The following is a 230,686-nucleotide window of genomic DNA, read 5'->3' on the forward strand; positions in this document are numbered from 1 at the left end:
ATTGATCTTTTTCCCAGATAATAGCGATCTTCTGAGCTGTATGAGTAGCCCAAAAGGAAGTCGGAAAAAAAGAACAATCAGCGACCATTGATAATTTATATAAAAAGTGATTGGATACGTTCAATTAAGTGGCTTGGCACTTTCATGGACTCCATAACCGCTTTAAGAATTAGGCCCTTACGTGCAGTATTATTATTGGTGATGACCCAAAAAGGGGAATCTGGGATCTGTTTTGCTTTTACGCTGCTGCCGGTAGATAAAATCTCTTCTTCACTTTGTGAGAAATAAATTCGCTCGTTACCACGCACATTTTCAGTTGCTTTGGCGAAAGTTTCCGGATTTGAGCGATATAATGCAGCTAATAGCATAATAAAGCGCACAACATTTTTATTTTCATTGATAAAATGCTCAGATTCTAGGATATGTTCTAGTTTAGAAACGGTTTTCTCAATATTAGATTCATCTTTTTTTGTGGCACGAGAGGGGCTTTTTACCAGCTCTTTAAGCTCGTTAATCATATGTTCTTGTACTAAAACAAACGGTTGAGGTGATTCTGGCAAGCGTAGTAAACGACGTAAGATATCTGACGCAGTTTCACCAATAGATTGTGTACGACTTGCAATATACTGATATAATTCATCATCAATTTCGATTCTTTTCATCGGGATCCTCATTCATCTGATCATAAAAACAGGTAATTATATGTCCTATTATACGCATTATCGCTGTGATTTTATAGAGGATCTTTGCTGAAAATTTTTATTTTAAAAAGCAAAAATTTATATGACAAAACACCCTCTTTTACACTTTAGTTATCAGCCTGTAGAAAACAATCCGAATGCGCAGACCATGGTGTTTTTACACGGTTTGTTTGGAGATTTGAATAATCTTGGGATTATCGCAAAAGCCTTTGCTGAAGAGTACGCTGTTTTACGTGTGGATCTGCGAAACCATGGGCGATCTTTTCACGCAGACGAAATGGATTACCACATAATTGCCGAAGATCTAAAATGCTTATTCAATCAATTAAAGATTCAAAATACGGTAATTGTAGGCCATTCAATGGGCGGCAAAAGTGCAATGGCATTAGCTGATATAGCCCCTGAATTAGTGGATAAATTGGTGATTATTGATATTGCACCGGTAACTTATACGCAAAATCGTCATCAACAAATTATTGCAGGCTTAACAGCAGTGCGAAATGCCAAGCCGGAAACTCGACAGCAAGCCAAAGCGATTATGGTAGAATATATTCCTGACGAGGGGATCCAACAATTTATGCTTAAATCTTTTGATAATGCAAGCGAGGAGTCATTCCGTTTTAATTTAACAGCACTTAGCCAAAATTATCAGCACTTAATGGATTGGCATGAGGTAAGAGTAGATAAACCAACCCTTTTTATTAAAGGAGCATTATCAGATTATATTCAGCAAGAATATACGAATACTATTTTAAGCCAATTCCCGCAAGCAAAATCTTTTATTGTTGCGAATGCAGATCACTGGGTTCATGCAGAGAAACCAGATGCCGTAGTTCGTGCTATCACCAAATTTTTAGAAAAATCGAGAGAATAAAATGCAAAAAGATACGTTATTTTCAGCACCTATTGAAAAATTAGGGGATTTTACCTTTGATGAGTCGGTTGCTGAAGTTTTCCCCGATATGATTCAACGCTCTGTACCGGGGTATTCGAATATCATCACCGCAATCGGAATGTTGGCCGAGCGTTTTGTAACTGATTCCTCAAATGTCTATGATTTAGGTTGTTCTAGAGGTGCTGGAATTTTATCTATTCGGCGTAATCTAAAAGCGAAAGATGTCCAAATTATCGGTGTGGATAATTCACAACCAATGGTTGAGCGTTGTAAAGCTCATTTAAATGCCTATCACTCAGATATCCCTGTTGAGATTTTATTGGATGATATTCGCGAAATTGAGATCAAAAATGCTTCTATGGTTGTGCTGAATTTCACCTTACAATTTCTGCCACGAGTAGATAGGCTTAAATTATTGAAAAAAATTTATCATGGGCTGAACTCAAATGGTGTGTTGGTATTATCTGAAAAGTTTACCTTTGACAGTGAGATCATGAATGAATTATTAATTGATTTACACCATACCTTTAAAAGGGCAAATGGGTATAGTGAATTAGAAGTCAGTCAAAAACGTAATGCGTTAGAAAACGTAATGTTAACAGATAGTATTGAAACTCATAAAGCTCGTTTGAAAGAAGCTGGATTTGAGCAAGTGGAGTTATGGTTTCAATGTTTTAACTTCGGCTCAATGATTGCAATCAAAGCTTAACAAGCGGTTATATTTCATAACATTTTTGCAAAAAATTTGGTGTAAATAACCGCTTTTAGTTAATGGTTTTTTGCTTTGGCAGAAAACTAAGATAGAATCGGTTATAATCCGAAGAATTTATTTTCAAGGAAACAGTTATGGCAACGATAAAAGATGTTGCGAAACAGGCAGGCGTATCAACTACTACCGTTTCACATGTTATTAATAAAACCCGCTTTGTAGCAGAAGAGACAACTAAAGCGGTATGGAATGCAATTAAAGAACTTAATTATTCCCCAAGTGCAGTAGCGCGCAGTTTAAAAATTAATACCACCAAGTCGATTGGTATGATCATTACAACCAGCGAATCGCCTTTTTTTGCTGAGATTGTTCTAGCAGTAGAGGAGTATTGCTACCGAAAAGGTTACTCCCTATTTTTATGTAATACTCAAAATGATCCTGAGAAAATCCAAAATCATTTGGATATGCTTATTAAAAAACGGGTAGATGGTATCTTGGTTATGTGTTCTGAATACACCAATAATTCGTTCGACATTTTCGAAAATACCAATATTCCGATGGTTATTATGGATTGGGGAATGAGTGATGAGCGTAGTGATTTAATTTTAGATCACGGCTTTGATGGCGGCTATTTAGCAACACAACATTTGATTGAAAATGGGCATAAAGAGATTGCGGTAATTACCGGAAATTTAAATAAAGAAATTGCTCGAACTCGTTTTGACGGATTTAAAAAAGCGCTATCGGATGCCGGGTTAGCTCTTCGTGATGAATGGGTTTTAGAAGGCGATTTTGAACCGGAAGGCGGTTATGAGTGCATGAATAATTTGCTGAAAAGTGGTCAAACCTTACCAACGGCAGTATTCTGTTTTAATGATGTGATGGCATTAGGGGCAATTTCTGCAATTACCGAAAGCGGATTAAGTGTACCACAGGATATTTCTGTGATCGGATATGATAATATCCATAGTTCACGCTTTTACGCACCACCACTAACCACGGTACATCAATCAAAATCCCGCTTGGGATCAGCTGCTTTGGAATTACTCTTGGCAAGAATAGAAGATAATGAGAAAGCCAAAGAACCAAAAGTCTTAGAGTTCTTTCCGGAATTAGTAAAACGCAGCTCAGTTAGAGATTTAACAATAATTAAGGAGTAATATGGAAACGTTAATTGAATTTTTTAGTAGTTACGGCTATTGGGCTGTATTTCTTGTTCTACTTGCCTGTGGATTTGGGCTTCCCATTCCTGAAGATATTACGTTAGTGTCCGGCGGCGTTATTTCGGGACTAGGTTATACCAATGTACATTGGATGCTTGTAGTGAGTATGCTTGGTGTATTGATAGGTGATAGTACAATGTACTGGTTGGGTAGAATTTATGGTGAAAAAATTCTTAAGTTTCCATTAATTAGACGGGTCGCAACGCCTGAGCGTTTTGCAACGGTACAAGAACGTTTCGAAAAACAAGGCTGGAAATTACTTTTCATGGCGCGTTTCCTACCGGGATTGCGTGCGGTAGTCTATCTGGTTTCTGGCATTACCAGAAAGGTGAGTTTTGCTAAATTTTTATTCGTTGATTTTATTGCTGCGATTATTTCTGTGCCCATTTGGGTTTATTTAGGTGATTATGGTGCCTCTAATATTGATTGGCTGAAAGAACAAGTTACAAACGGTCAACACATTATTTTTGCGATTTTAGGTATTGTTATCTTATTCCTAGGTTGGAAATGGTATAAAAGCAAGAAAGTGAAGTCAGCATAACTAGAATGACAAAAGGCTATCAAAATTTGATAGCCTTTTATTTTTCAGAAAAATGGTGCGACTAGCTGGACTCGAACCAGTGACCCCCACCATGTCAAGGTGGTGCTCTAACCAACTGAGCTATAGTCGCGATATGGGAGGAATTCTAATAGAAAAAATCCTTGTATGCAAGGTGATGTGGAAGCTATTTGGTTATTTTAAACGCGGTTGAGTGAATAATTGTTTATCTTCCCAGCAGATCATTGTTAAATAGCTGCCCCAAGCACAGCCGGTATCTAAGGCGTAGATATTTGAACGACTTGATTTTCCCATCAAACTAGCCCAATGCCCAAATAAAATTTCGGTTTTTTCAAATAGCGGATTAGCTAATTCAAACCAAGGTAGTAACTCTTTTGGAGCTTCTTCAATTGGTAATTTACAAGAAAAATCTAACCGCTTGTCAGCGTAACAAAAACGCATACGGGTGAAAACGTTGATGATATAACGCCAGCGTGCAACTCCTTCTAAATCCTCACACCAAGCTTCCGGCTGATTATCATACATTTGGAAAATATAATCTGCATAGTTGGGGTTTTTCAAGACTTCCTCAGCTTCTTTAGCACAGGCTAAAGTGGTTGTTAAATCCCATTCTGGGCTTATGCCTGCGTGAGTGAGTAAAAATTGATGAGTTGGGTGCTGGATGACAAGCGGTTGATTTCTCAGCCAATTTTGCAAATCAGCACGATCTTCCGCTTGAAAAATACTATCGACTTTATCATTCGGTTTGACTTTTTTAAACCCAAGTAAAGTAGAAAGTAAATGTAAGTCGTGGTTACCAAGCACAGTCTTGGCGTTATTTTTCGGTTCTTTGACAAAACGCAAGCAGGAAAGAGAATCTTCTCCACGAGCGACTAAGTCGCCAGTTAAATAGAGTTCATCTTGTTTTGGATTGTAATTTACTTTTTCCAATAAAAGCTGAAATTCTTTAAAGCAACCGTGTAAGTCGCCAACGATATATGTTGCCATCTGTTGTCCCATTTCCCTAGGGGCGAAAAATTTTTCGTCCTTTCAAAAGATTTCCTAAATTATGATGGGGCGAATGATGATTCGCCCCTATAATTTATACGATATTTCCCACGATAGAACGTGTTTCTAAGCGTACTTCAGTCAGTTTCACCTTAACTTCTTGCCCAATTTGATAAGCTTTTTCGCCTTTAATGTAAAGGGCAAGTTCTTCTTGGCGATACTCTATTTCTTCTTTATTATCATGTAAGCTCGAGAACGGTACAAATATTTGTGCCCCGTTTTTGATGACTTTTGCACGTAATCCACCACGTGAAACATCTGCAATTTCGCATTCAAATTCGACCGCTTGTTCAACCATCGGGAACAGGTAACGGGCATAGAGCCAATCGGCAATGTCACGTTCAACCAGACGATTTTGGCGGCGGGCCTCTTGCAGGCGAGTTAAAACAGATGCTTCAACTGTCTTGATTTGTTTGCCTAATAAAACCTGCTTGATTAAGCGGTGATTAACCATATCGCCATATTTACGGATTGGTGAGGTCCAAGTCGCATAATGGCTGATACCTAACCCGAAGTGTGGCGCCACTTCAGATTTGAACTCCGCAAAGGTTAAGTAACGGCGCAGACGTAATTCCAAGAATTTTTCGGGGAAATCTTGAGTGTCACGTTTCATTTCACAATAGCCTTCCAGAGTCGATAATCGTTCGGCTGAGTAACGCTCAGCAAGCACTTCGCAGTTTTCGTCGGTTGCCAAAGTGTTTAGTAAGAAGGTTTTCACTAATTCAAGATTTTTTGCATCAAAACCTGTGTGGGTATTGAATACACCTGTTTGGGCATGTTGGCTTAAGAATTTCGCACAACAGATATTCGCCAGTATCATTTATTCTTCAATCATTTGATTTGCAATTCTGCGATGTTCCACATGGATATCTTTTACTGAACCGTCTTCATTTAATTCAAAAGAGTAATCGCTTTGTTCTTTAAATTGCAAAGCATTTTTAGCTCGCCATTGAATACGGGTTTGAGTAAATTGATGCAACCAATCAATTTGCTGTTTGGTTTCAGCTGAAGTAGGCTGCCATGCATTTTCTATACCTTCAAGATAGTCAGATACATTATCGTATGCCAGCCGATCTTTAGATTCCACCCAAGCGGAAGTAAAGGTTGTTTCGGTTGTTAAGTTACCTTCTAAATCAGTTTCGATAAAAGCTACTAATGCAGGACGTTTTTGATTTGGTACAAGAGAACAGAGATCATCTGATAATTCTCGTGGCAACATCGGAATGTTAAAGCCCGGTAAATAGTTGGTAAAGCAACGTTCTCGAGCCGCTTTTTCGATATTGGAATTTTCCGGAATATAGGCGGTTGGATCGGCAATAGCCACCACTAAACGCCAGCCGGTTTGGATGTTGTTATCTAAGATAGGCTCAATATATAAGGCATCGTCCATATCTTGTGTGCTTGGGCTGTCAATGGTTGTGAAATAAAGATGAGATAAATCTTCACGTATTAATTCATCTTGTAGTACGTAGCTTTTTTCATTTGCTACAGGTTCACGAGGTTGTTCGTGGCGGGCAAGCGTTACCCACCAAGGTGCAAAATTATCCTCAGCTTTGCAGATAAATTGAGTGACTTGAGCGAAGAAGAAGCGCTCATCTCGCAACGGATGGCTTTTAAGCTGTGCAACTACCCAGTCTCCGTTTTCTAATTTTTCAGTGATTTTTTTGTGAGTATTTGCAGGAATAGCTTGTTTAATGCTTGGATGATCAACATTTAATTGTAATTTACCTTCTTTATTTAAACGTACTTGGGCGATGAAACGTTCGAGCATTGGTTCAATTAAAGAATCTAGCTCAACTTGTTCTTTATCACCATCACGTTTAACGACAGCTTTAACAGTGTCTCCATGCATGACTTTCTTCATTTCTGACGGGGGGATGAAATAGCTTTTTTTCTCACATTCTAAAAAGCCAAAAGCCTTATCTGAGCTTTTAACTGAGCCTTCTACATATTCTTTACTGGCTTCAATTTGTTGTTTTAATTGAGCTAAAAGGGGGTTATCTTGGAACATAATTCTAATCTGATAAAAATAAATAAACCCTCTTTCAAGAATATTCCAGAAAGAGGGACAAGCGGTTACATTTTTTTAATTTTTTGCAAATTATTCTTCGTCGCCTAATTCGCCCATTGCCATTACGCTAAAACCGGCATCAACGTGTAATACTTCACCCGTTACACCTGAGGCTAAGTCAGAGCATAAGAATGCTGCTGAGTTACCAACATCATCAATAGTCACTGTGCGGCGTAATGCAGCGGTTTTTTCAAATGCAGAAAGCATTTTTTTGAAGTTTTTAATACCTGAAGCGGCTAAGGTACGGATTGGACCGGCAGAAATTGCATTGACACGAATGCCTTCTTTACCTAAGTCTGCTGCCATTACGCGTGTTGCAGCTTCTAATGATGCTTTGGCTAAACACATAACGTTATAGTTAGGGATTGCACGCTCTGCACCTAAGTAACTTAATGTTAATAATGAAGCATTTTCATTTAAGAAAGGACGAGCAGCTTGAGCCATTGCCACGAAGCTATATGCACTAATATCGTGTGCAATACGATAACCTTCACGGGTTGCTGCATTTACATAATCGCCATCTAATTGGTCGCCGGGAGCGAAGGCAATAGCATGAACAAAACCGTCAAATTTTTCCCAATGTTTGCTTAATTCAGTAAAGCATTCTGTAATGCTTTCATCGGTTGCAACATCTAATGGAAGCACGATATCTGAACCAAATTCTTTAGCAAATTCTTCTACACGTGGTTTTAATTTATCATTTAAGTAAGTGAAAGCTAATTCTGCACCTTGTTGTTTCATTGCATTTGCAATACCGTATGCGATTGAACGGTTGCTTGCTAAGCCTGTCACTAAAATACGTTTACCAGTTAAGATACCCATAAAAATTCCTCTATATTATATTCATTGGGGCAAAAATTATTTCGATTATAGCGGATATAGTGGGAAGGGGCAAATGATGTTAAGAGCTGATCGGATGAGAAACCCTCTTAATTTGTTCATTAAGAGGGTTTGTATATTAAGCTAAGCTGTTGTTTGTGCAATAACAGGTTGTTGTGGTTTAATTGCACCTGCCATTTCAGCCAGTTCTTCCATACGGTTGATAATAATATATTTGCCTTGTACCGTAATCATACCGCTTTTTTGGAATCTGCCTAATAAGCGGCTGATAGTTTCAATAGTTAAACCAAGATAGTTACCAATATCGCCTCTTGTCATAGTTAAGCGGAACTCCTTTGCAGAAAAGCCTCGAGCAGAATAGCGTTGAGAAAGGTTATATAAAAATGCGGCCAGTTTTTCTTCGGCATTCATTTTTGAAAGGAGTAAAATCATCTCTTGATCGCTTTTGATTTCATTGCTCATTAAACGCATAATTTGATGGCGAATTTTAGGCATTTTGCCGGCAAGGTCATCTAAAATATCAAAGGGAATTTCACAGATCATTGAGGTTTCTAATGCTTGAGCATAACCTTCATGCTGCATATTAGTGATAGCATCAAAGCCGATTAAATCACCCGGTAAATGGAAACCTGTAATTTGTTCCTCACCGCTTTCGCTTAAAGTATAAGCCTTTAAGGTACCGGAACGAATAGCGTAAAGCGATTTTAGTTCATCCCCTGACTTAAAAATCACTTGGGATTTTTGAACCGGTTTTTTACGCTCAATAATATTATCTAATTGAGTTAACTCAGTTTCATTAAGCGTAAATGGCAAACATAGTTGGCTGATACTGCAGTTTTGGCAATGAATTGTGCAAGATGTGCGTCCATTGGGTTTTAATTCAGATACAATTTTCATCCATTTAACCTTGATTTTGGCAATTTTTGATTTAGAACAAAGTTTACCATTAAAGTGAAATTAAGCAAAGTGGGGTAGAAAAATTAAAAGCGAGCTAAGACATCATAAAATTTTTACAAATTTTCGATTTTGCGATCTACTTCAAGTTTTTATTAAACGGACTGTGCTAGTATGTCTATATAAACCCAGAAACTCTAAAAACAAGGAGCTTATTATGTATAAACATATTTTAGTCGCAGTCGATCTTTCGGAAGAGAGTCTTGTTTTAGCACGTAAAGGGGCAAGCTTAGCAGCTAAATGTGGTGCAAAATTGTCGCTTATTCATGTTGATGTAAATTTCTCTGATTTATATACAGGATTAATTGATATTAATATGTCTTCAGTGCAAGACGGTGTTGTTGAAGAAACTAATACAGCATTAGCTGAGTTGGCGGCTAAAGTGGATTATCCGGTGTCTGATTGCTTAAACGGCACGGGAGATTTTAGCCAAGTATTGCAAGAGGCAGTTGAAAAACACGATGTAGATCTATTAGTTACCGGACATCATCAAGATTTCTGGAGTAAATTCATGTCATCAACCCGCCAAGTAATGAACAATATCAGTGTAGATATGCTTGTTGTCCCATTAGCTGATGAATAATACGTAAATCTTTAAGTAAAATTGACCGCTTGAAGCAGAGTTTTCTTATTCAAGCGGTTCTTTTTTCAAGAAAATTTGCAATTATAGAAGAGAAATTATTGAAATAAGCTAAACATAACTAACAAAATTCAGCAAAAACTGTGTAAAATAGCAAGATAACTTAACTATTTAATTTCCATTTTTTAAAGAGTATTTTACATGAAGACAACCTCAGATATCAGACAATCTTTTCTTAAGTTCTTCGAAACCAAAGGGCATACCATTGTACCAAGCAGCTCGTTAGTTCCGGAAAATGATCCGACATTACTATTTACTAATGCAGGTATGAACCAATTTAAAGACGTGTTTTTAGGCTTAGAAAAACGTCCTTATACCCGAGCTACCACAGCACAACGTTGTGTGCGTGCAGGGGGAAAACATAACGATTTAGAAAATGTAGGTTATACTGCTCGCCACCATACTTTTTTTGAAATGATGGGAAATTTCAGTTTCGGTGATTATTTCAAACAAGATGCGATTAAATTTGGCTGGGAATATTTAACTTCTCCACAATGGTTAGGCTTACCAAAAGAAAAGCTATACGTTACTGTATATGAAACCGATGATGAAGCCTATGAAATTTGGAATAAAGAAGTAGGTGTGCCGGCAGAGCATATTATTCGTATTGGTGATAACAAAGGTGCGCCTTATGCTTCGGATAACTTCTGGGCAATGGGGGATACTGGTCCTTGTGGTCCTTGTACTGAGATCTTCTACGATCATGGTCCTGAGCATTGGGGTGGTTTACCGGGTACACCAGAAGAAGATGGTGACCGCTATATTGAAGTATGGAACATTGTATTTATGCAATTTAATCGTTTAGCAGACGGTACAATGGAACAATTGCCAAAACCTTCTGTCGATACTGGTATGGGATTAGAGCGTATGACTGCAGTGATGCAACATGTTAACTCTAATTACGAGATTGATATTTTCCAAACTTTAATTAAAGAAGTCGCATCTCTTCTTAATGTAACAGATTTAGACAACAAATCCTTACGAGTTGTAGCAGACCACATCCGTGCATGTTCTTATTTAGTTGCAGATGGTGTTATGCCGTCAAATGAAGGTCGTGGCTATGTATTACGCCGTATTATTCGTCGTGCAGTTCGTCACGGAAATATCTTAGGTGCAAAAGAAGCCTTCTTCTACAAACTTGTTCCAACCCTAGCAAAAGTTATGGGACAAGCAGGAGAAGTGTTAACTGAAAAACAGGCTCAGATTCAAAAAACCTTAAAAGCAGAAGAAGAACAATTTGCTCGCACGCTTGAGCGTGGTTTAGCGTTGTTAGAAGATGCTTTAACGAAAGTGGAAAATAAAACACTTTCAGGTAGTGTAGCATTCAAACTATATGACACTTACGGCTTCCCACTTGATTTAACTGCAGATGTTTGCCGTGAACGTGAAATTACTATTGATGAAGCTGGTTTCGAAGCAGAAATGACGGCACAGCGTGAACGCGCGAAGGCAAGCAGTAACTTTGGTGTGGATTACAACAATGTTATTAAAGTAGAAGGTCAAACTAAATTTTTAGGTTATGAACAAACTGCATATAATGCAAAAGTGCTCGGTTTATTCTGTAATGGTGTTGCTGTTGAAAAAATTGAATCGGGTGATAATGCCGTTGTGATTTTAGACCAAACACCATTTTATGCAGAATCTGGCGGTCAGATAGGTGATGCAGGTGAGATTAGCTCACCACTGGGTTTATTCCAAGTGAATGATACACAGAAATATGGTCAAGTTTGGGGGCATATCGGACAACTTAACGGTGGTGTTTTAGCTGTTGGTGATGTTGTTTCTGCCCTAGTGAATGTTGAACGTCGTAATGCTATTACTTTAAACCATAGTGCAACTCACTTATTGCATGCGGCACTACGTCAAGTATTAGGTGATCATGTCGCACAAAAAGGCTCTTTAGTGTCAGAGCAGATTTTACGTTTTGATATTTCACAGCCTGAGGCCATTACAAAAGCACAATTAGAAGAAGTTGAGCGTATTGTGAATGCCAAAGTGCGTGAAAATATTCAAGTGGTTATCGAAGAAATGGATATTGAATCGGCTAAAGCAAAAGGTGCTATGGCCTTATTCGGTGAAAAATATGGCGATGTTGTTCGCGTTGTTGATATTCCTGAATTCTCCATTGAGCTTTGTGGCGGTACGCATATTGGACAAACCGGTGATATCGGCTTATTTAAAATTACCTCAGAAGGTGCCGTAGCAGCAGGCATTCGCCGTATTGAAGCTGTAACAGGCGAAAATGCGATTGTCTGGTTACATAACCTTCAACAGGCTGTGCAACAAAGCGCAGAATTGCTCAAAGCAGATAGTAATTCATTAGCTGAAAAAATTATTCAGTTACAAGAAAAAGCGAAACGCACAGAAAAAGAACTTCAACAATTACAAAGCAAATTTGCTGCTCAAGCAGGGGCAGATTTGGCTAAGCAAGCTACCCAAGTCAATGGTGTGAATGTGGTTATCCAACAATTAGAAAATGTGGAGCCAAAAGCATTACGCACCATGGTAGATGACCTTAAAAATCAATTAGGTACAGCTGTGATTGTCTTTGGATCAAATGTAGAAGACAAAGTAAACTTAATTGTTGGTGTGACAAAAGACTTAACCCATAAAGTGAATGCAGGTGAACTTGTAGGAGCAATGGCACAAAAAGTAGGTGGAAAAGGAGGCGGTCGTCCGGATATGGCGATGGCCGGTGGTTCGCAACCACAAAATCTTCCATCTGCATTAGCCCTTGCTACAGAGTGGATCAGCACAAAACTTTAAAATAATAATAGGCGAGGATGAACTCGTCTTAAAAACTTTGCTCTATAATTATCATAGAGTTTTAAACCCATTAGGAGACAATTATGCTTATTCTAACTCGTAAGATTGGGGAGGTTTTACTCGTAGGAGACGATGTTGAGATTACGGTGCTTAACATTCGAGGAAACCAAGTAAAATTAGGTGTGAATGCACCCAAAGAAATCTCGGTACACCGACAAGAGATTTATGACAGAATCAAAGCCTTGGAAGAGGAAAAATAGATGCACTCATTACCTTAAGGGAAAACATGATAGAAAGACTAATGTGCTTCAGAGTTTTGATATTCTTTGTCAATGAGGTATAGAGTTAAGTTTTTACTTATTAGGTAATGAGTAATGCTGATATTTACACAAGACACAAGCGTTTTGTAAAATTTTCATGAAATATGACCGCTTATATTTATACAAGCGGTTTATTTCGGAGAATTTTTAGCAAACTCAAATATGATTAAGGATTTCAAATGAAAGTTATTATCCCTGTTGCCGGCCTTGGTACTCGTATGCTACCTGCAACTAAAGCGATTCCAAAAGAAATGCTCACACTTGCAGATAAGCCGCTAATTCAATATATTGTAAATGAATGTGTTGCCGCAGGCTTTAAAGAAATTGTGTTAGTCACACACTCTTCCAAAAATGCCATCGAAAACCATTTTGATACTTCTTTTGAGCTTGAAACAATGCTTGAAAAACGAGTTAAACGTCAACTTTTAGATGATGTACGCTCAATTGTACCAAAAGATGTTACTTTAATTCATGTTCGTCAAGGACAAGCAAAAGGTTTAGGCCATGCAGTATTATGTGGACGTGCAGTTGTTGGGAATGAACCTTTTGCGGTGGTACTACCGGATGTACTACTGGGTGATTTCACCGCAAATCCTAAAACGGAAAACCTTGCTGCAATGGTAAAACGTTTCAAGGAAACCGGAAACAGCCAAATTATGGTTGCACCGGTACCGATAGAAAATGTTAGCAGCTATGGTGTTGCAGATTGTGATGGTGTTGATATTCCGTTAGGTGGCTCAGCTAAAATCTGTCGAATGGTTGAAAAGCCAAGTGTAGAAGAGGCACCGTCTAACTTAGCGGTAGTCGGCCGTTATGTATTCTCTGCAAATATTTGGGAGCTACTAGAAAGAACGCCGGTTGGTGTAGGTGATGAAATTCAATTAACTGATGCAATTGATATGTTGATTCACCAAGAAACAGTTGAAGCCTTTAATATGACAGGTCGTTCATTTGACTGTGGTGATAAAGTTGGCTATATGAAAGCTTTCGTAGAGTACAGCCTAAATCACGATAAATGTGGCAAAGAATTTAAGGTTTTCATTAAAGAACTAGCGAAATCGTTATAATTCTCTTAAACATTAACACCATACATTGTATGGTGTTAACTTCATCTAAACTGTAATTCTTGTTCCAAATCCTCAATAGCTTTTAAACACTTCATTTTACGGTACTCCGTCTCGGTTATTTGATTTTTTAACGCTTGGCTTAACACTTCATCTTCTTCATTATAATTCTGCTCCATTAACCAGCTGATTTTCTCATTTAAAGCTCGTAGTGCCTTACGATATTCTTGCAAACGCTTATTGGGCGATAAACGATGAATATTCGCAGGGAATTGAAATGAAGAATGAAATTGAAGCCTTTTTTTCTCTTTTTGAATATTTTCAACTGCTTTATTTAGGGCATCAAATTGTTTTATTAACTTATCGGAATAATATTCAACATATAAGGCATCATGTTGAGAGAGCAGAATTTCAGCTGTTTTTTCTATTTCTGTAGTAAAAAAATTGACCGGTCCGGATTTTTGGGAAAAATAGGTCGAGTTAAGAACAATTGTCTGTTCTAAAAACGGCGAAAATACAGCTAAATTTTGTTGGATTTGAGTAATAAAATGATGTTTTTGCATAAGCTGGTTTCTATATTGCTATCGGATTTTATTGGCTCTACATTTTATACAAGTCTTTTTGAAATGTGAAATGTATTGCTACAAGCGGTTGTTTTTTACTAATTTTTTGCAAATAAAACGCCTAAAAATGCAGGCATAACGAACAAAATTCTAAAAATGTGAACTATGTCACAAAATAAATGAACTTTTTCGGAAAGTTGTAATAGATCAAAATGCGTTTATAAATTCATTATATTTCAATGAGTTATGAAATGAAGTTAAACTTTAAAAATTGTGCAAAAATCCTCCAAATGAACAAATATTTCCATAACATATTGATTTTAAATAGGTTTTTTATGGTTTTTGCTTGTGGTTGGAAGTATTGACATTAAGTTTTCTTTTTGCAATTATGCTTGCGAACACAGTGTGAAGCATTTGCGGATACATTGTAGCTTGGAGAGTTACTCTTACACCTTAACGAGAGTAATTACTTATTATACAACATATAAAAAATCTAAGGTGAAAATTATGAAAAAAACATTAGTTGCATTAGCAGTAACAGCATTCGCAGCGTCAGCAACTGCAAAAATCGATCTTTACAGTCAAGACGGTACAACAGTTTCTACTGATGGTCGTGTAAAAGTAGTTGCTCATAAAGAAACAACAAAAGTAAACCGTGACAAAACTAACTATGGTCACTCAGCATTATCAAATGATGGTACTCGTTTAGGTTTAACAGTAAATCATAACATCACAGAAGATTTCTATGCATTAGGTCGTTTAGAGATCCGCTTCGATGGTGGTGATAAAAAAGGCAGCGATAACTGGGGTAATGCCTATGCTAAACGTGCATTTGTGGGTTTAGGTCACAAACAATATGGTCAAGTAACCTTCGGTAAGCAATTATTAGTAGGCGATGATGTTGGGCGTATCGGTTTAGATAACTACTACAATGTAGGTTCATCATATGCTCCTGTAGGCGGTTGGGCAATTTTAAATGAATCTTCTGATTCAGCAGTGCGTTATGACTACAAAGGTGTTCAAGGCTTAACATTAAGTGCTGACTATAGCTTTGCTAACAAACATGACACAGTAGGTTCAGATAAAGCAGGTTATGGTGCTGGTGCAATCTATGAATTTGCAGCAGGTGAAGGTACAGCAAGTGTGTCTTTAGGTTATGCTCATAAAGATATTGAATCTGGCAGCAAAGTTAAGAAAGACCAAGATGGCGTATTTGGTGGCTTTAACTATGTAGTCAATGGCGTTAAATTAGGTGTTGATGGTGGTTATAGTGTACGTAAATCAGGTGATGCTAAAGACAAATTAAATTATGTACGTACCGGTTTACGTTATGATATCCCAGATACTAAAACAGGTGTTTACGGTAACTACTCTTACCTAGTAGTTAAGAGCGGTCAAGAAAAAAATAAAGCACATCAATTCTTATTAGGTGCTGACTACAGCTTCCACAAACATGCTAAAGTGTTCGTAGAAGGTAAATTAGCGAAAGCGCGTTTTGATGATAAATCTAAACAAACTGATAAAGGTATCGCAGCAGGTTTAATCGTATTCTGGTAATCCTTGATTGCTAAATTATAAATTAACCCCTAACAATGAAAATTGTTAGGGGTTTTTATCGTTCATAGTAACAGACCTATGTGTTAGCTTGTAAAAAATACCCTTGACAAATCTATGCAGAATAGGGAATATAGTTCTGGAGAATTAATGCTCCATTTTGAGCAAATAATTCTTTATGATTTATTTTTGATATAAAGGAAAACCAAATGAAAAAAACACTTTTAGCTTTAACAGTTGCAGCATTTGCAACTTCAGCATCAGCAGAAACTATTTTCGATAAAGAAGGTACAAAAATTGATTTTTCAGGTTCTGTTCGTGTAATTTTGGATAATCAAACTAAAAAAGAAAATGGTAATACTGTGAGAGATGGTGACAATGGACATTCTCACTTACGTAATAATGGTACTCGTTTTGGCTTAAAAGCAACTCATGCTTTAAATGACAATGGTTATTATGCGGTAGGTGCATTACAGGCACGCTTTAAGAATGATTCAGCCGGTGGTTTTGGTACCTTATATGCTCATCAAGCCTTTGTTGGTTTAGGTAAAACTGGTTATGGACAAATGACATTTGGTAAACAAGCTGTGATCGCTGATGATGTGGGTCTTGCAAATGACTATGAATATGGCTTGTTAGCAGATTATGTTCCAACTTCAAGTGTGAATGCTATCCGTTATGATTATACAGCGATTGAAGGTTTAACTTTAAGTGCAAACTATAATTTTGGTCAAAGCACCAAGAATGATGGCAAATTATTAGATAAAGAAATCAAAAATGGCTTTGCTTTTGGTGGTGTTTATGAAGCAAACAACTGGATTTTCCAAGGGGTTTATGGTCGCACAAACTACAAAGCAAAAACCTCAGATAAACACCGTGCAGATGCTTTTGATGCTGCAATTGGCTATAACGTAACTGAAGCATTGCTTGTTGGTGTTGATGGCGGTTACCAAGTTGAGAAAACCGGTTCAAACAAAGATAAATCATTCTATGTTGGTCCAATGGCGAAATTCCGAGTAACGGATAAATCTTCAATCTATGGTAACTATCTATATGGTCAAACCAAAAATGAAGACGGTAGCAAAGATAAAACTCACGGTTTCTTAGCCGGTGCTGACTACCAATTCCACAAACATGTTGTTGCTTATGTTGAAGGTAAATACGTGAAAGGAAAAGAATTCAACGCAAACGGTATTCGTGGTGATAAAACAACAGAAAAAGCAATCGGTGTTGGTATGCGCGTAAATTGGTAATTTGCCAATAGAATGTGATTAAACCCCTCATAATTTACTTTGTGAGGGGTTTATTTTTCATAAAAAGGATTAATTATAATTAGATTAAATGTTTTAAGGGTTATAAGAAAGTTTATTGGCAAGGTAATAAAATAACTATAGATCTCAAACTTTTTCTATAATTTAATGAATGCTTAGAATTAATGGAGGCGTGTCCCGGAGTCGAACCGAGCTACATGGATTTGCAATCCAGTGCATAACCGCTTTGCTAACACGCCATATGAATTGAAAATTTGGAGCGGGAAACGAGGCTCGAACTCGCGACCCCGACCTTGGCAAGGTCGTGCTCTACCAACTGAGCTATTCCCGCATTTGAATATTCCATAACATTGCGTCTTGGAATGAGATGGCATTTTACGGATTTATCGCTTTATGTCAATGCTAAAGTGAGAACTTGTTTTCTAAGTGTTGAAAAAAAACTCACTGTTCTGAGTTTTAGGTTTAAAAACAAGCAATAGACTGATTTTTTAACTGTTAGCTGTGTCTTTTTTGTTAGAAAAGTAAAAAATCACGCCTTGTTTTCAGTGATTTTTGTGTTCTTTATTGTTAAGCTAAGTGATACACTTCAGCATAGTTTTAGTTATTAGAGAAAATATAATGAGCAGTACTGAATTATTGGTGAATGTAACACCAAGTGAAACGCGAGTGGCGTTACTTGAAAACGGTTTATTAAAAGAGTTGCATATTGAAAGGGAAGCCAAACGTGGGATTGTCGGTAATATTTATAAAGGACGAGTGACCCGTGTATTGCCGGGAATGCAGTCTGCTTTTGTGGATATCGGTTTGGAAAAAGCGGCGTTTTTGCACGCATCGGATATTGTTTCTCACACCGAATGTGTGGATGAAAATGAAAAGAAGCAGTTTGTGGTGAAAGATATTTCCGAGCTGGTACGTGAAGGACAGGATATTGTAGTTCAAGTGGTAAAAGACCCTATTGGGACTAAAGGAGCACGTTTGACTACAGATATTACCTTACCTTCCCGCTATTTAGTCTTTATGCCTGAGAATAGCCATGTGGGAGTCTCTCAGCGTATAGAAAGTGAAGCGGAGAGAGAGCGTTTAAAAGCCCTTGTTGAGCCTTATTGTGATGAGCTGGGTGGATTTATTGTTCGTACCGCTGCGGAAGAGGCAACAGAAGATAGCCTAAAACAAGATGTCGAATTTTTAAAGCGTTTATGGCGGAAGGTATTAGAAAGAAAAACGAAATATTCTGCTAAATCGATGCTGTATGGCGAACTTGCATTAGCTCAACGTGTGTTGAGAGATTTTATCGGTACACATATTAATGCGGTTTGGGTAGATTCGAAAACAACTTGCGAGCAAGTTAAAGAATTTCTGACTGAGTTTATGCCTGAGTTGACAAACTCGGTGAGCTTGTACACCGGAGCTAAAACATTATTTGATGCTTATGGGGTGGAAGAGTCTATCCAAAAAGCATTAGATAAAAGAGTGAATTTAAAATCGGGTGGTTATCTGATTATTGAGCAAACTGAAGCAATGACAACTATTGATATTAATACAGGCGCTTTTGTTGGACATCGTAATTTAGCTCATACGATTTTTAATACCAATATTGAGGCAACACAAGCTATTGCGCATCAACTTCAATTGCGAAATTTAGGTGGCATTATCATTATTGATTTTATTGATATGCAGGAAGAGGAACACCGTGAGCGAGTATTGCAATCCTTGCAAGAAGCCTTAAAAGGTGATCGAGTGAAAACCAATGTAAATGGTTTTACCCAACTAGGTTTGGTTGAAATGACCCGTAAACGGACTCGGGAAAGTTTAGAGCGTATTCTTTGCTGTGATTGCCCTGCTTGTCAAGGTCGTGGTACGGTGAAAAGCGTTGAGACGGTTTGCTATGAAATTATGCGTGAAATTGTGCGTGTCCATCATCTATTTAAAACTGAGAACATTCACGTTTATGCGTCAAAAGAGGTGGCTGAATATTTAATTAATGAAGAAAGCCATGCATTATTGGCAGAGGTTCAAGCATTTATCGGTAAGAAAATTGAGATTAAATTAGAACCTTATTATCACCAAGATCAGTTTGATGTAGTGGTGATGTAATCATTGAAATAGAATTTGAGGCTAATTTCGATTAGCCTCAATTTTTTATCCTCATTTGCAAAATTTTTAGAAAATCTTACCGCTTGTTTCCTATCCAAATTCCTTAAAATCACGTATAATCGTCCAGTTTTATTTATTCAAATTTAAAAATTCAAAGGTAATTCAATGTCTGAAGTAGAAAATCAAGAATTAGATCTCAATGGCGAAATGTTAGCTCGCCGTGAAAAATTAAATAAAATTCGTGAGCAGGGTAACGCTTTCCCTAATACTTTCCGTCGTGATGCGTTAGCAAAAGATCTTCATACTCAATACGATTCTGTTGAGGGTGAAACATTAAAAGAACAAAATATCCAAGTTAAAGTTGCCGGACGTATTATGCTAAAACGAGTAATGGGTAAGGCTTCTTTCTTTACTATTCAAGATGTAAGCGGCGCTATTCAACTTTATGTTGCTCGTGATAATTTGGCTGAAAGTGTGTATGAAGAAAAAGTCAGTCTTTGGGATTTAGGCGATATTATCGGCGTTGAAGGTACTTTATTTAAAACCAAAACAGGTGAGTTAACCATTCGTTGTTCTGAAGTCCAGTTATTAACCAAAGCGTTACGTCCATTACCAGATAAACACCACGGCTTAACTGACTTAGAAACCCGTTATCGTCAACGTTATTTAGATTTGATTTCTAATGAAGAATCTCGCCGTACATTTATGATCCGCTCAAAAGTAGTTTCCGGTATTCGTCAATTCTTCTTGGAAAAAGACTTTATCGAGGTTGAAACTCCGATGTTGCAAGTGATTCCGGGGGGGGCGGCAGCAAAACCATTTATTACGCACCACAATGCGTTAGACGTGGATATGTACCTGCGTATTGCACCTGAGCTTTATCTCAAACGCTTGGTGGTGGGCGGTTTTGAGCGAGTGTTTGAGTTGAACCGTAACTTCCGTAACGAAGGCGTTTCCGTACGCCATAATCCGGAATTCACGATGATCGAGTACTATCAAGCCTACGCGGATTACCACGATTTAATGGACAACACCGAAGAGTTGTTGCGTAAATTAGCGTTAGATATTCTTGGTACAACTGATGTGCCTTACGGCGAATATGTGTTTGATTTCGGCAAGCCGTTTGAGCGTATCACTATGCACGATGCGATTGTAAAATACGGCAATGGCATCAAACGCGAAGATTTAGATAATTTTGAGAAAGCCGTTGGAATTGCCAAAGGTTTAGGCATTGAAATTCAAAAATCATGGGGTTTAGGTTCGGTCATCAACGCTATTTTTGAAGAGGTGGCTGAACATCAACTTATTCAGCCGACTTTCTTAATGGCGCACCCGGCAGAAATTTCACCGCTTGCACGCCGTAATGATGAAAATCCAGAGGTTACCGATCGTTTTGAATTATTTATTGGCGGACGTGAAATCGGTAATGGTTTCTCTGAGTTAAATGATGCAGAAGATCAGGCTGAACGTTTTGATGCTCAAGTGGCAGCGAAAGATGCAGGCGATGATGAAGCGATGTTTAAAGACGAAGACTTTGTGGTTGCCCTTGAACACGGTTTACCACCGACAGCCGGTGAAGGTTTAGGGATTGACCGTTTGGCGATGATTTTTGCTAATGCACCGTCAATTCGTGATGTGATCTTATTCCCGGCAATGCGTCAGAAATAATGATTTGAAATAATAGAAAAAGCACACTTCGGTGTGCTTTTTTGTTACCCGATTTTAATGGAGGTCATGCTAAGAGAGCCTCCTACGATTTCATCATTGAAGAAAGTAATTGCTTCATCATTATCCCGTTGTGCCACAATATAAAGTAGTGGTAAATAGTGTTCCGGTGTGGGTACCGATAAATCTGCTGCATTGCCAAATTTTTCACTCTCAATAATAGCTTGATAATTGCCGTCTGCAATCGCTTTGTTGATATATTCGTGGAATGCGAATGCCCAATCATATCCCGCACCAGGTTGTTCCATATGTTGCCAGCTAATTGCTCTTAAATTATGCACAATATTCCCACTGCCGATAATAAGTACGCCTTGCTTTCTTAGTGGTTTGAGTTTTTGTGCTAATTCAAAATGCCACTGCGCCGGTTGATGGCGGTGAATGCTCAACTGCACTACTGGGATATCTGCGTTTGGGTAAAGGTATTTTAGTACAGACCACATACCATGGTCGAAGCCGCGATTTGGGTTGAGTTCGGCTTGCTCCGGTAAAAGTAGTTGTTTGATTTGCTCAGCCAATTCAGGGGAACCGGGGGCAGGATAGGAGACTTGGCTTAGCTCTTCGGGGAATCCATGGAAATCGTAAATTAATTCCGGATTTTGACCGCTTGTAATTTGCAGTTTTGAGCTATACCAGTGTGCTGAGATCATTAAAATGGCCTTTGGTTTCTCAAATGTTTGCGTAATTTGTTTAAAACCTAAGTTAAAGGTATTTTGAGCATCTAACACATTCATTGGGTTACCATGGCCAACGAAAAGAGCAGGTAATTTATTCATTTTATTTTCTCCGTCTTGTTTTTTAGATAGTATAAATAGGAGAATTAGCGATAAAAAGATCAATAAAATAAAAAAATTATTTCTTAAAAAGAAAGAATAGTAAACAAGCGGTCAAATTTCACAAAAATTTTGCAAATTTACTTTGCTAATCCTTGTTTGATCATTGGCTCGAAGAAATCGTAATCGACCAAAAAGGAGTCATGTCCAAAATCGGAATTGAATTCGTGGAATGCTAATTTCACGCCTGCCTGTTCTAATTTTTGTTTGCTTTTATACACATCAACTTGCTTGAATAGCTGGTCGCTGGTTACGGTAACAAAGGTGTAGTTGGCTTTAATACGTTTTAAGGCGATTTCTTCGCTTTCATAGCCGAGAGCAGGGGTGTAGAGATCTAATGCTCTTAATAATCGGAGATAGGTATTTGCATCAAATCGACTTAAGAATTTTGTTCCTTGATAGCTTAGATAAGATTCCACTTGGAAATAATCCCCCCAAATAGCCCCGGCTTGTTTGGTTTCACGCCCAAAGGCTTTTGCTAATTGAATGTCAGTACGGTAGGTTAGCATACCGAGCATACGGGCTATTTTTAGCCCATTTTCAGGGGCAATACTGTCATAATAATCGCCACCATTGAAGTGGGGATCGTTAATAATCGCTTGTCGCATAACATGATTGAAGCCAATCGCTTCTGCACTTAATGTAAGAGAAGAGCAGAGGTTGATTATATTATGTACATGTTCCGGGTAACTAATTCCCCATTGTGTTGCTTGCATACCGCCAAAAGATCCACCTACTACTGCATGGAGTTGGGGAATTTCAAGATAATCAAGTAAGGCTTTTTGTACATTAACAATATCTTGCACAGTAATAGTAGGGAACTGGCTACCATAGGCTTTGCCTGTTTTAGGGTTAATGGAAGAAGGACCTGTTGTGCCTTTGCATCCGCCAAGAACATTACTACAAATAAAGAAGTATTTTTCAGTGTCAAATGCTAAGCCTTTGCCGATAAAGTCTTGCCACCAACCTTTTTCGGTGGATGAGTCGTAATAAGGCTCTGCATCGCCTGTTAGTGCATGGCAAATTAGCACAGCATTGTTTTTTTCGATATTGAGTGTGCCATAGGTTTGGTAAGCAATAGTAATAGGGGAAAGCTCGCCGCCTAGTACAAGTTGTAGTGGTTTTTCCTCAAAAAGCGTAATATGCTGAGCCATAGAATCCTTATGTGAATAGTCTTTTTATTGTGATCCCTTTGGGATATTTTTGCGTTGCAAAAAAACAGTGTTTTTTGACTGCTTGTTATTATGATGTTGTTGAAGCATAAATTAGCGGTGTTCATTTCAATTGTCAAGAAATTTTAGACGTCTAAACGTCTAGATTTTTGAACGGCTAAAAAAATGACGTTTAGAGGAATAAATCATGCCTTACTCTTAACAAATGAAGTGAAATAGAATAAATTTATTGAACAATTGACGTGTTTAGCTTGTCTTTAAACGGGTAAGTAGAAATAGATTAGGTAATTCCATTTGAACCAAGAAAAAAACAGTATGGTTATTTTGTCGTTATGGCAGCGAATTAAACAACAGGCGATTAAACTATTTAAAATCATTGTCGGATTGAATTTGTTTGCAATTCTTGCTTTATTAGTGATTGATGCCCTAACTAGCTATATAGTAAGAGATAAAGTTTATACAAACATTGAACTGCTCCCTCATAGGGAATATGCAGTGGTGCTGGGGACGGCTAAGTTTTATACCAAAGATGTTATTAATAAATACTATAAATATCGTTTAGATACTGCAGCAGAATTAATTAAAGATGAAAAAGTGGATAAATTGTTGCTAAGTGGTGATAACAAAACACCTTATTATAACGAGCCTAAAACGATGACTGTTGATCTGTTAAAAATGGGAATTGCAACACAAAAAATTAAACAAGATTATGCAGGTTATCGAACCTTTGATTCAATCATTCGAGCTAAAGAGGTATATAAATTGCCACCATTTACGATAGTGTCGCAAAAATTTCATTGCGAAAGGGCATTGTTAATTGCAAAATTTAGAGATATTGATGCTATTTGTTATGCAGCAAAATATCCGGAGGGCGCATATCAAGTAAGGGTTAGAGAAATATTAGCTAGAGCAGCGATGATTTTTAGCTTACTTACAGGAATGGCCCCGGAAACACTAGAAGATATACCATCTAAATAATCAAGCAAAACAGCCGGCTATAATCAACCGGCTGTTTGCATATGGTTTAGAGAATAATGGTTTTATTTTTATAGACAAATACTTTGTCTGAAAGGACCAATTCCAATGCTTGGCTTAGAACGGTTTTTTCCACATCTCTCCCTGCACGCATCATAGCTTCTGCGGTATAGGTATGATCCACATTAATCACATTTTGCATAATGATTGGACCTTCATCTAATTCATCATTTACAAAATGGGCAGTTGCGCCAATAATTTTTACTCCACGTTCATAAGCTCTTTGGTAAGGTTTTGCCCCAATAAATGCAGGTAGGAAAGAGTGGTGGATATTCACAACCCGATTTGGGTAACGCGCAACAAATTCAGGGTTGAGTACACGCATATATTTAGCGAGGACGATATAATCTGGTGTATATTCATCAATTTTTTCTGCTAATAGCTTATCGTGTTCAACCCGAGTTAAATTTTCATGGCTTACTAAGTGGAATGGTACGTCAAAACGCTCAACTAATCCTCTTAATGTATCATGGTTACCGATAACGGCTGCAATTTCTACATCTAAACCACCGTAATAGTTTTTCATTAATAAATCACCTAAGCAGTGGGCTTCTTTAGTGACTAAAATAACAATTCTTTTTCTCTGTTTCGGTAATAATTTATAGATAGAACCTTCAGGCAGTGTAAAGGCTAGATCGGCTAATAAAGTTTTATCATTAAAAATCCCTTCCAATTCAGTACGCATAAAAAAACGTTTGGTTTCGTTGTCGACAAATTCAGAGTTTTTAATAATGTTTAATTGGTGTTTGTAACAAATATTAGTAATTTTTGCGACCAGTCCTGTATCATCAGGGCATTCAGTTAATAAGATTTTGTGTTCGATCATTTATCATTCCTATTATAAAATAGGAGAACTCTGTTCGAGTTCTCCTTTATTAAAATAAAGCCGGAATTAAGCAATTAAATTGCAAAATCCTCTAATTTTTTACCTTTATCTAAAGCTTGTTGAAGAGCTTTTGGTGTTCTACCTTGACCTGTCCATGTTTTTTCATTGCCATTTTCATCAGTGAATTTATATTTTGCAGGACGAGGCGTAACTGCTTTGCGAACTTTACGGTTTTTAATTACTTTATCAGCTAATAATGCAGCCAATTCATCAATAGAAAGCCCATCTTGTTTCAACATTTCTTTGTATTTATTTAAACTTTCTAGTTGTTTGGCTTTTTCTAATTCTTCAAGTTTAATTTCTTCTTCTTTTTCTGTAATAATAACGTTAAGTTTTTCTGAAATAGATTTTAATTGCTCAAGATCTAACTCTTTCGCTAATGTACGTAAGCTGCGAATATTTAAAAGGTTTTTTAACGCTGACATTTTTATTCTCCTAAATTAATTCAATAATGTCCTAACAATGATTTGATCATCTTGTTGGGTTATTTATCATATCTTAAAAGATATTTTAGGTAAATAAATATAAATAAAAATAGATACTTTATATCTGAGGCTATTCATGCTATCTTTAGCCGTCCTACAAATTGTAGAGGTGCAAATTTAATAAGTATTTTTTCTGAGTGGAAAACGATGAAGAGAAAGGAAAGGTGAATTTGCCGAAATCAGTTAAGCGTCATCTTATCTGGTTGGGGTCGTTGTCGAAAGAAACGACACTGTCGTAGTAAATGCTACGGAGTGCTACTGTTAGGGTGGGTTTCAATTTTATATATTTACCTTCCTTCATATATTTATTTGTAATAAATATTCCCAGTAGATCTCTTGTTTGGCTATTATTCTTATTTTATACAAGTCATTTTAGAGGTTTTATGAATCTAGTTGATTACTCCACATCACTTTGGTCTGTGTTACCGGCGTTGATTGCATTGATTTTGGCAATTGTTACCCGCAAAGTGATTATTTCTTTAAGTATCGGGATTATTTTTGGTGCCTTTATGCTCACTAACAGTAGTTTTCTTGATGCTTTAACTTATATTAAAAACAGCGTGGTATCTTTGGTTTATAAAGGTCCGGAAGAGGGTTTAAATTCAAATAACGTAAATATCATTTTATTTTTAGTATTATTAGGTATTTTAACCTCGTTATTAAGCATTTCAGGTAGTAACCAAGCATTCGCAAATTGGGCTCAGAAAAGAATTAAAAGTAAACGTGGCGCTAAATTAGTTGCAGCAGGTTTAGTCTTTTTTACCTTTATTGATGATTATTTCCACAGTCTTGCAGTGGGCGCGATTGCTCGTCCTGTAACAGATAAATTCCGTGTTTCACGTGCAAAATTGGCTTATATTCTGGACTCAACTGCTGCACCAATGTGTGTGTTGATGCCGATTTCAAGCTGGGGAGCTTACATTATTACCTTAGTTGCCGGTTTATTGGCAACACATTCAATTACAGGCTACTCGCCATTGGGAGCCTTTATGACAATGAGTGCAATGAATTTCTATGCAATTTTTGCAATGATTATGGTCTTTATTGTCGCTTACTTCTCATTTGATATTGGCTCTATGGCACGTTTCGAACGTCAAGCGGAAAAATTAGCCGAAGTTGAGGAAGAGCATATTGAAGTTAAAGGTCGTATGCGTAATTTAGTATTTCCAATTTTAGCTTTAATTTTAGTAACGGTTGCAATGATGATTAAAACCGGTGCTGATGCATTAGCTGAAGCGGATACGCCATTCTCGATTTTAGGTGCTTTTGAAAATACTACCGTGGGGATTTCTTTGGTCGCAGGTGGTCTAGCTGGCTTAATTGTGGCGACTATTTGTATCATTGCAAGCGGTAATATTTCGTTTAAAAATTACATCCGATCTTATGGTTTAGGGGTGAAAATGATGTCCGGTGCAATTACTATTTTATTCTTTGCATGGACAATCAATGGTGTGGTGAGTGATATGCAAACCGGTAAATATTTATCAGGTTTAGTAGGAGAGCATATTGCAGCAGGTTTTTTACCAGCAATTTTATTCGCATTAGCAGCGGGAATGGCATTTTCAACGGGAACAAGTTGGGGAACCTTCGGGATTATGTTACCCATTGGTGCCGCTATGGCAGTACACTCTGACCCTGCACTAATCATTCCATGCTTATCTGCAGTAATGGCAGGAGCAGTATGCGGTGACCATTGCTCGCCTATTTCAGACACTACGATTTTATCGTCTACAGGCGCACAATGTAATCACATGGACCACGTAGTTTCTCAATTACCTTATGCACTTTTAGTTGCAGCAGCATCTATTGTGGGCTATTTAGTTGTGGGCTTTACTCACTCTGCATTATTAGGTTTTCTAGCAACTGCTGTGGTAATGGCACTACTTATTTGGGTGTTTAGAGCAAAAAATGCAGAAAATAAGTAGTTAATTTTTAAAAATGTGAAGAGTATCACAGTATTAAATAAATTTATTAGTTAGAATATAACACAAGATATGGATATCTGATGTTGTGTTATATAATCTTAAAATAAGATCCTCCTATGTATTAGCGTACCTTTTGGTACGCTTTTTTCTTTTTACGCTAATAGTCATATTTTTTTCTTGCATAAACTGAACTTTTGTACTACTTTAATAGTACATTTATATTTTGAGGGTAAAAAAATGAAAGTAGCGTTAGTGACAGGAGCAACAGCCGGTTTTGGTTTGGCTATTTGTAAATTACTGATTGAATCCGGTTATAAAGTAATTGGTACGGGCAGACGTAAAGCTCGATTAGAGGAATTGCATTTGCAATTTGGTGATAATTTTTTACCGCTTGCATTTGATATTCAAAATCCTGATGAAGCAGAGCAAGCTTTGAATAGTCGCCCTCAAGATTGGCAACAGATTGACTTATTAGTAAATAATGCAGGTCTGGCTTTAGGTTTAGAACCAGCTCATAAAGTGAATTTAGAAGATTGGTATCAAATGATTGATACTAATATCAAAGGTGTGGTGACAATGACTCGTCTTATTTTACCTGAAATGGTAGAACGCAATAATGGACATATTATTAATATTGGTTCGATTGCCGGGACTTATCCTTACCCAGGAGGAAATGTGTATGGTGGAACTAAAGCGTTTGTAAAACAATTTAGTTTAAATTTACGTGCTGATTTAGCCGGTACAAAAATTCGTGTGTCGAATGTTGAACCGGGCTTGTGCGGTGGAACCGAGTTTTCAAATGTTCGCTTTAAAGGTGATGCTGAAAAAGCAGCGAAATTGTATGAAAATGTAGAGTTTGTTCGCCCTGAAGATGTGGCGAATATTGTACTGTGGCTTAACCAACAACCTGAACACGTAAATATTAACCGCATTGAAGTGATGCCGGTTGCGCAATCTTCCGCAGCATTAAATGTCGTAAGAAATCTCTAACAAGAAGATGATAAAAGGAAAAATTATGTCAAACACACTTCTTAATCCTTATTTTGGTGAATTTGGTGGTATGTATGTGCCGGAAATTCTAGTACCGGTTTTAAAACAGCTTGAACAAGCTTTTGTAGAAGCTCAGCAATCTGCTGAATTTCAAGCTGAATTTGCTGATTTACTGAAAAATTATGCAGGGCGACCAACGGCATTAACGCTTTGCCGCAATTTAACTAAAGGGACCAAAACGAAACTTTACCTTAAACGTGAAGATTTGCTGCATGGTGGGGCTCATAAAACTAACCAAGTGCTAGGACAAATTTTGCTGGCTAAACGAATGGGCAAAACCCGTATTATTGCTGAAACCGGTGCGGGACAACACGGCGTGGCAACCGCATTAGCTTGTGCTATGTTAGGCATGCCTTGTGTAGTTTATATGGGGGCAAAAGATGTGGAACGTCAATCACCTAATGTATTTCGTATGCGTTTGATGGGGGCTGAAGTCATTCCGGTAGAAAGAGGCTCTTGCTCTCTTAAAGATGCTTGTTGTGAAGCAATGCGAGATTGGGCGGCAAATTATGAAACTACCCATTATTTGATTGGTACGGCTGCCGGTCCACACCCATTCCCAACCATGGTGAGAGAATTTCAAAAAATGATTGGTGAGGAAACCAAACGCCAAATTTTAGAAAAAGAAGACCGCTTACCGGATGCTGTAATTGCAGCAGTGGGGGGAGGCTCAAATGCAATTGGGATGTTTGCTGATTTTATTGAGGAAAGCTCGGTTAAATTGATTGGCGTAGAGCCGGCAGGCAAAGGCATTGAAACCGGAGAGCATGGCGCGCCGTTAAAGCATGGCACAGCGGGTATCTATTTCGGAATGAAATCACCGATTATGCAAGATAAAGATGGTCAAATTGAAGAGTCCTACTCTATTTCTGCCGGATTAGATTTCCCATCAGTTGGCCCACAACATGCTTATTTAAATGCAATTGGGCGAGCGGAGTATGTTTCTATTACTGACCAAGAAGCCTTAGATGCGTTCCAAGCGTTAGCGAAAAATGAAGGCATAATTCCTGCTCTTGAATCATCCCACGCGTTGGCTTATGCCTTGAAATTGATTCAGCAAAACCCGGAAAAAGAACAATTATTGGTGGTAAATTTATCGGGGCGTGGGGATAAAGATATTTTCACGGTGGATAAAATTTTAAATGGAGATCACTAAAATGAGTCGTTTTGATACTTTATTTTCAACTTTGAATGAGAAAAACGAAGGTGCTTTTGTGCCATTTGTGACCCTATGTGATCCAGATTTTGACCGCAGCTTTGAAATCATTGAAACAATGATTGCAAATGGTGCAGATGCACTGGAGTTAGGCTTTCCGTTTTCCGATCCGCTTTTAGACGGACCTGTTATTCAAGCTGCCAATAAACGTGCTTTAGATGGCGGTTACAGCACAGATGCTTGCTTTGAAATGATTGCGAAAATTCGAGCAAAATATCCTGAAATTCCAATCGGTTTATTACTATGTGCTAACTTAATTTTTGTGCCGACCGCAGAGCAATTTTTCCAACGCTGTCAGCAAACAGGAGTAGATGCGGTATTAATTGCGGATCTTCCTATTTTGGCTGCGGATGAGTTTGTACCAACAGCTAAGAAATATGGTATTCAGCCTGTGTTTATTTGCCCACCAAATGCGGATAACCCTACTATTGAACGTATTGCACAGCTAACTGAAGGCTATACTTATTTAGTTTCTCGGGCAGGTGTAACCAGTGCGGAAAACCAAGCTCACGCCGGCAATTTGGATAATTTGATCGAAAGTTTAAAAAGCGCAAAAGTCGCCCCGATTTTACAAGGCTTCGGTATTGCTAAACCCGAACAAGTTAGAGAGGCTCTTGCTCTTGGGGCTGATGGTGCGATCTCAGGTTCGGCAATTGTGAAAATTATTGAAAGCAATTTGAGCGACCAACAGAAATTAGTCAGCGAATTAGCCGAGTTTGTGAAAGCAATGAAAAAGGCAACTAAAGGCTAGGTTTACAAGCGGTTTTTTTTCGCCAAAAATTTGCAAACGCTTTTAACGGAAGAGGTTAAAAGCGTTTTGTTTTTCTGTTCAAATTTAAAACATTAAGATAGAATAATCGCCTTATTTTTCACTATTCAACTCTATGAAATCTATTATTACTTTTTGTTTATTAAGCCTGTTTTTGCCTTACAGTCTAGCTAAATCTCTCGCCGGTGCAGTGAATGGCAAGAGTGATCAAGAACTCGAAATCGCTAATAATATTATTGTTGAGTATGAAACGCCGCTCTTTAGTGCGAATAAGTCAGCTAAAAATTATCGAATTCCGTCGCTCTTAACTACGAAAGATGGTGTTGTGATTGCAGCTATTGATAAACACGAGTTTGATAACAAAGATTGGGGGAATATCGATTTGGTTATCCGCCGAAGTTTTGATGATGGCAAGACATGGCAAAATGATCAAGTGGTAATTGATTTAGTGGAACAGCCCTACAACGCTCCTTATTTTGAAAATACTCAATCGGCCTTTGTGATAGATCCTCTTATGGTGCAAGACAAAGAGTCGGAACGTATATTTTTGATGATTGATATGTACCCTGAATCCAGTGGCATTCACAGTCATATCAGCTACCAAGGTAAAAGAGAGCCGGCCTCACCGGCCAATGTGTTAGGCAGTGGCTATGCTCATATTGATGAGCAACCTTATTTACGTTTGAAAGCCAAAGATCAAACCTATACTGTGCGTGATCCACAAGGGAATTTTAGTACGATTTACGATAGCGAGAATAAGCCTACCAATTACAAAGTGATAACAAAAGGCAATCCGAACAAAGCCTACCGAGATTTAGGCGATCTTTATTTGGGTGAAATTAATGAGGCAAATTATCAAGGTAATATTTTTCTATCATCACAGAAAGAGTTTAATCGCTCTGCCCCTTTTAGTGTAGAAAAAACAAGTTATTTATGGCTGATTTATAGTGATGATAACGGCAAAACTTGGTCGAATCCTGTCGATCTTAACCCACAGTTAAAACAGGATTGGATGAAGTTTTTAGGTACCGGCCCAGGCACCGGCGTGCAACTTGAAAACGGCACTTTGCTGATGCCTGTTTATTTTATTGACCAAAATGATAACGAAGCTACTACTGTGATTAAAAGTAGTGATGGTGGTGAAACGTGGGTAATGGGCGAATCACCGCTTTATTCCCATTCTAAAGAAGGTGGCAAAGCACTTTATAAAGCCAGTGAATCGCATATTGTGGAGTTAAATAACGGTGTGATTAAAATGTTCACCCGAACCAATAAAGGAAAAGTTTTAGTTTCGACCAGTAATACGGAAGGTATGACATGGCAAAGCAGTGAGTTAGATGATGAGCTGCTTAATTCTTATACGCAACTATCGGCAATTAAATATTCGAAAAAAATCAATGGGAAAGAGTATATTTTGCTCTCAAATGCTCATTCGAAACAGATGTGGAAACGCATTAACGGTAGAGTATGGATTGGCGAAATCAAGCCAGATAATAGTATTGATTGGCAAGATTATATTCAGATTACAACCGGCAATGAAACATTTGGCTACAGTAGCTTAGCGGAGTTACCGGATGGAAAAGTCGGACTTCTCTATGAAAAGGTAGGTGGAGAGATAAGATATGTTCGCTTAGAGGTTGAACAGATTCTAAAAGATGATAAGCTAGGTCAATACAAGCGATCATTTTTTAACATTTTTTGCAAATAAAAGGAAAAAACGATGAAATTAACAAAAATTGCAGTTTCAGTTGTAGCAATACTTGGTGTAGTTTCTGTAGGTGGCAGTTGGTACACAGGTAAACAAGTTGAAGAAAAATATCAACAACTGATTACTCAATCCAATGATATGTTTAAAAACTTTGCTAATGAATATGGTACTAAAGTTGAAATTAAAGATGTGCAGATTAATCGTGGCTTTTTTAGTTCTGATGCGAAATATCGCCTAGAAGTAGAAATGATTGATGGTGAAAAATTAGATTTTGTCGGTAACGATAAAATTCACCACGGTCCATTACCGCTTAACCGTTTAGCGAAATTCAACTTTGTCCCTGTGTTGATGAGTATGGAAAACCATATTCAATCTCCTGAGCAATTCAAAAAAGTTTTAGGGGAGAAATTAGGCTCGGGAGTGGCAAATATCAGTTACTCAGGTAAGGCTGAAGGAGAATTTACCTTCTCGCCAATTAAAGTGAGTAATGAGCAAGCTTCGATTGAAAGTACGCCAATTAAAATGGAATATAGCTACGACCAAAATGCTATAAATATGCTAAGTTCTATCACTTTAGATGACCTTAATGTAAAAATCGAAGATGGGGATTTTAACATTCAAGGTTTATCTTATGAAATCCAAACCAGTGATAGTCAAGGTTATACAAATTTAGGCTTAGGAAAAGGTGGCTCAAAAATCAAAGCGATTGAATTTAAATCTAAAGAAGGTGAGCTAACGCAGATTAAAGATATTGTAGCCAAGGGCGATAATGTCTTAAAAGGTGATCGCGTAGTTTCTTCTGCACAGGTACAAGCAGAAACTATTCAAATAGCAGGCGTTGATTTGGGTAAATTCAAAATGGATATGCTAACTGATTTTGATGCTAAATTAATGAATGACATTATGCCGGTACTTTCTCATTCTGACACTTTAGAGAATGAACAAACTGGTGAAATGGTATTGGAATTACTTTCAAAATCATCGAAATTCCATATCAATAATTTCTCATTAGAGAAAGCTAATGGTAAGTTTGATATTGCGCTACTTCTAAATTTGGCTCAATTCTCTCCACAAACTGCGAGTGACTTAAATACGCTATTAAAAGCGATGACATCGAGCAAATTTGCACTGAATGTAAATCGTGAATATCTCGAAGATATTATGCGTCAAGTTGCTATCACTCAAGAAAAATTAACGGAAGACGAAGCAAAAGCCAAAGCAGAGCAAGAAGTTAATACGATTTTTGGCAGCAGCTTAACGGGGATGTCTGTGGTTGATGGTAATAACTTGAAATCTGAGTTAAGTATTAATGACGGTAAAGTGTTCCAAAACGGTCGTGAATTAAGCGAAGATGAAGTTCAAATGGCGTTATTTATGATTATGATGGGGACTGGCTCACTCGGCAAGTAATTCGATATTTCTCTAAGTGAAGCGTATTATCTGCGATAGCAGAAATACGCTTTTTTTATCACATTAAGCTCCGATTCTTGTATAATAAAGCCAATATTTACTTGATTCTAAAGAGATTTTTATGGCAACTATCGCACAAAACCCTCTCGTTCTGGTGGACGGTTCCTCTTATTTATATCGTGCTTTTCACGCATTCCCACCTTTAAGCAATCGCCATGGTGAGCCGACTGGCGCAATGTATGGTGTGCTGAATATGTTAAAAAGCCTCATTGCCCAAGTGCAGCCGAGCCATATTGCGGTAGTATTTGATGCGAAAGGCAAAACATTCCGTGATGAATTGTTCGAGCAATACAAATCTCATCGCCCGCCAATGCCGGATGATTTACGCCCTCAAATTGAACCTTTGCATCGCATTATCAAAGCCCTTGGCATTCCGCTGATTTCCATTGAGGGAGTCGAAGCTGATGACGTGATTGGCACACTTGCGGTGCAGGCGGCGAAAGAGGGTAAAGATGTGTTAATCAGCACGGGCGATAAGGACATGGCACAACTGGTGAACGATCACATTATGTTAATTAACACCATGAGCAACACTTTGCTAGATCGTGAAGGTGTTATTGAAAAATATGGTATTCCGCCGGAATTGATTATCGACTTTTTAGCGCTAATGGGAGATTCCTCTGATAATATTCCCGGTGTAAAAGGAGTTGGTGAGAAAACTGCACTTGCTTTATTGCAAGGTATTGGCTCGCTGAAATCCATTTATGCAAATTTAGATCAGGTTGCTACACTTTCTTTCCGTGGCGCAAAAAACTTTGCCCCGAAATTAGAGGCGGAAAAGGAAAATGCAGATTTATCTTATCTGCTTGCCACTATCAAAACTGATGTAGAATTAGAGGTAACTCATGATCAGCTTTTAACTCAACCGCAAAATCGTGCCGAGCTTGCTCAGTTATTTGAGCATTATGAATTTAAGCGTTGGCTAAATGAAGTGAATCAGAATGCCAATCCGGTAACTCAAACTCTAGCTGAAAAAGTGCCGAATAATTACCAAGCCACACAAGCGGTCAAAAAAGAGGAAAATTTTGCAACTGTAGTTCAAATTGACCGTAGCAAATATGAAACGGTAGATACTGAAGCAAAACTTTCTGCTTGGCTCAAAAAATTGCAAGAGGCGAAATTATTTGCGGTAGATACTGAAACTGACAGCCTCGATTCTGTTTCGGCAAATTTAGTCGGCATTTCATTTGGATTGGAAAATGGCGAGGCATGTTACATTCCGCTAGGGCATAAACAAAAAGCCCAACCTAAACAGGCGGATATGTTTGGCGATAGCGAGGATGAGCATGGTGAAACTGCAGACGAATTAGTAAAAAATCAGCTAAATTTAACCGCTTGCTTAAGCCAATTAAAGCCGATTTTAGAAAATGCCGAGATTAAAAAAATCGGACAAAATATTAAATATGATTTAACTGTATTGGCAAGTTATGGCATTGAACTGCAAGGTTTAGCCTTTGATACGATGATTGAGTCTTATACCTTAAACAGTACAGGTCGCCATAATATGGATGATTTGGCTGACCGCTATTTAGGACATAAAACCATTCCGTTTGAAGAGCTTGCCGGCAAGGGTAAAAATCAGCTCACATTCGATAAAATTGAGATTGAAAAAGCCGCTGAATATGCTGCGGAAGATGCAGATGTAACCATGAAACTACACCAAGTATTGTGGGAAAGCTTAGCTAAAGAGCCTGAATTAGTAAAGTTGTTCGATGAAATTGAAATGCCACTTGTTAGCGTGCTTTCTCGTATTGAACGTAATGGTGTGCTAATTGACCCGAAAAAATTACTTACCCAATCAGCAGAAATTGAACAGCGTTTGGCAGAAGTAGAACAGTTGGTTCATGCAGAAGCAGGGCAGGCGTTTAATTTGGCATCAACCAAACAGTTACAAGAAATTCTGTTTGAAAAACTAGGCTTGCCAGTAATTAAGAAAACGCCAAAAGGTGCACCTTCTACCAATGAAGAAGTGTTGGAAGAATTAGCTCAACAAGGGCATATTGTACCGAAACTATTGATGGAACACCGTGGACTCAGCAAGCTGAAATCAACTTACACTGATAAATTACCGCAATTGATTAATAAAAAGACAGGACGTGTTCACACCTCTTATAACCAAGCAGTAACAGCAACAGGCAGACTTTCTTCAAGTGATCCGAACTTACAAAATATTCCGATCCGAAACGAAGAAGGCAGACGCATTCGTCAAGCCTTTATCGCTCGAGAAGGCTACAAGATTGTGGCCGCGGACTATTCTCAAATCGAGCTACGCATTATGGCACACTTGGCGGATGATGAAGGTATGATCACCGCGTTTGCCCAAGGCAAAGATATCCATCGAGCCACTGCCGCTGAAATTTTTGGTGTAGCGTTAGATGAAGTAACCAGTGAACAACGCCGAAGTGCGAAGGCGATTAACTTCGGCTTGATTTACGGAATGTCATCCTTCGGTTTATCAAATCAGCTTGGTATTGGGCGGGCGGAAGCACAAAAATATATGGATCTGTATTTCAAACGCTATCCTGCAGTGCAACAGTTTATGACTGATATTCGCGAAGTAGCGGCAGAGAAAGGCTATGTAGAAACTTTATTTGGTCGCCGTTTGTATCTACCTGATATTAAATCCGGCAATGCGATTTTACGAAAAGCGGCAGAACGTGTAGCGATTAACGCCCCAATGCAAGGTACTGCAGCGGATATTATTAAAGTGGCGATGATCGGTATTGATAATGCAATTCGTGACAATGATGAAATCAAAATGATTATGCAAGTTCATGATGAATTGGTATTTGAAGTGAAAGCGGATAAAATTGAGCATTATAGCCAGCTTATCAAAACCGAAATGGAAAAAGCGATTAACCTTAAAGTACCGTTGATTGCGGAAATCGGTGTTGGTGAGAACTGGGACGAGGCACATTAATCTATACAATTGAATGCTTTTATTGTATTGTTGTAGTAGTTCGTTGATATGAAACTTTTAATGATTTGTATGTCTAAGGAGCAAGATATATTTTTATATTAAGAGATCGATCTCCCCTCTTTGCTAAAGAGGGGAACTAGATAAATGTAATCTAAAAGTATGCTCATAGCGTTATAAATTAAGGAAAACAAATGAAACCATTATTTAAAAAATCTGTCTTTGGTTTGGCTTTATTAGGGCTAGCTAGCTCTGCATTTGCAAATACTCAAGCGGTGGCGGAACTACAACGTCGTTTAGAGCAAATAAGCCAATACAGTGCCGATTTCGACCAAACTGTGCGTTCGAGTAAAGGCAAAGAAATTCAAAAAGGACAAGGCAAATTCCACGTAAAACGCCCGAATTTATTTAGAATGGACACCAAATCGCCACAGGAAAATTTGATTGTATCTGACGGTCAGAATTTATGGTTTTACGATCCTTTTGTTTCACAAGTAACGGTAAATACCGTAAAAGATGCGGTAAATAATACGCCTTTCGTATTGTTGACTAGTAGTGATAAAAGTCATTGGGATCAATATGATGTCACTCAAAATGCCGATACTTTTGTGCTAAAACCGAAATCGAAAAAGAGTAACTTAAAGCAATTTGATGTACGTATTGACCAAAGTGGCATGGTAAAAGGTTTTAGTACCATTGAGCGTGACGGACAAAGTAATTTATATGTATTACGTAATATTACCGCAGGTGGTGTATCAAGCGAGTTATTTAAATTCAGCGTACCGAAAGGGGCTGAATTAGATGACCAGCGTGGCGGTAAAAAAACGAAAAAATAATTAACATTACAAGCGGTTATTTTTGTCGGGAAATTTGCAAAAAACTGACATTTTCTAACCGCTTGTTTATTTTGAGGTGGCGATGAATACCCTTTATAACCAACGAGATCCAAAAGAATGGGAACAGTTTTTAACGCTGTTAAAAGATGCGGTGACAGAAGATAAACTCGAGCCGTTTTTTTCTCTTTTTCTCACACCTGATGAACGCGGCTCTTTAGGGTTACGTGTACAAATTGTGCAGGCGTTGCTGCAAGGTGAAACTTCTCAGCGTGAGATTCAACAAAATTTGAATACCAGTGCGGCAACTATTACTCGTGGCTCGAATATGTTAAAAACCTTAGACCAAGATTTTCTTCAATGGGTGAACGGTAAACTCAATGGCAAAGAGTAAAAGCAGATTTCTAGTGAAAATTTTGAAGAAATTCATGCTTTTTTTCCGACCGAAACGGATGATTTCTCTCAAAAGTTGGATCTGGTTTGCAGTTAGCCGTATTGTGACGTTGTTTGGTGGATTATTTTTGATTTTAACGCTGCTTTTTTCGGTAGTTCCTGTGCCGTATTCTGCTTATATGGTGCAGAAAAAAGTAGAAAATTTAATCCAAGGTAAATCATACACTATCAAAAAAGAATGGGTAAGCTTAGATGAAATCGCTTGGCAAATGCAGATGGCAGTGATTGCTTCGGAAGACCAAAAATTTGAAAGTCATTTCGGTTTAGATTTAAAAGCAATAGAAACAGCATTGCGATTAAATTCTAAGTCTAAAAAAGTGCGTGGCGGCTCTACTATTTCCCAACAGACAGTGAAAAATCTGTTTTTGTGGCACGGACAAAGTTGGTTAAGAAAAGGGATTGAAGCTCCATTAACCGTTGTGTTAGAACATATTTGGCGTAAAGATCGCATTTTAGAGGTGTACCTTAATATTGCTGAATTTGGTAACGGGATTTTTGGCGTAGAGGCAGCTGCTCAGCATTTTTTTAAAAAGTCGGCAAGAAATCTGACTTTACAAGAATCTGCACTATTGGCAGCTTCTTTACCAAATCCATTGGTGTTTCGAGTGGATAAACCGGGACCAGGAATGCGAAAACGTCAAGCGTGGATTATTCGTCAAGTTTACGCACTTGATGGAAAACATTATTTAGATAAGTTGTAACGGTTAGATTCTCTTATCACCTTAATATCAATTTGCAAAATGGCTTAAACAAGCGGTCGATTTTTACTGCTATTTTGCAAATTTCATTCAAAAAGGATGGCATACATGAAGTGGTTAATGCTGTGCCGAGAACCGAGCTTATATAGCTGCAAGCAGATCAAACGGGTATGTGAGCAAAAAGGGATCGAATTGGATATTTTAGATCCTAACAGAATGCTGTTGGTCTTGGCAGATGGGCAATTTCAGCTATTTTATCAAGAAGGCGAAAGTTACGATAAGAATCGCCCACCACTTAAATTATTAGGTAAATATGATGGTGTTTTACCTCGATTCGGCACCAGTAGTACCGAAATGGGGTGTGCCGTATTGCGCCATTTTGAGGCTCAGGGTACAGTTGTTTTAAATAGTGCAGATGCGTTTAGCTTGGCTCGTAATAAATGGCAAAGTTTGCAAGTTTTAATGGCAAATCAATTACCTGTTCCTCACACTTCCTTTGCTGGCAATTTAGTCTCTGTGGGTGAGCAGCTCGCTCAATATTCCTTCCCAATAGTAGCGAAGGTATTAAACGGCTCACAAGGAAATGGGGTGATGTTGTTTGAAAAGCCTGCTAATGCTGAAAGTGTTTTGGCCACTTTTTCTCAGCTAAATGAGCCTTATCTATCGCAACAGTTTATTGCAGAATCAAAAGGGCATGACTTTCGGGCTTTTGTAATTGGAGATAAGGTTGTTGCAGCAATGCAACGTGTAGGGGCTAAAGATGAATTCCGAGCTAATATTCATCAAGGCGGAACAGCAAAAATAGCTGAATTAACCGAGTCTGAGCAATACTGGGTTGTTAAAGCAGCACAAGCAATTGGACTTGAAGTAGCTGGAGTTGATTTTCTTCGAACGCAACAAGGGATCTTAATTTTAGAAGTGAATGCAAGCCCAGGGTTTGAAGGGATTGAGCAGGTTAATAAGGTGGATGTTGCTGAAGAAATGGTAAGCTACTTTCTGACAAAAATGTGAAATATACCTAATGAGAGTTAATTATAGCGGTTGTTTTTAATTAATTTTTTGCAAAATAGCGTTATTTTTTGTAAAAATATTAAAAATGAGATCTGAATCATAAAAATAAGCGATATTTAGGAGTAAAATATCGCTTATTTTATTGGCATGATTTAATCTAGATACTAAGGTAGTAAAATGAGTGATTTAAAACAACAAGCCCTTGATTTCCATGAATTTCCTGTTCCGGGAAAAATTTCTGTAACCCCAACCAAATCTCTACAAACCCAACATGATTTAGCTCTTGCTTATTCTCCAGGCGTTGCTGAGCCTTGCTTAGAAATTGAAAAAGATCCGGCTGCGGCACATCGCTATACTGCTCGGGGTAATTTAGTGGCAGTGATTTCCAATGGGACTGCAGTTTTAGGCTTAGGGAATATAGGCGCGTTAGCGAGTAAGCCTGTTATGGAAGGAAAAGGAGTGCTGTTTAAAAAATTTGCCGGGGTGGATGTATTTGATATTGAGATCAACGAAAACGATCCGGAGAAATTAGTGGATATTATCGCTTCCTTAGAGCCAACCTTTGGCGGTATTAATCTTGAAGATATTAAGGCTCCGGAATGTTTTTATATTGAGAATAAATTACGTGAGCGTATGAGCATTCCTGTTTTCCATGATGATCAGCACGGTACGGCAATTATTGTCGGTGCTGCGGCAATTAATGCGCTAGAGATTGTAGAAAAAAATATTGCAGATGTTCGTTTGGTAGTTAATGGAGCAGGGGCATCTGCGATAGCCTGCACTAACCTATTACATGCGTTAGGTTTTAGAAAAGAAAATATCACTATGTGCGACTCTAAAGGTGTTATCTATCAAGGACGAGGTGATAATATGGATAAAACCAAGCAATTTTATGCAATTGAAGATAATGGGTGGAGAACATTAGCTGATGCGGTTGCCGGTGCAGATGTATTTCTTGGTTGCTCTAAAGGTGGGGCATTAACTCAAGAAATGGTGAGAACAATGGCAAAAGACCCGTTAATTCTTGCTTTAGCTAATCCAACACCTGAAATCACCCCTGATGAAGCAAAAGCAGTCCGTGCCGATGCGATTGTATGTACCGGTCGCTCGGATTATAAAAATCAAGTAAATAATGTACTTTGCTTTCCGTTTTTATTCCGCGGGGCATTAGATGTTGGTGCAACAGCAATTAATGAAGAAATGAAAATGGCTGCAGCACATGCGATTGCAGAATTGGCAAAAGAACCGGTGCCGTTTGAAGTACTTTCTACCTATGGTGAGCTTTCTTTTGGACCGGAATATGTTATTCCAACCCCATTTGATCCTCGCTTAATTGTGAATGTATCTATTGGTGTTGCAAAAGCCGCAATTAGAACCGGAGTGGCCACCCGACCTATTAATGATTGGGATGCTTACGCCGAGCGTTTAAGAAAATTAGTGGCGTAAGAACATGAGAAATAAAGAGAGAGGCTAGCCTCTCTTTATTTTTTACTTTGCATTTTTTAATAATTCAAGTAAAATACGCGCTCGGCATTTTATTATAAACATGCCGAAGTTTTTCCAAAACAGCTGGGTCGCCTGCTGTTTTTTATATTAACGGGGATATCCCCATTTTTACTTTAAGAGAATTAAACAATGTCATTCAAATTTGAAGCTGAAGTTCGTTCTGCGCAAGGTAAGGGTGCGAGCCGCCGCCTGCGTCACAATGGTCAAGTTCCTGCAATCATCTACGGTGGTAATGCAGAGCCTGTATCAATCATTTTAGATCACGATAAAGTGAACAATGCACAAGTACACGATGCGTTTTATAGCGAAGTGTTAACTATCGTTGTTGCGGGTAAAGAAGAGCAAGTTAAAGTTCAAGCGATTCAACGCCACCCAACCAAACCAAAATTAGTTCACTTGGATTTCAAACGCGCGTAATTTCACTCGTTAGTGAACAGTAAATCTAAAGAAAAGGATTGAGTTTTTAAAACTCAATCCTTTTTTGTTTTAGTTATACGTCAAAAGTTGGACTAAATCAACCTTGCAGCTTCTTATGGGTAAATATTTTTAACATCATTTGAACCTTGTACAATATAGAGCTTAATATTAAGTTCATTGATGAATTGTCCAAGTTTGTATTTAAAGAATGCAGTAAAAAAAGAGCGTTGTATTACAACGCTCTCTCTTATATTTCACGCTCTATTTTGACAAATTTAGAATGGAATATCATCATCAAAATTATTCATCACAGGTTCAGCTTGAGATGCTGGTTTTGATTGCTGTGGTGTTGAGTTTGAGGTTTGACTATAACCATAATTACTATTACCTTGACTATAGCTGTTGCCTGCCGGTGCTGAGCTGCCCCAACTGCCCGGTTGGTTACCCATTTCACTACCTTGGTTACGACCACCTAGCATTTGTAAAACATCACCTTGAATTTCAGTAGTATATCTGTCTTGCCCATTTTGATCTTGCCATTTACGAGTGCGTAGGCGACCTTCGACATAAACCTGTGAGCCTTTACGTAAATATTGACCACAAACCTCAGCTTGACGGCGGTAAAATACGATTCGATGCCATTCTGTTATCTCACGGCGTTCACCGGTATTTTTATCTGTCCAACTCTCAGATGTTGCAACGCTAATGTTTGCAACTGCTTCGCCGTTTGGCATTGTACGCATTTCAGGGTCGTTACCTAGGTTTCCGACAATAATTACTTTATTGATACCAGCCATAAAATCCTCTGTGATTCAATTAATTAATAAATTCGAAAACATTCTACCGTAAAATTAGAAAGTTGAATATAAGAAAACTGATATTTTGTACAGTTTTATGAAAATATGCGATAATGATCGAAAATTTAGCACACTAAATCGGACGAAAAAATGCAATATATCGATATTCGCGGAGCAAGAACGCATAATTTAAAAAATATTAATTTAACTTTACCTAGAGATAAATTTATCGTCATTACCGGGCTGTCCGGCTCGGGAAAATCCTCTTTAGCTTTTGATACGCTCTATGCAGAAGGACAACGCCGTTACGTTGAATCACTTTCAGCCTATGCCCGCCAATTTCTTTCGCTAATGGAAAAACCGGATGTTGATCATATCGAGGGGCTTTCTCCGGCAATTTCCATTGAGCAAAAATCCACTTCACATAACCCTCGTTCTACGGTAGGAACAGTTACGGAAATTCATGACTATTTGCGTTTATTGTTTGCTCGAGTGGGGGAGCCTCGTTGCCCTGAACATGATGTACCACTTGCAGCGCAAACTATTTCTCAAATGGTTGATAGAGTATTGGAGGAGCCTGAAGGCAAGCGTTTAATGTTACTTGCCCCTGTGGTGAAAGATCGTAAAGGTGAACACGTAAAATTATTGGAAAATTTGACCGCTAGTGGTTATTTAAGAGCAAGGATTGATGGTGAAATTTGTGATCTTTCAGATCCACCTGCATTAGAACTACAGAAAAAACATACTATTGAAGTTGTGGTTGATCGCTTTAAAGTAAGACCAGATTTGGCAACTCGTTTAGCCGAATCTTTTGAAACAGCGTTAGAACTGTCCGGTTCTACAGCGATTATTGCGGATATGGATGATCCAACAGCAGAAGAAATTGTGTTTTCTTCCAGCTTTGCTTGCCCGCATTGTGGCTATTCGTTGCATGAATTAGAGCCTCGCTTGTTTTCCTTTAATAACCCGGCAGGGGCTTGCCCGACTTGTGATGGTTTGGGCGTTGAGCAATTTTTTGATGAGAAAAAAGTGATTCAGAATTACGATGTTTCGTTAGCTTCTGGCGCTATTAAAGGCTGGGATCGCCGTAGTTTCTATTATTTCGGGTTATTGAAGGCAGTTGCCGAGCATTATGGTTTTGATTTAGAAACACCATTTGGTCAGTTACCGAAAAAATATCAACAAATTATTTTAAATGGTAGCAAAGAAGAAATTGAGTTCGTTTATGTGAACGATCGAGGTGATAAAGTCAAACGCAAGCACCTTTTTGAGGGGGTGTTGAATAATATGGCTCGTCGCTATAAAGAAACAGAATCAAACTCCGTGCGAGAAGAGTTGGCAAAATATATTAACACTCGCCCTTGTGTGGAGTGTGAAGGTTCCCGACTTCGCCGTGAGGCTCGCTATGTATTTTTAGATAAAACCAATTTGCCGATGGTATCTGAAAAAAGTATTGGTGAGGCATTAACTTTCTTTGAAGAGATTAAGCTTTCAGGGCAAAAAGAGAAAATTGCCGAGAAGATCTTAAAAGAAATTCGCGAGCGTTTGCAGTTTTTAGTTAATGTTGGTTTGAATTATCTCTCGCTTTCCCGTTCGGCAGAAACTCTATCAGGAGGGGAGGCTCAACGAATCCGTCTTGCCAGCCAAATTGGTGCCGGCTTGGTAGGCGTAATGTATGTGTTGGATGAACCTTCTATCGGATTACACCAGCGAGATAACGAACGCCTACTTAATACTTTAGTGCATTTACGCAATTTAGGTAACACCGTGATTGTGGTTGAACACGATGAAGATGCGATTCGAGCCGCTGATCATATTGTGGATATTGGTCCGGGGGCCGGTGTTCATGGTGGGCAAGTTATTGCTCAAGGCACAGCAGCCGAGATTATGCAAATTGATGACTCTATTACAGGGCAGTTTTTATCCGGCAAGCAGAAAATTGAGATCCCCGCTCAAAGAGTACCTTATGACGGTTCGAAATTACTGACTTTAACAGGTGCAAGCGGCAATAACTTGAAAAAGGTGAAGCTTGAAATTCCGGTGGGTTTATTCACTTGTATTACCGGCGTGTCGGGTTCGGGTAAATCGACTTTAATCAATGATACTTTGTTCCCGCTTGCCCAAAATGCGTTGAACCGTGCGGAAAACAGCGATGTTGCCCCTTATGAATCCATTGATGGCTTATCGCATTTCGATAAAGTAATTGATATCGACCAAAGTCCGATTGGGCGAACACCACGTTCTAATCCGGCAACTTACACAGGTTTGTTCACCCCAATTCGTGAACTTTTTGCTGGCACGCAAGAGGCACGAGCCAGAGGCTACAACGTTGGGCGGTTTAGCTTTAACGTAAGAGGAGGACGATGCGAAGCTTGTCAAGGCGATGGTGTAATTAAGGTAGAGATGCACTTTTTACCGGATGTTTATGTGCCGTGCGACCATTGTAAAGGTAAGCGTTATAACCGTGAAACTTTGGAAATTCGCTATAAAGGTAAAACAATTCATCAAGTACTGGATATGACAGTAGAAGAGGCAAGAGAGTTTTTTGCTCCTGTTCCAATGATTGCTCGTAAACTACAAACTTTGATGGATGTGGGCTTGTCTTATATCCGTTTAGGGCAATCTTCTACCACACTGTCAGGCGGTGAAGCACAACGGGTGAAATTAGCGACCGAGCTTTCTAAACGAGATACAGGTAAAACACTCTATATTCTTGATGAGCCAACAACAGGCTTACATTTTGCGGATATTAAGCAATTATTATCGGTATTACATCGCTTGCGTGATCAAGGAAATACTATTGTGGTGATCGAACATAATTTAGATGTGATTAAAACCGCAGACTGGATTGTCGATCTTGGCCCGGAAGGCGGTAGCGGCGGTGGTGAAATTATCGCAACCGGCACACCGGAACAGGTGGCTAAAGACAAGCGTTCTCACACTGCAAGATTCTTGAAAGAAATATTGGCGAAGGGCTAATCTTGGGTACAAGCGGTTATATTTTTCTAAAATTTTGCAATTGCAAAAAATACTAAAAATATAACCGCTTGTTTTTTTATCATTATTTAATTTTGTTGCAATTCCGCCTGCCTAATCTTTTCAAAAACAGATTCCAAATCACTACTGAATTGAATTTGCTGAATTTCCGGTACGATTTTTTGCGAACGCACTAACATTCGCATCGGCTGAAATTGTACATTGCTCATATAAAGCTTCTGGTGCGGTAACATATGCTGCACAAAGCGAGTGAGAGCATGAATGCCTCCTGCATCAAGTACCGTAACCGCATCGCATTGTAAAACGATATGTTTGATTTCTTGGTCGGTATGAATGGTTTTTTCGTGTAAATCAGCAAATAAATTATCAGCAGCGGCAAAAAAGAGAGGGCCACTGATTCGATAAACTAAAGCATCTGCCAAATCTTGCGGTGCTGCCATTTCAATCGTTTTTGTCATTTCTGCAATGGTACGGATGAATAATAGGCTTGCCAGCAACACGCCAACTGTAATTGCAATAACCATATCAAATAATACAGTCAACGTAATACAAGTGATTAACACCGCAATTTCATTTTTTCCTGAACGGCGAATGAGCTGAATAATTTGAGGAATATCCGCCATATTCCACGCAACAACCAGTAATAAGGCTGCCATTGATGAAAGCGGTAAGTAAGAGAGTGCTTTAGCAAAGAACAATAATGCAAATAAAACCAGTAACGCATGAACCATGCTGGATATTGGCGAAACTGCACCTGATCTTACATTAGCTGCTGAACGTGCAATAGCTGCTGTTGCAGTAATACCGCCTAAAAATGGTGAGGCAATATTGCCTAGCCCTTGTGCGAGTAATTCATTGTTGGAATGGTGTTTTGTATTGGTCATGTTGTCGCAAACTACCGCACATAATAGTGATTCAATCGCACCAAGCATAGCCATTGAAAAAGCTGCAGGTAATAATGCTTGAAGGGTTGTGAGATTCCAATTAACTTTTTCCCCTTGTGGATTAGGAATATTCCAAGGCAGTGTAAATTCCGGTAGTACACTTGGAATACCATATCCAATCGTGCCATCCGGCAGAACATATTGGAAAGCTGTGCCAATGGTTGCGACATGATACCCAAACGAAATAAGTAATAGCGATAAAAGCGTGCCGATAATTACCGCAGGTAAATGCCCCGGAATCGGTAATCTTAATTTATGCCAGTGAGTCAATATGAAAAAAGTCACGATACCGACTAAGGTATCTGCCCAGTTTATCGTAGGTAAGGCGGTCACAAGCGTATTGATCTTCCCGATATAGTGTTCGGGCATCTCACTAACGGTTAAACCTAGAAAATCTTTAATTTGAAGGGTCGAAATCACAATACCTATTCCACAGGTAAAGCCTAAGGTAACCGGGAGAGGAATATACTCAATTAAACGTCCTAAACGTAGTAATGCCATTAACACTAAGATAATGCCCGACAGCAACGTTGCCATTAAAAGTCCGCTTAAACCGAATTGTTGTGTAACAGGGTATAAAATAACCACAAATGCAGCTGTTGGACCTGAAATATTAAACCTTGAACCACCCGTTAAGGCTATTACAAAACCTGCCACAATTGCCGTGTATAAGCCATGTTGTGGTGGCACGCCGCTAGCAATTGCCAATGCCATAGAAAGAGGAATAGCAATAACGCCAACGGTTAAGCCGGCAATAATATCTCTTACTAAATGTTTTTGAGTATAGCCTGCCTGAAAAGCATCTTTTAATGCACTAAAAGGTTTGACGGCTAGAAAGGTATTTTTTGTTAGAAACCATTTGTTTAGCATAGGTCATCCAATATCAATAGAATTTTGAGTTAATTTTACTGCAGTTATATAAATTAATTTTGAGCTAACGCAATAAATAATAAGAAAATGCAAATAAATATAAAGATGATTTATGACTGAAGAAAGCGGTCATTTTTTTCGAAAAAGTTGCAAATATAAATAATTAGCTGATTTTATCTTTAAAATAGCGTAAAATGCCGCATAAATTTGTACTACTATAGTAGTGCGTTTATTTTCAATTTATTTAACTGTAATAAAATAACAAACAAATGGACAGTATTATTCATTTTCTTAGTTCGTTTTTAACGAATATCACCTGGATTGGTGCCTTAGAGCTAGGCTTAATTTATGCCCTTGTTGCTTTAGGTGTGCTGATTTCCTATAAAATTCTCGATTTTCCCGATTTAACCGCAGACGGCAGTTTCCCTTTAGGTGGTGCGGTGTGTGTGATCAGTATTTTAAATCAAGTTGATCCTTGGCTTGCCACGCTATACGGTACCTTAGCCGGCGCGGTGGCAGGAGTGATTACCGCGAGTTTGCATATCGGCTTTAAAATTGAAAAATTGCTTGCCAGTATTTTGATGATGATAGCACTTTATTCCATAAACTTACGCATTATGGGAATGCCGAATATCGCAATTCTTGGTGAAACTACGATTTATGATGTGATGCTGATTGAAAATGATCTGCAACTGGCATTAGTACGATTAGTAATGGCATTGTTGGTTGTAGTAATTGTGAAATGCTTGTTCGATCTGTTTTTTGCAACGGAAACCGGCTTAGCAATTAGGGCCACCGGCACAAACAGCCGAATGGCTAAAGCACAAGGCATTGCTGTGAATAAAATGACTATTCTGGGTATGGCAATTTCTAATGCTTTAATTGCATTAGGCGGTGCTTTATATGTGCAAAGTAATGGCGGAGTGGATATTTCTATCGGTGTGGGAACTATTGTTATCGGGCTTGCGGCAGTGATTATCGGTGAAGCAATATTCTCGGTAAAACGCATTATTTGGCTCACATTTGCCGTGATTATCGGCTCAGTGTTATACCGCTGCTTTATTGCGCTTGCCTTGAACAACGAAACTTTAAACGGCGTCGGTTTTGGACCTCAAGATTTAAATTTAATTACTGCTTTACTTGTAGTAATTGTGCTAGCTTTGCCAAGAATCAAGCAAACATTTGTGAGCAAAAGGAGGTAATATGATTGAATTAAATAACCTATTTATTACCTTCAATAAAGGCACTGCAATTGAGAATCCGGTTTTGCGTGGCTTATCATTAAAAGTTGAACAAGGTGAGTTTGTTTCTGTTATTGGCAGCAACGGAGCAGGTAAATCTACGATGCTAAATGCTATTAGCGGAGATTGCGAAGTAGATTCGGGCGAAATTTTAATTCAGGGCAATAAAGTGAATAACACTACCACTTGGCAGCGAGCAAACCAAGTGGCAAGAGTATTCCAAGACCCAATGGCAGGCACCTGTGAAAGCCTAACGATTGAAGAAAATATGGCTCTTGCTTATCAGCGTGGTGGTAAACGTGGTTTGGGTTTTGCAATTAGACGCCAGATGCGCGAATTGTTCAAAGAAAAACTCTCACTTTTAGGATTAGGCTTAGAAAATCGTTTAACAGATCAGATGGGAAGATTGTCCGGAGGACAACGCCAAGCGGTAAGTTTATTAATGGCCTCTCTCCAACCGTCTAATATTTTATTACTCGATGAGCATACTGCAGCTTTAGATCCGAAAACTACCGACTTCGTGTTGGAATTAACCAATAAAATTGTGCGGGAGCAGAAGTTAACCACTCTTATGGTAACGCATTCCATGCGTCAAGCGTTAGATTATGGCGATCGTACGGTAATGCTGCACCAAGGGCAGGTCGCCTTTGATGTTTCAGGAGAGCAGCGTAAAAAAATGGATGTTCCTGATTTACTGGAACTGTTTCAACAAAATCGTCACGAGCAACTCAGTGATGATGGTTTATTATTAGGAAACTGACAAATTACTATTCTACAAGCGGTTTTTTTGTAAAATCTTTTGCAAATTCAACCGCTTGTCTTATTTTAAATGACAAAATACGACGATAAAATTTTCAATGCGTTTAGTGAAGACGGTTTATTAAGCCAAAATATCAAAGGCTTTCGCCCACGGGAAGCACAGTTAGAAATGGCCCAAGCGGTCGGAAAAGCAGTTAAATTTGCTACTCCTGTGGTGGTTGAAGCAGGTACCGGTACGGGCAAAACCTTTGCTTATTTGGTGCCAGCACTGTTGTCTGGCAAGAAGACGATTGTCTCCACTGGTTCAAAAAACCTACAAGATCAGCTTTTTAATCGAGATCTCCCTACTATTCAAAAAGCCTTGAAATATAAAGGTAAAGTGGCTTTGTTGAAGGGGCGGGCAAACTATCTCTGTCTAGAGCGATTGGATCAAGTTGTGGCGATGGGGGTATTAGGTGATAAATCTGTCCTTGCCGATTTGAAAAAGGTCACTAAGTGGCAAAATTCGACTAAAAGCGGTGATCTCAGCGAATGTGTTACGATTGCTGAGGATAGCCCGATTTTACCACAATTAGTGAGTACAACTGAAAGCTGTTTAGGCTCTGATTGCCCGCATTTTAAAGATTGCTATGTGGTACAGGCGCGCCGTAAGGCAATGGAGGCTGATGTGGTTGTCGTTAATCATCATCTGTTTTGTGCTGATATGGCGGTGAAAGAAACTGGCTTTGGTGAGCTTATCCCTGAAGCAGAGTTGGTGATTTTCGATGAGGCCCATCAACTACCTGACATCGCTAGCCAATATTTCGGACAATCGCTTTCTTCCCGCCAACTTTTTGATATTTGCAAAGACACTAATATTGTTTATCGCACCGAATTAAAAGATGCGGCTCAATTAGGTAAAGCTTCAGATCACCTGACTAAAGTGGTGCAAGATTTCCGTTTATTGATTGGCGGAGAAGGGCAAATTCGGGGGAATTTGCGAGAGCTGTTTCGCGACCAAAAAGTAGTAGATGGCTTGGTGAAAGTATCGGAAAATATTGATTTTTTAAGTGAAGTAGTGAAGAAATCGCTAGGACGTTCGGAAACTTTGGATAAAATTTTTGAACGCTTGGCGGAAGTAAAAGTTCAACTGAAAAAATTAATGGACACTAGCGTAACAGGCTATTGCTATTGGTATGAGGTTAATGGTCGATCTTTCGGGTTGCATATTACGCCTTTAACGGTGGCAGATAAATTTGGTGAGCAGCTCAAAAATCAAAAAATTGGCTGGGTGTTTACTTCTGCGACGCTAGAGGTTGGTGGCAATTTTAACCATTTTTGTCAACGCTTAGGCATTGAAAATGCTGAGCAATTGGTGTTACAAAGCCCGTTTGATTATCAAAATCAATCATTGCTTTGTGTGCCACGCTACTTGCCGGATACTAACAAAGCTCATACTTTAAGTGCATTAGGGCAGATGTTGCAGCCTGTGATTGAGGCTAACAACGGACGTTGTTTTTTACTTTGCACCTCTTATTATATGATGAGGGGTTTGGCAGACTTTTTGCGAGAGCATAGTTCGCTAAATGTACTGTTGCAAGGTGAAACCAGCAAGAGCCGTTTGTTAGAAAAATTCGTGAAGGAAGATAATTCGGTTTTAGTTGCTACCCAAAGTTTTTGGGAAGGAATTGATGTGAGGGGTGATGATTTATCTTTGGTGATTATCGATAAATTACCTTTTTCTTCACCGGACGAGCCATTGCTAAAAGCACGAATGGAAGATTGCAAACTGCAAGGTGGTGAGCCGTTTAACGATATTCAGATCCCAGAGGCTGTTATCACTCTAAAACAAGGGGTAGGACGCTTAATTCGTGATGTGAGCGACCGAGGTGTGGTGATTATTTGTGATTCCCGTTTAGTAATGCGAAATTACGGTCAAACTTTCTTGAAAAGTTTGCCGCCATCTAAACGTACGCGAGATTTGAATTTGGTGATTCAATTTCTTAAAGAGGCAAACTAAATATTGGTTACAAGCGGTCATATTTTTCTTAAATTTTGCAAAAAATTACATAAAAATGACCGCTTGTTTGAGGTTATATCTGCTTAATCCAAACAAAATTTGCTTAAATGCTGAACATCCTTTGGCTTTATTTGGTAACTGATTGAAATCAAGGTACAATAGAGCCAATTTTTAATTAAAGATTGAATTAGAATGCAAGAACAAAAAAACAAAGAGAAAGATCTTTCTACGCTAAAAACTTTTAAAAGGTTATGGCCGACTATCAGCCCGTTTAAGGTAGGCTTGATTGCAGGGGCAATTGCCTTAGTGCTTAATGCGTTGGTAGATTCCAGCTTAATTTATTTGCTAAAACCGCTATTAGATGAGGGGTTTGGTAAGGCAGATAACAGCTTTTTAAAATTAATGGCTGTTTTAGTGATCGTTTTTATTTTAGTTCGAGGGGTAACCAATTATATTGCCAGCTATTGTTTAGCTTGGGTTTCAGGCAAGGTAGTGATGACCTTACGTCGTAAAATTTTCCAACATTTGATGTATATGCCAGTCAGCTATTTTGACAATAACCCGACTGGGCGTTTACTTTCCCGTGTTACTTATGATACCGAAATGGTGGCAACTTCCTCCTCCCATTCTTTAGTCACTATTGTGCGTGAAGGAGCTTATTTAATCTCTTTATTTGTGGTGATGATTTATACCAGTTGGCAGCTTTCGATAGTCTTATTTATTATGGCTCCGATTATCGGGATTTTGATCGGTTTTGTCTCTAAATATTTCCGCAAATTAAGCCGTAATATTCAAAGCTCAATGGGAGAATTAACGGTTACAACCGAGCAAATGCTAAAAGGGCATAAAGAAGTATTGTCTTTTGGCGGGCATGAAGTCGAAAAGGAACGCTTTGAGCGAGTAAGTAATGATATGCGTCGCAAAGGTATGAAAGTGGTTTCTGCCGATGGTATTTCTGACGGAGTGGTGCAATTAATTGCTTCTTTTGCCTTATCGGCGGTGCTTTATGTAGCCACTTTTCCTGAAGTCATGAGCGAAAATTTAACTGCGGGTTCTTTTACTGTGGTTTTTTCGTCAATGATGGCAATGCTTCGTCCATTAAAATCACTCACTAATGTTAACTCACAATTCCAACGTGGTATGGCTGCGTGCCAAACCTTGTTTGAGTTTTTAGATTTAAAAACGGAAAAAGATCAAGGAACAACGGTAGTAGAGAGAGCTGAGGGTAATGTGGAATTCAGAAATGTGAGTTTTACTTATGAAGGCAAAGATGAAAAAGCGTTAAATCAGATCTCTTTTACTATTCCAAAAGGAAAAACAGTTGCATTAGTAGGGCGTTCAGGCTCGGGTAAATCAACCATTGCTAAATTGTTGACCCGTTTTTATGATATTGATAGTGGCGAAATTTTATTAGATGGCATTAATATTCAAGATTACAGATTAAAAAACTTGCGTGAACATTGTTCGGTAGTTTCCCAGCAAGTGCATCTGTTTAACGATACTATCGCTAATAATATTGCCTATGCTGCGACTGATAAATATAGTCGTGAGCAAATTATCGCTGCAGCTAAAGCTGCCCATGCTATGGAATTTATTGAAAAATTAGACGATGGGCTAGACACCATTATTGGCGAAAATGGGGCAAGTTTATCCGGCGGTCAGCGTCAGCGTTTGGCGATTGCTCGAGCCTTATTACGTAATTCACCAGTGTTGATACTTGATGAAGCAACTTCCGCATTGGATACCGAGTCGGAGCGAGCAATTCAATTAGCATTGGAGACATTACAAAAAGATCGCACGGTATTGGTGATCGCTCACCGTTTATCTACTATTGAAAAAGCGGATGAAATTTTAGTTGTTGAGCAAGGCGATATTATTGAACGTGGTAATCATGCGGACTTGCTGGCATTTGGTGGGGCGTATAAACAACTGTATAGCTTGCAGTTTGGTGCTTAATTAATTTAATATCGCAAGCGGTTATTTTTATCTGAAAAATTGCAAAATCTATTGAAAATAAGACCGCTTGTTGCTTTATATTTGAGAATACTATGAAAAAAATCACAAAATTATTATCGCTAAGTGCAATGCTGGTGTTAACTGCTTGTAATTCGGTTTTAGATGCGCCGACAGAAGTGCAAACGCCAACGGTACAAATTGCTCATGATGATCCAAAATGGCAGCAGCATTTAGCTCAGTTAGCTAAAATTCAAAGCTATAAAGCAAGTGGGCAATTTGGCTATATTTCTCCGGAAGAGCGTTTTTCTTCTCACTTTAAGTGGCAATATGATAATCCTATCCATTTTGGCTTAGAACTTTCCTCAAATCTCTCAAGTAAATCTATGAAATTACAGCGTACTAAACGTGGTTTAACAGTGTCTGATAGTGAAGGAAATTCGAGATCGGATCGTGACATCAATGCGTTAATGCAAGAGATTATTGGGGTGTCTTTCCCTATCGACCAGTTTGCCTATTGGGTAAAAGGACAGCCAGAAAAAGAGGGAAATTATGTAGTAAATGAAAAGCGTCAGCTTTCACAATTTAGCTATCCACTAAACGGTACAGTTTGGAAAGCAAGTTATGTGGAATATCACGAAGACCGTGTACCGAATTTACCGAAGTTGATTGTGCTGGAAAACGGAACCCAAACTTTGAAAATCCGTATTGAGAAATGGACTTATTAATGGATAAAATGATTTTACCGAGTCCGGCAAAATTAAATTTGTTTTTATATATTACCGGCAAGCGTTTAGATGGTTATCATGAATTGCAAACCCTATTCCAATTTTTGGATTTTGGGGATGAAATCGACATTGAAATCACAGACAATCCTGAAATTGAATTAACGAATCAAGTACAGGGTGTTGCAGTGGAAGATAATCTGATTTATCGAGCTGCAAAACTTTTGCAAAAAACAACCGCTTGTAGCAAAGGGGCAAGAATCGGTATCCGTAAAAATTTGCCTATGGGCGGTGGTGTCGGTGGCGGCTCTTCCAATGCGGCAACTGTGTTAGTCGGGCTTAATCATTTATGGCAAACAGGGCTTTCGCTTGAGCAGCTTGCGGAATTAGGGCTTTCATTAGGGGCTGATGTGCCTATATTTGTTAGAGGAGTTGCATCCTTTGCGGAAGGTGTTGGGGAGATCTTAACGCCTTGTTCTCCTGAAGAAAAATGGTATGTAGTGCTTAAGCCTGAAGTCTCTATTTCTACCGCTGTTGTTTTTAATGATCCTAATTTACCCAGAAATACTGAAAAACGCACATTGGTCGAATTACTCTCTTCAACTTGGGCAAACGATTGCGAAAAAGTTGTGCGTAATCAATATTCAGAGGTTGAAGATCTTATGCAAGAATTGTTACAATATGCACAGTTCAGGCTAACAGGCACAGGAGCTTGTATTTTTGCCGAATTTAGCTCTAAAGCCGAAGCAGAGCAGGTTTTTGCACATAAACCTCAACATATATTCGGGTTTGTTGCAAAAGGGCAAAATATTTCGCCATTACATCAAAAATTATATTCCAAATCTAACCATCATTAATCGAAGGATCAATTCATGTCAGATATTAAACTGTTTGCGGGAAACGCCACTCCGGAACTTGCTAATCGTATTGCAAAACATCTTTATACTTCTTTAGGAAATGCAATCGTTGGTCGTTTTAGTGATGGTGAAATTCAAGTGCAAATTAACGAAAATGTGCGTGGGGGCGACATTTTCATTGTGCAATCAACTTGTGCACCGACTAATGATAATTTAATGGAATTGATTGTTATGGTTGATGCCTTACGCCGTGCTTCAGCCGGTCGTATTACTGCGGTTATTCCTTATTTTGGCTATGCCCGTCAAGATCGTCGTGTGCGTTCAGCCCGTGTGCCGATTACAGCTAAGGTGATTGCGGATTTTCTATCAAGCGTAGGTGTTGATAGAGTCTTGACCTGTGACTTACATGCTGAGCAAATCCAAGGCTTCTTTGATGTTCCTGTTGATAACGTTTTTGGTTCACCTGTACTGATTGATGATATTTTGAAGAAGTCAGACTTAGTCAATCCTATCGTTGTTTCACCGGATATTGGCGGGGTAGTGCGTGCTCGTGCAGTGGCGAAATTATTAAATGATACTGATATGGCAATTATTGATAAACGTCGTCCAAAAGCAAATGTTTCCCAAGTAATGCATATCATCGGTGATGTGGCTGATCGTGATTGTATTTTAGTTGATGATATGATTGATACCGGTGGTACTTTAGTGAAAGCGGCTGAAGCATTAAAAGAGCGTGGTGCTCGACGTGTGTTTGCTTATGCAACTCATGCTGTTTTCTCTGGCACAGCAGCTCAAAACTTAGCAAATCCTGCATTAGATGAAGTTGTGGTAACAGATACTATTCCGTTATCAAATGAGATTAAAGCATTGAATAAAGTTCGTGTTTTAACATTATCTGGAATGCTTGCTGAAGCTATTCGCCGTATTAGCAATGAAGAGTCAATTTCTGCTATGTTTGACGCATAAATGTATTTAATTAAGGAGCCCGGTCGAAAGATTGGGCTTTTTTATATGTTAAATCTTTAGGTAAATATTATATTTTATGTATTCTTTAATTCGAAAAGTACTGTTTTCTCTTGATGCAGAAAATGCACATCAATTCTCAATTCAAGCTCTTTCTTTAATAGGGAAATTGCCTTTCTCTTTGCTACCTGTTCCTAATAATCCGACAGAAGTAATGGGGCTAAAATTTAAAAATCCAATCGGCTTGGCTGCCGGGGCGGATAAAAATGGCGAGGCAATTGATGGGTTTGGTAAATTGGGTTTTGGCTTTATTGAAGTGGGGACGGTTACGCCATTAGCGCAGGATGGAAATCCAAAACCGCGCCAATTCAGAGTTCTTGAAGCAGAAGGTATTATTAATCGTAATGGTTTTAATAATTATGGGGTAGATGTGCTTGTTGAAAATGTCAAGAAGTCAAGGTATGACGGTATTTTAGGCATTAATATCGGCAAAAATGCCGTTACACCTATCGAGAAAAGTTGGGATGACTATCAGATTTGTTTACGAAAAGTATATGAATATGCGGATTATATAACAGTGAATATATCGTCACCCAATACAAAAAATTTACGTAGTTTGCAATATGGTGAAGCATTAGATGAGTTACTGAAGAACTTGAAACATGAACAAGCTCAACTTTCGCAAAAATTTACCAAATATAAACCGCTTGTATTAAAAATTGCCCCTGATCTGAATGATGAAGAGATTGATTCGGTCTCCGATAGTTTACTTCGTCACCAAATTGATGGGGTAATTGCCGGGAATACTACACTCTCTCGAGATACAATAGCAGGCCTGACACATGCCGAGCAGCAAGGTGGTTTAAGCGGTAAGCCCTTAAATGAATTAAGCACTCGATTGATTTCAAGACTGTCACAGGAATTGAAGGGGAAGGTACCTATTATCGGTAGTGGAGGGATTCACTCTGTTGAAAGTGGTCAGGAGAAAATTGATGCAGGTGCGAGTTTATTGCAAGTCTATTCTGCAATGATTTATCAAGGACCATCTTTGATTCAAGCTCTTGCCAAAAATGTAAAGTTAATAAAAACCTTATAAATAGTGAGAAATACGCTACTTTAACTGAATTTAAGATAAGTTTTATTGTCTATTATTAGATAAAAACAGCATTTCTTGCTTTATTTTTAGCAAATTAAGTGTCATTTGCTCTAATTTACCTTTTAGCAAAAATAGACAAATTTAGCTATTTTTGTTATCTTGCACTGCAAATTTATCTACAAAATTTAAACAAATTTTATAAAACCAATAAAAAGTGTTTAAAAATCAAATAGATAATGTGTTTTTAGAAATGATTTTAAGATTTTCTCAAATACATTTGAAGCTGAAATAATCGGTAAATAAAAAATTTTTTTGGCAGAAAATGGTCTAAAAATCATCAAACAAACAAAAATTGTTAATATTTTGTTATTTATTACCTCAATCATCAATATAAGGAAGAATACTATGTCAGAGAACTTGAAAAATGACGTAGATCCAATCGAAACTCAAGATTGGTTAGAATCACTTGATTCATTAATTCGTGAAGAAGGCGTAGAACGAGCGCAATTTATCGTTGAACAAGTTATCAGCCAAGCTCGAGCTGGCGGTGTTGCATTGCCAACAGGTGTTACAACTGATTATGTGAATACGATTCCTGTTTCAGAACAGCCTGCCTACCCGGGTGATCATAAAATCGAACGTCGTATTCGTTCTGCCGTACGTTGGAACGCAATTGCAGCGGTTTTACGTAGTCAGAAAAAAGATCTTGACTTAGGTGGTCATATTTCAACATTCCAATCGGCTGCAACAATGTATGAAGTGTGTTTTAATCACTTCTTTAGAGCACCTACAGAAAAAGATGGCGGCGATTTAGTATTCTTCCAAGGTCACGCTGCCCCGGGTATGTATGGTCGTGCATTTTTAGAAGGACGTATTACAGCCGAACAAATGGATAATTTCCGTCAAGAGGCTTTTGTTGATGGTCTTTCTTCTTATCCGCACCCTAAATTAATGCCTGAATTCTGGCAATTCTCAACAGTATCTATGGGTTTAGGTCCTGTTAATGCAATCTACCAAGCTCGCTTCTTAAAATATTTGGAGAACCGTGGTCTAAAAGATACTTCAGCTCAAAAAGTCTATGCATTCTTAGGCGATGGTGAGATGGATGAAATTGAATCTAAAGGTGCATTATCATTTGCAGGACGTGAAAAATTAAATAACTTAATTTTCACCATCAGTTGTAACTTACAGCGTTTAGATGGTCCTGTAAACGGTAACGGTAAAATCGTTCAAGAATTAGAAGCATTATTTACCGGTGCAGGTTGGGAAGTAATTAAAGTCTTATGGGGTAGCTCATGGGATAAATTATTTGCCAAGGATACTACAGGTAAATTAAGCCAATTAATGATGGAAGTTGTTGATGGTGACTACTTAACCTTTAAGTCTAAAAATGGTGCTTATGTTCGTGAACACTTCTTCGGTCGTTATCCTGAAACAGCGGCATTAGTGGCTGATATGACAGATGATGAGATCTGGGCATTACGTCGTGGAGCTCATGATTCTGAGAAACTTTATGCGGCTTATGCTAAAGCACAAAAATCAGATAAACCAGTTGTGATCTTAGCACACCAAGTAAAAGGCTACCGTATTCCTGAGGCAGAAAGTAAAAATACCGCTCACCAATCGAAAAAAATGTCATTAGAAAGCTTAAAAGGCTTCCGTGACTACTTTGAATTACCATTAACAGATGAGCAAGTTGAAAACTTAGATTATGTACAATTCCCTGAAGGTTCGGAAGAGTACAACTACTTACATGGTAAACGTAAAGCATTAAACGGTTACGTGCCTGTACGTCAACCGAAATTTACAGTTGATTTCAAAGTGCCGGAGTTATCTGAATTCCAGGCGTTATTAGATGAGCAACCACGTGGCATTTCAACCACAATGGCATTCTCTCGTGTACTAAATACGCTATTAAAAGATAAAAATATCGGTAAACAAATTGTTCCAATTATCGCTGATGAAGCTCGTACTTTTGGTATGGAAGGCTTATTCCGTCAAATCGGTATTTACAATCCACATGGTCAAAACTATGTGCCATCAGACCGTGATTTAGTAGCTTACTACCGTGAAGCGACAGATGGTCAAGTATTACAAGAAGGTATCAACGAATTAGGTGCAACAGCTTCTTGGGTAGCGGCAGCGACATCTTATTCTGTCAGCAACCTACCGATGATTCCATTCTTTATCTACTACTCAATGTTTGGTTTCCAACGTGTAGGCGATATGATGTGGTTAGCTGGTGACCAATTAGCACGTGGCTTTATGATCGGTGGTACTTCTGGTCGTACAACTTTAAACGGCGAAGGCTTACAACACGAAGATGGTCATAGTCATATTCAAGCAGGTGTAATTCCTAACTGTGTCACTTATGATCCGGCATTCGCATTTGAGGTTGCAGTGATTGTTCAAGATGGTATTAACCGTATGTATGGTGAAAAACAAGAAGACATCTTCTATTACATCACTACATTAAACGAAGTTACTGAACAGCCGGCAATGCCTGCAGGTGCAGAAGAAGGTATCCGTAAAGGTTTATACAAATTTGAAACCGTTGAGGGTAAAGGAAAAGGACACGTTCAATTATTAAGCTCAGGTGCGATTATGCGTCATGTGCGTGCAGCGGCACAAATTCTTGCGAATGACTACGGTGTAACTGCGGATGTATTCTCAGCACCATCATTCAACGAATTAGGTCGTGACGGTGCGGATGTGGCTCGTTGGAATTTATTACACCCAACTGAGACACCACGTGTTCCTTATGTTGCACAAGTGTTGAAAGATTTACCAACTGTTGCTTCAACTGACTATATGAAACTTTACGCAGAGCAAATTCGTGCGTATGTACCAAGCAAACACTACCATGTATTAGGTACAGACGGTTTCGGGCGTTCAGACAGCCGTGCAAACTTACGTGAGCATTTTGAAGTAGATGAGCGTTATGTAGTTGTTGCAGCATTAACTCAATTAGCGAAAGAAGGCACAATTGAAACTAAAGTTGTTGCAGATGCTATCGCGAAATTTGGTTTAAATGTAGATCGTATTAACCCATTATACGCATAATCAAAATATTCAAGGTAGGGCATATCATTGCTCTACCTAATAATGCATTAAATTTTCTGACGCATTAGTGTCTTTAGTATTGCGGTGGTTATGTGCAAAAAATTGTAAAATTTAACCGCTTGCATAAAGAAAGGATTACCAAAATGGCAAAACAAATTAATATCCCAGATATCGGTGGCGATGAAGTTAGCGTAACCGAAGTAATGGTTAAAGTTGGTGATACAGTATCTGTTGACCAAAGTATTATCAATGTAGAAGGTGATAAAGCTTCTATGGAAGTTCCTTCTCCGGAAGCCGGCGTAGTAAAAGCGATTTTAGTTAAAGTAGGCGATAAAGTAACTACCGGCACGCCAATGTTAGAATTAGAAAGCGCAGATGCTGCACCGGCTCCACAAGCAGCAGAATCGACTTCAGCACCTGCGGCTCAATCAGCAATCGTTGAAGTAAATGTACCGGATATCGGTGGCGATGAAGTAAACGTAACCGAAATTATGGTTAAAGTAGGTGATTCGGTTTCTGCAGAACAATCAATCATCAATGTTGAAGGTGATAAAGCCTCTATGGAAGTACCGGCACCATTTGCAGGTGTAGTAACTGAAATTTTAATCAATGTTGGCGATAAGGTATCTACCGGCTCATTGATTATGAAATTCTCAACGGGTGCGGCTGCTCCAACAGCAGAAGCAGCGCCGGTTGCTCAAGCAGCAGCTCCTGCGACGGCATCTGTGCAAGATGTAAACGTACCGGATATTGGTGGTGATGAAGTCAATGTAACTGAAATTATGGTTAAAGTGGGCGATACGGTTGAAGTTGATCAATCAATCATCAACGTAGAAGGCGATAAAGCTTCTATGGAAGTGCCTGCTCCGGTTGCCGGTGTAGTAAAAGAGATCTTAATCAATGTTGGCGATAAAGTGAAAACCGGTTCATTGATTATGCGTTTTGAAGTGGCAGGTTCAGCGCCGGCAGCCGCTCCGGCTACTGCGGCAGCACCAGCTCCATCTACGAAATCAACTGCTGGCGAATCTGGCTTAAGCCAAGAGCAAGTGGTTGCAAGTGCAGGTTATGCCCACGCAACACCAGTTATCCGTCGTTTAGCTCGTGAATTTGGCGTAAATTTAGATAAAGTAAAAGGTACCGGTCGTAAAGGTCGTATCGTTAAAGAAGATATTCAAGCTTATGTGAAAACTGCGGTTCAAGTATTTGAAAAAGCTGGTGGCACGGCTTCTGCAGCAGCGGGTAACGGTGTGGCAAATGGTGCAGGCTTAGGTTTATTACCATGGCCGAAAGTAGATTTCAGCAAATTTGGTGAAATTGAAGAAGTTGAATTAAGCCGTATCAACAAAATTTCAGGTGCAAATTTACACCGTAACTGGGTAATGATTCCACATGTAACTCACTTTGACCGTACGGACATTACTGAGTTAGAAAACTTCCGTAAAGAGCAAAATAAACTGGCTGAAAAACAAAAATTAGATGTGAAGATCACACCTGTGGTATTCATTATGAAAGCAGTGGCGAAAGCATTAGAAGCTTTCCCTCGTTTCAATAGCTCAATTTCTGAAGATGGTCAAAAATTAACGCTGAAAAAATACATCAATATCGGTGTAGCAGTGGATACGCCAAACGGCTTAGTGGTGCCTGTATTCAAAAATGTGAACAAAAAAGGCATTATCGAACTTTCACGTGAATTGATGGAAGTGTCTAAAAAAGCGCGTGACGGTAAATTAACTGCAGCAGATATGCAAGGTGGATGTTTCACTATCTCCAGCTTGGGTGGTATTGGTACAACTCACTTCACACCAATTGTGAATGCTCCGGAAGTAGCGATTTTAGGCGTATCTCGTTCTGATATGAGTCCTGTTTGGAATGGTAAAGAATTTGAGCCGCGTTTAATGCTGCCATTATCATTATCATTCGATCACCGAGTGATTGATGGTGCTGATGGTGCAAGATTCTTATCTTACATTAATGCTGTATTAGCAGACATTCGTCGTTTAGTAATGTAATTTTAACAAGCGGTTGTTTTTGCAAATTTTTTTGTAAATATGACCGCTTGTAGAGCAAATTGAGGCAAATATGAGCAAAGAAATTAAAACGCAAGTAGTTGTGTTAGGTGCAGGCCCTGCGGGTTATTCTGCGGCATTCCGCTGTGCAGACTTAGGTTTAGAAACGGTGATCGTTGAGCGTTACTCAACATTAGGTGGTGTTTGTTTAAACGTTGGTTGTATTCCATCTAAAGCTTTATTACATGTTGCTAAAGTATTAGAAGAAGCAAAACATGCCGTTCACAATGGTATTACATTTGGTGAACCGACAATCGATTTAGATAAAGTACGTGCGGGTAAAGAAGCAGTTGTTTCTAAATTAACCGGTGGTTTAGCGGGCATGGCTAAAGCACGTAAAGTAACTGTGGTAGAAGGTTTAGCAGCATTTACTGATCCGAATACTTTAGTCGCTCGTGATCGTGATGGTAACCCGACCACAATAAAATTTGATAATGCAATTATTGCAGCGGGTTCTCGTCCAATTCAATTACCGTTCATCCCACATGAAGATCCACGTATCTGGGATTCAACTGATGCCCTTAAATTAAAAGAAATTCCGAAAAAATTACTTGTAATGGGTGGTGGTATCATCGGTTTAGAAATGGGTACCGTTTACAACGCATTAGGTTCAGAAGTGGAAGTGGTTGAGATGTTCGACCAAGTAATTCCTGCGGCTGATAAAGATGTTGTGGCGATTTACACTAAACAAATCGAGAAAAAATTCAAGTTAATGCTTGAAACTAAAGTGACAGCAGTTGAAGCGAAAGATGACGGTATCTATGTTTCAATGGAAGGCAAAGCATGTAACGACACTAAACGTTACGATGCGGTATTAGTTGCAATCGGTCGTGTGCCAAACGGTAAATTGATTGATGCAGGTAAAGCGGGCGTTGAAGTAGATGAGCGTGGTTTCATTCGTGTAGATAAACAAATGCGTACTAACGTTCCGCATATTTTCGCGATCGGTGATATTGTCGGTCAGCCAATGTTAGCACACAAAGGTGTACATGAAGGACATGTTGCTGCAGAGGTGATTGCAGGACAAAAACACTACTTTGATCCAAAAGTGATCCCGTCAATTGCTTATACTGAGCCTGAAGTTGCTTGGGTAGGCAAAACAGAGAAAGAGTGTAAGCAAGAAGGCTTAAATTATGAAGTGGCTAAATTCCCTTGGGCTGCTTCAGGTCGTGCTATCGCGTCTGAATGTTCAGAAGGTATGACCAAGTTAATCTTCGATAAAGACACCCATCGTTTATTAGGTGGCGCTATTGTAGGTAGCAACGGCGGTGAATTGTTAGGTGAAATCGGTCTTGCAATTGAAATGGGTTGTGATGCTGAAGATATCGCATTAACTATCCACGCTCACCCAACATTACATGAATCTGTTGGATTAGCCGCAGAAGTGTTTGAAGGTTCTATCACAGACTTACCAAACGCAAAAGCGAAAAAACGCTAATTTAAGCAAATCGTGAAATAGAGACAAGCGGTTGATTTTTGTGAATTTTTTGCAAAAACCAACCGCTTGATTACTTTTAAAGTGAAAATATTGAAAAAGGTTGTCTTTATATAAACTCAGATGTCACTTGTTATTTTCATAAAATAGCTGTCTTAACTTCCTTTCATACCACAATACAATCTTGAAGTTTTTTCAAATCTACCTCTAGTATTCCACTATTTTTCGGATAGAATACCATCAATATAGTTAATACAAGAGGTGAACAATGACAGAAGTCTATAACTTTAGTGCCGGTCCGGCGATGATGCCGAAAAAAGTGTTGGAACACGCACAAAACGAATTATTAAATTGGCTTAATCAAGGCACATCGGTAATGGAAGTGAGCCATCGTGGTAAGTTATTTATCGAGCTGGCAGAACAGTCAGAAGCTGATTTACGCCGGCTTTATCATGTACCGGATAATTATCGCATTCTGTTTTTACAAGGTGGGGCAAGAGGGCAGTTTGCAGCGATTCCGATGAATTTAATCGGTAAAAAAGGCAAGGCACTTTATTTAAATTCAGGGCATTGGTCTGCAAGTGCAGCAAAAGAAGCCCGAAATTTCACAGAAATTGATGAAATTAATATTTTGGATACTGAACCTGAATTGAAAGTGAATCGCTTAGATTTTAGTGATATTGCCCAGCAGTATGATTATGTTCACTATTGCACCAATGAAACCATCAGTGGTGTGGAAATTTTTGAGATTCCGAATGTTGGAAGCACTCCATTAGTAGCAGATATGTCGTCAGATATTTTATCTCGTGGCATTGATATCAGTAAATTTGGTATGATTTATGCGGGAGCTCAGAAAAATCTAGGCCCGGCGGGCATTACTATTGTCATTATTCGTGATGATTTAATCAGCAATGCCCGTAAGGATACACCGTCAATTTGGGACTATGCCGTTCAGCGTGATGCAGATTCTATGATTAACACACCTCCTACATTTGCATGGTATCTCTGCTCTTTAGTGTTCAAGCATTTGTTAGCGGAGGGTGGATTAACGGAAGTAGAAAAACGTAATCTAGCTAAAGCCGGCTTATTGTATGATTATTTGGATAATTCTAAATTTTATTACAACGTTGTCGCAAAAGAAAACCGTTCATTAATGAATGTGACTTTTACAACAGGGAATGATGAGTTAAATGCAAAATTTGTGGCAGAAGCGACCGCTTGTGGTTTACACGCTCTGAAAGGGCATAAAGTGTTAGGTGGTATGCGGGCCTCAATTTATAACGCAATGCCGATTGAGGGTGTTGAAGCCTTAATCAAATTTATGCAAGACTTTGAAAACCGTCATGCCTAATTTCAGCAGATAATCGAAGAGCCACGAATTAGTGGCTCTTATCATTTAAGGGGGTTAAATTGCAGTTTTAAATAGATAGAAATTATAGCCGATATAAGTAATAAAGAGTAAAAGCCCTTCTAAGCGGTTAATTCTTCCCCCTTCCGGTCTGCGGTATAGATTAATACATATTAAGAATAACAATAGAGTTAAAGCAGACATCATTAGAATATCACGTGAGAATACTTCAGGAGCCGCTTGCATTGGCTGAATAGCTCCGGCAATACCTACTACAGCTAGCGTGTTAAATAAGTTAGAACCAATGATGTTACCTAAGGCTAAATCAACCTCGCCTTTACGTGCTGCTGCAATAGATGAAGCTAATTCGGGTAATGAAGTCCCGACTGCCACAATAGTTAATCCAATAACTAAGTCACTTACGCCAAAGAATTTAGCAACCTCAACGGCTCCCCATACCAAAAATTGGGAACTTACGATTAAAAGCACTAGCCCGACCACTAACCACATAACGGATTTACCTAATGTCATTTGTGGAATCGCATTTAATTCGGCATTAACATCACTAATGAGAGGATCATTTTTATTTCGCATTGCGCTAAATACTGTCCAAATCATATAGGCAGTGAACACAGCAAGTAAAATAATTGCATCGACTCGAGTGATATTTGTATCGTAAACAAGATAAGCTGAAAGTGCGGTTACTACGATTAAAATAGGTAATTCTTTTTTAATTACATCAGAATGCACCAATAATGGTTTAATTATGGCAGTAAATCCTAAAATCAGTGCGATATTAGTGATATTAGAACCATAGGCATTCCCAAGTGCGATACCTGGTGAGCCGCTTAATGCAGAAGAGGCTGATACAATCATTTCAGGTGCAGATGTGCCGAAACCAATTACCACAATACCAATTAAAAGGGGAGTCATGCCAAAGTGGTGTGCCGCGCAAGCTGCTCCTTCAACAAAGCGATCTGCACTCCAAACTAAAAGAATTAAGCCACCAATAATAGCAGCTAATGCAAGTGTCATAAATTATCCTCTTGGCTAGAAAATGGGCTTTTATTATATCTTCGGAAAAAAAATAAATATAGGCAAAGGCGGCTAAATCCCCTATTATTTTGTAAATTTGGGAAGTGCAAAGATGATGGCAAGATGAAAAACAATAATGACTTAAAACAGCTGCTTGCTGAGTTTATGGAAAAGCAGAGATCGGAATTTCAAACTACAGATGTGCTCCAATTAATTGCTGAGCGTAGTCGCTTTTATGATGGGCTATTGGTTGAATTATGGCACGCCTATGGTCTGGCAAAACGTAGTGATTTAGCTTTAATTGCAGTTGGAGGGTATGGGCGCGAGGAAATGTTTCCATTGTCGGATTTAGATATTTTAGTGTTAACTGAAAAGCCACTTGATGAAGCTACACAGCAAACCCTAAACAAGCTCTTTAATTTGCTTTGGGATAGTAAACTACAATTAGGCACAAGCATTCGTACCGTGGAGGAATGTCTTGAAATCGGTAAAAACGAAATCTCAGTTGCGACCAATATGCTCGAAGGGCGATTTTTGTTTGGTAACCAGCCATTATGGCTTAGTTTGAAATCAGCCTTATATCAACCTGATTTTTGGGAAATTAACGCTTTTTTTAAGGCAAAAATTGATGAAAAAAATGAACGTTATGAGCGTTATCACAACACTAGCTACAACCTTGAACCGGATTTAAAATACAGTCCCGGCGGTTTGCGTGATCTGAATTTACTCTCTTGGATTATGCTTCGCCATTATGGGGTTTATTCCTTTTTAGATTTGCTGAATAAAGGGGTGCTGTATTCAGAAGAATATACCGAATTAGTTGCAGCACAAGCGGTGCTTTTTCGTATGCGTTTTGCACTTCATTTGCAGCTCAAACGTTACGATAACCGTTTGAGATTTGATAGACAGCTACAACTCAGCGAATTTTTAGGTTATCAAGGTGAAGGGAATCAAGCCGTTGAAAGGATGATGCGAGATTACTTTCAAGCCACAAAATCTATTTCTCAACTAAGCCAGCTCATCCTTAATGGCTTTGAGCAAACCCATTTATTGAATTTGCAAAAAATAGGTGAAAAACAACCGCTTGATCAGCATTTTTATCAACAAAATCAAATGATTTTTATCGAAGATCGTAAAGTATTCAAGCGAGCACCGATGGCGATGCTGGAACTGTTTTTTCATTTAACAAACTTCCCGCATTTAACCGCCTCAGCAGATACCTTGCGCCAGTTGCGTTTATGTTTACAACAGCAAGAAACATCACTCTGCTTAAAACCTGAAATGCGAGAGCGATTTGTACAGCTATTTGCCCAACCAAAAGTAGTCAGCCGTGCTATTGTGCCGATGCACCAATTGGGATTTTTAAATGCGTATTTACCACAATGGAAAGGCATTGAGGGGCTGATGCAATTTGACTTGTTCCATATTTACACGGTTGATGAACACACTGTACGGGTAATGCTGAATTTGGAACGTTTCAGTGAATCACCAAAAGGATCGGTTTTTCCTCTTTGTAATACTTTATTTGCTCAGCTTATGGATAATAGACCGTTGATCTATATCGCTGCACTCTTTCACGATATTGCAAAAGGCAGGGAAGGAGATCATGCAAAAGTAGGGGCAGAAGATATGCGTCAATTTGCCGAATTGCATCGTTTTAACCAATCTGAAACTGATTATATGGTATGGCTGGTGGAAGAACATTTAACAATGTCGATTACTGCACAGCGACGTGACATTCACGATTCTATAGTAGTAAAAGCATTTGCAAAAAAAGTGCAAAATCAGACCGCTTTGTCTTCTCTACTTTGTTTAACGGTTGCTGATATTTGTGCGACCAGTGAAAGCTTGTGGAATGATTGGAAACTTTCACTTTTTACCCAGTTATATCAATTTACTTTACAGCAGTTGGCTGAGAACTTGGATTATAAAGCAGTGGCAAGAGAGCATCGTTTCCAAGCCTTAGAGTTAATGAAATTTATGCTTTCAGCAGGCGAGAGGAAAATATTAACCGAATTTTGGCAGCCTTGCCCGGAAAGCTATTTTTTACGTAATAAACCGACACAGCTTGTCTGGCATGCGTTAAATTATGTGAAAAAAGCCCATATTCCTATGGTATTGGTCAGTAATGAGCATGCACGAGGAGGGACAGAAATTTTTGTCTGCTGTCAAGACCAATCACAATTATTTGCTCGTATAGCTCAATTACTTAGCCAGAAGAAAATCAGTATTCATGATGCACAGATCATTACTGCCGAAAATGGTTTAGTGCTAGATAGTTTTATTGTTACAGACAGTAATGGAATGGATCTAACTGAAGAAAGGTGTGTTCAAATTCAACAAGCATTGCTTAAAATGTTAGAAACACCACAAAAGACAGCTAAATTTGTGAAAAAGCCGGTTAAACATTTGCCTTTTAAACGGAAAACCAGAGTACGCTTTTTAGAGCAATCATCGCAGACACAGACTGCGTTTGAGCTGTTTACCTTAGATAGAGACGGCTTATTAGCTCATGTTGGCTATATTTTTAATCAGCTTAATTTAAATTTGATTAATGCTAAAATTACGACTATTGGTGAAAGAGTAGAGGATTTCTTTGTTGTTAGTACCTCTGATGGAAAAGCTTTATCAGAACAACAACAGCTTGCTCTTAAAGAGGCGATCATAAGAGAATTAGATAGTGAATAAAAAACGCTTGTTATCTTGAGATAACAAGCGGTGATTTTTTAATAAAATTTACGATTTCAGTAAGCCTGAGGAACCTTCAGAATAATCTCTAGGTTGATCTTCTTCCGTTTTTTCTGTTTTGACAGAGAGCTGAGCTTGCTGGAAAAACTCGATTTTAGCTGTTTCCGGTAGTAATTGCTCTGAACTTTGCGCTAAATGAGCATAAAGTTTTTTATAGTCCGTTGCTAAGGTTGAAAGCAGTTGAGCAGATTGTTCAAAATGTTGCTCCAATTTCTGTTTTTGCTCTTCTACAACGGTTTTGGTTTGTTTGAGTTGCTGTTCTAAATCATGTTGTTTTTTTACACCACTATGGAATACCCGAACCATAGTGCAACCGATTACAGCTCCCACAATAAATGCTGCACCGATGGCAGCCCAAACATCAATCGTCCATTGTTCCATCATAAACTCCTTATGTGAAGTGAATTAATTTACGCTATTTTTAACATTTCATTTTTTGTTTGGAAAGCTCCAAATGATTAAAATGTGATATAGATTCAATTTTTCGGAAGAAGTATAAAAAATATTAGATTTTTGCCTTAATTATCTGTATAATTCTGCCACCCTGTTTTATTTGGATTTTCCCGCCAAATAAGTTTGGTCAGAATTGACTCGAAGGGGTTGAATTCTTACCGTCATATAGGTAATTCCTTTAGAGGAATTGGGTTATAAACTTTAAATATTGGTATTTAATTAATGAAAACTTTTGTAGCAAAACCAGAAACAGTTAAACGTGACTGGTATGTAGTAGATGCGACAGGTAAAACTTTAGGTCGTTTAGCTACTGAATTAGCACGTCGCTTACGCGGTAAACATAAAGCTGAATATACTCCACATGTAGATACAGGTGATTACATCATCGTTATCAATGCGGAGAAAGTAGCAGTAACAGGCAAAAAAGAAACTGATAAAATCTACTACTGGCACACTGGCTACGTAGGTGGTATCAAAGATGCAACCTTCAAAGAAATGATTGCACGTCGTCCAGAAGCAGTGATCGAGATCGCAGTTAAAGGTATGTTACCTAAAGGTCCTTTAGGTCGTGAAATGTTCCGTAAATTAAAAGTTTACGCAGGTAACGAACATAACCACGCTGCACAACAACCACAAGTTTTAGACATCTAATCACGGAGCAGAAAAATGACAGCAGCAAATCAAAACTACGGCACAGGTCGCCGCAAAAGCTCTTCAGCTCGTGTATTTATCAAACCGGGCAGTGGTAATATCACCATCAACCAACGTTCTTTAGAAGTTTACTTCGGTCGTGAAACTTCACGTATGATCGTACGTCAACCGTTAGAATTAGTTGAGTTAACAGATAAATTAGATTTATACATCACTGTAACTGGTGGTGGTATTTCTGGTCAAGCAGGTGCGATCCGCCATGGTATCACACGTGCATTAATGGAATACGATGAGACTTTACGTCCAGCGTTACGTGCAGCGGGCTTTGTTACTCGTGATGCTCGTCGTGTTGAACGTAAAAAAGTGGGTTTACACAAAGCACGTCGTCGTCCACAATACTCAAAACGTTAATTTTATTTTCGTTTTCAAAAGGCAGGATTTCCTGCCTTTTATCTTTTTAATCCTTTCTTTTTGTTTTTCCTTTAAAGTACTCCGTTCATATTTTCTATAGCAGAAATGCAAATTTTTCATATTATATGCATGAATAAAAAAGGTTACATTTTGAGATATTTGCAAGAAACCCTCAAAATATAACCGCTTGTACTTATTGTGCTTAAGACTTTTATGTGCTTATTTCTCAATAAATTGATTGCTTTGCTGAATCATCTGTAGGAATAGAGCAAGTGGTGGACGGCTGTCCTTTTCATGTTGACCCTGTTTGTTAAAGTGTTTAAACTGACCTTTGCGGTCGATTTGATATTGTTCTCCATCGGGCATAATAGCAACATTCCACCGGTGGTTTGAGGCAGAAACCCAAATACGTTGATTTTTTGAAGTTAAATCTATCCCTTGTGCATAATCACTTAATGGATTTTGTACCCCAAAGAATTGATGAAGTAAGGTCGGCATAATATCAAGATGGCTGGAAAGGAAATTATACTCTTTGCCCTCACCTTGCCAATAGAACATCATTGGTACATGGATATTTTTGCTGTCAAAGCTATTTTCATTTTCAAGGCTATTAGCAATATCAGAGGTGATAATTACCAGAGTATTCGCTAATATGGCATTTTTTGATAAATGTTGCCAAATTTCATTGAATTGCCAATCTAATAATTTATATTGTTCTTGCTGGGTGTTTGCATGAGGCATATTTAAATCCAAATAGCTGAAAAACGGATTGTCTAATGAACGGCTTGAGATCCAGTTTTTCCATTGCGAAATAGTGCTTGCATTACTATGCGCTGTTGGTAGTAAAATACCGGCAAATATAGCTTGATGGTAGATGGGGTCAGCAAATCCATTATGAGAGAATAGCCCCAATTGGTAGTTAGCTTTTCTTGCCATTTGAATTAACGGAGAAGCAGTTTTATCTGCCAGTACGGCATCTAAATATTGGCCACTTAAACTATAAAATAGGCCTAATCTACCTGCAGAGGAATTTTCGCCACTGCTATAATGTTGCATAAAACGGTGGGAATGTTGACTGATTTCAGTTAATTTAGGCATATCTTCAGCATTAATTGAAGCATTGGATAAGCCTGAGAGATTAATCAATAAAATATTGGTGCTAGGCTGTTTGGTTAATACTAGTGGATTTTTAGGATAGTTAAGATAGAAAGTGTCTAAACGTCCACTTTCTTTAAGTGCTTGATTAAATTCCTCTTTATCAATTAAGCCATGCTTTTCTAAAAAATTACGGGCGGTCATTGGGTAGGATAACGGATAGTTAGCCCTCTGTGCAGTGATCGGGCGATAGGCACTCATGTCTGCCCAAGCATAAATTAGATGAGTTGCGGTAAAGCAGGCCAAGAAAAAGAAGGCAACATATTTTCCCCATTTTTGGCGGCTAAAGCTGCGTAGCTTTTGCCAACACCAACGAGAATAAAGCATTTCTGCTAGCAAAATAAGTGGCATTGGGACAAAAAGGAGTTGCCATTTTCGTGTTAGTTCACCTTCTTCCGGATTAACTAACAGATCCCACACAAGTGGTGACAAATGTAGATAAAATTGCTTAAAGACCTCGGTATCTACTAATAATATAGTTTGCCCGATGGTGGCAAGAATCACCGAAAGCCCACGGTAGGTTCGATCATTTTTAATTAAAAAGCTTAGCGGAAAGAGGAGTAATAAAAATGCTGAGAATACCACAAAGCTAAAATGGCCAAACAGGCTGGTGAAAAAATAAAGCTTGCCAATTAAGGTATTAGGCCAATCTGCGTTGAATGCATAACGAGATGAAATTAATAACGCCATAACAATATTAAAGAGCGCAAACCAATGACCCCAAGTAATACGTTGAGAGGTTTCTTCCCGATATTGTCGGGAATTGGTTGGCAATAAAGCGTTTAGGCGTGGAAAGATCATATTATTTGGTTTTTAGTGATTGCTTTAAGGCGTTTGAAAATGCATCTGCCAAGGCTTCACGCTGAGCAGGATTTGAAATATTTTCCGACAAAATATTTGTAACCATATTACCTAAAGCCATTAAGGATAAATCTACCGGTGCCTTATGCTTTTCAATGGTTACAATGAGATCAGCTAACAGGCTATCAAATTGTTGAGTATGGTATTTCGATTTTGTTGCCATATTTAAATAAAAATAAGTAGTGGAATTAGGTGTAAATAGTAGCATAAAAATGGGCAGAAAGTAGCTTTAGCGATTATTGTTTGCATGATTTTTGCAAAGTTTTAATAAAAAAGTACCGCTTGTACAAGAAAAAGAGTTGTTTGCCCGTATTTTTATTGATGCTTTGTATTATCTTTTTTCTTTATTTTTTTATAAAAAAAGCTAAAATGAACGCTTGTTCATTATGAACAAAGGAGATGAAATGTCTAGACGAATTGAGCCGAAAGAAGAGATGGTTAATCGAATATTGTCGGCAACTGAAGTTCTTATTGTAAGAGAAGGACTTCAGAATCTTTCAATGCGTAATATTGCTAAAGAAGCTGGTATTGCTTCAGGCACCCTGTACCTTTATTTTAAAACTAAAGATGATTTACTGCATTCTTTAACGAGTCAATTTTTTGAACGTTATTGTCGCAAAATGGACTTAGTGTTTAATCCTAAGCTTGATTTGTTTGAACAGTATAAGCTAGCGGTTCGCAGAAAATGGGCCTTCTTATTGGACAACTTAGAGTTGGCTCATCAATGGAAAGCTATTTTAGGTTTTGACGAGCTTGTTCGAAATGAAATCAATAATAAGAAATCATTTTGGAATGAATTTGCAACGGAGTGTAAAAAGCAAAAAATTGTTGCTGATTTACCCAATGAGCTACTGTATTCATTAAGTATCGGCACTATAGTCGATATTCTTTATTTACAACGCTTTAATAGTACGTTGCATTTTGAAGAGTATTTGGATGAAATCATTCTACGTACTTGGAAAGCGATCACATTTTAAATTTATTCTATGGAGAATATATGACAACTGAAACACAGAAGCCCGGAAAAGGCAGAAAGTTTTTAATTGTACTCACATTGTTAATCGTATTGGTTGTGTTTACAGCTATTGTAGGATTACAAAAAATCGGCGCGATGAAAAAAGCGGAAGTTGCAGCTAATATGCCAGAATCTGTCAGTGATGTAACTGCTATGCAGGTAACTACGCAGGAATGGACACCTGCGATTGCGGCTGTGGGCTATATTCGTCCTAATCAAGGTGCAATGTTAAGTGCTGAAGCATCTGGAGTAGTAAGCCGAGTGTTGGTTACATCCGGACAGCGGGTGAAAAAAGGCGATCTTTTAGTTGAATTTGATAGTAGTGTTGAAATAGCTAATTTAAAGGCTTCAGAAGCTCAATTATCTACAGTTAAAGCAAATTATGAACGCTATCGTAACTTAATTGCATCAAATAGTGCATCAAAAGCAGAATTTGATAATGCACAGTCTACGTATAATCAGCTATTGGCAAATATTGAAGCGTTACGTGCGACTATTAAACGTCGTCAAATTTACGCGCCTTTTAGTGGTGTTGCAGGTATTGTAAATGTGAATGTAGGTCAATATATCACAATGGGTACAGAGATTGTACGTGTTGAGGATCAATCTTCAATGAAAATACGGTTTACTTTGCCTCAAACGAATTTAGAAGATATTTCTGTTGGTCAGAAAGTGACAGCTGTCATTGATGCTTTACCGGCTCAAACATTTCCTGCTCGTATTGCTGCAATCGATCCTGCAGTTGATCGCTTAACCGGCTTAATCAATGTAGAAGCGGTAATTGAAGAAGGGCAAGATAAATTACTCTCTGGTATGTTTGCTCGCTTAAATGTGGCATTACCAACACAAAAAGAGCAAATTGTGGTTCCGCAAATTGCAGTGGCATATACGATGTATGGTGAAACCGTTTATGTGCTAAAGCCTTTATCAGATGAAGATAAAGAAATGGTAAAGAAAATGTCGGCCCAAAATCCGAGTTTAGATGTGAATAAAATGTATCGAGCAAAACAGGTGGAAGTAAAAACTAGTGATCGCAGAGGTAATTATTCACAACTCAGTAAAGGGGTAAAAGCAGGTGATTTAATTGTTACAGGTGGTTTACAACGATTAAATAATAATTCGCTTGTAAAAGTCTCAGATGTTGAAGCTGTCGGCGTAGAAACACCAGCAAAAAACAGCAAACTATAATGAGGTGGGTTAAGTGAAATTTACTGACATCTTTATTAAACGCCCTGTTTTAGCCGTTTGTATTAGCTTATTAATTACTATTTTGGGCTTGCAGGCTATTGAGAAATTGCAGGTGCGTGAATATCCTGAGATGACGGTTTCTATTGTAACGGTGAGTGTTAACTATTCGGGTGCAGATGCAAGTTTAATGCAGGCACTTGTTACCTCACAGTTGGAAGAAGCGGTTGCTCAAGCGGATAATATTGACTATATGACTTCATCCAGCTCACCGAGTACTACGACAGTGACGGCAAAAATGAAGTTAAATACTGATCCGAATGCAGCACTTTCCGATATTTCAGCAAAAGTAAATGCGGTACGTTCTAACTTACCGAGAGGGATTGATGATCCATCTATTAGCGTTTCAACCGGTTCAAACGATGCGCTAATGTATATTCGTTTTATTTCGGATGAACTTAACACTGCACAGGTAACAGACTATATTAACCGTGTTGTGAAGCCTCAATTCTTTACCGTAAATGGTGTTTCTAGTGTTGATGTGTACGGCTCTACATTTGGATTACGTATCTGGCTGGATCCGGATAAAATGGCAAGCAATAAACTTCTGCTGTATTATCTGCCCTTAGTGCAAATAACTTGCAAACTGCCGCGGGCAATGCTAACGGTTATTATACGGTTTATAAAAATAAAGTCTTATCAACAACGCCTTCTGTCGAAGAATTAGAGCAAATCACTGTTTCAACAACAGCAGATGGCAGAACGATTAAACTGAAAGATATTGCAACGGTTGAATTAGATAAATTCCAAGATGTCGCAAGAGCAACGGTAAGTGGTAAGGAAGCGGTTGTGCTTGCTGTATCGGTTGCTGCAACAGCTAACTCTCTGACTGTTGCAAAAGATATTTACCCTATGTTTGAGCAAGTGGTAAAAAATCTACCGGATAGCATTCAGGGGGATATCGTTTACGATAAAACCATTGCAATTGATAGCTCAATTAATGAAGTTATTCGTACGATTTTAGAAGCAACAGTGATTGTATTAGTGGTAATTATCCTATTCTTAGGATCTCTGCGTGCGATGATTGTACCGGTTATTACGATTCCGATTTCACTTATCGGGGTATTATTCTTACTTCAACTGTTTGGCTTTTCAATCAATCTTCTTACTTTACTTGCTTTAGTTTTAGCAATTGGCTTAGTAGTAGATGATGCAATTGTTGTATTGGAAAACGTGGAACGCCACGTTAAAGAAGGAAAAACACCGTTTGATGCAGCTATTATTGGTACGCGTGAAATTGCTTTACCTGTCATTTCAATGACAATTACACTTGCAGCAGTATATTCTCCGATGGCATTAATGACAGGGGTAACAGGAACACTTTTTAAAGAGTTTGCTTTAACCCTTGCCGGCGCCGTATTTATTTCCGGTATTGCCGCATTAACGCTTTCACCAATGATGTCTAGTCGTGTATTGAAAGAGCATAAAGAAGGGAAAGAGTCTGCCTTTGCGCGTTTTGTTCATCGTTCATTAGACAAAATGACGAGCTGCTACACAAATATGCTAAGTGGTGTTATGGCAGTACGCGGCTTTATGCTGTTTTTTGCTGTATTAATCTTTGCTAGTCTTCCATTTTTATTTACTTCGCTTTCGAGTGAAGTCGCACCAACAGAAGATCGTGGTTTTGTGGTGGGGATTTCTAAAGGACCATCCAATACCAATTTAGATTACACCCAAGAAGCATTATCGGCATTTGATGCAGAGGTATCAAAATTACCTGAAGTAGCCTCTATCATGACTGTATCCGGATTCAGTGGGGGTAATAGTGCCTTATCTATTATTGCCTTAAAAGACTGGAATGAGCGTTCCCGTGAACGAGCGGCAGTTTCAAATGATGTGGCGGCAATTGGTAAAAAAGTGGTGGCAATGGATGTAAATGCAATTGCATTTCCGGAAATCTCAACCGGTGAAAATGGACTGCCATTCTCATTAGTGATTACTACAGCCGACAGCTATGAAAAGCTTGCAATAGTGGCTTCAGAATTTTTGAAAAAAGCACAAGCCTCAGGGCAGTTCTTCTTCGCAAATCTGGATTTAAAATTTGACACGGCAACCATGAATATGAAATTTGACCGTGAAAAAATGGGTGCTTATGGTGTTACTATGCAGCAAGTAAGCGGCACATTAGGGGCATTCTTATCCGGAGCAATCATTACCCGGGTAGATATCGATTCTCGTGCTTATCCAATAGTTTCCCAAGCGGTGCGTAACGATCGTTTAAATCCGGAAGACTTAATGAACTACTTTGTTACAACAGCAAGTGGTGAGTCGATTCCATTAGGTTCATTTGTAACAATGGAATTAACAACGTCTCCTTCAAGCTTACCACGTATGAGCCAATTAAATTCAGCGACCATTGGTGGGGTAGTATCAGGTTCTATAGGCGATGCAGTGAACTGGGCAAAAGCAGAATTAGATAGTACGTTACCAACAGGTTATCAATATGACTTTAGAGGTGAGTCTCGTCAATTTATTCAAGAAGGTAACGCAATGGCAATGACATTTGCCTTAGCGGTTGTGATTATCTATATTGTACTTGCGATTCAGTTTGAATCTTGGCGTGATCCACTGGTTATTTTGGTTTCTGTGCCGTTAGCAGTAAGTGGTGCATTATTAGTCATGAATATTCCATCTGCGATGAAAGGTTTATTTATGGGTATTGCAGCAGGAACAGGTTCAAAAGATATGATGGCATTTGCCAATAGTATTTGGACTGCCGGCTATACTTTAAATATCTACTCACAAGTAGGTTTGATAACGTTGGTTGGCTTAATTACCAAACATGGTATTTTAATGTGTGAAGTGGCAAAAGAAGAGCAGTTACTCCATGGTAAATCACGCCATGAAGCTATTTTCCACGCGGCGACTATTCGTTTACGCCCAATTATGATGACAACCGCTGCTATGATTGCCGGCTTGATTCCATTACTCTTTGCCGTTGGGGCAGGTGCAATTGCCCGCTTTAGTATGGGAATGGTCATTGTTGCAGGACTTGCAATTGGTACACTCTTTACCTTATTCGTGTTACCTGTTATTTACACTTTCTTAGGACAAGAGCATAAACCATTACGTGAGTTTGATGAGGAAAAATATCTCCCGACAATAAAACAAGCATAACTATAGATGAAAAGGGCGTAGTAATACGCCTTTTTTATTAATGAACAAGCGGTTAAAAATGTCCAATTTTTTGCAAAATAAATATAATATTTAACCGCTTGTTCGTGTTTTTCTTATGCACGTAAACGTTTGCCTATTTACAATATCCGTATTCATCTGTATAATCCGCTCGCAATTTTCCAATACAGTTTTTTCATTTTAATCACTTTTTAAGGAATAATTGCAATGTTACGTATCAAACAAGAAGCACTCACTTTTGATGATGTTCTTCTCGTCCCGGCACATTCAACGGTGCTTCCAAATACCGCAGATCTTTCAACTCAACTGACTAAAACAATCCGCTTAAATATTCCGATGCTTTCAGCTGCTATGGATACCGTTACTGAAACTAAGCTAGCGATTTCCCTTGCTCAAGAAGGCGGTATCGGCTTTATCCACAAAAATATGTCAGTTGAGCGCCAAGCTGATCGTGTGCGTAAAGTGAAAAAATTTGAAAGCGGCATTGTGTCTGAACCTGTAACCGTTTCTCCAAATATTACCCTTGCAGAATTAGCCAAGCTCGTGAAGCAAAATGGCTTTGCAGGTTATCCTGTGGTAGATGAAAACCAAAATTTAGTGGGTATTATCACCGGTCGCGACACTCGCTTTGTGAGCGATTTAAGCAAAACCGTGCGTGAATTTATGACCCCAAAAGAGCGTTTGGTGACGGTGAAAGAAGGGGCAAGCCGTGATGAAATCTTCCACTTAATGCACGAACACCGTGTAGAAAAAGTATTAGTGGTGAATGATGAATTTAAATTAAAAGGGATGATCACCTTAAAAGATTACCAAAAAGCAGAAAGCAAGCCGAACGCCTGCAAAGATGAACTTGGTCGCTTGCGTGTTGGAGCGGCGGTAGGAGCCGGACCGGGTAATGAAGAGCGTATTGATGCGTTAGTAAAAGCAGGCGTGGATGTACTATTAATCGATTCATCACATGGTCACTCAGAAGGTGTTTTACAACGTGTACGTGAAACTCGTGCAAAATATCCAAACTTACCGATTGTGGCAGGCAACGTAGCCACTGCCGAAGGGGCTATTGCGTTAGCAGATGCCGGTGCAAGTGCAGTAAAAGTGGGGATCGGCCCGGGCTCAATTTGTACCACCCGTATCGTAACAGGTGTCGGTGTACCACAAATTACCGCGATTGCTGATGCAGCAGCGGCGTTAAAAGATCGTGGTATTCCGGTAATCGCTGATGGTGGTATTCGCTACTCAGGCGATATTTCTAAAGCGATTGCGGCAGGTGCAAGTTGTGTAATGGTCGGTTCAATGTTCGCCGGCACGGAAGAAGCACCGGGTGAAATTGAGCTTTACCAAGGCAGAGCATTTAAATCTTACCGTGGAATGGGTTCACTTGGTGCGATGAGCAAAGGATCTTCAGACCGCTATTTCCAATCTGACAACGCCGCCGATAAATTAGTACCGGAAGGCATAGAGGGCCGTATTCCATACAAAGGCTTATTAAAAGAAATTATCCATCAACAAATGGGCGGATTACGTTCTTGTATGGGCTTAACCGGCTGTGCGACCATTGAAGAATTACGTACTAAAGCCCAGTTTGTACGTATCAGCGGTGCAGGTATTAAGGAATCGCATGTTCATGATGTCACTATTACTAAAGAAGCACCAAATTATCGTATGGGGTAATAATGTAAAAGGGCGAAAAATTTTTCGCCCCTACAAACTTTTAAATTGCAAATTTTTGCTAAAATTTAACCGCTTGCAATAGCCAATGAGGATAATATATGCTCCAAGCCATTATTTTTGATATGGACGGTGTGATTGTTGATACCGAATACCTTGAGTTTTCTCTACAAAAGCAGTTTATTGAAGAGATCAAAGAACATGATCGCCCGATTACTTTGGAACAGCAATCAGAGGTGGTCGGAAAATGTTTAAAAGAAATTCCGGTGATTGTCCAAAAATTAAGTGAGTCTAGCTTGCCGATTGAAGAAATCCGTAGTCGTTACTATACGTTTTTCCAAAATTTATTTAGCACGGTGGATTTCCGCTCGATTTTCCGTGCCGATATTCAAAAGATTATCCACTTTGCTAAGCAAAATAATCTCAAATTGGCAGTGGCTTCCTCCTCTACACTCTCACATATTGAAAATATATTAAAAGTTTGTGGTATTAAAGACGAATTTGATTTAATTGTGAGTGGTGAACAATTTGAACACAGCAAACCCGATCCAACTATTTACCGCTATACCTGTGAAAAATTAGGCGTGAAGCCTGAAAATGCCGTTGCAATTGAAGATTCCTACTACGGAATGTTGTCTGCCAAAACCGCAGGCTTAACCGTTATCGGCTACGAAGAAAAACGAATGTTGATCGACCAAAGTTTAGCGGATTATATGGGGAAGGATATGAATGAGATTTTGGGAATTTTGCAAAAGATCTGGGAAAATCGATCGCTTGTGTGAATGGTAAAACATATTAACTATTTGTGTACAATAACATAGATAAAAAAATAGGAGTTTGAATGAAATTCAGAGATGCTAAGCACTTAGGGACTGGTGATATAATTATTCAAGAGAATAATATAAATGTAGGGAAACCATTAGTTCAATGTTCCAATGAAGAGCTAGTTGATGAGAGAAAATTCAGAAATCAAAGGTTGCTAATTGAAAGGGATAGAAGGAAAACAGAAAAAAAACCATTTGTAATCATATCTATTGCTGTTTTGATTTTAGGGTTTATTTATGGTTGCTATAAAGTAGGAAATTTATCTGATATTTTGACATGGCTGTATGCAATTCCTGGTGCAATTTTTAGTATTGTTTCATTTCAAAACTATTCAACTCCTAATCAATTTGAGCAAAAACATCAACAGGCACTAAGAGAAATTGCAGATATACTCAGAGAGCGCGGTAAAGAATAATTTATAAATTAACAGAGAAAGAAAATGACTAACATCCACAACCACAAAATCCTTATCCTAGACTTCGGTTCACAATATACCCAGTTAATCGCCCGTCGTGTGCGTGAAATTGGGGTTTACTGTGAGCTTTGGGCTTGGGACGTTACGGAAGAGCAAATCCGTGAATTTAATCCGACGGGGATTATTCTCTCGGGTGGTCCTGAAAGCACTACCGAAGCAAATAGTCCGCGTGCACCAGAGTATGTATTTAACGCAGACGTGCCTGTATTGGGTATTTGCTACGGTATGCAGACGATGGCGATGCAGTTAGGTGGTTTAACTGAAACCTCTGATCACCGTGAGTTTGGTTATGCGTCAGTAGAATTAAAATCAGTAGACAATCTATTTGCAAAATTAAACGATGATTTGACCGCTTGCGAGCCAAAACTTGATGTTTGGATGAGCCATGGCGATAAAGTAACCCGTTTACCAGCAGGTTTCCAAGTAACAGGTGTGACACCAACTTGCCCGATTGCGGCAATGTCAGATGAAATCCGTCGTTTTTATGGCGTACAGTTCCATCCGGAAGTGACTCACACGAAAAGTGGTTTAGAGCTTTTGACTAATTTTGTTGTTGGCATTTGTGGCTGTGAACGGAACTGGACACCGGAAAATATTATCGAAGATGCCGTTGCTCGCATTAAAGCACAAGTGGGCGATGATGAAGTGATTTTAGGCTTATCCGGCGGGGTGGATTCCTCTGTAACCGCATTATTGCTACACCGTGCGATCGGCAAAAACTTACACTGTGTGTTCGTGGATAACGGTTTATTACGTTTGAACGAAGGTGATCAAGTAATGGAAATGTTTGGCGATAAATTCGGCTTAAATATTATCCGCGTGAATGCTGAAGATAGATTTTTAGATGCGTTAAAAGGCATTGATGAGCCGGAAGCGAAACGCAAAACCATCGGTAAAGTATTCGTAGATGTTTTCGATGATGAATCGAAAAAATTAACTTCAGTAAAATGGTTAGCTCAAGGCACAATTTACCCAGATGTGATTGAATCTGCGGCAAGCAAAACAGGCAAAGCACACGTGATTAAATCTCACCACAACGTGGGTGGGTTGCCTGATTATATGAAATTAGGTTTAGTTGAGCCGCTGCGTGAATTGTTTAAAGATGAAGTGCGTAAAATAGGCTTAGCTTTAGGTTTGCCGGCAGAAATGCTTAACCGCCACCCATTCCCAGGACCGGGTTTAGGCGTGCGAGTACTTGGTGAAATCAAAAAAGAGTACTGCGATTTACTGCGTAAAGCCGATGCGATTTTCATTGAAGAGTTATACAACTCTGGCTGGTATTACAAAGTGAGCCAAGCCTTCACCGTATTCCTACCGGTAAAATCGGTCGGGGTAATGGGTGATGGACGGAAATACGATTGGGTTGTGAGCTTGCGTGCTGTTGAAACTATCGACTTTATGACTGCACATTGGGCACACTTACCTTATGATTTATTAGGTAAAATTTCTAACCGTATCATCAACGAAGTGAATGGAATTTCCCGCGTAGTGTATGACGTAAGTGGAAAGCCTCCCGCAACGATAGAGTGGGAGTAGCTCTTTTTAAGGGAGAACAAATTGTTCCCCCTCACTTTTTTATTCACACAAAAATAAAGCCCCTGTTTTCACAGAGGCTTTTGCAAAAAATTGAGAAAATACGACCGCTTGTATTATTTCTTTTTGGTCGGGCGTTGCCAGCCTTGGATATGGCGTTGTGGTACGCGGCTGATAACCAGCTCGTTTTCGCCCACATCTTTGGTGACGGTTGCACCCGCACCAATGGTAGAGCCACTAGCAATAGTAACAGGGGCAACTAATTGGCTGTCTGAGCCGACAAACACATTATCACCGATAATGGTTTTAAATTTGTTGGCACCATCGTAGTTACAGGTGATTACGCCTGCGCCGATATTACAATCTTTGCCGATTTCCGCATCGCCTACATAGGTTAAGTGATTGACTTTAGATCCTTTGCCGATAGTGGCTTTTTTGATCTCAACAAAGTTGCCGATATGGGTTTCTTCCGCTAATTCTGCACCCGGGCGTAAGCGAGAGAATGGACCGATAGCTGACTTGGCACCAACTACAGAGTCTTCAATGACAGAGTAAGGTTTGATTTCAACATTATCGCCAATTTCGCAATTTTTCAGTACGCAGCCGGCACCAATTTTTACATTATTACCAAGTTTGATTTCGCCTTCTAAAATCACGTTCACATCAATGGAAACATCTTTGCCGTGGGTCACGGTACCACGAATATCAAAGCGGCTTGGATCGATAATAGTCACGCCGGCTAATAGTAATTTTTCCGCTTCACGTTTTTGGTAGAAACGTTCTAACGCGGCAAGTTGTAGGCGATTATTTGCCCCTTCCACTTCCATAAATTCGGTGGCTTGAACCGCTTGCACTTTGAAACCGTCTTGGTTTGCCATGGCAATGACATCGGTAATGTAATATTCACCTTGCGCATTGTTATTGTTTAGGTTTTGCAGCCATTTTTTGAAACTGGCACCACTTGCCACCATTACGCCGGTGTTAACTTCCTTAATGCTTAATTGGGCTTCATTTGCATCTTTTTGTTCAACAATAGCAACCACAGAGCCATTTTTGCGAATGATTCGTCCGTAGCCGGTTGGATTCTCTAATTCAACGGTTAATAAGGCAATACCATTTTCAGGTTTTGCCGCAATTAGGCGTTCAAGTGTAGCTTTAGTAATCAGTGGGGCATCGCCATAAAGCATCACAATATTTTCATCATCAGCAAAAAATGGCGCAGCTTGTTGCATTGCATGGCCCGTGCCTAATTGTTCAGCTTGGAATACCCAATTTACCGGCTCTTCACCTAAACGCTCTTTTAATAAGTCTGCTCCGTGACCATAAATTAAATGAATTTGTTTAGCATCTAACTGTTTTGCGGTATCAATAACGTGTTTTACCATGGGTTTACCTGCAACGGGGTGCAAGACTTTCGGTAAATCTGAATACATACGGGTGCCTTTACCCGCTGCTAAAATCACAACGCTCAGTTGAGTCATATTTTTTCCTTATTGCTAAAAGTGGATATTTAGTCGAAATATCAAATCCGTTAAATGTATGCTTCTATTTTAGCTTGTTTGCAAAATGATTTCATCGATTGCTTTTATAATTTATTGTTTTAGCTTGTAACAAGTGCTTTAACACGTTGTTTTTGGAGAGAATTTATGAAGAAACTTTTGTTAAAGTAGAGTGTTTATGATATAAAATTACTGAGTGAATTAATTAAGGAGAATTTATGCCAACTATACAAAAAGGACATTTACCTTTACCGATTTGGTCTCTTTTACTGCCAATTGCAGCTTGGGCAGTTTATTTTGTGGGTGTTAAAGAGAGTATTATTTTACAGTTAGCTGGTGGAGCATTACTTATTGGTAGTGTGTTATCAGCAGTTCACCATGCCGAGGTTGTGGCACATAAGGTGGGAGAGCCATTTGGTACAATTATCTTAGCCTTAGCAATTACGATTATTGAAGTTGCCTTAATTGTTTCATTAATGGTTGCCGGTGGCGATAATGCTGCCTATTTGGCAAGAGATACAGTATTTGCCGCTATTATGTTGATTTTAAACGGGATTTTAGGCGGTTGTTTATTAATTGGGGGCTTAAAGCATCACGAACAGTTTTTCAGCCAAAAATCGGCAAGTACAGCGTTGGTGACATTAGTTGTGATTTTAGTAATTACATTGGTGTTACCAAACTTTACAACCAGTACGGAAGGGGCAACTTATAACTCTTCACAACTGATCTTTGTGGCGATAGCCTCACTTGTTCTTTATATTTCGTTTATTTTGATTCAAACTGTTCGCCACCGTGATTATTTCTTGGCAGATGATGATAACCCGTCACACCATGCAGAGCCGCCTTCAAACAAAGTAGCGGCTATTAGCTTACTGTTTTTGGTGATTTGTTTAGGTATTGTCGTTTTGTTGGCAAAAGCCCTTTCACCGGCGATTGAAAAAATGGTAGTCGGTGCAGGTGCGCCGCTTGCATTGGTAGGGGTAATCATTGCGGCTGTCGTGTTATTACCGGAGGGAGTTGCCGCTTTAACGGCAGCACACCGGAACCGTTTACAAACCAGTGTGAATTTAGCATTAGGTTCGGCATTAGCAAGTATCGGTTTAACGATCCCGGCGGTTGTAATTGTTTGCTTAATTTATGACATTAATATGGTGTTAGGCTTAGATTGGAAATCGATGGTATTACTAACACTTTCGTCTTTTGTCGCAATGCTATCGCTTAACCACGGTAAAACCAATATGCTTTATGGTATTGTACTATTAGTAGTTTTGGCGACTTATGTCTTTACTGTGATTGTTCCCTAAGCAAGGTGATTTGCAATATTTTTTAGAAAACAAACCGCTTGGGGAATTAAATTAAATAATAAAGGGCTATCAGCAAAATTAAATTTAGTTAATCTTGCATTAGCCCTTGAATTTGTCAATTTAAACCCTATTATAAACCCTTGATTTAAGAGAACATAATAGAGAGAAAAATGGGTAGAAAACGGAGTGCAAGTTCGTCACGTTGGCTTGCAGAACATTTTAAAGATCAATTTGTACAAAAAGCACATAAGCAGAAATTGCGTTCTCGTGCTTATTTTAAATTAGATGAAATTCAGCAGACAGATCGCTTGTTTAAGCCAGGAATGACGGTGGTTGATCTCGGGGCTGCCCCCGGTGGGTGGTCGCAATATGTTGTGACCCAAATTGGTAGCAAGGGCAGAGTCATCGCTTGTGATATTTTAGATATGAACCCAATTGTTGGGGTGGATTTCTTACAAGGTGATTTCCGAGAAGAGTCTGTTTTGAATGCGTTATTGGAACGTGTTGGGGATGAGATGGTTGATGTGGTGATGTCAGATATGGCGCCCAATTTTAGTGGTATGCCATCTGTTGATATTCCCCGTGCTATGTATTTGGTAGAATTGGCATTAGATATGTGTCGTCAAGTCTTAGCACCAAAAGGTAGTTTTGTTGTCAAAGTTTTCCAAGGCGAAGGATTTGATGAATATTTAAGAGAAATCCGTGCTATGTTTAGTGTGGTTAAAGTCAGAAAGCCGGAAGCTTCTCGAGATCGCTCAAGAGAAGTGTATATTGTTGCAACAGGCTATAAAGGCTAAAAGCAGACAAGCGATCTTTTTTTGTTAAAATTTTGCAAAAAAATCAAGAAATTTGACCGCTTTTATAGTAATCTTGAACAGTTTTTATTAAATAAATAGGGGATTAACCTTGAACGATATGGTTAAAAATATTTTGCTTTGGGTCGTGGTTGCTATTGTAATGATGACTGCTTATGAAGGCTTTAATTCTAATTTTAGCGGCAGCTCAAATACAGTGCCATATTCCACGTTTCTAAGTGATATAAAAGAAAATCGCTTAAAAGGCGTTGATTTTAAGCGGAACGAAGATGTAATTATCGTAACTAAAAATGACGGTGCCAGCTATCAAACGGTGATGCCAATGTATGATGAATACTTAATGGCAGATCTAGCAAAGACCAATGCGGTAATTACGGGCCAGCCTGCTGAACGTCGTGGCTTACTTTCGCAGATTTTGATTTCTTGGTTCCCAATGTTATTACTCATCGGTTTCTATATTTTTTATATGAAACAGATGCAAGGTGGTGGGCGAGGAGCAATGGGCTTTGGTAAAAGTAAAGCGAAAATGCTGACCGCTGAAGAAGTAAAAACACGTTTTACTGATGTTGCCGGCTGTGATGAAGCCAAGGAAGAAGTAGGTGAAGTGGTTGAGTTTTTACGTGATCCATCAAAATTCCAAAAATTAGGTGGACGCATTCCAAAAGGTATCTTGATGGTAGGTCCTCCGGGAACAGGTAAAACTCTATTGGCAAAAGCGATTGCTGGTGAAGCAAAAGTACCATTCTTTACGATGGCAGGTTCTGATTTCGTTGAAATGTTTGTAGGGGTGGGAGCTTCACGTGTTCGTGATTTATTTGAACAAGCTAAGAAAAATGCACCTTGTATTATTTTCATTGATGAGATCGATGCGGTAGGTCGCAAACGTGGTGGTGCGGGCTTTAGTGGTGGTCATGATGAGCGTGAGCAAACCTTAAACCAAATGTTGGTTGAAATGGATGGTTTTGAAGGCTCAGAAGGTGTAATTATTATTGCTGCGACTAACCGTGCTGATGTGCTTGATGATGCACTAACCCGTCCGGGGCGGTTTGACCGTCAAGTGACGGTCGATTTACCAAATGTTAAAGGCCGTGAGCAAATTTTGAAAGTTCACTTGAAAAAAGTACCGCTTGCAGATGGGGTTGATCCGATGCAAATCGCACGTGGTACACCAGGCTACTCCGGTGCACAATTAGCAAACCTTGTTAATGAAGCAGCATTATTTGCAGCACGTAAAAATAAGCGTGTTGTAACGATGGAAGATTTCGAAGAAGCCCGCGATAAGATTAATATGGGGCCTGAACGTCGTTCAAATACGATGACAGAAAAAGAGATCATCAATACTGCTTACCATGAAGCCGGACATGTGATTGTAGGTTATTTAATGCCTGAACATGACCCATTAAATAAAGTTACAATTGTACCGCGTGGACAAGCTTTAGGCTTTGCTCAATTTTTGCCGGAAGGTGATCGTGTAAGCGAAACTTTCACGAAATTAGAAAGTCAGCTTTCAACGCTGTTTGCCGGGAGAATTGCAGAGGGGTTAATTTTTGGTGAAGATAAAATTACTACAGGAGCTTCATCAGATATTCATAGAGCAACTCAAATTGCTCGTGCAATGGTCACGCAATGGGGGTTCTCAAAAGAACTAGGGCCTATTTTCTATCAAAATGAAGATGGTATGGGAGCGATCAAAGGTGTTTCTGAAGAATCGCAAAAATTAATTGATACAGAAATGCGTAAAATCATCGACCGTAACTATCAAAGAGCGAAACAAACGCTTGAAGATAACATGGATATTTTACATGCAATGAAAGATGCATTGCTAAAATATGAAACGCTTGATAGTAAACAAATCGACGATTTAATGGCTCGCCGCCCGGTGGGAGAACCATCAGGTTGGAGTGACACTCCGACTAAAGATGATAATGCAACACCACCAAGTGGTGAGCAAGCTTCGGATATTACTTCTACTTTAGAAGATAATCCGAATAAAGATAATAATGTTGGTGATTCTTTAGCTGATACTAAAGCTGAACACTAATAATCTATAACTGACAGCCGAGGGTATTTTACTCTCGGCTTTTATTTTGGCTGATGCTACAAGCGGTAAGATTTTCTTTATTTTTTGCAATTAGCGTTTGTAAGCTTAAATATAAATTTGTACTTTTTTCTTTCCGACTGTAACGAATCTTTTACTAGCCAAATTCTTCATTCTCGAATACAATCAATCTCTTATTTATATAAGAAGAAACAGAGGTCTTATGCAATTTATCAACATCGCAAATGAAGGTGTAAAGTCTCTAGCACCTTACCAAGCAGGGAAGCCAATTGAAGAGCTCGAGCGTGAATTGGGTATCAGTAATATCATTAAGCTAGCATCAAATGAAAATCCGTTTGGTTTTCCGGAAAGTGCTAAGCAGGCGATTATTCAACAATTAAATGATTTAACTCGTTATCCAGATTCCAACGGCTTTGAGCTCAAATCAACCATCGCTAAAAAATTTGGGCTAAATGCCAATCAAATTACGCTTGGCAATGGCTCAAACGATTTATTAGAGCTTTTTGCTCATACCTTTGCTAGCGATAAAGATGAAATTATTTATTCACAATATGCCTTTATTGTGTATCCGTTGGTGACAAAAGCGATTAATGCAGTGGCTCGTGAAATCCCGGCAAAAAACTGGGGGCACGATTTAGAGGGATTCTTAAACGCTATTAATGAGAAAACCAAGCTGATTTTTATTGCAAATCCCAATAACCCAACCGGTAACTTTTTAAGCCAAACAGAAATTGAGGCATTTTTAGCCAAAGTGCCAAGCCATATTTTGGTGGTGTTAGATGAAGCCTATACGGAATTTACTGCGGCTGAGGAACGGGTAGATTCATTTGGTTTATTGCAAAAATACCCGAATTTAATTGTTTCCCGCTCGCTTTCTAAAGCCTACGGTTTAGCCGGCTTACGTATTGGCTATGCGGTTTCCAACCCTGAAATTGCTGATTTATTAAACCGTGTTCGTCAGCCGTTTAATTGCAACAGTTTAGCCTTAGCTTCAGCGATTGCAGTAATGAATGATGATGAATTTGTCAAAAAAGTAGCAGAAAATAACCGCTTGGAAATGGCACGCTATGAGGCATTTTGCCTTGCGAATGGCTTAGAATATATCCCATCAAAAGGTAATTTCATCACTATTGATTTTAAACGCCCTGCCGCTCCGATTTATGATGCTTTATTACGTGAAGGGGTGATTGTTCGCCCAATTGCAGGCTACGGAATGCCAAATCATTTACGGGTAAGCATTGGATTGCCGGAAGAAAATGACAGATTTTTTACAGCCCTTTTGAAGGTTTTATCGTGATATACAGAGATCAGTAGAGATTTTTGCCTAAACCCTATTCGCAAGCGGTTTATTTTTATTAAAAATTTACAAATTCAAATCAAAAAAACAAATGGAAAAATTAACCTTAAATCCGATTTCCCGCGTTGAGGGAGAAATTAACTTACCCGGCTCAAAAAGTCTTTCTAATCGTGCCTTGTTATTGGCGGCCTTAGCCAAAGGTACAACACGAGTGACAAACTTATTAGACAGTGATGATATTCGCCATATGTTAAATGCGTTAAAAGCATTAGGCGTGAATTATGAATTGTCGGAAGATAAAACAGTTTGTATTGTTGAGGGAATTGGTGGAGCATTTCAAATGCAAAATGGTTTATCGCTGTTTTTAGGTAATGCAGGGACAGCAATGCGTCCGCTGGCTGCAGCCTTATGCTTAAAAGGTGAGGCGAATGCTCAAGTTATCCTAACCGGTGAGCCACGTATGAAAGAGCGCCCAATTAAACATTTAGTCGATGCCTTACGCCAAGTAGGGGCAGATGTACAATATTTAGAAAATGAAGGCTATCCACCACTTGCTATTGCCAATAGTGGCTTAAAAGGTGGAAAAGTACAAATTGATGGTTCGATTTCTAGTCAGTTTTTAACGGCATTATTAATGGCAGCACCGCTTGCTGATGGTGATATGGAAATTGAAATTATCGGTGATCTGGTATCAAAACCCTATATTGATATTACTCTTGCGATGATGAAGGATTTTGGTGTTTTGGTTGAAAATCAAAATTATCAGACTTTTTTGGTCAAAGGTAATCAAAGCTATATTTCTCCACAAACTTATTTAGTGGAAGGGGATGCTTCCTCGGCGTCTTATTTCTTAGCAGCAGGGGCGATCAAAGGTAAGGTAAAAGTAACAGGTATTGGTAAAAATTCTATTCAAGGTGACCGCTTGTTTGCTGATGTATTAGAAAAAATGGGCGCAAAAATTACTTGGGGAGAGGATTTTATTCAAGCAGAGCAAGCTCAGCTAAAAGGGATTGATATGGATATGAACCATATTCCTGATGCAGCAATGACGATTGCAACTACCGCACTATTTGCTGAAGGCGAAACGATTATTCGCAATATTTATAACTGGAGAGTGAAAGAAACGGATCGTTTGGTCGCTATGGCCACTGAGCTACGCAAAATCGGTGCAACTGTTGAAGAGGGAGAGGATTTTATCCGTATCCAGCCACTTGCGTTAGAGCATTTCCAACACGCAGAAATTGAGACCTATAACGATCACCGTGTAGCGATGTGTTTCTCATTAGTGGCACTATCCGATACAGCTGTCACCATATTAGATCCAAAATGCACGGCAAAAACCTTCCCAACTTATTTTACCGAATTAGAGCGTTTAACTGTAAGATAATAACATATAAAGGAAAAGGATTCAGTTTTAACTGAATCCTTTTATTTATATCTTATGCCCAACCATTATTACTACGTCTGCGGCGAGGAATGAGGAATGGGATGATTAATCCTAATAGTAACCCAGCACCAAGTACTGCTCCGCCATAAATAAACCATTGAATGACGATTTCCCGTTTCTCAGAATCATGCATTGTTTCTAAATCACGGTTTTTGTTTTTTAGAATTTCAAGTTCACGCTTTAATTGTGCATTTTCAGCCACAAGATCACTACTTTTTTGTACGGAATCTTGAGTTCTGCGCTGCATTTCGGCGGTACGTTGCTGCCATTCCGTATCAATTTTGCTTAAACGATTAGTTAAATCTTGGACTTGCTGTTTTAACTGAGGAATCAGATCTTTAGGACTTGCCGTATCACTTAAGTCAGAATTAAGAACCCAACCCTCACGATTACGCCCGTCTCTAATCAAACTATAACGTTCTTTACGCTCTAATACAGTTACCTTTTCACCTGCTTGAATCGCACCTGAAATACGGAATTGATCACCAGCACCTTTACGCATAAATGTACTCAGATTTTCGGTAATATAGGTATCTGCCGCAAAAGAAGGGCTGGATAAGCCGAGTAAAACACAAGAAAGAATAGCTGATGATAATTTCTTCATTACAAATTTCCTTTTTCCTTAATGCTAGGAAAGAATGCAGAAAACTGCATTCTTTCAGTTTTGGATTACTTGAAGATAGTGCTTAAAATATAGTAGACCACAATAGACAACATTGCCCCAACAGGTAGGGTAATAACCCAAGAGATGACAATATTTCGGATTACACCTAAGTTCAATGCTGCAATACCACGTGCAAATCCAACACCTAAGACTGCACCTACTAATGTTTGTGTTGTGGAGATAGGCAGACCGGTACCTGATGCAATCACAACTGTTACTGCACAAGCAAATTGTGCTGCAAAACCACGGCTAGGGGTGAGTTCAGTAATACCTGTTCCTACCGTTGCCATTACATTTTTACCCATAACAGCCAAGCCAACAACCATTCCTAGCGCACCAAGAGGTAAAATCCAAGCCGCTAGAGCCGTTTTTCCTTCAATGACGCCACCACTACGAATAATTGCTTCAACAGCAGCTAATGGACCAATTGCGTTTGCTACATCGTTTGAACCGTGTGCAAATGCCATAGCACAAGCCGTAAGTAACATCAAAATACTGAATATTTTTTCCACACCGGCAAAACCTTTACCTTCTGCACGAGCCTTCATCGCAAAGCTTTTACTGCGGAAATAAAAATAACCAATAATTACTGCTACTAAAGCAAATCCTAAAGAAACAGCTAAAGTTTCAGCAGTATTTAAATGTAACCCAACATGTTTTAAGCCTTTTGATACTGTTACGATAACAAGAATGAAAATAGTGATACCCATATACATAGGCCCATATTTTTTAGCTTGCTTGAATGGATTAGAACGGTTGAAAATCAGTTTTTGTGAATTAATAAAAATTAAATAAGCAACCACACCGGCAAGAATTGGGGTAAGAAACCAGCTACCAACAATTCCACCTAATTCGTCCCATTGAATTGAACTTGAGCCTACGGTAATTAAAGCAAAACCAATGACAGCACCAATAATAGTATGAGTTGCAGAAACAGGCCAGCCCATTTTAGTTGCCACAATTAACCAAATGCCGGCTGCACAAAGGGAAGACATCATGCCAAGCACTAAAACATCTGGTTTATCGGCAAATTGGGCAGGATTAATAATACCACTTTTAATCGTATCTGCTACTTCACCACCAGCAAGATAAGCACCGGCAAATTCAAAAACCATAGCGATTAAAATGGCTTGTTTAATGGTAATTGTGCCGGAACCGACAGAAGTCCCCATTGCGTTGGAGACATCGTTTGCACCGATCCCAAATGCCATCATAAAGCCTAAAACAGCGGTAATAATAACAAGTAATGAACCATACTGATTAATTAGTTCCATTCTTTTCTCCTATGATTTCGCCAGCATCAGTTCAATTCGAGAACCAATACGTTGTGCTTGATCAGCTAATATACTAATACGTTCGATACATTTATATAAGAACATCACATCAATTGGATTTAGTGTTTTTTCTAACTCTAAAAGAGTGTGACGTAAGGTAATTTGGTATTGGTCGGTATCGTCTTCGATTTGATCAAGCTCATGAATCATGGTATTGACAAAATCAAGCTCTCTGCCTCTAAAACCGGTTTCTAGTAATTGATCCATTTCGTCTAATACTTTACGTACTTGGCGACTTGCATCAATGCTACGAGAAAGGAATTTTTTGAAAAGTGGTTGCATTTCTGTCGGAATGAGTAATTTACGACCGATAATGCGTCCGGAAATATCTCTAGAGTAGTTTGCTAATTTATCTAGCTGGGTGACAAGTTCTAATAAATCGCCTCTTTCAACGGGCATAAATAAACCACGAGGAAGTTTTAGACGAATCTCACGTTTTAAAGAATCTGCACGGCGTTCTAAATCAACAATTTTACCGCGCACTTCAGCCGCTTTTTCCCAATCATGTTCAAAAGTAGCTTCAAAAAAAGGTTCTAACAATTCGCTACATTCCGTTACTTTACTTGAATGCTTTTGTAGCGGTTTAAGTGGGGACTGGGCGAATAAACCTAAAATGTTATTCAATGCCATAGAATATCTCCAATATGTTATAAAGTTTACGATGATTTTGTCTTGCAAAATCTTGCGTATTCTACTTTATGTGTAGAAAAAGATCACGACATTAGCGATGTTTTTTAGCTTAAGCGGTCAGATTTCCTAAGAAATTTGCAAAAAACTAGGCCAATTTAACCGCTTGTAACAAGGCTAGATATGATGAATGACTAACGGTTTACTTTGGTATTCTAATACCTCTGCATCAAGATTAAATACTGTTTTTAGATTTTCGGTTGTGATAATCTCTTTAGGCGAGCCAACCATCTTAATTGTACCGTCTTTCATTGCGATAATAGTATCAGCATAGGCAGCTGCGATATTAATATCATGAACCACCATAATAGTAGTTAATGCCAGCTCATCGGTTAATTTACGCAGAAGTTTCATTAATTCACGGGCGTGAAACATATCTAAATTATTGAGTGGTTCATCTAGTAGAACGTGGCCGGTTTGTTGGCAGAATGTCATTGCTATTAAAGCCCGCTGGCGTTGTCCCCCTGATAATTCACTTAGAAAACGATCTGAAAAAGGCACTAAATCAAAACGTTGTAATGCCTCTTCAACAATTCTATTATCTTGTGGGGTAATTCTGCCTTGATGATGTGGGTAACGTCCAAACATCAATAAGTCTTTTACCGTAATGCGACTATGTATCACATTATCTTGTGTAAGAATTGCTAATTGTTGTGCAATAATGCGAGAGGGTGTTTTTGTAATATTAAGCTCATTTAGATAAATTTCACCTACTTGAATTGTTTGCAAGCGTGCAATTAAGGAAAGTAAGGTTGATTTACCTGCGCCATTTGCCCCTATTAAAGCGGTAATGCCTCCACTTGGAATGGTTAAATTGATATTATTTAAAATCTTTGTATTGCCGATTTTATAGTGAAGATTTTTTATCGTTATCATTTTTTTCCTTATTTTACTTTATTTTTCTGCTTTAATATCAAATAGATAAATACAATCCCACCGATAAATTCAATCACTACACTCAAAACGCCCTGCATTTTCAGTACTTGTTCAAAAATAGCTTGTCCTAAGATTAGAGTAATTGCAGAAATTAAAAAGGTTATTGGGATCCGCACGCTATGGTAAACTGTCGGACTAATCGCATTTACAATTGCACAAACTAAAAGCCCTAAAAAAAGAATTGGTCCGACTAATGCTGTTGAAATAGAGACTAATAATGCACAGCAGATAAATAATTGACGGGAAAATTGATTGTATGCCAGCCCAAGTCCAATAGCTTTATCTTGCCCAAGTAATAGGATATCGAGTTTATGGCGTTGCATCCAAACCCACACAGCAGAGAAAATCGCAATAATTAAACCGATCCAAAGTAGGATAGGCGTGGTAAGATTAAATGAAGCAAAAGATGAACCTTGGGCAACAGCAAATTCCGTCGGGTCAATCATACGTTGCAATAAATTTTTTAAGCTTCTAAACAATACACCAAAAATCACACCAACTAAAATCATTTGTGTTAAATCTGATTTATTTCGCGAGAGTGAGTGGAACAACAATATAGAGGCACTTAGCATCAATACTGTTTCAAAGAAAAATTTATTACTTGGATCAAGTTGAGTAAATCCTAAACCGCCGAAAAAAAACACAAGCGAAGTTTGTAATAGCAAATAAAGTGCATCAAATCCCAAAATACTCGGTGTTAAAATTGGATTGTGAGTGAGGGTCTGGAATAAGAGCGTTGAAATGCCAATAGTATATGCAACAGTACATAATAAAATTAATTTTTTACCACGTAATTGTAATATAAAGCTCCAGTTACCTTTAGCATTGTATGTCATATAAAATAAAATACTTGCCAGTAAGATAATAACCAAGATAATAAAACGCGATCTAACCACGGTTTTTCCCCTTAATACGTTTTTCGTTAAATAATAAATAGAGGAAAATAAGTGTTCCAATAATACCAAAAATAGTAGAAATTGGTACTTCATAAGGAGTATTAATTACGCGGCCTACAATATCGCAGATCATCACTAAATTTGCACCTAAAACAACTACCGTAGGAAGATTTTTGCGTAATCTGTCACCTGCAATACGAGAGACAATATTTGGAACAACCAGTCCAATAAAAGGTATTTGACCGACAGTCACTACAACAATTGCGGTAATCATCGCAACGACAATTAAAGCAAGCCAGGCCATTTGTTTATAATTTATTCCTAGACTAGTACTAATATTTTCTCCTAGCCCAGCAATAGTTAGCCTATCTGCCATAATATAAACAATAATTGCTAAGATAGCGGTGAGCCATAGCAGTTCATAACGTCCGGCTAAAATACCAGAGAAGTCGCCTGAGAACCAGATAGAAAGTACTTGGAGGCTATCTGTTTCATAAGCAATAAATGTGGATATTGCCTCAATCACATTTCCAAAGACAATTCCTATCAATGGTAGCATCAACTGTTGATGAGGTGGTAGCTGACGAACAAGTAACATAAAAATGCCCATTCCAACTAAGGCACTAAGGGTTGCAAGAGACATCTTTAAAATTAGTGTAGATGCCGGGAAAAACAGACTCGCAAGCAGAATTCCAATGGCAGCACTTTGGCTGGCACCAATCATACTAGGCTCTATAAACCGGTTTTTCAGCACAATTTGTAGAACCATACCTGCTACAGCTAATGTCGCTCCAACCAATAAAACAGCAAATGTTCTAGGTAATCGGCTAATAAGAAAGAGTTGACTTTGGTCAGAGGAATTAAAAATTTCGCTCCAATGAAAATCAGCCACACCTACGCTGGTACTGATTGGAATGAGAAATAGTAGAATAAAAAGATTTAATCTGAAAAAAGAAATCATAGGGTATAAATAACAAGCGGTTGGATTTTATAAAATTTTTACCATTGTAGCTTAGCAAATACACAAAATACCTTAAACAAGTTATGATGCGAAAATTAATGCTCTTCTGCCGAATTTCTCTGCAAGGCTAGATATAAGGAAATTTTTTATAAAATCTGACCGCTTATAAAGTGAGTTATTTTTTTTCAAATGCAGTTTTAATTGTATTTAAATCTGTTTTGATTTGCTCATAACCGCCCGGAGCTAAATATGACGCGGCACTTAAATAAACAATATTACCGTTTTTCCACGCTTTGGTTTGATGTACCAACTTGTTATCTAGCACTTGTTGTGCAGATTGACCTTCTTGGCCGATAGCAGCAATACGGTCTAATACAAATAGCCAATCTGGATTTAGTTTTTGGATAAATTCAAAGGAAACAGGTTGTCCATGGCCTGCACTTTTAATGTCAGGATCAGCCATCGGAATACCTAAACTATCGTGAATCCAACTTAAACGATAGCCAGAGCCAAAAGCAGAGATTTTCCCTCCATTGACTAAAATAATCAGTCCGTTACCTTTGTCTTTTACGGCTGCTTTCGTTTGTTCGTACAGTGTATTAATTTCAGTTTTTAGCTTCTCAGCTTCTGCTTCTTTATTAAATAATTTTCCGAAAGTTTCAATACGTTGTAATCCACTTTCTATTAATTTGTTGCCGTTATCGGTCATATCAATCGTTTTAGCAAGCTGGCTTACTTCATCAAATTTTTTTGCACTGCGAGTACCCACAATGATTAAATCCGGCTGTAAAACATTTAATGCTTCTAAATTAGGTTCAAATAAAGTACCTACATTCATTGCATTTTTCGCGCTTGGTTTAAGATAAGGAATGACGTTAACATCCGGCATTCCATCAATTTTGACGCCTAAAGCTTGTAAAGTGTCAAGACTTCCTGTGTCAAAGACGGCGATTTTAGCTGGATTTTTAACAAGGGTGACATCACCGCGAGCTGTTGGAATTGTGACATCTTTTGCAAGAGCAGAGGAGGTCAGAACAGCCGCTGTCGCTAATGTAAACAGCATGTGTTTAATCATTGAATAACTCCATATTTTTATTGAAAATAATTCTCAAAGATTTTAGCTAAAATTAATTTTAAGTAAAGTAAAAAGATAGTTAAGCGGGTTAATTCTGTTTAAAAATTGCGAATTTCAATTTACCTAAAATTCCGATAAACTATGCGCACTAATCTAGGATATGGTATAGAACGATATGGCTGAATATAAAGCATCAACTCCGGAAAAAATGAAAGATAAGCAAGTCGAACAAGTCAATATTTCTCCCCATTCTATTGAAGCAGAGCAGGCTGTGCTTGGTGGTATTATGCTTAGTAATGATCATTGGGATAATGTGGCGGAAAGACTGCAATCTCATGATTTTTATAATTATGCTCACCGTATTATTTTTGAGCAAATGTCGGATTTGGTTCGCCAAAACAGACCAATTGATATTATTACTCTTGATCAAGCTCTTAAAGATAAAGGCGTACTGCAGGATGTTGGAGGTTTTGCTTATCTAGCTGAGCTTTCTAAAAACACCCCCAGCGCTGCGAATATTCTAGCTTATGCCGATATTGTAAGGGATCGTTCAGACTTACGTAGTGTGATTAGTGCGGGGAATCAGATTGCGGAAATGGGCTATAAAACCAGAGGTCGAAATTCAAAAGAAGTTTTGGATGAAGCTGAACGTATCGTATTTGAAATTGCTGAAAAACGAAATAATGCTAATGAAGGACCGCAACGAATTGATGACATTTTATTAAAAACCCTTGCTCGTATGGATACCTTATCTAAAAATCGCCACAATGGTGGAGTAACAGGAGTTTCAACTGGATTTACCGATCTTAATAAAAAAACAGCGGGTTTACAGCCATCAGACCTCATCATTGTTGCAGCGCGTCCATCTATGGGAAAAACAACTTTTGCCATGAATTTATGCGAAAATGCTTCGTTAGTGGATATTGAAGATCCAAATGATTTAGATGAAAACGGCAATCCGATAAAAAAACCGGCAAAACCGGTACTGATTTTCAGCCTTGAGATGCCAGCCGATCAGATTATGATGCGAATGTTAGCTTCCTTGTCCCGTGTGGACCAGACTAAGATTCGAACCGGACAAATTTCAGATGATGAAGATACTGCTAAAATTTCCAGCACTATGGCAATTTTACAAAAGCGTAATAATATCTATATTGATGACAGCTCAGGCTTAACGCCTACAGAATTGCGTTCGAGGGCCAGACGAATTTACCGCGAAAATGGTGGTTTAAGCTTAATTATGGTCGATTATTTGCAGCTTATGCGTGCACCGGGTTTTGCGGATAACAGGACATTAGAAATTGCTGAAATTTCTCGTTCTTTAAAAGCATTAGCCAAAGAGTTAGAAGTGCCTGTAGTTGCACTTTCACAGCTAAACCGTAGTTTGGAACAACGAGCAGATAAACGCCCTGTAAACTCTGATTTACGTGAGTCAGGCTCTATTGAACAAGATGCCGATTTGATTATGTTTATTTATCGCGATGAAGTATATAACGATAATTCCGAACTTAAAGGAATTGCCGAAATTATTATCGGTAAACAACGTAACGGTCCGATCGGGCGGGTACGTTTAACTTTCCAAGGACAATATTCAAGATTTGATAATTACAGCGGTGGGGCTTATGACGATGAATACTAAACCGATACTATGTGCCATTTACAGAAGCAAGCAAAAAGAGGGAATGTATCTATATCTTCCTAAACGGGATCAGTTTGATATAGTGCCTGAATCGCTTCGTCAATTATTTGGCAAACCTGAATTTGTAATGATGTTCCACTTAAATGGTGAAAAAACGCTTATTCGGGCTAAAAATGAAGACGTCTTACAAAAATTAGAAGAGCAAGGTTTTTATTTGCAAATGCCACCGCCACCTGAAAATTTGTACAAAGAATTCATTGCAAAACAGAAAGAGGAAGCCTAATGCGTTGCCCATTTTGTTCAACAGAAGAGACAAAAGTTATTGATTCTCGCTTGGCTGCTAACGGTTATCAAATTCGCCGTCGCAGAGAGTGTGTGAGCTGTAAAGAGCGTTTTACTACCTTTGAATCTGCAGAATTGGTAGTGCCTTATGTAATTAAAAATAATGGTAGTCGAGAGCCTTTTGATGCAGAAAAACTGAGAACAGGTTTAAGACGAGCTTTAGACAAACGTCCGGTCAGTGCAGATGATGTTGAAAAAGCAATCAGCCAAATTATCATTCAATTACAAGCACTTGGTGAGCGGGAAGTGCCTAGTCGTTACATTGGTACCTTAGCTATGAATGCGTTAAAGCAGTTGGATAAAGTTGCCTATATTCGCTTTGCTTCTATTTATTTAAGCTTTAGCGATATTGAAGAATTTACTAAGGAAATTGAGAAACTAAGAGAATAACAGTTTATTGATTTACTCTTATTATCAGCATTTTTTAACAGAAGGATAATTATGTTAGCTATTATTTCCCCCGCTAAAACCCTTGATTTTGAAACTAAAATTGAAGGATTTGCATTTTCTCAGCCAAATTTGACCGCTTGTAGCCAAGAGTTAATTGATATTTGTAAAAAACTTTCACCTGCAGAAGTAGCCGGTTTGATGTCAATTAGCGATAAGCTGGCAGCCCTTAATGTGGCACGTTTTGCTGATTGGCAACTTGTACATAATGAGAAAAATGCTAAAGCAGCACTTTTTGCTTTTAAAGGGGATGTGTACACCGGTTTAGAAGCAGAGAGCCTAACTAAAGCACAAGTGGAATATGCACAATCTCATCTAAGAATGCTTTCAGGCTTATATGGTTTACTAAAACCGTTAGATCTCATGCAGCCGTATCGTTTGGAAATGGGGACAAAATTAGCTAATCCGAAAGGAAAAGATCTTTATGCTTTTTGGGGAAATACCATTACCGAGCATTTGCAACAAGCTATTGATGAACAAGGTGATTCTATTTTAGTTAATCTTGCTTCAGATGAGTATTATGGGGCGGTAAAACCTCAAAATTTGAATGCAACAATCGTTAAACCTATTTTTTTAGATGAAAAAAACGGTAAATATAAGGTAATTAGCTTTTATGCTAAGAAAGCCCGCGGTATGATGGTGCGTTTTATGTTAGAGACACAACCTACCAATATTGAACAGCTTAAAGCCTTTAACTATGCTGGTTATTGGTTTGATGAAACCAGTTCGACGGCAACAGAATTAGTCTTTAAGCGGGAAGAACAAAATGAGTAAAATTTTATGTGTCGGGCGTATTAAATACGCCCCTTTAATTTTAGCTGTTTTGTTGGCAGGGTGCGTTGCTCCTCGTTCACATTTTGCTGTACCCGAAAAAGTGAGTTTCCGACAACAGACCTATGTGAAGGTTACCTCAAATCAAATTGATGAGATGCAGCATTTGCTTTATTTGCCGGAAAACAGCAGTAAAAATTCTGAACAATGGGATAAAGGAATTTTATTCTTTCTGGATAAGAATACGGCCCGACAAACCTTAGCACAGCGTATGGCTTTCCGCCAATCAAGCTTTGCTAAACAGTCTGATATGCTGACAAAATTGAGCATTGAGCATAATGAACTGCAAAGTAGTGTGATTTATCCACCCACTGAGCGTTATCAGAATGTGATGCTGGAAGTAACCCGTGGTCGTAATTTAGATTGTGGTTATGCACAAATTCAGTTTTCAGATAAACGAGCACTATCCAAAGCGCAAATTGCAAAAAAATCCCTAAATTTGACCGCTTACACCAAAGAAATTGCCGATTTAGCCCTAGCTTTTAAGCAAATGGCGTGGCAAATTCAGTGTAAAGCCTAAAATGTAAAAATAATATGAGAGAAAATTATAATAAATTAGTCAGAAGAGCTGCCAATTTAGCGATTATTGTGGCAGTTTCGTTGATTATTATAAAAGCCTTTGCTTGGTGGAAAACCGGCTCAATTTCTATTTTAGCCGCGATGACAGATTCTGTTGTGGATCTGTTTGCCTCACTTACTAATATTTTAGTGTTACGCTTTGCTCTACAACCAGCCGACGAGAATCACGCTTTCGGACACGGCAAAGCAGAATCACTTGCTTCGCTTGCACAAAGTGCCTTTATTTCTGGTTCTGCAGTTTTTCTATTGTTGCAAGGTTTTCATAAACTGACAGATCCTGAATTAATAGAGCAGTCTCATATTGGCGTAATAGTGAGTCTTATCTCAATTGTAGTAACTGTGGGCTTGGTGCTTTATCAACGCTATGTAGTGAAAATGACTCAAAGTCCGGCAATTGAGGCGGATTCACTACATTATCAAACAGATTTATTGATGAATGCGGCAATTTTAGTGGCAATGCTGCTAAATGGCGCAGGTTTTATTTATGCTGATGCTATTTTTGCCATCGGAATTGCGCTTTATATTGCCCTAAGTGCGGTAAAAATGTTTTGGTCTTCTGTACAAACTTTATTAGATCAATCTTTGCCTGATGAGGAAATTGAGTTAATTAAAAGCATTGCCTCAAAGCATCCTAATATTTTAGGTATTCACGATATTCTGACTCGCCGTGCAGGAGCGGTGCGTTTTATTCAACTGCATTTGGAATTAGATGATCATCTGACTTTACTGGTTGCTCACGAAATTACTGATAGCTTAGAACAAAAATTATTGAACGCATTTCCGATGTCAAAAGTGATTATCCACCAAGAGCCAACTACAGTAGTTAAGCAAGAACTTGCAGATATGGCGGAGAATATCTGATGTATCAAGCGATTGTCCATTTCAGCTTTAAAAACTTTGAGCAAGACCCGATAACGTTAATTAGTCAAATTTTAAATCAATGGCTATATAACGGGCAGGTTATTGGTAGAGAAATGCCGATTACTTTTCATCAGCATAGCTTTCAAGTTAGAGTTTGCATACCTGAGCAAGAGAGTTTAATGCCAATTTATAACAGTAAGGAAGTTAATGAAGCATTAAAACAGGCAGAAGGTGTAGGCATAGAATTTGAGGGTTTTGAAATTGTCGGACGAGATTATCAAGCAGATGAGACAAGCGATAATCTCAATCCGGCTTTTCAGATTTTATATACTACACATTTAGATACCTGTTCACCGCTATATGATGGCGCAAAATTTGCGCCAATTCCTTTATATCGCTTAGAGGATCAAGTGTTGAGCGAGGCATTATTAAATTGGCAACAAACTTGGCAGGCGTGCGATCAGCTACAAATGAACGGTGGAGTGCTGGAATCTCAAGCACTAAAACAGATTTGTGATGAAAAAAGTGAACTGACTCAGGTAGGCTTAAATCTATGCAAACAAATTGAGGAAAAAACAGCTATTCCTACCTTTTATTATTTGTATCGCTTAGGTTCGGACGAATATGAAGAGCATCATAGAAAATGTCCATCTTGTAAAGGGGATTGGAAATTAGCTCAGCCCTTACATGATATTTTCCATTTTAAGTGTGATAGATGTAAGCTTATCTCAAATTTAAGTTGGGAAATATTATAATTTATAGTTATAACAAAGGAATAAATTATCTTGAAGGTATGCTGTAAGCGTAATAAGCTTATAGCATTTTTTATTGGGGTGTTTTGGAGACTCTATGCTTATTATTAATTTAATCGTTTTTACAGCCATTTTATTATTACTGGCTAAAATTTATAAATCCACTCAAAAACTGGGGCAGACAGTTTTTATTGGCTTAATTCTAGGTCTTGCAAGCGGTGTTTTTTTGCAAACGTTTTACGAAAAATCTGCTATTGAGGCAACATTAGACTGGGTGAATTTAGTTGGTAATGGTTATGTACGTTTGCTACAAATGATTGTAATGCCATTAGTATTTATTTCAATTTTATCTGCGATCACTAGGCTAAAAGCGGTTGGTGCTTTAGGAAAAATCAGCTTTAGCGTTTTATCGGTATTATTAGTAACGACTGCGATTTCTGCAGTAATTGGTATCGCTTTGGTATATCTGTTTGACTTATCTGCTGAAGGGTTAGTAGCAGGTAGTCGTGAACTTGCGGCACAGGAGAAAGTGATAGGACGTGCTGAGCAAGTGAGTAATTTATCTATTCCTACCATGTTAGTCTCCTTTATTCCGAAAAACCCATTCTTAGAGTTAACCGGAGCAAATCCAACATCTATTATCAGCACGGTTATTTTCTCTGCTTTATTAGGTTTGGCTGCCCTCAGTTTGGGTAAAGAAGATAAAGATTTAGGTGAGCGCATTGCACAAGGTGTAGAAACATTAAATAAACTAATTATGCGTTTAGTCCGTTTTGTAATTCGCTTAACACCTTATGGTGTGTTTGCATTGATGATCAAAATGGCGGCAACCTCTCAATGGAGCGACATTGTTAATTTAGGGAGCTTTATTGTTGCATCTTATATTGCTATGGGCCTAATGTTTATTGTTCACGGTATTTTATTATTGACTGCCAAAGTAAATCCTTTTGATTATTATAAAAAGGTATTACCAACTTTAAGTTTTGCTTTTACGTCTCGTTCTAGTGCCGCGACTATTCCTCTGAATATCGAAACACAAACGAACAAGCTGGGTAACAATAGTGTTATTGCTAATTTTTCAGCAACTTTTGGGGCGACCATCGGGCAGAATGGTTGTGCAGGGATCTATCCGGCAATGCTTGCGGTAATGATCGCACCAACGGTAGGGTTTGACCCATTTAGTGTAAACTATATTTTCACGCTAATTCTTGTTGTGGCTATTTCATCTTTTGGAATTGCTGGCGTTGGTGGCGGGGCGACTTTTGCAGCCATTGTGGTACTATCCACATTAAACTTACCGATTGAATTAGTAGGCTTGCTCATTTCTGTAGAACCGATCATTGATATGGGACGTACAGCTTTAAATGTGAATGGAGCAATGGTGGCGGGTACTTTAACCAATAAATGGGTTAAATCTTAATACACCTTATGATAAAAATGGGCGATTGATTCGCCCATTTTGCATTTTAAAATGCCAAAAATTATTCAATCCATTCAATGACTTCTTCGACTGGTTTACGCGATTTTTTCTTAATGTCTTTGTCACGATAGCCGAAGGTAACCATGCAAGAAATACCGTATTCGTTAAGATCAAATAATCCTTCATCGGCTAGAATCTGATTGACTGTATCGTAATGGAAGCCTTCTATTGGACATGAGTCGATGCCGATTAAGGCAGCTCCCGTCATCATATTTCCCAATGCAATATAAGTTTGTTTGCTACTCCAATCAAATAAAGTCCGTTCGCTTTCTAGAATTTTCATATCTTCTAATTGAAAGCTTTTATAGCGAGCAATTGAACCGTCAATCTGCTCTTGGGTTAAACCACGTTTAGTAAGAGAATCTCTTAAATATTGAGAATCGTAACGGACATTCTTTTTCGCTAGAATAATGACTAAATGGCTCATTTCTTCCATCGGGTGTTTAATTCCCCAAGAAACTGGTGCGATTTTTTCACGAATAGCCGAGTTTTGTAAAACTAAAAATTTCCATGGCTCAGATCCAACCGAACTTGGTGAAAGACGACCCAGCTCTAAAATATAATCCATATCTTCTTTACTGATTTTTTTATCTTTGTCGTAATGACGACACGCTGAACGGAAATGAAAGGCTTCTAAAACTTGTTGCTTTGTAATATTAAACATGATTTTTCCTTCGTATAAATAACAAAAAGTGATTGTTATGATACTCCGATTTGAATAATAAAGCGAATTTGGTTGGGTTGTGATGTTTTTTGCAAAAAATAGAGAAATATGACCGCTTGTTCACAATTTCTTTACCTTACAAATCAACAATTTAGCGTATCTGTTGATTTACTTTTTTATGATAACGTATTATTATGCCAGCAATTTTAATCAGTAAAATTTTTAGAGGATAGAATGCACAACTTAGAAAGTTTAGTAGCACAGGCAGTTGAGGCAGTAAATGCAGCAAATGATGTTGCCGCATTAGAAGCAGTAAAAGTAGAATATTTTGGCAAAAAAGGACATTTTACCGCATTAATGCAAGGTTTGCGTGATGTACCGGCAGAAGAGCGTCCGGCAGTTGGTCAGAAAATTAATGATGCGAAACAAATTGCACAAGATGCACTGAATGCCAAAAAAGAAGCATTAGAAACAGCAGAGTTAAATGCTAAATTAGCTAATGAAAGTATTGATGTCTCGCTTCCGGGGCGTAAAACAGAATTAGGTGGCTTGCACCCTGTGTCTATCACCATTGAGCGTGTCGTGAAATTCTTCTCTGAACTAGGCTTTACTGTAGCAAACGGCCCTGAAATTGAAACCGATTACTATAATTTTGATGCGTTAAATATTCCTGCTCATCACCCTGCTCGTGCCGATCATGATACTTTCTGGTTTGATGCAAAACGTCTACTTAGAACCCAAACTTCCGGTGTGCAAATTCGTACGATGGAAAATGTTAAACCACCTATCCGTATTGTTGCTCCGGGCCGTGTATATCGTAACGATTATGACCAAACTCACACCCCGATGTTCCATCAAATCGAACTACTTTATGTGGATAAGAAAGCCAACTTTACCGAATTAAAAGGTTTGATTCACGATTTCTTAAAAGCTTTCTTTGAAGAAGATTTACAAGTGCGTTTCCGTCCATCGTTCTTCCCGTTCACAGAGCCTTCAGCAGAAGTGGATGTAATGCGCCAAAACGGTAAATGGTTAGAAGTGTTAGGCTGTGGTATGGTTCATCCGAATGTATTACGTAATGTAGGAATCGATCCTGATGAATATAGCGGCTTTGCAGTTGGGATGGGCGTTGAGCGTTTAACTATGCTTCGCTACAATGTCACGGATTTACGTTCATTCTTCGAAAATGACTTACGTTTCTTAAAACAATTTAAGTAATGTGGTGTAAGTATATTAGATACAAGCGGTTATATTTAAGAAAAATTTTGCAAATAAAGGATAGAAATAATGAAATTTAATGAATCTTGGTTGCGTGAATGGGTGAGTCCAGCCATTAACACAGAACAATTATGCGACCAAATTACAATGTTAGGCTTAGAAGTTGATGATGTAGAAGCCGTTGCAGGCCAATTTTCCGGTGTAGTGGTGGGCGAAGTGGTTGAGTGCGCTCAGCACCCGGATGCCGATAAATTACGTGTTACCAAAGTGAATGTGGGCGGTGAACGTTTATTAGACATTGTGTGTGGTGCGCCAAATTGTCGTCAAGGTTTAAAAGTTGCTTGTGCAGTAGATGGTGCCATTTTACCTGGCGATTTTAAAATCAAAAAAACAAAGTTACGCGGACAGCCGTCAGAAGGTATGTTATGTTCTTACTCTGAGTTGGGCATTAAAGAAGATCATAGTGGCATTATTGAATTGCCTGCGGATGCACCAATCGGTCAAGATTTCCGTGATTATTTGAATTTAAACGATGTTGCGATTGAAATCAGCTTAACACCAAACAGAGCGGATTGTTTAAGCATTTCTGGTATTGCTCGTGAAGTAGGTGTGATTAATCAAATCGATGTAAACGCGCCTGTGATTAATCCTATAGCGGCTACCATTACTGATAAAGTGTCAGTAGAATTACATGCACCTGAAGCTTGCCCACGTTATTTATCTCGTGTGGTGAAAAATGTAAATGTTAAAGCGGCTTCTCCATTATGGTTACAAGAAAAATTACGCCGTTGTGGTATTCGTTCTATCGATCCTATCGTAGATATTACTAACTTTAGTTTATTAGAACTCGGTCAACCGATGCACGCCTTTGATGCTGCAAAAATTGATGGCAATATTCAAGTGCGTATGGCGAAAGACGGCGAAGAATTAGTTTTATTGGATGGTAGCACGGCTAAATTACAAAGTAACACGCTTGTAATTGCAGATAATAAAGGTGCTTTAGCCATGGCGGGAATTTTTGGTGGCGAGGCTAGCGGTGTGAGTGAAAACACGAAAGATGTAGTTTTAGAAGCCGCATTTTTTGCTCCATTAGCAATTACAGGTCGTGCGCGTCAATACGGTTTACATACCGATGCTTCTCACCGGTTCGAACGTGGGGTTGACCCGGAATTAACACGTAAAGCAATGGAACGTGCAACAGCATTATTATTAGAAATTTGTGGCGGTGAGGCTGGTGAAATTGTTGAAGCAGTCAGTGAAGCAAATTTACCAAAACGTAATACTGTCACGCTGCGCCGTAGTAAATTAGATTCAGTAATTGGTTATCATATTGAAGATAAGACTGTTACCGACATTCTAACTCGCTTAGGTTTAAATGTAACATTTGTTGATAATGCCTGGACTGCTATTGCTCCAAGCTGGCGTTTTGATATTGAAATTGAAGAAGATTTAATCGAGGAAGTGGCTCGCATCTATGGATACAATAGTATTCCAAATAATTCACCGCTTGCGCATTTAACAATGAAAGGCACACCGGAAAAATTATTAGAGGCAAACCGTATCCGTATGGCGTTGGTGGATAGTGATTACCAAGAAGTTATTACTTATAGCTTTGTTGATCCGAAAAAACAGGCATTATTACACCCGAATCAAGAAGCATTAATTTTGCCGAACCCAATTTCAAGCGAAATGTCGGCAATGCGTGTTTCATTATTAACCGGCTTACTCGATACTATCGTTTATAACCAAAGTCGTCAGCAAAATCGAGTGCGTATTTTTGAAGGGGGCTTACGCTTTATTCCGGATAATGATGCCGAATCTGGTGTCCGACAAGAATATGTATTTGGAGCGGCTATTGTAGGCGATAAACGTCCTGTTCATTGGGAAAATAAATCTGAGGCAGCAGATTTCTTTGATTTAAAAGGTGATATTGAGCGCATTTTATCGCTAACATCTGTTCGTCATGACTTAGAATTTGTTGCAAAGCAGTTCTCTGCGCTACATCCGGGGCAATCAGCCGCTATTATGCTAGACGGCAAAGAAATTGGTTTTATCGGTACGGTTCATCCATCAATTGTGCAGAAATTAGGTATTAAAGGTAAGCCGATTGTATGTGAAATCTTAGCAAGTGCTATTTCTGAACGTCCTGTTGCACAAGCGGGCGAAATTTCCCGCTTCCCTGCAAATAATCGTGATATTGCGGTTGTAGTAGATGAATCAACGCCTGCCGGTGAGGTGTTAAATGCTTGCCGTAAGGCAGCAGGTAGCCAATTGGTTGCATTAAATTTATTTGATGTTTACCGTGGCGCCAACTTAGATGCCGATAAGAAGAGTTTAGCTATCAGCTTAACGGTACAAAATACCGAGAAAACATTGGAAGAAGATGAAATTAACGCTGTTGTTCAATCTGTGCTAGATGAATTGGCAAAACGCTTTAATGCTGTACTTCGTGATTAATCAAAAAATAAATGCGGTTGAAGGCTTTTCAACCGCAAGATTGATAGTGAATAAAGGATAAATTATGACACTGACTAAGATTGAGATTGCAGAAAATCTTATTGCGAAATATGGTTTGGAAAAACGTATAGCGAAGCAATTTGTTGAGTCATTTTTTGAAGAAATCCGATCATCGCTTGAGCGTGGAGACAGCGTGAAATTATCAGGTTTCGGTAATTTTTTACTTCGAGAAAAAAAATCCCGTCCGGGACGAAATCCTAAAACCGGAGAAAATGTTGCGGTTTCTGCTCGTCGAGTGGTTGTTTTTAAAGCCGGCCAAAAATTGCGTGAGCGTGTTGAAAATGCAAACACGCAAACTAAGTCAGAGGCTTAATTTATTAGCAATCATTCGAGTGTTATTTCTTTCATATAAAGTGATTGTAACGGAGTATATATGAAATTAACTAAAAAATGGCTTTCCTTGGGAATTTTGCTCACCTCTGTGTCTATTTTATCTGCCTGTTCCAGTTCAGATACGGTAAATAAAACAAGATCGGGAAGTCGGGTTTCTCATTCAAACTATCACTCGGATTTATCTGATCCAATCATGGCGATCAGTCGATTAAGTGAACATCAACATGAATGGAAAGGAACGCGTTATCGCTTGGGTGGCAATAGTAAATCCGGTATAGATTGCTCGGGGTTCATGCAGGTGACGTTCAGAGATTTATTCGGTATTGATTTACCAAGGACAACTACTGCACAAGCAAAAGAAGGCGAACGAATTTCGAAAAGTGAGTTACGAACAGGTGATCTTGTCTTTTTTAATACAGGTCGTGGGCCAAATGGAAAACATGTTGGTGTTTATGTTAAAAATGGGCAATTCCTACATGCTTCAACGAGAGGTGGTGTAATTTATTCGGATATGGAGTCGCCTTATTGGTCAAAAGCATTCTGGCAAGCTCGCCGTTTATGATGTTATAAGGAGAAATAATGCTGAAAAAAATCGGACAAGCGGTTATTTTTGGACTTTTTTGTGCAATTTTAATTTTGTTTGTTGCTCCTTTGGTTCAGCATAAAGGGAGTTTTTTCTCATTTTCAGCGTTAAAACAATCTGGTATCACAAGTTATAGTTCTGCAGTTAAAATTGCTTCACCTGCTGTAGTTAATGTTTATAACCGTAATTTTAGTTCTGAAAACTCGTCCTTTGAGATTAAAAATTTAGGCTCAGGGGTTATTATGAGTAGCAATGGTTATATATTGACTAATAAACATGTGATTCAAGATGCCGATCAAATTGTGGTAGCCTTACAAAATGGATTAATCTCTACAGAAGCTAGGTTAGTGGGGGATGATTCATTAACTGATTTAGCGGTATTAAAGATAGATGCTGAAAATTTACCAACAATTCCTCAAAATGCTGAACGTAAAGTAGAAGTTGGCGATGTTGTCTTAGCGATTGGTAATCCCTTAAATTTAGGGCAAAGTATTACTCAAGGTATTGTGAGTGCGATTGGTCGAAATACTCTAACCGAGAGTGGTAGACAGAATTTTATTCAAACGGATGTTTCTATTAATCAGGGCAATTCAGGCGGTGCTTTGATTAATAGTGCAGGGGAGCTCATTGGTATTAATACATTACGTTTAGGTAAAAATACCAATGAACTTTCTGAAGGGTTAAATTTTGCCATTCCAATTAATTTAGCTAATCAGATTATGCAAAAAATTATTAAAGATGGTCGTGTAATTCGTGGCTATTTTGGCGTAAGTACTGATTTAATTGATGCGGCTAAAATACAGGGTTATGAAAAAGGAGTTATCATTGCCGGAGTAAGTGAGAATGGGCCTGCTGCGAAAGCCGGTATTCAGTCTGGCGATTTAGTACTTAAAATTGGTGATGTTGAAGCGCTGTCTCCATCGCAAATGATGGAGGCTTTAGCAGAAATGAAACCTTATAGTACAGTGAAAGTGATCGTTCAGCGTGGAAATCAATTATTGAATTTTGATGTTACTATTAGTGAGTTACAAGCCCAATAGGTAAAAAATAAAATGGAAAAGATTGTTATTACGGTAGATGGTCCAAGCGGGGCCGGGAAAGGAACATTATGTCACGCACTGGCTGAAAAATTAGGGTTTGATTTTTTAGATTCAGGAGCTTTATATCGTATTACGGCATTAAATGCAGTCAATAAAGGTATTTCCTTAGAGGATGAAGAGGGTCTTGCTGATGTTGGGCGTAATCTTAATATTCAATTTTTGCCCCAAAATGGCGAAATTAGTGTAATTCTTGATGGGGAAAATGTGGGCGACCAAATTCGTACTGCACAAGCGGGTCAAAATGCCTCAAAAGTTGCAGCTTTCCCTAAAGTAAGAGAGGCATTATTAGCGCGTCAGCGGGCATTTAGCACTGAGAGAGGTCTAATTGCTGATGGTAGAGATATGGGAACGGTTGTCTTTCCAGATGCAAAAATCAAACTGTTTTTGGACGCAAGTGCACAAGAACGAGCAAAAAGACGTGTAAAACAGTTGCAAGAAAAGGGATTTAATGCTAACTTTGACGAGATTTTAGCCGAGATTAAAGAGCGTGATTTTCGAGATAGAAATCGTGAAGTTGCTCCCTTAGTTCCGGCTAAAGATGCGTTATTGTTAGATTCAACGCATTTATCTATTGATGATGTGATCAAACAGGCTTTAGATTATATTTCTCAATATATTAAATATTAGTTTTGTCGGCCTTACATAGGATTTGTTTGGCTTTTATTACCAACCCCGTTTAGCAGGATGCTAGATGGATGTTTATTTTTAAGAAGATTTATTATGTCAGAATTATCGTTTGCTCAACTACTTGAAGAATCATTTGCAGCTACACCTCGTTTAGGTGATGTTGTTAAAGGTACTGTTGTTGCTATCCAAAAAGGTTATGTTATTGTTGATACAGGTTTTAAATCTGAATCATCAATTCCTGCTGAAGAATTTACAAATGCTCAAGGCGAACTTGAAGTTCAAGTTGGTGATGAAGTTGATGTTGTTCTTAAAGCAGTAGAAGATGGCTTCGGTGAAACAGTTGTTTCTCGTGGTGATGCAAAACGTAACGAAGCTTGGATTGCTTTAGAGAAAGCATTTGAAGAACAAGCTACAGTTATCGGTTTTGTTAATGGTAAAGTTAAAGGTGGTTTCACTGTTGAATTAAACGGTGTGCGTGCATTCTTACCAGGTTCATTAGTTGATACTCGTCCGGTTCGTGATTCTTTAAACTTAGAAGGTAAAGAGTACGAATTCAAAGTAATCAAATTAGACCAAAAACGTAACAACGTGGTTGTTTCTCGTCGTGCTGTAATCGAAACAGAAAGCAACCAAGATCGTGATGCTGTATTAGCTAACTTAGTTGAAGGTTCTGAAGTTAAAGGTACAGTTAAAAACTTAACTGACTACGGTGCATTCGTAGATTTAGGTGGTGTTGACGGTTTATTACACATCACTGACATGGCTTGGAAACGTGTTAAACACCCAAGCGAAGTAGTTAATGTTGGTGATGAAGTTACTGTTAAAGTATTAAAATTTGACAAAGATAAAACTCGTGTATCATTAGGCTTAAAACAATTAGGTCAAGATCCATGGGCTGTAATCGCACAAAACCACCCAGTAAACAGCAAATTAAGCGGTAAAGTAACTAACTTAACAGATTATGGCTGCTTCGTTGAAATTTTAGACGGCGTTGAAGGTTTAGTTCACGTTTCAGAAATGGATTGGACAAACAAAAACATTCACCCATCTAAAGTGGTTAATGTAGGTGATGTTGTTGAAGTAATGGTACTTGAAGTTGATGAAGAGCGTCGTCGTATTTCATTAGGTTTAAAACAATGTAAAGCAAACCCTTGGGAACAATTCGCTTCAACTCACAACAAAAACGATAAAGTATCAGGTAAAATCAAATCAATCACTGATTTCGGTATCTTCATCGGTTTAGAAGGTGGTATTGATGGTTTAGTTCACTTATCAGACATTTCTTGGAATGTTTCTGGTGAAGAAGCTGTTCGTAACTACAAAAAAGGTGATGAAGTTGAAGCAGTAGTTCTACAAGTTGATGCAGTAAAAGAGCGTATCTCTTTAGGTATCAAACAACTAGAATCTGATCCGTTCACAAACTTTGTTGACAGCACGAAAAAAGGTGCAATCTTAACAGGTAAAGTTGTTGAAGTTGATGCGAAAGGCGTTAAAGTGGAATTAGACGGTGGTGTTGAAGCATTCATCCGTGCAAATGAAGCAACAGCTGAGCGTGTAGAAGACATCACATCAGTAATCTCTGTTGGGGATGAAATCGAAGCAAAATACACAGGCGTTGATCGTAAGTCTCGTGTAGTAAACTTATCTGTTCGTGCGAAAAATGAAGCTGAAGAATCAGCTGCAATTGCTCAAGTGAACAAAGAAGAAGTTGCGGTACCTAATGCGTTTGCTGAAGCTTTCAAAGCAGCTAAAGGCGAATAATTAGTCGCAATTAACTAAAAAATGGGTATGTGTTAGCATACCCATTAAACTTAGAAGCAATTTTGAATATTTATTGGGTCAGTAGTTATTCAAAATTGAATTTGAGTTTTAATGAGGAAAATATGACTAAATCTGAATTAATTGAGAGTTTAGTATCTAAAAATCCTACTTTGCAGAATAAAATGGTAGAAGATTGTGTAAAAGAAATTTTAGAGCATCTTTCGCTGACTTTAGAAGAGGGTGGGAGAGTCGAGGTTAGAGGATTCGGTAGCTTCTCATTACACTATCGCCAGCCGCGTTTAGGGCGTAATCCCAAAACAGGGGATAGTGTGCCATTATCTGCAAAATATGTTCCCCACTTTAAAGCAGGTAAAGATCTAAAAGAGAGAGTAGACTTAATTTAAGTCTCATCTAAACCGTTCAAATTATAGTAGGGAGATTATATGGTTAAGTATATTCTAGGTGTTTTAATTGTGATTGCAGTTATTATTGTAGCAATTACAATTGGTGCTAATAATGATCAACTTATCACCTTTAATTATATTGTGGCACAAAGTGAATTGCGTTTATCTACATTAGTGGCTGTCTTATTTGGACTAGGATTGATTTTAGGCTGGTTAGTTACAGGCATTTTCTACTTAAAAGTTAAGTTGCAAAATATCGCACTTACTCGCCGTGTAAAACGTCAAGCACAGCAAATTGCTGAAATTACTACTCCTAAGGTTGAATAACCAATGCTTGAATTATTGTTCCTTTTATTGCCTATTGCCGCGCTATATGGTTGGTATATGGGGCAGCGTAGTGCAAAAAAGGATCAAGAAAACCTCAATAATAAGTTTTCTCGTGAATATGTTACGGGGTTAAACTTTCTTCTTTCTAATCAACAGGAAAAGGCAGTTGATCTTTTCCTCTCTATGTTACAAAAACATGAGTCTGAAAATCAAATTTTAACTGAATCCCAATTTGAAGCCGAATTAACATTAGGTAATCTTTTTCGTTCAAGGGGAGAAGTTGATAGAGCATTACGTATTCATCAAGCTTTAGTAAATAGTCCGGATTATTCATTTGAACAAAAATTACTTGCCAAACAGCAACTGGCAAAAGATTTTATGATGGCAGGTTTTTATGATCGGGCTGAAAATTACTATATTGCTTTAGTTGATGAACCTGAATTTGCTCCTCACTCATTATCGCAGCTGGCTGTTATTTACCAAAAAACACGAGAATGGAAAAAAGCGATCAATGTTTCTGAGAAGCTACTAAAAATTATACCTGAAACAGACAAAATACCACTTTCTCACTACTACTGTGAATATGCTCAAGCGATTAAATTAGAAGATAAAAATGCATTTATTGAATCACTAAATAAATCGTTAGAATATTACCCACAATCGACTCGTGCCTCAATGATGCTAGGCGATTTCTATTTGGAACAAAAAGACTACTACCAAGCTTTGGAGTATTTTGAAAAAATATTGCAACAAGACCCTGATTATATCAGCGAAGTACTTGGTAGAGTGCGTCAGGCTTATTTGGCACTGAACGATCCAAATAGTTATGAATTGTTTCTGATTAAAGCAAACCAAGTTAAACATAATAGCAGCGTAGATCTTGCACTAACTGAATTTATTGAAGAAAAAGATGGGGTACATGCAGCACACGCTAAGTTATATCAGCAATTAAGTGCTTATCCAAATTTAATTACCTTCCACCGGTTTATTCGCTATCAGGCAGATTGTGCAGAAGCTGGAAATGGTAAAGAGAGTTTATTATTATTGCACAACATGGTAGGTAACCAAATTAAACGGAGTTTTCAGTACCGTTGTTTAAATTGTGGCTATCAAGGGTATCGTTTAATGTGGTATTGCCCCTCTTGCCGTCAATGGGAAAAAATTAAGCCGATACAAAGTATCGAGGGAATTATTTAATTTATTAAGTTAAGGAGTTCAGAATGAACAATAAAGTCATTGTAGCTTTAGATTATGAAACAGAACGCGAAGCTCTTGAATTTGTTGATTTAGTTGATCCATCACTATGCCGTTTAAAAGTCGGCAAAGAGATGTTTACTACACTAGGCATAAATTTTGTGAAACAATTGCATGAACGTAAATTTGATGTATTCCTTGATTTAAAATACCACGATATTCCAAATACTGTTGCCAGAGCAGTACGCTCAGCGGCGGATTTAGGCGTGTGGATGGTAGATTTACATGCTTCCGGTGGCTTAACCATGATGGAAGAGGCAAAAAAAATCCTAGAGCCTTATGGTAAGGATGCGCCATTATTGATTGCGGTAACTGTATTAACCAGCATGGAAGACCTGGATTTATTACAAATTGGTATTAATGCTTCACCAATGGAGCAGGTGATTCGTTTAGCGCATTTAGCTCAACGTGCAGGCTTAGATGGCGTTGTCTGTTCACCACAAGAAGTGGATATGTTACGAACCCATTGTGGTAAAGATTTCAAACTCATTACTCCGGGTATTCGACCTGAAGGTGCAGATTTTGGTGATCAACGTCGAGTAATGACGCCTAAACAAGCGGTTGAAACCGGTGCTGATTATTTGGTGATTGGCCGTCCTATTACTCAAGCACAAGACCCGTTATCTGTTCTAAAATCAATTAACCAATCTATTAACAGCTAAATTAAATTGAATTTTTAATTAAGGCGGAAATTTTCGCCTTTTTGTCTATTACAAGCGGTAATATTTTAAGGAAAATTTGCAAATGACATTAGTCTATTCCACAGAAACAGGCAGAATTAAGCCTGAAACAGTAAAAGAAGAACGCCCTAAAGGAGATGGCATTGTGCGTATTCAACGCCAAACCAGTGGCCGAAAAGGGAAAGGTGTTTGTGTAATTACCGGTCTTGATTTAGATGATAAAGGTCTAAACTCCCTAGCCTCGGAACTTAAGCGAAAATTAGGCTGTGGCGGTTCATTTAAAGACGGAATAATTGAAATTCAAGGTGATAACCGTGATTTAATTAAACAAATTTTAGAGCAGAAAGGTTTTACAGTAAAACTGTCCGGCGGTTAAAAAAGAGAAAAAACAAGGGGAATCTATAGATTCCCCTTTGGCTTATTTAAAGATGATATCATTTTTCGGATCGAATTTATTTGCTTCAATGACTTTATTTTCTTCGAAGAATTTTTTCAGCATTTCAGCATCAATAAAGCCGGTATTCACATAAGTTGGATGTTTTTTCAATAAAGGATAACCATCACCGCCGGCTGCAACATAGTCTGGAAGAGAAACTTTATAGGTCTTATTCGCGTCAAAAGGTTTTCCACCAATTTTGACTTCGGAGATAGTTTTTGCAGCACGATCTACTGTCATAGAAACTCCAGCGAATTGAGGATAAGCGCCCGTATCTACTTCTTTTAAAGCAATTGTTGTTAACGTATCCAATAACTCTTGGCCTTTTAAATCTACTGTTGCAATCATATTGCCGAAAGGCTGTACTGTTAAAATATTTTTATAAGTCACGACACCTTCTTCAATTGAGGTGCGGATACCACCGGAATTCATAATGCCGATATCAGCTTTCACTCGTTCCATTTGTGATTGTGCAATAAGGCGACCTAGATTTGTTTGGTGGAAGCGAATATGCTCACGTTTTCCGTCTAACAACCCCTTCACATGACCAACTTCAATATTAAGTTTTTGATCACCTTCATCTTGATATTTTTTTAACAACGCATAAGTAGCTTCATCAGCTTTAATTTCCGCTTGGTAAAGCTGATACTCTTTTGTGCCATCCTCTTTTTTAATTGTTTTTTTCAAATTCACCGGAATCAGCTCATATTTAACTAACTTGGTTTCTCCGTTTTTGAATTCAAAATCTGCACGGCCAACAAATTTTCCCCATTCGCCGGCTTGCACAATCCAAGTGCCGTTTTGGAAGTCTGGTTTACATTCTTCCCCTGGTGTATATTTTGCTTTGAATTGTCCTTTTTCATCGATACAAACGGTATCGTGAGTATGCCCACCAATGATTAAATCGAAAGCACCTTTGTCTAAAGTACGCGCCATCGTGACATCACCCGGCGCGTTAGTGCCATGTTTGCCATCAAAGTAATAGCCCATATGGGTTAATGCAATACGGACATCAGGTTTTTCTGTCTTATTAATTTCGGCTAATGTGGTTCTAGCAGTATCAATCGGATTTTTGAAAAATGCATTTTCTGTTACATCAGGATTACCTAATTTTGCAGTATCCTCTGTTGTTAATCCAACAACTGCAATTTTTAGTCCACCTCGTTCTAGAATAACGTAAGGTTTTACGATGGGTTTATCTGTTTTTTTATTAATAACATTAGCTGAAATAAAAGGGAAGTTTGCCCATTTTTCTTGCATAGAAAGGATTTGAAGTGGAAAATCGAACTCATGGTTCCCTAGAACCATAGCATCGTAACCGATTGCATTCATCCCCTCAATATCCGGGCGGGCATTTTGCATATCGGATTCCGGTACTCCGGTATTTGCATCGCCTGCATTGAGAAGAACTATAGAACCTCCCTTTTCTTCTACTTCCTTACGAATATTGTCAATTAACGTTTTCTGTGCAGCCATCCCATATTCACCTTTGTCACTTTGCCAGAAGTGTCCATGTATATCGTTAGTGTGTAAAACAGTAAAACGATAGGTTTTATCTGTTTCATACGCCATAGCTGACGTTGCCCCTAAGAGTGCGACAGAAAGTAATGTTTTTTTCAAGTTCATAGAATACCTCATAAGCGTTTAGATGTAGAAAAAGGTATTAGCAGAATAAAACTAATATCCAAGTAACAGCTAATAAAACCATCGACATAAATACTGCAGCAGAGCCAAGATCTTTTGCTCTGCCTGACAACTCATGGAATTCAGCCCCGATTCTGTCTACCACAGATTCAACGGCGCTATTTAATAATTCGGTAATCAATACCAAAAGTACCGTGCCGGCTAACAATACTTTTTCAATATTAGTATCGCCCAAAAAGAAGGCGAGAGGGAATAAAATTATCGCACACCATACTTCTTGACGAAATGCGGCTTCATGAATATAAGCGGCTTTTAACCCTTTCATAGAATAATGCGTTGCATTGATAACGCGTTGAAAATCTGCTTTGTTGGCTGGTTTCATAGTAAAAAGATAAGTAGTGAAAAATGATTACTATTGTACTGAAAGAATGAGGTTGTTCAAAGAAACTTATTAAGAATAAATTGAAATTTATAAAAAATGGAAAATTTTTGTGGTTTTTGCAAAAAATTTTAAAAAAATGACCGCTTGTCTATTCCATAATACTATTTTTTCCGCTAATCTGGCTAACTCATTTTTAGGTGGGTAAAGTAATTTACCCTTATTTTTTTATGTCTTACAGAAGTGAAATTTATGAGTAATTCATTATCATCAAAAATTCTTGGCGGTAATTTGGTTTTACGTATCGCTATTGGCTTAGTGTTAGGTATCGTATTGGCCTTAATCAATAAGGAATGGGCTACCAGCGTAGGTGTTTTAGGACAATTCTTTGTTAAATCATTACGTGCTATTGCACCAATTCTTGTTTTCGTTTTAGTTTTATCTGCAATTGCAAACAAAGAAGTCGGTACTGACAGTAAATTAAAACCAATTTTAGTACTATATGTCTTAGGTACATTTTTCGCTGCATTAACAGCAGTTGTATTAAGTTATCTATTCCCAACGACTCTAGAATTAGCTGCAAGCCCGGATGGTTTAACTCCTCCACAAGGTATCGGTGAAATTTTAAAAACTGTCATTTTCAACCTAGTAGATAACCCACTTGCCGCATTAAGCAATGCTAATTTCATCGGCATTCTTGCTTGGTCTATCGGCTTAGGTATTGCATTCCGTCATGGCTCTGCAAGCTCAAAAGCTTTCTTAAATGATTTGGCAAATGCGGTTTCTTTTGTAGTGAAAGTGGTTATTGCCTTTGCACCAATCGGGGTATTTGGCTTAGTTGCTGAAACTGTTGCTGTTAACGGTTTAGATGCATTTGAGGGTTATGCCCGATTATTGTTTGTATTAGTAGGCGCAATGTTATTTGTTGCACTCGTACTCAACCCTTTATTAGTATTTTGGAAAATTCGTCGCAATCCATATCCACTCACGTTCACTTGCTTGCGTGAAAGTGGCGTGACGGCATTCTTTACACGTAGTTCAGCTGCAAATATTCCGGTAAATATGAATCTTGCAAAACGCTTGGGTATTCGCGATGAAATCGCTTCAGTTGCTATCCCATTGGGTGCAACTATTAATATGGCAGGTGCGGCAATTACCGTTACCGTGTTAACTTTAGCTGCAGCTTATACTCAGGGTATTCAGCCTGATTTTGCAACTGCATTGTTATTAAGCGTAGTTGCTTCAATTTGTGCATGTGGTGCATCTGGTGTTGCAGGTGGTTCACTATTATTAATTCCATTAGCTTGTAGCTTATTTAGCATTCCAAATGATATTGCAGCACAAGTAATTGGTGTAGGTTTTGTTATCGGTGTTATTCAAGATTCTGTTGAAACAGCATTAAACTCCTCAACTGACGTATTATTTACTGCAGCAGTAAGCTATGCAGAAGATCAAAAATAATCAGATTTGAAACAAGGGCAGACTTCGGTCTGCCTTTCTTTTTGCAACTATTTTTGTGAGCTTGCTCGAAAAATTTAAAATCCTTTCTGAAAATCTTGGTATAAAACGGCATACTCAAACAAAAATTGAGTAGCTGGTATGAATTTAGACCGTTTTTGCATTTTCCTAACCTTACTTCATTTGCCAATTCTGTTTCTGCCGAAAGAATTCCTGTTTTGTGGCGTTCTATCGGGAATTTTAATTGGGTGTGTGGGTGTTTTTTATCGAGATACGCTGATTTTTTTACTTGGTTTTTTACTGTGTATTAGCTATGCTCAAGTAGACCAAATTGCAAAAAATGCAGAAAATATAACCGCTATTAAAGCTCTTAAATCGTTTGAAATTACTCAAATTTTAAAACAAACCGATTATCAAACTGCGATAGCCAAATTGGAATCAGGAGATAAAATTTATCTAAGCTGGCAAGCTGAACAATCCTTGGAATTAAACCAACATTACCGTGCTGAATTGACTATCCGTCCTATTTCAGCTCGTAGTAATCTCGGTAATTTTGATCGTCAAAAATGGTATTTTGCTCAAAATATCACAAAAACAGCAACGGTGAAAAAAGCAGAAAAATTAAATATACGCGTCAGTTCTTTTCGGACAAAGTGGCTTAATAGAGCAAAAAAACAGACAGAAGATTTAGTTACTCAAGGGCTATTATTAGCTTTGGCATTTGGAGAGCGGGCTTGGCTTAGTTCCTTCCATTGGGAAGCTTTTCAAAAAACCGCAACTGCCCATTTAATTGCGATTTCAGGCTTGCATATTGCACTTGCAATGGCATTTGGTTTTTATCTTGCTAAAGGCATACAATGGTTATTGTTGAGCTCTCGTATTCCACTATTACAGGCGGTCGGATTTTCTTATTTATTTACCAGAATATGTGGTTTCCTTTTTGCCTTTAGTTATAGTTATTTAGCGGGCTTTGCGATACCGACAGTAAGGGCATTGCTGGCAATTAGCTTTGTCTTACTGTGCCAATTTTGCCGCCGCCATTACACCGCGTGGCAATTTTGGTGGCGGGTAGTGGCTTTATTAATAGTGCTTGATCCACGCACATTACTGTCAGATAGTTTTTGGCTCTCAATTTTGGCCGTTGCCAGTCTGATTGTATGGTATCAATTCTTCCCACTTTCTCGTTTTATTCACTTTGAAAATAGAAAAGAAATCAGCAAATTTTTGCCTCAATTTAGCCGCTTGTTGCTCTCTTTATTTCATCTACAAATCGGTATTTGGTTGATATTTTCACCGGTTCAACTCTATTTTTTCCAAGGTATCTCGCCTTTTGCTTTAATTGCTAACTTAATTATTGTGCCTTTATACAGCTTTTTCCTTGTGCCTCTTATTCTATTTAGCTTGCTGAGTGATGACCTTTTTTCTACTTGGCAACTTGCCGATTTATTAAGTCGTAGCAGTTTAGCTTTGTTAGCTCCGCTCACCGATTTTTGGTGGGATTTAAGCTATAGGCAACAATGGCATTTACTTTCCGTTAATCTATTGATTTTATTGCTGGTCTACTGCAAATCTTATAACTTGCGATATCTAAAATGGTTACAAGCATTTACAGTGGCTTTGTCGCTTAATTTAAGCTTTTATTTTCCAAAGCTATTACCGCAAGCAAAAACAGAGTGGATCACTTTTGATGTTGGACAAGGTTTAGCCATGGCATTGGTTTATGAAGGTAATAAGGCAGTGCTTTATGATAGCGGAGCAAGTTGGCAATCTGCAGATGGGAGTGTGAATTCAATGGCAAAAAATGAATTATTGCCTTATTTGAAACGCCGAGGCATTTCTGTCGAAGCTATTTTCCTAAGCCACGATGATAACGATCATTCCGGAGGCATATCCGAATTGTTACAAGTCTATCCAAACGCCCGGTTTATCAGCTCAAGCCAAATCCTTTATCGTAATATTCAATCTGAGCCTTGTATTAAAGGAAAAACGTGGCAATTTGGGCAATGGCATCTGACGGCAGTTTATCCTTCACAAATTGTTAAACAGGCGAAAAATAGAGACTCTTGCATTATTTTAGCGAAAAATGACCGCTTGCAAATATTATTTACAGGGGATTCTGGCACGGAACAAGAGCGGCAATTTGCGCCAGATGTTGGCAAAGTAGATTTTCTACAAGTTGGGCATCACGGCAGTAAAAGTAGTACAAGTGAAACGTTACTGGCTATTACCCAGCCGAAAATTGCCATCATCTCTGCGGGAAGATGGAATCCGTGGAAATTACCCAATAACCAAATTGTAGAACGATTGACCTCAAAAGGTATTCGGGTACTAAATACAGCGGAAACGGGAATGGTAAGAATAAAATTTTACTCAAACAGTATTGAGATTGAGCAGGGCAGACAGCCATCTTCACCATGGTATAAGCAGTATTATTAAAAAACCCTTTGAATTAAATTCAAAGGGAATTTTTAGTTACGGTATATCATTTAATGCATTTGGGTTTTTATTGATGAACATAGCATCACCATAACTGAAAAAACGGTACTGTTTTTCAACGGCGTGAGCATAAGCATTCATCGTGTTTTTATAGCCGGCAAAAGCAGAAACCAACATTATCAGAGTAGATTCAGGTAAATGGAAATTGGTCACTAATGCATCAACCACTTTAAACGTTTTACCCGGATAAAGGAAAATGGCAGTATCAGAGAAAAATGGAGCGATTAATTTACCCTCGGATTCAGCTGCTTGAGCTGCACTTTCCACTGATCGAACAGAGGTGGTTCCTACTGCAATCACACGTTTACCGCTAGCTTTGGTTGCCAGAATTTTATCGACTACCTCTTGGCTTACCTCCGCATATTCTGCGTGCATTTTATGTGCCTCAATAGTATCAACACGCACCGGCTGGAAAGTTCCTGCTCCTACGTGTAAGGTCACAAAGGCAATATCCACGCCTTTCGCTTTTAGTTTTTCCAACATCGCATTATCAAAATGCAAGCCGGCAGTTGGAGCTGCGACCGCACCTAACACTTTACTATAAACAGTTTGATAACGTTCTTGGTCGGCATCTTCATCAGGACGGTCGATATAAGGTGGCAGAGGCATGTGTCCTGCTTGCTGTAATAAATCAAACAACGGGGTGTTCGCATTAAATTCCAGCTCAAATAGCGTATCGTGGCGGGCAACCATTTTGGCAATAAAGCCGTTTCCTTCGCCTAATTTGTCTTCACCAAAAATCAGCTCAGCTCCTTCTTTCGGGGCTTTTGAGGCTTTAACGTGAGCTAAACAACGATGTTCATCTAACACGCGTTCTACTAAGGCCTCTACTTTACCTCCACTCGGTTTACGCCCATACAGGCGAGCTGGAATCACACGAGTGTTATTAAAAATTAATAAATCGCCAGCGTTGATATGACCAAATAAATCAGTAAATTGCTGATCGGCAAATTTTCCCGTTTCTCCGTTTAAATGCAGCAAACGGCTGGCAGAACGTTCAGCTGTCGGGTAGCGAGCAATCAGCTCATCGGGCAAATCAAAATGAAAGTCTGAAACTAACACGGTTATCCTATCTCTTTAAAATCATAAAAATGGCGGTGATGATAGCATAAAAAACAGCATAGGTCAGGAATCTATGCCATTCATAAAAGAGGATTTGCAAAGTTTCGCTTAATTTTGACCGCTTGTTTTTAGCTTTTTAATCGCCCAATCAAGTCCTGAATTAAAATCTTCAGTTAAATTTGGGCGGAGTTGTTCGAGTAAGTCAATCAGTACCTTTTTATCGGGGTGGGTGAGGTTGATGTGCCCCACTTTTCTGCCGGCTCGGACTTCTTTACCATACCAATGCAGTTGTGCAAAAGGCAGGTTTAACCATTGGTTAGAATGTTCAATGCCAATGAGGTTTACCATCACGCTTGGGGCAATTTGTTGCAATTGCGGGGTTGGTAAATCAAGTAATGCACGCAAATGCAGCTCAAATTGGCTGATAGAACATCCGAGTTGGGTCCAATGGCCACTATTATGAACACGAGGAGCTAGCTCGTTAATCAGCAATTGATCGCCTACAACAAAGCATTCCATTGCCATTACACCGATATAATCTAGCTCTTGCATGACTGAACTGAGCATCTGTTCGGCTTGTTGTTGGTAAATGGCTTGATTTGGTAAATTTACATCAGAAACGGAATAACGCAAAATACCGTTTTGCTGTAAGTTGTGAGAAATCGGGTAGAAGCGAGTTGAACCATCACGGAACCTTGCCCCAACTACTGAAATTTCACCATCAAAAGGGATAAATTTTTCTGCAATCACTTCGCCGAATAAATCTTCAGTAATTTGATTAACGGATGTTTCTGTCACAATCCATTGTCCACGTCCGTCATAACCGCCAGAACGGCGTTTTACTACCACCTTTTCACCGATATTTTGGAAAATCTGTTGCCATTGTTCGGCACTTTCTACTAATTGCCACGGGGAAGTAGCTAAACCAAGTCGGTCGAGTAGCGATTTTTGTGTGAAGCGGTCTGCCAAGCAACCAAATACAGCTAAATTCACGAAATTTTTGTGATTGCCGAGCAGTTGAGTTAATGGCGTATCTGCCCAACGCTCAATTTCAGCGGTAATAATGCTGTTAGGTTCAATGTCAAACACCGGCGTATCAAAAGCAAGCGGTTTGACTTCAATATCCAATGGCGCGCCGGCGTAGCGTAACATTCTGCCAAGTTGACCGTTACCTAACACATAAATTGGGGGGTAAATGGTACTTTTTTGCATATTTATTGTTCTCGAAAAATTAAAAGTAGTCAGGTAATGGTTTGTCTAGTTTTTGATTCAGTAATACCATTAACTTGATACGGGCTTTTTGTCCGCTTAATCCTTTGGTAAAAATTACGCCTTTTGGTTTTAGCTGCTTTCCACCACCGACATAATCATACACATCTTGGGTAATACCATTGAACGCGCGGGAAACTATCACGATAGGAATTTTAGCTTGTAATAGCGCCTCAAGACCATCTAAGCAGCTTGGAGGAAGATTACCTGCGCCTAAGGCTTCGATAACCACACCATCGCAACAGCTTTTTGCGAGTTGTTCAAGTAAAAAGCTATCCATACCTGCGTATGCTTTAAGTAGCTGTACGTTATTTTTAGTTAGCGTTTCAATTGGGAAGCGCTCGTAAGCGGTCAATTTTTGGAAAAAAATGACTGAATTTTTGCTGACTAAACCGCAAGGTCCAAATGTTGGTGTTTGGAATGTCGCTACATTGGTCGTATGAGTTTTGGTGACAAATTTAGCATGATGGATTTCATCATTCATCACAACTAAAACCCCTTTGTCCTTGCTTTCTTCATTTAATGCAACCAAAATTGCACTTTGTAGGTTGATTAAACCATCTGAGCCTAGCTCGTTACTTGAACGCATGGCTCCGGTAATGACAATAGGAACATTTACACTTAAGGCTAAATCTAGAAAATAAGAAGTTTCTTCTAAGGTGTCGGTTCCGTGCGTAATGACAATAGCATCCATATTTTCTTTTAAAACAGCTTCTTCAATACGCTGTTTTAAAAGCTGCCAATGTTTAATATTTATGTGCGGAGAGGGCACATTAAATAAGGATTCTTGGCTTAATTTTGCCGGATGATTTAAACGTTCTAGCGAGGCTAATAAAGGATTTTCTGTAGAAGGAGCGACTTTTCCATCTTTTCCTTCTTGCATTGAGATTGTTCCACCGGTGTGGATTATTAATAATTTTTTGGACATTTCTATTTATTTAACACGAGGATCTGGATTATCTAATATAAGCTGTGTTTGTGTTTTGCGAAACATATTTAATTTTTCTGCAATTTCTGGGTTAAACATTGCTAAAATTTGCGCAGCCAATAAAGCCGCATTTGCCGCACCGGAAGGACCAATTGCGAGAGTTCCAACCGGAATGCCTTTGGGCATTTGCACAATAGAGTAGAGGCTATCTATACCACTTAGCATCGAGCTTTTTACTGGCACCCCCAATACAGGCACAATCGTTTTCGCTGCAATCATACCGGGTAAGTGGGCTGCCCCTCCTGCACCTGCAATGATCACTTTATATCCATTAGACTGTGCCGTTTCTGAGAAAGAAAATAGTTTATCAGGGGTACGGTGAGCAGATACCACTTCAACATGGTAGGCTAAACCGAATTGGTCTAAAATTTGTGTTGCTTCAGACATGGTTGTCCAATCACTTTTAGATCCCATCACGATTGCAATTTCAGCTTTCTTTGGCATTTTAAATCCTTATCTTGCTAATGTAAAACAACATAATAATAACACATAAAGCAAACGTTTGCTTTAGCATTTGTAGAAATAAGGCAAATTTTAGGGCTGTTATCTGTTGGTTAAAATATGATATAATCGACAACCATTTTACTTTTTTAACTTAATCATCGGAGATATAAATGACGAGTAGTATAAACAAACGTTCAGTAATGACTCTTTTTTCAGATAAACAGGATATTTATAGCCACCAAGTGCGTATTGTATTGGCAGAAAAAGGAGTTCCTTATGAAATTGAGAACGTTATGCTAGGTAGTATTTCTGAAGATCTCTTAGAGTTAAATCCTTATGGTAATATTCCAACATTAGTGGATCGTGAATTAGTCTTATTTAATCCACGTATCATTATGGAATATTTAGATGAGCGTTTTCCACATCCGCCATTAATGCCTGTTTACCCGGTTTCCCGCGGGCAATGTCGCTTAAATATGTACCGTATTGAGCAAGATTGGTATGCACAAATTGATATTGTAAATAAAGCTCCTGAATCGGCAGAAGGCAAAAAAGCCTTAGCTCAATTAAAAGAAGATATTTTAGCACTTTCACCTATTTTTGCCGCAAAACCTTATTTTATGAGTGATGATTTCAGCCTTGTAGATTGCTATATCGCCCCATTATTGTGGCGTATGCAGATATTAGGCGTGAAATTTAGCGGTGCAACAGCCAAACCGATTAATGCTTATATGACTCGTGTTTTCCAACGTGATAGCTTTATTCAATCTGTGGGTGGTGAAGCACCTAAACATTTAATGGACGATAAAGATTAATGAAACCGTTAAGACCTTATCTTTATAATGCCTACTATAACTGGATTATTGATAACGATAACACGCCTTATCTTTTAGTTAATACCGAATATCCGGATGTAGATGTGCCAACTGAATTTATCAAAGACGGTAAAATTATTTTAAATATTTCACCACGTTCAATTGGTCAATACATTGTAGCAGAGGAGTATATTAGTTTTGGGGCTCGTTTTCAGGGAATGTTGCGCGATATTTATATTCCGTTTGGCGCCATGGAAGCAATTTATGCTCAAGAAACAGGTGATGGTGTAATGTTTCAAGATGAAGAATATTACGTTAAAGAAGCGCATCAGACACGTACAGAGCAGCAACAGAAAGTCAAAACAAAGAAATCGACATTAAAATTAGTTAAATAATTTAATAAATATAATTCATACAAGCGGTTAAATTTACATGTTTTTTTGCAAAACTCATTCAAAATTTAACCGCTTGTTTGTTTTTAAAGCAAATTTTCTGAAATTCCTCTTGCACTATTGCTTGAAATTGCTTATCTTGATTTTAATTTGTACTATCACAATAGTACGATAAGTCAAATTTAGGAGAATGCTATGAAATTTCGTAAAACTTTATTGATTACACTATTAAGTACCCTTTCAGTGGCTGCTTTTAGCCAAGATAAAATTCACAATGTTGCGATTACTGCTATTGTTGAGCACCCCGCGTTAGATTCAATTCGCAAAGGTGTTGTTGAGGAGCTGGCTCGCGAAGGCTTTGTTGATGGCAAAAATATTAAAATAGACTATCAATCTGCTCAAGGCAGTACTGCAACAGCAGCACAAATTGCGAGAAAATTTGTTGGCGATAAAGCGGATATCATTATTCCAATTACCACCCCTTCAGCCCAACCGGTTGTCGCAGCAACACGCTCTATTCCAATTGTATTCTCAGGCGTGACAGATCCTGTAACGGCAAAATTAGTGAAATCCTGGGAACCAAGCGGCACTAACGTAACCGGTATTTCAGACCATAAGCCTATCGAACCACAAGTTAAGTTAATTAAAACATTGGTACCTCAATTAAAAGCAGTTGGGTATGTTTATAGTGCAGGTGAGGTTAATTCTGCTATTGTATTAGAAGAGTTAAAAGAAGAAGCTAAAAAACAAGGAATCAACGTAGTACCTGTAGCTGTTCAACGTAGTGCAGATATTGGTACAGCGGCACGTAGCTTAAACGGCAAAGTACAAGCAATTTATATTTCTGAAGATAATGCCGTAGTTTCTGCTTATGAAGCATTACATAAAGCAGCTTTAGAAGCCAAAATTCCTGTGATTGCAGCAGATCGTGATACTGTACAGCGTGGTGCAATTGCTGCTTATGCAGTAAACCAGTATGATATTGGTGTTGCAACAGGGAAAAGTGCTGCCCGTGTATTAAGAGGAGAAAAAGCAGGTACAATTCCAACGCAAGAAGTGAGTCAGCTAGAACTTTCAATTAATACTAAAACAGCAAAAGAATTAGGGATTATGGTATCTGAAACTTTATTAAAAGAGGCAAAGGAAAAGTTCTAAATATAAGCATAAATAGTTTGTTTTATATAAACAAATGTTGTAAAGTTATTTCTCACTTTCAATTCTAAGGGGTATATTATGGAATGGATAGCAGCAATTATTGTAGGTGCTATTATTGGTTGGTTAGCATCAATTGTAATGAAAAGTGACGGTGGGCTTTGCAAAAATATTATCGTTGGTATTGTTGGATCATCTTTAGGTCGTTGGTTATTCGGCGATTTATTAGGAATCGGTTCTGCATACCGTGCTGGTGAGTTTAATATTGTTGGTATCTTCTTTGGTGTATTAGGAGCCGCACTTTTAATTTTTATTTTGAGAAAATTAAAAATTTTTGACTAATTAAAGAATCTTAAAATAAGCAGTTATGAATATAACTGCTTATTTTTTTATTTATATATACTCTTTTTGTTCTTGCATAAGTTGAGAGAAGAAATCGATCAACACTCGTACTTTTGGTGAAAGATAACGACGGTTTGGATAAAGTAAGCTGATTTGTAAAGAGTCTTGCTCTAAAAATAACATAATCGGTATTAATTCTGCATTTTTAAGCTCTTCTTTTATTAAAAATTTAGGAATATTAATAATACCCAATCCCGCCTTTGCCATTTGTACTAAAGCATGACCATTGTTACTATAAATTTTGCCTTTGGGTTTAATATTTATTTTTTGCCCTTGCTGAGTAAAATGCCATTGTTGGTGATATTCATAAAGTAAACAGTCTCTTTCAGTGAGTTCTTCCAGAGATTGAGGCTCGCCATATTGAGCTAGATAATCGGGAGAGGCAACTAACATCAAATGAGAATCTGCAATTTTTTTTGCTACAATAGAGCTGTCAGACAAACTACCGATACGCAATACCAAATCGAAACCTTCAGCAATCACATCTACTCGACGATCACTAAATTCAATATGAAGCTCTAAATTTGGATAATCTTCCATAAATTTGCCTAGGTAAGGAGCAATAAAGCGAGAGCCAAAATCCATTGGCACAGACATAGTGATTTTCCCTTGAAGGGTAGAGCTAATATTACTTACATTTGCCTCTGCTTCTTTAAGTTCATTTAAAATAGGTAAACAATGCTGATAATAGAGCAAGCCGGCTTCCGTTGGGGTAATTTTTCTCGTTGTTCGCTGGAGCAAACGAACATTAAGGTATTCTTCCAGTTGTGAGACTAACTTACTTGCCATTGGTAGTGATATCTGCTCTTGTTGAGCAGCTTGTGTAAAACTTTGGGTCTCAATGACTTTGCAAAATAAACTGATTGCGTTTAGTTTATCCATTTTCTCGCTTCTTTATATTGTAATTTTTTCTAAGGCTTGCTATCGTAAAAATAGTATATGAAAAAATCAACTTTAAAAGAAATAATTTCATATTATTTTAAATAATTATTAAAAATCAGGTAAAAAAACATGGGAAAATCACTTGTTATTGTGGAGTCTCCGGCTAAGGCAAAAAAAATTAATCAATATCTAGGCAGTAACTATGTTGTAAAATCGAGTGTGGGGCATATTCGCGATCTACCGAAAAGCGGTACTGATGAAAAAGCAGAAAAAGCGAAATCGATTTCAACTAAAGGGATGAGCGTAGAAGAAAAGGCTAAAGTTAAAGCAGAAAAAGAACGCACTGCTTTGGTTAAACGTATGGGGATCGATCCCTATAACGGTTGGAAAGCTAATTACCAAATTATGCCAGACAAGGAAAAAGTCGTCTCAGAACTCAAATCTTTAGCTAAAAAAGCAGATCATATCTATTTAGCAACCGACTTGGATAGAGAAGGGGAAGCGATTGCTTGGCATTTACGTGAAATTATTGGAGGTGATGATAGTCGCTTTAGTCGCGTGGTGTTTAACGAAATTACTAAAGACGCGATAAAAAAAGCATTTGAAGATCCACAGCCACTTAATATCGACCGCGTCAATTCACAGCAAACCCGTCGTTTTTTAGACAGAGTCGTCGGCTTTATGGTCTCACCATTATTGTGGAAAAAAGTAGCAAGAGGTCTATCTGCAGGGCGAGTTCAATCCGTTGCAGTTAAATTATTAGTTGAACGTGAGCGTGAAATTAAAGCCTTCCAAAGTGAAGAATTTTGGACGATTGCTGCCAATACGCAAATTAATCGAAAAAAATTACCGCTTGAATTAACATCTTATAAAGGCAAAAAGTTTGCTGCTAAAAACGAGGATGAAGCTAAGATTGCTGTTCGCGATTTAGAGCAAAGTGAATTTATTGTTTCTAATATTGAAGCGAAAGAAACCAGTTCTCGTGCTTCCGCACCATTCATTACATCAACGTTACAGCGTACTGCAAGTACACGTTTAGGCTTTGGTGTAAAGAAAACTATGATGTTGGCACAACGCTTGTATGAGGCAGGTTATATTACCTATATGCGTACCGATTCAACTAATCTAAGCCGTGAAGCATTAGCGATGGCTCGTGGTTATGTTGAAAGCGAATTCGGGGCGAATTATTTGCCAGAAAAACCAAATATGTATCGTAGTAAAGATAATGCTCAAGAGGCTCACGAGGCGATTCGCCCATCTGATGTGAACGTAAAAATGTCAGATTTAAAAGGAATGGATAAAGATGCCGAGCGTTTATACGATTTAATTTGGCGTCGCTTCTTAGCTTGTCAAATGTTGCCGGCACGTTATGATTCAACCTCTTTAACCGTGATTGCGGGGAATTATGAGTTAAAAGCCAGTGGACAGGTAATGCGTTTTGATGGTTGGACTCGTGTATTGCCAGTACAAGGCAAAAATCCGGAAGATCAGGAATTACCACAGGTAGAGTTACATCAGAAATTGAAATTAGATGAAGTTATTCCGAGCCAGCATTTTACCAAGCCACCGGCACGTTTTAATGAAGCCTCTTTAGTTGCAGAATTAGAAGAACGAAAAATTGGTCGTCCATCTACCTACGCCTCTATTATTTCTACTATTCAAGAACGCGGTTACGTAAGAACGGAAAATAAGCGCTTCTATGTAGAAAAAATTGGTGAAGTGGTGACCGATCGCCTAAATGAATCCTTCAAAGATTTAATGAATTATGACTTCACCGCTAATATGGAAGAAGTGCTTGACCAAATTGCAGGAGGACATAAAAACTGGAAGGAGGAATTAAATGCTTTCTTCAAAGATTTCTCGCAGGAATTGACCCAAGCAGAGCTTGATGAACTTGAAGGTGGAATGAAGCCAAACAGCATTGTACCGACAGAGATTGATTGCCCAACTTGTGGAAGAAAAATGGCTATTCGAACTGCATCAACCGGTGTCTTTTTAGGCTGTACCGGCTATGCATTGCCGCCAAAAGAGCGTTGTAAGACCACAATGAATCTGATCCCTGAAGCGGAGCTTTTAAATGTACTGGATTCAGAGTCTGAAACAAAAGCTTTAATGGCTCGTAAACGTTGTCCGAAGTGTGATTCAGCGATGGATAGCTATGTCATTGATGCTGAGCGAAAATTACATATTTGCGGTAACAACCCAAATTGTGATGGCTATATTGTTGAACAAGGCACCTTTAAAATTAAAGGTTATGAAGGTCCTGTAGTGGAATGCGACAAATGCGGAGCAGATATGCACCTAAAATTAGGTCGTTTCGGAAAATATATGGGTTGTACAAGTTGTGATAACACCCGCAAAATACTCAAAAACGGGGAGGTTGCACCACCTAAGGAAGATCCTATCGCCTTTCCTGAACTTAAATGTGAAAAAGCGGATGCATATTTTGTTTTACGCGATGGAGCAAGTGGTGTTTTTATGTCAGCACATAATTTCCCGAAAGTGCGCGAGAGCCGAGCGCCTAAAGTGGCAGAATTAGCATTATATCGTGATCGTCTGCCAGAAAAATTGCAGTATCTTGCTGATGCTCCGCAACAAGATCCGGAAGGAAATGAGGCTATTATCCGCTTTAGTCGTAAAGAGAAGCGTCAATATGTTACTTCAGAGAAAAACGGTAAAGCAACTAAATGGATTATGGATTACCTTGATGGAAAATGGGTAGAGCGGACTAAATAATCCATAATTAACAAGCGGTTAAATTTCATCATTATTTTGCAAAAAATACGAGGAATTTAACCGCTTGTTTCTGTGTTATGGACATAAGAATCATTCTATTAGCTTATCAATCGCTTTACTTAATTTATTACGGTCATGGCGATAGGTAATGTCATCCGCTGATAGATTCTCCCGAAGTACACAAATATGAGGGGGTAACTGAGATTGTTCATCATCGGTTGTGATAACAGCATTAATTCGCTGCTTACCGATACAGCTCTCAATCCATTCAATTCGCTGCTTAAGAGATAATGCACCCGCTGGGCCATGCTCCTGTCCAATATTATCAATAAAAATAACTTGAGCTTCACTTTCGGAAATAGTTTGGGCTATTTCGGGCACTAGCAAGTTTGGCATAATGCTGGTAAAAAAGCTCCCGGGTCCGAGTAAGATTAATTCAGAAGCATAAATTGCAGATACTGCTTCAGGGGTAGCTAAAACGACCTTATCTAAATGTAAACTGCAAGGGGTTTCTTCTAAGGCATCTATTTCTACTTCACCAAAGATTGACTCGCCGGAGTGGAGCTTTGCGATTATATGGACGGGAATTTCAGACATTGGAATAAGCTGAGAACGCACATGCAGTAGATCTCGAACTAAATTGATACCTTCAAGCGGTCTAATCTGCATATTTTCAAGTGCAGTCAAAATTAAATTGCCTAGATTATGCCCGTTTAACTCTCCGCTGCCTCCAAAGCGATATTCAAACAGATTAGAAGCAACAGTCGGTTTGACAATAATTTGATTAAGGCAATTACGTAAATCTCCCCAAGCAATACCGCCTTGTTGTGAGCGAATACGTCCTGTTGAACCACCGTTATCCGTAGTTGCAACAATGCCGGTAAGTCTTTCTTTTAAGAAAGATAGCGCTGATAATAAACGCCCAAGACCGTGTCCGCCCCCGAGGGCAACTACAGCACTAAGCTGATTTAGTTTTGAGTGTCGGGGAGGTTTATATTGAGTAGAATCTAATTTCGTATTTTCCATTGAACTGATTTCTTAAACTGAAGTTACCTCTGTATCATTAGATGGCAAAGCTTGGATAACAGCTTTAACTAATGTCGCTAAAGGAATGGCAAAAAATACCCCCCAAAATCCCCATAATCCACCGAAAATAAGTACAGCAATAATGATAGTGAGAGGATGAACATTGACCGCTTCAGAGAATAAAAACGGCACAAGTAAATTTCCATCTAATAATTGGCTGATAATAAAGGCCAACATAACATAGTAAAAATCAGGTGATAAACCAAATTGGAATAAAGCAACAAGAAAAACCGGGATGCTGACTAAAACTGCTCCAATATAAGGTACTAAAACTGAAATCCCTACAGCAACAGAAAGCAGCAGTGGATAACGCAATCCAAAGAAGAGAAAAATAATGTAGGTTATAACACCCACAATAATAATTTCCAAAAACTTCCCACGAATATAGTTAGCGATTTGCTGCTGCATTTCAAACCAGACTCGTGTCGCTAAACGGCGATTTTCCGGTAGGATGCGGCTAAATGAGCGCATTAAAACCAATTTATCTTTTAATAAGAAAAATACCATTAACGGCACTAAAAATGCATAAATCCCTAAACCGACCAAACTGATGATAGAATTAATTGAAAAGGTTAAAAGTGATTCTGCAATACCTAGAATATGGCTTTTAAATTTGCTTACGATAGAATCTAATGTCGCATAATCTACAAGTTCCGGGTAGTGTTCCGGTAAGGCTTGTAACCAAGCATTCAGTAAATTAAACATTGAAGGAAGATCTTGAATGAAGGTAACAGCTTGATTCCATAGGCTAGGCAATAGCACTACGCCTAAAAAGGAGAGTAGGGCAATAAACCCCCCTAAAATTAAAGTTACACTAAGCGTTCTTGGGAGTTTTAACCTAACCGTTAAAAAACGGATCGGCCATTCAAGCAAGTAAGCAAATACAAGAGCAACCAACAGCGGCATTAATAAATCACTAAAAAAATAGATGATACCAAAGCCAATGAATAGAATACCAAGCAACACTACAATTTGTGGGTCAGTAAACCTTTTTTGATACCAATCTTGTAACATTTGAAACATAGTATTGCCTTTTATTAACGAAGATAATATTCGCCTAGTGAACTAGGCGAAAAGAGATTATTTTTGACTACAAATTGCAACAAATCCAAGATGTTTATCAGGATCGTTAAATGTTTTATACATTCTATTAAAAATTTCTCTGTTTTCCGGCTTTAATGCATTACCTACAATTTTCATTGCACCTAAAACGCCTTCATCATGAATCAAGCCCTTAGGTGATAGTAAAGACATTTCTCCGGAAAATGTTTCTACATTACGGAAGCCACAATGATGGAATAATTGTTTCCAATCTGCTTTACTGAGAGGCGTGACTGTCAAGCTAATCGCCTCACGTAATTCTGTCAAGACAGATTCTGCATCCTCTGCATCTAAAAGCAAATCATGAGTTAACAAAAAGCCGTTTGGCTTTAAAACTCGAAAATATTCACGAATAGCCTTTTCTTTTGCTTCAATTGGAAGCATAGTTAACATTGCTTCATTGATAACGATATCAAAGCTTTCATCATCAAATGGTAATTTAGTCGCATTTGCACGTTGTACTTGCACCAAATGCTCAACTTTATTTTCTTTGATGTTTTGATCCGCTTTTTCAAGCGCCTCTTCATCCAAATCAACGCCTATAATTTGGCACTCAAATTGCTTAGCTATCTGAATAGCTGTTGTCCCCATATTGCAGGCGACCTCAAGCACTTTCTTTTCTTTATTAAAATCGCCGTTTGCAATTAGCCAGTCAGTTGCTAATTTACCACCCGGACGTAAACGCGTTTTGCCTAGACGCGCCAAAAAGTTATGACCAACTTCTTCTTTTTTCATAAAAACCTCTGAGGCTGTCAAGTTGTAAAAGGATTTATCCTTAATATTTAAGAATGATTCAACAAGAGTATGTTTACCTTCTAAAGATAATTTAGCAAAAAAGTGTCCTTTTTTGACCGCTTGTACTCCAAATTTTAGCTGATTATACCCAATTTTTTTGTTTTCTTATATACAACGGCCACTGATTTTGACAGAATAAACTCATTTTTTAACAATGAGGAAAATATATGGTAAAAGAAAATAGCCACTATGCTCATCAGCGTGGTGAAATTAAAGAGAGTGCAGTAAAAGCACTAGTGACCGACCCACTATTTAAAAGTCGAGTAGAGAAAAATCGTAAAGGGAAAGGCAGTTATCGTCGACATGAAAAGCATAAAAATGCCGGTTATATAAAAGGTGAAACCCCATTTAAAAATATTCGCTTAGAGTCTTCTTATATGGGGTTTTATTATTTTAATGTATTACTTATTGTTTAGTTGCACCAAACACAGCATCGTATTTTAACAGTCCGTTTTCAGGTTGTTCGTCATTTTCAATTTCGATTTTTCCGACTACATCGTTAAGCTTTTCACCGGCAAACTGGGTATAGTAGTAACCAGAGAGTTCGCTCTTGTTTTCAACTCGGGTTTCTCCGTTAAAACTAACGAAGTCTTGTAGATAGCGAGCTTCAGGTAATTTGCTTTCATTTAATGTAATCGTACCGAGCGTTTGACTATTAATAGTTCCACTTAGCTTATTTTTCTCCCAGTCATTATTGAGATTTAGCTTAATTGCAACATCACCATCAAATTTCGGCGCTGATGCAACTGCCACACCATCTTTATTCTCAACAACACGAGCAATAACTTCACCTTTATAGGTCGCTTCACCAACTAAGCCGTCATTCCATTTTGCTTTACCATTAGCAAAATCCCATACTCCATATTCAGAATAGTTAGAACCACTACCTTCTTCAAGTTGCTTTTTACCGTCTCGACCGGTACTTAAATGAAGATGAAATAAGTTGCTGTCATTTGCATCGGTGTAAAAGGTACCATAGCTAGAATAAGGCTGATTTACAAATAGATAATGAACAGTTTTGCCATTTCCTCCCTCTAATTTGGGATCTGTGAACTGACCATTGTGTTTACCGAGATAGTTTTCACCACTTTGTAAACTTTTGACATTCGATGCTGGACTCTCGTTCGTACCTAAATCTAGTACTAAATAATAGTTATGTGGTTTACCAAATTCATCCGCTTTGAATGGCGAATTTTCTGCTTCATCTCCCTCTGAAACAAAGTGTTCACGACTTTCACGGCGAGTATCGCCTGCATCACTAAGATTGCCGCCATTTGCTAACGGAATAACACGCCAATATTTGCCTGCATTATCCGTATTTACCGGCTTGGTAGCTTCTACAGGGGTATCAGGCTTTGGTTGAGCTGGTTTGGGTGTTTCTTCATTTGGTGTAGATGGTTTCACTTTTTCTGTGCTATTTTCTTCTGATTTAGTAGTTTTATCTTTACCTACTTCTTCATCAGATGATGCCTTTTTACTTGAGGTTTCGCTCGATGTTGAAGGCTTATTTTTTTCCAAATTATCTTCTGATTTGGATGTTTGGGTTGATGGTGTCAGCTCTTTTTTTGTTTGTACAACATGAGCTCCGTCAGTAGATTTACAGCCTGTTAAGGCTAGAGATACAGCAACAGCTGCTAAAGTAAGTTTGAGTGTAGAACGCATAAGTAAGTCTCCTAGGTTTAAAGCCACAAAATTTTAATGGATAAATTTTGGTTTTGGCAAGAGCTAAACGAAAAAAAATAATAATTTTTCTATGGGTATTATTGCAAGGTATTGAAATTTAGCGTAATTTATTACCCTCAATTTATTTATGGGAAAAATAAAATGACAACGACAAACAAAACTATTTTAGCATTACTGATTTCCGCTCATTTAAGTAGTCTTGCCTTGGCTCAAACAAAAGAAGATATTGCAGTATTAGAAGAAGTATCTGTTATTGGTAATAGCGATACACCTGTAGTTGCGCAAGGTAGTGAAGTTACTATTTTAAAGGTCAGTGATAAAATTATTGATGGAAAGGAATTTAAGAAGCGTTCAGCAACTCTAGGAAATGCTTTAGCAGCAGAATTGGGGGTACATAGTAATCCATTCGGAGGCGGAGCAAGTAAGCCGATTATTCGTGGACAAGAAGGAGCGAGAATTAAAATTTTACAAAACGGGGCTGAAGTTGTAGATATGTCCAGCCTTTCGCCTGACCATGCAGTAGTTGCGGACTCTTTACTTGCCAGCAAAGTAGAAGTATTAAGGGGTTCAAGTACCTTACTTTATACCAGCAGCTCACCGGCAGGTGTAGTGAATGTCGTCGATAAACGTATTCCAACGTCAATACCAGAAAAAGGCTATGAAGTAGAACTTAACAGCCGTTTTGATACTGTAAGTAAAGAGCGTTTAGGGGTAATCGGTGCAACAGTAGGTTTAGGTCAGCATGTTGCTTTGCGGGTTGAGGGACTGAATCGTCACAGCGATAATTATCGAGTAAAAAGCTTACAACTCGGTGAGCGCTTAAATTATGTACCGGATACTTATAACCGTTCTCGTGTTGGTACTATGGGAATCTCATTTATTGGCGAGAGAGGGTATATAGGTGCAGCATATAGTCATCGCAAAGACACCTACGGTTTACCTGGGCATAACCATAAATTTGATTCTTGTACAGGGCACATTTATGGTGTCGATAGGGATAAACATGCTCATACTTATCTCTATCCACATTTGTTAACTAATGAATTAATCAGTGAGAATCCACATTTCCATTGTGGTTCAGATCATGGATTGGATCATAATCATAGCCATGATAATCCTTATGGGCATAAGCACGATCATACACATAAAGGTCCTTGGGTTGATCTTCGCTCCAAGCGTCTTGATATAAAAATGGAACTAAAACAACCCTTTAGTGGAGTAGAGAAGTTACGTTTAAGTCATACTGATGTGAATTACTATCATGATGAAAAAGATGCGGGCGTTTTAATTACATCTTTGCACAAACAGCTTAAAAAAGATCAGGACTATGGTAAGCCTGTCAATATTTACAAAAATCGTGGTAAAAACAGCCGCTTGGAGTTTTATCATGTGCCAGTTGGCGGTTTGAGTGGTGTCTGGGGCTTGTAGTACCAAACGCAAAGAAGCAGTATGAACGCACCGAAAGACCGCGAAGTTCGTTTCCCACTGATTGAGAATAACAACAAACAGCTAAGTCTGTTTGGTATTGAACAATATATGTGGGACAATTTTGCTGTTGAGCTTGCCGGGCGGATAGAAAAGCAGAAAATTGAGATCGACTACGACCTTAATGAAATCAAACGGTTACAAGATTTCTATCGTATTTCGGGCGGCGCACAAGTTGAACCGGATTTATCACCGTATAATAAAACGGCTTATGCTTATTCTGGTACGTTGAACTGGTTCTTCCACCCGAATTATCAGCTCTCGTTTACGGCTTCGCACAATGAACGCCATCCAACACCGATGGAGCTTTATTACCACGGACAGCATTTGGCGACTAGTTCATTTGAATACGGCAATAAAGATCTGAAAAAAGAGCAATCGAACAATGTAGAATTAGGCTTAAGCTATCAAGGTGAGAAATTTGGCTATAAAACTACAGTTTATTACAACCACTTTAAAAACTATATTTTTAACGAAAATCTCTATCGTGAAAACCAGCTGTTTATGCGTCGTTATAGTCAAGCAAAAGCTCGTTTTTACGGCTTAGAAGCAGAGATGAGTTACCGTTTTAACGATAAATACCAAGCAACACTATTTGGTGATATGGTTCGTGGTTGGCTGACTAATTTACCGCCAGTAAAAGTCGGTGGTATCCATAAAGAACATCTACCGAAAGATGCTAAACCAGGAGAAACTTATCTGCTTTATCGTGCGGATATGAACACACCAAGAACGCCACCAGTACGTTTAGGCTTACGTTTAAATGCTCAGTTTAATGAGAATTGGGCAGGGGAGGCAGAATTCTATCGGATGTTTAGCCAACGTCGTTTAAGTCAATTAGAATACCCAACTCGTGGACATTCAATGCTGAATTTAGGCTTAAGCTACAGCAATAAATTCAAAAATGCAGAGTATAAAATCAGCTTAAATGGAACAAACTTATTGAATCAAGCAGTTTATATCCATACCTCTTATCATCAGTTTGTTTCTCAGCCGGGACGTAATTTCATATTAGGTTTAGAAATGAAGTTCTAGATAGAGTTAAAAACACAAAGAGAGTTTCCGGTGAAAAAGAAACTCTCTTTGCATTTGCAAAAAACAAGTGTTTTTTAACCGCTTGCTATTTATAGAAGTATTCAAATAATGGAGTAGGATTTTGCAGATATCCCGATAATTGTTTACGTTCAGGATGTCCCATATAGGGCAGCTGCCCCAATAACGGAGCATTAATTTTTTGTGTTAATAGTTCAATCAATTCATGATAGTGCCGTAGACCAGGGTTAACCCTATTAGCTACCCAACCTACAAGATTCACACCTCGGTGCAAAATTTCATTTGCGGTCAACAATGCATGGTTAACGCACCCTTCTTTTATGCCAACAACTAAAACCACCGGCATATTATTTTGCTCGACCCAGTCAGCAAAACAGTAATCTTTATTAATAGGGGTTAACCAGCCATAGGTGCCTTCAACCACCACATTAGGATACTCAGTTTCAAGCCTTTTTAAATCAGCATTTAACTTTTCTACTTGAATATGATGCACTGCATCTAAAGCTGCAAACACGGGAGTACTTGAATGAGTAAAGGTATAACTATTAATATCTCGATAACGCACAGCATTAGGACAGCTATCTAAAATAGTTAACACATCAGAATTATCTTCAGCAGCATAATCGTACTGGTTTGGCTCGGTAGGTAACGAATCATCCCCACCACAAGCAATAGGTTTATAACCAACCACGGGAAAATTGTGTTCAGCAAGTTTCTGTATAATTGCACGAGTTACCACGGTTTTCCCCACGTTGGTGTCCGTTCCGGTAATAAATAATGAGGGCATAAGTGGTTCCTTTTATAAAATCGACACCATGTAGTTTAACCAAGAATAGATTAATTTATACTGTCCTTGATCAAATTTCCGTCATAAACTCCCTGTTTTATTGCAGAACATGCAATTAATGAACTATTCCAATCAAATTGGCTGGTGACTAAATCGATTTTTAAGTTCTCTTGCAAAAGATTTTTATGTAACTTTTCTGAAATTTGGTTGAACAATAACTCTTTGACTTCCATTAAAGGAGAATTGATCATAATGCGTTCGCTTGAGAAAATATTCACTAAATTCATCAATACATAGGCAAGATTATCGGTAATATGCTCTAAAATATCCAATGCAAGCGGTTGATTTTCTTTAATTTTTTGATAAAGCAATGCCATTTTTTGTTCTTGAGAACTTAGCTGGTTCGGAAAAGAGGCATCAATTAATTTTGCAATAGCAGGAAACGTAACCTGGTTAACAAGTTTATAACGATGAATTTTATCTAATTCAGGATATATTCTATCGCTTAACTCGCTAAATCTAGGCATTAGCATATTATCAACATTCATCTTTGAATGCTGGTGTAATAAAGTACCACTTAATAAAACGCTAAGGTTAACCGTATCATCTAATTGAAGAAAGATAACATTGCTATGGCTGATTAACGATCCTATTGTAGATTCTGCCAATAACCATAATTGGAAATGTTCACCCAATAGAATCGGACATGAAAATAAATCTTGTAGTTTTTTTATGTTACAAGAAATAGTGTGATGACCTAATTGAATAATGCTCTTTTTTTCAACATTCACTTTTCCAATCACACTGACAGATACAGCAAGTAAATGACGGTTATCTACAGCATAATGCTGGCAAAAGAGTTCAACTATCTTTAAAATCTGTTCGCTTAGGTTGGCATAATTCTCTGAAGAAATTGTATAATCTTGCTTGTAAATCTGTGTACTATCTAATTTGCAGAGAGAAATTTCAATTTTTTGGGGTGAAATAGTCACACACAATAATTGCCAAAAAAAATTTGACACCGACAACCCAACAGCAGGCCGACCTCGGGATAAATTATTTTGAACGGTTCGCTCTAAAATAAAGTGGTTATCGATAAGTATTTTAGTCAAGTTAGTAACTGAAGCAGGGGCTAAGCCTGAGAGCTTAGCTAAATCAGTGCGAGAAATTAGCTCAAATTGCTCAATTAAGCGGTAAATCTTCCCCAAATGTTGGGCTTTGTTATCTGAAAACATTTAAGATCCCTTTTGACTTGAATTTTTCTGATAATTATTTTGTGATATGAAAAAAATAACAATCTTTTTTTGTTTATAATGCGAAATAGATCACATAATTATTTTATTTTTTAAAAAAATTAGGAAAACGAGTGTGCAATCTTTAATTAATTATCAATGGATAGAAACTAACGAGCAATTGGCAATAATATGTGCTCAAGCTAAAAAAGCTAAAGCAGTCGCATTAGATACTGAATTTATTCGTACTCGAACTTATTACCCAATATTAGGGTTAATTCAGCTCTTTGATGGAAAGCAAGTAAGCTTAATTGATCCTACAACTATTACTGATTTTTCACCTTTTGTTGCATTATTAGCAGATAGTGACATCATTAAAGTATTACACGCTTGTAGTGAAGATTTAGAAGTATTTGAGCATCAATTTAACCAGCTACCGGAACCAATGTTAGATACACAGGTTATGGCAAGTTTCGCTGGGCTAGGAACCTCAGTAGGATTTGCAAAATTAGTTTCTCATTATTTAGGCGTTGAATTAGATAAAGGTGCATCACGAACAGATTGGCTCGCACGTCCATTAAATGATCAACAGCTACAATATGCAGCGGCAGATGTCTGGTTTTTATTACCCATTTACACAAAATTGTCTGCAGAGTTGGCCAATAGCCGTTGGTATCAAGCAGTTCAAGAAGAGTGTATGACGCTCTTAGCAAAGCGAAAAATCATTGAAGATAAAAATACTGCTTATAAAAATATAACTAATGCCTGGCGTTTGAGTCGTCAAGAGTTGGCTGTATTACAAATATTAGCTAAATGGCGTATTGAAGAAGCCCAAAAACGAAATTTAGCTCTTAATTTTGTAATTAAAGAAGCCAGCTTATTTCAAATTGCCAAGCTTCAGCCCAAACATACTTCGCAACTTCTGGAGTTTATGCACCCGAATGAAGTCAGAATCCATGGCAAAAAATTGCTCTGGCTGGTAGAACAGGGCAGGGCAATTCTCCCAGAAAATTATCCAAAACCAATTACCCGCTTGGTAGATGAAAAGGGGTATAAATATAATTTACAGGCAATGTTGCAAAAATTAACTGAAATTCAACCGCTTGATCTTAACGCTGAGCTTATTGCCAGCAAGCGGCAATTAAACCAACTTTTTAAATGGTTTATTGATGGAAAACCAAAAGAAAAAACACCAGAACTACTTGCAGGCTGGCGTAAACCCTTTGGTCAAGCCTTATTAACCGTGTTATCTTAAAAAATTTATTAGGATGAGAGCATTATACACAGTATAATTGTCTAAAAAGGAGCTTATATGGAAAATAAAAAACTACCTAAAGCATTAGATGCGATTGATTTAAAAATTTTAAACGAACTACAACGTAACGGAAAAATTTCTAATATTGAATTATCTAAGCGGGTTGGGCTTTCCCCAACCCCCTGCTTAGAAAGAGTTAAACGTCTTGAAAAAAACAACGTGATTATGGGGTACAAGGCACTACTTAACCCAGAATTGCTAGAAGCACCATTATTAGTGATTGTTGAAATTACATTGGTTCGTGGCAAACCGGATGTATTTGAGGAGTTTAATAAAGCAATTCAACAACTAGAAGAGATTCAAGAATGTCACTTGGTCTCTGGGGATTTTGACTATTTACTGAAAACACGTGTGGCCGACATGGCAGCTTATCGAAAACTACTTGGTACCACTTTATTAAGATTGCCAGGAGTGAATGATACTCGAACCTATGTGGTGATGGAAGAAGTCAAACAAACCAACTATTTATTGCTGAAGTAAGGAGAATTAGGTGATCGAACAACTTAAACCACACCTAAAAGGCAAAGAAAATCTGATCAAACTTGTACTAATACTAACCTGTTGTTTTGGCATTTATTTACTTATTGCTTGGGCAAGTTACAGCCCGCTAGATAATAGCTGGAGTAGCGCAAGCAGTGTAACTACAAATGTACTGAATAAGGCTGGCAGTTTTGGGGCATGGAGTATTGACATGCTCTATGCCATGTTTGGTAAAGCGGCAGTTGTTATTCCGTTTTCCCTTATTATTTCTTCAATTTATATGCTAGGCATGGGGCTAAGTAATGAAATAACATGGAAGATATTTCTACTTAGATTTGCTAGCTTTTTATTCTTGATGTTAGGTTTGGCAGGTCTATTTAGTGTACTTCTCTCTAATTCAGCGTATTACCTCTCCGGTGGTTTTATCGGTGGAGTTTGGCAAACTGTTTTAGCAGACAGTTTAGGGCAATTCGGTGCATTGCTGATTGCAATGATTTTTACCGTAGTAGGCTTATATTTTTGCTCAGTCCACTCTCTGTGGCCGATATTAGCGCAATTTTATGAATGGGTCATGGCAAAAACAGAAGAGCCTAAAGAAGCATCTACACCGACTGTAAATGTGCAAAATTTAACGGAAAATCAACCGCTTGTAGAAGATGAAGAGGCTAAAGAAAATAATGAATTAGCTCAATCCCCAAAACTAACAGACATCTCAGCCTTTAAACGCCCTAATATTAGTGGATTAAAACAAACTGTTGAGGCAGAAAAACTCACTGACACCACCAGTGCAGAAATGTACAATATTGAGCCGAATTTACCGCTACCAAAGGTAAATATTACCTCTCAATTTGAAGAGTCGGTTCAAGGTATGGCTGAAATTGCTATAGAACGACCTGAATATCATCCTTCTGTTGAACATCATGAATTGCCATTGCCAACTATTCGCTTAAATTCAGCAGCAGAGCAAGAAATAGCATTTGCCCCCCCTTCACTTAGTTCTGAATTGAATGCAATACCGGAAAACCCGGCTACTCGAATTCATTTAGAAGACCTTGAAGCAGAAGATAAAGGCGGCATTGATGCACAAATTAATGACAGACGGGAAATTGCACCGGAGTTTATGGTAATACCGCCTAAAGTGATGGAGGATGTAAAAGAGCAATCTCCAAGCTACCCGAAAGGATATGGAGATACTTTAATTCATCCGCTATTACAACGGAAAGTTACAACAGAGAAACCAACTACACCATTGCCAACTTTAGACTTACTAGATAAGGCTCCGGCACAAACACAACAAATTACCGAACAGGAAATTCGCGAAACTTCGGTACGTTTGGAGGCTGAATTAGCTAACTTCGGTGTGAAAGCAACAGTGGAAGATGTATTGGTGGGTCCAGTGGTTACCCGTTATGAAATTCAACCGGCAGCGGGAGTTAAAGCATCTAAAATTACTAATTTAGCCAGTGATATTGCTCGTGGTTTAATGTTTAAAGCTATCCGTATTACTGAAGTGATCCCCAACAAACCTTATATGGGAATTGAAACACCCAATAAACATCGTGAAACCGTATGGCTTCGAGATGTATTAGATAGCGATGCATTCCGATATACAGATGCTATTTTGCCTATGGCATTGGGTAAAGATATCAGCGGTGAGCCTATTGTGGTGGATATGGCAAAAATGCCACATCTATTGGTAGCTGGGCAAACAGGAGGTGGTAAATCGGTTGGGGTAAATACGATGATTTTAAGCTTATTGTTCAAGCTATCACCGGAACAAGTTCGCTTTATTATGATCGACCCCAAAGTAGTGGAACTTTCAATTTATAATGATATTCCGCACCTTTTAACGCCAGTGGTTACCGATATGAAAAAAGCAGCAAATGCGCTACGTTGGGCGGTAGAAGAAATGGAGCGTCGCTATTTATTGGTGAGCCATTTGCAAGTGCGTAATATTGAAGGCTACAATGCTAAAATTGACCAAGCAGCGGCAATGAATTTGCCGATTCCTGACCCAACTTGGCGCCCAGGCGATTCAATGGATAAGCTTCCACCACCGCTACAAAAGCTCAGCTACATTGTGCTAATTGTGGATGAATTTGCCGATCTGATGATGTCAGCAGGCAAAGAGGTGGAAGAGTATATTATGCGAATTGCGCAAAAAGCCCGAGCGGTAGGAATTCACTTGATTCTTGCGACACAACGACCATCAACTGATGTAATTACCGGCGTAATTAAAGCAAATATTCCGAGCCGAATTGCCTTTACTGTCGCGAGCCAAATTGACTCAAGAACTATTTTGGATGCAGGCGGGGCTGAAGCTTTATTAGGACGGGGTGATATGCTTTATTCTGCTTCGGGCAGCCCGGATATTCTACGAATCCATGGTGCTTTTATGAAAGATGATGAAGTACAACGTGTGGCAGATAACTGGCGTGCAAGAGGAAAACCGAACTATTTAGACAGCATTGTCGAATCTCGAGTAGAGGAGTCAGAGGGTAAAAATGAAGGCTCATCCGGAGATTTAGACCCCTTATTTGATGAAGTAGTAGAATATACGATTGAAGCAGGCTCGGTATCCATCAGTAATATTCAGCGTCGATTCTCACTCGGCTTTAATCGAGCTGGCCGAATCGTGGACCAAATGGAAGCACATGGCATTGTCTCTGAGCCGGGCAAAGGTGGCAAAAGAGAAGTTCTGGCCCGATAATGAGCGGCCTTTACAAGCGGTAAGATTTTATTGAAGTTTTGCAAATTTTGATAAAAATCTTACCGCTTGTTTTTATTTAAATGAAATAAATCATAGTAGAATAATCATCTTTGGGCTAGAATTAGCTTAATTTTTATATTTAAAAAGGTAGGGAAAATGCGTTTAGATGACTTAAGAAGAAGCAAAAATGTGGAAGACAGAAGAGCCAGCGGAGGCAGACCTTCTGTTGGGCGTAGTAAAGGCGGTATTCTAACATTTATTATTGTCTTTGTTGGAGCATATTACGGTGTTGATTTAAGTGGATTAATGGGTGGTGGCTCCCAAGGCTATCAACAAACTTCTAGCTTAAATAATGCCGAAGAAGCCCAATTAGAAGAATTATCTTCCAAGGTATTAGCTAGTACAGAAGATATTTGGGGTGCTTATTTCAAACAAAATGGGATGACTTACAAACAACCGACTTTAGTGTTATACCACAATATGACTTCAACTGCCTGTGGCACCGGACAATCGGCAATGGGGCCGTTCTACTGTCCAGTCGACCAAAAAGTCTATTTAGATTTATCCTTTTATGAGGATATGCGTAAACAGTTAAAAGCCTCTGGTGATTTCGCATTTTCTTATGTGATCGCTCATGAAGTAGGACATCATGTACAAAATTTGTTAGGGATTACCGCAAAAACCCAACGAGCACAAATGAAAGCAGCTTCACAAGCTGAGGCAAATAAGATTTCAGTTAATGTAGAATTACAAGCCGACTGTTTTGCTGGTGTTTGGGGTTACCAATTTGCTCAAGCTGGCAGATTAGAACAAGGTGATGTTGAAGAAGCTTTTACTGCAGCACAAGCAGTAGGTGATGACCGATTACAACAAAAAAGTCGTGGCTATGTTGTACCGGATAGTTTTACACATGGTTCATCTGCAGAACGTTTAGCTTGGTTTAGAAAAGGATTATCCTCTGGAAATCCGGCGGTTTGTCATACTTTTTGATGCTCGCTTAGTATCTTTTTTAAGCAAACAAAAAATAAATATACTAACGTACTATTAAGATAGTACGTTTTTATTGACAACTTACCTAGATTGGACTAATTTATTTATACTTATTTTTTCAGAGAGTGAAAGCAAATGTCTTATACAAAAAATGATGATGTTAGAATTACAAATATAGAAGAATTATTACCGCCTGTTGCTTTATTAGAGCGTTTTCCGGCAAGTGATATTGCAGCTGAAACCGTTGAAAAAACACGTCAAGCGATTCATAAAATTTTACATGGTGCAGATGATCGCTTATTGGTCGTTATCGGGCCTTGCTCAATTCACGATCCAAAAGCGGCTTTGGAATATGCAGAAAAAATTAAAGCAATGCGAGCTAACCCTAAAATTAACCAAAACTTAGAAGTCGTTATGCGGGTTTATTTTGAAAAACCTCGTACAACTGTTGGCTGGAAAGGGTTAATTAACGATCCATACTTAAATGAAAGTTATGCATTAAATGACGGATTACGCATAGCACGTAAAGTATTATCTGATATCAATGACTTAACTGTTCCTGCGGCCGGTGAATTTTTAGATATGATTACACCGCAATATATGGCAGATTTTATGAGCTGGGGAGCAATTGGGGCAAGAACAACCGAATCGCAAGTTCATCGTGAATTAGCCTCGGGTTTATCTTGTGCAGTTGGTTTTAAAAATGGTACAAATGGCGGGGTAAAAATTGCATTAGATGCGATTTCTTCAGCAAAAGCACCACATCATTTCTTATCGGTAACTAAATTTGGTCATTCAGCGATTGTTTCTACCGCAGGTAATCCAGACTGCCATATTATTTTACGCGGTGGTGATAAGGGGACTAACTACGATGCAGCGTCAGTTGCCGAAGCTTGTGCAGCAATTGAAAAAGCCGGCAATCGCCCTCACGTGATGGTTGACTTCAGCCATGCTAACAGCCAAAAACAATTTAAACGCCAAATGGATGTATGTGCTGATGTATGCAGCCAAATTGCCAGTGGTTCTGATTTTATTTCAGGGGTAATGATTGAAAGCCATTTGGTTGAAGGTCGCCAAGATTTAATTGATGGTAAAGGCTTAGAAGCATTGGTGTACGGACAAAGTATTACCGATGCTTGTATAGGTTGGGCAGATAGTGAAAAAGCGTTATTCGATTTAGCTGATGCAGTTGAGCAACGCAGAAAAAATCGCCCATAATAAGATTTAAAATATTAAATGGCATACGTTAACATGTATGCCTTTACCTTTTTATATACAATATGAATCAAACAATTCTTGCTTTAGATACTGCCACTGAGGCCTGCTCCGTGGCTTTATTACATAATGAGGCTGTTTCTACTTTAAATGAAATCAGCCCAAGAACCCACACACAACGCATTTTACCGATGGTAGATGAACTACTGAAAAAATCAGATATTCAAATCAATGATGTGGATTTTTTAGTTTTCGGACGGGGACCGGGCAGCTTTACCGGTGTTAGAGTCGGAGTAAGCGTTGCTCAAGGTTTGGCAATGGGGGCAAATTTGCCTGTAGTTGCCGTTTCTAATTTAAAAGCAATGGCAGAAGAAGCCTACCAAAAGCTAAACGCAGATAAGGTAATTGCGTTAATTGATGCGAGAATGAATGAGGTCTATTTTGCTCAATTTGCCAAAAATGGAGATGAGTGGGTAGAAATCGTACCGGAACAAGTTTGCTCACCGGAAAAAGCGCTCAGTCAAATGCAGGTAGATGAAAAAACAGTGGTTGTCGGTACTGGCTGGGCTGCTTATTCGCAATTTTCCGAACAAAATCTACCGCTTGTAATCAGTGATATTTCCTTGCCATCTGCAGAATATATGCTTTCAATTGCTAAGATTGAAATTAAAAAAGGCAATACTACTTCTGCTTATGAGATAGAACCTGTTTATTTGCGTAACGAAGTGACTTGGGAAAAACTGCCGAATAAAAGATAAAACAAGCGGTTACGTTTTTCTAAGCATTTGTAAATATCAAAGGAAACTTAACCGCTTGTATTTATAACTTACCGAGTTTCTGCTTGTAATGGTAACGGCAAACGGAGAGATACTTGTCGTTACCTCCGATTTGAATCTGCGCCCCTTCTTTAATGGCTTCTCCGTTCTCGTTTAATCGCACTACAAAATGTGCTTTTCTACCACAGTCACAGATCGTTTTTAATTCTTCCAACTCATCTGCCCAGGCGAGAAGGTATTGGCTGCCTTCAAATAACTCAGCTTGAAAGTCGGTTCTCAACCCATAACACAGCACAGGAATTTTCAGTTTATCAACTACATCAGTTAATTGATAGACCTGATCTTTCGTCAGAAATTGGGCTTCATCAATTAAAATACAATGTAATATATTTTCAGCATGTTTAATTTCGATCTCTGCAAATAAATCGGTCTCAGCATTAAACAAACTTGCGACTTGAGAAATCCCTATGCGTGAACTTACTTTGCCGACACCAAAGCGATCATCAATCGCAGCAGTATAAACAAGGGTATTCATTCCACGTTCTTGATAGTTATAGGAGGATTGAAGCAGAGTAGTTGATTTTCCTGCATTCATTGATGAGTAGTAAAAATAGAGCTTTGCCATATTAAAAGTCAATAAAAAAACGGCTAAGAGTTAGCCGTTTGCGTTGAAAAATTAAACGTTGTCGATTTGACCTAAAAGTGAACGTAAACGATCTTGGAAATTTTGTTGTTCTACTTTTAACTGTTCGTGTTCTGCACGAAGTGATTCATTTTCTTGTTTTGCTGCATCGTTTTTGCCTTTTAACTCTTCAACTTCTAATTGAAGTAATTGGATAGTTTCAACAGCTTGTTTAATTTTTTCTTCTAATTGGTCTAATACGGATAAAGACATAGTTAATTACCTCTAAAAATAAGTATGAATGTTGTAAGGATTATACTCTAAATCTGACTCGCTTTTCATAAAAAAGTTTGGTTATTCCGATATTTTTATTCAAATGGTGATTTTTTAGTAACGAACTCGTTCAGATATTGATAAAATAAAGGCTCTCTTCTTTTAAAGTTTTTCTTTCAAGAAACTAAGGAATAAAAATGAAACGAACTCTCTCTTTTGGATTTTCCCGTGTCACTGAAGCTGCGGCACTTGCTGCTTATTCTTGGCTTGGTCGTGGTAATAAAAATGCCGCTGATGAAGCTGCTGTGAAAGCAATGCGTTTTATGCTAAATCAAATGGAGATACGTGGTGAAGTAGTAATTGGCGAAGGTGAAATTGATGAGGCACCAATGTTATATATCGGTGAAAAAGTTGGTTTATCTCGTCCTGAAGATGATGAAATTTCTATTGCGGTAGACCCGATTGACGGGACTCGAATGACGGCAATGGGGCAAGCAAATGCATTATCAGTACTTGCTGCGGGCGGCAAGGAAACTTTCTTAAAAGCACCTGATATGTATATGGAAAAATTAGTAGTCGGCCCTGAAGGGAAGGGGATGATTGATTTAAATCTTCCTCTTGAACAGAATCTTCGCCGAGTCGCTTCAAAAAAAGGTAAATTACTTTCACAACTCACCATTGCCATTTTAGCGAAGCCTCGTCACGAACAGATTATTGCCGATGTGCAAAAATTAGGAGTAAGAGTTATTGCAATTCCAGATGGTGATGTGGCCGCGGCAGTGCAATGCTGCTTACCTGATGCCGAGCTAGATTTATTGTACGGCCTTGGCGGTGCACCTGAGGGTGTTGTGGCTGGAGCAGCAGTACGTGCATTAGGCGGCGATATGAATGCACGTTTAATTCCACGCAATCAAGTCAAAGGTAATAGTCCTGAGCATTTAACTGCAACGGAAAAAGAACTTTCTCGCTGTCATGAAATGAATGTACCGGTAAGCACCGTGCTAAAATTAGAAGATTTAGTGCGAGATGATAATATTGTATTTGTTGCAACAGGCATTACTTCCGGCGATTTATTAAAAGGTATCAGCCGTAAGGGAAGTATTGCCAGTACAGAAACCTTGTTAATTCGCGGGCGTTCCCGTACTATTCGTAAAATTCAATCCTACCACTATGTTGATCGTAAAGATAACGAACTCTTGTCGCTAATGGATTTATAATGAATCATTCCTAAATTAAATCGGGCATTTGCCCGATTTTTTTGACTCACTTTTCGTGACATTGTTACGATTATTCTTCACTTTGTGTATTAACGGCACATAAGTTAAAACCCAATGTTTCCGCCACCGTACAAATAGTTTGAAATTTCACTTGGCTTGGATCTTTAAACAAACGCTTGAGGGTAGAAATCGAAATCCCGGTTTGCATTTCTAATGTGGCAAGCTCAATACCTAATGCTTTTCGTTGTGCATTTAGCTGCTGCCCAAATTTTTCTAAATTATCCAGCTTGTTTTTTTCAAATAATTTCTGTTCTTCCTGCTCTTGCTTTAAGGCTAGCTTTCTTAGTTGATTCAACTGATTTATCTGATTTTGTAGTTCTATGGAAATTCTCATCACTCCACCTAATTTATATTTGAGCTCTTTAATTCTATTTTTGTATTTTGTATTTCAAATATGAAACACATGACCACAAAAAGATTAAATTTAATCTTATTTCATTTTAAAAAACAAATCAACGGCTCAGATATAGCCTTTTACAAAAACAGACTTAACTAAAAACAAGAGAAAGTTTGTGATAAACTAGTCTCATTGATATTGAACATTGAGAGGATAAGACCTTATGGATCTCACCTATTTAGCTAAAATGCCTCAGCAAGAATTTACTGCTCGTCGCGAAAGAGTCTCTGCACAAATGCAAGAGAATTCAGCACTGTTGATTTTTACAGAAACGGAAAAACGCCGTAATAATGATTCTGAGTATTTATTCAGACCGGATAGCTACTTTTGGTATTTAACCGGTTTCGCCGAACCTAAATCAGCAGCATTGCTGATTAAAAGAGCAGGTCAAACAGATAGCATTATTTTTGTTCGTAAAAAAGACCCGTTGATGGAAACCTGGAATGGCAGGCGTTTAGGTATTGAAAATGCCCCAAGTGCGTTACAGTTTAACGCTGCTTTTGATATTGAAGATATCGAAAATATACTTGCAGAAAAATTGGAAAATTTGACCGCTTGTTATTATGCAGAAGGACTACAAGAATGGGGAGATAAGCTGATTTTTTCCGCACGTAAGAAAATGGACAAACCTTGCGATCTGATTGATTGGAAACCGATGTTGTCTGAGATGCGATTAATTAAATCCGAATTAGAAATTGCTTTAATACAGCAAGCTTGCCATATCTCCTCTATGGCACATATTAGAGCAATGAAACAAACCCGTCCGAATCGTTATGAAATGGAAATTGAGGGGGAAATTCAGCACGAATTTACCCGTTTTGGAGCAAGATTTCCTGCTTATAACTCTATTGTAGCAGGGGGCGAGAATGCCTGTATTCTTCATTACAATGAAAACGATCAAGCATTAAAAGATGGCGATTTATTGCTCATTGATGCCGGTGCTGAATTTGCCTACTACGCTGGTGATATTACCCGCACATTTCCGATTAACGGTAAGTTTTCTGAACCACAAAAAGCGCTGTATGAATTAACACTAACAATGTTAAAAGAGGCAACACAGCTACTGATACCAAATAGTTCAATAAAAGCAGCAAACGATAAAGCGGTGCAAATTCTCACCGAAGGTTTGGTGCATTTAGGAATTTTAAAAGGGGAGGTAGAAACCTTAATCGCCGAAAAGGCTTATCGTCAATTTTATATGCACGGCTTAGGGCATTGGTTAGGGCTGGATGTACACGATGTCGGCGATTATGGTAGTGAGCGTGATCGTCCGCTCCAAATCGGTATGGTGTTAACTGTTGAACCAGGTATTTATATCAGCAAAGAGGCAGATGTACCCGAACAATATAAGGGCATTGGTATTCGAATTGAAGATAATTTATTGATTACAGAATACGGCAATAAAAATTTAACCAGCGGTTGTCCAAAAGAGATTGCAGATATTGAGCAATTAATGCAATCTGCTTAACACTCGCCAGCGTAAATTTTTTGTAAAAAATAACCGCTTGCTTTGAAATATACATTAATTTGGCGTAATCTTATTCAGCCAAACATTCTGTTTGGGGTATACATGTAAGGAGTGTAAATATGTATTTTGAAATTTATAAAGATGCAAAAGAAGAATTCCGCTGGCGTTTAAAAGCCGGTAACCACGAAGTTATCGCAACCAGCCAAGCATATACAACTAAGCAAGGCTGCCAAAAAGGCATTGATGCGGTTAAAAAAGTCACCGCTGAAACAGTAGTAAAAGATTTAACTAAAGCAGAAGCATAATTTATTAAGCCCTAGTGTTTTGTACTGGGGCTTATTTTATTAATTATGCAGAAAATATGCTTAATTATTCAATTTAAGGATTGCAGATTTTTCTAAAAAAGATAATATAGCGATATATTATAAAGAGGAAATGTATGCATAACACCGAATTGGCTTTAGCCCAGTGGTTTAGACAATCCACACCCTATGTCAATATGCACAGAGGTAAAACCTTTGTAATTATGCTTGACGGAGATGTGATTGAAAGCCCAAATTTTGTCAATATTATCAACGATATCAGCTTATTGCACAGCTTAAATATTAAGCTGGTGATTGTTTTTGGTGCCAGACCACAGATCAATAGATTATTAACCGAACACCAAATTGAGCCTGAATACTACCATAATATTCGGGTGACTAATGCTCAATCGCTAGAGTATGTTAAGCAAGCCGTAGGTAAAGTGCATTATGATTTATTTGCCCGCCTATCATTGCGTTTACCGCATTCGGAAGTCATTAATGTGGTTAGCGGTAATATGATTTTGGCTCAGCCTCTTGGTGTAGTTGATGGTGTAGATTACGCTTTAAGTGGCAGAATACGCCGTATTAATATCGATAGCATTAAGCAGCAGCTTTCACAAAATTCTATTGTATTACTTGGGCCTATAGCACCTTCAGTAACAGGCGAAATGTTTAATTTACCCTTTGAGGATATTGCCACTCAAGTGGCCATCAAACTTCATGCAGATAAATTAATCGGTTTTTGTGAAGAACAAGGGATTTTAAATGAAGCAGGGCAGGTCATTCCTGATATTCTGCCGCAAGACGCAGAAAAGCACTTGAATCGTTTGGTTGAAGAAGGCAAATATCACACAGCAAAAGCTCGTTTTTTGCAAGCAGCGATTAGTGTTTGCAGAGAAGGCGTGAAACGCTCACATTTATTAAGTTATAAAGAAGATGGCTCATTACTCCAAGAGCTTTTCTCCCGTGATGGTATCGGAACGCAATTTTCTATGGAAAGTTCGGAAAATATCCGTATTGCCAATTCAAGTGATATTCCGGGATTATTGGATTTAATTCGTCCACTTGAACAACAAGGCATTTTGGTAAAACGGTCTCGTGAGCAGCTTGAAATGGAGATTGCCAACTATACTATTATTGAGCGTGATGGCGTAGTGATAGCCTGTGCCGCACTCAATCCTTATCCGGAAGAAAAAATGGCAGAAATGGCGTGTGTGGCGGTACATCCTGATTATCGTGATTCCTCCAGAGGCGATGTGTTACTCGCCAACATTCGCAAGCGGGCGGAGCAAATGGGAATGGAGAAGCTCTTTGTACTAACCACCCGTACAACCCAATGGTTTCAAGAACGTGGTTTTAGATTAGCAGATGCACAAGATTTACCACGTTATAAACGAGAAAATTACAATTACCAACGCCGTTCTAAAGTGTTAATATTACCACTCTGAGAAACTCCCTTTATCATCTTGCCTTTGATAAAGGGAGTTGCAAATTTTTCCGAAAATCAAACCGCTTGTTTAGCAAAAACTATGAAAAAACATCAACCAATTAAAGGGGCGATAGCTATCATTACCGCAGGGGTACTATTTGCTTGCATTAATACCTTAATCCCTAAATTAACCTCTATTTCGCCTATTGATTCCAGCGTAATTGCTTTGGTGCAATATCTCGTGGCATTTGTTTTTCTTTTGCCAAGTATGAGTAATATCGGCTTCTTCTCCTCACTCAAAACTGCTCATTTTGGGCAACATTGCTTCCGTATTTTTTTGTCAGCAATTGGTATTCAATGCTGGACACTTGCTCTTGCTAATCAATTACCGATTTGGCAGGGAATCGCTTTACTGATGACTTCACCATTATTTGTAACTATCGGTTCGGGACTGTTTTTAAAAGAAAATGTGGATAAAAAACGCTGGTTTGCCACTGCAATGGGCTTTATTGGCGCAATGATTATTTTAGAACCTTGGGGTGATAATTTTAATCTTATTACGTTATTACCCCTTGCAGCAGCATTTTTCTGGGCAGGTTATTCGTTAATGGTAAAAAAGCTCTCTCATTACGACAGCCCAACTACAATGGTGGCTTATTTGTTTATTCTGATTACCCCGTTTAATCTGCTAATTGCACTTACCAATCTTAGTCCAAGCGGATTTAGCTTGCCTTCGTGGAGCGATTTTGGCTTTTTGATTTTACTCGGCTTTTTTACTGCATTAGCCCAATTAGCTGTTGCCAAGGCTTATAGCATAGCAGATGCGTCTTACATCCAACCTTTTGATTTTATTAAATTACCGTTAAATGTATTAGCCGGCTGGCTCGTATTTAACTGGGTTCCACCCGGTAAATTATGGCTTGGAGCTGCCATTATTATTGCAGCGACAATTTACATTACCCATGCAGAAAGCCAACAAAGCAAAAAGTAAAGCCGTCACTTATAAATCAGTCAATTGCATAAAAAATCCCTTTATCAATTTGATAAAGGGATTTGCATATTTTAGCCTAAATTTGACCGCTTACAGGGCATTTTTATCACCACGAGATAAGCTAATCACCCCTGAGCGTACGATTTCCACAATCGAAGTTTCTTCTTTTACCGCCTCCACAAAGGCGTTAAGTTTTTCTGTGGTACCTGATAATTGAATGGTATAGAGTTTCGGTGTTAAATCGACGATTTGCCCACGATAAATATCTACCATACGCTTTAATTCATCACGAGATGAACCTGTTGCACGCACTTTTACCAATAATACTTCACGCTCAACGTGTTCATAAGCACTTAAATTGCTCACTTTAAACACATCAACTAACTTGTGTAATTGTTTTTCAATTTGCTCTAACACATGCTCATCGCCTTGAGCAACAATTGTCATACGAGAAAGACTCGGATCATCAGTAGGTGCTACCGTTAAACTTTCAATGTTAAAACCACGTTGTGAGAAAAGTGCTACTACTCGAGATAAGGCACCTGATTCATTCTCTAATAATACCGCTAATGTTCTACGCATCTGTTCTCTCCGTTTTACTTAACATCATTTCATTCATTGCACCACCACGAACTTGCATCGGGTAAACATGTTCTGTTTCATCAACACGTACATCAACGAATACTAATTTATCTTTAATTGAAAATGCTTCTGTTAATTTTGCTTCCAGCTCAGAAGGGTGGTCAATTTGAATTCCGACATGTCCGTAAGCTTCGGCTAGTTTCGCAAAGTTTGGTAGCGAGTTCATATACACCTGAGAGTGGCGGCCAGAGTAGATAATATCTTGCCATTGTTTCACCATACCTAAGAAACGGTTATTGAGGCTAACAATCACAATTGGCGTATCATATTGTTTAGCCGTTGAAAGCTCTTGGATATTCATCTGAATACTGCCATCACCGGTTACACACACTACCGTTGCGTTTGGATGGGCAAATTTTACCCCCATTGCTGCTGGCAAACCAAAACCCATGGTGCCCGCACCACCAGAGTTAATCCAACGGCGAGGCTTGTCAAAACCATAGTGTAATGCCGCAAACATTTGGTGTTGCCCTACATCTGAAGCAACGTAAGCTTCTCCATTTGTTAATTTATGAATCATCTTAATCACTTGCTGTGGTTTGATTACCTCTGTACTTTCTTCAAATGCAAGGCAGTTACGTGCTTTCCATGCATCAATTTGGCTCCACCAAGCGGTCAAATCTGCCTGACTTTTTGCAAGATTTTCTTCTTCTAATAAGGAAAGAAATTCATCCATTACATTTTTCGCACTGCCTACAATCGGAATATAAGCTTGGACTGTTTTAGAAATAGAGGCCGGATCAATATCCACATGAATCACTTTTGCATTGGGGCAATATTTCGCTAAATTATTGGTGGTACGATCATCAAAACGCACACCAACTCCTAGAATCAAGTCGCTTTCGTGCATCGCGTTATTCGCTTCAAAAGTACCGTGCATCCCTAACATACCTAAAAATTGCTTATCGGAAGCAGGGTAGGCACCTAAGCCCATTAACGAGGTTGTTACCGGAAGATTTAATTTTTGTGCAAATTCAGTCACTTCCGCAGAACATTCCGCACTAATTACACCTCCACCCACATAAAGAACAGGGCGTTTTGCCACTAATAAGGCTTTTAATGCTTTTTTGATCTGACCTTTATGACCTTGAACTGTTGGGCTGTATGAACGCATTGAAATCGCTTTCGGGTACTCATACGGATATTTATTAAGAGGGTTGACTACATCTTTAGGAATATCAATCACTACCGGTCCCGGGCGTCCTGTTGAGGCAATATAAAACGCTTTTTTGATGATATGCGGAATTTCTTCAGGATTTTTTACTAAGAAACTGTGTTTAACTACTGGACGGGAAATACCAATCATATCGCACTCTTGGAAAGCATCGCTTCCAATAAGGCTTGAAGGTACCTGACCGGATAAAATCACAAGTGGTACAGAGTCTGTGTATGCGGTCAAAATCCCGGTAATCGTATTAGTTGCCCCAGGGCCGGAAGTAACTAATACGCAACCAACCTTACCTGTAGAGCGAGCATAACCATCTGCCATGTGTACAGCACCTTGCTCATGGCGAACTAAAACGTGGTTTAAACCATGAGTATGAATAGCATCATAAATATCAAGCACCGAACCGCCCGGATAGCCGAAAACGTATTCTACGCCTTCGTCCTTTAGGGACTGTACGATCATTTCTGCACCGGAAAGTTTTTTCATTGAATCCTCCAACAAAATAAAATGTTATGTTTGCTTTTTGATATGTTTGAATTGTGCAGTAAAACAGATTAGCTGTCTAGTGTCATTTTTATGAAATGATAGTCATAATATTGGTTTTTAAAACTACAAAAACCAAAAATAAAAGTTTTAAATAAAATTAATTCGGCTTATTTAAGCTTTTTTGATTTAAAGTTCTATATTTTATTCTTTTAACAAAATTTAAAACTTTTTTTTTGATTTACTAAGAAAAACAGAAAAGAAAAGCGGTTAAATTTTTCTCATTTTTTGCAAAAAAATAATCAAATTTAACCGCTTGCGAAAAGTACTAAAATTATTCGTCTGCCTTTGACTCTATCAAATCATTTGCATCTGTTGTAATTTTAGCTATTGCATTGCGATAAGTGATTTCTAAAGTTTCTCGACTGGTTGCTATCACACCTTGATCAATTAAGAAGCCATCTTTCACATCATATACCCAGCCATGTAAAGAGAGTTTTTTACCTTGTTCCCAAGCTGCTTTTACAATAGAGGAGCGACCTAAATTATAAACTTGTTCCGCAACATTAAGGCGGGTAAGTACATTTGAGCGTTCTTCGTAAGGTAGTTTGCCCAATAAATAACTATGTTTAAACCAAATATCGTGAATATGTAATAGCCAGTTATTAATTAAACCTAGCTCTTTTTGAGCAATAGCAGCATTAATACCGCCACAATTAGTATGGCCACAAATAATGATATGTTCAATTTCAAGAACATCTACTGCATATTGCACAACCGATAAACAATTCAGATCCGTATGAATAACCATATTTGCTACATTACGGTGTACAAACAGTTCGCCGGGGCCTAGCCCTGTTAGCTTTTCTGCAGGTACGCGACTATCAGAACAACCAATCCATAAGTAAGTAGGTTTTTGATGCTCAGCTAACTCTTTAAAATAGTCTGATTGTTCATCCTTCATCTTAGTTGCCCAAGCATGATTGTTAGCAAACAAACGCTCAATTCTTTCCATAAATTCTCCTTTTAACGAAAAGTAGCTATTGATTATATGATTAAATGCAGGACTAGGGTAGTAAAAATAAAAATGCCCTTAGAAGTTTAAGGGCATTTTTCAACTTATTTTATATGCGATTATTGTGTTGCTTGGATAGCTGTTAATGCAATTGTATAAACAATATCATCAACTAATGCCCCACGCGACAAGTCATTTACCGGTTTACGCATACCTTGTAGCATTGGTCCGATAGAAACTAAATCTGCTGAACGCTGTACAGCTTTGTATGTGGTATTACCAGTATTTAAATCCGGGAATACAAAGACTGTTGCTTTACCGGCTACCGGTGAATTCGGCGCTTTAGAACGTGCAACATCTTCCATTACTGCTGCATCGTATTGTAATGGGCCGTCAATGATTAAATCCGGACGTTTTTCTTGTGCGATACGAGTTGCTTCTTTAACTTTCTCAACATCAGCTCCGGAACCGGATGTTCCGGTAGAGTAGGAGATCATCGCAACACGTGGCTCAATACCAAATGCTTTAGCAGATTCTGCAGATTGAATTGCGATTTCTGCTAATTGCTCCGCTGTTGGATCCGGATTTACCGCACAGTCGCCGTAAACAAGTACTTGGTCAGGTAACAGCATAAAGAAGATTGACGATACAATTGAGCTTCCCGGTGCAGTTTTAATAATTTGCATCGGTGGGCGAATAGTATTTGCTGTAGTATGAACTGCACCAGATACTAAACCATCTACTTCTCCGGCTTCTAGCATCATCGTACCTAATACGACAGTATCCAATAATTGCTCACGAGCAACAACTTCTGTCATACCTTTCGCTTTACGTAACTCAACTAAACGTGCAACATAGTTTTCGCTTACGCTTTCAGGATCAATAATCGTGATACCTGCACCTAATTTAACACCTTGTGCTTCAGCTACACGCTGCACATCTGTCGGTTTAGCAAGTAATACGCATTCTGCAATGCCTCTCTCAGCACAAAGTGCAGCCGCTTTTACAGTACGAGGCTCATCACCTTCTGGTAATACAATGCGTTTTTTCGCTTGGCGTGCATATTCAGTTAACTGATAACGGAATGCCGCAGGCGATAAACGACGAGCACGTGTTGCAGCTTTAGATACTTCATCCACAAAGCCGGCATTAAATTGACTTGCCATATATTCTTTAATTTCGGCAATACGTTCTTTATCATCAACCGGTACTTCTAAACTAAAACTCTGTAAGCTCAGTGCGGTTTGCCATGTATTTCCTTCAATACGGAATACCGGAACGCCGGTTTCAAATGCTTGTTGGCAAAGTTTAGAGATAGAAGTCTCGATTTTATAGCCACCAGTTAATAAAATAGCACCGATTTCAACACCATTCATAACAGCCAATGATGCTGCAACTAACACTTCCGGTCTGTCAGCAGAAGTCACTAATAAACTGCCTGCTTTGAAATGGTCAACCATGTGAGTTAAACTGCGAGCACAAAAAGTAACACCGCGAATACGACGAGTTCTAATTTCCCCTTCATGTAAAATTGATGCACCTAAATGTTTTGCTACATCAATTGCACGAGTTGCAATTAATTCGGCTTTCCACTCAATACAACCGAGTAGTTTAATCGGACTTTTAGCAAATAAATTTTCAACTTCGGAAATCTTATTACTAGAGTGTTGGAAAGAATCAAAAATTTCAGTTAAATCCGGACGGGTACGGCCTGACTCATCAACCGGGGCATTAAATTTATTAATAATAACACCGAGCAAATTAGGGTTGCTACGTCCACCGAACTCTGATGCTGCTGCTTCAATTCGTTCTTTTAATTGAGCAGGTGTATCTGATGCAGGAGCTGCAACTAATACCAATTCAGCATCAAGCGCTTGTGCCATCTCATAGTTAATGCTGTTTGCATAAGAATTTTTACGGGTTGGAATTAAACCTTCAATAATGACAATTTCATTATTTTTGGAAAGTTTTTGATGACGTTCTACAATTTTTTCCAACAATACATCAGTTTGGTTTTGACCGATCAAGGTCTCAGCCTCACTTAGCATAAATGGTTCACCCACCTCTGTGGTTTGATCTGCTCGGATAATCGTAGTAGAGCGGTCTAAAGTATCTTCACCGCTAATAGGTTGAGAAATTGGTTTTAAAAAACCAACTTTGGAACCTTTTTGTTCTAATGCATGAACTAAACCTAAACTCACACTGGTTAAACCCACACCGGTTGAAATAGGAATAAGAATAATTGTTCTAGACATGATAATTTCCAATTTTAAGAAAGTGAAAGGGCAGAATATCTGCCCCTATTATTATAATGCTAATTTAGCTGTATCTTGTGCAATCACAAGTTCTTCGTTGGTTGGGATGACCACTGCTTTGAATGCTGAGTCATCACTTGTAATAACGCCTTCTTTACCAAAACGAGCAGCTAAGTTACGTTCGTGGTCAACTTTAATACCAAATAATTTTAAGTGATTTAAGGTTAATTCGCGAACAAGTCCAGAGTTTTCGCCAATACCGCCGGTAAATGCAATTGCGTCTAAATGATCTGTACCTAAAATTGCCATATAAGAACCAATATATTTTGCTAAACGATAGCTATAAACATCTAAAGCACGTTTTGCTTCAGGTTTAGAGGCATCATTGTAGTTATCTTCTGCATAACGGCAATCGCTAGTCACTTCAGTTAACCCCATAAGGCCCGATTTTTTAACAAGGGTAGCGTCAATTTCATCCATTGACATGCCTAAGTTATTATATAAGAAAGAGATGATAGCAGGATCAATATCACCACAACGTGTACCCATGACTAAACCTTCTAATGGCGTTAAGCCCATTGAAGTATCAATACATTTGCCATTGCGAACTACAGAAACTGAGCCACCATTGCCTAAGTGACAGATAATTGCATTAGTTTGCTCAAGCGATTTGCCAGCCAATTCGGCAATTTGTGATGTGAGATAGAAATGGCTTGTACCGTGGAAACCATAGCGACGAATACCATGTTCTTTGTAGAATTTATATGGAAGAGCATATAAGTATGCATGCTCCGGCATAGTTTGATGGAATGCTGTATCAAATACTGCAACGTTTTTTTCTTTTAATTCAGGGAAAATACGGAATGCTTCTTTAATACCAATTAAGTGTGCCGGATTGTGTAATGGAGCAAATTGAATTGCATCTTCAATACCTTTAATAACTTCATCTGTAATCACAACAGATGAGGTAAATTTCTCACCTCCGTGAACAATACGGTGTCCAATTGCACCAATACCTGCTTTTAATTCATCAGATAATAATTTTTCAGCGATAAAAGTCAGTGCTTCGCTATGAGCAGCACCTGCACCTAAATCTGCGTTACCTTTCTCACCATTTAATTTCCATTTAATACGAGCATCCTCTAAATTAAATGCTTCTGCAAGGCCTGATAATTTTTCAGCACCTGTTACAGGATCTAAAATAGCAAATTTTAAAGATGAACTACCACAGTTAAGGATTAAGATTAAGTTGTTAGACATTGTCAAATTACCTTATTTTTTAGAAAAAGTATGAATAAAACCCACTTTTTTCAGTGCGTTTATAGCTGTAAAGGATACACCTTTCAGACACTAAAATAAATGCTTGAAATAAAAAAACGTAAAAATGTAACTAAAATTTGATATAAGCGGCAATAAAAGCAAAAAAGTCTAGATATCAAGCGGTTATTTTTTTAGAATATTTTGCAATTTATTCATAATAAAAAGGAGTGGCCTCATGCTAAATCGAAGAAAATTCATCCAAATCGGAGCAAGCGCAATGCTTGTATTAGGTACTCAACCTCTGGCATTCGCGCAAAATGCAAAAAAAGCAAAATTACGGGTAATCGCCACGACCGATATTCACGGCTTTTTAACAGACTTTGACTACTATAAAGATGCACCGACCGAAAAATTTGGTTTTACCCGCACAGCAACGCTTATCAAGCAGGCAAGGGCAGAAGCTAAAAACAGTGTACTTGTAGATAACGGGGATTTAATTCAAGGTAACCCTATTTCAGATTATCAATCAACCAAAGGTGCGAAAGAAGGAAAAGCCGATCCATCCATTATGGCATTAAATGCAATGCAATATGATGTAGGCACTTTAGGTAATCACGAATTCAACTATGGATTAACCTATTTAGATAATGCTATTAAACAAGCTAAATTCCCGATTATTAATGCCAATATTGTAAAACCGAAATCTGACGAGCCGGTTTTCAAACCTTATTTTATTCAAGAAAAAGAAATTGTAGATGAAAAAGGCAAAAAATCGAAAGTCAAAATTGGCTATATCGGTTTTGTGCCACCACAAGTCATGATTTGGGACAAAGCCAATTTAGAAGGCAAAGTTGAGGCTCGTGATATTGTAAAAACAGCTGAAAAATATATTCCTATCATTAAAAAAGCCGGGGCAGATATTATTGTTGCATTGGCACACACAGGACCATCTGATGAACCATATCAAGAAGGTGCTGAAAACGCAGCATTCTACCTTGCTGATATAAAAGGTATTGATGCCGTGATTTTTGGTCATTCGCATAGATTATTCCCAAATAAAGAATTTGCCTCTTCACCAAACGCTGATATTGAAAAAGGAACCATGAAAGGGGTTCCAGAAAGTATGGCCGGTTATTGGGGTAATCACATTAGTGTGATTGACTTAACATTAGCTGAAAAGAACGGTAAATGGGTTGTTGTAGATGGTAGAGCAGCGCTGCGTCCAATTTATGATGCTGAAAAGAAAAAAGCAACTGTAGAAAATCATCCTGAAATTGTGGCATTATTAAAAGACACCCACGAAGAAACTCGTAAATTCGTATCCCAACCGATTGGTAGGGCAACTGACAATATGTACAGTTATCTTGCTTTAGTTCAAGATGATCCAACCATTCAAATTGTAAACCAAGCACAAAAAGCTTATGTTGAGAATGTAGTCAAAGGCCTACCGGAACTTGCCGGACTTCCTATTTTAAGTGCGGGGGCACCATTTAAAGTAGGTGGACGTAAAAACGATCCAACAGGCTATACAGAAGTAGATAAAGGGGAATTAACCTTCCGAAATGCTGCTGATTTATATTTATATCCAAACACGTTAGTGGTGGTTAAAGCAACAGGGGCAGAATTAAAAGAGTGGTTAGAATGTAGTGCAGGAATGTTTAAACAAATTGATGTATCTAGCGATAAACCGCAGTCTTTACTAGATTGGACAGGCTTTAGAACCTATAATTATGATGTGATTGATGGGGTCAATTACCAATTTGATTTAACTCAGCCTGCTCGTTATGACAGTGAATGTAAATTAATCAATGAAAATGCTCATCGCGTTATTAATTTAAGCTTTAATGGTAAACCTGTAGACGACAAACAAGAATTCTTGATTGCGACCAACAATTACAGAGCTTATGGCGGAAAATTCCCGGGTACAGGCGATAGCCATATTGTCTTTGCAGCACCGGATGAAAACCGTCAAATTTTAGCGAATTACATTTCAACGGAAAGTAAAGCACATGGGCAAGTTAGCCCGAAAGCGGATAATAACTGGCGAATTGCACCTATTTCATCTCAGGTTAAGTTAGATATTCGTTTTGAAACTTCACCGACCGAAAAGGCAAAAGCTTTCATTCAGTCTAATGCTCAATATCCAATGGAATATATTGAAAATGATGAAACCGGTTTTGCCGTCTATCGAGTGGATTTAAGCAAATAATCCTTGGCATATAACTCATTGAAAGCGGTCGAATTTGCAAAAAATTTTACAAATTTGACCGCTTGTTTTTGATAGAGTAGCTGCTTTTAAAGCATAGCATTGATTTGATTGCTGATGTTTTGGCGGATTTCATCAAAATTGGTCTGTTTCACTAACTTCCCATTTTCAAAAATCACCTCTAAAAGATCGTCAGAGAAATCATCCTGCGCTTTTAAATTATCAATATAATGCTCAAAAGTGATGACTTTAACTCTACCTTTTTGCGATTTTTTCAATCCGTTATCTGTTTTAGGTGCTTTAAAAATCGCTTTTTCAATGCCGTTAATCGTGATAGATGTCGCCTTAGTTGCAAAACCTAGAGTATCCCGAGTATTGTTTTGGTATGTTTGGGCACCAACACCAAACACAATATTACTAGAGGCGAACCCTTTGGCTTTTAATCCTTCAAGAATTTTAACCATTTTCTCGTAAGTAACACCATCCCCATAAATCGCACCAATACATGGATTAAGTACCTTATATCCTTTTTTGTTAATGGTTCCTCCAAAAATATCCCACAAACATTCAATTAGCCCTTTGCGTTCATGTTCTGTATTTAAAGTCAGATCTCCGCAAATAATTGCAAAAAAATCACCGCTATCAGGACGAATAACAATCTTAGCATTCTCAGGGCGAGCTAAAATTTCTTCTTTAAGTATAGGAAGATTCACCGTAATGTTGTACCAAAAGTCAGTGGTATCTGCCACAATAGACAACATATTATTTGGATATTTTTGCATTAAATAACGAAATGTTGGTAGCTCATCTATACCGTGCGAGCTCATTACTGAATGCTCTGAGGCTGGAATAGAGGTACCAATTAAATTTTTAGAACCATAATAACACTCTATAAAGGTGATCGCAGGAATCGTATCTGTACCTAAAAAGGAGGTTAAATGACCTGCTCCCGAACTCTCGGCTGACTCTAAAGAACTCATTCCTCGCATTGAAAAATCATGAGACTGATAGAGCAGGTGAGCGTTGTTATCACAAGTTTGATGAGCAAATTTCGTTAATTCTAACCGATATGCAAACGCAATAGATGCTGAGGTTATCGGCTGCCACAATGAAAGGTTAATTAGAGTTTCCAGATAATTAGTCAACCAAAAGAAGTCTGGATGTGTATTTTCAATCGTCATCATCGGCACTTTTATGGACACGGATTGCCCTTCAGGAATTGCTTTAATTCTGATAGGCAAATAGCCTAAGCTATGCAATTGAGCGATATGTTCGCCGGTATCATCCATATTTAAAGTATTTTTGATAAACTGTGTATATTCTAAAACGACCTCAGATTGAGGGCGTGCAAAAAAATTATCTTCAAAATAATGTATCAGATATTTAACAATGAAAGCTTGGAATCCAAACGAAACCGCCCTTGTCAAAAATGGAGCGTAAACATTACTTCTTGGAGTAAATGTGCTATACAGCACTTGAGAACCTTCCGGATATTGAATACGATGAGATGTCTTATAGAAGTCACATAACAATAACGGAATTGAGGTTGCATTTATTTTTTTAAAGTCTGAAATATACAATTTATTGAAATCCTTTACAATGAATATTTATATCAGACTAACATGATAAATAAAAAATGAAAAGTATTTATTACAAAATAATGAATTTATAGATAAATCTTACAATGACAAAAATTCGCATAACGTATGTTATGTTAAATAAAATATTGAGACAGTAAATTCTATAAATTTAATCACAATTTCCCTCTCAATTTTCATTTCTTATATGTAAAAAAACAAGCGATCATTTTTTTGCAAAAAATACAAAAAATCTGACCGCTTGTAAGTGAATTATAAAAAGATTACTTCAACTGTTTAAAAGCTTGCAATAAGTCTGCTTTAATATCTTCCAGATGCTCTAAGCCTACAGAAAAACGAAGTAAATTATTCGTAATACCACGTGCGATACGTTCTGCTTCCGGAATATCCATATGCGTTTGTGTTGCCGGGTAAGTAATAAAACTTTCTGCACCACCTAAACTTTCAGCGAAGGTAATTAAGTTGATCGCTTTGAGGAATTTAGGCACCCATTCTTCTTTTTGTAAGCGGAACGACACCATACCGCTTTTACCTGAATAAAGTACGCTGTCAATTTCAGGCTGCTCTGCTAAAAATTTAGCAATTTCTGTTGCATTGTGTTGATGACGTTCCATACGCAATGCTAAGGTTTTCATGCCACGAACTGCAAGATAAGAATCAAATGGTGAAAGCACCGCCCCGGCACAGTTTTGGAAATAGAATAAACGCTCGCTTAAATTTTGTCCGTTTACTTTCGTAGCTTCTGAATCTTTAGCCACAATTAAGCCGGCTAATACATCATTATGCCCAGATAGATATTTGGTAGCACTATGAATCACAATATCTGCACCGTGTTCAATCGGACGGAATAAGGCTGGTGTTAAGAAAGTATTATCTACAATCAGCATCAAATTATGCTTTTTAGCAATCTTAGAGATTGCAGCTACATCACACTCCTCCATTAACGGATTCGAAGGGGTTTCGACAAAAATTGCTTTGGTATTAGGTGTGATAGCTGCTTCAATTGCAGTTAAATCGGCTGTATTCACATAAATAGGCTTTAATGTGCCGTGATTTTTGTGGCTGAAATCAAATAAACGGTAAGAACCACCGTAAACATCGCTAGAAATAATCCATTCATCTGGGGATTTAAACAGCGACATCACCAACTGAATTGCAGCCATACCTGAAGCCATAGCAAAGCCTGCATCACCGCCTTCTAAATCAGCAATCCCCTGCTCTAACACCGCACGGGTTGGGTTTTTAGTACGGGTGTAATCCCAGCCTGTTGATTCGCCTAAGCCATCGCGGCCATAAGCGGTAGAAAGAATAATCGGCATTGCCACTGCACCGGTGCGAGGATCGGTTCGATTTCCGATTTGAACTAAAGTGGTTTCGATGTTGTTGAATTTTGTCATTGTTATTATTCCTTCAATTTTATAGGTTATTTAAATCTAACACATCTGTCATATCAAACAGTCCATTTTGTTTTGTGTTTAACCATTTCGCTGCACGCACAGCCCCATTAGCGAAGGTCATTCGGCTGGAGGCTTTATGGGCGATTTCTACACGTTCGCCTTCATCGGCAAACCACACAGAATGTTCACCGATAACATCTCCGGCACGAATGGTCGCAAATCCGATTTCATCACGTTTGCGTTCGCCTGTAATGCCATTACGCTCAAATACGCCGTGTGTTTTTAAATCACGCCCAAGCGTTTTCGCAATATGTTCGCCCATTGATAATGCTGTTCCTGATGGTGCATCAACTTTGTGGCGATGATGAGCTTCAATCACTTCAATATCACAATAATCGCCCATTACTTTTGCGGCTTTTTCTAACAGTTTGAATACTAAATTCACGCCCACGCTGTAGTTTGACGCAAATACAATACCGATTTTTTCCGCTGCGGATTGAATTGCGGCTTTGCCTGCATCATCAAAACCGGTTGTACCAATAACCATTTTTTTATTATTTTCTATACAAATGGCGATATGCTCTAAGGTACCTTCCGGGCGGGTGAAATCAATTAATAAATCAAATTTATCGGCATTTTCAGCCACATTATCGGACACCGCAACGCCTAAAGTACCAATACCAACTAACTCCCCTGCATCTGCACCGACTAATGATGAACCTTTACGCTCAAATGCAGCACCTAACTCTACCCCTTCGGTATTTTGCACTGCCGTAATTAGATTACGCCCCATTCGCCCGCCGGCACCGACAATTCCGATTTTTAATGTCATATTCTTTCCTTTTTGTTGTGTTACAAGCGGTTTGATTTTACAAGAATTTTGCAAAATTTTGTGAAATTTTTACCGCTTGTTGGCTATTTTTCCGATTTCCCCATTACCATAATATGTACGGTAATTTCCTCACGATCATGGTAAAGATGTTTTGCTTGAATTTTGAACCAAAATCCTTGTTTTACCAGTTCATCTTCCAAAAATTGTAAGCAAAGTTGCACCTCTTGATAGCGTTTTTTCATCGGTAATTTTAGGTTGAAAATCGTTTCACGACACCAACCGTTAATCAGCCATTTCGCCATTAATTTGGCGATACGCATTGGTTGTTCAACCATATCACACACCAACCAATCAATTTGCTTACGTTTTGGAGGTTGAAACTTAAAGCCATCTTCCGGGCAATGCTCAATTCGTCCCGTTTCATGTAAACTGGCAGCCATTTTGCCGTGATCGACCGCATAAACAAACACGCCACGTTTGACTAATTGGTAAGTCCAACCGCCCGGGCAAGCACCTAAATCCACGCCAATCATCGTATCGTTAAAGCGTTTTTTCTCTTCCGCTTGCGGAATAAAAGTTAAAATCGCCTCTTCTAATTTTAAAGTAGAACGGCTTGGCGCCTCAGCCGGGAATTTTAAGCGAGGGATTCCCATAAAAAACGGCGATTTATTATGATTATAAGCATAGCCTACATAGCATGCCCCTGACCGGATAAACAGAATATGCAGACTGATACTCCCCTTCGCGTTATCTGATTTGGTTAGCCAGCCTTGTTTTTTCAATGCAGAACGCAGCGGTACAGTAAATTTACGGCAAAAAGTTAATAACTCTTTGGCCTCATTGGTGTCCGGTGTTTCCACAAAAACATCTGAACTGTTACTAGGGTTCATCTCGGCATATTGGCTTAAAATCGGCGAAATTCGGTCATTTTCAGGTAAATTTTGCAGCAAATCACCCACTACAATCATTTGGCGAACGAAAATAAGCTGTTCAAACTTCAGCTCGCGAGCTAACCGATCCGCATCTCCTGTTTGATAGCACTCAAAGATCACATAACCACTGTTTTCTTTAAGGTTAGCGAAGCCAAAAACACCCAGCTGAGCCGCTTTGTCGCTGATCTCCCCTGCCACCTCTTTTTCAAAACCTGAACGGCAATAAAGTGCTAATTTGTTAAACCCTGATTTATTTAGCATAACTTCTCACACTCACATAAATTAATGCAGCCCAGCCAAGCATAAAGCACAGACCACCAATCGGCGTTAGCCAATGAATAGTTGGAATATCTAATGCTCGTAGATAGAGATTTCCGCTGAAAAGTAAAATCCCTAATGTCCAGCTACCGCCAATAATATTGATGGCTTTCTCTCTACAAGCGGGCGGATTTTGCGAAAAATTTGCAATTTGGAATAAGCCCAAAGCTAGAATTGCCACGGTATGAAACATTTGATATTTAATGCCTGTATCAATCCAGCCTAAAGCTTTAGGCTCTAAATGTGGCGATAATCCATGGCTGGCGAATGCCCCAAACGCCACGGTAAAAAAGCCGCTAAGGGCGGCAATGGTAAGAAATTTGTTTTTCATAACAGACTCGTTAATAATAAAAATGCCTTACTATAACATACTAGAGCGATAGATAAGCGGTCAATTTCACGAAAAATTTTGCAAAAAATTCTTATAAAATGACCGCTTGTATGATGATTACTCTCTAAATTCAGGTGCTTCAAACACCTTCACTTTTGGAGCTTCGCCGATAAATTTTTCCACCTGAACTGTGGTGGTATTCGGGGCATTGCCCTGCCCAAGCTTTGAAGAGCCTTCATTACAAGTCAGGACGTTCGGATTACCGCTTCGACATAACGCGTTTGGTTGGGTTAAATCCTCAGGATCGTACCAACCACCTTCGTAAAGAGCAACTGTGCCTTTGATAATACCATCTGTTACCACCGCTCCCGCCAATACTTGTCCGCGTTTGTTAAAAACTCGCACAATATCACCGCTTGTAATACCTCGCTCGGCAGCATCCTCCGTATGAATTAGCACAGGCTCTCTGCCATTTACTTCATAATATTGGCGAAGTGAAGAATAAGCCAATTGGCTGTGCAAGCGGTATTTAATATGTGGCGTAACTAATGCTAACGGCTCACTTTCTGTCGTTTTTCCCGAATATTCCTCGTGTTCCAACCACATTGGATGACCTTGGCAATCTTCATAGCCCATATTCGCCACTGTTTGTGAGAAAATCTCAATTTTGCCTGATGGTGTAGCTAGTTTATGGGTAATCGGATCTTCTCGATAATCTTGATAACGAACAAAATTGTTGCTATTTTGCTCAGATTCAAATGAGAACACCTTATTTTCCGACCAAAATATATCAAAATCCGGCAACGGTCTTTCCGCTTTTTGTGCTGCATCAAAAGCGACTTGGTAAAATTCCGACAACCATTGCATTTCGCTTTTACCTTCAGTAAATTCCAGCCCTTTGCCGGCTCGTTTAGCAAGTTCAGCAAAGATATCATAATCATTTTTTGCTTCAAATTGAGGCGGAACTACTTGTTTCATTGGGATGATATGTTTTACCACATAATCCCCTGCCACCGTTAAATCATTACGCTCATAGCTTGTGGTTGCAGGCAGAACAATATCTGCCATTCGAGCAGTTGGAGTCCAAAAACATTCATTGACGATGACGGTTTCCGGCTGCTGCCACGCTTTCACTAAATAGTTGGTGTCTGGGTGATGTGCAAACGGATTCCCGCCCGCCCAATAGACTAATTTAATGTTCGGATAAGTGAAGGTTTTCCCATTAAAATCAAAAGGTTGATTTGGATTTAGCAAAGCATCGGCAATGCGGGCAACCGGGAAAAACGGCATTTGCGGATTCGGCTTGCCTGCGTTAATTGCCCCTAGGCGGATACCCGAATCATTACTTAAACCATTGGTTGAATAGCGATAATTTAAGCCAAACCCACCGCCCAGTAAGCCGATTTGCCCGAGCATTGAAGCAAGAGTAACTAGCATCCAATGGCTTTGCTCGCCGTGTTGTAGGCGTTGCAAGCCCCAGCCGGACATTAACATGGTGCGATTTGCCACAAAGGCGCGAGCTAATGCTTGAATGGTTTCGGCAGAAATGCCACAAATCTGGCTTGCCCATTCTGCAGTTTTCGGTTGATTATCGGTTTTACCTAACACATAGTCGCTAAATTGCTCGAAACCAACGGTATATTTCGCTAAAAATACGTGATCGTGCAGGTTTTCGCTAATTAGCGTATGGGCGATACCCAACATTAATGCCACATCGGTTCCTGTGTTGATTGGCAACCACTCTGCCTCTAAAAATTGACAGGTTTCGCTACGGACTGGGTCGATACAAATCACTCGTTTCCCACTAGCTTTGATTTTAGCTAGATAATCAATGCCTTCCGGCTCAGCAGATGTCCAAGCAATGCGTAAGGTGTTGAGTGGATTAGACGACCAAATTACCAATAATTCGGTGCTTTCGACAATAGTGTGCCAACTCGTTTGCTGAGCATAAACTTCAATATTACCTAAAACATGCGGCATAATCACTTGTACAGCACCAGTGGAATAATCGCCACGACTGTTTACAAATCCACCTGTTACATTCAAATAACGTTGTAAAAGTGTGCGAGAGGCGTGTAGAGAACCACAACTATACCAACCGTAAGAGCCACCAAAAATCGATTCGCTGCCATATTGTTGGCGAACACGCTCTATTTCTCCCGACACTAGCTCAAAGGCTTTATCCCAAGACACACGTACCCATTCATCACGCCCACGCAATGTGGTGTCTTTGTTATCTTCCAAATAGCCTTTACGCACCATCGGGTATCTCACCCGAACAGGACTATAGAGCTGATCTGCTACAACATCTTGTAATTCATTCTGATGATTTTTAGGTAAATAACCTTCTGATTTCACTACTCTGCCGTTTTCAACGGTGACATTTAATGCTCCCCAATGAGCTGCTGTAGTAATGGTGTTTGCGGGTTTGTCTAAGGCGATAAACTGCCCATTTTCTAATTGATTTGCCATATTTTCTGTCTGCTGCTTTTCTGTTTGTTGTATTGAAATTTGCGAGAGAATTTACTTCAATGAACTCGAAGTTGCAATACAAGCGGTCGTTTTTTATGGGAATTTTGCAAAACAAAACCCACCAAACGGTGGGTTAAGATTGATGATTATAATGCTACTTGAACAATCACATTATCCGCTTTTTTCACATAACTATTGATTTGGTCAAAATTCATATAGCGGTAAATGTCATCTTTGTCTTTTTGTAGGTCATTCACATAGCCAAGATACTCTTCCGGTGTTGGTAATTTACCTAACAGAGCAGAAACTGCAGCCAGCTCCGCAGAGGCTAAATAAACATTCGCCCCTTGCCCTAAACGGTTCGGAAAGTTTCGGGTTGAAGTTGAAACCACATTAGCATTATTCGCCACTCGTGCTTGGTTGCCCATACAAAGTGAGCAACCCGGCATTTCAACTCGAGCCCCGCTTTTACCGTAAATGCTGTAATAGCCTTCTTCAGTCAACAAGCCTGCATCCATTTTTGTCGGTGGAGCAATCCAAAGTTTTGTCGGTAATTCCCCCTGTGCTTGGCTTAATAATTTTCCTGCCGCACGGAAATGCCCGATATTCGTCATACAAGAACCGATAAAGACTTCATCAATTTTATCGCCTTGCACTTGCGAAAGTAGACGTGCATCATCAGGGTCATTCGGCACACAAACAATCGGCTCTTTGATTTCATCTAGGTTGATCTCAATAATCGCCGCATATTCCGCATTTTCGTCAGCCTCTAATAGCTCTGGATTATCCAACCATGCTTGCATATTGGCAATACGGCGTTCAAGAGTGCGTTTGTCGTCATAACCTTCGGCAATCATCCATTTTAAAAGCGTAATGTTAGAGTTCAGATATTCCATAATCGGCTCTTTGTTAAGCTTGATGGTACAAGCTGCCGCTGAACGTTCTGCTGAAGCGTCTGAAAGCTCAAAAGCTTGTTCGATTTTCAGATTTTCCAAACCCTCAATTTCTAAAATACGACCGGAGAAAATATTTTTCTTGCCTTTTTTCTCAACGGTGAGCAAGCCTTGTTGAATCGCATAGTAAGGAATGGCGTGCACTAAATCGCGTAGCGTAATGCCCGGCTGCATTGTGCCTGAAAAACGCACTAACACGGACTCCGGCATATCCAACGGCATAACACCTGTTGCAGCAGCAAACGCCACTAAGCCCGAACCTGCGGGGAAAGAGATACCGATTGGGAAACGGGTGTGTGAATCACCACCTGTACCGACTGTATCAGGCAACAACATACGGTTTAACCAAGAGTGAATTACTCCATCACCTGGGCGTAGCGAAATACCGCCACGGTTCATAATAAAGTCAGGTAAGGTATGGTGTGTAACTACATCCACCGGTTTGGGATAAGCGGCAGTATGGCAGAAAGACTGCATAACAAGATCTGCTGAGAAGCCTAAACAAGCTAAATCTTTTAGTTCGTCTCTCGTCATTGGACCTGTAGTGTCTTGTGAGCCGACAGAAGTCATTCGAGGCTCGCAATATTGCCCCGGCCGAACACCCTCTACGCCACAAGCACGCCCAACCATTTTTTGGGCAAGTGTGTAGCCTTTGTTGCTGTTTGACACCGATTGCGGTTTTACAAAAATATCGCTTTCCGGCAAGCCTAATGCCACTCGTGCTTTATGAGTTAAACCTCGACCGATAATCAGTGGAATACGTCCACCGGCACGCACTTCGTCTAATAGCACTTCGGTTTTTAGGCTAAATTCTGCTAAAACTTCATCGGAATTGTGTTTACAAATTTTGCCCTGATAAGGGTAAATATCAATCACATCGCTCATATTGAGATTCGTAACATCCACTTCAATCGGTAACGAGCCTGCATCTTCAAGTGTATTAAAGAAAATTGGTGCGATTTTACCACCAAGCACAATCCCCCCTGCTCGTTTGTTCGGGATATAAGGAATATCTTCCCCCATAAACCAAAGCACCGAGTTGGTTGCGGATTTACGAGAAGAGCCCGTTCCCACTACATCGCCCACATAAGCCAGCGGGAAACCTTTCTCTTTTAAGGCTTCTAACTGTTTAATCGGGCCGGTGTGGCCATTGTCATCAGGGAAAATGCCATCACGCTCATTTTTCAGCATTGCTAAAGCATGAAGCGGAATATCAGGGCGTGACCATGCATCTTGTGCCGGAGAAAGGTCATCGGTGTTGGTTTCACCGGTTACTTTGAAAACGGTGACCGTAATTTTTTCAGCCAATTTCGGGCGAGAGGTAAACCAATCGGCATTTGCCCAAGATTCTAAAACTTGTTTAGCGAATGGATTACCTTTTTCGGCACGCTCTTTCACATCGTGAAAGTTATCAAACATTAATAAGGTTTTGGATAAAGCTTCCACTGCAATAGGAGCAAGTTCTTCGTTATCTAATGCAGATAGTAGCGTTTCAATATTATAACCACCCTGCATCGTGCCGAGTAATTGCACCGCATGAGTAGGTGAAATTAATGGAGATGTTGCAGCACCTTTGGTAATGTCGGCTAAGAAGGCGGCTTTGACATAGGCAGCTTCATCTACGCCGGCTGGAATGCGATTTGTAAAAAGATCTAATAAAAAGACCGCTTGTTCGGCAGGAGGATTTTTTAATAATTCGACCAGCTGAGCGGTTTGTTCCGCGTTTAATGGCTGAGGTACGACTCCAAGTTTCGCACGCTCATCAACATGTTGTTGATAGTTTTCGATAAAATTTGCCATAATTCACTCTCTTTTGTAATTACATATTTGCAATGATGTCTTGTGCAAATTCTGAGGTTGAACGCAAAGTTGCCCCTTCTAACATTTCAGCGAAGTCAAAAGTAACTGTTTTATTCGCAATTGTTTTAGACACTGCTTTTACCACTAAATCTGCGGCTTCCGTCCAGCCTAAATGACGTAACATCATTTCCCCACTTAAAATTAAAGAACCCGGATTGCCCTTATTTTGACCTGCAATTTTAGGGGCTGTACCATGAGTTGCTTCAAAAATTGCCGCATCAAAACCAATATTTGCACCCGGTGAAATCCCAATCCCCCCCACTTGAGCTGCAAGTGCATCGGAAATGTAATCACCGTTTAGGTTAAGCGTGGCGATCACATCATATTCGGTTGGGTGCAATAAAATTTCTTGTAAGAAAGCATCAGCGATACAATCTTTAATAACGATCTCTTCGCCTGTTTTTGGATTGGTTAAACGCATCCAAGGGCCTTTATCAATCAGCTCTGCACCAAACTCTTGAGCGACTTGGTAGCCCCATTCTTTAAATGCCCCTTCGGTAAATTTCATAATATTACCTTTATGCACCAAAGTGAGCGATTTGCGGTTGTTATCAATCACATATTGTAAGGCTGCACGTACTAAACGTTGAGTTCCTTGTTTGGAAACTGGCTTGATGCCGATACCGCAATCTTCGGTAAAGCGGATTTTTTTCACGCCCATTTCTTGTTGTAGGAATTGAATCACTTTATTTGCTTCAGGCGAGCCGGCAACCCACTCCACACCTGCATAAATATCTTCCGAGTTTTCACGGAAAATCACCATATCGACTAATTCCGGATGTTTTACCGGACTTGGTGTACCGTCATAATAGCGAATCGGACGTAAGCAGTTGTATAAATCTAAACCTTGACGCATTGCTACATTTAGCGAACGAATCCCACCGCCGACCGGTGTCATTAATGGACCTTTAATTGCCACGTGGTATTGACGAATCAGCTCTAAGGTTTCATCAGGCAGCCAAGTATTTTCGCCATAAATTTCGTTAGCTTTTTCGCCTGCATAGATTTCCATCCAAGCAATTTTGCGTTTTCCTTGGTAGGCTTTTTCAACCGCGGCATCTAAAACCGCTTGCATGGCTGGCGTAACATCAACACCGATACCATCACCTTCAATAAAGGGAATAATTGGATTGTTTGGTACTTGTAACGAACCGTCTTGATTAAGTTGAATGGTTTCGCCTTGGGGAATTTGGACTTGTGTTTGCATTTTTTGCTCCTGTATTGACGAAAAAATAGATAAAATCAATTAACTATAAACAGTAAATTAAGAAATGTAAACAAAGAGAAAAAATATTTAAATTTGATTAACATTTTTTTTAAATTTCATCTAAAAAGGGGTTGTTCTTAGTCTAAAAATAATTTAAGTTTAATGAGCAAACATCAAAATAAAAGGAGTGACCTATGTCAAAAGCAACATTAACTCTCGAGAACGGTGAACAACTCGATCTCAATATAAAAAAAGGCAGTTTAGGTTATCAAAATATTGATATACAGCCTTTTATGAAGCACAAACTTTTTTCTTATGATCCCGGTTTGGTTTCGACTGCAGTCTGTGAATCTGCTATCACTTATGTGGATGGGGATGAAGGTATTCTGCTGCATCGTGGCTACCCTATCGACCAGCTTGCGAATAATGCTGATTACTTAGAAGTTGGATATACTCTTCTATTCGGCGAACGTCCAACTAAAGAAGAATATAAAGATTTTGTGCAACTAATCAAAAAACATACCCTTGTGCATGAACAACTCACTAAATTCTTCTCCGGGTTCCGCCGAGACTCCCACCCGATGGCGGTCATGTGTGGGGTAAGTGGTGCACTAGCCGCTTTCTACCACGATTCAATTGACGTTAATAATCAAGCCCACCGTGAACTTACCGCCATTCGTCTTTTAGCTAAAATACCAACCCTTGCTGCGATGTGTTATAAATACTCTATCGGTCAGCCGTTTATGTTCCCACAAAATCATTTATCTTATGCCGGCAATTTCTTATATATGATGTTTGCCACACCTTGTGAGCCTTATGAAGTCAATCCTGTATTAGAGCGCGCATTAGATAGAATCTTTATTTTACACGCAGACCACGAACAAAACGCTTCTACCTCAACGGTCCGTACCGCAGCCTCTTCTGGTGCAAACCCATTTGCTTGTATTGCAGCAGGTATTGCTTCATTGTGGGGGCCGGCACATGGTGGGGCGAATGAAGCTTGTATCAATATGTTAGAAGAAATCGGAACTGTTGATCGCATTCCGGAATTTATTGCCCGAGCAAAAGATAAAAATGATCCTTTCCGTTTAATGGGCTTCGGACACCGAGTCTATAAAAATTACGATCCTCGTGCTAAAGTCATGCGTGAAACCTGCCATGAAGTATTGAAAGAACTCAACATTGACAACCCATTATTTGAAGTTGCATTGGAATTAGAACGTATTGCGTTAAGTGATCCTTATTTCATTGAGCATAAACTTTACCCAAATGTAGACTTCTACTCCGGTATCGTGCTTAAAGCGATTGGTATTCCAACTTCAATGTTTACAGTTATGTTCGCTTTAGCCAGAACCGTTGGTTGGATTGCACACTGGAAAGAGATGTACCTACAAGGTAACATCAAAATCGTCCGCCCTCGCCAAATCTACACAGGCGAAACCAAACGTGATTTTGAAGCAATGGATAAATCATAGGATTTGCAAAAAATTAAACCGCTTATGAAAACAAGCGGTTTAATTTTCTATAAAATTTGCAAATCAGGCTAATTTATTGAGCAGTTGCGTTCTAACATCTTGACCATTTTCATCGCATTTTACCGCTATCATAAATAAACCTTTTCCTTGACTTAACTTCTCCCAAAGATTGCCAATTAATGCTTTTTCTTTGGAGTCCTCATTACTTTTTAATTGCTCCCCTTTATATTCTACAATTAAAATCCGACCATCAATAAGTTCTACAATAAAATCAGGGTAAAAATTCTGATGAGCTAATGGTAAAGCAAACCCTCTTTTTACAGGATTTCTTACCCAATATTTCACTTGAGGCAATGAATCAATCGCAACGGCACAGTCAAATTCTTCTCCACTTGCTTTCAACTCCTCAATTTGAGCAAAATAGTGTTTGTTGAATTTATAACGTCCTGTATAAAAAGGGGGTTGAGGCACGAATTTTTCCAGGTTAAAACTAAACTGATATTGCTTATTTAGGCAGATTTCTACTTCTTCATTACCCCCAAATAGTGCTTGTTGATAGCAATTTTTTTGAGCTAATGCCCGATAACGATTAATCAAATCTGAAATAGCCCGAGCCAGTGCAAATTTATGTTGAACTAACCGAGTTAAGGTTATTCCTACATTTTTCAGTAAATCTGAAATCAATAATTGCAAAAACCTTAACATCGCAGGTTGAGGAATGTCAGTTAAACGCACTTGTTTGTCTAACCAACGGATAAAATCTTGCTCGGTTAGCTCTAGCCAATCATCAGAAAAACTAAGTTGTTGTTGATTGAAATGGTAAGAAACTCGTTTATCTTCCACATCAATTTCAAAACTGTGGCTATTTTCTTGCAATCTAAATCCATCAAGCTTGGCTGGGTAATCCAATAAATTCCAACTTTGGTAATCCAATAGGATTTGTGAATCAGCTAAGTCTAATTCGCCTTGAATATTCATACAGAGTTGAGGTATTACTTTAAATATTTCACCTTTTTCAGCAGGAGAAGCTAATATTTCAACTCTATTCTGGTGAATTTGTAACTGTTGCTCAATTTGCTCTTTTTTCTTACCTGTTGCAGTTCGGAGCAAGGCTTTTTCTAGCTTTTCACTTAACTTACCTTTTACTTGCACTAAAATGCTACCTTCTTGCTCGGTAATTTTGAGTTGAGAACGTTCTGCTTCATTTAAATCCGTCATTTCAGGAAGTCGCGTTAATTCTAAAACCGTTGTTGGTGTATAGAATAACTCCGCTTCATTTTCACTCACCCAATTTTCTTGTTGTGGAATACGGAGCATTTCGGCTACTTCTAATGCTTCAAATCCCATTCCAATCAATTTATCTTGTAAATTACGAGCTGTTTCGCCAAACGACTTAGAGGAAAGATGAGCATAAGCACGGTTTAAATCTTCAATTTGACGTCGTTTAGCATAAGGCATTCGTAATACTCGCCCTAATAGCTGCTCAGCTTCCTTACTGGAGGAAACATTTTGCACCGAGCAAAAAATATAAGCAAACGGGCAATCCCACCCTTCTTTTAATGCCTCCACCGTGATGATGTAATTAATCCTACATTGTGGACTAAATAAATCGATACCGTCTAATTCGTGCTGATTCCCTGTAACAATTGCTATCTCTTCTTCATCAATTTTTAATTCATCGATTAAATACTGTTTTAAGACTTCTACCGTTACTTTTCCGTTTTTCGGCTCAGCTTGGAACAACACAAGCGGGCGAATATAATCGCTTTCATACTGTGCTTTTTGAGCTAATGCTCCTCTGTTGATGACTGCCCCATCTATTGCCTGTTGCCAATTATGATGCTCAGTCAGCACAATCGGCAATTTAATCATCTCTTCTGCTTTTAGATGACTTGCCGAAACGTGATACAACACATTACTCCCTGTTTTTCTGTCCGTATTTGGCGTAGCAGTAAATTCTAAAATAGCCGCAGGGGAAAGCTGAGATAACACATCAAAAGAGAGTGAAGTCCGAGCGTTATGAGCCTCATCAACAATTACTAAAGGTTGGTAAGCTCGCAACAAATTTGCAAAAGAACACTTAATTTTGCCCGCTTGTTTGGCGTTCAAACCGTTTTCTTGTAGATCAGTGGTTGAGATTTTTTCTAAATTTGCCTGAATATGGGTTGGTAAACGCTCAAAATGGGCAGTTAATTTTTCATTAAAGGCATAAATTTTCCGCCCATCTTGATTTTCTACCCGAAAGTTTTGAATAGTAGAAACAATCACAATCGCCTTATTGCCGAAATCTTGTGGGCGAAGTAAATCAAAATCTTCAGACTCAATAACAATGACTTCTCGGTTAAAGGTTTTATCAAGTGCCGCACGGTAAGGATGTTGTGGATTTTTCAACGCTTCTGCGGTTTGGGTTTTAATTGTACGAGAAGGCACTAGCCACAAAGTAACAGGGAAATCACAATCCAAATACTGCTTTGCAATACGAACAATACTATGCGAGGCTAACAACGTTTTACCACCACCCGTTGGAATTCGTACACAAACATAAGGCACATCACGCAAATCACTGTGCTCACTTGGGATCTTGTAACTATATTCAGGTTGAATTTGGCTAAAAGCGGTGTTTGCATCCGATTGCAAGCAAGCCGAAAAATAGTGGCTGACACTGTTTAATGCCTCATTTTGGTAATTTTTTAATTTCATTTTTCTCCCACTATTAACGAGCAGTTACATCATACGGAATTTGTTTAAATGTAATTTTCTTTTCAGCTAACTGTGCCTCTCCTAAACGACAGGCTTCACCATATACCACAATGTCCATTCCGTGTTGAATAAATTCAGCAAAGTATGGCAACTCTGCCATTAATTTTCGGGTTAGCACATTACCACCCTGCGGACGCTTATCGCCTAAAATTCCGTTATATAACAAATAGTAGGCTTTGCCGTTGAAAGTACCGACAAGCGGTGATTTTTCGGTGTTTTTTTGCAAAGGAAAATGATTCTCCAAATACCAAATATGAGCAGCTAAATCGTCAAAACGAATGTTAGGATTAAGTGAACCGAATGCGTCAAATACTTCCTCGCCTAATTCACAAAAACGAAACGATCCGCCACCTTGCCAACCTACCGCTTTTGAAATACCACCTTGTTCTCCCTCAATCACTTTTTTCAAACGAGGCACTACGTGGGTTTTAGCGTGATCGCCAATCTCAATACCGATATAACGACGGTTCATTTTATGAGCAACCGCTGCGGTTGTGCCTGAGCCAAGAAAACTATCGAGGACGAGATCGTTTTCACTAGTGGCTAAGGTTAAAATGCGTTTAATTAATTTTTCAGGTTTTGGGGTGTCGAAAACATTATCTGCATTGAAAGATTTGATTTCTTTTTTAGCATCTTGGTTATTACCTACCTCAGAATGTTTCCAGATAGTCAGTGCAGTTGTTCCTTGCTTAACATCAGATAAAAATTTCTTTAATCGAGGTTTATTAGTCCCTTTTTTACCAAACCAAACCCTATTATCAGTAATTAGCTCTTGCATTTTTTCTTTGGAATAAATCCAATGACGATTATTTCCAGCAACAAACACTTTACCACTTGGACTAATGATTTCATAAAGCCCATATTCAAAAGGGTCTTGAGCAGTTAAATCCGATGATGTCCAAACACCTCTAGGATCGTTATCAGGATTTTTATAACGTAAATCCATATCCGCTGTTCTAGACAATAAATTTGGTCGCCATTTTTCCTTATTTTTCGCATAGCACAGAATATGATCGTGATTATCTGAAAGCCACTTTGCATCATTTTGTGGGGAAAACTTCTTTTCCCACACCACATTCGCTACAAAATTTTTTCGTCCAAAAATTTCATCGAGCATAATCTTCAAATAGTGGCTTTCATTATCATCAAGGGTGATCCAAATTGAACCATCTTCAGCAAGCAATTCCCGTAAAATTTCAAGACGTGGATACATCATTGAAAGCCAAACGGAATGCTCTAAATTATCATCGTAGTGGGTAAAGGCAGATTTTGTATTATAGGGAGGATCAATGAAAATACATTTGACTTGCCCCGCATGGAAGGGCAAAAGAGATTTTAAGGCAGATAAATTATCGCCTTGAATAATTAAATTTTGCTTGACATTAGATAAGCTTTCAGCAGAAGCTGAGCTGTCGGCTGTCGGCTGTCGGCTGTCGGCTGTCGGCTGTCGGCTGTCGGCTGTCGGCTGTCGGCTGTCGGCTGTCGGCTGTCGGGCAGTATTATGTGAAAAATCCGGCAACTCTCGCAATAGGCAATATGGGGTTTGTTTGGCTTTTTTTACGGACTCTTCTTTGCCGTACCAAGTAAGCGTTGTCATAAAATACACCTGAAAAATAAAAGTGCATTATTGTAACAAGCGGTCAAAAAAATAGAAAGATTTGCAAAAAATTCAGCAAACTTGACCGCTTGTAACTGTGGTAAAGGAACAAAAGGCACAGTATAAAATCTGTGCCTTTAAGTTTTTATATTTAATTACGCTTGCGTATATTTCGGCTCTTTAAACACCGTTACTTCCGGTGCTTCGCCTTGGAATTTTTCCACTTGGACGATAGTCGTGTTCGGTGAGTTCGCTTGGGCAAGGTTGGAACTTGCTTCATCACGAGTTAGTACGTTCGGGCTACCGAATTTACATAACGGCTGTTCGGATTGGCCTAAATCTGCCGGGTCATACCACGCCCCTTCGTGTAAACAGACTGTGCCTTTGATGATGCCATCGGTTACCACCGCACCGGCAAGCACTTGACCACGTTTATTGAACAAACGCACCACATCGCCGTTTGCAATACCGCGAGCCGCCGCATCTTCGGTGTGAATTAATACCGGCTCACGTCCTGCTACAGTGTATTTTTCACGCAGTGAAGTGTGGCAAAGTTGGCTGTGTAAGCGGTAGTATGGGTGCGGAGTGACTAACGCTAATGGAGCTTCTGCCGTTACATTACCTGCAAATTCATCCGGCACGAACCAAGTTGGGTGACCTTTACAGTCATCATAGCCCATTTTCGCCACCACATCCGAGAAGATCTCAATTTTACCTGACGGTGTACCTAATGGGTTCAATAACGGATCGTTACGGAACTCTTCGTAGCGTACCCATTTTTTCGCTTTGTCAGCCGCTTTGAAAGTAACAGGTTTGTTTTCTGACCAGAACTTGTCGAAGTTCGGCATAATCACACGGTTTTTACGTGCCGCATCAAACGCTGTTTGGTAGAAACCTTTTAACCAATCCATTTCGGTTTTGCCTTCGGTGAATTTTGCTTCCACCCCTGCACGTTTTGAAAGCTCGGTGAAAATATCGTAATCACTTTTCGCTTCAAATTGCGGCTCTACCACTTGCTTCATCGGGAAGATGTACATCATCGAGTAATCGCCCGACATCGTGATGTCATTGCGTTCATAGCTGGTGGTGACAGGTAAGACAATATCCGCCATACGCGCGGTTGGCGTCCAGTTCACTTCATTGACAATAATGGTTTCAGGTTTTTGCCACGCTTTGACTTGTTTGTTGGTATCTTGCAAGTGCGTGAAAGGATTGCCACCTGCCCAATAGACTAATTTGATGTCTGGATAAGTAATTTCCGTGCCGTTAAATTTGATGGTTTTGCCCGGGTAAAGCAACGCATCAGCCACACGCGCCACAGGGAAGGAGAATTTAGACGCATCGTCCAACCACGATTTTTCACCTGCTTCTGCAGCTGTTGCGGTGATGGAACCGATAATACCGCCTGTCGCACTTGGCACACCACCGTTTGCATAGTGGTAACTAAAACCAAAACCGCCGCCCGGTAAGCCGATTTGACCGAGCATTGAAGCAAGGGTGACTAACATCCAGTGAGTTTGTTCTCCGTGGCGTTGGCGTTGCATTCCCCAACCGCCCATTAACATCGTACGTTTAGTCGCAAAATCATTGGCTAATTGCTTAATGGTTTCGGCCGGCACACCCGTGATTTTTGCTGCCCATTCGGCATCTTTCGGTTGGTTGTCTTCTTTACCTAATAAGTAACTTTCAAACTGCTCAAAACCTTTGGTATATTTTTTCAGGAAGGCTTGATCATGCTTGCCTTGGGTAACTAAGGTGTGTGCGATACCCATCATCAACGCTACGTCTGTTGCGGTGTTGGTTGGGATCCATTCTGCCCCTAAGAATTGGCAGGTTTCGCTTTTCACCGGGTCGATACAGATCACACGTTTGCCGCTGGCTTTCAGCTTGGTTAAGTATTCAATACCGTGTTGGTCGGTTGAAGTCCACGCATTGCGTAAGGTTAGCATTGGGTTTGCTGCCCAAAATACCACAATTTCGCTGTTTTCTAACACAACTTCCCAGCTGGTTTGCTGTTCATAAACCTCAATCGTGCCGAGAACGTGCGGCATAATTACTTGTGCTGCACCGGTGGAGAGGTCGCCTTTCACGCCTACAAAGCCGCCTGTCAAATTCAAATAACGGTGTAATAAGGTACGCGCAGCGTGTAATGCCCCCGAGCTGTACCAGCCGTAAGAACCAGCGAAAATACCACTTGCTCCGTGCTGTTCGGTGACTCGTTTGACTTCGCCTGCGACTAAATCTAACGCTTTATCCCAAGAGACACGCACCCACTCGTCACGGCCACGCAAGGTGGTGTCTTTGTTGCCTTCCAAATAACCTTTACGCACCATCGGGTATTTCACACGAGCCTCAGAATAGATCTGATCCGGCACAACGCTTTGCAGCTCGTTTTCAATCGTCATCGGCATGGCTGCACCCGATTTCACCGCTTTACCGTTTTCCACCACGACCCCGATCGGTCCCCAGTGCGCAGCAGTCATTACCGTTGTCATTTCAGCCGCTTTAGCACTGGTAGATGCTAACGCACCGACCACACCCGTGGTACTAGTCGCTAAACCGGCCCCCGCAGCTAAACCTAATGATGAATTTTTTAGAAAACCACGACGACTTGCGTTGATTTGGTCTTGTTTTTTCATTGTTCACCTCGTTTGAGATTAGTTCACGCTGGTTTTGCAGAAAAAAGAGGAAAAGATACCGCTTGTTGATACTCTTTGAGCTTTTGTAAGGGCGAATTGCAATTCACCCCTACAACGGTTTACCAAAGATAATCAACCATTCCACAAAACTATTGTGAAAGTTGAAAATACGACACCTTTCTAAGAGGAGTGGCTAATCCGTTTCCAAATTAACCATGTGTAATGTGAATTACAGGCACTGCATCCATATCTTGCGACTTAGGGTAACAGGCTCGGAGTCGGGGAAGTTTAAAGTAAATCGAGTTTAATGGTTGCTGCCTTTCATATCTTTGGCGTTACGTTGCAAATAAATCGTTACTGCACGCACATCATCAGCGGTCATTGAGGTACGATCTTTCATTGAGTTCACTACGCCAATCCACTGATTTGCAGTATAGTGATCGGCACCAATTGCTGCGTGACAACCGCTACAATGTGTTTGGTTTAAGTTATTACCGAAAGCATTAAGTGCCGCAACATTGGCTGTTACACTATTTTTATCCGCTAATACTTCAAAGCTAATCTCTTTCCAGTCAGAGTCAGTCACTTTATCGTGTACGGTCTGTTTAATAGTGACTTTTTTCTGCTCTTCATCACCAAGCAGTGCCACCATAATACGTTGTCCCATGCCTGCATAGACTACGCTTTCCGCACCAGTTTGCTGCCAGCCTTTCACGGTCGCTTTCACTTTGCCGTTTTCATCACGCCAATCGGTTAATTCAGCAAATGGCATTAAGCGCGCCTCTCCGCCTTCGGCAAACTGCATGGTTGTCATCGCAAGAGAGTAAAGGGTTTTATCACTGCTCGTAAATTCCGCCCCGTGTTTGGCTAACTCACCGGCAGCAGCGGCGCTATCTACCGACATCTCCGGCATAAAATGGACGATTCCTTTGTGACAATCAATACAGGTTTGGTTAGTTTCTTGGGCTAATTTATGCATTTTTTGAGCGGCTTCTTTTTGATCTGAAAGAACCATTGCCTCAAAGCTGTGGCACGAACGGCAAGTTGCGGAATCGTTATCTTTCATATCGTCCCAAACACGTTGAGCCATTTCTAAACGGTGGGCTTCATAAGCTTCTTGATCGGGCAATTTATTGGTAATAAAGGTATGCCAAACATCTTTTAAGGCAATGACTTTCGCTTTAAAATAATGCAAGCCATCTTGTGGAACATGGCAATCAGAACATTCAGCACGGATTCCTTTGCGGTTAGAGAAATGTATGCTACCTTCCCACTCTGCTTGTGGGTGAGTCATTGAATGGCAGCTAACACAAAACTCTGTTGAATTAGTTGCTTTCATCGCATATTGGCTACCACCCCAAATAGCAGCACCTAATGCCATAATGCCGACAAAAATGGCTGTTTTTTTCAACTTAGACATAAAACTCCCCCACTTAAAAACTAAAAATTAAAGACAAGGGAATTTTATTAACTCTCAAGAGGTATAAGCAATAAGTAAAAATACGTATTAACTCATTAGAGTTAGATGAATTTGATCTAAAACAAAAAAACAGGCAAAAATAAGATGGATTGAAATTCAATACACCTTGTTAGATTAGGCTTTAAATAAAAACCAAGGAGGAAGGACAAATTGCGAATCAGCAAATAAATCGGGCGCAATCACTGCACTTCTGCCTTGCTGTATCTGATAAATCAGTTGCGGCAGACTGATTGATAGATCCTTTGTTTCCGGATAAGTTAACCCAATTTGACTATCAGTATTAAAATAATAAGTACCATTCACTCCATGATGTGGCAGAGTACGAATGGCGTTAGATACTGCCTTGAAATGGCGAGGAGAAACGCTTTGCTTCCACGCCACTGCTAAAATATTCGTTTGATCATAAGCAATGCTAGCTTGCGAATAGGTTGGTTTACAACCAAAGAAATTTTCGTAATGCTGGCTAAATTGCTTGCCTAAATAGTTTTGGCTTAAGCCGCTATTGGTACTCCATAATACTCCCTCGCAAGTCTGCTCGTGCGGTAAAAAGGCAGAAGGGGCATAGATACTGTAAATAATTGCATTAGTCGGATTTTGGATAAATTCTTGGTGGAAATTTACAATATCTTCGGCAAAATACGAAGCCAGCACAATAATAGAAGGCGATAAATTATGTACCTGCCTCATCAAGTTATCATACGCATTTGGCTCTTGTGCAAGCTCAATATGGTCCACACGCCAACCCTGAACACGTAAATTAAGTGTAAGGCTTTCAATGCCAATATCCACTTTTTGCCATTTAACCGACACCACCATCACTGTTTTATTTTGTACCAAATGGGCATAATGATAACGGTAATAGCCTAAAAATTGGCAAACACCAGCGTTATAAGTGACATCGCTAGCACAGACTTGGAACATATTTTCAATTCGTTTGTTCTGTAAATTTTGTGCAAGTTTATTAGAGCCACTATGGGTGGCAATATGCAGATAAGGAATTCCTTCTGTAGCAATCAATTCGTGGACTTCGGGCAAATAGCAGGCATAAGCGGTAGAAATAGCATCAACCTCTTGTTCTAACAAATGATTGTAAGCATTTAAAATACTGGATTTATCTTTCACGCAAAAGCCAGCCTTAGCAATTTGTAGCTCACGACCATTAATTCCGCCTTGGCGATTAATCATTTCTACTGCTAATTGCGTGCCGTTGAGCAGCTCCCGAGTGTCAATTTCACCGATGCCTTGTTCCACATACGGCACACCAAGAATAATAGGGCGATGGCTATAATTATTAATCGAAAAGGTTGCAGGTTCATTCATTACAAGCGGTCGTTTTTCGTTTGTAATTTGCAAAGCGAGTTGTTCGATTTTAAAATTGGCAAGAATAGATTGTTCTATCTTACCCGGTGTTGGTAAGCAAATTAAATTTTCAGTAATAGCAAAGACAGCCAGTAGCGTTCGATTTTCTATTTTTGTTTTAGCAAAAATATTCTCAATGTGTTTATCCACCGTGCGTTTACTGATATTCAATACATTCGCAATCTCTTCATTACTCAGCCCGCTACTGATTAATGTTAATAGCTCAATTTCTCGTTTGCTCAGTTCAAATGGTAATGAGCTCTGCTCTACGTGTATTAAAGTAAACTCTTGATGGCGTTTTAACAGCACTTTAAGACAGTGTTGATTAGGCAAACAATAGAAAAAAGATAACGAAATTTGGTCTGAATAGAGAAATGCTTGAGCATAGAGGCAAAGTTGTTCCAACTGCGTTAAATACGCAACACCGGCTTTATTTTCCCATTCTAAAACCTCGCCTTGCTTGTTAATTAAACAAGACCATTGATTATTTTCAGCCATTCTTTTTCCCTAAGTAAAATTACCAAATTAAAATAACAAAATTACCTATTCAAAAAAATGATATAAATCAAACTAACCTGATTTAGTGACGACCTTCGTTTAAAATATACCACTATATACCTCTTGCTTAATGTACATTCTCCCTCTACAATAAAATCAATTTTACTCAGACTCCGAGCATAATTTCCTAACTCTAAAAATTAAAGACCAATTTTCGATATGGAATCTATGCCAGTAACAGCGTAGCTGTTCAAAGGATAACTTAGAAATGGGTTGTCCTCTCGTGTTTAGAAAGGTGTCAAATGCAATCTATTATCCCAATTAAAAACGTGGGTAATGATATTTCAGGGCTTGTTGATCGTTTTCAGCGTCAATATACCTATTTGCGATTATCCATTACTGATGTTTGTAACTTCCGTTGTAATTACTGCTTGCCTAACGGCTATCAGCCGCCTTCGCATAAGCAAACATTTCTTAAAGTAGATGAAATCCAACGTATTGCTAAAGCTTTTGCCAATTTAGGGACAGAAAAAATCCGCCTTACCGGTGGTGAGCCTACTTTACGTAAAGATTTTGCCGAAATTGCCCATACTATTGCACAAACTGCCGGCATCCGCAAAGTAGCATTGACCACTAACGGTTACCGAATGGAGCGGGATATTGCCCTTTGGCAGCAAGCAGGGATTACCGATATCAATGTGAGTGTGGATAGCCTAGACACCCGTCAATTTCAGTTGATCACTGGCGAAAACAAACTGCAATCTATACTAAAAGGTATTGATAAAGCCTTTGAGCTCGGCTACAAGAAAATCAAAGTCAATGCAGTTTTGATGAAACAATACACTGCCTCTGAACTGGATAGATTCCTTGCTTGGATTAAAGATAAACCGATTCAAATGCGCTTTATCGAACTAATGGAAACCGGCGAAATGGATAGCTTTTTCAAAGCCCAACATCTTTCCGGACAATCTGTGATGGAGCGTTTATTAAGAGAAGGTTGGCAGTTACAACCTAAGGCAATGTCAGACGGGCCTGCCAAAGTGCTTTCTCACCCTGATTATCAAGGCGAAATCGGCTTAATTATGCCGTATGAGAAAAATTTCTGTGCCTCATGTAACCGCCTTCGAGTGTCTGCCTTAGGCAAACTTCACCTCTGTTTATTTGGCGAGGAAGGCATTGATATTCGCGACTTATTGCAAAATGATGAGCAGCAACTGCAATTAGAGGCTCGTTTAAAATCTGCCCTTCAAGGCAAACGTGAGCATCACTATCTGCATATTGGGGATAGTGGGGTGAGAAATAATTTGGCGAGTATTGGTGGCTAACACGACCTAGCACTGCAAAGCCGTACTAGGTTACATAAGTCCAGCCCACCTGGGGCTATAACAAGCAGTTATATTTCACTAAAAATCCTAATATTAATTTCACAATCAGATTTAAAGAGAAAAACAAAAATGACAACCTTCACCCACATCAACCAAAACGGCGAAGCCAATATGGTCGATGTTTCAATGAAACAGGAAACCGTCCGTGTTGCTCGTGCCGAAGCCTTTGTGCGAATGAATGCAGAAACCTTGCAGATGATCATCAGCGGTAATCATCATAAAGGCGATGTATTTGCCACTGCCCGTATTGCGGGTATTCAAGCTGCGAAAAGAACCTGGGAGCTTATTCCGCTTTGCCACCCTTTGTTGCTATCTAAAGTAGAAGTTCAACTTGAGGCTCTGCCTGAAACCAACCAAGTTCGCATTGAATCTCTTTGTAAACTCACCGGGAAAACAGGTGTAGAAATGGAAGCCTTAACTGCAGCAAGTGTGGCGGCTCTTACTATCTATGATATGTGTAAGGCAGTGCAAAAAGATATGGTGATTGAAAATGTTCGCTTATTGCATAAAAGCGGCGGCAAATCAGGAGATTTCAACCTTGATTAAAGTATTATTTTTCGCTCAAGTGCGTGAGCTTGTCGCAACGGATATGTTAGAAGTAGAAGCCAATTTTGCTACGGCAGAAGAACTGCGTGAACATTTAAGCCAACAAGGTAAAAAATGGCAACTTGCATTAGAAAAAGGCAAATTATTAGTTGCAATTAACCAAACTATCTGCCCACTTGAAACAGAAATCAAAGATGGCGATGAAGTCGCATTCTTCCCACCGGTAACAGGGGGTTAAATGAATTCCACTTTAATTGAAGTGCAAGAAGCCGAATTTGACCAAAACCATATTTACCGTTGGTTAAGTGAACATCATAGTGTCGGGGCGACTACCCTTTTTGTTGGAAAAGTACGGGAAATGAATTTAGGCGATAACATTTCAGGCTTATACCTTGAACACTACCCTGCAATGACCAAAAAAGCCTTGCAAGAAATTGTTGATGAAGCCCGTAACCGTTGGGATTTACAGCGTGTTGCGGTTATCCATCGCATAGGGCAACTTCACACAGGTGATGAAATTGTGTTGGTTGGAGTAAGCTCCGAACACCGAGGTGATGCCTACCACGCCAATGAATTTATTATGGATTACCTCAAAACAAAAGCCCCATTTTGGAAACGCGAACAAACTCAAAATGGAGAGCGTTGGATTGAAGGCAGAGAAAGCGATCAGTTTGAGGCAGATAAATGGAAATAATCTGATATAATCATCAGAAATTTTGTGGGGGCGGGTTTTAACCCGCCCGCAATCTATTTATGGAATGGATAAAATGACAACACCTATCATCGATCTACAAATTGCCAGCGAAAACCAAGATAATTTACCTACACTTGAACAATTTACCCTTTGGGTAACAAAGGCATTAAGCATTGAGGCTCAAACAGAAAATTTTCCTGAAACCGAGTTAACTATTCGCATTGTAGATGAGGCAGAAAGCCACGAACTCAATCTTACTTACCGTGGCAAAGATAAACCTACTAACGTGCTTTCTTTCCCTTTTGAAGTACCTGAAGGTATTGAACTTCCCCTGTTAGGAGATTTAGTAATTTGTCGTCAAGTTGTGGAAAAAGAGGCTGTAGAACAAGCTATTTCACTTGAATCCCATTGGGCACATTTAGCGATTCACGGCACACTTCACTTATTAGGTTACGATCATTTAACCGATGAAGAAGCCGAAGAAATGGAAAGCTTAGAAACGGAAATTATGCAAAGTTTGGGGTACGAAGATCCCTATATTTCAGAAAAAGAATAATTTTATCATGCGTGCTTTAGTTATTGTGACCGACCATAAAAAGCTCTCTATTGAGTTAAATGCTCAAGGGGGCTATTTTTATCTTCCGGATACAGTTCAACAAATTAACGCATTTCCCTTTAACAATGCTAAAGCCATTTTAGGTAGAGAATACCCTTTCGCTATTTATGATATGCGTTCCGAAAATGGCGTGAATTTTAACCTTGAAGCATTTGCTATTCTTGCCGGCACTATTCAAGAAAACGGTACTTTATTTTTACTCTGCCCTGGATGGGATAGATTAGAGCAAGAAAAAGATTTTGATGCGTTACGTTGGAACGAAAATAACGCTATTGCCTGCCCGAATTTTTATCAACATTTTAAAAAACTCGCTGAGAAATTTGGTTTTCAAATACAAACAAGCCCGATAGAACTCACAACAAGCGGTTATTTTTCAGCAAAATCTTGCAGCTTCGATTTAACGCCAGAACAGCAAAAAATCTTGCAAAATCTACCGCTTGATCTTGCCGATATTCATTTAATTACCGCACCGCGTGGTCGGGGAAAATCCACCCTTGCCGGCTTACTTGCAAGTGAATTAGCAAAACAACATAAAGTGCTAATTACTGCCCCTTCTTTGGCAGTCTTGCCAAGTTTTTTACGTTCGTTAGCAAACGAGGAAATACCCTTTTTTGCCCCAGATAATTTATTAGAGCAGGTTCAGCAACTCAAGATTTCCCGCCACCAATGGCTTTTTGTGGACGAAGCAGCAAGCCTGCCTTTACCTATGCTCAACCGGCTTTGCCACTATTTTGATAAAGTGGTACTAACTACCACAACCTACAATTACGAAGGTACAGGGCGTGGTTTTTCCTTTAAGTTTTTACCTCAACTTAGCCGTTCAAATAAACATTGGCAACTCACCAAACCACTTCGTTGGGCAGAAAATGATCCGTTGGAGCAATTTGTCAATGAATTGCTTTTGCTTGAGGAATCAGAACAAAGTAGTGATTTAGCCAATTTCTATCAGTTACTCGCCCATGCGCATTACAAAACAACCCCAACTGATTTACGCAGATTATTTGACGGTGAACAGCAAATTTTGCATCAGAAATATCAAGATGAGCAACTTATCGGAGGCATTTGGGCGGTAAATGAAGGCAATTTAGATGAAAATCTGACTCAAGCAATTTGGCAAGGCAAACGCCGTCCGCAAGGTAGTTTAGTTGCCCAATATCTCTGCTTTCAAGGCAATCTGCCGCAGGCTTGTCAGTTGCATTCTGTGCGAATTTCCCGCATTGCGGTTAAGCCTGAAATGCAAAATCAAGGCATTGGCAAGCGGTTAGTTTCTGATTTTATTTTGCAAATTTCTGAAAAAAAACAACCGCTTGATTTTATTTCCGTTAGCTTTGGGCTTACCGAACTGCTCTACCGTTTTTGGTCTGCTTGTGGTTTTCGACTTGTGCAGGTTACCCCGAATAAAGAAGCCAGCAGTGGCTATCGTAGTGCAATGATGATTTATCCACTTTCTGCACAAGGCGAACAATTTTGCCAAGAAGCGGTGCAAGCCTTTAGACGTAATTTTGCCCTACAACCGTTTTTTAGCGTAATTTGTGCCGATTTGCAAAATTTTTGTCAATTTCAACCGCTTGCAGAGCTGAATTTAAGTGATGCAGATTGGCAAAACTTACAAGGTTTTGTGGAACAGCAACGCACTTTCTCCGCGGTTTATGTCAGCCTAAAACGACTTTATCATTCAGATAGACAAAAACTCGCTTTTTTAGACAATATTTTTGAGCAGGAAAACGCCGAGAGCTTAAAACAGCCTAAATCGTGGTTAGAAAATTGTCGAAAAATATTACAAGAGCAGTTAAATTTTAAAACTCATTAAAATAAGTTATGGTTTGTATCAATTTTTTTATGCTTTCCCCTTGCTAATTTTTCAATTTAGCCGTATAAATTCACTGTTTATTTTTTTAATTGTAAGAGGATTTCCAATGTCAATGTTTAGTCATATTCAAGCAGCTCCGGCAGACCCTATTTTAGGCTTAGGGGAAGCATTTAAAGCAGAAACTCGCCCTGGCAAAATCAACCTTGGTATCGGCGTTTATATGACCGATGAGGGCAAAACCCCTATCGTAAAAGCCGTAAAAGAAGCAGAAAAACGTTTATTGGAAACAGAAACCAGCAAAACTTATCTTACTATTGATGGTGTACAAGCGTTTAATGCACAAACTCAAGCCTTACTATTCGGTGAAAATGCAGAAGTAATTACTTCTGGTCGTGCTAAAACCGCTCAAAGTTTAGGTGGCACAGGGGCATTACGTATTGCGGCTGAGTTTATTAAACGCCATACAGCAGCGAAGAATGTGTGGATTTCTACTCCAACTTGGCCAAACCATAATGCAATTTTTGATGCTGTAGGCATTAATGTAAAAGGCTATCGTTATTACAATAAAGAGACCAACGGCTTGGATTGGGATAATTTACTTGCCGACTTAAGCCAAGCAGAAGCGGGCGATGTGGTATTACTGCACGGTTGCTGTCATAACCCAACAGGGATTGACCCTACAGCCGCACAGTGGGAGCAATTAGCCGCATTATCCGCAGAAAAAGGTTGGTTGCCACTCTTTGACTTTGCCTATCAAGGCTTTGCTAATGGTTTAGAAGAAGATGCTTACGGTTTAAGAGCCTTTGCAAAAAATAACCGTGAATTATTAGTGGCAAGCTCATTCTCCAAAAACTTCGGTTTATATAACGAGCGTGTAGGGGCGTTTACTTTAATTGCGGATAACGCAGATGATGCTAACCGTGCATTTACGCAAATCAAATCGATTATTCGTGTGCTTTACTCTAACCCGTCAGCTCACGGTGCAAGTGCCGTTGCATTAGCATTAGCTGATCCTGAATTAAAAGCACAATGGATTGAAGAGTTAGACGAAATGCGTAACCGCATTAAAGATATGCGTAATCAACTTGTTCAATTATTGAAAGAAAAAGGGGCAACCCAAGATTTCTCTTTCATTACCGAACAAAACGGTATGTTCTCATTCAGCGGTTTAACGCCAGAACAAGTCGATAAATTAAAAGATGACTTTGCAATTTATGCTGTACGTTCAGGCCGTATCAATGTGGCTGGAATCACCAGCAAAAATATTGATAAATTAGCAGAAGCAATCGTGAAAGTGCTTTAGTCTAAAGACTAGAAAATGTACAAAAGGCGAACATCACAGTTCGCCTTTATTTTGAGTTAGTTCTGCTAGTTATCTAACCAAAGCATAAAGTCTGCAACAGTATAGAATGAACCGAATACCAATATAATATCTTCTGCTTTCGCTTTTTCAAATAACATAAGACCGGCTTCAGGCACAGTTTGATAGCTGCAAGCGGTCGAATTTGGCAAAACTTTTGCAAGTTTTTCAAGCACGGCTTCGCCAGTTTGGCCACGCCAGCAATCTAAGCCTGCACAATACCATTCATCAATCACATTATCTAACGGCTTAACAATGCCCGATAAATCTTTATCTTCCAACGCACTAAATATCGCATAAATTTTCTGATTCGGCTGTCTTAATGCTTGAAGACGTTCAGCCAAGTAACGAGCAGCATGCGGGTTATGCCCTACATCAATAATCACTTGTGCAAGCGGTCGTTTTTGCGAAAATTTTGCAAAATCTTGATCCGTTAAAAGCTGAAAACGGGCGGTCATTTGAGCTTCGCTCAATGCTTCTCGGATAATTTGTTCATCAATTTCAAACGGTAATTGCATTAATGCCGCTAATGCCGTGCCTGCATTTGGAATTGGAATTAATGGTAGTGGTAAATCTTTAAAAGATTTTTCTTTAGAATACCAATGAAATAGATTGTTTTTAATTTCAAAATGCCAATCGTGATTCCGATAAAAAGCGTTACAATTTAACGATTTTGCCATTTCTCTAATGGAATTAGGGCAATTCGGCTCACCAATAATCACAGGAATATTTTCACGGAAAATACCGGCCTTTTCACGCCCGATATCTTCACGGTTATCGCCTAAGAAAGCAACGTGGTCAATATCAATAGAGGTAATAATCGCCATGTTTGGTGAAACAATATTGGTTGCATCTAAACGCCCACCTAAGCCCACTTCTAAAATAGCAACATCAACTTTATGCTGCTTAAAAAGCTGCAAAGCTGAAAGCGTACTAAACTCAAAATAAGTAAGTGAAGCGGTCTTTTTTGCATAAATTTCTGCAAATGCTTGAATATGCTCGCTATCGGGCAACAACTCGCCGTTAATTCGTACGCGTTCATTATAGCAAATCAAATGCGGAGATGAATAAACACCCACGCGAAAGCCGGCTTTTAGCAAAGCGACTTCCAACAAACGACAAGTAGAACCTTTACCGTTCGTACCGCCAACAGTAATCACATAAGGAGCCGGTGTAAGTAAATCCAAGCCTTCAGCCACAGAAGTAATGCGTTCTAAACCCATATCAATAGGTTTGCTGTGGGCTTGCTCTAAATAGGAAAGCCACGTTTCCAAAGAATCCGTGGCTTTAGGCATAATTAATGTATTCATTAATGATAATCGGTTTATTCAACGTCTTCTACAACCAATTCTGCCACTTTAAACGGCGTTGGTTGATTGGTTAATTTTGCACAAATACGGGCAAGAGCATCACGCATTTCTTTACGAGGCACGATCATATCAATTGCCCCATGTTCTAATAAAAATTCAGCACGCTGAAAGCCTTCCGGCAATTTTTCACGCACGGTTTGCTCAATAACACGAGGACCAGCAAAACCGATTAATGCTTTAGGCTCAGCAATATTAATATCGCCCAACATCGCAAGGCTCGCTGAAACACCGCCTAAAGTCGGGTCAGTTAATACTGAAATAAAAGGCACGCCCTGCTCTTTCATTTTAGCTAAAATCGCACTGGTTTTTGCCATTTGCATTAAAGAGAATAACGCCTCTTGCATACGAGCTCCGCCTGATGCGGAGAAGCAGATAAACGGAATTTTTTCTGCTAAGGCTTTTTCTGCGGCTTTTACAAATTTAGCGCCGACCACAGAACCCATTGAACCGCCCATAAACTCAAAATTAAATGAGGCAGTCACTACCGGCATATCATATAATTTACCGGCAAGTACAATAAAAGAATCTTTCTCTCCGGTTTGTTTTTGAGCAGCAGTTAAACGATCTTTATATTTTTTCAGATCTTTAAATTTCAGTACATCTTGCGGTTCTAAATCAGCTGCAATTTCTACAGCAGTATCTTTATCTAAGAGATTTAATAAACGTGTACGTGCATCAATACGCATATGATGATCACATTTCGGGCAAACATACTGATTACGCTGCAATTCTTCGCTATATAATACTTGTTCGCAACTTGTACATTTTGTCCAAACACCTTCCGGGACTTTCGATTTTGCACTACTTGATGAAGATGAATCTCTACCTAAAATTCTTTCTAACCAGCTCATTTTTATTCCTTTTGGATTGAGTTGTGGGGATAACAAAAATTCCGTCTATTAAAGCACAATTTAGTATTTTTTGATACGTTTTATTGACATATCAGATCACTAAGCGTGCGTATAAGTCCGGTAAAAAAACGCAATTAACAGAATGACTAACATCACAATAATTTGAATTAAGCGTTTTTTAGTTAACTTTTCAGCCGCCATTTCTTTTCCGTTTGTGTTTAAAATTGGCTTATTATAAGCGAAAACCCTTCTCATATGCTAGAATTTGCAAAATTTCAGAGAAAAATGACCGCTTGTAAAAGGAAAAAATATGGCAACTATCGAACAATTTCTTGATATAGTGGCACAACTTCGCCACCCAGAAAATGGCTGTCCATGGGATGTAAAACAGAATTTTGACACCATGCTTCCCCATTTATTGGAGGAAACGTATGAAGTTGCTGAGGCCATTCATACCCAAGACCGCTCTGCTTTGCGTGAAGAATTAGGCGATTTATTACTACAAGTGGTGTTTTTAAGTCAGTTAGCAAAAGAAGAAGGTTCTTTTACTTTTGAGGATGTGGTAAGTGATATTCACGATAAATTGATTTATCGTCACCCTCACGTTTTTGGCGATGTGAAAGCCACTAACAGTGAAGAAGCGTTAAAAAACTGGGAAACACAAAAAGCGAATGATGAAAAACATCTGCAACAAGAATCTATTTTAGATGATTTACCCTTTGCCTTACCCGCCCTTACTCGTGCCAATAAATTACAAAAACGGTGTGCTAAGGTCGGATTTGATTGGGATAATCCGCAAGATGTGTTAGCTAAAGTAGAAGAAGAACTAGATGAAGTGAAAGCGGAAATAGCTCAATTTCCACAACGGGCAACAGAACTTGCAGAAGAATTAGGCGATCTATTATTTGCAACTGTAAATTTATGTCGTCATTATCATACCGATGCTGAAGAAAATTTACGTAATGCGAATGTCAAATTCGAAGGTCGTTTCAGGAAAGTGGAAGAAATCGTAAAGAAATCAGGAAAAACAGTAAAAGAGTGTAAATTAGCAGAATTAGATGAAATTTGGCACAAAATAAAAAGGGTAGAATAATTCATTTTGCTTGTTATAATATGAGCAGCTTGTAAGTTTTATTTATAAAATAAAAAACAGCTAACATACATAAATTCTATAGGAAATATACTATGTCAAAAATCTTATTAATAGATGATGATATTGAATTTACTGAATTATTGACCGAACTATTATCATTAGAAGGATTCGATATGACTGTTGTTCATAACGGTCAATCTGGATTAGACGCATTAAAATCAAATAGTAATTATGACTTAATTCTACTTGATGTAATGATGCCTGTGCTTAATGGTATTGAAACCTTAAAACAAATAAGGCAAAAATATTCGTTACCCGTGCTAATGCTGAGTGCTAGAGATGATGAAATCGATCGTATCCTGGGATTAGAATTAGGTGCTGATGATTATTTACCAAAACCATTTAATGACCGTGAATTGGTCGCACGAATGAAGGCAATTTTACGTAGAACTGCCTCAACGATACAATCTAAAGAAAAAGATGGCACATCACCACAGGGTATTGATGAAAACTCGTCTAAATTATTGCATTTTGCAGGTGTAGAATTACATTCAGGTCGCCAGCAAGCCTCCTATCAAGGAAAAGATTTAGATTTAACCGGTACTGAATTTGCTCTTCTCAAAATTTTAGTCCGTAGCCCCGGTGAAATATTATCTCGAGAATTACTCAGCATGGAGATTTTAGGTAAAAACCTAACACCTTATGATCGTGCTATCGATATGCATATTTCTAACCTTCGTAAAAAACTTCCGGAACGTGAAGATGGTCTCCCCTGGTTTAAAACGCTAAGAGGTAGAGGTTACTTACTTGTAACTGAAAAATAATCTAACCAAATCCCTAGATGCTCTAATTTTAGGGATTTTTGTATTTTTACACTATGTCATTATTAAAAAAATTCTTAAATTTTAGAAAACGTTTAGCTTATAAGCTGATTACCTATTACGGTTTCTTACTTATTACATTAGTTACGATAGCATTTAACTTCAATAAATTTGATGCTCGTAATTTTTCATCCCTTTCAGTAAAAGATCAAACCTACTTCAAAAATGAAAGTATTCATACTCAAGAAAGTTTAAACCTTGATGAAATTTTCGAAAATAATTTATCTGTTGAAACGGCAAACGGGTTTGATGTTATTTTACAAGACAAAAAAACCGGCACTTTAAGTGGGGTAAATCAAAGTAATATCAAAGCATTACAATCTTTTATCTATGAAACATCTAAAATGGATGAGCCTCAACAACGCCGTTTTGAAAATAGTGAAATCTATGGCCCGTTTTCAGTTATATCTGAAACAAATACTTATAACCAATATTTTATTAAAGCAGTAGACGCACAAGAAGAGTGGATTAACACTATTTTAGATACCCCAATCCTTATGGTTCTTATACTGATGTTCTTAGGTATGCCTCTGTTATGGTGGATGTCTTTTAAAATTACCCAACCGGTCCAGAATCTGACCATATCAGCAAATGCTGTTGCTACCGGTCAGCTGGAAACCAATCCGAAATTAGAAACTGAGGGGATTTATGAAATTAGAGAGGTAGGTAAAAGCTTTAACCATATGGTGACTAGTTTAAAACTACTAACTCAGCATCAGCAAAGAATCATTTCCGATATTTCACATGAGCTAAAAACGCCATTAGCGCGCTTGCAATTGGCTCTAGCAATTTTGCGTCGCAAAACGGGAGAAGTTGCAGAAATCAATCGTATTGAAGCAGAAGTTGGTAAGTTAGACCAAATGGTTAAAGATCTTTTAGCTATTTCTCGTCAGCAACTCAATTATCAAATCCAAAAAAGTATTTTTACTATTGATGAAATTTGGGTGAATGTTCTAGAAGATGCTAAATTTGAAACTTCACAAAATAATATTGTACTGATCATCAAGCAGAATATTAAATACCCTGCTCAATATTCTATTAACGGTGCAGTTAACTCATTAACAAGTGCTTTGGAGAACTTAATTCGTAATGGACAAAAATACGCCAAGCAACTGCTTTCAGTTTCTATAGATATCCAAGATGAAAATTTGGTTTTAGTCGTTGAAGATGATGGTAATGGTGTTCCTGAACATGAGTATGAAAATATTTTTAAACCGTTTTACCGTGTAGATGAAGCAAGAGCGAGAGAAACCGGTGGAACCGGTCTAGGTTTGGCGATTGTACAGAATGCCGTTCAACAACATCAAGGACATATTCAAGTAAGTAAAAGTGAGATGGGTGGTTTAAAAGTTAAGTTACAAATCCCACTTTGGACACATAAAGAATAAAATCCTTTGCAAAAAAACAGGAAAAAATAACCGCTTGTAATGAAACTGATTGAAATAGAAAACCTCAATAAGTATTTTGGTTCACCAGATAACCAAACTCATGTACTAAAAAACATTAATCTCAGCATTAAACAAGGAGATTTCGTCGCGATTATCGGTGCTTCCGGCTCCGGTAAATCTACCTTGATGAATATTATCGGTTGTTTAGATACCGCCAGCTCCGGCAGTTGCAAAATCAGTGGAAAAGATACTCAGAAAATGACATCTGATGAGCTATCTGATCTCCGTCAACGCAAGTTTGGTTTTATTTTCCAACGCTATAATCTGCTTCCAGCTTTAACGGCTAATGAAAATGTCGCCTTACCGGCAATTTATGCCGGTATAGACAGTCTATCCCGAAAAATGCGTGCAGAATCTTTATTGGATAAGCTTGGATTATCGGATAAAACACAAAATCGTCCAAATGAATTATCCGGTGGACAACAACAACGCGTCAGCATTGCGCGCGCCTTAATGAACGGCGGCGAAATTATTTTAGCAGACGAACCAACCGGAGCATTAGACTCCAAAAGCGGTGAAACTGTATTAGAAATTCTACAAACCCTACACCAAGAAGGTCATACCATTATTATGGTCACTCATGACCCGAAAATTGCAGCAAAAGCATCACGTATTATTGAAATTAAAGATGGTGAGATTATTCAAGATGAACGTCTACAACCTTATGTAGAACAGATAAGCCCCGTCCATTCCTCACATAAAAACCCCCGTTTTTTCGACCAATTATCTGAATCGTTTAAAATGGCACTTAACGCTATTATGGCTCATAAAATGCGTGCTATTTTAACTATGCTCGGTATTATTATCGGGATTGCTTCTGTCATTTCAGTAGTCGCTTTAGGACAAGGCTCGCAACAGCAAATTCTTGCTAATATCAACAGCCTAGGCACAAATACAATGGATATTATGAACGGCACAGGCTTTGGTGATAGGCGGGCAAACTTAACAAAAAATCTCACCATTAGCGATGTAACTATGCTAGGGCAGCAAAATTATGTTGAAAGCACTACCCCATCAAGCAATATTAGTGCAACGTTAATATATGGCAATACAACAGTAACCGGCTCTGTACGTGGTGTAGGTGAGCAATTTATTAATGTGAAAGGCTTAAAGTTGGTTTCAGGTCGATTTTTTACTGCTGATGAAGTGAAAGAGATTGCACAGGTTATTGTCATCGATCCTAACACACAAAAAGAATTAGGTATAAATTCCCCTGTGGAGGGCAATATTATTTTAGTAGATAAAAAACCATTACGTATTATTGGCGTGGCTCAGCAATCTAATAATATGAACCAAAGCAGCCTTACTCTTTGGGCTCCTTACACTACCACTATGCAACGTATTTCAGGGGCAAAACAGATTGATGCTCTAACGGTTAAAATTAAAGATAACGTAGAAAGCCAAACTGCAGAAAAAAGCATTACCGAACTTTTAACCGCCAAACACGGAAAAAAAGACTTCTTTATTATTAATAGCGATACCATTAAACAAACCATTACCAGCACGACCAACACCATGACATTGCTCATTTCATCCATCGCTTTAATTTCACTAATAGTAGGAGGAATCGGTGTGATGAATATTATGTTGGTCTCGGTGACAGAGCGTACTAAAGAAATCGGTGTTCGAATGGCGATTGGCGCTAAACAGCACAATATTTTGCAACAATTTCTTATTGAAGCTATTCTTATCTGTCTGATTGGCGGATTAATCGGTATTTTATTTGCCATAGCCATTATTACTACATTCAACACTTTAGGTGAGAATTTCAAAATGATATTATCTGTGCAGTCGGTTGTAGTAGCTGTTCTCTGCTCTACACTGATCGGCATTATTTTTGGCTATCTACCTGCACGAAATGCCTCTCAACTGAATCCAATTAATGCCTTAGCTCAAGAATAACACTACAAGCGGTGAGATTCTGAAAGATTTTTGCAAAAAATCACGGAAATTTAACCGCTTGTATCTGATAAATAAGGAAGAAAAATGCCAATAACCAATTTAGAACTAGAACAAATTCTTAATAATAAATTAAACAGCACTGCAATTAGCGATTATGCCCCAAACGGTTTGCAGGTTGAAGGAAAGCAAAACATCCAAAAAATCATTACCGGAGTTACTGCCAGCCTGCCACTGATTGAAAAAGCGATCGAGAAAAAAGCGGATGCAATTTTAGTTCATCATGGCTATTTTTGGAAAAGCGAGAATCCGTGTATTCGTGGTATGAAAGGCCGACGAATCAAGAAGTTATTAACTAATGACATCAATCTGTTTGGCTACCATTTGCCTTTAGATATTCACCCCGAATTAGGTAACAATGCTCAATTAGCTAAACACTTAGGCGTAACCAATCTACAAGGTTTGGAAGACCGTCCGAATTCGATTCCGATGTTTGGCGAGTTTGAAACACCTATTTCTGCAGAAGAACTAAAACAACGCCTTGAAAAAACGTTACAACGCACCGTTATTTTATGTAATGAGTTTGTATCCACCCCACAAAAAGCGATTAAAAAAGTCGGCATCTGCTCTGGCGGCGGACAAGGCTATATTGACTTAGCTTTTGAAAAAGGCTGTGATGCCTTCATCAGTGGTGAAATCTCCGAACAAACCACCCATTCTGCCCGCGAACAAGGCATCTACTACTTCGCCTGTGGCCACCACGCTACCGAGCGCGACGGCGTAAAAGCTTTAGGCGAATGGCTGGCAGAAGAATACGGCTTAGAAGTTGAGTTTATCGATATTGATAATCCTGCCTAATCCCCATAAATACAAGCGGTTAAATTTTCTGAGTATTTTGCAATTTGCAAAAAATCGGAAGAATTTAACCGCTTGTTATCATTCATAAGCTATAACTCAAATTCATCAAAATCGCTGCTATCGACTTTAGCATCAATCTGCCCAACCAAATAAGAACTCACCTCCACTTCTTGAGGTGCAACTTGTACATTGTCTGAAACCAGCCATGCGTTGATCCACGGAATTGGGTTGGAGCGAGCTTTAAAGGGCAAAGGTAACCCAACAGCTTGCATTCGAATATTGGTAATATACTCAATATATTGCACCAAAATATCGCGATTCAGCCCAATCATAGAGCCATCTTTAAACAGATAATCCGCCCAAGCTTTTTCTTGTTCTGCGGCACTTAAAAACAGTTCGTAAGCCTCTTGCCGACATTCACGTGCAATTTCTGCCATTTCTGGATCATCATTTCCATACGTCATAATATTTAAAATATGCTGCGTACCGGTAAGGTGTAAAGCTTCATCACGAGCAATAAATTTGATAATTTTGGCATTCCCTTCCATTAATTGCCGTTCTGCAAAGGCAAACGAGCAAGCAAAAGAGACATAAAAGCGAATCGCTTCAAGCGCATTCACACTCATCATACAAAGATAGAGCTGTTTTTTTAGGCTACGTAAACTTACCTCGCAAGTTTTACCATCTACCTGATAACAGCCTTCACCGTATAAGCTATAGAGTTGGCTATCACGAATCAAATCATCATAATACGCAGAAATATCCTTCGCACGCTTAATAATTTCTTCGTTCGTGACAATATCATCAAACACTATTGAAGGATCATTTACAATATTGCGGATAATATGAGTATAAGAACGGCTGTGAATTGTTTCGCTAAATGTCCAAGTTTCAATCCAAGTTTCAAGCTCGGGAATAGAAACTAACGGCAAAAGCGCTACATTCGGGCTTCTTCCTTGAATGGAATCCAGTAGCGTTTGGTATTTCAAGTTGCTGATAAAAATATGCTTTTCATGCTCTGGCAGTTGTGCATAATCAATGCGATCTTGTGAAACATCCACTTCTTCCGGTCGCCAAAAAAATGAGAGTTGTTTCTCAATCAGTTTTTCAAAAATTTCATATTTTTGTTGATCATAACGCGCAACATTGACATTTTGCCCAAAAAACATCGGTTCTTTTAGCTGGTCATTTTTATTTTGCGAAAAAGTAGTATATGCCATGTTATTCTCCTTTATTGATTGTTCGTATTATTAAATTTTACAAGCTCCGCCGGCACAGCCTTCATCTAGATCATCTTGAGCATCTTCAGCCCCATCGCGGGTATTTTGGTAGTAAAGGGTTTTTAACCCATATTTATATGCTGTTAATAGATCTTTTAATAATACTTTCATTGGCACTTTGCCATCTTCAAAACGGTTTGGGTCATAATTGGTATTAGCAGAAATTGCCTGATCGACAAATTTCTGCATAATACCGACTAAATGCAAATAACCATCCATATTCGGAATATTCCAAAGCAGTTCATAATATGTTTTCAAACGTTCATACTCCGGTACCACTTGTTTTAAAATACCGTCTTTTGAAGCTTTAACACTAATATAGCCCCGTGGTGGTTCAATACCATTGGTTGCATTTGAAATCTGCGAGGAAGTTTCCGATGGCATTAAGGCAGTCAAAGTTGAATTACGCAAGCCAAATTGTAGAATATCCCGACGTAGTTGCTCCCAATCATAGTGCAACGGCTCTTGAGTTAATTCATCAAGTTCTTTTTTATAAGTATCGATAGGTAGTAGCCCCTTAGCATAGGTGGTTTGGTCAAAATAGGGACAACGCCCCTGCTCTTTGGCTAAATTCATCGAAGCTTTTAATAAATAATATTGAATCGCTTCAAAAGTACGGTGAGTTAAATTATTAGCACTGCCATCTGAATAACGCACTTGGTTTTTAGCTAAATAGTAGGCGTAGTTAATAACCCCAACGCCTAGCGAGCGGCGATTTAATGAGCTGTTACGAGCCGCTAATACCGGATAATCCTGATAATCCAGCAACGCATCTAAGGCACGCACAACTAAATCTGCTAATTCTTCCAATTCATCTAAATCGGTTAATGTACCTAAATTAAAAGCGGATAATGTACATAATGCGATCTCCCCCTGCTCATCATAAAAATGAGCCAGTGGTTTGGTCGGCAAGGCAATTTCCAAACAGAGATTAGATTGACGTATCGGTGCGACACTAGGATCAAACGGGCTATGTGTATTACAATGATCAACATTTTGAATGTAAATCCGCCCGGTTGAAGCCCGTTCTTGCATTAATAACGAAAATAGTTCTATCGCTTTGACCTTGCGCTTACGAATGCTAGGGTCTTGCTCATATTGTAAATAAAGCTGTTCGAACTTAGCTTGATCAGCAAAAAATGCTTGATATAACCCCGGAACATCTGACGGGCTGAATAGAGTAATCTCGCTACCTTTAATTAAACGCTGATACATCATTTTATTCACCTGCACTCCGTAATCCATATGGCGAGCGCGGTTTTCTTCCACCCCTCGGTTATTTTTCAATACCATTAAGCTTTCCGCTTCTAAATGCCATATCGGAAAATAAACTGTGGCAGCACCACCCCGCACACCACCTTGAGAGCACGATTTTACTGCTGTTTGAAAATGTTTATAGAATGGAATACAGCCTGTATGAAATGCCTCCCCTGCACGGATTGAACTACCTAATGCACGAATTGCTCCGGCATTAATACCAATACCAGCCCTCTGGGAAACATATTTTATAATTGCTGCAGAAGTCGCATTGATAGAATCTAGGCTATCATCACACTCAATCAACACACAGGAACTAAATTGACGAGTAGGCGTTCTTACTCCAGCCATAATCGGTGTTGGCAGAGAAATTTTAAATGTGGAGGTCGCATCATAAAAACGGCGAATATAATCTAAACGGCGTTTTGGTGGATATTTAGAAAATAAACAGGCAGCTACTAACAGATACAAGAACTGAGCCGACTCATAAATCTCTCCTGTGACTCGGTTCTGAACCAAATACTTCCCTTCCAACTGTTTTACCGCTACATACGAAAAAGCCATATCCCGCCAGTGGTCAATAAAGCCATTCATCGCCTCCCACTCTTCCATGCTATAGTCCGTCAGCAAATCCGCATCGTATTTGCCAAGCGCAACTAACTTTTTAACGTGTGCATATAAATGCGGTGGTTCAAACTGTCCATAAGCTTTTTTACGCAGATGAAAAATCGCCAATCGTGCTGCCAAATATTGATAGTCTGGCGTTTCCTTGCTGATTAAATCGGCTGCTGCCTTAATAATTGTTTCGTGAATATCTGCAGTTCGAATGCCCTCATAAAACTGGATCTGTGAACGCAACTCCACTTGCGAAACGGAGACATTATCTAACCCCTCCGCAGCCCAAGTAATCACACGATGGATTTTATCAAGATTGAGTTGTTCAAGTCTGCCATCACGCTTTGTTACCATTAAACTTTTATTCATAATTAAACCCTTTACAAAAATACCTTAGCAAAACACTACATGTTGTGTTTTTATCAAAAGCAAGCACAAGATAATGTGTTTAAAGCTAAACATCAACCAATAAATTTTTACTTTTTCTCTTGACAGATGCTAACTTATTTATAAATAACCATATTTTTATAATGGGATAAGATTGATTATTTTATTTAGCAACAATAGGAAATTTAGGTAGGTTTAGAAAATGAAAAGCGAAGGAATTTTAGCTTGCTTAGGTGAATAACATTTCTGGTTTTTATTAGCAAGCGGTTACTTTTAAGTGATTTTTTGCAAAAAATTTAAGAAATTTGACCGCTTATAAGTAATAAAAAAGCACCAGCGTAAACGCCGGTGCTATAGTAGGGAGATTGATTTTATATAAATTTGCCATATAAATATTTTAAATCTCCAACAAATAAGCCTTTAACTGCTGCAACTTATCCCTTGTCGCCGCAGCTTTCTCAAACTCTAAATTCGCCGCAAACTCTCGCATTTGTTGCTCCAACACTTTCAGCTCTTTTTCTAATTCTTTACGAGACTTCGGTTTGTACTCATTTGCAGAATTTTCGGCTTTTTTGACCGCTTGTTTGCCTCGTTTCGGCTTGTCGGTTTGGCCGATGTCGAGCAATTCGCCGACTTTTTTGTTCAGAGCCTGTGGCACAATGCCGTTTTCTTCGTTGTATTTCATCTGTTTTTCACGGCGGCGTTCGGTTTCGGTAATCGCTTTTTGCATGGAATTGGTAATGCGGTCGCCGTAGAGAATCGCTTTGCCGTTGAGGTTTCGGGCGGCACGTCCAATGGTCTGAATAAGCGAGCGTTCGGAACGTAGGAAGCCCTCTTTGTCCGCATCTAAAATCGCCACGAGCGACACTTCAGGCATATCCAAGCCCTCACGCAGTAAGTTGATGCCAACCAGCACGTCAAACATCCCCATTCGTAAGTCGTGAATGATTTCGACCCGTTCGACCGTGTCGATGTCACTGTGCAGATACCGCACTCTCACGCCATGTTCGTCTAAATAGTCGGTGAGGTCCTCCGCCATTTTTTTAGTCAGTGTGGTGACAAGCACACGTTCGTCCACTGCGACTCGCTTGTGGATTTCATAGAGCAAGTCGTCCACCTGTGTCGCAACAGGGCGGACTTCGATAATCGGATCAAGTAAACCGGTTGGGCGAACAACCTGATCGATCACATCAGGATTTTTCTCTAACTCATACGCCCCTGGTGTAGCGGAAACGTAGATCGTCTGCGGCGAAAGAGCCTCAAACTCCTCGAACTGCAACGGGCGGTTATCGAGTGCAGATGGCAAGCGGAAGCCGTATTGCACCAATGTCTCTTTTCTGGCTCGGTCGCCACGGTACATACCGCCGATTTGCGGCACGGTAACGTGGCTTTCGTCAATCACCAAAATACCGTCCGCCGGCATATAGTCGAACAGAGTCGGCGGCGGCTCGCCTTCTTTTCTGCCCGAGAGATAGCGTGAGTAGTTTTCAATCCCTGAGCAGTAGCCGAGTTCGTTCATCATTTCAATGTCAAACTGGGTGCGCTGGGCAAGGCGTTGCTCCTCTAACAGCTTGTTTTCCTTGATGAAATAGGTTCGGCGTTCAGCAAGCTCGTCTTTAATCTGCTCAATCGCTGCCAAAATCCGCTCACGAGGGGTGACGTAGTGGGTTTTCGGGTAGATGGTGTAGCGAGGCACTTTGCCGAGGCTATGCCCTGTGAGAGGGTCGAACAGCGACAGATTTTCGATTTCATCATCAAACAGCTCCACACGCAATGCGACTTCGTCGCTTTCGGCAGGGAAAATATCGATCACCTCGCCCCGCACACGGAAGGTTGAACGCTGGAATGCCTGATCGTTGCGGGTGTATTGCAGTTCGGCAAGGCGGCTTAAAATTTCACGCTGCCCGATCATCGCCCCGACCTGCAAATGCAGCATCATCTGCATATAGGCATCGACATCCCCCAAGCCGTAAATGGCGGAAACCGAGGCAACCACAATCGTATCTCGCCGCTCCAAAAAGGATTTGGTCGCCGAAAGCCGCATCTGTTCGATCTGTTCATTGATGGAAGCATCTTTCTCAATAAAGGTATCGCTGGACGGCACATAGGCTTCGGGCTGGTAGTAGTCGTAGTAGGAAACGAAATACTCCACCGCATTTTCAGGGAAAAAGGCTTTCATCTCCGCATAGAGCTGTGCCGCAAGGGTTTTATTCGGGGCAAGCACCATTGCCGGGCGGTTGAGTTGGGCGATCACATTGGCAATCGTGAATGTTTTGCCCGAGCCGGTTACGCCCAGCAGGGTTTGGTGAGCCAATCCGTCATTTAAGCCTTCGGTCAGTTTAGCGATAGCGGTTGGTTGATCGCCGGAAGGTTTAAATGGGCTATGAAGAATAAAAGGTTTGCCTTGCTTGATCATATAAAATCCTGTCTTAAAAAGTTCTTTGCATTTTAGCATAAGCAAGCGGTCTATTTTTAGCGGATTTTTGCAAAACAAAATGTGAAGTAGATCACAAAATCAACACTTTCTTTTTGCGAACAATTCGCAATAAGAATATGATCGCACTGTCATTTTTTCATAAGGAATTTAATATGCGTTTAACTAAACTTGCTTTCGCTTTATCTGGGATGATTATTGCAACTCACGCTGCTGCACTAGACCTTTCAAAAGAAACTGAAACTTATAAACAGTTTGTAGTTGAGCAGATTGATCAATTAGTTGCTGACACAGAAAAATTTGTTGGTTATTTACACAAAGGGGATGTGCAAAAAGCGAAGCAAATTTATCCGCTTGCACGTATGTATTTTGAGCGTTCAGAGCCGATTGCAGAAAGTTTCGGTGATTTAGATCCTCGTATTGACGCCCGACTTGCTGATTTAGCCGAAGAAGGTAAAACAGAAAAAGATTGGTCCGGCTTTCATAAAATCGAAAAAGTATTGTGGGAGAAAAATACTACAAAAGGTACAAAAGCTACGGCTGAACAGCTATTAAAAGATGTAAAAGAACTGCGCGCAAAAATTCCAACCGCAGAAGTTACTCCTGAATTGATGATTACCGGTGCAGTGGATTTACTAAATGAAGTTTCTACAACTAAAGTGACCGGTGAAGAAGAAATTTTCTCAAAAACCGACCTATATGATTTCAAAGCTAATATTGAAGGTGCAGAAAAAATTTATGAGATTTTCAAACCGCAATTAGAAAAAGTAGATGCAAAACTTTCAGCTGAAATTGCGAGCCGTTTTGAAGCCGTGAATACATTATTGGCAAAACATAATAAATCAAAAACAGGCTATGATTATGTTGCTTATAACAAACTCTCTAAAGATGAGATTAAAGCATTGGCAGAAGCGGTTAATAAATTAGGTGAACCCTTAGCTCAGTTAGGCGTACTTTTAAATAAATAAGAGGTAGGAGTAAATTATGGCAGAAATCACTTCTCGCCGTGATTTTTTAAAGCATACCGCATTAGTAGGAGCAGGCTTATTGTCTGCTCCTGCTTTCGCTTTGGAATCACGACAAACACCTGAAAAATCTAAAAATCAATATGACTTTTACGGCAAGCACCAAGCCGGCATTGTTACCCCGGCACAAAAACATATCTACTTTTTAGTGCTGGATTTAGACACGAACGATATTGTTAAAATCAAAGAAATTTTTAAAAACTGGACAAGCTATAGCCGAAATTTAACACTAGGGAAAAATGTAAAACCTTATGTTGATAACGCCTATGTGCCGCCAACAGACACTGGTGAAGTAGATAGTTTAGATAGTCAAAATCTTACCCTCACTTTTGGTGTTGGCCCAAGTTTCTTCAGTAAATTAGGCATTGAAAAATTAAAGCCGGCCGAATTACAAGATTTACCACACTTCCCTCGTGATCAGTTACAAGCCGAATATACCGGCGGGGATATTTGCATTCAAGCCTGTGCAGACGATCCGCAAGTTGCCTTCCATGCCGTACGCAATTTGGTGCGTGTTGCCCGTGGCGAAATCAAAATGAAATGGTCGCAAATGGGCTTTAACTCATTTTTAAATGCCGATACTCCACGTAATTTATTTGGTTTTAAAGACGGGACCGCCAATGCGGATAGCTTACAAGATCAAGATAATGTGGTTTGGGTGCAACAAGACAGCTGGCTTAAAGGCGGTTCCTATTTAGCTGTGCGTAGGGTGAAAATGTTTTTAGAAACTTGGGATCGTACGCACTTAAAATCTCAAGAAGAAACATTTGGGCGCCACCGTGATTCCGGTGCTGCATTAGGACATAAAACGGAATTTGAAAAGTTAGATCTGAGCAAAAAAGATGAAAAAGGCAACCTGATTGTGCCTGAAGTTTCGCACACTCACCTAGCTCATCAAACCGGCATTAAAATGCTTCGCCGTTCGTTTTCCTATGCTAGTGGCATTGATGATAAAGGACAGTTCGATTCAGGTTTACTCTTCATTTCATTCCAACAAAGCCCGGAGCAATTTATTAAAATTCAAAATAAATTAGGCAATATTGATAAAATGAATGAATACATCACTCATATCGGCAGCGGCTTATTTGCCTGTTTTGCCGGGGTTCAAGATGAATCTGACTATTTAGGTAAAGCCTTATTTGAGCAAATTTAAGGATAAACGATGAAATTTAAAACATTGGTGCTAGTTTCTGCCCTGTTTGCAGTTACAAGCGTTTGGCCGAAAGTAGATGTTAGCCCGTTATTTGTTCAGCTTTCTGATGCCATGGCAGAAAGTAAACAAGGTAAATTTGCAAAATCCAGCCAAATTTTGACCGCTTTACAGCAGGATTTTACGAAGATTAGCGAGCAACACTCGCTTAAAGATGAACAAGTGGAAGGTGCTATTCAGAACGCCATCATTGATCCGAATGCCAAACATTTGGAAGATTTAGCAAAAGCATTATACCGCTTTGAAAAAGCACAAAACCCTGTTGATCATCAGGCTAAGCACCAAGATTTTTTGGCTAAAATGAATCCGCTTTATGCTGAACTTGATACGGCAGTAAAATCTAAAGATATTTGGAAGATCAAGCTCGCCTATCGAGAAGTCGGTTTGAATTGGGTTAAGCAAGAAAAAGCAGTAAGAGAAATCAGCTTAAAGCATTATGGTCAATTTGAAAAAATATTAGGTTTACTGAGAATTAACCTGAAAGAAGAAAATCCGCCACTTGATAAAATTGAAGAACGGGTAGCTGAATTAGGAAAATTAATGACAGATTTTAATCAATTTAAGATTAAATAACGAAAATTATGGGATGCTTAGCATCCCATAAAAATTTCTAGTTAAACAGTTCCCAAATCGGTTTACACTCTTTGGGTAATTCTAAGCCTCTACCCAACTCAATCCAGCCTGTCGGATAATGGAAGTCGGAGCCGACCGAGCCGTGTAAATCAAACTCTTTTGCCCAACGGCTAAGTAATTGGCGTTGGTCTGGAGTTTGTCCGCAGCCTGAAATTTCAATGCCGTCACCACCGGCTAATTTGAAATCGGCAATTAAGCGACGAATCCAGCGAGCAGTCATTTTATAACGTAACGGGTGGGCAACCGTAATCACGCCACCGGAATTGTGTGTGACCCTAACTGCCTCTTCTAAACTGCTCCACTTCGGCTTAACGTAAGCCGGCTTCCCCATGCCTAAATAACGTTTGAATGCGTGTTCAATGTTACGTACGTATCCTTGATCATATAAAAAACGCCCATAATGCGCTCGAGTCACTTCCCCGGTGGCCAAAGCCTTTGCCCCCTCATAAGCATTAGCAATGCCGGCTTTTGCTAATTTTTCCCCGATTTCGACCGCTCGCTCTTCACGTAACTTAGCTTGATTATCAAGAAACTGAACTAATTCATCATTATTTTCATCAATATTTAGTGCCGCAAGATGAATACTTTTCTCTTCCCATAAAATCGAAATTTCCACCCCTGAAATAAACTCAAGCGGTTGGTTTTGGGCAAATTCTTTCGCCTCTTTGATTCCTGAAATCGTATCGTGATCGGTTAAGGCTAACATTTGTACATTTTGCTCTACCGCACGTTGCACCAATTCAGTGGGTGAAAGTACGCCGTCTGAGGCGGTACTATGGGAATGTAAATCATATTTCATTTAATTAATCCTTAATTATTCCTGCTTTAATAAAAAATTGGCGATAAGCCTCGGTTTTTTTCGCTAGACTTAATGGATAAGCCCTTGAAGTTGAAGGCAAACGATATAAAAACAGCTCACGTTCTGTTGAATAAGGGTATTCAATCCACTCATTCGTTTTTGGCGTTTTCACTTTTTCAGGCAATAAGTTAAGCAAGGTATCAGCAGCCAAACCACCTGTAGTAAAGAGCCATTTCACTTTAGGTAAACTGATTAAAAGTTCATCCATATCAATAGGCTCAATAATTTTTAAATCTTTATCCGAAGCATTGCCTTTCAAACGAATTGCGGTTTTGGCCGAAGAACATAACGCAATGCCTTTTTCTCTTAAAAAAGCTTCAATGCGTATCGGGTCAAAACGCTTTTCATCGTTCACACGAAAATAATTAGGATCATCGTAAAACACCGTTCCTATAATTCGCCACATATCGTTTTGAAAATTGGGGTAATGAAATTCCATACAGCGTTTTTCACTTGTTGGTGGAAAAGTGCCAATCATCGCAACCGTCGCCTTTTTCGGCAAAATTGGTTCAAAAGGGTGATGTTCTAGAAGTTGATTTTCTACCATTATTTAATCAGTGCCTTTAACATTTTTAATTTTTCTACTTTATCCAGATTTTGCTCGGCAACTTTGTTGAGCTCATCCAAAATTTTTTCATCTTTTGCAAAATTTTTCGTATAAATGACCGCTTGCTGTTGCGAAATCTGTTCAGCGTAAGCGGTCAAATTTTCCAATAATTTTACTATTTCAATATTATCATGATGTTGCTGAAACAAATCATCAATCGACTTTGCAAACTGCTCTGCTTTGCTATCAATTTGTTGGCCGCAATATTTCTGCCATTTCACTTGCTCTGCACGACTTAAAGTATGCGGATAATGCCTTGCACGGTAGTGAAATAACAGCCCCTCAACTCTGGGATCTTCAAATTCTAAACCATGATTGGCTAAATTTTCCGGCGGTAAGTTGCGTAAAATTGCCATATTATTTTTATCTGCCGGCGAGAAGAAGCCTTCATATAAGGTGGTTTCCACATTGGCCGATGGCTCAAAACTCCGTTCTTCGGCGAAAATTTCAATCACTTTTTCCCGCACTAGAGACTTTTGAGCTTTTAATGCCGCTAAATTTTGTAAACATTGTTCACGGTTAATACCTAATCGCTCGGCATTTTCAGGCAGTAGCGTTTTTGCCGGGGCTAAAATCGGGCATTTATTGATATGCACTAATTTCAGCGGCACAGGCAGCTCATTTTCCGCTAATTCATCTCGCTTAGTGTATAAACGCTGGCGTAATATTTCTGTATTTTCTGCAAGCAAACTATTTATATCGCCCGACAAATCGCAAACAATCACCGCATTTTGATTAGTTGGATGCCACGCTAAAGGCACAATCCAAGCAGTATTGCCACGATAATTGCCTAACATTCCCGAAACGTGAACGAGCGGTGTCATTTCGCCCGTATCAATCAGCTTTTCCACCTCTTTTTTGGTGCGAAGATTAAAGAAAAATTGAAATAATTTTGGCTGTTTTTCCTTAATTAATTTCGCCATAGCAATGGTAGCATACACATCCGACATCGCATCATGTGCATTTTCGTGGGCAATACCATTGGCTTTGGTGAGATTTTCCAACTTAAAACTTGGCATATCATTTTCATCTTTCGGCCAAACAATTCCTTCCGGACGTAACGCATAGCAAGCCCGCACTAAATCTAATAAATCCCAACGGGAATTACCGTTTTTCCAGCTATATTCATACGGATCATAAAAATTGCGGAAAAAGGTATAGCGGGTCATTTCATCGTCATAGCGAATATTGTTATAACCGATGATGCAGGTATTCGGTTGGCTGAATTCGGCATGAATACGCGCGGCAAATTCAGGCTCAGACACACCTTCAGCGTTACATTGTTGCGGTGTAATACCTGTTACCATTACCGCTTCAGGACTCGGTAGATAATCAGGTGTTTGCTTACAAAAAAACATTACCTGCTCACCAATGATATTAAAATCTTCATCGGTGCGAATACCCGCAAACTGTGCCGGACGATCTTGAGCCGGGCTTACACCAAAGCTTTCGTAGTCATAAAAGAAAAAAGAGAATGTCTTGTTCATTAGTTCAATTACTCAGAAAAAATTATCCCGATTGTAACATAGATAACGAAAAAATGAGGAGAAATACAAGCGGTTAATTTTTAACAAAAAATAGCAGTTCAACATATCTGTTTTTGGTGTAAATTTGGCGTAATTCACCCCGAGTCACGGACAAGAAAGGACAAATAACAATCAAATTGTAACCGTAAGAGAAAACAAAAAATACAAAAAGAATATTTATAACTTATTGAAATACAGCAATAATCAGTCAAAAGATAAAATAAAAAAGCCCCAAATCAAAACAACGAAATGGGGCGGAGGTCTTACCTAAGGAAATTAATGAAAAAAACTTGCATAAATCTGTTACATATACTCAGACTTGTGAGCTAAATAAAAGTTCATAAAAAATAAAAAATTTTTTAAAACCTAAGCAAAGTCAGATTCAACTACTTGCAATTGCTTATATAGACCAACAAATTTTTAAATAATTCCGTAAACTTATTATATTTTTAACGATTTTCTTGTAAAATATTGAACGTTTATTTTCTTAAAAAACCACAATAAAAATTTGAGGTATTCAATGTCTAAATTCCCAACAGTTTCTGAGGTCCTTTCCGGCAAAGTTGCCGTAGGCGAAGAAGTTGCCGTGCGTGGCTGGGTACGTACCCGCCGTGATTCAAAAGCAGGTTTATCATTTTTAAGCGTGTATGACGGTTCTTGTTTTGACCCAATTCAAGCTATTATTAATAACGATTTACCAAATTATAATAGTGAAGTTTTACGTCTAACGGCTGGCTGTTCTGTTGTTGTAAGAGGTAAAGTAGTAGAATCACCGGCAGAAGGGCAAGCCGTAGAATTACAAGCATCTGAAGTTGAAGTAGTTGGTTGGGTTGAAGATCCTGATACGTACCCAATGGCAGCAAAACGCCATTCTATCGAATATCTTCGTGAAGTTGCCCACTTACGCCCTCGCACAAACTTAATTGGTGCGGTTGCACGTGTTCGCCATTGTTTAGCTCAAGCGATTCACCGTTTCTTCCACGAACAAGGTTTCTACTGGGTGGCCACTCCTTTAATTACTGCATCTGATACAGAAGGCGCAGGCGAAATGTTCCGTGTTTCTACCTTAGATTTAGAAAACCTACCTCGTACAGAAAGTGGTAAAGTCGATTTCAACCAAGATTTCTTTGGTAAAGAGTCATTCTTAACTGTATCAGGTCAGCTAAACGCCGAAACCTATGCTTGCGCATTAAGTAAAGTTTATACCTTTGGTCCGACTTTCCGTGCAGAAAATTCTAACACTACTCGCCACTTAGCCGAATTCTGGATGATGGAACCGGAAGTCGCATTCGCAGACTTAAACGACAACGCTAAATTAGCGGAAGATATGTTGAAATACGTTTTCCGTGCGGTGCTTGAAGAACGCAAAGATGATATGGAATTCTTTGCCAAACACGTTGATAAAGACGCAATCAGCCGTTTAGAAAACTTTATTAACTCACCGTTCGCTCAAGTGGATTATACCGATGCCATTGAGATTTTATTAAAATCCGGCAAAGAGTTTGAATTCCCTGTATCTTGGGGGATTGACCTTTCTTCCGAACACGAGCGTTTCTTAGCAGAAGAACATTTTAAATCACCAGTGGTGGTAAAAAACTATCCGAAAGACATTAAAGCATTCTATATGCGTTTAAATGATGATGGAAAAACCGTTGCAGCAATGGACGTGTTAGCGCCGGGAATCGGTGAAATTATTGGTGGTTCACAACGCGAAGAGCGTTTAGATGTATTAGATAAACGTATGGTTGAAATGGGCTTAAACCCTGAAGATTACTGGTGGTATCGTGATTTACGTAAATATGGCACAGTGCCTCACTCTGGCTTTGGGTTAGGTTTCGAACGTTTAATCGTGTATGTAACAGGCTTACAGAATATTCGTGATGTGATTCCATTCCCTCGTGCACCTCGCAATGCAAACTTCTAATTTGCAAAAAAGCGAATAAAAACGACCGCTTGCAAGCGGTCAAAAAAGGCGAAAATTTTACATTTTCGCCTTTTTGTTTAGCCTTTTAAGGTTTTATTGGGTTCTTTGGCAATTTCTCGAGCCAATTTCGGCACAAGATAGCCAGAGGTAATTTTTTGCAACTCTCGATAAATTTCAATCGCCTTTTCATCTGCAAGATAAAAATGACTGGCTCCTGCAACTTTATCAAACAAGTGCAAGTAATAAGGTAAAATGCCGTATGCAAAAAGCTTATCACTTAAAGCTTTTAAAATTTGTGCATTGTCATTCACCCCCTTAAGCATTACCGATTGGTTCAGTAATATCACTCCTGCTTGTTTTAGCATTTTCATTTTTGCCGCAAAAATATCGTCAATCTCATTAGCATGATTAATATGCGTAACTAAAACTACATTTAGCCTCGATTTTGCTAACCGTTCACAAAATTCTTCGGTAATACGGTTTGGAATCACAACCGGTAGTCGTGAATGAATCCGTAGCGTTTTGATATGCGGAACTTGTTCTAAATGTGTAATCAACCAATCCAATTCCTGATCTTTTGCCATTAGTGGATCACCACCGGAAAAAATCACCTCCTCCAACTCTTTATGCTGTGCAATATATTCCAAGCTTTCCGCCCAAACAGCTTTACCACTTTTCACTTCATCATACGGAAAATGTCGGCGAAAACAGTAGCGGCAGTTAATCGCACAGCTGTTTTTTACCATAAATAACAAGCGGTTATGATATTTATGCAAAATATTCGGAGCAGGACTTTCTTGTTCTTCCAACGGATCGACAACAAAACCCTCTGACTCAATAAATTCAGCCTGTGATGACATAGCTTGCAAAAAGAGCGGGTCGTTCGGATTGCCTTTTTCAATTTTTTCCGCAAAGGCTCTTGGCACCCGCAAAGGAAATAGTTTTCGAGCAGCAATATCTTGCTCAAAATCTATTGGATTAAGTTTAATAAATTGCAGCAAATCGACAGGATTATTGAAGGCTTGGGCAAGTTCAGTAAGCCAAAGAGGTTTTATTTGAATAGGTTGCATTTAACGTTTTAGGGGCAGGTTTTAACCTGCCCGAGCTTAATTATAAAATAACGGAGGGTTAAAACCCTCCCCTACGATTTTCTTTAAGATTCTTAAAAATTAAGGAATTAAATTACATTGTAATGGTGAGCCATTTGGATTTACCATCACAACCGGAGGCGTTTGTCCGCCTTGTGCTGCAGCTAAATACTGAACACCTGCAATGCAATAACGGCGGTAACCATCTGTTTTTTCAACAAGGAACGGATCGATTTGTCCACCAATACTCTTAAACTCAGCAACAGCCGAAGACACATTTGCAACATTTTGCGAAGAATTAACCGCTTGCTGTGCATTTACATCTGCTGATTGATTAGCCTGTGCCGTTGATGAAAGCATATCACCTAACACATAACCTGCCGCAGCACCCATTGCAACATTCGCCAGTGTGCTACCATTACGCACTTGCGGTTGAGCTGCTGCATTTGGTGTATTTGCAAAAGTTGCATCTTTATGCTGTGTTTGCTGTCTCATTACAGGCTTAGTTGCTACCGCTTTTGACGAACTCATTGAACGGAAACCGCCCGAACGCCCACCTTTAGCTTCAACTACAGTTGCTACAGATAACGCTAAAATAGTTGAGAGAGTAATAAATTTTTTCATTTACATTCCTTCTTATGAAATTTTAAAAATTATAGCAAAAAATTGCAGAGATTTTTCGCTAATTTTATGAATTTAGGTTATTATATGGCTCTTTTTGACAAACCCAATAGGGTTAGGTTCAAAATCTGTTAATTTATTGTTATTTATTTAAATAATTGAGGAACCAATGGCTAATTACAGCACTAACGACTTTAAAAAAGGTTTAAAATTTATCCAAGATGGTGAACCTTGTGTTATCGTTGAAAACGAATTCGTAAAACCGGGGAAAGGCCAAGCATTTACCCGTACTAAAATCCGCAAATTAATTTCCGGTAAAGTATTAGAAATCAACTTTAAATCAGGCTCAACTGTTGAAGCTGCTGATGTTGTTGATTCTAACTACAACTACTCTTACAACGATGGTGATTTCTGGTATTTTATGCACCCTGAAACGTTTGAGCAAATCTCTGTTGATAGCAAAGCATTAGGCGACAATGTGAAATGGTTGGTTGATAATGCGGAATGTATCGTCACTTTATGGAATGGCTCTGCAATCGCGGTAACGCCACCAAACTTTGTTGAGCTTGAGATCGTTGAAACCGATCCGGGCTTAAAAGGCGATACAGCAGGTACCGGTGGCAAACCGGCTACATTAAGCACCGGTGCAGTAGTAAACGTACCATTATTCGTTCAAATCGGTGAAGTAATCCGTGTCGATACCCGCTCTGGCGAATATGTTTCACGTGTAAAATAATCAAAACGATTAATAATTTTTACAAGCGGTCAAATTTCTTGCAAATTTTGCAAAGAATTTGACCGCTTGTATTGTTATTGACCTCAGCTAAAACACCTTTTCGGATATGCTTTTGATGCAGCGCTTTCCCCAAGTTACTACTTTCAAGAAGGATATATTGAGGCTATAAGCTTAACAATAAGCCAATAATCCCCGCACCAAACAGGTCAAAAACAGCGTGAGCTAAAATAAACGGTACAATAGAACCAACTTTTTTACGCAATAAAATAAAAGCGACACCGGTTGATGCTATGGCGAAAGCTGAAGGTAACCCTTGATAAATATGGAAAATAAACCGTACAAATACGCTTAAAACCAGCGCCTTTTGAGCATGTTCTGGTTTAACAGCGAATGCCAATCCCATAAAAAACAGCTCTTCGTAAAATCCGTTAACGAAAGCAAATACCAGTAAACCTATACTAATATGAGAAAAAAACGATTCAACTTTAGCAACTCCCAGGAAAGGATTTTCCCCGCTGATAAGCCAATAACCACCATAAAGCAGAGTATCACTGATTAATGCGCCTAAGAGTGCTAAGCCTAATGCCCAGGGCAAGGTATTTTTTCCTACTGATATCGGAATAAGAGAAAAATCAAATCGCCTTAAATAAAGATAGATAAATGCGACAATTAACGCACATAACTCTATGGTAACTGTAAACCAGTTAGCTTCATCGGAAAATGAAGCAGCAGAGATTGGGTCAAGCGCAGAACCATAAAAATATCCCCATATCGATACCATAGAGAAATAGCCAAAAAACAATACTGATAACACGATAAAATCAGCTAAATTTAATCTCGATTTATTTGAATACTGCATTGAAATACTCCTTTTAAAAAAACGTATTGTAGCAAATTAATACCCATATTAAAATTAAGATTATTTAATCCTTCTTTAAACATTCAAACCAGAGCCAAATGTTAAAAGACAAGCGGTTATTTTTTCTTAAAAATTTGCAAATTACTACCGAAATCTAACCGCTTGAGCTGGCAACTCAAAACGTGTAGAATTTACCGTTATTTTATTCAAAAACTAGAGAAAATTATGAGCGAAGACATTTTAACGGCTGAAACAGAAACTCGAGCCAATTTTATTACCCATATTATTGATGAAGATTTAGCAAGCGGTAAACATAATAACGTTTATACCCGTTTCCCGCCTGAGCCAAACGGCTATTTACACATTGGTCATGCAAAATCGATTTGCTTAAACTTTGGTATCGCTCAAGAGTACAAAGGCAAATGTAACTTACGTTTTGATGACACTAACCCGGTAAAAGAAGATGTGGAATATGTAGATTCCATTAAGCAAGACGTGGAATGGTTGGGCTTTAAATGGGAAGGCGAACCTCGCTATGCTTCAGATTACTTCGACCAACTTTATACTTATGCTATTGAATTAATCAATAAAGGCTTAGCTTATGTATGCGAATTATCACCAGATGAAATGCGTGAATATCGCGGAACATTAACCGAGTCGGGGAAAAATAGCCCTTACCGTGATCGTTCTGTTGAAGAAAACTTAGCCCTATTTGAAAAAATGAAAAACGGCGGTTTTGAAGAAGGTAAGGCATGCTTACGTGCTAAAATTGATATGGCCTCGCCTTTTATCGTAATGCGTGACCCGGTAATTTATCGTGTAAAATTCGCTCACCATCACCAAACAGGTGACAAATGGTGCATTTACCCAATGTACGATTTCACCCACTGTATTTCCGATGCGATTGAGAGAATCACCCACTCTATCTGTACCTTAGAATTCCAAGATAATCGCCGTTTATATGACTGGGTATTGGAAAATATTTCGATTGAGCGCCCCTTACCGCATCAATATGAATTTTCACGACTTAATTTAGAAGGCACTTTAACTTCTAAACGTAAGCTATTGAAATTAGTGACAGATGGCACAGTGGACGGTTGGAATGACCCTCGTATGCCAACTATTTCCGGCTTACGCCGTCGTGGATATACCCCTGCTTCATTACGTGAATTCTGCCGCCGCATTGGTGTTACTAAACAGGATAACGTGGTGGAATACTCTGCTCTTGAGGCCTGTATTCGTGAAGATTTAAACGAAAATGCACCACGTGCAATGGCAGTGATCAACCCTGTTCGTGTTGTGATTGAAAACTTTAGTGAAAAAGAAATCTTAAAAGCACCTAATCATCCAAATCGCCCTGAATTAGGTGAGCGTGATTTGCCGTTTACGCGTGAACTTTATATTGATGAGGCGGACTTCCGTGAAGAAGCGAACAAACAATATAAACGCTTAGTGTTAGGTAAAGAAGTCCGCCTACGTAATGCTTATGTGATTAAAGCAGAACGTGTAGAAAAAGATGCAAGCGGTCGAATTTCTACGATTTTTTGCACCTATGACCCTGAAACATTAGGCAAAAATCCGGCTGATGGACGTAAAGTGAAAGGCGTTATCCATTGGGTTTCAGCAGAAGATAACAAACCAGCAGAGTTCCGCATTTACGATCGCTTATTTACCGTGCCAAATCCAGGAGCTGAAGAAGATATTAACGCGGTGTTAAACCCAGAATCTTTAGTGGTGAGACACGGTTTTGTTGAGCCGAGTTTAGCCAATACTAAAGCAGAACAGGGCTATCAATTTGAGCGTGAAGGCTATTATTGCTTAGATAGCAAAGATGGCTCAGCCGATAACCTCGTGTTTAACTTAACTGTAAGCTTGAAGGAAAGTGTTGCCTTCTAGCATTAGAGAAAATTTTGAATTTACAATACCGGCAGATCAAATAATGCCGGTATTTTTTTACATTTGATTTAGGCACCAAACATAAAAAAAGCCCCAGTAATTGGGGCCACTCGGAAAGCAAATTTATGTGTCAGGTTGCTAAGTACAACACTTATTCTTGTTACGCTAAGGTTAAGCGAATTTAACTTTTGTTTCAAATAGAATTTACTTGAAATATCAACCAATGTTTAAATTTGTGATCTGTGTCATATTTTTTGACAGCAAAACTCAAAAAATAAAAAGCCCTCATGAATGAGGGCTAAAAAATATATACCTAAAAAATTAAACAATGCCTTGTTCTAACATCGCATTTGCTACTTTTTTGAAGCCTGCGATATTTGCACCATTTACATAGTTGATATAACCGTCTGCTTCAGTACCGTTTTCTACACAGTTTTCGTGGATAGATTTCATAATATTGAATAAACGTTGATCAACTTCTTCTCTGCTCCATGATAAACGGATCGCATTTTGGCTCATTTCTAAACCAGATGTCGCAACACCACCGGCATTCGCTGCTTTACCCGGTGCATAAAGGATTTTAGCGCCAATAAACACTTCAACACCGCCTAAAGTTGTTGGCATATTCGCACCTTCAGACACACAAACACAGCCGTTTTTCACTAACTCTTTTGCATCTTCAGTATCTAATTCGTTTTGGGTTGCACAAGGTAATGCGATATCACAAGCCACACCCCATGGTTTTTGGCCGTCAAAGTATTTCAAACCTTCTTCCTTCGCATAAACAGATAAACGTTCACGACGCTCATTTTTAAGCACTAATAATGCGTTGAGTTGTGCTTCTGTCATACCTGAATCCGGGAATAACACATAACCGTTAGAATCAGAAACAGTTAAGACTTTACCGCCTTTTTGGATCACTTTTTCTGCCGCATATTGTGCTACGTTACCTGAACCGGAAATCACAACACGTTTACCTTCAACAGATTGTCCTCTTGTTGCTAGCATTGACTCAGCAAAGTAAACTGCACCATAACCTGTCGCTTCCGGACGAATTAAGCTACCGCCCCACGTTAAAGATTTACCAGTTAAAACAGAGGTAAACTCATTGCGTAATTTTTTGTACTGACCGTACATATAGCCGATTTCACGACCACCCACGCCGATGTCACCAGCCGGTACGTCTGTATCTGCACCGATGTGGCGGAATAATTCGCTCATAAATGCTTGGCAAAAACGCATTACTTCCGCATCAGATTTACCTTTAGGATCGAAATCCGAACCACCTTTACCACCGCCCATTGGTAATGTAGTTAAGGCGTTTTTGAATACTTGCTCAAAGGCTAAGAATTTTAATACGCCTAAATCCACAGTCGGGTGGAAACGGATACCGCCTTTGTATGGACCGATCGCTGAACTCATTTGTACACGATAACCGCGGTTTACTTGTACTTGACCATTATCATCCACCCAAGTTACACGAAAGCTGATTACACGTTCTGGTTCAACAATGCGTTCCAATAAACCTTGTTGAGTATATTTTGGATTTTTTGCTAAGAATGGACCTAAAGAACCAAATACTTCCTCAACTGCTTGGTGGAAAGGTGCTTGGTTTGGATCACGTTGTTTGATTTTTTGGAAAAGTGCGTTTAAATCGCTCATTCTAGACTCCTGATTTTATTTTGATGTTGTGTATTTAAGATGGTGTAAGTCTAGCAAGCTATTAGAAATTTTAAAAGCATAAATTAGAAAAATTTATCCATAAATAACAAAAATTAAGTTAAATGCTTAATTATTATACAAATAGAAAACCCACCTCATTTTTGAAGTGGGTTTGAGCATAAATTCATGCTTAATTACGGCTGTTTCGCTTTACTATCATCAATTTTTGAAACTAGCCCTTTCGTATCAAAATAGACGAACAAATTACGTTGTTCAGGTTCTTTATAACCTTCACGCTTGATAAAAACATAATCCCAACGATGAGTATCAAAAATATTTTTAAGCATTGGCGTACCAAGTAAATATTCCACTTGCTCAGAAGTCATACCAACACGTAATTGATCAATTTTATCTTGTTCTAAATAGTTACCTTGTGGCACATCAATACGATATACCACTTTCTCAACCGTTGAGCAAGCTGTAATACTCATTGCAACGAACATGGTTGCTAAAAGAGATTTCATTTTCATATATTAACCTTTTGACTATATCAATGTAGATATTTGAATAATACCTAAACTAATAAAAATTTTCCATTATTTATTACGCTCAAGCTGATCACGTAAATTTGCAGGTAATCCTTTGATTGTCAAAGTATCGTTTAGTTCATCCCAAATCAATCGCTCACCTAATAATTGAGCATCAAAGCTAATTGTAACCCCTTTGCCTGAACCCGAATATTTCGTTAATGCTTTTAAAGTACTACGCATTGGTGGGATACTTTCTTCTAAGCCATAAGCTTCATTTTGGGTAAATTGAGCAAACTCCACTTCGTTTAAGGTAGGAAGCACTTGTGAAATCTCATTTAAAGCAATTTCTTCGCCGTTATTGATCTGCTCCTTGCAATAATCAAAGACTTGTTTTTTCACTTCCCTTGTTTGTGGAGCAGATAATTCACCTTGCTCACAATAATCATTGACTGCCTGTAATAAAGTTTGATTTTGAACTTGAGGATTAAACCCTTCTTCCGCACTTAAAAAGTCCATAAAGAAATCAGCAATTCTACGACCTACTCTCCCTTTCACAAAGGTTAAATAACGATTAGATTGTGAATCAATTTTCAGCTCGGTTAAATTAATACGGCAGGCAATATCATATTGCGAAATTTCTAAATATTGAGTACGTTTTACTTCTAACTGATCATCAACCAACATTGAGCTACGGCTATCAATTAAAGCGATAAATAAATATTCGGTTGCTAAAAACGTATAGCGACAAAGAATAAAGGTACCACCATCTGCAAAAGGATATTTAATTAACTCTGCCGCCAACATTTTGGCACAACTGTGGCTAAAAGGTAAAAAATCGGTTTCCTTCTCTAATAAACGGTTAAGTTGCTGAGCGAATACAGATTCCGGCTTAAATAAACCGTATGCTTTCGCTTTGGTTTGATAGGCTTGATGTAATTGCAACATCATTTGATCAACCTCAGCCGAAATATCTAATAAATTCTCACGTAACAAGGTCTTTAATTCCTGGGCATTCCCATCTGTTTTTTGCAGTTGATGTAATACAATTTCTGAAACATTAATGCTCATTTATGCTATTCCTTTATTCCAAATCATAGGAAAAGATATTATCATTAATCCACTTATTTTTCATTAATAGGAGTAACAGATGACAACCATCCACACCGAAAACGCCCCTGCAGCAATCGGTCCTTATGTACAAGCAGTTGATTTAGGCAATATGGTGCTAACTTCCGGACAAATCCCAGTCAATCCTCAAACAGGTGAAATCCCAACTGATATTGCACAGCAAACCCGTCAATCACTAGAGAATGTGAAAGCCATTATTGAGCAAGCAGGTCTTACTGTTGCAGATATTGTAAAAACTACTGTATTTGTTAAAGATCTCAACGCATTTGCAACCGTTAATGCTGAATATGAAGCTTTTTTCCGTGAAAATGGCCACCCTGCCTTCCCGGCTCGCTCTTGTGTAGAAGTCGCTCGCTTACCTAAAGATGTTGGGATAGAAATTGAAGCCATTGCTGCTCGCTTATAACAAGCGGTCATTTTGTTGAGATTTTTTGCAAATGGACAAAATTATTCCTAATTGGAACGTTCCCCGACATGTTCAGGCATTTACTACAGTCAGAAATGGTGGTGTCAGCAAAGCCCCTTTCGACAGTTTCAACTTAGGTAGCCACGTTAATGATAATCTTAATGACGTGCTACAAAACCGCAAATTGTTGGTAGAGAAATTTAAATTGCCTCACATGCCACTGTTTTTAACACAAACGCATAGTACCAGAGTGATTCGACTACCCTATTCAGGCAATGACTTTGAAGCAGATGCTGTTTATACCAATCAGCCAAACCAAGTCTGCCTCATTATGACGGCAGATTGCTTGCCAGTGTTATTCGTAAGCAAAGACGGTAAAGAAATCGCAGCCGCTCACGCAGGCTGGCGTGGTTTATGTGATGGCGTGCTGGAAGCTACTGTTGCAGAATTTGACTGCAAGCCCGCTAATATTTCTGTTTGGTTAGGACCGGCTATCGGACCAAACGCCTTTCAGGTCGGAATTGATGTGATTGAGCAATTTTGTGCCTTTGATCCAAATGCAAAGGAAGCCTTTATTAAAGATGCTTCTACAAGCGGTAAGTTTTTAGGAAATCTTTACCAAATCGCAAAACAGCGATTAAACAAAATCGGCATTATCAATATTTGGGGAGGAGAACATTGCACTTACACAGAAAAAGAACAATTTTTCTCTTACCGCCGAGATAAACAGACAGGGAGAATGGCAAGCTTCATTTGGCGACAGGAATAACGCTCTATTCTCGGTCAATAATTAGCCGAGTAATCATCTAACACTAGACGAATACTCGGTTTTTCTCTATAATCCAATCCACTTTTTATCCCCCCATAGCTCAGTGGTTAGAGCAGGCGACTCATAATCGCTTGGTCGCTGGTTCAAGTCCGGCTGGGGGGACCATCCGAACTTTCCAACCTTTCGTATATTCTCGCTAATCCTTGATAAACCTAGTTTAAACTGGATTTAACTTGTCTTTTTATTTCGTATTAACTGAAATCATTCTTGAGAAGCATATAAGACCTCACGATATCCTCCTCTTTATTCCCAATCACTGTAACTATTAGCCAAAATGCAGCAGATTAGAGGCAATAGAAAGTATGACATTATAACGCTCCTAACAAAACAATGAACAAACGCCTAATAATGTGATCAAAAAAATAAATAATGGTAAATATGCAGTATTATTAGTTGACCACTGTTTAAGAAGTATTGCTATCACGTATTTACACGATCTATTTACTGAAGGTCTCAAGTAGTTGAAGCCTGTCTATCACACATAAGCGGAGATATCACAACAAATGCTTATTATCGTGGAAATTACTTGAGAGAAGGTGAGAGTAATGCAAGCTTGGAGGGATTATGTAGAACAATGTTCAACACAATCAACCCTAGTTAAGTAGTTTACAAAAAAATTTAAATGCCCTTTAACACATCTTTAAGGAGCGTTTAAATTTTTATTACTATATTGCTACAAGCGGTCAATTTTAATCAATTTTTTGCAATTAACTTTGAGGATCAATTAAATCAATCAGTTTCATCACGACTTCGTCAATTAAATAAGATTCAGCTTCCGTTGAATATTTCGCGCCTCTGGCAGCTAAATCTAATGCTATGACTTGGTGACATAAAATCACACCACTAATTTTGCCTGATTTTGTACTATTGCCATCAATCGCAACCGTTACACTTTGTGAGCGGGCAGCATTTCCACCTATGGAGATCGGACAACAAATTGAAACACCTAATGCTTTATTAAGGACTTGTTCAGATACCACAATAAAGTAATGCGAATTGCGTAATTCTTTACCACTTGTAGGGTCTGGGTCTACATACCAAATTTCGCCTTTTTTCGGGATATGCATTACCATACTTCCTTACCTTGAGGGGAAAGAGCCACACTTTCGGCAATACTTGCATTTAATTCTGCGATTTCTTGGCTATCAATACCATCTAACAATTCGGCTAAGCTTTTTCTACCTCGTGCTTGGCGTTTCACAGGGCTTAGTATCACATTATCACCTTGTGCTTCAATATTAAGCGTATTACCCACTTGCCAGCCCATTTGAGCAATAATGGCATTAGGTACAGTCAGAATCATTGCACCGCCTTGTTGTCTTAACACAAGAGATTTATCCCAATTTATTCACCGATACAACCCCACAAAAATTACAGTGATTACCTCGTGGCTCACAACCGCTAAGGCAATAGCTGCATTTATCCGCTTTCGGGTCTGATGTGGATTTATCTTTCTCATCAAGAACGACAAATCCAAATGCAGATATTTGCCATAATAATTGGGCCAGAAATTTTGGTATTATCGGTTTCAATCATTTTTAATTTGACTTTTCATTTTAAGGGTATGCCTAAACACAACCTTTCAATAATACCAACCCTGAGTCTTGACTATTTATTATTCATCAATTACCACTTTACCAATGTAATCTAAATGACGGTATTTTTGTGCATAATCAATGCCATAACCTACAACGAATTCATCTGGAATTTCAAAACCGACCCATTTTACAGGCACATCAACTTCACGGCGAGAGGGTTTATCTAATAAGGTACAAATCGCCAATGAATTTGGATCACGTAACTTGAGAATTTCCCCTACCTTCCCTAAGGTAAATCCAGTATCAATAATATCTTCTACAATTAATACATCTTTACCACAAATTTCCCCATCTAAATCTTTTAAGATTTTTACATCACGGCTGGACTCAGTGCTGCTTCCGTAACTAGAAGCAGTTAAAAAATCTACTTCCACCGGTAAGTCTAAAAGTCTAACTAAATCTGCCATAAACATAAAAGATCCTCTAAGTAAGCCAACTACAACCAGATTTTTACAATTATTCTGTTGATAATGGCAGTTGATCTCTTTCGCTAATTCTTCAATACGATTTAGCACTTCGTCTTTTGAATGTAGAATGTCAATATGATGTTTTTTCATTAATATCTCCAAATAATTTTGATTACAAGCGGTAATAATTTACGATTTTTTGCACAATAATGGGAAAAGACTTATTCTCCCGATACTTTCATATTCTCTAATAAAATTGAGCCTGTCTGAATATTAGAACGGTGTTCAATATCATCTCCCACCGCAACGATATTTTTATACATTTCTTGTAATTGCCCTGCAATAGTAATTTCTGCAACCGGATATTGAATTTCGCCATTTTCTACCCAGAAGCCCGCAGCACCTCGAGAATATTCGCCTGTTACACTATTAATTGCTGAACCTAGCATTTCTGTCACTAATAAACCTGTTCCCATTTCTTTTAAGAGTGTATTTAAACCACCTGTGCAGTTTGGTTTGACTAACCAGTTATGAATTCCACCTGCATGGCCTGTGCTTTTAAGTCCCATTTTTCTGCCTGAATAGCTGGTCATTAAATAGGTTTGTAATATACCATCGGTAATAATTTCACGGTCTTGGGTAATAACCCCTTCGCTATCAAACGCTGAAGAGGCCAACTGACGTAATAAATGCGGACGCTCTGAAATCTCAAACCACTTAGGTAAAATCTGCTCGCCTAATTTATCTAATAAAAAACTGGATTTACGGTATAAAGCACCACCACTAATCGCTCCGGCTAAATGCCCAACTAAACCAGTTGCCACATCATTATAAAAAATCACCGGCATTTCCGCAGTTTTAATACGCTGAGGATTTAGGCGATCAACTGCTTTAATTGCTGCTTGTTGCCCCACCCACTTTGCTGATTGTAACTTATCAAACTCTCGGGAAATTGTATATTCATAGTCACGTTCAAGCTGATCTTCGTAGGCAGAAATCATGCTACAAGAAAGAGAGTAACGGCTGGATAGATAACTTTGTAGCATTCCGTGTGTATTGCCATACACTCGAATACCGCTATGGGAATTAAAGGTAGCCCCCTCGCTATTGACGATATTCTCATCTGCATTTAAAGCATAATGCTCTGCCTCAACCGCAAGTTGCACAGCTTGATCAACTGATATATCCGCTTGGTGATAAAGATCTAAATCCGGTGCAGTAAACGCCATCATCTCTTTATCAGCCAGCCCCGAGCAATTATCTTCTGAGGTATATTTTGCAATAGCCAAGGCAGACTCTACCGTTTTTTGAATAGACTCCGGCTGTAGATCAGAGGTAGATGCATTCCCTTTACGCTTTCCCAAATAAATAGAAATGCCGAGCGAACCGTCATTGTTGAACTCAATATTTTCCACTTGCTCCAAACGGCTAGACACAGAAAGTCCAGCTACTTTAGTCACGCCAACTTCTGCTTGTGCTCCAAATCTTTTTGCAAAATTTAACGCAAATTCGACCGCTTGCCTTAATTCTATTTCTTGCTGTTGAAGTTCTTGCTTGTTTGTAATTGACATTCTTTTTCCACTTTAGTGATTTCAAAAAATTGTTGGAATATATTCTAACTCAAATTTCTGTTAGAATAGGGCATTTTTTATCGAATAAAATTATAAAGGATAAATAATGGCTAAAAAACGTAGTAAAAATGAGATCGATTGGACAGATGAGGAAGAAGAAATCATCTGGGTCAGTAAAAGTGAAATCAAGCGTGATTCCGAGCAGCTAAAAAAAGTGGGTGCAGAATTAATTGAATTAACCCCACAAAATTTAGAAAAGATCCCATTAGACGATGATCTCAAAGAGGCTATCAAACAAGCTCAAGGCTTTAAATTAGAAGCCCGCCGCCGCCAAATTCAATTTATTGGCAAGTTACTGAGAAACCGTGATCCTGAGCCTATTCAAGAGGCGTTAGATAAAGTGAAAAACCGCCACAATCAACAGCAAGCTTTATTGCACAAGTTGGAATTAGTTCGAGATCAATTAATTACTATGGGCGATGCTTCATTAAATCATTTATTGGAAGAATACCCACAATTAGATCGCCAGCATTTACGCAACTTAATTCGCGGTGCAGTAAAAGAGCGTGAAGCCAATAAACCGGCAAAAAATTATCGTGAAATTTATCAATATTTAAAAACTGAAATTGCAGAGTGATGACTATGGATTACCTATCAACCATTATTAAAGCCCATTTTGGCTTAGCTTATATTAGTTTAGTGTTATTATTAACTCGTGGGGCGCTATCTGCCAAAATGGTCGATTGGCGACAATATAAAATCTTACGTATTGCCCCTCATGTAGTAGATACGTTTTTATTAATAAGTGGTTTTGTTATTATTGGTATTTTCCTCTCCAATGAGTTTTTTACCCTAGAGCAATTCAGTTGGTTATTACCTAAATTATTGTTTCTTGTGCTGTATGTAGTTTTCGCTACTAAAGCATTTAAAAAAGGACAAGCTTTTTCCTTAA

General features: G+C 38.8%; 194 protein-coding genes, 4 tRNA genes, 3 pseudogenes and 3 riboswitches (2 of these 204 only partly in view). Of the genes and pseudogenes, 119 read left to right on the forward strand and 82 right to left on the reverse strand.

The window, feature by feature from the left end:
• Both menE and seqA read right to left on the reverse strand, forming a co-directional pair.
• Window positions 1–88, reverse strand: the 5' portion of a protein-coding gene (menE, locus tag A4G16_RS03730) for an o-succinylbenzoate--CoA ligase (protein WP_165888750.1). It extends 1,331 nt beyond the left edge of the window; only the first 88 of its 1,419 coding nucleotides appear in the window; it begins with the start codon at window positions 86–88; the stop codon falls past the left edge of the window.
• 7 nt (window positions 89–95) lie between these two features.
• On the reverse strand, window positions 96–662 hold the full coding sequence (gene seqA, locus A4G16_RS03735; RefSeq protein WP_165888751.1) for a replication initiation negative regulator SeqA: 567 nt from the start codon (window positions 660–662) through the stop codon (window positions 96–98).
• 121 nt (window positions 663–783) lie between these two features.
• Here seqA and A4G16_RS03740 point away from each other — a divergent pair, with 121 nt between their 5' ends.
• The 4 genes from A4G16_RS03740 (at window position 784) to A4G16_RS03755 (ending at window position 4,069) form a co-directional block, all read left to right on the forward strand.
• Window positions 784–1,575: an alpha/beta fold hydrolase gene (locus tag A4G16_RS03740; protein ID WP_165888752.1), complete on the forward strand. Its 792-nt coding sequence runs from the start codon at window positions 784–786 to the stop codon at window positions 1,573–1,575.
• 1 nt (window position 1,576) lies between these two features.
• A complete protein-coding gene (gene cmoA / locus A4G16_RS03745; RefSeq protein WP_165888753.1) occupies window positions 1,577–2,305 on the forward strand; it encodes a carboxy-S-adenosyl-L-methionine synthase CmoA in 729 nt (242 codons plus the stop codon).
• Window positions 2,306–2,442: 137 nt separating this feature from the next.
• Window positions 2,443–3,465, forward strand: coding sequence for an HTH-type transcriptional repressor PurR (gene purR, locus A4G16_RS03750; RefSeq protein WP_165888754.1), 1,023 nt, complete (start codon window positions 2,443–2,445; stop codon window positions 3,463–3,465).
• Window position 3,466: 1 nt separating this feature from the next.
• Window positions 3,467–4,069: a DedA family protein gene (locus A4G16_RS03755; RefSeq protein WP_165888755.1), complete on the forward strand. Its 603-nt coding sequence runs from the start codon at window positions 3,467–3,469 to the stop codon at window positions 4,067–4,069.
• 53 nt (window positions 4,070–4,122) lie between these two features.
• On the opposite strand, the gene A4G16_RS03760 is transcribed toward A4G16_RS03755, so the two are convergent.
• The 5 genes and pseudogenes from A4G16_RS03760 to A4G16_RS03780 all read right to left on the reverse strand — a co-directional run bounded on the left by A4G16_RS03760 (window position 4,123) and on the right by A4G16_RS03780 (window position 8,942).
• Window positions 4,123–4,199, reverse strand: a tRNA-Val gene (locus tag A4G16_RS03760).
• A gap of 62 nt (window positions 4,200–4,261) precedes the next feature.
• Window positions 4,262–5,074, reverse strand: coding sequence for a bis(5'-nucleosyl)-tetraphosphatase (symmetrical) ApaH (gene apaH, locus A4G16_RS03765; protein ID WP_165888756.1), 813 nt, complete (start codon window positions 5,072–5,074; stop codon window positions 4,262–4,264).
• 94 nt (window positions 5,075–5,168) lie between these two features.
• Window positions 5,169–7,145 (reverse strand): annotated as a pseudogene (locus A4G16_RS03770) (exoribonuclease II).
• A gap of 90 nt (window positions 7,146–7,235) precedes the next feature.
• Window positions 7,236–8,027 (reverse strand): enoyl-ACP reductase FabI, encoded by a 792-nt coding sequence (locus tag A4G16_RS03775; RefSeq protein WP_027074707.1) that lies wholly within the window; start codon window positions 8,025–8,027, stop codon window positions 7,236–7,238.
• A gap of 141 nt (window positions 8,028–8,168) precedes the next feature.
• Complete coding sequence (locus A4G16_RS03780; RefSeq protein WP_027074706.1) at window positions 8,169–8,942, reverse strand: FNR family transcription factor; 774 nt, start codon at window positions 8,940–8,942, stop codon at window positions 8,169–8,171.
• Window positions 8,943–9,156: 214 nt separating this feature from the next.
• Between A4G16_RS03780 and A4G16_RS03785 the strand changes: the two genes are divergently transcribed.
• The 4 genes from A4G16_RS03785 (at window position 9,157) to galU (ending at window position 13,792) form a co-directional block, all read left to right on the forward strand.
• The gene (locus A4G16_RS03785) at window positions 9,157–9,582 is read left to right on the forward strand and encodes a universal stress protein (RefSeq protein ID WP_165888757.1); all 426 of its coding nucleotides are present in this window, start codon (window positions 9,157–9,159) and stop codon (window positions 9,580–9,582) included.
• A 198-nt stretch (window positions 9,583–9,780) separates the two neighbouring features.
• Window positions 9,781–12,405, forward strand: coding sequence for an alanine--tRNA ligase (gene alaS, locus A4G16_RS03790; RefSeq protein ID WP_165888758.1), 2,625 nt, complete (start codon window positions 9,781–9,783; stop codon window positions 12,403–12,405).
• 83 nt (window positions 12,406–12,488) lie between these two features.
• The gene (gene csrA / locus A4G16_RS03795) at window positions 12,489–12,665 is read left to right on the forward strand and encodes a carbon storage regulator CsrA (protein ID WP_027074703.1); all 177 of its coding nucleotides are present in this window, start codon (window positions 12,489–12,491) and stop codon (window positions 12,663–12,665) included.
• A gap of 239 nt (window positions 12,666–12,904) precedes the next feature.
• Window positions 12,905–13,792: a UTP--glucose-1-phosphate uridylyltransferase GalU gene (gene galU, locus A4G16_RS03800; protein ID WP_165888759.1), complete on the forward strand. Its 888-nt coding sequence runs from the start codon at window positions 12,905–12,907 to the stop codon at window positions 13,790–13,792.
• Window positions 13,793–13,833: 41 nt separating this feature from the next.
• Here the strand turns inward: galU and priC are convergent, their stop codons facing one another.
• Window positions 13,834–14,352, reverse strand: a complete 519-nt coding sequence (gene priC / locus A4G16_RS03805) for a primosomal replication protein PriC (RefSeq protein WP_165888760.1) — start codon at window positions 14,350–14,352, stop codon at window positions 13,834–13,836.
• A 507-nt stretch (window positions 14,353–14,859) separates the two neighbouring features.
• On the opposite strand from priC, the gene A4G16_RS03810 reads away from it, so the two are divergent.
• Both A4G16_RS03810 and A4G16_RS03815 read left to right on the forward strand, forming a co-directional pair.
• On the forward strand, window positions 14,860–15,909 hold the full coding sequence (locus A4G16_RS03810; RefSeq protein WP_165888761.1) for a porin: 1,050 nt from the start codon (window positions 14,860–14,862) through the stop codon (window positions 15,907–15,909).
• 206 nt (window positions 15,910–16,115) lie between these two features.
• Window positions 16,116–17,159 carry a porin gene (locus A4G16_RS03815; RefSeq protein ID WP_165888762.1) on the forward strand — a complete coding sequence of 348 codons (1,044 nt, stop codon included), beginning with the start codon at window positions 16,116–16,118 and terminating at the stop codon, window positions 17,157–17,159.
• Between the two features lie 183 nt (window positions 17,160–17,342).
• Here A4G16_RS03815 and A4G16_RS03820 read toward each other — a convergent pair.
• A tRNA-Cys gene (locus A4G16_RS03820) sits at window positions 17,343–17,416 on the reverse strand.
• A 16-nt stretch (window positions 17,417–17,432) separates the two neighbouring features.
• Window positions 17,433–17,508 (reverse strand) — tRNA-Gly (locus A4G16_RS03825).
• A 287-nt stretch (window positions 17,509–17,795) separates the two neighbouring features.
• Between A4G16_RS03825 and rng the strand changes: the two genes are divergently transcribed.
• Window positions 17,796–19,271: a ribonuclease G gene (gene rng / locus A4G16_RS03830; RefSeq protein ID WP_165888763.1), complete on the forward strand. Its 1,476-nt coding sequence runs from the start codon at window positions 17,796–17,798 to the stop codon at window positions 19,269–19,271.
• A gap of 165 nt (window positions 19,272–19,436) precedes the next feature.
• Complete coding sequence (gene lysS, locus A4G16_RS03835; protein WP_165888764.1) at window positions 19,437–20,939, forward strand: lysine--tRNA ligase; 1,503 nt, start codon at window positions 19,437–19,439, stop codon at window positions 20,937–20,939.
• A 44-nt stretch (window positions 20,940–20,983) separates the two neighbouring features.
• On the opposite strand, the gene ygiD is transcribed toward lysS, so the two are convergent.
• Together ygiD and metX are read right to left on the reverse strand one after the other, a co-directional pair.
• Window positions 20,984–21,769 (reverse strand): 4,5-DOPA dioxygenase extradiol, encoded by a 786-nt coding sequence (ygiD, locus tag A4G16_RS03840; protein ID WP_165888765.1) that lies wholly within the window; start codon window positions 21,767–21,769, stop codon window positions 20,984–20,986.
• 137 nt (window positions 21,770–21,906) lie between these two features.
• On the reverse strand, window positions 21,907–22,980 hold the full coding sequence (gene metX / locus A4G16_RS03845; protein WP_165888766.1) for a homoserine O-acetyltransferase MetX: 1,074 nt from the start codon (window positions 22,978–22,980) through the stop codon (window positions 21,907–21,909).
• A 333-nt stretch (window positions 22,981–23,313) separates the two neighbouring features.
• On the opposite strand from metX, the gene A4G16_RS03850 reads away from it, so the two are divergent.
• Complete coding sequence (locus A4G16_RS03850; RefSeq protein WP_420704468.1) at window positions 23,314–23,976, forward strand: SanA/YdcF family protein; 663 nt, start codon at window positions 23,314–23,316, stop codon at window positions 23,974–23,976.
• A 46-nt stretch (window positions 23,977–24,022) separates the two neighbouring features.
• Here the strand turns inward: A4G16_RS03850 and purU are convergent, their stop codons facing one another.
• Entirely contained in the window at window positions 24,023–24,859 is an 837-nt protein-coding gene (gene purU, locus A4G16_RS03855; RefSeq protein ID WP_165888768.1) for a formyltetrahydrofolate deformylase, read from the reverse strand.
• 74 nt (window positions 24,860–24,933) lie between these two features.
• Entirely contained in the window at window positions 24,934–25,344 is a 411-nt protein-coding gene (locus tag A4G16_RS03860) for an H-NS family nucleoid-associated regulatory protein (protein WP_165888769.1), read from the reverse strand.
• 156 nt (window positions 25,345–25,500) lie between these two features.
• Window positions 25,501–25,670: riboswitch (Lysine riboswitch) on the forward strand.
• Window positions 25,671–25,787: 117 nt separating this feature from the next.
• Between A4G16_RS03860 and A4G16_RS03865 the strand changes: the two genes are divergently transcribed.
• From A4G16_RS03865 to rplY, 13 genes are all read left to right on the forward strand, one after another.
• Entirely contained in the window at window positions 25,788–27,329 is a 1,542-nt protein-coding gene (locus A4G16_RS03865) for a Na+/H+ antiporter NhaC family protein (RefSeq protein WP_165888770.1), read from the forward strand.
• Window positions 27,330–27,566: 237 nt separating this feature from the next.
• Entirely contained in the window at window positions 27,567–28,319 is a 753-nt protein-coding gene (locus A4G16_RS03870; protein ID WP_165888771.1) for an SDR family oxidoreductase, read from the forward strand.
• A 25-nt stretch (window positions 28,320–28,344) separates the two neighbouring features.
• The gene (gene trpB / locus A4G16_RS03875) at window positions 28,345–29,535 is read left to right on the forward strand and encodes a tryptophan synthase subunit beta (RefSeq protein ID WP_165888772.1); all 1,191 of its coding nucleotides are present in this window, start codon (window positions 28,345–28,347) and stop codon (window positions 29,533–29,535) included.
• 1 nt (window position 29,536) lies between these two features.
• Window positions 29,537–30,346, forward strand: coding sequence for a tryptophan synthase subunit alpha (trpA, locus tag A4G16_RS03880; RefSeq protein ID WP_165888773.1), 810 nt, complete (start codon window positions 29,537–29,539; stop codon window positions 30,344–30,346).
• A gap of 133 nt (window positions 30,347–30,479) precedes the next feature.
• Window positions 30,480–32,072, forward strand: a complete 1,593-nt coding sequence (locus A4G16_RS03885) for a sialidase family protein (RefSeq protein WP_165888774.1) — start codon at window positions 30,480–30,482, stop codon at window positions 32,070–32,072.
• Between the two features lie 12 nt (window positions 32,073–32,084).
• Window positions 32,085–33,482, forward strand: coding sequence for a YdgA family protein (locus A4G16_RS03890; RefSeq protein ID WP_165888775.1), 1,398 nt, complete (start codon window positions 32,085–32,087; stop codon window positions 33,480–33,482).
• A gap of 121 nt (window positions 33,483–33,603) precedes the next feature.
• Window positions 33,604–36,462: a DNA polymerase I gene (gene polA, locus A4G16_RS03895; protein WP_165888776.1), complete on the forward strand. Its 2,859-nt coding sequence runs from the start codon at window positions 33,604–33,606 to the stop codon at window positions 36,460–36,462.
• 191 nt (window positions 36,463–36,653) lie between these two features.
• Window positions 36,654–37,295, forward strand: coding sequence for an outer membrane lipoprotein chaperone LolA (gene lolA / locus A4G16_RS03900; protein WP_165888777.1), 642 nt, complete (start codon window positions 36,654–36,656; stop codon window positions 37,293–37,295).
• A gap of 82 nt (window positions 37,296–37,377) precedes the next feature.
• Window positions 37,378–37,686 carry a trp operon repressor gene (gene trpR / locus A4G16_RS03905; protein ID WP_027074683.1) on the forward strand — a complete coding sequence of 103 codons (309 nt, stop codon included), beginning with the start codon at window positions 37,378–37,380 and terminating at the stop codon, window positions 37,684–37,686.
• Window positions 37,673–38,446 carry a monofunctional biosynthetic peptidoglycan transglycosylase gene (gene mtgA, locus A4G16_RS03910; protein ID WP_165888778.1) on the forward strand — a complete coding sequence of 258 codons (774 nt, stop codon included), beginning with the start codon at window positions 37,673–37,675 and terminating at the stop codon, window positions 38,444–38,446. The genes trpR and mtgA overlap by 14 nt, the downstream gene beginning before the upstream one ends.
• A 105-nt stretch (window positions 38,447–38,551) precedes the next feature.
• Complete coding sequence (locus A4G16_RS03915) at window positions 38,552–39,454, forward strand: ATP-grasp domain-containing protein (protein WP_165888779.1); 903 nt, start codon at window positions 38,552–38,554, stop codon at window positions 39,452–39,454.
• 177 nt (window positions 39,455–39,631) lie between these two features.
• Complete coding sequence (locus A4G16_RS03920; protein ID WP_165888780.1) at window positions 39,632–40,900, forward strand: malic enzyme-like NAD(P)-binding protein; 1,269 nt, start codon at window positions 39,632–39,634, stop codon at window positions 40,898–40,900.
• A gap of 189 nt (window positions 40,901–41,089) precedes the next feature.
• Window positions 41,090–41,377: a 50S ribosomal protein L25 gene (rplY, locus tag A4G16_RS03925; protein WP_027074679.1), complete on the forward strand. Its 288-nt coding sequence runs from the start codon at window positions 41,090–41,092 to the stop codon at window positions 41,375–41,377.
• 275 nt (window positions 41,378–41,652) lie between these two features.
• On the opposite strand, the gene A4G16_RS03930 is transcribed toward rplY, so the two are convergent.
• The gene (locus tag A4G16_RS03930) at window positions 41,653–42,174 is read right to left on the reverse strand and encodes a single-stranded DNA-binding protein (RefSeq protein ID WP_165888781.1); all 522 of its coding nucleotides are present in this window, start codon (window positions 42,172–42,174) and stop codon (window positions 41,653–41,655) included.
• A 150-nt stretch (window positions 42,175–42,324) separates the two neighbouring features.
• On the opposite strand from A4G16_RS03930, the gene uvrA reads away from it, so the two are divergent.
• Entirely contained in the window at window positions 42,325–45,153 is a 2,829-nt protein-coding gene (uvrA, locus tag A4G16_RS03935) for an excinuclease ABC subunit UvrA (protein WP_165888782.1), read from the forward strand.
• 86 nt (window positions 45,154–45,239) lie between these two features.
• Here uvrA and dauA read toward each other — a convergent pair whose 3' ends face one another.
• Window positions 45,240–46,985: a C4-dicarboxylic acid transporter DauA gene (gene dauA / locus A4G16_RS03940; protein ID WP_165888783.1), complete on the reverse strand. Its 1,746-nt coding sequence runs from the start codon at window positions 46,983–46,985 to the stop codon at window positions 45,240–45,242.
• 269 nt (window positions 46,986–47,254) lie between these two features.
• On the opposite strand from dauA, the gene A4G16_RS03945 reads away from it, so the two are divergent.
• The 12 genes from A4G16_RS03945 (at window position 47,255) to serC (ending at window position 64,493) form a co-directional block, all read left to right on the forward strand.
• Entirely contained in the window at window positions 47,255–48,187 is a 933-nt protein-coding gene (locus A4G16_RS03945; RefSeq protein ID WP_165888784.1) for an ABC transporter permease, read from the forward strand.
• 1 nt (window position 48,188) lies between these two features.
• The gene (locus A4G16_RS03950; RefSeq protein ID WP_165888785.1) at window positions 48,189–48,986 is read left to right on the forward strand and encodes an ABC transporter ATP-binding protein; all 798 of its coding nucleotides are present in this window, start codon (window positions 48,189–48,191) and stop codon (window positions 48,984–48,986) included.
• A 69-nt stretch (window positions 48,987–49,055) separates the two neighbouring features.
• Window positions 49,056–50,984, forward strand: coding sequence for an ATP-dependent DNA helicase (locus A4G16_RS03955; protein WP_165888786.1), 1,929 nt, complete (start codon window positions 49,056–49,058; stop codon window positions 50,982–50,984).
• Window positions 50,985–51,176: 192 nt separating this feature from the next.
• Window positions 51,177–52,940, forward strand: coding sequence for a lipid A ABC transporter ATP-binding protein/permease MsbA (msbA, locus tag A4G16_RS03960; protein WP_165888787.1), 1,764 nt, complete (start codon window positions 51,177–51,179; stop codon window positions 52,938–52,940).
• Between the two features lie 92 nt (window positions 52,941–53,032).
• Window positions 53,033–53,665, forward strand: coding sequence for a lipoprotein insertase outer membrane protein LolB (lolB, locus tag A4G16_RS03965; RefSeq protein WP_165888788.1), 633 nt, complete (start codon window positions 53,033–53,035; stop codon window positions 53,663–53,665).
• Window positions 53,653–54,519 (forward strand): 4-(cytidine 5'-diphospho)-2-C-methyl-D-erythritol kinase, encoded by an 867-nt coding sequence (gene ispE, locus A4G16_RS03970; protein ID WP_207951344.1) that lies wholly within the window; start codon window positions 53,653–53,655, stop codon window positions 54,517–54,519. The genes lolB and ispE overlap by 13 nt, the downstream gene beginning before the upstream one ends.
• Window positions 54,520–54,534: 15 nt before the next feature.
• Window positions 54,535–55,485, forward strand: a complete 951-nt coding sequence (locus A4G16_RS03975; RefSeq protein ID WP_027074667.1) for a ribose-phosphate pyrophosphokinase — start codon at window positions 54,535–54,537, stop codon at window positions 55,483–55,485.
• 76 nt (window positions 55,486–55,561) lie between these two features.
• Window positions 55,562–56,578 carry a quinone-dependent dihydroorotate dehydrogenase gene (gene pyrD / locus A4G16_RS03980; protein ID WP_165888790.1) on the forward strand — a complete coding sequence of 339 codons (1,017 nt, stop codon included), beginning with the start codon at window positions 55,562–55,564 and terminating at the stop codon, window positions 56,576–56,578.
• A 405-nt stretch (window positions 56,579–56,983) separates the two neighbouring features.
• Window positions 56,984–59,641 carry a pyruvate dehydrogenase (acetyl-transferring), homodimeric type gene (aceE, locus tag A4G16_RS03985; RefSeq protein ID WP_165888791.1) on the forward strand — a complete coding sequence of 886 codons (2,658 nt, stop codon included), beginning with the start codon at window positions 56,984–56,986 and terminating at the stop codon, window positions 59,639–59,641.
• A gap of 143 nt (window positions 59,642–59,784) precedes the next feature.
• Window positions 59,785–61,650, forward strand: coding sequence for a pyruvate dehydrogenase complex dihydrolipoyllysine-residue acetyltransferase (gene aceF, locus A4G16_RS03990; RefSeq protein ID WP_165888792.1), 1,866 nt, complete (start codon window positions 59,785–59,787; stop codon window positions 61,648–61,650).
• A gap of 70 nt (window positions 61,651–61,720) precedes the next feature.
• Window positions 61,721–63,145 (forward strand): dihydrolipoyl dehydrogenase, encoded by a 1,425-nt coding sequence (gene lpdA, locus A4G16_RS03995; protein ID WP_165888793.1) that lies wholly within the window; start codon window positions 61,721–61,723, stop codon window positions 63,143–63,145.
• 265 nt (window positions 63,146–63,410) lie between these two features.
• Window positions 63,411–64,493 carry a 3-phosphoserine/phosphohydroxythreonine transaminase gene (gene serC / locus A4G16_RS04000; protein ID WP_165888794.1) on the forward strand — a complete coding sequence of 361 codons (1,083 nt, stop codon included), beginning with the start codon at window positions 63,411–63,413 and terminating at the stop codon, window positions 64,491–64,493.
• Between the two features lie 54 nt (window positions 64,494–64,547).
• Here the strand turns inward: serC and A4G16_RS04005 are convergent, their stop codons facing one another.
• Window positions 64,548–65,525, reverse strand: a complete 978-nt coding sequence (locus tag A4G16_RS04005) for a calcium/sodium antiporter (RefSeq protein ID WP_165888795.1) — start codon at window positions 65,523–65,525, stop codon at window positions 64,548–64,550.
• 123 nt (window positions 65,526–65,648) lie between these two features.
• Between A4G16_RS04005 and glnD the strand changes: the two genes are divergently transcribed.
• Complete coding sequence (glnD, locus tag A4G16_RS04010) at window positions 65,649–68,213, forward strand: bifunctional uridylyltransferase/uridylyl-removing protein GlnD (RefSeq protein WP_165888796.1); 2,565 nt, start codon at window positions 65,649–65,651, stop codon at window positions 68,211–68,213.
• A 48-nt stretch (window positions 68,214–68,261) separates the two neighbouring features.
• Here glnD and A4G16_RS04015 read toward each other — a convergent pair whose 3' ends face one another.
• Window positions 68,262–68,654, reverse strand: coding sequence for a YhcB family protein (locus A4G16_RS04015; RefSeq protein WP_165889896.1), 393 nt, complete (start codon window positions 68,652–68,654; stop codon window positions 68,262–68,264).
• 294 nt (window positions 68,655–68,948) lie between these two features.
• Here A4G16_RS04015 and rplM point away from each other — a divergent pair, with 294 nt between their 5' ends.
• Together rplM and rpsI are read left to right on the forward strand one after the other, a co-directional pair.
• A complete protein-coding gene (gene rplM, locus A4G16_RS04020) occupies window positions 68,949–69,377 on the forward strand; it encodes a 50S ribosomal protein L13 (RefSeq protein ID WP_005596850.1) in 429 nt (142 codons plus the stop codon).
• 15 nt (window positions 69,378–69,392) lie between these two features.
• Window positions 69,393–69,788, forward strand: coding sequence for a 30S ribosomal protein S9 (rpsI, locus tag A4G16_RS04025; RefSeq protein WP_025217229.1), 396 nt, complete (start codon window positions 69,393–69,395; stop codon window positions 69,786–69,788).
• A 219-nt stretch (window positions 69,789–70,007) separates the two neighbouring features.
• Here rpsI and A4G16_RS04030 read toward each other — a convergent pair whose 3' ends face one another.
• A complete protein-coding gene (locus A4G16_RS04030; RefSeq protein WP_165888797.1) occupies window positions 70,008–71,744 on the reverse strand; it encodes a DUF3413 domain-containing protein in 1,737 nt (578 codons plus the stop codon).
• 1 nt (window position 71,745) lies between these two features.
• Window positions 71,746–71,967 carry a DUF1414 domain-containing protein gene (locus tag A4G16_RS04035; protein WP_042802974.1) on the reverse strand — a complete coding sequence of 74 codons (222 nt, stop codon included), beginning with the start codon at window positions 71,965–71,967 and terminating at the stop codon, window positions 71,746–71,748.
• 241 nt (window positions 71,968–72,208) lie between these two features.
• On the opposite strand from A4G16_RS04035, the gene A4G16_RS04040 reads away from it, so the two are divergent.
• The 7 genes and pseudogenes from A4G16_RS04040 to guaA all read left to right on the forward strand — a co-directional run bounded on the left by A4G16_RS04040 (window position 72,209) and on the right by guaA (window position 81,703).
• The gene (locus A4G16_RS04040) at window positions 72,209–72,781 is read left to right on the forward strand and encodes a TetR/AcrR family transcriptional regulator (protein WP_165888798.1); all 573 of its coding nucleotides are present in this window, start codon (window positions 72,209–72,211) and stop codon (window positions 72,779–72,781) included.
• A 20-nt stretch (window positions 72,782–72,801) separates the two neighbouring features.
• The gene (locus A4G16_RS04045; RefSeq protein WP_165888799.1) at window positions 72,802–74,007 is read left to right on the forward strand and encodes an efflux RND transporter periplasmic adaptor subunit; all 1,206 of its coding nucleotides are present in this window, start codon (window positions 72,802–72,804) and stop codon (window positions 74,005–74,007) included.
• A gap of 13 nt (window positions 74,008–74,020) precedes the next feature.
• Window positions 74,021–77,181: pseudogene (locus A4G16_RS04050) on the forward strand (efflux RND transporter permease subunit).
• A gap of 225 nt (window positions 77,182–77,406) precedes the next feature.
• A complete protein-coding gene (guaB, locus tag A4G16_RS04055) occupies window positions 77,407–78,870 on the forward strand; it encodes an IMP dehydrogenase (RefSeq protein ID WP_165888800.1) in 1,464 nt (487 codons plus the stop codon).
• A gap of 98 nt (window positions 78,871–78,968) precedes the next feature.
• The gene (locus A4G16_RS04060; protein WP_165888801.1) at window positions 78,969–79,649 is read left to right on the forward strand and encodes an HAD family hydrolase; all 681 of its coding nucleotides are present in this window, start codon (window positions 78,969–78,971) and stop codon (window positions 79,647–79,649) included.
• A 59-nt stretch (window positions 79,650–79,708) separates the two neighbouring features.
• A complete protein-coding gene (locus A4G16_RS04065; protein ID WP_165888802.1) occupies window positions 79,709–80,107 on the forward strand; it encodes a hypothetical protein in 399 nt (132 codons plus the stop codon).
• A 24-nt stretch (window positions 80,108–80,131) separates the two neighbouring features.
• Window positions 80,132–81,703 carry a glutamine-hydrolyzing GMP synthase gene (guaA, locus tag A4G16_RS04070; protein WP_165888803.1) on the forward strand — a complete coding sequence of 524 codons (1,572 nt, stop codon included), beginning with the start codon at window positions 80,132–80,134 and terminating at the stop codon, window positions 81,701–81,703.
• A gap of 113 nt (window positions 81,704–81,816) precedes the next feature.
• On the opposite strand, the gene glmU is transcribed toward guaA, so the two are convergent.
• Window positions 81,817–83,181: a bifunctional UDP-N-acetylglucosamine diphosphorylase/glucosamine-1-phosphate N-acetyltransferase GlmU gene (glmU, locus tag A4G16_RS04075; protein WP_165888804.1), complete on the reverse strand. Its 1,365-nt coding sequence runs from the start codon at window positions 83,179–83,181 to the stop codon at window positions 81,817–81,819.
• Window positions 83,182–83,417: 236 nt separating this feature from the next.
• On the opposite strand from glmU, the gene A4G16_RS04080 reads away from it, so the two are divergent.
• The 5 genes from A4G16_RS04080 to aroA all read left to right on the forward strand — a co-directional run bounded on the left by A4G16_RS04080 (window position 83,418) and on the right by aroA (window position 90,061).
• Window positions 83,418–84,503 (forward strand): calcium:proton antiporter, encoded by a 1,086-nt coding sequence (locus A4G16_RS04080; RefSeq protein WP_042802992.1) that lies wholly within the window; start codon window positions 83,418–83,420, stop codon window positions 84,501–84,503.
• Window positions 84,504–84,673: 170 nt separating this feature from the next.
• Window positions 84,674–85,300, forward strand: coding sequence for a 23S rRNA (uridine(2552)-2'-O)-methyltransferase RlmE (rlmE, locus tag A4G16_RS04085; RefSeq protein ID WP_165888805.1), 627 nt, complete (start codon window positions 84,674–84,676; stop codon window positions 85,298–85,300).
• A 118-nt stretch (window positions 85,301–85,418) separates the two neighbouring features.
• Window positions 85,419–87,359 (forward strand): ATP-dependent zinc metalloprotease FtsH, encoded by a 1,941-nt coding sequence (ftsH, locus tag A4G16_RS04090; protein WP_165888806.1) that lies wholly within the window; start codon window positions 85,419–85,421, stop codon window positions 87,357–87,359.
• Window positions 87,360–87,579: 220 nt separating this feature from the next.
• Window positions 87,580–88,674 carry a histidinol-phosphate transaminase gene (hisC, locus tag A4G16_RS04095; RefSeq protein WP_165888807.1) on the forward strand — a complete coding sequence of 365 codons (1,095 nt, stop codon included), beginning with the start codon at window positions 87,580–87,582 and terminating at the stop codon, window positions 88,672–88,674.
• A 91-nt stretch (window positions 88,675–88,765) separates the two neighbouring features.
• Window positions 88,766–90,061 carry a 3-phosphoshikimate 1-carboxyvinyltransferase gene (aroA, locus tag A4G16_RS04100; RefSeq protein WP_165888808.1) on the forward strand — a complete coding sequence of 432 codons (1,296 nt, stop codon included), beginning with the start codon at window positions 88,766–88,768 and terminating at the stop codon, window positions 90,059–90,061.
• Window positions 90,062–90,113: 52 nt separating this feature from the next.
• Here aroA and A4G16_RS04105 read toward each other — a convergent pair whose 3' ends face one another.
• The 7 genes from A4G16_RS04105 to A4G16_RS04135 form a co-directional block, all read right to left on the reverse strand.
• On the reverse strand, window positions 90,114–90,725 hold the full coding sequence (locus A4G16_RS04105; protein ID WP_165888809.1) for a TIGR04211 family SH3 domain-containing protein: 612 nt from the start codon (window positions 90,723–90,725) through the stop codon (window positions 90,114–90,116).
• Window positions 90,726–90,790: 65 nt separating this feature from the next.
• Complete coding sequence (locus A4G16_RS04110) at window positions 90,791–92,059, reverse strand: inorganic phosphate transporter (protein ID WP_165888810.1); 1,269 nt, start codon at window positions 92,057–92,059, stop codon at window positions 90,791–90,793.
• A 9-nt stretch (window positions 92,060–92,068) separates the two neighbouring features.
• Window positions 92,069–92,749 carry a TIGR00153 family protein gene (locus A4G16_RS04115; RefSeq protein WP_027074642.1) on the reverse strand — a complete coding sequence of 227 codons (681 nt, stop codon included), beginning with the start codon at window positions 92,747–92,749 and terminating at the stop codon, window positions 92,069–92,071.
• Between the two features lie 174 nt (window positions 92,750–92,923).
• On the reverse strand, window positions 92,924–93,682 hold the full coding sequence (locus A4G16_RS04120) for an ABC transporter ATP-binding protein (protein WP_165888811.1): 759 nt from the start codon (window positions 93,680–93,682) through the stop codon (window positions 92,924–92,926).
• An 8-nt stretch (window positions 93,683–93,690) separates the two neighbouring features.
• Window positions 93,691–94,578 (reverse strand): iron chelate uptake ABC transporter family permease subunit, encoded by an 888-nt coding sequence (locus A4G16_RS04125; RefSeq protein ID WP_207951345.1) that lies wholly within the window; start codon window positions 94,576–94,578, stop codon window positions 93,691–93,693.
• 52 nt (window positions 94,579–94,630) lie between these two features.
• Window positions 94,631–95,599, reverse strand: a complete 969-nt coding sequence (locus tag A4G16_RS04130) for an ABC transporter permease (RefSeq protein ID WP_165888813.1) — start codon at window positions 95,597–95,599, stop codon at window positions 94,631–94,633.
• Between the two features lie 175 nt (window positions 95,600–95,774).
• Window positions 95,775–96,674, reverse strand: a complete 900-nt coding sequence (locus A4G16_RS04135; RefSeq protein WP_165888814.1) for a siderophore ABC transporter substrate-binding protein — start codon at window positions 96,672–96,674, stop codon at window positions 95,775–95,777.
• A gap of 175 nt (window positions 96,675–96,849) precedes the next feature.
• Between A4G16_RS04135 and A4G16_RS04140 the strand changes: the two genes are divergently transcribed.
• The 8 genes from A4G16_RS04140 (at window position 96,850) to A4G16_RS04175 (ending at window position 103,545) form a co-directional block, all read left to right on the forward strand.
• Window positions 96,850–98,313 (forward strand): replicative DNA helicase, encoded by a 1,464-nt coding sequence (locus tag A4G16_RS04140; protein ID WP_165888815.1) that lies wholly within the window; start codon window positions 96,850–96,852, stop codon window positions 98,311–98,313.
• On the forward strand, window positions 98,297–98,596 hold the full coding sequence (locus A4G16_RS04145) for a YcgL domain-containing protein (RefSeq protein WP_165888816.1): 300 nt from the start codon (window positions 98,297–98,299) through the stop codon (window positions 98,594–98,596). Before A4G16_RS04140 ends, A4G16_RS04145 begins: the two co-directional genes overlap by 17 nt.
• Window positions 98,596–99,045, forward strand: a complete 450-nt coding sequence (gene nrdR / locus A4G16_RS04150; RefSeq protein ID WP_027074635.1) for a transcriptional regulator NrdR — start codon at window positions 98,596–98,598, stop codon at window positions 99,043–99,045. Before A4G16_RS04145 ends, nrdR begins: the two co-directional genes overlap by 1 nt.
• A gap of 51 nt (window positions 99,046–99,096) precedes the next feature.
• Complete coding sequence (gene yaaA, locus A4G16_RS04155) at window positions 99,097–99,876, forward strand: peroxide stress protein YaaA (RefSeq protein WP_165888817.1); 780 nt, start codon at window positions 99,097–99,099, stop codon at window positions 99,874–99,876.
• Entirely contained in the window at window positions 99,869–100,453 is a 585-nt protein-coding gene (locus A4G16_RS04160; protein ID WP_165888818.1) for an ABC transporter ATPase, read from the forward strand. Before yaaA ends, A4G16_RS04160 begins: the two co-directional genes overlap by 8 nt.
• A gap of 14 nt (window positions 100,454–100,467) precedes the next feature.
• The gene (locus A4G16_RS04165) at window positions 100,468–101,373 is read left to right on the forward strand and encodes a cation diffusion facilitator family transporter (protein ID WP_165888819.1); all 906 of its coding nucleotides are present in this window, start codon (window positions 100,468–100,470) and stop codon (window positions 101,371–101,373) included.
• Window positions 101,373–102,128, forward strand: coding sequence for a Zn-ribbon-containing protein (locus A4G16_RS04170; protein ID WP_165888820.1), 756 nt, complete (start codon window positions 101,373–101,375; stop codon window positions 102,126–102,128). Before A4G16_RS04165 ends, A4G16_RS04170 begins: the two co-directional genes overlap by 1 nt.
• Window positions 102,129–102,222: 94 nt before the next feature.
• Entirely contained in the window at window positions 102,223–103,545 is a 1,323-nt protein-coding gene (locus A4G16_RS04175; protein WP_165888821.1) for an L-cystine transporter, read from the forward strand.
• 61 nt (window positions 103,546–103,606) lie between these two features.
• Here the strand turns inward: A4G16_RS04175 and A4G16_RS04180 are convergent, their stop codons facing one another.
• Complete coding sequence (locus A4G16_RS04180) at window positions 103,607–104,269, reverse strand: NAD(P)H-dependent oxidoreductase (RefSeq protein ID WP_165888822.1); 663 nt, start codon at window positions 104,267–104,269, stop codon at window positions 103,607–103,609.
• A gap of 234 nt (window positions 104,270–104,503) precedes the next feature.
• On the opposite strand from A4G16_RS04180, the gene pheS reads away from it, so the two are divergent.
• The 12 genes from pheS to yciH all read left to right on the forward strand — a co-directional run bounded on the left by pheS (window position 104,504) and on the right by yciH (window position 115,449).
• Window positions 104,504–105,487, forward strand: a complete 984-nt coding sequence (gene pheS / locus A4G16_RS04185; RefSeq protein ID WP_027074628.1) for a phenylalanine--tRNA ligase subunit alpha — start codon at window positions 104,504–104,506, stop codon at window positions 105,485–105,487.
• 69 nt (window positions 105,488–105,556) lie between these two features.
• Complete coding sequence (pheT, locus tag A4G16_RS04190) at window positions 105,557–107,944, forward strand: phenylalanine--tRNA ligase subunit beta (protein WP_165888823.1); 2,388 nt, start codon at window positions 105,557–105,559, stop codon at window positions 107,942–107,944.
• 64 nt (window positions 107,945–108,008) lie between these two features.
• Entirely contained in the window at window positions 108,009–108,317 is a 309-nt protein-coding gene (locus tag A4G16_RS04195) for an integration host factor subunit alpha (RefSeq protein ID WP_165888824.1), read from the forward strand.
• Window positions 108,318–108,377: 60 nt separating this feature from the next.
• Window positions 108,378–108,899 (forward strand): NlpC/P60 family protein, encoded by a 522-nt coding sequence (locus A4G16_RS04200; protein ID WP_165888825.1) that lies wholly within the window; start codon window positions 108,378–108,380, stop codon window positions 108,897–108,899.
• A 17-nt stretch (window positions 108,900–108,916) separates the two neighbouring features.
• Window positions 108,917–109,960: an outer membrane-stress sensor serine endopeptidase DegS gene (gene degS, locus A4G16_RS04205; RefSeq protein ID WP_165888826.1), complete on the forward strand. Its 1,044-nt coding sequence runs from the start codon at window positions 108,917–108,919 to the stop codon at window positions 109,958–109,960.
• A gap of 12 nt (window positions 109,961–109,972) precedes the next feature.
• Window positions 109,973–110,647: a (d)CMP kinase gene (gene cmk, locus A4G16_RS04210; RefSeq protein ID WP_165888827.1), complete on the forward strand. Its 675-nt coding sequence runs from the start codon at window positions 109,973–109,975 to the stop codon at window positions 110,645–110,647.
• 93 nt (window positions 110,648–110,740) lie between these two features.
• On the forward strand, window positions 110,741–112,408 hold the full coding sequence (rpsA, locus tag A4G16_RS04215) for a 30S ribosomal protein S1 (protein ID WP_165888828.1): 1,668 nt from the start codon (window positions 110,741–110,743) through the stop codon (window positions 112,406–112,408).
• 122 nt (window positions 112,409–112,530) lie between these two features.
• A complete protein-coding gene (locus tag A4G16_RS04220) occupies window positions 112,531–112,812 on the forward strand; it encodes an integration host factor subunit beta (RefSeq protein ID WP_027074621.1) in 282 nt (93 codons plus the stop codon).
• Window positions 112,813–112,851: 39 nt separating this feature from the next.
• Window positions 112,852–113,139, forward strand: coding sequence for a LapA family protein (locus A4G16_RS04225; RefSeq protein WP_165888829.1), 288 nt, complete (start codon window positions 112,852–112,854; stop codon window positions 113,137–113,139).
• A gap of 3 nt (window positions 113,140–113,142) precedes the next feature.
• Window positions 113,143–114,336, forward strand: coding sequence for a lipopolysaccharide assembly protein LapB (gene lapB, locus A4G16_RS04230; protein WP_165888830.1), 1,194 nt, complete (start codon window positions 113,143–113,145; stop codon window positions 114,334–114,336).
• A 23-nt stretch (window positions 114,337–114,359) separates the two neighbouring features.
• On the forward strand, window positions 114,360–115,055 hold the full coding sequence (gene pyrF, locus A4G16_RS04235; RefSeq protein ID WP_165888831.1) for an orotidine-5'-phosphate decarboxylase: 696 nt from the start codon (window positions 114,360–114,362) through the stop codon (window positions 115,053–115,055).
• Window positions 115,056–115,137: 82 nt separating this feature from the next.
• A complete protein-coding gene (gene yciH, locus A4G16_RS04240) occupies window positions 115,138–115,449 on the forward strand; it encodes a stress response translation initiation inhibitor YciH (protein WP_165888832.1) in 312 nt (103 codons plus the stop codon).
• 42 nt (window positions 115,450–115,491) lie between these two features.
• On the opposite strand, the gene ushA is transcribed toward yciH, so the two are convergent.
• Together ushA and A4G16_RS04250 are read right to left on the reverse strand one after the other, a co-directional pair.
• Window positions 115,492–117,135 carry a bifunctional UDP-sugar hydrolase/5'-nucleotidase UshA gene (ushA, locus tag A4G16_RS04245; protein ID WP_165888833.1) on the reverse strand — a complete coding sequence of 548 codons (1,644 nt, stop codon included), beginning with the start codon at window positions 117,133–117,135 and terminating at the stop codon, window positions 115,492–115,494.
• 37 nt (window positions 117,136–117,172) lie between these two features.
• A complete protein-coding gene (locus A4G16_RS04250) occupies window positions 117,173–117,535 on the reverse strand; it encodes a diacylglycerol kinase (RefSeq protein WP_165888834.1) in 363 nt (120 codons plus the stop codon).
• A 249-nt stretch (window positions 117,536–117,784) separates the two neighbouring features.
• Here A4G16_RS04250 and sstT point away from each other — a divergent pair, with 249 nt between their 5' ends.
• Window positions 117,785–118,993: a serine/threonine transporter SstT gene (gene sstT, locus A4G16_RS04255; RefSeq protein ID WP_165888835.1), complete on the forward strand. Its 1,209-nt coding sequence runs from the start codon at window positions 117,785–117,787 to the stop codon at window positions 118,991–118,993.
• A gap of 138 nt (window positions 118,994–119,131) precedes the next feature.
• Window positions 119,132–121,426: a DNA internalization-related competence protein ComEC/Rec2 gene (locus tag A4G16_RS04260; protein WP_165888836.1), complete on the forward strand. Its 2,295-nt coding sequence runs from the start codon at window positions 119,132–119,134 to the stop codon at window positions 121,424–121,426.
• A 36-nt stretch (window positions 121,427–121,462) separates the two neighbouring features.
• Here A4G16_RS04260 and queA read toward each other — a convergent pair whose 3' ends face one another.
• The 4 genes from queA to purE form a co-directional block, all read right to left on the reverse strand.
• On the reverse strand, window positions 121,463–122,548 hold the full coding sequence (gene queA, locus A4G16_RS04265; protein ID WP_165888837.1) for a tRNA preQ1(34) S-adenosylmethionine ribosyltransferase-isomerase QueA: 1,086 nt from the start codon (window positions 122,546–122,548) through the stop codon (window positions 121,463–121,465).
• A 108-nt stretch (window positions 122,549–122,656) separates the two neighbouring features.
• Window positions 122,657–123,760 carry a 5-(carboxyamino)imidazole ribonucleotide synthase gene (gene purK / locus A4G16_RS04270; RefSeq protein ID WP_165888838.1) on the reverse strand — a complete coding sequence of 368 codons (1,104 nt, stop codon included), beginning with the start codon at window positions 123,758–123,760 and terminating at the stop codon, window positions 122,657–122,659.
• Window positions 123,761–123,779: 19 nt separating this feature from the next.
• The gene (locus A4G16_RS04275; RefSeq protein ID WP_165888839.1) at window positions 123,780–124,745 is read right to left on the reverse strand and encodes an asparaginase; all 966 of its coding nucleotides are present in this window, start codon (window positions 124,743–124,745) and stop codon (window positions 123,780–123,782) included.
• Window positions 124,746–124,751: 6 nt separating this feature from the next.
• Entirely contained in the window at window positions 124,752–125,249 is a 498-nt protein-coding gene (gene purE, locus A4G16_RS04280) for a 5-(carboxyamino)imidazole ribonucleotide mutase (RefSeq protein WP_165888840.1), read from the reverse strand.
• Window positions 125,250–125,419: 170 nt separating this feature from the next.
• On the opposite strand from purE, the gene sspA reads away from it, so the two are divergent.
• The 4 genes from sspA (at window position 125,420) to A4G16_RS04300 (ending at window position 127,950) form a co-directional block, all read left to right on the forward strand.
• Entirely contained in the window at window positions 125,420–126,064 is a 645-nt protein-coding gene (gene sspA / locus A4G16_RS04285; protein WP_027074608.1) for a stringent starvation protein SspA, read from the forward strand.
• On the forward strand, window positions 126,064–126,459 hold the full coding sequence (locus A4G16_RS04290) for a ClpXP protease specificity-enhancing factor (RefSeq protein WP_165888841.1): 396 nt from the start codon (window positions 126,064–126,066) through the stop codon (window positions 126,457–126,459). Before sspA ends, A4G16_RS04290 begins: the two co-directional genes overlap by 1 nt.
• Window positions 126,460–126,651: 192 nt before the next feature.
• A complete protein-coding gene (locus A4G16_RS04295) occupies window positions 126,652–127,611 on the forward strand; it encodes an ABC transporter substrate-binding protein (protein ID WP_165888842.1) in 960 nt (319 codons plus the stop codon).
• A gap of 78 nt (window positions 127,612–127,689) precedes the next feature.
• Window positions 127,690–127,950: a GlsB/YeaQ/YmgE family stress response membrane protein gene (locus tag A4G16_RS04300; RefSeq protein WP_042803042.1), complete on the forward strand. Its 261-nt coding sequence runs from the start codon at window positions 127,690–127,692 to the stop codon at window positions 127,948–127,950.
• Window positions 127,951–128,001: 51 nt separating this feature from the next.
• Here the strand turns inward: A4G16_RS04300 and A4G16_RS04305 are convergent, their stop codons facing one another.
• Window positions 128,002–128,892 carry a LysR family transcriptional regulator gene (locus A4G16_RS04305; RefSeq protein WP_165888843.1) on the reverse strand — a complete coding sequence of 297 codons (891 nt, stop codon included), beginning with the start codon at window positions 128,890–128,892 and terminating at the stop codon, window positions 128,002–128,004.
• 129 nt (window positions 128,893–129,021) lie between these two features.
• Here A4G16_RS04305 and topA point away from each other — a divergent pair, with 129 nt between their 5' ends.
• The gene (gene topA, locus A4G16_RS04310) at window positions 129,022–131,628 is read left to right on the forward strand and encodes a type I DNA topoisomerase (RefSeq protein WP_165888844.1); all 2,607 of its coding nucleotides are present in this window, start codon (window positions 129,022–129,024) and stop codon (window positions 131,626–131,628) included.
• 90 nt (window positions 131,629–131,718) lie between these two features.
• On the opposite strand, the gene A4G16_RS04315 is transcribed toward topA, so the two are convergent.
• The 3 genes from A4G16_RS04315 to A4G16_RS04325 are packed head-to-tail and all read right to left on the reverse strand — an operon-like array spanning window position 131,719 to window position 134,550.
• Complete coding sequence (locus tag A4G16_RS04315; RefSeq protein WP_165888845.1) at window positions 131,719–132,654, reverse strand: gluconeogenesis factor YvcK family protein; 936 nt, start codon at window positions 132,652–132,654, stop codon at window positions 131,719–131,721.
• A gap of 12 nt (window positions 132,655–132,666) precedes the next feature.
• Window positions 132,667–133,737 (reverse strand): AI-2E family transporter, encoded by a 1,071-nt coding sequence (locus A4G16_RS04320; RefSeq protein WP_165888846.1) that lies wholly within the window; start codon window positions 133,735–133,737, stop codon window positions 132,667–132,669.
• 57 nt (window positions 133,738–133,794) lie between these two features.
• A complete protein-coding gene (locus tag A4G16_RS04325; RefSeq protein ID WP_165888847.1) occupies window positions 133,795–134,550 on the reverse strand; it encodes a class I SAM-dependent methyltransferase in 756 nt (251 codons plus the stop codon).
• Window positions 134,551–134,777: 227 nt separating this feature from the next.
• Between A4G16_RS04325 and A4G16_RS04330 the strand changes: the two genes are divergently transcribed.
• Window positions 134,778–135,026, forward strand: coding sequence for an alternative ribosome-rescue factor A (locus tag A4G16_RS04330; protein ID WP_165888848.1), 249 nt, complete (start codon window positions 134,778–134,780; stop codon window positions 135,024–135,026).
• Here A4G16_RS04330 and A4G16_RS04335 read toward each other — a convergent pair.
• The gene (locus A4G16_RS04335) at window positions 135,016–136,272 is read right to left on the reverse strand and encodes a hypothetical protein (protein ID WP_165888849.1); all 1,257 of its coding nucleotides are present in this window, start codon (window positions 136,270–136,272) and stop codon (window positions 135,016–135,018) included. The two genes, A4G16_RS04330 and A4G16_RS04335, sit on opposite strands and share 11 nt — an antisense overlap.
• Before the next feature lie 162 nt (window positions 136,273–136,434).
• Here A4G16_RS04335 and A4G16_RS04340 point away from each other — a divergent pair.
• A pseudogene (locus tag A4G16_RS04340) lies at window positions 136,435–138,813 on the forward strand (TonB-dependent receptor).
• 85 nt (window positions 138,814–138,898) lie between these two features.
• On the opposite strand, the gene bioD reads toward A4G16_RS04340, so the two are convergent.
• Window positions 138,899–139,618, reverse strand: coding sequence for a dethiobiotin synthase (gene bioD, locus A4G16_RS04345; protein WP_165888850.1), 720 nt, complete (start codon window positions 139,616–139,618; stop codon window positions 138,899–138,901).
• A 50-nt stretch (window positions 139,619–139,668) separates the two neighbouring features.
• Window positions 139,669–140,853: an ROK family protein gene (locus A4G16_RS04350; protein WP_165888851.1), complete on the reverse strand. Its 1,185-nt coding sequence runs from the start codon at window positions 140,851–140,853 to the stop codon at window positions 139,669–139,671.
• 133 nt (window positions 140,854–140,986) lie between these two features.
• On the opposite strand from A4G16_RS04350, the gene rnd reads away from it, so the two are divergent.
• The 6 genes from rnd (at window position 140,987) to tsaB (ending at window position 148,318) form a co-directional block, all read left to right on the forward strand.
• Window positions 140,987–142,105 carry a ribonuclease D gene (gene rnd, locus A4G16_RS04355; protein ID WP_165888852.1) on the forward strand — a complete coding sequence of 373 codons (1,119 nt, stop codon included), beginning with the start codon at window positions 140,987–140,989 and terminating at the stop codon, window positions 142,103–142,105.
• A gap of 57 nt (window positions 142,106–142,162) precedes the next feature.
• Window positions 142,163–142,645: a leucine-responsive transcriptional regulator Lrp gene (gene lrp / locus A4G16_RS04360; protein WP_165888853.1), complete on the forward strand. Its 483-nt coding sequence runs from the start codon at window positions 142,163–142,165 to the stop codon at window positions 142,643–142,645.
• 10 nt (window positions 142,646–142,655) lie between these two features.
• Entirely contained in the window at window positions 142,656–145,355 is a 2,700-nt protein-coding gene (locus A4G16_RS04365; protein WP_165888854.1) for a DNA translocase FtsK, read from the forward strand.
• Between the two features lie 156 nt (window positions 145,356–145,511).
• On the forward strand, window positions 145,512–146,345 hold the full coding sequence (locus tag A4G16_RS04370) for a neutral zinc metallopeptidase (RefSeq protein WP_165888855.1): 834 nt from the start codon (window positions 145,512–145,514) through the stop codon (window positions 146,343–146,345).
• 135 nt (window positions 146,346–146,480) lie between these two features.
• A complete protein-coding gene (gene aroG, locus A4G16_RS04375) occupies window positions 146,481–147,563 on the forward strand; it encodes a 3-deoxy-7-phosphoheptulonate synthase AroG (protein WP_165888856.1) in 1,083 nt (360 codons plus the stop codon).
• 62 nt (window positions 147,564–147,625) lie between these two features.
• On the forward strand, window positions 147,626–148,318 hold the full coding sequence (gene tsaB / locus A4G16_RS04380) for a tRNA (adenosine(37)-N6)-threonylcarbamoyltransferase complex dimerization subunit type 1 TsaB (protein ID WP_165888857.1): 693 nt from the start codon (window positions 147,626–147,628) through the stop codon (window positions 148,316–148,318).
• 61 nt (window positions 148,319–148,379) lie between these two features.
• Here tsaB and A4G16_RS04385 read toward each other — a convergent pair whose 3' ends face one another.
• A complete protein-coding gene (locus A4G16_RS04385) occupies window positions 148,380–148,961 on the reverse strand; it encodes a thymidine kinase (RefSeq protein WP_165888858.1) in 582 nt (193 codons plus the stop codon).
• 51 nt (window positions 148,962–149,012) lie between these two features.
• The gene (gene zapB, locus A4G16_RS04390) at window positions 149,013–149,231 is read right to left on the reverse strand and encodes a cell division protein ZapB (protein ID WP_027074587.1); all 219 of its coding nucleotides are present in this window, start codon (window positions 149,229–149,231) and stop codon (window positions 149,013–149,015) included.
• 197 nt (window positions 149,232–149,428) lie between these two features.
• Between zapB and glpX the strand changes: the two genes are divergently transcribed.
• A complete protein-coding gene (gene glpX / locus A4G16_RS04395) occupies window positions 149,429–150,448 on the forward strand; it encodes a class II fructose-bisphosphatase (protein WP_165888859.1) in 1,020 nt (339 codons plus the stop codon).
• A 70-nt stretch (window positions 150,449–150,518) separates the two neighbouring features.
• Here the strand turns inward: glpX and A4G16_RS04400 are convergent, their stop codons facing one another.
• Window positions 150,519–150,842, reverse strand: coding sequence for a helix-turn-helix domain-containing protein (locus A4G16_RS04400; RefSeq protein ID WP_165888860.1), 324 nt, complete (start codon window positions 150,840–150,842; stop codon window positions 150,519–150,521).
• 226 nt (window positions 150,843–151,068) lie between these two features.
• On the opposite strand from A4G16_RS04400, the gene pepP reads away from it, so the two are divergent.
• The 4 genes from pepP (at window position 151,069) to A4G16_RS04420 (ending at window position 155,098) form a co-directional block, all read left to right on the forward strand.
• Window positions 151,069–152,373 (forward strand): Xaa-Pro aminopeptidase, encoded by a 1,305-nt coding sequence (gene pepP / locus A4G16_RS04405; RefSeq protein ID WP_165888861.1) that lies wholly within the window; start codon window positions 151,069–151,071, stop codon window positions 152,371–152,373.
• A 119-nt stretch (window positions 152,374–152,492) separates the two neighbouring features.
• Window positions 152,493–152,678: a YegP family protein gene (locus tag A4G16_RS04410; protein ID WP_165888862.1), complete on the forward strand. Its 186-nt coding sequence runs from the start codon at window positions 152,493–152,495 to the stop codon at window positions 152,676–152,678.
• 134 nt (window positions 152,679–152,812) lie between these two features.
• Entirely contained in the window at window positions 152,813–154,126 is a 1,314-nt protein-coding gene (gene argA, locus A4G16_RS04415; RefSeq protein WP_165888863.1) for an amino-acid N-acetyltransferase, read from the forward strand.
• 81 nt (window positions 154,127–154,207) lie between these two features.
• Window positions 154,208–155,098, forward strand: a complete 891-nt coding sequence (locus tag A4G16_RS04420; protein WP_042803080.1) for a DMT family transporter — start codon at window positions 154,208–154,210, stop codon at window positions 155,096–155,098.
• 90 nt (window positions 155,099–155,188) lie between these two features.
• On the opposite strand, the gene ilvN is transcribed toward A4G16_RS04420, so the two are convergent.
• The 5 genes from ilvN to A4G16_RS04445 form a co-directional block, all read right to left on the reverse strand.
• Window positions 155,189–155,680 carry an acetolactate synthase small subunit gene (ilvN, locus tag A4G16_RS04425; RefSeq protein ID WP_027074580.1) on the reverse strand — a complete coding sequence of 164 codons (492 nt, stop codon included), beginning with the start codon at window positions 155,678–155,680 and terminating at the stop codon, window positions 155,189–155,191.
• Entirely contained in the window at window positions 155,673–157,394 is a 1,722-nt protein-coding gene (locus A4G16_RS04430) for an acetolactate synthase 3 large subunit (protein ID WP_165888864.1), read from the reverse strand. The genes ilvN and A4G16_RS04430 overlap by 8 nt, the downstream gene beginning before the upstream one ends.
• 331 nt (window positions 157,395–157,725) lie before the next feature.
• On the reverse strand, window positions 157,726–158,406 hold the full coding sequence (gene can, locus A4G16_RS04435) for a carbonate dehydratase (RefSeq protein ID WP_027074578.1): 681 nt from the start codon (window positions 158,404–158,406) through the stop codon (window positions 157,726–157,728).
• A 119-nt stretch (window positions 158,407–158,525) separates the two neighbouring features.
• Entirely contained in the window at window positions 158,526–160,661 is a 2,136-nt protein-coding gene (gene pta, locus A4G16_RS04440; protein ID WP_027074577.1) for a phosphate acetyltransferase, read from the reverse strand.
• Window positions 160,662–160,712: 51 nt separating this feature from the next.
• Entirely contained in the window at window positions 160,713–161,921 is a 1,209-nt protein-coding gene (locus A4G16_RS04445; protein ID WP_165888865.1) for an acetate kinase, read from the reverse strand.
• 235 nt (window positions 161,922–162,156) lie between these two features.
• Between A4G16_RS04445 and cpdB the strand changes: the two genes are divergently transcribed.
• Window positions 162,157–164,130 (forward strand): 2',3'-cyclic-nucleotide 2'-phosphodiesterase, encoded by a 1,974-nt coding sequence (gene cpdB, locus A4G16_RS04450; protein ID WP_165888866.1) that lies wholly within the window; start codon window positions 162,157–162,159, stop codon window positions 164,128–164,130.
• An 86-nt stretch (window positions 164,131–164,216) separates the two neighbouring features.
• Here cpdB and A4G16_RS04455 read toward each other — a convergent pair whose 3' ends face one another.
• The 8 genes from A4G16_RS04455 to icd all read right to left on the reverse strand — a co-directional run bounded on the left by A4G16_RS04455 (window position 164,217) and on the right by icd (window position 176,027).
• Window positions 164,217–165,707 carry a nicotinate phosphoribosyltransferase gene (locus A4G16_RS04455; protein WP_165888867.1) on the reverse strand — a complete coding sequence of 497 codons (1,491 nt, stop codon included), beginning with the start codon at window positions 165,705–165,707 and terminating at the stop codon, window positions 164,217–164,219.
• A 281-nt stretch (window positions 165,708–165,988) separates the two neighbouring features.
• Window positions 165,989–167,122 carry a methionine biosynthesis PLP-dependent protein gene (locus A4G16_RS04460; RefSeq protein ID WP_165888868.1) on the reverse strand — a complete coding sequence of 378 codons (1,134 nt, stop codon included), beginning with the start codon at window positions 167,120–167,122 and terminating at the stop codon, window positions 165,989–165,991.
• Between the two features lie 19 nt (window positions 167,123–167,141).
• Window positions 167,142–167,954 carry a 4-hydroxy-tetrahydrodipicolinate reductase gene (gene dapB / locus A4G16_RS04465; RefSeq protein WP_165888869.1) on the reverse strand — a complete coding sequence of 271 codons (813 nt, stop codon included), beginning with the start codon at window positions 167,952–167,954 and terminating at the stop codon, window positions 167,142–167,144.
• 83 nt (window positions 167,955–168,037) lie between these two features.
• Entirely contained in the window at window positions 168,038–169,147 is a 1,110-nt protein-coding gene (gene rlmM, locus A4G16_RS04470; protein ID WP_165888870.1) for a 23S rRNA (cytidine(2498)-2'-O)-methyltransferase RlmM, read from the reverse strand.
• On the reverse strand, window positions 169,137–169,535 hold the full coding sequence (locus A4G16_RS04475; protein ID WP_165888871.1) for a DUF423 domain-containing protein: 399 nt from the start codon (window positions 169,533–169,535) through the stop codon (window positions 169,137–169,139). The genes rlmM and A4G16_RS04475 overlap by 11 nt, the downstream gene beginning before the upstream one ends.
• A gap of 117 nt (window positions 169,536–169,652) precedes the next feature.
• Entirely contained in the window at window positions 169,653–172,007 is a 2,355-nt protein-coding gene (locus A4G16_RS04480; RefSeq protein WP_165888872.1) for a molybdopterin guanine dinucleotide-containing S/N-oxide reductase, read from the reverse strand.
• Window positions 172,008–172,153: 146 nt separating this feature from the next.
• Entirely contained in the window at window positions 172,154–174,760 is a 2,607-nt protein-coding gene (acnB, locus tag A4G16_RS04485) for a bifunctional aconitate hydratase 2/2-methylisocitrate dehydratase (RefSeq protein WP_165888873.1), read from the reverse strand.
• A 19-nt stretch (window positions 174,761–174,779) separates the two neighbouring features.
• Window positions 174,780–176,027, reverse strand: a complete 1,248-nt coding sequence (icd, locus tag A4G16_RS04490) for an NADP-dependent isocitrate dehydrogenase (protein ID WP_165888874.1) — start codon at window positions 176,025–176,027, stop codon at window positions 174,780–174,782.
• A gap of 194 nt (window positions 176,028–176,221) precedes the next feature.
• Here icd and A4G16_RS04495 point away from each other — a divergent pair, with 194 nt between their 5' ends.
• Window positions 176,222–177,502, forward strand: coding sequence for a citrate synthase (locus tag A4G16_RS04495; protein ID WP_165888875.1), 1,281 nt, complete (start codon window positions 176,222–176,224; stop codon window positions 177,500–177,502).
• A gap of 63 nt (window positions 177,503–177,565) precedes the next feature.
• On the opposite strand, the gene A4G16_RS10960 is transcribed toward A4G16_RS04495, so the two are convergent.
• The 5 genes from A4G16_RS10960 to A4G16_RS04520 all read right to left on the reverse strand — a co-directional run bounded on the left by A4G16_RS10960 (window position 177,566) and on the right by A4G16_RS04520 (window position 187,835).
• Window positions 177,566–180,202, reverse strand: coding sequence for a DEAD/DEAH box helicase (locus A4G16_RS10960; protein WP_165888876.1), 2,637 nt, complete (start codon window positions 180,200–180,202; stop codon window positions 177,566–177,568).
• Window positions 180,203–180,215: 13 nt separating this feature from the next.
• Entirely contained in the window at window positions 180,216–181,859 is a 1,644-nt protein-coding gene (locus A4G16_RS04505) for a site-specific DNA-methyltransferase (RefSeq protein WP_207951346.1), read from the reverse strand.
• A 155-nt stretch (window positions 181,860–182,014) separates the two neighbouring features.
• Window positions 182,015–184,498, reverse strand: coding sequence for a trimethylamine-N-oxide reductase TorA (gene torA / locus A4G16_RS04510; RefSeq protein WP_165888877.1), 2,484 nt, complete (start codon window positions 184,496–184,498; stop codon window positions 182,015–182,017).
• Window positions 184,499–184,655: 157 nt separating this feature from the next.
• Window positions 184,656–184,788: riboswitch (molybdenum cofactor riboswitch) on the reverse strand.
• 14 nt (window positions 184,789–184,802) lie between these two features.
• Window positions 184,803–185,918 (reverse strand): NapC/NirT family cytochrome c, encoded by a 1,116-nt coding sequence (locus A4G16_RS04515; RefSeq protein WP_165888878.1) that lies wholly within the window; start codon window positions 185,916–185,918, stop codon window positions 184,803–184,805.
• 174 nt (window positions 185,919–186,092) lie between these two features.
• Window positions 186,093–187,835 carry a LuxR C-terminal-related transcriptional regulator gene (locus tag A4G16_RS04520; RefSeq protein ID WP_165888879.1) on the reverse strand — a complete coding sequence of 581 codons (1,743 nt, stop codon included), beginning with the start codon at window positions 187,833–187,835 and terminating at the stop codon, window positions 186,093–186,095.
• Between the two features lie 159 nt (window positions 187,836–187,994).
• A riboswitch (molybdenum cofactor riboswitch) is annotated at window positions 187,995–188,149 on the forward strand.
• On the opposite strand from A4G16_RS04520, the gene moaA reads away from it, so the two are divergent.
• From moaA to A4G16_RS04555, 7 genes are all read left to right on the forward strand, one after another.
• Entirely contained in the window at window positions 188,138–189,160 is a 1,023-nt protein-coding gene (moaA, locus tag A4G16_RS04525) for a GTP 3',8-cyclase MoaA (RefSeq protein WP_165888880.1), read from the forward strand. Its footprint overlaps the riboswitch before it by 12 nt.
• Before the next feature lie 129 nt (window positions 189,161–189,289).
• On the forward strand, window positions 189,290–189,766 hold the full coding sequence (gene moaC, locus A4G16_RS04530; RefSeq protein ID WP_165888881.1) for a cyclic pyranopterin monophosphate synthase MoaC: 477 nt from the start codon (window positions 189,290–189,292) through the stop codon (window positions 189,764–189,766).
• On the forward strand, window positions 189,759–190,004 hold the full coding sequence (moaD, locus tag A4G16_RS04535; RefSeq protein WP_165888882.1) for a molybdopterin synthase sulfur carrier subunit: 246 nt from the start codon (window positions 189,759–189,761) through the stop codon (window positions 190,002–190,004). Before moaC ends, moaD begins: the two co-directional genes overlap by 8 nt.
• On the forward strand, window positions 190,005–190,460 hold the full coding sequence (moaE, locus tag A4G16_RS04540; protein ID WP_165888883.1) for a molybdopterin synthase catalytic subunit MoaE: 456 nt from the start codon (window positions 190,005–190,007) through the stop codon (window positions 190,458–190,460).
• A 73-nt stretch (window positions 190,461–190,533) separates the two neighbouring features.
• Window positions 190,534–191,016: an rRNA maturation RNase YbeY gene (gene ybeY / locus A4G16_RS04545; RefSeq protein ID WP_165888884.1), complete on the forward strand. Its 483-nt coding sequence runs from the start codon at window positions 190,534–190,536 to the stop codon at window positions 191,014–191,016.
• A 7-nt stretch (window positions 191,017–191,023) separates the two neighbouring features.
• Window positions 191,024–192,886 carry a GNAT family N-acetyltransferase gene (locus tag A4G16_RS04550; RefSeq protein ID WP_165888885.1) on the forward strand — a complete coding sequence of 621 codons (1,863 nt, stop codon included), beginning with the start codon at window positions 191,024–191,026 and terminating at the stop codon, window positions 192,884–192,886.
• Between the two features lie 106 nt (window positions 192,887–192,992).
• Complete coding sequence (locus tag A4G16_RS04555) at window positions 192,993–194,189, forward strand: amino acid aminotransferase (RefSeq protein ID WP_165888886.1); 1,197 nt, start codon at window positions 192,993–192,995, stop codon at window positions 194,187–194,189.
• A gap of 65 nt (window positions 194,190–194,254) precedes the next feature.
• Here A4G16_RS04555 and folC read toward each other — a convergent pair whose 3' ends face one another.
• Window positions 194,255–195,556 (reverse strand): bifunctional tetrahydrofolate synthase/dihydrofolate synthase, encoded by a 1,302-nt coding sequence (folC, locus tag A4G16_RS04560; RefSeq protein WP_165888887.1) that lies wholly within the window; start codon window positions 195,554–195,556, stop codon window positions 194,255–194,257.
• Between the two features lie 14 nt (window positions 195,557–195,570).
• Window positions 195,571–196,467 (reverse strand): acetyl-CoA carboxylase, carboxyltransferase subunit beta, encoded by an 897-nt coding sequence (accD, locus tag A4G16_RS04565; protein WP_027074554.1) that lies wholly within the window; start codon window positions 196,465–196,467, stop codon window positions 195,571–195,573.
• Window positions 196,468–196,777: 310 nt separating this feature from the next.
• Here accD and mazG point away from each other — a divergent pair, with 310 nt between their 5' ends.
• The 5 genes from mazG (at window position 196,778) to A4G16_RS04590 (ending at window position 202,646) form a co-directional block, all read left to right on the forward strand.
• Window positions 196,778–197,560, forward strand: coding sequence for a nucleoside triphosphate pyrophosphohydrolase (gene mazG / locus A4G16_RS04570; protein WP_165888888.1), 783 nt, complete (start codon window positions 196,778–196,780; stop codon window positions 197,558–197,560).
• Between the two features lie 92 nt (window positions 197,561–197,652).
• A complete protein-coding gene (locus tag A4G16_RS04575) occupies window positions 197,653–198,384 on the forward strand; it encodes a response regulator (RefSeq protein ID WP_165888889.1) in 732 nt (243 codons plus the stop codon).
• A 53-nt stretch (window positions 198,385–198,437) separates the two neighbouring features.
• Window positions 198,438–199,829 carry an envelope stress sensor histidine kinase CpxA gene (cpxA, locus tag A4G16_RS04580; protein WP_165888890.1) on the forward strand — a complete coding sequence of 464 codons (1,392 nt, stop codon included), beginning with the start codon at window positions 198,438–198,440 and terminating at the stop codon, window positions 199,827–199,829.
• Between the two features lie 39 nt (window positions 199,830–199,868).
• Window positions 199,869–201,791 (forward strand): MacB family efflux pump subunit, encoded by a 1,923-nt coding sequence (locus A4G16_RS04585; RefSeq protein WP_165888891.1) that lies wholly within the window; start codon window positions 199,869–199,871, stop codon window positions 201,789–201,791.
• 84 nt (window positions 201,792–201,875) lie between these two features.
• A complete protein-coding gene (locus A4G16_RS04590; protein WP_165888892.1) occupies window positions 201,876–202,646 on the forward strand; it encodes a Nif3-like dinuclear metal center hexameric protein in 771 nt (256 codons plus the stop codon).
• A gap of 89 nt (window positions 202,647–202,735) precedes the next feature.
• Here A4G16_RS04590 and nrdB read toward each other — a convergent pair whose 3' ends face one another.
• From nrdB to uvrB, 3 genes are all read right to left on the reverse strand, one after another.
• Window positions 202,736–203,866 carry a class Ia ribonucleoside-diphosphate reductase subunit beta gene (gene nrdB / locus A4G16_RS04595; protein ID WP_165888893.1) on the reverse strand — a complete coding sequence of 377 codons (1,131 nt, stop codon included), beginning with the start codon at window positions 203,864–203,866 and terminating at the stop codon, window positions 202,736–202,738.
• Window positions 203,867–203,896: 30 nt separating this feature from the next.
• Entirely contained in the window at window positions 203,897–206,167 is a 2,271-nt protein-coding gene (nrdA, locus tag A4G16_RS04600) for a class 1a ribonucleoside-diphosphate reductase subunit alpha (protein WP_165888894.1), read from the reverse strand.
• A 415-nt stretch (window positions 206,168–206,582) separates the two neighbouring features.
• Complete coding sequence (uvrB, locus tag A4G16_RS04605; RefSeq protein WP_165888895.1) at window positions 206,583–208,601, reverse strand: excinuclease ABC subunit UvrB; 2,019 nt, start codon at window positions 208,599–208,601, stop codon at window positions 206,583–206,585.
• Window positions 208,602–208,774: 173 nt separating this feature from the next.
• On the opposite strand from uvrB, the gene efeO reads away from it, so the two are divergent.
• Genes efeO through A4G16_RS04620 form a run of 3 tightly spaced genes read left to right on the forward strand, consistent with a single transcriptional unit; the run spans window position 208,775 to window position 211,427 of the window.
• Entirely contained in the window at window positions 208,775–209,587 is an 813-nt protein-coding gene (gene efeO / locus A4G16_RS04610) for an iron uptake system protein EfeO (protein WP_165888896.1), read from the forward strand.
• Window positions 209,588–209,603: 16 nt separating this feature from the next.
• The gene (efeB, locus tag A4G16_RS04615) at window positions 209,604–210,797 is read left to right on the forward strand and encodes an iron uptake transporter deferrochelatase/peroxidase subunit (RefSeq protein WP_165888897.1); all 1,194 of its coding nucleotides are present in this window, start codon (window positions 209,604–209,606) and stop codon (window positions 210,795–210,797) included.
• A gap of 9 nt (window positions 210,798–210,806) precedes the next feature.
• Window positions 210,807–211,427, forward strand: coding sequence for a Fe2+/Pb2+ permease (locus tag A4G16_RS04620; RefSeq protein ID WP_165888898.1), 621 nt, complete (start codon window positions 210,807–210,809; stop codon window positions 211,425–211,427).
• Between the two features lie 37 nt (window positions 211,428–211,464).
• On the opposite strand, the gene A4G16_RS04625 is transcribed toward A4G16_RS04620, so the two are convergent.
• The 3 genes from A4G16_RS04625 to sbcB are packed head-to-tail and all read right to left on the reverse strand — an operon-like array spanning window position 211,465 to window position 214,440.
• Window positions 211,465–212,286 carry a PHP domain-containing protein gene (locus A4G16_RS04625; protein ID WP_165888899.1) on the reverse strand — a complete coding sequence of 274 codons (822 nt, stop codon included), beginning with the start codon at window positions 212,284–212,286 and terminating at the stop codon, window positions 211,465–211,467.
• Window positions 212,287–212,290: 4 nt separating this feature from the next.
• Window positions 212,291–212,893: a DNA glycosylase gene (locus A4G16_RS04630; RefSeq protein ID WP_165888900.1), complete on the reverse strand. Its 603-nt coding sequence runs from the start codon at window positions 212,891–212,893 to the stop codon at window positions 212,291–212,293.
• Complete coding sequence (gene sbcB, locus A4G16_RS04635) at window positions 212,893–214,440, reverse strand: exodeoxyribonuclease I (protein WP_165888901.1); 1,548 nt, start codon at window positions 214,438–214,440, stop codon at window positions 212,893–212,895. The genes A4G16_RS04630 and sbcB overlap by 1 nt, the downstream gene beginning before the upstream one ends.
• 559 nt (window positions 214,441–214,999) lie before the next feature.
• Here sbcB and asnS point away from each other — a divergent pair.
• The gene (asnS, locus tag A4G16_RS04640; RefSeq protein ID WP_165888902.1) at window positions 215,000–216,403 is read left to right on the forward strand and encodes an asparagine--tRNA ligase; all 1,404 of its coding nucleotides are present in this window, start codon (window positions 215,000–215,002) and stop codon (window positions 216,401–216,403) included.
• 77 nt (window positions 216,404–216,480) lie between these two features.
• On the opposite strand, the gene epmB is transcribed toward asnS, so the two are convergent.
• Together epmB and A4G16_RS04650 are read right to left on the reverse strand one after the other, a co-directional pair.
• A complete protein-coding gene (epmB, locus tag A4G16_RS04645) occupies window positions 216,481–217,473 on the reverse strand; it encodes an EF-P beta-lysylation protein EpmB (RefSeq protein ID WP_165888903.1) in 993 nt (330 codons plus the stop codon).
• Between the two features lie 99 nt (window positions 217,474–217,572).
• Window positions 217,573–218,115 carry a hypothetical protein gene (locus A4G16_RS04650; protein WP_165888904.1) on the reverse strand — a complete coding sequence of 181 codons (543 nt, stop codon included), beginning with the start codon at window positions 218,113–218,115 and terminating at the stop codon, window positions 217,573–217,575.
• A gap of 166 nt (window positions 218,116–218,281) precedes the next feature.
• On the opposite strand from A4G16_RS04650, the gene efp reads away from it, so the two are divergent.
• Window positions 218,282–218,848, forward strand: coding sequence for an elongation factor P (gene efp, locus A4G16_RS04655; RefSeq protein WP_042803166.1), 567 nt, complete (start codon window positions 218,282–218,284; stop codon window positions 218,846–218,848).
• A 163-nt stretch (window positions 218,849–219,011) separates the two neighbouring features.
• Here the strand turns inward: efp and A4G16_RS04660 are convergent, their stop codons facing one another.
• The gene (locus tag A4G16_RS04660) at window positions 219,012–219,707 is read right to left on the reverse strand and encodes a CPBP family intramembrane glutamic endopeptidase (protein ID WP_165888905.1); all 696 of its coding nucleotides are present in this window, start codon (window positions 219,705–219,707) and stop codon (window positions 219,012–219,014) included.
• 225 nt (window positions 219,708–219,932) lie between these two features.
• Here A4G16_RS04660 and glnS point away from each other — a divergent pair, with 225 nt between their 5' ends.
• A complete protein-coding gene (gene glnS / locus A4G16_RS04665) occupies window positions 219,933–221,603 on the forward strand; it encodes a glutamine--tRNA ligase (RefSeq protein ID WP_165888906.1) in 1,671 nt (556 codons plus the stop codon).
• 321 nt (window positions 221,604–221,924) lie between these two features.
• On the opposite strand, the gene gdhA is transcribed toward glnS, so the two are convergent.
• From gdhA to yejK, 3 genes are all read right to left on the reverse strand, one after another.
• Entirely contained in the window at window positions 221,925–223,265 is a 1,341-nt protein-coding gene (gene gdhA / locus A4G16_RS04670) for an NADP-specific glutamate dehydrogenase (RefSeq protein WP_165888907.1), read from the reverse strand.
• 194 nt (window positions 223,266–223,459) lie between these two features.
• Window positions 223,460–223,795 (reverse strand): outer membrane protein assembly factor BamE, encoded by a 336-nt coding sequence (gene bamE, locus A4G16_RS04675; protein WP_165888908.1) that lies wholly within the window; start codon window positions 223,793–223,795, stop codon window positions 223,460–223,462.
• Between the two features lie 66 nt (window positions 223,796–223,861).
• The gene (yejK, locus tag A4G16_RS04680; protein WP_165888909.1) at window positions 223,862–224,863 is read right to left on the reverse strand and encodes a nucleoid-associated protein YejK; all 1,002 of its coding nucleotides are present in this window, start codon (window positions 224,861–224,863) and stop codon (window positions 223,862–223,864) included.
• A gap of 79 nt (window positions 224,864–224,942) precedes the next feature.
• On the opposite strand from yejK, the gene A4G16_RS04685 reads away from it, so the two are divergent.
• From A4G16_RS04685 to A4G16_RS04695, 3 genes are all read left to right on the forward strand, one after another.
• Window positions 224,943–225,329, forward strand: a complete 387-nt coding sequence (locus A4G16_RS04685) for a RidA family protein (protein ID WP_027074524.1) — start codon at window positions 224,943–224,945, stop codon at window positions 225,327–225,329.
• A gap of 31 nt (window positions 225,330–225,360) precedes the next feature.
• Complete coding sequence (gene pgeF / locus A4G16_RS04690; protein WP_165888910.1) at window positions 225,361–226,098, forward strand: peptidoglycan editing factor PgeF; 738 nt, start codon at window positions 225,361–225,363, stop codon at window positions 226,096–226,098.
• Window positions 226,099–226,187: 89 nt separating this feature from the next.
• Window positions 226,188–226,263 (forward strand) — tRNA-Ile (locus A4G16_RS04695).
• 602 nt (window positions 226,264–226,865) lie between these two features.
• On the opposite strand, the gene A4G16_RS04700 is transcribed toward A4G16_RS04695, so the two are convergent.
• The 5 genes from A4G16_RS04700 to pmbA form a co-directional block, all read right to left on the reverse strand.
• On the reverse strand, window positions 226,866–227,231 hold the full coding sequence (locus tag A4G16_RS04700) for a type II toxin-antitoxin system PemK/MazF family toxin (RefSeq protein WP_165888911.1): 366 nt from the start codon (window positions 227,229–227,231) through the stop codon (window positions 226,866–226,868).
• Window positions 227,225–227,485 (reverse strand): AbrB/MazE/SpoVT family DNA-binding domain-containing protein, encoded by a 261-nt coding sequence (locus tag A4G16_RS04705; RefSeq protein WP_237052392.1) that lies wholly within the window; start codon window positions 227,483–227,485, stop codon window positions 227,225–227,227. Before A4G16_RS04705 ends, A4G16_RS04700 begins: the two co-directional genes overlap by 7 nt.
• A 7-nt stretch (window positions 227,486–227,492) precedes the next feature.
• Window positions 227,493–227,690 carry a hypothetical protein gene (locus A4G16_RS04710; protein ID WP_420704464.1) on the reverse strand — a complete coding sequence of 66 codons (198 nt, stop codon included), beginning with the start codon at window positions 227,688–227,690 and terminating at the stop codon, window positions 227,493–227,495.
• Window positions 227,691–227,773: 83 nt separating this feature from the next.
• Window positions 227,774–228,313: a hypoxanthine phosphoribosyltransferase gene (hpt, locus tag A4G16_RS04715; RefSeq protein WP_165888912.1), complete on the reverse strand. Its 540-nt coding sequence runs from the start codon at window positions 228,311–228,313 to the stop codon at window positions 227,774–227,776.
• A gap of 71 nt (window positions 228,314–228,384) precedes the next feature.
• Window positions 228,385–229,734 (reverse strand): metalloprotease PmbA, encoded by a 1,350-nt coding sequence (pmbA, locus tag A4G16_RS04720; RefSeq protein ID WP_165888913.1) that lies wholly within the window; start codon window positions 229,732–229,734, stop codon window positions 228,385–228,387.
• Between the two features lie 106 nt (window positions 229,735–229,840).
• Between pmbA and yjgA the strand changes: the two genes are divergently transcribed.
• Window positions 229,841–230,371: a ribosome biogenesis factor YjgA gene (gene yjgA, locus A4G16_RS04725; RefSeq protein WP_027074520.1), complete on the forward strand. Its 531-nt coding sequence runs from the start codon at window positions 229,841–229,843 to the stop codon at window positions 230,369–230,371.
• A 5-nt stretch (window positions 230,372–230,376) separates the two neighbouring features.
• Window positions 230,377–230,686, forward strand: partial view of a SirB2 family protein gene (locus A4G16_RS04730; RefSeq protein WP_165888914.1) — the 5' portion only. Its footprint extends 62 nt past the window's final position; the window shows 310 of its 372 coding nt (coding positions 1–310); it begins with the start codon at window positions 230,377–230,379; the stop codon falls past the right edge of the window.

The organism is Mannheimia granulomatis (assembly GCF_011455695.1).
GTDB lineage: Bacteria > Pseudomonadota > Gammaproteobacteria > Enterobacterales > Pasteurellaceae > Mannheimia > Mannheimia granulomatis_A.

Coding starts and splice junctions, on each gene's coding strand:
- A4G16_RS04505 (WP_207951346.1), bottom strand. CDS start 181,859: ATGACAACGCTTACTTGGTACGGCAAAGAAGAGTCCGTAAAAAAAGCC.
- lolA (WP_165888777.1), top strand. CDS start 36,654: ATGAAACCATTATTTAAAAAATCTGTCTTTGGTTTGGCTTTATTAGGG.
- aceE (WP_165888791.1), top strand. CDS start 56,984: ATGTCAGAGAACTTGAAAAATGACGTAGATCCAATCGAAACTCAAGAT.
- A4G16_RS04575 (WP_165888889.1), top strand. CDS start 197,653: ATGTCAAAAATCTTATTAATAGATGATGATATTGAATTTACTGAATTA.
- pheS (WP_027074628.1), top strand. CDS start 104,504: ATGCACAACTTAGAAAGTTTAGTAGCACAGGCAGTTGAGGCAGTAAAT.
- A4G16_RS04080 (WP_042802992.1), top strand. CDS start 83,418: ATGCCAACTATACAAAAAGGACATTTACCTTTACCGATTTGGTCTCTT.
- yaaA (WP_165888817.1), top strand. CDS start 99,097: ATGTTAGCTATTATTTCCCCCGCTAAAACCCTTGATTTTGAAACTAAA.
- A4G16_RS04275 (WP_165888839.1), bottom strand. CDS start 124,745: ATGTCCAAAAAATTATTAATAATCCACACCGGTGGAACAATCTCAATG.
- yejK (WP_165888909.1), bottom strand. CDS start 224,863: ATGAGCATTAATGTTTCAGAAATTGTATTACATCAACTGCAAAAAACA.
- aceF (WP_165888792.1), top strand. CDS start 59,785: ATGGCAAAACAAATTAATATCCCAGATATCGGTGGCGATGAAGTTAGC.
- A4G16_RS04585 (WP_165888891.1), top strand. CDS start 199,869: ATGAAACTGATTGAAATAGAAAACCTCAATAAGTATTTTGGTTCACCA.
- A4G16_RS04220 (WP_027074621.1), top strand. CDS start 112,531: ATGACTAAATCTGAATTAATTGAGAGTTTAGTATCTAAAAATCCTACT.
- cmk (WP_165888827.1), top strand. CDS start 109,973: ATGGAAAAGATTGTTATTACGGTAGATGGTCCAAGCGGGGCCGGGAAA.
- A4G16_RS10960 (WP_165888876.1), bottom strand. CDS start 180,202: ATGAAATTAAAAAATTACCAAAATGAGGCATTAAACAGTGTCAGCCAC.
- ushA (WP_165888833.1), bottom strand. CDS start 117,135: ATGAACTTGAAAAAAACATTACTTTCTGTCGCACTCTTAGGGGCAACG.
- cmoA (WP_165888753.1), top strand. CDS start 1,577: ATGCAAAAAGATACGTTATTTTCAGCACCTATTGAAAAATTAGGGGAT.
- A4G16_RS04495 (WP_165888875.1), top strand. CDS start 176,222: ATGTCAAAAGCAACATTAACTCTCGAGAACGGTGAACAACTCGATCTC.
- aroA (WP_165888808.1), top strand. CDS start 88,766: ATGGAAAAATTAACCTTAAATCCGATTTCCCGCGTTGAGGGAGAAATT.
- pmbA (WP_165888913.1), bottom strand. CDS start 229,734: ATGTCAATTACAAACAAGCAAGAACTTCAACAGCAAGAAATAGAATTA.
- pyrF (WP_165888831.1), top strand. CDS start 114,360: ATGAACAATAAAGTCATTGTAGCTTTAGATTATGAAACAGAACGCGAA.
- ilvN (WP_027074580.1), bottom strand. CDS start 155,680: ATGCGTAGAACATTAGCGGTATTATTAGAGAATGAATCAGGTGCCTTA.
- metX (WP_165888766.1), bottom strand. CDS start 22,980: ATGGCTCAGCATATTACGCTTTTTGAGGAAAAACCACTACAACTTGTA.
- A4G16_RS03810 (WP_165888761.1), top strand. CDS start 14,860: ATGAAAAAAACATTAGTTGCATTAGCAGTAACAGCATTCGCAGCGTCA.
- nrdA (WP_165888894.1), bottom strand. CDS start 206,167: ATGAATAAAAGTTTAATGGTAACAAAGCGTGATGGCAGACTTGAACAA.
- A4G16_RS04165 (WP_165888819.1), top strand. CDS start 100,468: ATGAGAGAAAATTATAATAAATTAGTCAGAAGAGCTGCCAATTTAGCG.
- ybeY (WP_165888884.1), top strand. CDS start 190,534: ATGACAACACCTATCATCGATCTACAAATTGCCAGCGAAAACCAAGAT.
- lolB (WP_165888788.1), top strand. CDS start 53,033: ATGAAAAAAATCACAAAATTATTATCGCTAAGTGCAATGCTGGTGTTA.
- A4G16_RS04515 (WP_165888878.1), bottom strand. CDS start 185,918: ATGTCTAAGTTGAAAAAAACAGCCATTTTTGTCGGCATTATGGCATTA.
- A4G16_RS03885 (WP_165888774.1), top strand. CDS start 30,480: ATGAAATCTATTATTACTTTTTGTTTATTAAGCCTGTTTTTGCCTTAC.
- A4G16_RS03945 (WP_165888784.1), top strand. CDS start 47,255: ATGGACAGTATTATTCATTTTCTTAGTTCGTTTTTAACGAATATCACC.
- lysS (WP_165888764.1), top strand. CDS start 19,437: ATGTCTGAAGTAGAAAATCAAGAATTAGATCTCAATGGCGAAATGTTA.
- epmB (WP_165888903.1), bottom strand. CDS start 217,473: ATGCAACCTATTCAAATAAAACCTCTTTGGCTTACTGAACTTGCCCAA.
- A4G16_RS04175 (WP_165888821.1), top strand. CDS start 102,223: ATGCTTATTATTAATTTAATCGTTTTTACAGCCATTTTATTATTACTG.
- icd (WP_165888874.1), bottom strand. CDS start 176,027: ATGCAAACACAAGTCCAAATTCCCCAAGGCGAAACCATTCAACTTAAT.
- mazG (WP_165888888.1), top strand. CDS start 196,778: ATGGCAACTATCGAACAATTTCTTGATATAGTGGCACAACTTCGCCAC.
- A4G16_RS04250 (WP_165888834.1), bottom strand. CDS start 117,535: ATGAAACCAGCCAACAAAGCAGATTTTCAACGCGTTATCAATGCAACG.
- A4G16_RS04135 (WP_165888814.1), bottom strand. CDS start 96,674: ATGATTAAACACATGCTGTTTACATTAGCGACAGCGGCTGTTCTGACC.
- purR (WP_165888754.1), top strand. CDS start 2,443: ATGGCAACGATAAAAGATGTTGCGAAACAGGCAGGCGTATCAACTACT.
- seqA (WP_165888751.1), bottom strand. CDS start 662: ATGAAAAGAATCGAAATTGATGATGAATTATATCAGTATATTGCAAGT.
- A4G16_RS04130 (WP_165888813.1), bottom strand. CDS start 95,599: ATGATTTCTTTTTTCAGATTAAATCTTTTTATTCTACTATTTCTCATT.
- A4G16_RS04445 (WP_165888865.1), bottom strand. CDS start 161,921: ATGTCTAACAACTTAATCTTAATCCTTAACTGTGGTAGTTCATCTTTA.
- A4G16_RS04305 (WP_165888843.1), bottom strand. CDS start 128,892: ATGGATAAACTAAACGCAATCAGTTTATTTTGCAAAGTCATTGAGACC.
- asnS (WP_165888902.1), top strand. CDS start 215,000: ATGTCTAAATTCCCAACAGTTTCTGAGGTCCTTTCCGGCAAAGTTGCC.
- A4G16_RS04065 (WP_165888802.1), top strand. CDS start 79,709: ATGAAATTCAGAGATGCTAAGCACTTAGGGACTGGTGATATAATTATT.
- A4G16_RS04660 (WP_165888905.1), bottom strand. CDS start 219,707: ATGCAGTATTCAAATAAATCGAGATTAAATTTAGCTGATTTTATCGTG.
- hisC (WP_165888807.1), top strand. CDS start 87,580: ATGCAATTTATCAACATCGCAAATGAAGGTGTAAAGTCTCTAGCACCT.
- A4G16_RS04115 (WP_027074642.1), bottom strand. CDS start 92,749: ATGGCATTGAATAACATTTTAGGTTTATTCGCCCAGTCCCCACTTAAA.
- A4G16_RS03955 (WP_165888786.1), top strand. CDS start 49,056: ATGACAAAATACGACGATAAAATTTTCAATGCGTTTAGTGAAGACGGT.
- A4G16_RS04630 (WP_165888900.1), bottom strand. CDS start 212,893: ATGGTAGAAAATCAACTTCTAGAACATCACCCTTTTGAACCAATTTTG.
- A4G16_RS04315 (WP_165888845.1), bottom strand. CDS start 132,654: ATGGAAAATACGAAATTAGATTCTACTCAATATAAACCTCCCCGACAC.
- yciH (WP_165888832.1), top strand. CDS start 115,138: ATGACATTAGTCTATTCCACAGAAACAGGCAGAATTAAGCCTGAAACA.
- A4G16_RS04335 (WP_165888849.1), bottom strand. CDS start 136,272: ATGCGTTCTACACTCAAACTTACTTTAGCAGCTGTTGCTGTATCTCTA.
- A4G16_RS04120 (WP_165888811.1), bottom strand. CDS start 93,682: ATGATAACGATAAAAAATCTTCACTATAAAATCGGCAATACAAAGATT.
- A4G16_RS04460 (WP_165888868.1), bottom strand. CDS start 167,122: ATGACAAAATTCAACAACATCGAAACCACTTTAGTTCAAATCGGAAAT.
- apaH (WP_165888756.1), bottom strand. CDS start 5,074: ATGGCAACATATATCGTTGGCGACTTACACGGTTGCTTTAAAGAATTT.
- glnS (WP_165888906.1), top strand. CDS start 219,933: ATGAGCGAAGACATTTTAACGGCTGAAACAGAAACTCGAGCCAATTTT.
- A4G16_RS04555 (WP_165888886.1), top strand. CDS start 192,993: ATGTCAATGTTTAGTCATATTCAAGCAGCTCCGGCAGACCCTATTTTA.
- acnB (WP_165888873.1), bottom strand. CDS start 174,760: ATGGCAAATTTTATCGAAAACTATCAACAACATGTTGATGAGCGTGCG.
- sspA (WP_027074608.1), top strand. CDS start 125,420: ATGACGAGTAGTATAAACAAACGTTCAGTAATGACTCTTTTTTCAGAT.
- dauA (WP_165888783.1), bottom strand. CDS start 46,985: ATGCTAAACAAATGGTTTCTAACAAAAAATACCTTTCTAGCCGTCAAA.
- rlmM (WP_165888870.1), bottom strand. CDS start 169,147: ATGCTAAATAAATCAGGGTTTAACAAATTAGCACTTTATTGCCGTTCA.
- A4G16_RS04420 (WP_042803080.1), top strand. CDS start 154,208: ATGAAAAAACATCAACCAATTAAAGGGGCGATAGCTATCATTACCGCA.
- A4G16_RS04170 (WP_165888820.1), top strand. CDS start 101,373: ATGTATCAAGCGATTGTCCATTTCAGCTTTAAAAACTTTGAGCAAGAC.
- A4G16_RS04145 (WP_165888816.1), top strand. CDS start 98,297: ATGACGATGAATACTAAACCGATACTATGTGCCATTTACAGAAGCAAG.
- A4G16_RS04475 (WP_165888871.1), bottom strand. CDS start 169,535: ATGAAAAACAAATTTCTTACCATTGCCGCCCTTAGCGGCTTTTTTACC.
- A4G16_RS03870 (WP_165888771.1), top strand. CDS start 27,567: ATGAAAGTAGCGTTAGTGACAGGAGCAACAGCCGGTTTTGGTTTGGCT.
- accD (WP_027074554.1), bottom strand. CDS start 196,467: ATGAGCTGGTTAGAAAGAATTTTAGGTAGAGATTCATCTTCATCAAGT.
- pgeF (WP_165888910.1), top strand. CDS start 225,361: ATGGACAAAATTATTCCTAATTGGAACGTTCCCCGACATGTTCAGGCA.
- hpt (WP_165888912.1), bottom strand. CDS start 228,313: ATGAAAAAACATCATATTGACATTCTACATTCAAAAGACGAAGTGCTA.
- efeO (WP_165888896.1), top strand. CDS start 208,775: ATGCGTTTAACTAAACTTGCTTTCGCTTTATCTGGGATGATTATTGCA.
- purU (WP_165888768.1), bottom strand. CDS start 24,859: ATGATCGAACACAAAATCTTATTAACTGAATGCCCTGATGATACAGGA.
- cpdB (WP_165888866.1), top strand. CDS start 162,157: ATGCTAAATCGAAGAAAATTCATCCAAATCGGAGCAAGCGCAATGCTT.
- tsaB (WP_165888857.1), top strand. CDS start 147,626: ATGAATCAAACAATTCTTGCTTTAGATACTGCCACTGAGGCCTGCTCC.
- A4G16_RS04110 (WP_165888810.1), bottom strand. CDS start 92,059: ATGGAACTAATTAATCAGTATGGTTCATTACTTGTTATTATTACCGCT.
- yjgA (WP_027074520.1), top strand. CDS start 229,841: ATGGCTAAAAAACGTAGTAAAAATGAGATCGATTGGACAGATGAGGAA.
- A4G16_RS03950 (WP_165888785.1), top strand. CDS start 48,189: ATGATTGAATTAAATAACCTATTTATTACCTTCAATAAAGGCACTGCA.
- A4G16_RS04200 (WP_165888825.1), top strand. CDS start 108,378: ATGAAATTAACTAAAAAATGGCTTTCCTTGGGAATTTTGCTCACCTCT.
- rng (WP_165888763.1), top strand. CDS start 17,796: ATGAGCAGTACTGAATTATTGGTGAATGTAACACCAAGTGAAACGCGA.
- can (WP_027074578.1), bottom strand. CDS start 158,406: ATGGAAAGAATTGAGCGTTTGTTTGCTAACAATCATGCTTGGGCAACT.
- A4G16_RS04325 (WP_165888847.1), bottom strand. CDS start 134,550: ATGAAAAAAGAAGAAGTTGGTCATAACTTTTTGGCGCGTCTAGGCAAA.
- A4G16_RS04005 (WP_165888795.1), bottom strand. CDS start 65,525: ATGACACTTGCATTAGCTGCTATTATTGGTGGCTTAATTCTTTTAGTT.
- pyrD (WP_165888790.1), top strand. CDS start 55,562: ATGTATTCTTTAATTCGAAAAGTACTGTTTTCTCTTGATGCAGAAAAT.
- torA (WP_165888877.1), bottom strand. CDS start 184,498: ATGAAAAAACAAGACCAAATCAACGCAAGTCGTCGTGGTTTTCTAAAA.
- moaC (WP_165888881.1), top strand. CDS start 189,290: ATGACAACCTTCACCCACATCAACCAAAACGGCGAAGCCAATATGGTC.
- rplY (WP_027074679.1), top strand. CDS start 41,090: ATGTCATTCAAATTTGAAGCTGAAGTTCGTTCTGCGCAAGGTAAGGGT.
- rpsI (WP_025217229.1), top strand. CDS start 69,393: ATGACAGCAGCAAATCAAAACTACGGCACAGGTCGCCGCAAAAGCTCT.
- guaB (WP_165888800.1), top strand. CDS start 77,407: ATGTTACGTATCAAACAAGAAGCACTCACTTTTGATGATGTTCTTCTC.
- A4G16_RS04180 (WP_165888822.1), bottom strand. CDS start 104,269: ATGTTTAATATTACAAAGCAACAAGTTTTAGAAGCCTTTCATTTCCGT.
- alaS (WP_165888758.1), top strand. CDS start 9,781: ATGAAGACAACCTCAGATATCAGACAATCTTTTCTTAAGTTCTTCGAA.
- A4G16_RS03890 (WP_165888775.1), top strand. CDS start 32,085: ATGAAATTAACAAAAATTGCAGTTTCAGTTGTAGCAATACTTGGTGTA.
- A4G16_RS04370 (WP_165888855.1), top strand. CDS start 145,512: ATGCGTTTAGATGACTTAAGAAGAAGCAAAAATGTGGAAGACAGAAGA.
- A4G16_RS04320 (WP_165888846.1), bottom strand. CDS start 133,737: ATGTTTCAAATGTTACAAGATTGGTATCAAAAAAGGTTTACTGACCCA.
- A4G16_RS04030 (WP_165888797.1), bottom strand. CDS start 71,744: ATGATCTTTCCACGCCTAAACGCTTTATTGCCAACCAATTCCCGACAA.
- zapB (WP_027074587.1), bottom strand. CDS start 149,231: ATGTCTTTATCCGTATTAGACCAATTAGAAGAAAAAATTAAACAAGCT.
- A4G16_RS04140 (WP_165888815.1), top strand. CDS start 96,850: ATGGCTGAATATAAAGCATCAACTCCGGAAAAAATGAAAGATAAGCAA.
- uvrA (WP_165888782.1), top strand. CDS start 42,325: ATGCAATATATCGATATTCGCGGAGCAAGAACGCATAATTTAAAAAAT.
- bioD (WP_165888850.1), bottom strand. CDS start 139,618: ATGCCCTCATTATTTATTACCGGAACGGACACCAACGTGGGGAAAACC.
- trpB (WP_165888772.1), top strand. CDS start 28,345: ATGTCAAACACACTTCTTAATCCTTATTTTGGTGAATTTGGTGGTATG.
- A4G16_RS04260 (WP_165888836.1), top strand. CDS start 119,132: ATGAATTTAGACCGTTTTTGCATTTTCCTAACCTTACTTCATTTGCCA.
- A4G16_RS04590 (WP_165888892.1), top strand. CDS start 201,876: ATGCCAATAACCAATTTAGAACTAGAACAAATTCTTAATAATAAATTA.
- A4G16_RS03785 (WP_165888757.1), top strand. CDS start 9,157: ATGTATAAACATATTTTAGTCGCAGTCGATCTTTCGGAAGAGAGTCTT.
- moaE (WP_165888883.1), top strand. CDS start 190,005: ATGAATTCCACTTTAATTGAAGTGCAAGAAGCCGAATTTGACCAAAAC.
- ftsH (WP_165888806.1), top strand. CDS start 85,419: ATGGTTAAAAATATTTTGCTTTGGGTCGTGGTTGCTATTGTAATGATG.
- A4G16_RS03860 (WP_165888769.1), bottom strand. CDS start 25,344: ATGTCAGCGTTAAAAAACCTTTTAAATATTCGCAGCTTACGTACATTA.
- A4G16_RS04410 (WP_165888862.1), top strand. CDS start 152,493: ATGTATTTTGAAATTTATAAAGATGCAAAAGAAGAATTCCGCTGGCGT.
- topA (WP_165888844.1), top strand. CDS start 129,022: ATGGGAAAATCACTTGTTATTGTGGAGTCTCCGGCTAAGGCAAAAAAA.
- A4G16_RS03920 (WP_165888780.1), top strand. CDS start 39,632: ATGAGTGATTTAAAACAACAAGCCCTTGATTTCCATGAATTTCCTGTT.
- uvrB (WP_165888895.1), bottom strand. CDS start 208,601: ATGATCAAGCAAGGCAAACCTTTTATTCTTCATAGCCCATTTAAACCT.
- pta (WP_027074577.1), bottom strand. CDS start 160,661: ATGTCTAGAACAATTATTCTTATTCCTATTTCAACCGGTGTGGGTTTA.
- A4G16_RS04160 (WP_165888818.1), top strand. CDS start 99,869: ATGAGTAAAATTTTATGTGTCGGGCGTATTAAATACGCCCCTTTAATT.
- A4G16_RS04700 (WP_165888911.1), bottom strand. CDS start 227,231: ATGGTAATGCATATCCCGAAAAAAGGCGAAATTTGGTATGTAGACCCA.
- A4G16_RS04060 (WP_165888801.1), top strand. CDS start 78,969: ATGCTCCAAGCCATTATTTTTGATATGGACGGTGTGATTGTTGATACC.
- A4G16_RS04480 (WP_165888872.1), bottom strand. CDS start 172,007: ATGGCAAATCAATTAGAAAATGGGCAGTTTATCGCCTTAGACAAACCC.
- A4G16_RS04620 (WP_165888898.1), top strand. CDS start 210,807: ATGAAATTTAAAACATTGGTGCTAGTTTCTGCCCTGTTTGCAGTTACA.
- A4G16_RS03850 (WP_420704468.1), top strand. CDS start 23,314: ATGGTTATTTTGTCGTTATGGCAGCGAATTAAACAACAGGCGATTAAA.
- A4G16_RS04015 (WP_165889896.1), bottom strand. CDS start 68,654: ATGGAACAATGGACGATTGATGTTTGGGCTGCCATCGGTGCAGCATTT.
- A4G16_RS04650 (WP_165888904.1), bottom strand. CDS start 218,115: ATGAAAAAATTTATTACTCTCTCAACTATTTTAGCGTTATCTGTAGCA.
- A4G16_RS03815 (WP_165888762.1), top strand. CDS start 16,116: ATGAAAAAAACACTTTTAGCTTTAACAGTTGCAGCATTTGCAACTTCA.
- galU (WP_165888759.1), top strand. CDS start 12,905: ATGAAAGTTATTATCCCTGTTGCCGGCCTTGGTACTCGTATGCTACCT.
- glmU (WP_165888804.1), bottom strand. CDS start 83,181: ATGACTCAACTGAGCGTTGTGATTTTAGCAGCGGGTAAAGGCACCCGT.
- A4G16_RS03975 (WP_027074667.1), top strand. CDS start 54,535: ATGTCAGATATTAAACTGTTTGCGGGAAACGCCACTCCGGAACTTGCT.
- A4G16_RS04105 (WP_165888809.1), bottom strand. CDS start 90,725: ATGAAGAAATTATCATCAGCTATTCTTTCTTGTGTTTTACTCGGCTTA.
- A4G16_RS04035 (WP_042802974.1), bottom strand. CDS start 71,967: ATGGCAACAAAATCGAAATACCATACTCAACAATTTGATAGCCTGTTA.
- lrp (WP_165888853.1), top strand. CDS start 142,163: ATGGAAAATAAAAAACTACCTAAAGCATTAGATGCGATTGATTTAAAA.
- pheT (WP_165888823.1), top strand. CDS start 105,557: ATGAAATTTAATGAATCTTGGTTGCGTGAATGGGTGAGTCCAGCCATT.
- dapB (WP_165888869.1), bottom strand. CDS start 167,954: ATGACATTAAAAATCGGAATTGTCGGTGCCGGCGGGCGAATGGGGCGT.
- glpX (WP_165888859.1), top strand. CDS start 149,429: ATGAAACGAACTCTCTCTTTTGGATTTTCCCGTGTCACTGAAGCTGCG.
- ispE (WP_207951344.1), top strand. CDS start 53,653: ATGGACTTATTAATGGATAAAATGATTTTACCGAGTCCGGCAAAATTA.
- cpxA (WP_165888890.1), top strand. CDS start 198,438: ATGTCATTATTAAAAAAATTCTTAAATTTTAGAAAACGTTTAGCTTAT.
- A4G16_RS03930 (WP_165888781.1), bottom strand. CDS start 42,174: ATGGCTGGTATCAATAAAGTAATTATTGTCGGAAACCTAGGTAACGAC.
- bamE (WP_165888908.1), bottom strand. CDS start 223,795: ATGAAAATGAAATCTCTTTTAGCAACCATGTTCGTTGCAATGAGTATT.
- sbcB (WP_165888901.1), bottom strand. CDS start 214,440: ATGAACAAGACATTCTCTTTTTTCTTTTATGACTACGAAAGCTTTGGT.
- A4G16_RS03865 (WP_165888770.1), top strand. CDS start 25,788: ATGAATCTAGTTGATTACTCCACATCACTTTGGTCTGTGTTACCGGCG.
- A4G16_RS04295 (WP_165888842.1), top strand. CDS start 126,652: ATGAAATTTCGTAAAACTTTATTGATTACACTATTAAGTACCCTTTCA.
- rplM (WP_005596850.1), top strand. CDS start 68,949: ATGAAAACTTTTGTAGCAAAACCAGAAACAGTTAAACGTGACTGGTAT.
- lapB (WP_165888830.1), top strand. CDS start 113,143: ATGCTTGAATTATTGTTCCTTTTATTGCCTATTGCCGCGCTATATGGT.
- A4G16_RS03740 (WP_165888752.1), top strand. CDS start 784: ATGACAAAACACCCTCTTTTACACTTTAGTTATCAGCCTGTAGAAAAC.
- polA (WP_165888776.1), top strand. CDS start 33,604: ATGGCAACTATCGCACAAAACCCTCTCGTTCTGGTGGACGGTTCCTCT.
- folC (WP_165888887.1), bottom strand. CDS start 195,556: ATGAATACATTAATTATGCCTAAAGCCACGGATTCTTTGGAAACGTGG.
- A4G16_RS04125 (WP_207951345.1), bottom strand. CDS start 94,578: ATGACATACAATGCTAAAGGTAACTGGAGCTTTATATTACAATTACGT.
- trpA (WP_165888773.1), top strand. CDS start 29,537: ATGAGTCGTTTTGATACTTTATTTTCAACTTTGAATGAGAAAAACGAA.
- degS (WP_165888826.1), top strand. CDS start 108,917: ATGCTGAAAAAAATCGGACAAGCGGTTATTTTTGGACTTTTTTGTGCA.
- csrA (WP_027074703.1), top strand. CDS start 12,489: ATGCTTATTCTAACTCGTAAGATTGGGGAGGTTTTACTCGTAGGAGAC.
- A4G16_RS04040 (WP_165888798.1), top strand. CDS start 72,209: ATGTCTAGACGAATTGAGCCGAAAGAAGAGATGGTTAATCGAATATTG.
- A4G16_RS04400 (WP_165888860.1), bottom strand. CDS start 150,842: ATGAGAATTTCCATAGAACTACAAAATCAGATAAATCAGTTGAATCAA.
- mtgA (WP_165888778.1), top strand. CDS start 37,673: ATGGCAAAGAGTAAAAGCAGATTTCTAGTGAAAATTTTGAAGAAATTC.
- A4G16_RS04685 (WP_027074524.1), top strand. CDS start 224,943: ATGACAACCATCCACACCGAAAACGCCCCTGCAGCAATCGGTCCTTAT.
- A4G16_RS04330 (WP_165888848.1), top strand. CDS start 134,778: ATGGTAAAAGAAAATAGCCACTATGCTCATCAGCGTGGTGAAATTAAA.
- A4G16_RS04195 (WP_165888824.1), top strand. CDS start 108,009: ATGACACTGACTAAGATTGAGATTGCAGAAAATCTTATTGCGAAATAT.
- ygiD (WP_165888765.1), bottom strand. CDS start 21,769: ATGAATAAATTACCTGCTCTTTTCGTTGGCCATGGTAACCCAATGAAT.
- A4G16_RS04385 (WP_165888858.1), bottom strand. CDS start 148,961: ATGGCAAAGCTCTATTTTTACTACTCATCAATGAATGCAGGAAAATCA.
- A4G16_RS04520 (WP_165888879.1), bottom strand. CDS start 187,835: ATGGCTGAAAATAATCAATGGTCTTGTTTAATTAACAAGCAAGGCGAG.
- efp (WP_042803166.1), top strand. CDS start 218,282: ATGGCTAATTACAGCACTAACGACTTTAAAAAAGGTTTAAAATTTATC.
- A4G16_RS04045 (WP_165888799.1), top strand. CDS start 72,802: ATGACAACTGAAACACAGAAGCCCGGAAAAGGCAGAAAGTTTTTAATT.
- A4G16_RS04430 (WP_165888864.1), bottom strand. CDS start 157,394: ATGAAAAAACTTTCCGGTGCAGAAATGATCGTACAGTCCCTAAAGGAC.
- A4G16_RS04350 (WP_165888851.1), bottom strand. CDS start 140,853: ATGTTTTCAGATAACAAAGCCCAACATTTGGGGAAGATTTACCGCTTA.
- pepP (WP_165888861.1), top strand. CDS start 151,069: ATGGATCTCACCTATTTAGCTAAAATGCCTCAGCAAGAATTTACTGCT.
- aroG (WP_165888856.1), top strand. CDS start 146,481: ATGTCTTATACAAAAAATGATGATGTTAGAATTACAAATATAGAAGAA.
- priC (WP_165888760.1), bottom strand. CDS start 14,352: ATGCAAAAACATCATTTTATTACTCAAATCCAACAAAATTTAGCTGTA.
- rpsA (WP_165888828.1), top strand. CDS start 110,741: ATGTCAGAATTATCGTTTGCTCAACTACTTGAAGAATCATTTGCAGCT.
- trpR (WP_027074683.1), top strand. CDS start 37,378: ATGAATACCCTTTATAACCAACGAGATCCAAAAGAATGGGAACAGTTT.
- A4G16_RS03755 (WP_165888755.1), top strand. CDS start 3,467: ATGGAAACGTTAATTGAATTTTTTAGTAGTTACGGCTATTGGGCTGTA.
- sstT (WP_165888835.1), top strand. CDS start 117,785: ATGAGTAATTCATTATCATCAAAAATTCTTGGCGGTAATTTGGTTTTA.
- A4G16_RS04300 (WP_042803042.1), top strand. CDS start 127,690: ATGGAATGGATAGCAGCAATTATTGTAGGTGCTATTATTGGTTGGTTA.
- glnD (WP_165888796.1), top strand. CDS start 65,649: ATGAAAAACAATAATGACTTAAAACAGCTGCTTGCTGAGTTTATGGAA.
- guaA (WP_165888803.1), top strand. CDS start 80,132: ATGACTAACATCCACAACCACAAAATCCTTATCCTAGACTTCGGTTCA.
- rlmE (WP_165888805.1), top strand. CDS start 84,674: ATGGGTAGAAAACGGAGTGCAAGTTCGTCACGTTGGCTTGCAGAACAT.
- A4G16_RS04550 (WP_165888885.1), top strand. CDS start 191,024: ATGCGTGCTTTAGTTATTGTGACCGACCATAAAAAGCTCTCTATTGAG.
- A4G16_RS03780 (WP_027074706.1), bottom strand. CDS start 8,942: ATGAAAATTGTATCTGAATTAAAACCCAATGGACGCACATCTTGCACA.
- A4G16_RS04625 (WP_165888899.1), bottom strand. CDS start 212,286: ATGAAATATGATTTACATTCCCATAGTACCGCCTCAGACGGCGTACTT.
- A4G16_RS04290 (WP_165888841.1), top strand. CDS start 126,064: ATGAAACCGTTAAGACCTTATCTTTATAATGCCTACTATAACTGGATT.
- nrdR (WP_027074635.1), top strand. CDS start 98,596: ATGCGTTGCCCATTTTGTTCAACAGAAGAGACAAAAGTTATTGATTCT.
- serC (WP_165888794.1), top strand. CDS start 63,411: ATGACAGAAGTCTATAACTTTAGTGCCGGTCCGGCGATGATGCCGAAA.
- A4G16_RS03775 (WP_027074707.1), bottom strand. CDS start 8,027: ATGGGTATCTTAACTGGTAAACGTATTTTAGTGACAGGCTTAGCAAGC.
- lpdA (WP_165888793.1), top strand. CDS start 61,721: ATGAGCAAAGAAATTAAAACGCAAGTAGTTGTGTTAGGTGCAGGCCCT.
- purE (WP_165888840.1), bottom strand. CDS start 125,249: ATGCCAAAGAAAGCTGAAATTGCAATCGTGATGGGATCTAAAAGTGAT.
- gdhA (WP_165888907.1), bottom strand. CDS start 223,265: ATGAGCGATTTAAACGCACTTTTCCAAAAAATCAAACAACGTGATCCA.
- nrdB (WP_165888893.1), bottom strand. CDS start 203,866: ATGGCATATACTACTTTTTCGCAAAATAAAAATGACCAGCTAAAAGAA.
- A4G16_RS03915 (WP_165888779.1), top strand. CDS start 38,552: ATGAAGTGGTTAATGCTGTGCCGAGAACCGAGCTTATATAGCTGCAAG.
- purK (WP_165888838.1), bottom strand. CDS start 123,760: ATGCAAAAAAGTACCATTTACCCCCCAATTTATGTGTTAGGTAACGGT.
- msbA (WP_165888787.1), top strand. CDS start 51,177: ATGCAAGAACAAAAAAACAAAGAGAAAGATCTTTCTACGCTAAAAACT.
- moaA (WP_165888880.1), top strand. CDS start 188,138: ATGCAATCTATTATCCCAATTAAAAACGTGGGTAATGATATTTCAGGG.
- efeB (WP_165888897.1), top strand. CDS start 209,604: ATGGCAGAAATCACTTCTCGCCGTGATTTTTTAAAGCATACCGCATTA.
- A4G16_RS04225 (WP_165888829.1), top strand. CDS start 112,852: ATGGTTAAGTATATTCTAGGTGTTTTAATTGTGATTGCAGTTATTATT.
- argA (WP_165888863.1), top strand. CDS start 152,813: ATGCATAACACCGAATTGGCTTTAGCCCAGTGGTTTAGACAATCCACA.